General features: G+C 45.7%; 207 protein-coding genes, 3 tRNA genes, 1 CRISPR repeat array and 1 other annotated feature (2 of these 212 only partly in view). Of the genes, 108 read left to right on the forward strand and 102 right to left on the reverse strand.

All coding sequences use genetic code 11. The features are described 5' to 3' along the window. From H6F98_RS30810 to H6F98_RS30850, 9 genes are all read left to right on the forward strand, one after another. Window positions 1-898 carry the 3' portion of a DUF362 domain-containing protein gene (locus H6F98_RS30810; RefSeq protein ID WP_192222550.1) on the forward strand. Its footprint begins 62 nt before the window's first position, so 898 of the gene's 960 nt are visible here — the last part of the coding sequence; its start codon lies beyond the left edge, outside the window; its stop codon occupies window positions 896-898. Between the two features lie 1,220 nt (window positions 899-2,118). Further along, window positions 2,119-2,655, forward strand: coding sequence for an inorganic diphosphatase (locus H6F98_RS30815; protein WP_192222551.1), 537 nt, complete (start codon window positions 2,119-2,121; stop codon window positions 2,653-2,655). Between the two features lie 413 nt (window positions 2,656-3,068). Next, entirely contained in the window at window positions 3,069-3,977 is a 909-nt protein-coding gene (locus tag H6F98_RS30820) for an MBL fold metallo-hydrolase (protein WP_192222552.1), read from the forward strand. Between the two features lie 172 nt (window positions 3,978-4,149). Then, complete coding sequence (locus H6F98_RS30825) at window positions 4,150-4,974, forward strand: sulfurtransferase (protein WP_192222553.1); 825 nt, start codon at window positions 4,150-4,152, stop codon at window positions 4,972-4,974. A gap of 401 nt (window positions 4,975-5,375) precedes the next feature. Next, window positions 5,376-5,894 (forward strand): NYN domain-containing protein, encoded by a 519-nt coding sequence (locus tag H6F98_RS30830; protein WP_192222554.1) that lies wholly within the window; start codon window positions 5,376-5,378, stop codon window positions 5,892-5,894. 77 nt (window positions 5,895-5,971) lie between these two features. Next, on the forward strand, window positions 5,972-7,627 hold the full coding sequence (locus H6F98_RS30835; protein ID WP_199349121.1) for a 2-isopropylmalate synthase: 1,656 nt from the start codon (window positions 5,972-5,974) through the stop codon (window positions 7,625-7,627). 5 nt (window positions 7,628-7,632) lie between these two features. Continuing rightward, complete coding sequence (locus H6F98_RS30840) at window positions 7,633-9,855, forward strand: hypothetical protein (protein ID WP_192222555.1); 2,223 nt, start codon at window positions 7,633-7,635, stop codon at window positions 9,853-9,855. Window positions 9,856-9,952: 97 nt separating this feature from the next. After that, window positions 9,953-10,753, forward strand: coding sequence for a class I SAM-dependent methyltransferase (locus H6F98_RS30845; RefSeq protein WP_192222556.1), 801 nt, complete (start codon window positions 9,953-9,955; stop codon window positions 10,751-10,753). 217 nt (window positions 10,754-10,970) lie between these two features. Continuing rightward, window positions 10,971-11,396: a hypothetical protein gene (locus H6F98_RS30850; protein ID WP_192222557.1), complete on the forward strand. Its 426-nt coding sequence runs from the start codon at window positions 10,971-10,973 to the stop codon at window positions 11,394-11,396. Between the two features lie 119 nt (window positions 11,397-11,515). On the opposite strand, the gene H6F98_RS30855 is transcribed toward H6F98_RS30850, so the two are convergent. Beyond that, a complete protein-coding gene (locus tag H6F98_RS30855) occupies window positions 11,516-11,944 on the reverse strand; it encodes a GNAT family N-acetyltransferase (protein WP_192222558.1) in 429 nt (142 codons plus the stop codon). 494 nt (window positions 11,945-12,438) lie between these two features. On the opposite strand from H6F98_RS30855, the gene H6F98_RS30860 reads away from it, so the two are divergent. Next, window positions 12,439-13,848, forward strand: a complete 1,410-nt coding sequence (locus tag H6F98_RS30860; RefSeq protein ID WP_313929976.1) for an ATP-dependent DNA helicase RecQ — start codon at window positions 12,439-12,441, stop codon at window positions 13,846-13,848. A 7-nt stretch (window positions 13,849-13,855) separates the two neighbouring features. Here the strand turns inward: H6F98_RS30860 and H6F98_RS30865 are convergent, their stop codons facing one another. The 3 genes from H6F98_RS30865 to petN all read right to left on the reverse strand — a co-directional run bounded on the left by H6F98_RS30865 (window position 13,856) and on the right by petN (window position 15,004). Then, a complete protein-coding gene (locus H6F98_RS30865) occupies window positions 13,856-14,509 on the reverse strand; it encodes a Uma2 family endonuclease (protein ID WP_192222559.1) in 654 nt (217 codons plus the stop codon). A gap of 263 nt (window positions 14,510-14,772) precedes the next feature. Further along, window positions 14,773-14,907: a hypothetical protein gene (locus H6F98_RS34300; RefSeq protein WP_277927636.1), complete on the reverse strand. Its 135-nt coding sequence runs from the start codon at window positions 14,905-14,907 to the stop codon at window positions 14,773-14,775. Between the two features lie 7 nt (window positions 14,908-14,914). Then, entirely contained in the window at window positions 14,915-15,004 is a 90-nt protein-coding gene (petN, locus tag H6F98_RS30870) for a cytochrome b6-f complex subunit PetN (protein WP_192222560.1), read from the reverse strand. A 78-nt stretch (window positions 15,005-15,082) separates the two neighbouring features. On the opposite strand from petN, the gene H6F98_RS30875 reads away from it, so the two are divergent. Next, the gene (locus H6F98_RS30875; protein WP_313929974.1) at window positions 15,083-15,523 is read left to right on the forward strand and encodes a hypothetical protein; all 441 of its coding nucleotides are present in this window, start codon (window positions 15,083-15,085) and stop codon (window positions 15,521-15,523) included. Here the strand turns inward: H6F98_RS30875 and H6F98_RS30880 are convergent. The 4 genes from H6F98_RS30880 to H6F98_RS30895 all read right to left on the reverse strand — a co-directional run bounded on the left by H6F98_RS30880 (window position 15,510) and on the right by H6F98_RS30895 (window position 20,364). Next, window positions 15,510-16,184 (reverse strand): SDR family oxidoreductase, encoded by a 675-nt coding sequence (locus H6F98_RS30880; protein WP_192222561.1) that lies wholly within the window; start codon window positions 16,182-16,184, stop codon window positions 15,510-15,512. The genes H6F98_RS30875 and H6F98_RS30880 overlap by 14 nt on opposite strands. Window positions 16,185-16,242: 58 nt before the next feature. Further along, on the reverse strand, window positions 16,243-17,718 hold the full coding sequence (locus H6F98_RS30885; protein WP_192222562.1) for an adenylate/guanylate cyclase domain-containing protein: 1,476 nt from the start codon (window positions 17,716-17,718) through the stop codon (window positions 16,243-16,245). Between the two features lie 327 nt (window positions 17,719-18,045). Next, on the reverse strand, window positions 18,046-19,233 hold the full coding sequence (locus H6F98_RS30890) for an RNA-guided endonuclease TnpB family protein (RefSeq protein ID WP_199349123.1): 1,188 nt from the start codon (window positions 19,231-19,233) through the stop codon (window positions 18,046-18,048). A gap of 192 nt (window positions 19,234-19,425) precedes the next feature. After that, entirely contained in the window at window positions 19,426-20,364 is a 939-nt protein-coding gene (locus H6F98_RS30895; RefSeq protein WP_192222563.1) for a cobalamin-binding protein, read from the reverse strand. Between the two features lie 250 nt (window positions 20,365-20,614). Here H6F98_RS30895 and rpsD point away from each other — a divergent pair, with 250 nt between their 5' ends. Next, window positions 20,615-21,223, forward strand: a complete 609-nt coding sequence (rpsD, locus tag H6F98_RS30900) for a 30S ribosomal protein S4 (protein WP_192222564.1) — start codon at window positions 20,615-20,617, stop codon at window positions 21,221-21,223. Between the two features lie 136 nt (window positions 21,224-21,359). On the opposite strand, the gene moaA is transcribed toward rpsD, so the two are convergent. Continuing rightward, a complete protein-coding gene (gene moaA, locus H6F98_RS30905; protein WP_192222565.1) occupies window positions 21,360-22,346 on the reverse strand; it encodes a GTP 3',8-cyclase MoaA in 987 nt (328 codons plus the stop codon). 59 nt (window positions 22,347-22,405) lie between these two features. Beyond that, on the reverse strand, window positions 22,406-23,941 hold the full coding sequence (locus H6F98_RS30910; protein WP_192222566.1) for an MFS transporter: 1,536 nt from the start codon (window positions 23,939-23,941) through the stop codon (window positions 22,406-22,408). Window positions 23,942-24,773: 832 nt separating this feature from the next. On the opposite strand from H6F98_RS30910, the gene H6F98_RS30915 reads away from it, so the two are divergent. Then, a complete protein-coding gene (locus tag H6F98_RS30915) occupies window positions 24,774-25,871 on the forward strand; it encodes a TIGR03032 family protein (RefSeq protein WP_199349124.1) in 1,098 nt (365 codons plus the stop codon). Between the two features lie 69 nt (window positions 25,872-25,940). Then, window positions 25,941-28,469 (forward strand): tandem-95 repeat protein, encoded by a 2,529-nt coding sequence (locus tag H6F98_RS30920; protein ID WP_192222567.1) that lies wholly within the window; start codon window positions 25,941-25,943, stop codon window positions 28,467-28,469. Between the two features lie 105 nt (window positions 28,470-28,574). Here the strand turns inward: H6F98_RS30920 and H6F98_RS30925 are convergent, their stop codons facing one another. Next, window positions 28,575-29,294, reverse strand: coding sequence for a ThuA domain-containing protein (locus H6F98_RS30925; protein ID WP_192222568.1), 720 nt, complete (start codon window positions 29,292-29,294; stop codon window positions 28,575-28,577). A gap of 351 nt (window positions 29,295-29,645) precedes the next feature. On the opposite strand from H6F98_RS30925, the gene H6F98_RS30930 reads away from it, so the two are divergent. From H6F98_RS30930 to H6F98_RS30940, 3 genes are all read left to right on the forward strand, one after another. Further along, the gene (locus tag H6F98_RS30930) at window positions 29,646-30,317 is read left to right on the forward strand and encodes a TVP38/TMEM64 family protein (RefSeq protein WP_206759699.1); all 672 of its coding nucleotides are present in this window, start codon (window positions 29,646-29,648) and stop codon (window positions 30,315-30,317) included. A gap of 61 nt (window positions 30,318-30,378) precedes the next feature. After that, a complete protein-coding gene (locus H6F98_RS30935) occupies window positions 30,379-31,929 on the forward strand; it encodes a mercuric reductase (protein WP_192222570.1) in 1,551 nt (516 codons plus the stop codon). A gap of 190 nt (window positions 31,930-32,119) precedes the next feature. After that, on the forward strand, window positions 32,120-32,638 hold the full coding sequence (locus H6F98_RS30940) for a hypothetical protein (RefSeq protein ID WP_192222571.1): 519 nt from the start codon (window positions 32,120-32,122) through the stop codon (window positions 32,636-32,638). 37 nt (window positions 32,639-32,675) lie between these two features. On the opposite strand, the gene tsaB is transcribed toward H6F98_RS30940, so the two are convergent. Together tsaB and H6F98_RS30950 are read right to left on the reverse strand one after the other, a co-directional pair. Next, window positions 32,676-33,341, reverse strand: coding sequence for a tRNA (adenosine(37)-N6)-threonylcarbamoyltransferase complex dimerization subunit type 1 TsaB (tsaB, locus tag H6F98_RS30945; RefSeq protein ID WP_192222572.1), 666 nt, complete (start codon window positions 33,339-33,341; stop codon window positions 32,676-32,678). Next, window positions 33,341-35,227, reverse strand: coding sequence for a serine/threonine-protein kinase (locus H6F98_RS30950; protein ID WP_192222573.1), 1,887 nt, complete (start codon window positions 35,225-35,227; stop codon window positions 33,341-33,343). The genes tsaB and H6F98_RS30950 overlap by 1 nt, the downstream gene beginning before the upstream one ends. A gap of 45 nt (window positions 35,228-35,272) precedes the next feature. Here H6F98_RS30950 and H6F98_RS30955 point away from each other — a divergent pair, with 45 nt between their 5' ends. The 3 genes from H6F98_RS30955 to H6F98_RS30965 all read left to right on the forward strand — a co-directional run bounded on the left by H6F98_RS30955 (window position 35,273) and on the right by H6F98_RS30965 (window position 41,172). Next, window positions 35,273-35,470: a hypothetical protein gene (locus H6F98_RS30955; RefSeq protein ID WP_206759695.1), complete on the forward strand. Its 198-nt coding sequence runs from the start codon at window positions 35,273-35,275 to the stop codon at window positions 35,468-35,470. Between the two features lie 110 nt (window positions 35,471-35,580). Beyond that, a complete protein-coding gene (locus H6F98_RS30960; protein WP_192222575.1) occupies window positions 35,581-39,612 on the forward strand; it encodes a TIR domain-containing protein in 4,032 nt (1,343 codons plus the stop codon). Window positions 39,613-39,861: 249 nt separating this feature from the next. After that, window positions 39,862-41,172: a tetratricopeptide repeat protein gene (locus H6F98_RS30965; RefSeq protein ID WP_192222576.1), complete on the forward strand. Its 1,311-nt coding sequence runs from the start codon at window positions 39,862-39,864 to the stop codon at window positions 41,170-41,172. 178 nt (window positions 41,173-41,350) lie between these two features. Here H6F98_RS30965 and H6F98_RS30970 read toward each other — a convergent pair whose 3' ends face one another. Together H6F98_RS30970 and H6F98_RS30975 are read right to left on the reverse strand one after the other, a co-directional pair. After that, window positions 41,351-42,151 carry a DUF928 domain-containing protein gene (locus tag H6F98_RS30970; RefSeq protein ID WP_192222577.1) on the reverse strand — a complete coding sequence of 267 codons (801 nt, stop codon included), beginning with the start codon at window positions 42,149-42,151 and terminating at the stop codon, window positions 41,351-41,353. Between the two features lie 271 nt (window positions 42,152-42,422). Continuing rightward, complete coding sequence (locus H6F98_RS30975) at window positions 42,423-43,220, reverse strand: DUF928 domain-containing protein (RefSeq protein ID WP_192222578.1); 798 nt, start codon at window positions 43,218-43,220, stop codon at window positions 42,423-42,425. A gap of 437 nt (window positions 43,221-43,657) precedes the next feature. Here H6F98_RS30975 and H6F98_RS30980 point away from each other — a divergent pair, with 437 nt between their 5' ends. Further along, window positions 43,658-45,343, forward strand: coding sequence for a transglutaminase domain-containing protein (locus tag H6F98_RS30980; protein WP_192222579.1), 1,686 nt, complete (start codon window positions 43,658-43,660; stop codon window positions 45,341-45,343). Window positions 45,344-45,465: 122 nt separating this feature from the next. Here H6F98_RS30980 and H6F98_RS30985 read toward each other — a convergent pair whose 3' ends face one another. Then, window positions 45,466-47,496, reverse strand: a complete 2,031-nt coding sequence (locus H6F98_RS30985; protein WP_192222580.1) for an alpha/beta hydrolase — start codon at window positions 47,494-47,496, stop codon at window positions 45,466-45,468. Between the two features lie 133 nt (window positions 47,497-47,629). Between H6F98_RS30985 and hisA the strand changes: the two genes are divergently transcribed. Together hisA and H6F98_RS30995 are read left to right on the forward strand one after the other, a co-directional pair. Beyond that, on the forward strand, window positions 47,630-48,403 hold the full coding sequence (gene hisA, locus H6F98_RS30990; RefSeq protein ID WP_192222581.1) for a 1-(5-phosphoribosyl)-5-[(5-phosphoribosylamino)methylideneamino]imidazole-4-carboxamide isomerase: 774 nt from the start codon (window positions 47,630-47,632) through the stop codon (window positions 48,401-48,403). Window positions 48,404-48,768: 365 nt separating this feature from the next. Continuing rightward, complete coding sequence (locus H6F98_RS30995; protein ID WP_192222582.1) at window positions 48,769-48,981, forward strand: hypothetical protein; 213 nt, start codon at window positions 48,769-48,771, stop codon at window positions 48,979-48,981. A gap of 239 nt (window positions 48,982-49,220) precedes the next feature. Next, window positions 49,221-49,475: a CRISPR direct-repeat array (repeat unit 37 nt; unit sequence CTTTCAGCGCTATGTAATCCCTTTCAGGAATTGAAGA). Window positions 49,476-49,478: 3 nt separating this feature from the next. On the opposite strand, the gene H6F98_RS31000 is transcribed toward H6F98_RS30995, so the two are convergent. After that, window positions 49,479-52,490, reverse strand: coding sequence for a HEAT repeat domain-containing protein (locus H6F98_RS31000; protein WP_192222583.1), 3,012 nt, complete (start codon window positions 52,488-52,490; stop codon window positions 49,479-49,481). 94 nt (window positions 52,491-52,584) lie between these two features. Next, on the reverse strand, window positions 52,585-53,127 hold the full coding sequence (infC, locus tag H6F98_RS31005) for a translation initiation factor IF-3 (RefSeq protein WP_192222755.1): 543 nt from the start codon (window positions 53,125-53,127) through the stop codon (window positions 52,585-52,587). 219 nt (window positions 53,128-53,346) lie between these two features. On the opposite strand from infC, the gene H6F98_RS31010 reads away from it, so the two are divergent. Then, a complete protein-coding gene (locus tag H6F98_RS31010; RefSeq protein ID WP_192222584.1) occupies window positions 53,347-54,300 on the forward strand; it encodes an alpha/beta fold hydrolase in 954 nt (317 codons plus the stop codon). Window positions 54,301-54,588: 288 nt separating this feature from the next. Here the strand turns inward: H6F98_RS31010 and H6F98_RS31015 are convergent, their stop codons facing one another. Beyond that, window positions 54,589-54,960, reverse strand: coding sequence for a BON domain-containing protein (locus H6F98_RS31015; RefSeq protein WP_192222585.1), 372 nt, complete (start codon window positions 54,958-54,960; stop codon window positions 54,589-54,591). Window positions 54,961-55,241: 281 nt separating this feature from the next. On the opposite strand from H6F98_RS31015, the gene ilvN reads away from it, so the two are divergent. Next, window positions 55,242-55,760, forward strand: coding sequence for an acetolactate synthase small subunit (ilvN, locus tag H6F98_RS31020; protein WP_192222586.1), 519 nt, complete (start codon window positions 55,242-55,244; stop codon window positions 55,758-55,760). Window positions 55,761-55,848: 88 nt separating this feature from the next. Here the strand turns inward: ilvN and H6F98_RS31025 are convergent, their stop codons facing one another. Both H6F98_RS31025 and H6F98_RS31030 read right to left on the reverse strand, forming a co-directional pair. Next, window positions 55,849-58,173 (reverse strand): PAS domain S-box protein, encoded by a 2,325-nt coding sequence (locus H6F98_RS31025; protein WP_192222587.1) that lies wholly within the window; start codon window positions 58,171-58,173, stop codon window positions 55,849-55,851. A gap of 566 nt (window positions 58,174-58,739) precedes the next feature. Further along, window positions 58,740-60,692: a pentapeptide repeat-containing protein gene (locus H6F98_RS31030; RefSeq protein ID WP_192222588.1), complete on the reverse strand. Its 1,953-nt coding sequence runs from the start codon at window positions 60,690-60,692 to the stop codon at window positions 58,740-58,742. 116 nt (window positions 60,693-60,808) lie between these two features. Here H6F98_RS31030 and H6F98_RS31035 point away from each other — a divergent pair, with 116 nt between their 5' ends. Next, complete coding sequence (locus H6F98_RS31035) at window positions 60,809-61,831, forward strand: hypothetical protein (RefSeq protein ID WP_206759696.1); 1,023 nt, start codon at window positions 60,809-60,811, stop codon at window positions 61,829-61,831. A 136-nt stretch (window positions 61,832-61,967) separates the two neighbouring features. Here the strand turns inward: H6F98_RS31035 and H6F98_RS31040 are convergent, their stop codons facing one another. The 4 genes from H6F98_RS31040 to H6F98_RS31055 form a co-directional block, all read right to left on the reverse strand. Continuing rightward, window positions 61,968-62,972 carry a zinc-dependent alcohol dehydrogenase family protein gene (locus H6F98_RS31040; RefSeq protein WP_192222590.1) on the reverse strand — a complete coding sequence of 335 codons (1,005 nt, stop codon included), beginning with the start codon at window positions 62,970-62,972 and terminating at the stop codon, window positions 61,968-61,970. Between the two features lie 171 nt (window positions 62,973-63,143). Next, window positions 63,144-63,629 (reverse strand): rhodanese-like domain-containing protein, encoded by a 486-nt coding sequence (locus tag H6F98_RS31045; RefSeq protein WP_192222591.1) that lies wholly within the window; start codon window positions 63,627-63,629, stop codon window positions 63,144-63,146. Window positions 63,630-63,911: 282 nt separating this feature from the next. Next, window positions 63,912-64,733: an NADPH-dependent oxidoreductase gene (locus tag H6F98_RS31050; protein WP_192222592.1), complete on the reverse strand. Its 822-nt coding sequence runs from the start codon at window positions 64,731-64,733 to the stop codon at window positions 63,912-63,914. A gap of 208 nt (window positions 64,734-64,941) precedes the next feature. After that, window positions 64,942-65,583, reverse strand: a complete 642-nt coding sequence (locus H6F98_RS31055; protein WP_192222593.1) for a TetR/AcrR family transcriptional regulator — start codon at window positions 65,581-65,583, stop codon at window positions 64,942-64,944. 139 nt (window positions 65,584-65,722) lie between these two features. Here H6F98_RS31055 and H6F98_RS31060 point away from each other — a divergent pair, with 139 nt between their 5' ends. After that, window positions 65,723-66,994, forward strand: coding sequence for a glycosyltransferase (locus H6F98_RS31060; RefSeq protein ID WP_192222594.1), 1,272 nt, complete (start codon window positions 65,723-65,725; stop codon window positions 66,992-66,994). Here H6F98_RS31060 and H6F98_RS31065 read toward each other — a convergent pair. Beyond that, entirely contained in the window at window positions 66,991-67,701 is a 711-nt protein-coding gene (locus H6F98_RS31065; RefSeq protein WP_192222595.1) for a glutamine amidotransferase-related protein, read from the reverse strand. The two genes, H6F98_RS31060 and H6F98_RS31065, sit on opposite strands and share 4 nt — an antisense overlap. Before the next feature lie 350 nt (window positions 67,702-68,051). Between H6F98_RS31065 and H6F98_RS31070 the strand changes: the two genes are divergently transcribed. Then, complete coding sequence (locus H6F98_RS31070) at window positions 68,052-68,606, forward strand: Uma2 family endonuclease (protein ID WP_192222596.1); 555 nt, start codon at window positions 68,052-68,054, stop codon at window positions 68,604-68,606. A 108-nt stretch (window positions 68,607-68,714) separates the two neighbouring features. Here the strand turns inward: H6F98_RS31070 and H6F98_RS31075 are convergent, their stop codons facing one another. Next, window positions 68,715-72,740 carry a DUF2157 domain-containing protein gene (locus H6F98_RS31075; RefSeq protein WP_192222597.1) on the reverse strand — a complete coding sequence of 1,342 codons (4,026 nt, stop codon included), beginning with the start codon at window positions 72,738-72,740 and terminating at the stop codon, window positions 68,715-68,717. Between the two features lie 248 nt (window positions 72,741-72,988). Between H6F98_RS31075 and H6F98_RS31080 the strand changes: the two genes are divergently transcribed. After that, entirely contained in the window at window positions 72,989-73,171 is a 183-nt protein-coding gene (locus H6F98_RS31080; protein WP_199349126.1) for a hypothetical protein, read from the forward strand. A 102-nt stretch (window positions 73,172-73,273) separates the two neighbouring features. Continuing rightward, on the forward strand, window positions 73,274-73,861 hold the full coding sequence (locus H6F98_RS31085) for a Uma2 family endonuclease (protein WP_192222598.1): 588 nt from the start codon (window positions 73,274-73,276) through the stop codon (window positions 73,859-73,861). A 164-nt stretch (window positions 73,862-74,025) separates the two neighbouring features. On the opposite strand, the gene H6F98_RS31090 is transcribed toward H6F98_RS31085, so the two are convergent. Continuing rightward, on the reverse strand, window positions 74,026-77,877 hold the full coding sequence (locus tag H6F98_RS31090; protein WP_192222599.1) for an NB-ARC domain-containing protein: 3,852 nt from the start codon (window positions 77,875-77,877) through the stop codon (window positions 74,026-74,028). A gap of 450 nt (window positions 77,878-78,327) precedes the next feature. On the opposite strand from H6F98_RS31090, the gene H6F98_RS31095 reads away from it, so the two are divergent. From H6F98_RS31095 to H6F98_RS31135, 9 genes are all read left to right on the forward strand, one after another. After that, window positions 78,328-79,503 carry a BMP family ABC transporter substrate-binding protein gene (locus H6F98_RS31095; protein WP_192222600.1) on the forward strand — a complete coding sequence of 392 codons (1,176 nt, stop codon included), beginning with the start codon at window positions 78,328-78,330 and terminating at the stop codon, window positions 79,501-79,503. A gap of 46 nt (window positions 79,504-79,549) precedes the next feature. After that, window positions 79,550-80,638, forward strand: a complete 1,089-nt coding sequence (locus H6F98_RS31100) for an ABC transporter permease (protein ID WP_192222601.1) — start codon at window positions 79,550-79,552, stop codon at window positions 80,636-80,638. A gap of 94 nt (window positions 80,639-80,732) precedes the next feature. Continuing rightward, entirely contained in the window at window positions 80,733-81,659 is a 927-nt protein-coding gene (locus H6F98_RS31105) for an ABC transporter permease (RefSeq protein WP_192222602.1), read from the forward strand. A gap of 109 nt (window positions 81,660-81,768) precedes the next feature. Beyond that, complete coding sequence (locus H6F98_RS31110) at window positions 81,769-82,185, forward strand: gamma-glutamylcyclotransferase (RefSeq protein ID WP_192222603.1); 417 nt, start codon at window positions 81,769-81,771, stop codon at window positions 82,183-82,185. 12 nt (window positions 82,186-82,197) lie between these two features. Beyond that, window positions 82,198-83,232: a formamidase gene (locus H6F98_RS31115; RefSeq protein WP_192222604.1), complete on the forward strand. Its 1,035-nt coding sequence runs from the start codon at window positions 82,198-82,200 to the stop codon at window positions 83,230-83,232. Between the two features lie 319 nt (window positions 83,233-83,551). Further along, window positions 83,552-84,280, forward strand: a complete 729-nt coding sequence (locus tag H6F98_RS31120; RefSeq protein ID WP_192222605.1) for a cysteine hydrolase family protein — start codon at window positions 83,552-83,554, stop codon at window positions 84,278-84,280. 101 nt (window positions 84,281-84,381) lie between these two features. Then, entirely contained in the window at window positions 84,382-85,926 is a 1,545-nt protein-coding gene (locus tag H6F98_RS31125) for an ABC transporter ATP-binding protein (protein WP_192222606.1), read from the forward strand. Then, window positions 85,926-86,306, forward strand: coding sequence for a cupin domain-containing protein (locus tag H6F98_RS31130; RefSeq protein WP_192222607.1), 381 nt, complete (start codon window positions 85,926-85,928; stop codon window positions 86,304-86,306). Before H6F98_RS31125 ends, H6F98_RS31130 begins: the two co-directional genes overlap by 1 nt. Before the next feature lie 122 nt (window positions 86,307-86,428). Then, entirely contained in the window at window positions 86,429-87,115 is a 687-nt protein-coding gene (locus H6F98_RS31135; protein ID WP_192222608.1) for a cysteine hydrolase family protein, read from the forward strand. Between the two features lie 206 nt (window positions 87,116-87,321). Here the strand turns inward: H6F98_RS31135 and H6F98_RS31140 are convergent, their stop codons facing one another. Beyond that, window positions 87,322-87,606, reverse strand: coding sequence for a hypothetical protein (locus tag H6F98_RS31140; RefSeq protein WP_192222767.1), 285 nt, complete (start codon window positions 87,604-87,606; stop codon window positions 87,322-87,324). Window positions 87,607-88,027: 421 nt separating this feature from the next. On the opposite strand from H6F98_RS31140, the gene H6F98_RS31145 reads away from it, so the two are divergent. Both H6F98_RS31145 and H6F98_RS31150 read left to right on the forward strand, forming a co-directional pair. Beyond that, entirely contained in the window at window positions 88,028-89,005 is a 978-nt protein-coding gene (locus H6F98_RS31145) for a sulfurtransferase (protein ID WP_192222609.1), read from the forward strand. Between the two features lie 230 nt (window positions 89,006-89,235). Next, the gene (locus tag H6F98_RS31150) at window positions 89,236-89,394 is read left to right on the forward strand and encodes a hypothetical protein (protein ID WP_192222610.1); all 159 of its coding nucleotides are present in this window, start codon (window positions 89,236-89,238) and stop codon (window positions 89,392-89,394) included. A 310-nt stretch (window positions 89,395-89,704) separates the two neighbouring features. Here H6F98_RS31150 and H6F98_RS31155 read toward each other — a convergent pair. Continuing rightward, a tRNA-Leu gene (locus H6F98_RS31155) sits at window positions 89,705-89,786 on the reverse strand. A gap of 129 nt (window positions 89,787-89,915) precedes the next feature. Further along, window positions 89,916-90,524, reverse strand: a complete 609-nt coding sequence (locus tag H6F98_RS31160) for a fasciclin domain-containing protein (RefSeq protein ID WP_192222611.1) — start codon at window positions 90,522-90,524, stop codon at window positions 89,916-89,918. 22 nt (window positions 90,525-90,546) lie between these two features. Between H6F98_RS31160 and H6F98_RS31165 the strand changes: the two genes are divergently transcribed. Continuing rightward, window positions 90,547-90,702 carry a hypothetical protein gene (locus tag H6F98_RS31165; protein ID WP_192222612.1) on the forward strand — a complete coding sequence of 52 codons (156 nt, stop codon included), beginning with the start codon at window positions 90,547-90,549 and terminating at the stop codon, window positions 90,700-90,702. 12 nt (window positions 90,703-90,714) lie between these two features. On the opposite strand, the gene H6F98_RS31170 is transcribed toward H6F98_RS31165, so the two are convergent. Beyond that, entirely contained in the window at window positions 90,715-91,539 is an 825-nt protein-coding gene (locus H6F98_RS31170) for an SDR family NAD(P)-dependent oxidoreductase (RefSeq protein WP_242058779.1), read from the reverse strand. Between the two features lie 186 nt (window positions 91,540-91,725). Between H6F98_RS31170 and H6F98_RS31175 the strand changes: the two genes are divergently transcribed. Continuing rightward, window positions 91,726-92,049, forward strand: coding sequence for a hypothetical protein (locus tag H6F98_RS31175; RefSeq protein ID WP_192222613.1), 324 nt, complete (start codon window positions 91,726-91,728; stop codon window positions 92,047-92,049). A gap of 67 nt (window positions 92,050-92,116) precedes the next feature. Here H6F98_RS31175 and H6F98_RS31180 read toward each other — a convergent pair whose 3' ends face one another. Beyond that, window positions 92,117-92,401, reverse strand: a complete 285-nt coding sequence (locus H6F98_RS31180; RefSeq protein WP_192222614.1) for a DUF427 domain-containing protein — start codon at window positions 92,399-92,401, stop codon at window positions 92,117-92,119. Between the two features lie 278 nt (window positions 92,402-92,679). On the opposite strand from H6F98_RS31180, the gene H6F98_RS31185 reads away from it, so the two are divergent. Together H6F98_RS31185 and H6F98_RS31190 are read left to right on the forward strand one after the other, a co-directional pair. Continuing rightward, on the forward strand, window positions 92,680-93,390 hold the full coding sequence (locus tag H6F98_RS31185) for a response regulator transcription factor (protein WP_192222615.1): 711 nt from the start codon (window positions 92,680-92,682) through the stop codon (window positions 93,388-93,390). Between the two features lie 4 nt (window positions 93,391-93,394). Continuing rightward, on the forward strand, window positions 93,395-94,531 hold the full coding sequence (locus tag H6F98_RS31190; RefSeq protein ID WP_192222616.1) for a cell wall metabolism sensor histidine kinase WalK: 1,137 nt from the start codon (window positions 93,395-93,397) through the stop codon (window positions 94,529-94,531). Window positions 94,532-94,606: 75 nt separating this feature from the next. Here H6F98_RS31190 and add read toward each other — a convergent pair whose 3' ends face one another. Continuing rightward, a complete protein-coding gene (add, locus tag H6F98_RS31195) occupies window positions 94,607-95,623 on the reverse strand; it encodes an adenosine deaminase (RefSeq protein WP_192222617.1) in 1,017 nt (338 codons plus the stop codon). Between the two features lie 312 nt (window positions 95,624-95,935). Between add and H6F98_RS31200 the strand changes: the two genes are divergently transcribed. Next, window positions 95,936-97,162, forward strand: coding sequence for an RNA-guided endonuclease TnpB family protein (locus H6F98_RS31200; RefSeq protein WP_192222618.1), 1,227 nt, complete (start codon window positions 95,936-95,938; stop codon window positions 97,160-97,162). Window positions 97,163-97,170: 8 nt separating this feature from the next. On the opposite strand, the gene H6F98_RS31205 is transcribed toward H6F98_RS31200, so the two are convergent. Further along, entirely contained in the window at window positions 97,171-97,551 is a 381-nt protein-coding gene (locus H6F98_RS31205; protein ID WP_192222619.1) for a hypothetical protein, read from the reverse strand. Window positions 97,552-97,938: 387 nt separating this feature from the next. Between H6F98_RS31205 and H6F98_RS31210 the strand changes: the two genes are divergently transcribed. After that, window positions 97,939-98,532 carry a M23 family metallopeptidase gene (locus tag H6F98_RS31210; RefSeq protein WP_242058780.1) on the forward strand — a complete coding sequence of 198 codons (594 nt, stop codon included), beginning with the start codon at window positions 97,939-97,941 and terminating at the stop codon, window positions 98,530-98,532. 156 nt (window positions 98,533-98,688) lie between these two features. Here the strand turns inward: H6F98_RS31210 and ftsH are convergent, their stop codons facing one another. Continuing rightward, entirely contained in the window at window positions 98,689-100,644 is a 1,956-nt protein-coding gene (gene ftsH, locus H6F98_RS31215; RefSeq protein ID WP_396814161.1) for an ATP-dependent zinc metalloprotease FtsH, read from the reverse strand. Window positions 100,645-101,062: 418 nt separating this feature from the next. Here ftsH and H6F98_RS31220 point away from each other — a divergent pair, with 418 nt between their 5' ends. Next, window positions 101,063-101,608 (forward strand): NADPH-dependent FMN reductase, encoded by a 546-nt coding sequence (locus tag H6F98_RS31220; RefSeq protein WP_192222621.1) that lies wholly within the window; start codon window positions 101,063-101,065, stop codon window positions 101,606-101,608. Between the two features lie 103 nt (window positions 101,609-101,711). Here H6F98_RS31220 and H6F98_RS31225 read toward each other — a convergent pair whose 3' ends face one another. After that, window positions 101,712-102,872, reverse strand: a complete 1,161-nt coding sequence (locus H6F98_RS31225) for a ferrochelatase (protein WP_192222622.1) — start codon at window positions 102,870-102,872, stop codon at window positions 101,712-101,714. Between the two features lie 302 nt (window positions 102,873-103,174). Here H6F98_RS31225 and H6F98_RS31230 point away from each other — a divergent pair, with 302 nt between their 5' ends. Continuing rightward, complete coding sequence (locus H6F98_RS31230) at window positions 103,175-103,777, forward strand: Coq4 family protein (RefSeq protein ID WP_192222623.1); 603 nt, start codon at window positions 103,175-103,177, stop codon at window positions 103,775-103,777. Window positions 103,778-103,839: 62 nt separating this feature from the next. Here H6F98_RS31230 and H6F98_RS31235 read toward each other — a convergent pair whose 3' ends face one another. The 4 genes from H6F98_RS31235 to H6F98_RS31250 form a co-directional block, all read right to left on the reverse strand. Continuing rightward, entirely contained in the window at window positions 103,840-104,406 is a 567-nt protein-coding gene (locus tag H6F98_RS31235; protein ID WP_313929975.1) for a hypothetical protein, read from the reverse strand. A gap of 137 nt (window positions 104,407-104,543) precedes the next feature. After that, window positions 104,544-105,992 carry a glutamate--tRNA ligase gene (gene gltX, locus H6F98_RS31240; RefSeq protein ID WP_192222624.1) on the reverse strand — a complete coding sequence of 483 codons (1,449 nt, stop codon included), beginning with the start codon at window positions 105,990-105,992 and terminating at the stop codon, window positions 104,544-104,546. An 83-nt stretch (window positions 105,993-106,075) separates the two neighbouring features. Further along, window positions 106,076-106,149 (reverse strand) — tRNA-Asp (locus tag H6F98_RS31245). 97 nt (window positions 106,150-106,246) lie between these two features. After that, a complete protein-coding gene (locus H6F98_RS31250; protein ID WP_192222625.1) occupies window positions 106,247-106,612 on the reverse strand; it encodes a response regulator transcription factor in 366 nt (121 codons plus the stop codon). A 199-nt stretch (window positions 106,613-106,811) separates the two neighbouring features. Here H6F98_RS31250 and H6F98_RS31255 point away from each other — a divergent pair, with 199 nt between their 5' ends. Next, window positions 106,812-108,089, forward strand: coding sequence for a S41 family peptidase (locus H6F98_RS31255; protein ID WP_192222626.1), 1,278 nt, complete (start codon window positions 106,812-106,814; stop codon window positions 108,087-108,089). Window positions 108,090-108,168: 79 nt separating this feature from the next. Here H6F98_RS31255 and H6F98_RS31260 read toward each other — a convergent pair whose 3' ends face one another. The 5 genes from H6F98_RS31260 to H6F98_RS31280 form a co-directional block, all read right to left on the reverse strand. Next, entirely contained in the window at window positions 108,169-109,677 is a 1,509-nt protein-coding gene (locus H6F98_RS31260) for a TM0106 family RecB-like putative nuclease (RefSeq protein WP_192222760.1), read from the reverse strand. Between the two features lie 156 nt (window positions 109,678-109,833). Beyond that, entirely contained in the window at window positions 109,834-111,126 is a 1,293-nt protein-coding gene (locus tag H6F98_RS31265; protein WP_192222627.1) for an FGGY-family carbohydrate kinase, read from the reverse strand. 24 nt (window positions 111,127-111,150) lie between these two features. After that, window positions 111,151-111,738: a Uma2 family endonuclease gene (locus H6F98_RS31270; RefSeq protein WP_192222628.1), complete on the reverse strand. Its 588-nt coding sequence runs from the start codon at window positions 111,736-111,738 to the stop codon at window positions 111,151-111,153. Between the two features lie 133 nt (window positions 111,739-111,871). Beyond that, a complete protein-coding gene (ispG, locus tag H6F98_RS31275) occupies window positions 111,872-113,089 on the reverse strand; it encodes a (E)-4-hydroxy-3-methylbut-2-enyl-diphosphate synthase (protein WP_192222629.1) in 1,218 nt (405 codons plus the stop codon). A 45-nt stretch (window positions 113,090-113,134) separates the two neighbouring features. After that, on the reverse strand, window positions 113,135-113,329 hold the full coding sequence (locus H6F98_RS31280; protein WP_192222630.1) for a hypothetical protein: 195 nt from the start codon (window positions 113,327-113,329) through the stop codon (window positions 113,135-113,137). A 52-nt stretch (window positions 113,330-113,381) separates the two neighbouring features. On the opposite strand from H6F98_RS31280, the gene H6F98_RS31285 reads away from it, so the two are divergent. Beyond that, complete coding sequence (locus H6F98_RS31285) at window positions 113,382-113,753, forward strand: hypothetical protein (RefSeq protein ID WP_192222631.1); 372 nt, start codon at window positions 113,382-113,384, stop codon at window positions 113,751-113,753. A 187-nt stretch (window positions 113,754-113,940) separates the two neighbouring features. Here the strand turns inward: H6F98_RS31285 and glnT are convergent, their stop codons facing one another. After that, entirely contained in the window at window positions 113,941-115,266 is a 1,326-nt protein-coding gene (glnT, locus tag H6F98_RS31290) for a type III glutamate--ammonia ligase (protein ID WP_192222632.1), read from the reverse strand. A gap of 512 nt (window positions 115,267-115,778) precedes the next feature. Here glnT and H6F98_RS31295 point away from each other — a divergent pair. Next, on the forward strand, window positions 115,779-116,642 hold the full coding sequence (locus H6F98_RS31295; protein WP_192222633.1) for an Npun_R2479 family HD domain-containing metalloprotein: 864 nt from the start codon (window positions 115,779-115,781) through the stop codon (window positions 116,640-116,642). Between the two features lie 145 nt (window positions 116,643-116,787). On the opposite strand, the gene H6F98_RS31300 is transcribed toward H6F98_RS31295, so the two are convergent. Further along, window positions 116,788-117,522 carry an aspartate/glutamate racemase family protein gene (locus H6F98_RS31300; RefSeq protein WP_192222634.1) on the reverse strand — a complete coding sequence of 245 codons (735 nt, stop codon included), beginning with the start codon at window positions 117,520-117,522 and terminating at the stop codon, window positions 116,788-116,790. A gap of 249 nt (window positions 117,523-117,771) precedes the next feature. On the opposite strand from H6F98_RS31300, the gene H6F98_RS31305 reads away from it, so the two are divergent. The 5 genes from H6F98_RS31305 to H6F98_RS31325 all read left to right on the forward strand — a co-directional run bounded on the left by H6F98_RS31305 (window position 117,772) and on the right by H6F98_RS31325 (window position 121,364). Next, the gene (locus tag H6F98_RS31305; RefSeq protein ID WP_192222635.1) at window positions 117,772-119,007 is read left to right on the forward strand and encodes an LL-diaminopimelate aminotransferase; all 1,236 of its coding nucleotides are present in this window, start codon (window positions 117,772-117,774) and stop codon (window positions 119,005-119,007) included. Window positions 119,008-119,374: 367 nt separating this feature from the next. Next, window positions 119,375-119,665 carry a nucleotidyltransferase family protein gene (locus H6F98_RS31310; RefSeq protein WP_192222636.1) on the forward strand — a complete coding sequence of 97 codons (291 nt, stop codon included), beginning with the start codon at window positions 119,375-119,377 and terminating at the stop codon, window positions 119,663-119,665. Then, window positions 119,662-120,000 (forward strand): HepT-like ribonuclease domain-containing protein, encoded by a 339-nt coding sequence (locus tag H6F98_RS31315; RefSeq protein WP_192222637.1) that lies wholly within the window; start codon window positions 119,662-119,664, stop codon window positions 119,998-120,000. Before H6F98_RS31310 ends, H6F98_RS31315 begins: the two co-directional genes overlap by 4 nt. A gap of 238 nt (window positions 120,001-120,238) precedes the next feature. Beyond that, window positions 120,239-120,667 carry a hypothetical protein gene (locus tag H6F98_RS31320; protein ID WP_192222638.1) on the forward strand — a complete coding sequence of 143 codons (429 nt, stop codon included), beginning with the start codon at window positions 120,239-120,241 and terminating at the stop codon, window positions 120,665-120,667. A gap of 4 nt (window positions 120,668-120,671) precedes the next feature. Next, complete coding sequence (locus tag H6F98_RS31325; RefSeq protein ID WP_206759697.1) at window positions 120,672-121,364, forward strand: chromophore lyase CpcT/CpeT; 693 nt, start codon at window positions 120,672-120,674, stop codon at window positions 121,362-121,364. Window positions 121,365-121,480: 116 nt separating this feature from the next. On the opposite strand, the gene H6F98_RS31330 is transcribed toward H6F98_RS31325, so the two are convergent. Then, entirely contained in the window at window positions 121,481-121,702 is a 222-nt protein-coding gene (locus H6F98_RS31330) for a helix-turn-helix transcriptional regulator (RefSeq protein WP_192222640.1), read from the reverse strand. A gap of 159 nt (window positions 121,703-121,861) precedes the next feature. Here H6F98_RS31330 and H6F98_RS31335 point away from each other — a divergent pair, with 159 nt between their 5' ends. Beyond that, window positions 121,862-122,140: a hypothetical protein gene (locus H6F98_RS31335; protein ID WP_242058781.1), complete on the forward strand. Its 279-nt coding sequence runs from the start codon at window positions 121,862-121,864 to the stop codon at window positions 122,138-122,140. Between the two features lie 44 nt (window positions 122,141-122,184). On the opposite strand, the gene H6F98_RS31340 is transcribed toward H6F98_RS31335, so the two are convergent. The 5 genes from H6F98_RS31340 to H6F98_RS31360 all read right to left on the reverse strand — a co-directional run bounded on the left by H6F98_RS31340 (window position 122,185) and on the right by H6F98_RS31360 (window position 127,296). After that, window positions 122,185-122,601: an endonuclease domain-containing protein gene (locus H6F98_RS31340; RefSeq protein WP_192222641.1), complete on the reverse strand. Its 417-nt coding sequence runs from the start codon at window positions 122,599-122,601 to the stop codon at window positions 122,185-122,187. 183 nt (window positions 122,602-122,784) lie between these two features. Next, complete coding sequence (locus H6F98_RS31345; RefSeq protein WP_192222642.1) at window positions 122,785-123,546, reverse strand: HNH endonuclease; 762 nt, start codon at window positions 123,544-123,546, stop codon at window positions 122,785-122,787. A 76-nt stretch (window positions 123,547-123,622) separates the two neighbouring features. Then, window positions 123,623-126,229 carry a bifunctional aconitate hydratase 2/2-methylisocitrate dehydratase gene (gene acnB / locus H6F98_RS31350; RefSeq protein ID WP_192222643.1) on the reverse strand — a complete coding sequence of 869 codons (2,607 nt, stop codon included), beginning with the start codon at window positions 126,227-126,229 and terminating at the stop codon, window positions 123,623-123,625. A 374-nt stretch (window positions 126,230-126,603) separates the two neighbouring features. Then, complete coding sequence (locus H6F98_RS31355) at window positions 126,604-126,984, reverse strand: DUF4278 domain-containing protein (RefSeq protein ID WP_192222644.1); 381 nt, start codon at window positions 126,982-126,984, stop codon at window positions 126,604-126,606. A gap of 129 nt (window positions 126,985-127,113) precedes the next feature. Further along, window positions 127,114-127,296 carry a DUF4278 domain-containing protein gene (locus H6F98_RS31360; protein WP_192222645.1) on the reverse strand — a complete coding sequence of 61 codons (183 nt, stop codon included), beginning with the start codon at window positions 127,294-127,296 and terminating at the stop codon, window positions 127,114-127,116. 910 nt (window positions 127,297-128,206) lie between these two features. Between H6F98_RS31360 and H6F98_RS31365 the strand changes: the two genes are divergently transcribed. From H6F98_RS31365 to H6F98_RS31400, 8 genes are all read left to right on the forward strand, one after another. Continuing rightward, window positions 128,207-128,935 carry an endonuclease/exonuclease/phosphatase family protein gene (locus H6F98_RS31365; RefSeq protein WP_242058789.1) on the forward strand — a complete coding sequence of 243 codons (729 nt, stop codon included), beginning with the start codon at window positions 128,207-128,209 and terminating at the stop codon, window positions 128,933-128,935. Between the two features lie 351 nt (window positions 128,936-129,286). After that, entirely contained in the window at window positions 129,287-129,613 is a 327-nt protein-coding gene (locus H6F98_RS31370; protein WP_192222647.1) for a hypothetical protein, read from the forward strand. A gap of 255 nt (window positions 129,614-129,868) precedes the next feature. Then, window positions 129,869-131,398, forward strand: a complete 1,530-nt coding sequence (gene psbB, locus H6F98_RS31375) for a photosystem II chlorophyll-binding protein CP47 (RefSeq protein ID WP_192222648.1) — start codon at window positions 129,869-129,871, stop codon at window positions 131,396-131,398. Window positions 131,399-131,518: 120 nt separating this feature from the next. Then, window positions 131,519-131,617, forward strand: coding sequence for a photosystem II reaction center protein T (locus H6F98_RS31380; RefSeq protein ID WP_192222649.1), 99 nt, complete (start codon window positions 131,519-131,521; stop codon window positions 131,615-131,617). A 280-nt stretch (window positions 131,618-131,897) separates the two neighbouring features. Continuing rightward, window positions 131,898-132,440 carry a transcriptional regulator NrdR gene (nrdR, locus tag H6F98_RS31385; RefSeq protein WP_192222650.1) on the forward strand — a complete coding sequence of 181 codons (543 nt, stop codon included), beginning with the start codon at window positions 131,898-131,900 and terminating at the stop codon, window positions 132,438-132,440. A 231-nt stretch (window positions 132,441-132,671) separates the two neighbouring features. Beyond that, on the forward strand, window positions 132,672-133,697 hold the full coding sequence (locus tag H6F98_RS31390; protein ID WP_192222651.1) for a 30S ribosomal protein S1: 1,026 nt from the start codon (window positions 132,672-132,674) through the stop codon (window positions 133,695-133,697). A 101-nt stretch (window positions 133,698-133,798) separates the two neighbouring features. After that, window positions 133,799-134,539 (forward strand): HAD family hydrolase, encoded by a 741-nt coding sequence (locus tag H6F98_RS31395; RefSeq protein WP_192222652.1) that lies wholly within the window; start codon window positions 133,799-133,801, stop codon window positions 134,537-134,539. A 73-nt stretch (window positions 134,540-134,612) separates the two neighbouring features. Then, window positions 134,613-135,176 (forward strand): Uma2 family endonuclease, encoded by a 564-nt coding sequence (locus tag H6F98_RS31400; protein ID WP_192222653.1) that lies wholly within the window; start codon window positions 134,613-134,615, stop codon window positions 135,174-135,176. Between the two features lie 91 nt (window positions 135,177-135,267). On the opposite strand, the gene H6F98_RS31405 is transcribed toward H6F98_RS31400, so the two are convergent. From H6F98_RS31405 to H6F98_RS31420, 4 genes are all read right to left on the reverse strand, one after another. Continuing rightward, window positions 135,268-137,280: an ABC transporter ATP-binding protein gene (locus H6F98_RS31405; protein WP_192222654.1), complete on the reverse strand. Its 2,013-nt coding sequence runs from the start codon at window positions 137,278-137,280 to the stop codon at window positions 135,268-135,270. 151 nt (window positions 137,281-137,431) lie between these two features. Beyond that, window positions 137,432-138,601 carry a glycosyltransferase family 4 protein gene (locus tag H6F98_RS31410; RefSeq protein WP_192222655.1) on the reverse strand — a complete coding sequence of 390 codons (1,170 nt, stop codon included), beginning with the start codon at window positions 138,599-138,601 and terminating at the stop codon, window positions 137,432-137,434. A 244-nt stretch (window positions 138,602-138,845) separates the two neighbouring features. Further along, the gene (locus H6F98_RS31415; protein WP_192222656.1) at window positions 138,846-139,052 is read right to left on the reverse strand and encodes a hypothetical protein; all 207 of its coding nucleotides are present in this window, start codon (window positions 139,050-139,052) and stop codon (window positions 138,846-138,848) included. A gap of 147 nt (window positions 139,053-139,199) precedes the next feature. Then, the gene (locus tag H6F98_RS31420) at window positions 139,200-140,879 is read right to left on the reverse strand and encodes a glycosyltransferase family 39 protein (protein WP_192222657.1); all 1,680 of its coding nucleotides are present in this window, start codon (window positions 140,877-140,879) and stop codon (window positions 139,200-139,202) included. A 131-nt stretch (window positions 140,880-141,010) separates the two neighbouring features. On the opposite strand from H6F98_RS31420, the gene gloB reads away from it, so the two are divergent. The 3 genes from gloB (at window position 141,011) to dnaB (ending at window position 144,072) form a co-directional block, all read left to right on the forward strand. Then, window positions 141,011-141,784 carry a hydroxyacylglutathione hydrolase gene (gene gloB, locus H6F98_RS31425; RefSeq protein ID WP_192222658.1) on the forward strand — a complete coding sequence of 258 codons (774 nt, stop codon included), beginning with the start codon at window positions 141,011-141,013 and terminating at the stop codon, window positions 141,782-141,784. A 168-nt stretch (window positions 141,785-141,952) separates the two neighbouring features. Further along, complete coding sequence (gene rplI, locus H6F98_RS31430) at window positions 141,953-142,411, forward strand: 50S ribosomal protein L9 (protein WP_192222659.1); 459 nt, start codon at window positions 141,953-141,955, stop codon at window positions 142,409-142,411. 308 nt (window positions 142,412-142,719) lie between these two features. Beyond that, a complete protein-coding gene (gene dnaB, locus H6F98_RS31435; protein ID WP_192222660.1) occupies window positions 142,720-144,072 on the forward strand; it encodes a replicative DNA helicase in 1,353 nt (450 codons plus the stop codon). 203 nt (window positions 144,073-144,275) lie between these two features. On the opposite strand, the gene H6F98_RS31440 is transcribed toward dnaB, so the two are convergent. Both H6F98_RS31440 and H6F98_RS31445 read right to left on the reverse strand, forming a co-directional pair. After that, entirely contained in the window at window positions 144,276-144,836 is a 561-nt protein-coding gene (locus tag H6F98_RS31440) for an FKBP-type peptidyl-prolyl cis-trans isomerase (RefSeq protein ID WP_192222661.1), read from the reverse strand. A 23-nt stretch (window positions 144,837-144,859) separates the two neighbouring features. Further along, window positions 144,860-145,183 (reverse strand): phasin family protein, encoded by a 324-nt coding sequence (locus tag H6F98_RS31445; RefSeq protein WP_192222662.1) that lies wholly within the window; start codon window positions 145,181-145,183, stop codon window positions 144,860-144,862. A 438-nt stretch (window positions 145,184-145,621) separates the two neighbouring features. Between H6F98_RS31445 and H6F98_RS31450 the strand changes: the two genes are divergently transcribed. Both H6F98_RS31450 and H6F98_RS31455 read left to right on the forward strand, forming a co-directional pair. After that, window positions 145,622-145,930: a TIGR03792 family protein gene (locus H6F98_RS31450; protein ID WP_192222663.1), complete on the forward strand. Its 309-nt coding sequence runs from the start codon at window positions 145,622-145,624 to the stop codon at window positions 145,928-145,930. A gap of 53 nt (window positions 145,931-145,983) precedes the next feature. After that, window positions 145,984-146,358 carry a zinc ribbon domain-containing protein gene (locus tag H6F98_RS31455; protein WP_192222664.1) on the forward strand — a complete coding sequence of 125 codons (375 nt, stop codon included), beginning with the start codon at window positions 145,984-145,986 and terminating at the stop codon, window positions 146,356-146,358. Window positions 146,359-146,360: 2 nt separating this feature from the next. Here the strand turns inward: H6F98_RS31455 and nblS are convergent, their stop codons facing one another. The 3 genes from nblS to H6F98_RS31470 form a co-directional block, all read right to left on the reverse strand. Beyond that, entirely contained in the window at window positions 146,361-148,349 is a 1,989-nt protein-coding gene (gene nblS / locus H6F98_RS31460; RefSeq protein WP_192222665.1) for a two-component system sensor histidine kinase NblS, read from the reverse strand. Window positions 148,350-148,651: 302 nt separating this feature from the next. Continuing rightward, window positions 148,652-149,932, reverse strand: coding sequence for a phosphoribosylamine--glycine ligase (purD, locus tag H6F98_RS31465; RefSeq protein WP_192222666.1), 1,281 nt, complete (start codon window positions 149,930-149,932; stop codon window positions 148,652-148,654). A gap of 268 nt (window positions 149,933-150,200) precedes the next feature. Beyond that, complete coding sequence (locus tag H6F98_RS31470; RefSeq protein ID WP_192222667.1) at window positions 150,201-151,637, reverse strand: deoxyribodipyrimidine photo-lyase; 1,437 nt, start codon at window positions 151,635-151,637, stop codon at window positions 150,201-150,203. 363 nt (window positions 151,638-152,000) lie between these two features. Here H6F98_RS31470 and H6F98_RS31475 point away from each other — a divergent pair, with 363 nt between their 5' ends. Beyond that, window positions 152,001-152,957, forward strand: a complete 957-nt coding sequence (locus H6F98_RS31475) for a polysaccharide deacetylase family protein (RefSeq protein WP_192222668.1) — start codon at window positions 152,001-152,003, stop codon at window positions 152,955-152,957. 56 nt (window positions 152,958-153,013) lie between these two features. Here the strand turns inward: H6F98_RS31475 and H6F98_RS31480 are convergent, their stop codons facing one another. Next, entirely contained in the window at window positions 153,014-157,765 is a 4,752-nt protein-coding gene (locus tag H6F98_RS31480; protein ID WP_192222761.1) for a glutamate synthase-related protein, read from the reverse strand. Window positions 157,766-158,649: 884 nt separating this feature from the next. Here H6F98_RS31480 and H6F98_RS31485 point away from each other — a divergent pair. The 9 genes from H6F98_RS31485 (at window position 158,650) to H6F98_RS31525 (ending at window position 168,357) form a co-directional block, all read left to right on the forward strand. Then, a complete protein-coding gene (locus H6F98_RS31485; RefSeq protein ID WP_242058782.1) occupies window positions 158,650-160,887 on the forward strand; it encodes a phosphodiester glycosidase family protein in 2,238 nt (745 codons plus the stop codon). 543 nt (window positions 160,888-161,430) lie between these two features. Further along, window positions 161,431-161,859, forward strand: a complete 429-nt coding sequence (locus tag H6F98_RS31490; protein WP_192222669.1) for a phosphomannose isomerase type II C-terminal cupin domain — start codon at window positions 161,431-161,433, stop codon at window positions 161,857-161,859. Between the two features lie 174 nt (window positions 161,860-162,033). Beyond that, complete coding sequence (locus tag H6F98_RS31495; protein ID WP_192222670.1) at window positions 162,034-162,366, forward strand: iron-sulfur cluster assembly accessory protein; 333 nt, start codon at window positions 162,034-162,036, stop codon at window positions 162,364-162,366. A 122-nt stretch (window positions 162,367-162,488) separates the two neighbouring features. Then, complete coding sequence (gene rpsL / locus H6F98_RS31500) at window positions 162,489-162,866, forward strand: 30S ribosomal protein S12 (RefSeq protein ID WP_192222671.1); 378 nt, start codon at window positions 162,489-162,491, stop codon at window positions 162,864-162,866. A 280-nt stretch (window positions 162,867-163,146) separates the two neighbouring features. Further along, on the forward strand, window positions 163,147-163,617 hold the full coding sequence (rpsG, locus tag H6F98_RS31505) for a 30S ribosomal protein S7 (protein WP_192222672.1): 471 nt from the start codon (window positions 163,147-163,149) through the stop codon (window positions 163,615-163,617). 133 nt (window positions 163,618-163,750) lie between these two features. Next, a complete protein-coding gene (gene fusA, locus H6F98_RS31510; protein WP_192222673.1) occupies window positions 163,751-165,826 on the forward strand; it encodes an elongation factor G in 2,076 nt (691 codons plus the stop codon). 22 nt (window positions 165,827-165,848) lie between these two features. Continuing rightward, entirely contained in the window at window positions 165,849-167,078 is a 1,230-nt protein-coding gene (gene tuf / locus H6F98_RS31515) for an elongation factor Tu (protein ID WP_192222674.1), read from the forward strand. Window positions 167,079-167,273: 195 nt separating this feature from the next. Further along, the gene (gene rpsJ, locus H6F98_RS31520) at window positions 167,274-167,582 is read left to right on the forward strand and encodes a 30S ribosomal protein S10 (protein ID WP_313929977.1); all 309 of its coding nucleotides are present in this window, start codon (window positions 167,274-167,276) and stop codon (window positions 167,580-167,582) included. A gap of 133 nt (window positions 167,583-167,715) precedes the next feature. Next, entirely contained in the window at window positions 167,716-168,357 is a 642-nt protein-coding gene (locus tag H6F98_RS31525) for an LON peptidase substrate-binding domain-containing protein (protein WP_192222676.1), read from the forward strand. 169 nt (window positions 168,358-168,526) lie between these two features. On the opposite strand, the gene pheA is transcribed toward H6F98_RS31525, so the two are convergent. Continuing rightward, the gene (gene pheA, locus H6F98_RS31530; protein ID WP_192222677.1) at window positions 168,527-169,390 is read right to left on the reverse strand and encodes a prephenate dehydratase; all 864 of its coding nucleotides are present in this window, start codon (window positions 169,388-169,390) and stop codon (window positions 168,527-168,529) included. 426 nt (window positions 169,391-169,816) lie between these two features. Here pheA and H6F98_RS31535 point away from each other — a divergent pair, with 426 nt between their 5' ends. Further along, complete coding sequence (locus H6F98_RS31535) at window positions 169,817-170,407, forward strand: DUF1997 domain-containing protein (protein ID WP_192222678.1); 591 nt, start codon at window positions 169,817-169,819, stop codon at window positions 170,405-170,407. Window positions 170,408-170,463: 56 nt separating this feature from the next. Here the strand turns inward: H6F98_RS31535 and H6F98_RS31540 are convergent, their stop codons facing one another. The 3 genes from H6F98_RS31540 to H6F98_RS34305 all read right to left on the reverse strand — a co-directional run bounded on the left by H6F98_RS31540 (window position 170,464) and on the right by H6F98_RS34305 (window position 173,816). Beyond that, window positions 170,464-171,138 carry a ribonuclease HII gene (locus H6F98_RS31540; RefSeq protein ID WP_192222679.1) on the reverse strand — a complete coding sequence of 225 codons (675 nt, stop codon included), beginning with the start codon at window positions 171,136-171,138 and terminating at the stop codon, window positions 170,464-170,466. A 217-nt stretch (window positions 171,139-171,355) separates the two neighbouring features. Next, on the reverse strand, window positions 171,356-173,470 hold the full coding sequence (locus tag H6F98_RS31545; RefSeq protein WP_192222680.1) for an Rne/Rng family ribonuclease: 2,115 nt from the start codon (window positions 173,468-173,470) through the stop codon (window positions 171,356-171,358). A gap of 214 nt (window positions 173,471-173,684) precedes the next feature. Beyond that, complete coding sequence (locus H6F98_RS34305; RefSeq protein WP_277927632.1) at window positions 173,685-173,816, reverse strand: hypothetical protein; 132 nt, start codon at window positions 173,814-173,816, stop codon at window positions 173,685-173,687. A 221-nt stretch (window positions 173,817-174,037) separates the two neighbouring features. Here H6F98_RS34305 and H6F98_RS31550 point away from each other — a divergent pair, with 221 nt between their 5' ends. Beyond that, window positions 174,038-174,214 (forward strand): hypothetical protein, encoded by a 177-nt coding sequence (locus H6F98_RS31550; RefSeq protein ID WP_192222681.1) that lies wholly within the window; start codon window positions 174,038-174,040, stop codon window positions 174,212-174,214. A gap of 49 nt (window positions 174,215-174,263) precedes the next feature. On the opposite strand, the gene H6F98_RS31555 is transcribed toward H6F98_RS31550, so the two are convergent. The 4 genes from H6F98_RS31555 to H6F98_RS31570 form a co-directional block, all read right to left on the reverse strand. Beyond that, window positions 174,264-175,457, reverse strand: coding sequence for an IscS subfamily cysteine desulfurase (locus tag H6F98_RS31555; protein WP_192222682.1), 1,194 nt, complete (start codon window positions 175,455-175,457; stop codon window positions 174,264-174,266). Window positions 175,458-175,459: 2 nt separating this feature from the next. Continuing rightward, the gene (locus H6F98_RS31560; RefSeq protein ID WP_192222683.1) at window positions 175,460-176,089 is read right to left on the reverse strand and encodes a type I restriction enzyme HsdR N-terminal domain-containing protein; all 630 of its coding nucleotides are present in this window, start codon (window positions 176,087-176,089) and stop codon (window positions 175,460-175,462) included. A 31-nt stretch (window positions 176,090-176,120) separates the two neighbouring features. Then, window positions 176,121-177,482, reverse strand: a complete 1,362-nt coding sequence (locus tag H6F98_RS31565; protein WP_192222684.1) for a serine/threonine-protein kinase — start codon at window positions 177,480-177,482, stop codon at window positions 176,121-176,123. Window positions 177,483-177,605: 123 nt separating this feature from the next. After that, window positions 177,606-178,511, reverse strand: coding sequence for a WD40 repeat domain-containing protein (locus H6F98_RS31570; RefSeq protein ID WP_192222685.1), 906 nt, complete (start codon window positions 178,509-178,511; stop codon window positions 177,606-177,608). Window positions 178,512-178,834: 323 nt separating this feature from the next. Here H6F98_RS31570 and H6F98_RS31575 point away from each other — a divergent pair, with 323 nt between their 5' ends. The 3 genes from H6F98_RS31575 to H6F98_RS31585 all read left to right on the forward strand — a co-directional run bounded on the left by H6F98_RS31575 (window position 178,835) and on the right by H6F98_RS31585 (window position 180,598). Further along, a complete protein-coding gene (locus H6F98_RS31575) occupies window positions 178,835-179,284 on the forward strand; it encodes a CAAD domain-containing protein (RefSeq protein ID WP_192222686.1) in 450 nt (149 codons plus the stop codon). A gap of 156 nt (window positions 179,285-179,440) precedes the next feature. Continuing rightward, window positions 179,441-179,995 carry a 2-amino-4-hydroxy-6-hydroxymethyldihydropteridine diphosphokinase gene (gene folK, locus H6F98_RS31580; RefSeq protein ID WP_192222687.1) on the forward strand — a complete coding sequence of 185 codons (555 nt, stop codon included), beginning with the start codon at window positions 179,441-179,443 and terminating at the stop codon, window positions 179,993-179,995. Between the two features lie 54 nt (window positions 179,996-180,049). Then, a complete protein-coding gene (locus tag H6F98_RS31585) occupies window positions 180,050-180,598 on the forward strand; it encodes an NUDIX hydrolase (protein WP_192222688.1) in 549 nt (182 codons plus the stop codon). Between the two features lie 194 nt (window positions 180,599-180,792). Here H6F98_RS31585 and H6F98_RS31590 read toward each other — a convergent pair whose 3' ends face one another. The 4 genes from H6F98_RS31590 to H6F98_RS31605 form a co-directional block, all read right to left on the reverse strand. Then, entirely contained in the window at window positions 180,793-182,334 is a 1,542-nt protein-coding gene (locus tag H6F98_RS31590; protein WP_192222689.1) for a GAF domain-containing protein, read from the reverse strand. A 320-nt stretch (window positions 182,335-182,654) separates the two neighbouring features. Further along, complete coding sequence (locus H6F98_RS31595; protein ID WP_192222690.1) at window positions 182,655-183,386, reverse strand: GUN4 domain-containing protein; 732 nt, start codon at window positions 183,384-183,386, stop codon at window positions 182,655-182,657. A gap of 101 nt (window positions 183,387-183,487) precedes the next feature. After that, on the reverse strand, window positions 183,488-183,985 hold the full coding sequence (locus tag H6F98_RS31600; RefSeq protein WP_192222763.1) for an adenylyltransferase/cytidyltransferase family protein: 498 nt from the start codon (window positions 183,983-183,985) through the stop codon (window positions 183,488-183,490). A 55-nt stretch (window positions 183,986-184,040) separates the two neighbouring features. Next, complete coding sequence (locus H6F98_RS31605) at window positions 184,041-184,757, reverse strand: response regulator transcription factor (protein WP_192222691.1); 717 nt, start codon at window positions 184,755-184,757, stop codon at window positions 184,041-184,043. A gap of 894 nt (window positions 184,758-185,651) precedes the next feature. Between H6F98_RS31605 and H6F98_RS31610 the strand changes: the two genes are divergently transcribed. Then, the gene (locus tag H6F98_RS31610; RefSeq protein WP_192222692.1) at window positions 185,652-187,079 is read left to right on the forward strand and encodes an NADP-dependent isocitrate dehydrogenase; all 1,428 of its coding nucleotides are present in this window, start codon (window positions 185,652-185,654) and stop codon (window positions 187,077-187,079) included. 194 nt (window positions 187,080-187,273) lie between these two features. On the opposite strand, the gene H6F98_RS31615 is transcribed toward H6F98_RS31610, so the two are convergent. From H6F98_RS31615 to H6F98_RS31645, 7 genes are all read right to left on the reverse strand, one after another. Beyond that, window positions 187,274-188,350 carry a hypothetical protein gene (locus H6F98_RS31615; protein ID WP_192222693.1) on the reverse strand — a complete coding sequence of 359 codons (1,077 nt, stop codon included), beginning with the start codon at window positions 188,348-188,350 and terminating at the stop codon, window positions 187,274-187,276. Between the two features lie 105 nt (window positions 188,351-188,455). Next, on the reverse strand, window positions 188,456-189,622 hold the full coding sequence (locus H6F98_RS31620) for an LptF/LptG family permease (RefSeq protein ID WP_242058783.1): 1,167 nt from the start codon (window positions 189,620-189,622) through the stop codon (window positions 188,456-188,458). A gap of 57 nt (window positions 189,623-189,679) precedes the next feature. After that, the gene (lptB, locus tag H6F98_RS31625) at window positions 189,680-190,408 is read right to left on the reverse strand and encodes an LPS export ABC transporter ATP-binding protein (protein WP_192222694.1); all 729 of its coding nucleotides are present in this window, start codon (window positions 190,406-190,408) and stop codon (window positions 189,680-189,682) included. Window positions 190,409-190,566: 158 nt separating this feature from the next. Then, a complete protein-coding gene (locus H6F98_RS31630; protein ID WP_192222695.1) occupies window positions 190,567-191,094 on the reverse strand; it encodes an LptA/OstA family protein in 528 nt (175 codons plus the stop codon). Window positions 191,095-191,359: 265 nt separating this feature from the next. Beyond that, a complete protein-coding gene (locus tag H6F98_RS31635; protein WP_192222696.1) occupies window positions 191,360-191,803 on the reverse strand; it encodes a DUF309 domain-containing protein in 444 nt (147 codons plus the stop codon). Further along, window positions 191,800-192,165, reverse strand: coding sequence for a ferredoxin thioredoxin reductase catalytic beta subunit (locus H6F98_RS31640; protein ID WP_192222697.1), 366 nt, complete (start codon window positions 192,163-192,165; stop codon window positions 191,800-191,802). The genes H6F98_RS31635 and H6F98_RS31640 overlap by 4 nt, the downstream gene beginning before the upstream one ends. 219 nt (window positions 192,166-192,384) lie before the next feature. Next, window positions 192,385-193,542, reverse strand: coding sequence for a DUF58 domain-containing protein (locus H6F98_RS31645; protein ID WP_192222698.1), 1,158 nt, complete (start codon window positions 193,540-193,542; stop codon window positions 192,385-192,387). Between the two features lie 86 nt (window positions 193,543-193,628). Between H6F98_RS31645 and H6F98_RS31650 the strand changes: the two genes are divergently transcribed. Continuing rightward, complete coding sequence (locus H6F98_RS31650; RefSeq protein WP_192222699.1) at window positions 193,629-194,174, forward strand: hypothetical protein; 546 nt, start codon at window positions 193,629-193,631, stop codon at window positions 194,172-194,174. Between the two features lie 5 nt (window positions 194,175-194,179). Here the strand turns inward: H6F98_RS31650 and H6F98_RS31655 are convergent, their stop codons facing one another. From H6F98_RS31655 to H6F98_RS33835, 4 genes are all read right to left on the reverse strand, one after another. After that, window positions 194,180-196,150, reverse strand: coding sequence for a glycoside hydrolase family 9 protein (locus H6F98_RS31655; RefSeq protein ID WP_192222700.1), 1,971 nt, complete (start codon window positions 196,148-196,150; stop codon window positions 194,180-194,182). A gap of 863 nt (window positions 196,151-197,013) precedes the next feature. Next, window positions 197,014-197,154, reverse strand: coding sequence for a hypothetical protein (locus tag H6F98_RS31660; protein ID WP_192222701.1), 141 nt, complete (start codon window positions 197,152-197,154; stop codon window positions 197,014-197,016). A gap of 172 nt (window positions 197,155-197,326) precedes the next feature. Then, a complete protein-coding gene (locus H6F98_RS31665; RefSeq protein ID WP_192222702.1) occupies window positions 197,327-197,713 on the reverse strand; it encodes a response regulator in 387 nt (128 codons plus the stop codon). Continuing rightward, window positions 197,685-202,526, reverse strand: coding sequence for a PAS domain S-box protein (locus H6F98_RS33835; protein WP_192222703.1), 4,842 nt, complete (start codon window positions 202,524-202,526; stop codon window positions 197,685-197,687). The genes H6F98_RS31665 and H6F98_RS33835 overlap by 29 nt, the downstream gene beginning before the upstream one ends. A 383-nt stretch (window positions 202,527-202,909) precedes the next feature. Between H6F98_RS33835 and H6F98_RS31675 the strand changes: the two genes are divergently transcribed. Continuing rightward, window positions 202,910-203,503, forward strand: coding sequence for a hypothetical protein (locus H6F98_RS31675; protein ID WP_192222704.1), 594 nt, complete (start codon window positions 202,910-202,912; stop codon window positions 203,501-203,503). A 44-nt stretch (window positions 203,504-203,547) separates the two neighbouring features. Here the strand turns inward: H6F98_RS31675 and H6F98_RS31680 are convergent, their stop codons facing one another. Then, the gene (locus H6F98_RS31680) at window positions 203,548-203,805 is read right to left on the reverse strand and encodes a hypothetical protein (protein WP_192222705.1); all 258 of its coding nucleotides are present in this window, start codon (window positions 203,803-203,805) and stop codon (window positions 203,548-203,550) included. 96 nt (window positions 203,806-203,901) lie between these two features. Continuing rightward, window positions 203,902-204,759: a TlyA family RNA methyltransferase gene (locus H6F98_RS31685; protein WP_192222706.1), complete on the reverse strand. Its 858-nt coding sequence runs from the start codon at window positions 204,757-204,759 to the stop codon at window positions 203,902-203,904. A 56-nt stretch (window positions 204,760-204,815) separates the two neighbouring features. Between H6F98_RS31685 and H6F98_RS31690 the strand changes: the two genes are divergently transcribed. Further along, window positions 204,816-205,232, forward strand: a complete 417-nt coding sequence (locus H6F98_RS31690; protein WP_192222707.1) for a KGK domain-containing protein — start codon at window positions 204,816-204,818, stop codon at window positions 205,230-205,232. A gap of 3 nt (window positions 205,233-205,235) precedes the next feature. On the opposite strand, the gene H6F98_RS31695 is transcribed toward H6F98_RS31690, so the two are convergent. From H6F98_RS31695 to H6F98_RS31715, 5 genes are all read right to left on the reverse strand, one after another. Then, a complete protein-coding gene (locus H6F98_RS31695) occupies window positions 205,236-205,877 on the reverse strand; it encodes a restriction endonuclease subunit R (protein ID WP_192222708.1) in 642 nt (213 codons plus the stop codon). Between the two features lie 257 nt (window positions 205,878-206,134). Next, window positions 206,135-206,920 (reverse strand): nucleoside phosphorylase, encoded by a 786-nt coding sequence (locus H6F98_RS31700; RefSeq protein ID WP_192222709.1) that lies wholly within the window; start codon window positions 206,918-206,920, stop codon window positions 206,135-206,137. Window positions 206,921-207,145: 225 nt separating this feature from the next. Further along, entirely contained in the window at window positions 207,146-207,688 is a 543-nt protein-coding gene (locus H6F98_RS31705; RefSeq protein WP_192222710.1) for a RidA family protein, read from the reverse strand. A 28-nt stretch (window positions 207,689-207,716) separates the two neighbouring features. Next, window positions 207,717-209,264, reverse strand: a complete 1,548-nt coding sequence (locus tag H6F98_RS31710; protein ID WP_192222711.1) for a flavin monoamine oxidase family protein — start codon at window positions 209,262-209,264, stop codon at window positions 207,717-207,719. Window positions 209,265-209,608: 344 nt separating this feature from the next. Further along, a complete protein-coding gene (locus H6F98_RS31715; RefSeq protein WP_192222712.1) occupies window positions 209,609-209,797 on the reverse strand; it encodes a hypothetical protein in 189 nt (62 codons plus the stop codon). Between the two features lie 47 nt (window positions 209,798-209,844). Here H6F98_RS31715 and H6F98_RS31720 point away from each other — a divergent pair, with 47 nt between their 5' ends. The 12 genes from H6F98_RS31720 to H6F98_RS31775 all read left to right on the forward strand — a co-directional run bounded on the left by H6F98_RS31720 (window position 209,845) and on the right by H6F98_RS31775 (window position 217,666). Next, entirely contained in the window at window positions 209,845-210,474 is a 630-nt protein-coding gene (locus H6F98_RS31720) for a hypothetical protein (protein ID WP_242058784.1), read from the forward strand. Between the two features lie 148 nt (window positions 210,475-210,622). Further along, window positions 210,623-212,182, forward strand: coding sequence for a gamma-glutamyltransferase (ggt, locus tag H6F98_RS31725; RefSeq protein WP_192222714.1), 1,560 nt, complete (start codon window positions 210,623-210,625; stop codon window positions 212,180-212,182). Between the two features lie 267 nt (window positions 212,183-212,449). Continuing rightward, entirely contained in the window at window positions 212,450-212,812 is a 363-nt protein-coding gene (rplS, locus tag H6F98_RS31730; protein WP_192222715.1) for a 50S ribosomal protein L19, read from the forward strand. Between the two features lie 74 nt (window positions 212,813-212,886). Beyond that, window positions 212,887-212,959 (forward strand) — tRNA-Trp (locus tag H6F98_RS31735). Between the two features lie 175 nt (window positions 212,960-213,134). After that, complete coding sequence (secE, locus tag H6F98_RS31740) at window positions 213,135-213,362, forward strand: preprotein translocase subunit SecE (RefSeq protein ID WP_192222716.1); 228 nt, start codon at window positions 213,135-213,137, stop codon at window positions 213,360-213,362. After that, window positions 213,362-213,982 (forward strand): transcription termination/antitermination protein NusG, encoded by a 621-nt coding sequence (gene nusG / locus H6F98_RS31745; protein WP_192222717.1) that lies wholly within the window; start codon window positions 213,362-213,364, stop codon window positions 213,980-213,982. Before secE ends, nusG begins: the two co-directional genes overlap by 1 nt. A 2-nt stretch (window positions 213,983-213,984) precedes the next feature. Beyond that, entirely contained in the window at window positions 213,985-214,410 is a 426-nt protein-coding gene (gene rplK / locus H6F98_RS31750; RefSeq protein WP_192222718.1) for a 50S ribosomal protein L11, read from the forward strand. A 125-nt stretch (window positions 214,411-214,535) separates the two neighbouring features. Beyond that, window positions 214,536-215,252 carry a 50S ribosomal protein L1 gene (rplA, locus tag H6F98_RS31755; protein WP_192222719.1) on the forward strand — a complete coding sequence of 239 codons (717 nt, stop codon included), beginning with the start codon at window positions 214,536-214,538 and terminating at the stop codon, window positions 215,250-215,252. A 46-nt stretch (window positions 215,253-215,298) separates the two neighbouring features. Continuing rightward, window positions 215,299-215,468: a sequence feature (ribosomal protein L10 leader region), on the forward strand. Window positions 215,469-215,525: 57 nt separating this feature from the next. Beyond that, on the forward strand, window positions 215,526-216,074 hold the full coding sequence (gene rplJ / locus H6F98_RS31760) for a 50S ribosomal protein L10 (RefSeq protein ID WP_192222720.1): 549 nt from the start codon (window positions 215,526-215,528) through the stop codon (window positions 216,072-216,074). A 117-nt stretch (window positions 216,075-216,191) separates the two neighbouring features. Beyond that, on the forward strand, window positions 216,192-216,584 hold the full coding sequence (gene rplL / locus H6F98_RS31765; protein ID WP_192222721.1) for a 50S ribosomal protein L7/L12: 393 nt from the start codon (window positions 216,192-216,194) through the stop codon (window positions 216,582-216,584). A 353-nt stretch (window positions 216,585-216,937) separates the two neighbouring features. Then, entirely contained in the window at window positions 216,938-217,267 is a 330-nt protein-coding gene (locus H6F98_RS31770; RefSeq protein ID WP_277927634.1) for a 4a-hydroxytetrahydrobiopterin dehydratase, read from the forward strand. A gap of 30 nt (window positions 217,268-217,297) precedes the next feature. After that, window positions 217,298-217,666 (forward strand): hypothetical protein, encoded by a 369-nt coding sequence (locus H6F98_RS31775; RefSeq protein WP_192222723.1) that lies wholly within the window; start codon window positions 217,298-217,300, stop codon window positions 217,664-217,666. Between the two features lie 20 nt (window positions 217,667-217,686). On the opposite strand, the gene H6F98_RS31780 is transcribed toward H6F98_RS31775, so the two are convergent. Next, window positions 217,687-217,980: a hypothetical protein gene (locus H6F98_RS31780; protein ID WP_192222724.1), complete on the reverse strand. Its 294-nt coding sequence runs from the start codon at window positions 217,978-217,980 to the stop codon at window positions 217,687-217,689. A gap of 179 nt (window positions 217,981-218,159) precedes the next feature. On the opposite strand from H6F98_RS31780, the gene H6F98_RS31785 reads away from it, so the two are divergent. The 5 genes from H6F98_RS31785 (at window position 218,160) to H6F98_RS31805 (ending at window position 223,252) form a co-directional block, all read left to right on the forward strand. After that, entirely contained in the window at window positions 218,160-218,612 is a 453-nt protein-coding gene (locus H6F98_RS31785; protein WP_192222725.1) for an ATP-binding protein, read from the forward strand. 602 nt (window positions 218,613-219,214) lie between these two features. Continuing rightward, window positions 219,215-220,213, forward strand: a complete 999-nt coding sequence (locus tag H6F98_RS31790; protein WP_206759698.1) for a sensor domain-containing diguanylate cyclase — start codon at window positions 219,215-219,217, stop codon at window positions 220,211-220,213. A gap of 41 nt (window positions 220,214-220,254) precedes the next feature. Further along, a complete protein-coding gene (locus tag H6F98_RS31795; protein ID WP_192222727.1) occupies window positions 220,255-221,391 on the forward strand; it encodes an acyltransferase family protein in 1,137 nt (378 codons plus the stop codon). A gap of 332 nt (window positions 221,392-221,723) precedes the next feature. After that, window positions 221,724-221,999 carry a regulatory protein SipA gene (gene sipA / locus H6F98_RS31800; protein ID WP_192222728.1) on the forward strand — a complete coding sequence of 92 codons (276 nt, stop codon included), beginning with the start codon at window positions 221,724-221,726 and terminating at the stop codon, window positions 221,997-221,999. 119 nt (window positions 222,000-222,118) lie between these two features. After that, on the forward strand, window positions 222,119-223,252 hold the full coding sequence (locus H6F98_RS31805; protein WP_242058785.1) for an MraY family glycosyltransferase: 1,134 nt from the start codon (window positions 222,119-222,121) through the stop codon (window positions 223,250-223,252). Here H6F98_RS31805 and H6F98_RS31810 read toward each other — a convergent pair. The 4 genes from H6F98_RS31810 to H6F98_RS31825 form a co-directional block, all read right to left on the reverse strand. Beyond that, the gene (locus H6F98_RS31810) at window positions 223,249-224,844 is read right to left on the reverse strand and encodes a hybrid sensor histidine kinase/response regulator (protein WP_192222729.1); all 1,596 of its coding nucleotides are present in this window, start codon (window positions 224,842-224,844) and stop codon (window positions 223,249-223,251) included. The genes H6F98_RS31805 and H6F98_RS31810 overlap by 4 nt on opposite strands. Window positions 224,845-224,926: 82 nt before the next feature. Next, window positions 224,927-225,373, reverse strand: coding sequence for a response regulator (locus H6F98_RS31815; protein WP_192222730.1), 447 nt, complete (start codon window positions 225,371-225,373; stop codon window positions 224,927-224,929). A 5-nt stretch (window positions 225,374-225,378) separates the two neighbouring features. Further along, window positions 225,379-227,934 (reverse strand): PAS domain S-box protein, encoded by a 2,556-nt coding sequence (locus H6F98_RS31820; RefSeq protein ID WP_192222731.1) that lies wholly within the window; start codon window positions 227,932-227,934, stop codon window positions 225,379-225,381. Between the two features lie 231 nt (window positions 227,935-228,165). Beyond that, complete coding sequence (locus H6F98_RS31825; RefSeq protein WP_192222732.1) at window positions 228,166-228,732, reverse strand: DUF2808 domain-containing protein; 567 nt, start codon at window positions 228,730-228,732, stop codon at window positions 228,166-228,168. A gap of 322 nt (window positions 228,733-229,054) precedes the next feature. Between H6F98_RS31825 and H6F98_RS31830 the strand changes: the two genes are divergently transcribed. Continuing rightward, window positions 229,055-229,564 (forward strand): DUF4149 domain-containing protein, encoded by a 510-nt coding sequence (locus H6F98_RS31830; protein WP_192222733.1) that lies wholly within the window; start codon window positions 229,055-229,057, stop codon window positions 229,562-229,564. An 84-nt stretch (window positions 229,565-229,648) separates the two neighbouring features. Here the strand turns inward: H6F98_RS31830 and H6F98_RS31835 are convergent, their stop codons facing one another. From H6F98_RS31835 to H6F98_RS31845, 3 genes are all read right to left on the reverse strand, one after another. Next, on the reverse strand, window positions 229,649-229,939 hold the full coding sequence (locus H6F98_RS31835) for a TMEM165/GDT1 family protein (RefSeq protein ID WP_192222734.1): 291 nt from the start codon (window positions 229,937-229,939) through the stop codon (window positions 229,649-229,651). A gap of 131 nt (window positions 229,940-230,070) precedes the next feature. Continuing rightward, complete coding sequence (locus H6F98_RS31840) at window positions 230,071-230,532, reverse strand: TMEM165/GDT1 family protein (protein ID WP_192222735.1); 462 nt, start codon at window positions 230,530-230,532, stop codon at window positions 230,071-230,073. A 126-nt stretch (window positions 230,533-230,658) separates the two neighbouring features. After that, window positions 230,659-230,686, reverse strand: partial view of a YkgJ family cysteine cluster protein gene (locus tag H6F98_RS31845; RefSeq protein ID WP_192222736.1) — the 3' portion only. The gene runs 323 nt beyond the window's last position; 28 of the gene's 351 nt are visible here — the last part of the coding sequence; its start codon lies beyond the right edge, outside the window; it ends in the stop codon at window positions 230,659-230,661.

Below are 230,686 nucleotides of genomic sequence, written 5' to 3' on the forward strand. Positions count from 1 at the left end.
GGAAACATTGCTAGAGCCATTGGGAGGGATGAGGGCATTTGTGAAAAAAGGCGATCGTGTCCTACTTAAGCCGAATCTCCTCACATCCGGTCGTCTTGGTAAAGAATGCATCACACGCCCTGAACTCGTGTACTGTGTGGCTCAGTTAGTACAAGAAGCTGGTGGTAAGCCTTTTTTTGGAGATAGTCCCGCATTTGGCAGTGCTAAGGGTGTTGCCGAGGCAAATGGCTATTTGCCAATCATGGAAGAACTCAACTTACCCGTTGTCGAATTCCATGGTCAACGTTATGAAACGGCGAGTCTTACCTTTAATCATCTCCGCTTGTGCAAAGAAGCGATGGACGCTGATGTCGTCATCAACCTCCCAAAGATGAAATCTCACATGCAGTTGACGTTGACGATGGGTGTCAAGAACTTATTCGGTTGTGTACCAGGGAAAATGAAGGCATGGTGGCACATGGAGGCGGGGAAAGATGAAAACCGCTTTGGGGAGATGTTGGTAGAGACAGCACGGGCAATTAACCCAGACTTGACGATTCTCGATGGAATTATCGGTCACGAAGGTAATGGTCCTAGTGGTGGTGAACCCCGACAGCTCAATGTTTTAGGTGCGTCCTCCGATGTCTTTGCCCTTGACCGTTCAATGGTAGAAATTCTGAATGTTGACCCAACTCTTGTGCCCACGATTACCGCACAAGAGCGATTAGGGCTTTCTTCTGGCTTCGCTGATATCCAGTATCCACTTCAGCGACCAGGGGAACTGCAAGTGCTGGATTGGAAACTACCCGATGCTTTAATGCCGATTGATTTTGGGATGCCCCGCGTCATCAAGTCCACCTTCAAGCATCTATACATCCGGTTTATCAAAGAACCGCTGAAAACTTATGCCCAACAGTAGATGAAGACTGTTTAATTCTGTAAACTCTGTTACAGTGTGATACAAAATCGGCACGTAAGCTTATAATACCCTCCGATTGCTTAATCACACCGCCCTACTGCTAGAGGCGGTTTTTTATGCGGAAATTCGTGAAGTTGATTTAGATTGTCTATAAAATCAACCTCCCTCGTAGGGAGGAGGTTTTTGTGCCACCGATTAATTCGATTGGAAGACTTTCTTGAAATTGTTTGCTGGAAGACAGTCTCCTCGAAATAAACCGTTAAAATATAAGGGACAGGGTTCTAAATAAAACCCACTGTTATCGTCTTTAAATTGACCGAGTTCCAATTTCAACATTTTTATGGAATCAAGTGGCCCGTCCGCTAACTCTTCTGACCCTAACCCCCATAGGTGGGCAGAAATTTTGGGCACGCTAATCGCTTTGCTAACACTGACCTTACCTCTGTATGTCATCGCCCACTACTCTTCAGGAAGCAGCGCTGATATCTTGCAACAGACTTCCTACTCACTTCCGAGGTCAGAAAAGTGAACTGGAAATTCTGATGTAACTAAAGACAAAGAATTATCGGCTCTTCAGTACCTGTTATGCCAAAATCCAATATGGAAAATCTCTAAGCCTTACTGGACAAGGATTTTCATAAAGTAATTATTTTTTTAGGCTATGAGCCTTGCCCAGTAAGGCTTTTTGGCTGATTTAGCATACTAAGTACTGAAGAGCCGAATTATCTAACTCAAGAGGACTGCTGAGACTCTAAGCTTAGCAACGCTGACAAATGTTTAAGTGTTGAGTGTTTCAAAATTCCTTGATTCTAAATCTCAGTGATCTACCTTCAACAAAAAAGGCAGGAAGCAGAAGGAATGCCTTCGTCCTTTGTCTATGACCGAAGGGAGTAAGGGTATCAAGCCCCCACTGAAAGAACTCCAGTAACTCCCGTTTAGGTGGAGTCTGAATCCCCATCTGAACGGAACCTTTTGCATTCTTTAATTTTTCCCTTTGTCCTTCAACCTAGAGTGACAATTTTGTCTTGCTATTGATAAAGCTTCGAGAGCTTATCCCTTGAGCTGTCTAGAAGTCTATGACCCATAGCCTTGAAGTGCCCGTCTTCCCCTAAAATGCTACACGGGGGCTGGTTAACATTCGCTTGGGTGTTCAACCCCTGTGTGCTTAAGCTTTAATTGAAAGGCACCCTTAATTTACTGTGTAGCTTAAAAATAAGGTCATGGATTTATCACGCATTCCTGCTCAACCCAAACCGGGTCTGATTAACGTTCTCATCGAAATTCCGGCAGGTAGCAAAAACAAGTACGAGTTTGATAAAGACCTTCAAGCCTTTGCGCTTGATCGGGTGCTTTTCTCTTCGGTGCAGTACCCCTACGACTACGGGTTTGTACCCAACACGCTAGCCGATGATGGCGATCCACTAGACGGTATGGTATTGATGGATCAACCAACGTTTCCAGGGTGTGTCATTGCCGCTCGACCCATTGGTATGTTAGAGATGATTGATGGAGGCGATCGCGATGAGAAAATTCTTTGTGTTCCTGACAAAGACCCGCGCTATGCACAGGTGAAATCTCTTGAAGATGTTGCCCCTCATCGCTTGGATGAAATTTCTGAATTTTTCAAGACCTACAAAAATCTAGAAAAAAAAGTCACAGAAATTCTAGGCTGGAAAAATGTCGATCAGGTAATGCCGTTGGTAGAAAAGTGCATCGACGCGGGTCAGCCAGGACGAGATTCAACGGCGGAAGACTAACTAAGCTTTTTTTAGTCCTTCAATGCCCTCTCTTACTCGACAATTGGGTAAGTAGACGCCTCTTAGAGGTGAACATCTTTGTCTAGCTAAGCTTAGAAGCCTCTTCATTCTCGGTGATGCTCTTGTGACAAAACTCACAAGCTAGCTGCCTCAAGAACGTTAGAATTGACAGGCTTGACAAAAACTTCCTGACCAAGATAAAGGGTGCTAGAAAATAAGACGTAGGGGAAGTGCGAAATCGCCGCTTGTTTTTGTACTAGATTACCCTACGTGGTTTCTTTATAAACTCAACCGCTGCCCCTCTTGATAAAAAGCAATTGTTCTGACTCACCGATGCCCAGCCTCTCTGATTATCATTGGGCGGAAAGCCTCCGGTGTAAAGCGTTGTTGATCAAGGTAAACTTGATTGAAAAATGCCAGATTTTGATCCAGCGGCACCGAATCCACGCACATTTAATGCTAGAGCCGACATGGTAACTGGCCTCACTGCTGATTTTGTTGTCCAATTTTGGGGCGTTCGAGGTCAAATTTCCGCTCCAGGGAAAGAGACGATGCGCTATGGAGGAAATACCTCTTGTGTCGAAATGCGTGTCGGGAAGAAACGCCTCATCTTTGATGGCGGTAGTGGGCTGCGAGTTTTGGGGAATAACTTGCTTTCCCAGATGCCAGTAGAAGCCTACATCTTCTTTAGCCAATGCCATTGGGACAGCATTCAAGGATTTCCTTTTTTCACGCCTGCTTTTATTCCAGGCAACTGTTTTCATATCTATGGCGCGGCAGCATCTAATGGTGCGTCGATGGAGCAGCGTCTAAGCAGCCAAATGCTTCATCCCAATTTTCCCGTTCCCCTTCAGTTGATGCGGTCAGAGTTGAAATTCCACAACCTGACTTCTGGCAATGAAATATTACTGGATGATGTAACAGTTGAGGCAATTTCACTCAACTACTCACATCGAGCAATGGGTTATCGAGTGAGTTGGCAAGGACACTCAGCCGTTTATGCAATTGATCGCTCCCATTATCCTGACCAAATCGATCAAAATCTGCTGCACTTGGCGCGGCAAGCCGATTTACTAATTTTGGATGCTCCTTATACCATTTCCGCTGATGATGCGCTTAAGTCTTCACCTTTAAACTGGCAAGACGACCTTTGGCAAACGGGTATGGCAACAGCCAAGGCGGCAGGGGTTAAGCGAATTGTTATGTCTCGCTATAACCCTGACTATGACGATGATTTTCTTGACAGGGTAGAAGAGCAAGTTCAATCAGTGTTTCCTAACGACTTACTCGCTCGTGAAGGGATGATTCTACCCGTTTTTTAGATTTTAGAGGCACTAAAGCAACAGGAGAGACACTCCAGATAGAGAAGAGAGAGACGTGGCGACGCAGGTAAAGCACAATCAGATATATAGGGTTTACACAAGTTCCAGCTAAGATGCTAGAAGCTTGCTTTGGCTTGCTCCACTTTGAGAATCTCTAGCTTAGTGATGTCGAATGACAAACTCCCCTCTTGTCGTTTCTGCCCAGTATCTTAGTGAACACCTTGATGACCCACAAATTGTGATTGTGGATTGTCGTTTTGCGCTAAGCGATCCAAAACTGGGGCATCAGCAATATTTACTCAGCCACATTCCTGGTGCCCACTATTTGGATTTAAATCAAGACCTTTCAGCGCCTGTAGGACGTCATGGTGGGCGTCATCCGTTACCTGATGCCAACCAGTTAGCCGAGAAGCTAGTGGGGATTGGTGTTGATTTTCAACAAACGCTGGTTGTTGCCTATGATGACTCCCGCTTTGCCTTTGCGGCACGGCTTTGGTGGCTCCTGCGCTACTTAGGGCATAACAACGTTGCTTTACTGGATGGGGGTTGGACGGCATGGCAGTCACAAGGATATCCGGTTACCGATGTTCTACCAACTCCTCAACAAGGACACTTTGTGCCGCAGTTGCGCTCTAACTGGGTGGTGAATATTGAGGTCGTGAAAGCGCTTAAAGACTTACCAGAAGTTGCCTTAGTTGATTCACGGGAACGCGATCGCTATCTTGGTAAACAAGAGCCAATTGACCCAATCGCTGGTCATATTCCTGGAGCAATCAATTATCCTTGGCAAGAAGTCACTAACCCTCAAGGATTTGTACTCCCAAACCTTGAGCAACAACAACGATGGGCAGATATTGAGTCGAAGACAGAAGTCATCGTCTACTGCGGTTCTGGTGTCACCGCTTGCGTCAATCTCTTCTCCTTGGAACTAGCAGGGATTCACGCAGGTAAGCTTTATGCTGGCAGTTGGAGTGACTGGTGTTCTTATTTGCAATAAAGCCCTCTGACTAATCGGCTTCTATAGAGAGTTAACGCAGAACGACAAATTTAAATGTAGAGTTGATAAAGTACAACCGCAGGAGACTTTCTGCGGTTTTACTCAAATTTACATAGGCTTAAGTGAAGTGTGCAAATGCCTCACTCCTGATTCCTGGACAAACGCTTCGCCGTGCGAGAGAGCTGGACTTCTTCCCGCAAGAGCTGGCACTTCACATACATAAGGATGCTGTAGCATTTCTATTAGCTGAGTGTGATTTCAGGAAAAAAATTGAGAAAATGAGGAAGCACAAGAACGATAAATGTATTACTAATATAAAGTAACTATCACAAAATCATTACATAAACATTGCTAAAATAAGAAGCTCAATTATTCTCTAGAACTATTAGGTCTTAGTTTATATGCCATGCCAAATGAACCGTCTTTCTATTTTTGTAGACGGGAACAATATGTTCTATGCTCAACAAAAAAATGGCTGGTTTTTTGACCCTAGGAGGGTCTTAGACTACTTTAAAGGTGAGCCAAATACAATGCTGGTGAACGCTTTTTGGTATACCGGATTAAAAGATCCACAAGATCAACGGGGCTTTCGAGATGCGTTAATTAGTCTTGGTTATACAGTCCGGACAAAAATTCTTAAAGAATATTACGATGATAATTCGGGTCGTTATTCTCAAAAAGCTAATTTAGATATAGAAATTGTTGTTGATATGTTTAATACGGTAGAACAGTACGATAAAGTGATTCTTTTTAGTGGTGATGGTGACTTTGAACGTGCAATTGAATTACTTCGGTCAAAAAATACGCATATAACAGTAGTATCAACAGAAGGAATGATTGCAAGAGAACTCAGAAACGCAACCGATCGTTACATAGATCTAAACGATGTACGAAACCATATTGAGAAACTTGATTATTAATTATAATTGAACAAAAAATATCCAGTATCTTTTATAGATTTTAGGAAGACCAGTCTCTAATGTCAGTAAATCGAGCTATGAACCAGCAACCACAACCAGACCGCATCATTATTTTTGACACCACACTCCGAGATGGCGAACAGTGCCCCGGAGCAACCCTAAATGTAGATGAAAAGCTCGCTATTGCTCGACAACTGGCTCGTCTGGGGGTAGATGTTATTGAGGCAGGCTTTGCTTTTGCTAGTCCCGGAGATTTTGAGGCAGTTCAGAAGATTGCCAAGACAGTGGGGACAGAAGATGGTCCTATCGTCTGTAGCTTGGCAAGAGCGATTAAAGCGGATATTGAAGCGGCGGCTGAAGCCCTAAAACCAGCGCGTCACGCTCGGATTCATACGTTTATCTCAACATCCGATATTCACCTAGAGTATCAGCTCAAGAAATCTAGGGCAGAGGTGTTGGCGATCGCAGAAGAAATGGTCGCCTATGCCAAATCCTTCATGGACGATGTGGAATTTTCAACGATGGATGCCACACGTACCGATCCAGAGTACCTCTACCAAGTGCTAGAACGTGCGATCGCAGCCGGGGCAACAACGATTAATATCCCCGATACCGTTGGTTATAGTATGCCGAGCGAGTTTGGGGAACTGATTCGGGGGATTAAAGAAAATGTCCCGAATATTGACCAAGCGGTTATTTCAGTCCACGGACACAACGACCTGGGTGTCGGGGTTGCTAACTTCCTGGAAGCCGTCAAGAATGGCGCACGGCAGCTAGAATGCACAATTAACGGCATCGGTGAACGCGCAGGAAATGCCTCGTTAGAAGAATTGGTGATGGCACTGCACGTTCGGCGGCAGTACTACAATCCCTTCTTAGGGCGTCCAGCAGATTCTGAAGAACCCCTGACCAATATTGATACTCGCCAGATTTACAAAACCTCTCGTTTGGTGTCCAACCTCACTGGGATGCTGGTGCAGCCAAATAAGGCAATTGTTGGCGCTAATGCCTTTGCACATGAGTCTGGAATTCACCAAGATGGCATCCTTAAAAACAAGCTCACGTATGAAATCATGGATGCCCAGTCGATTGGCTTAAATGACAATCAGATTGTCTTGGGCAAACACTCTGGGCGTAATGCCTTCCGCACTCGCTTGAAAGAATTGGGATTTGATTTGTCAGAAACGGATTTGAATAAGGCATTTCTCCGGTTTAAAGACCTGGCAGATAAGAAAAAAGAAATGTCTGACTGGGATTTGGAAGCGATTGTTAATGATGAAATTCAGCAAGCGCCGGAACTATTCCGTCTGGAATTGGTTCAGGTGTCCTGTGGCGATCGCGCTCGTCCTACGGCAACCGTAACCCTGAGAACACCAACTGGGGAAGAACTTACGGATGCAGCGATTGGGACAGGTCCCGTTGATGCCGTTTACAAAGCCATGAATCGGGTGGTGAACGTGCCCAACCAACTGATTGAGTTTTCCGTCCAGTCAGTCACGGCAGGCATTGATGCGATCGGGGAAGTGACCATCCGGTTGCGGCATAGCGATCGCGTCTATTCAGGCCATGCGGCGAATACCGACATTATCGTCGCCTCCGCTCAAGCCTATGTAAATGCCCTCAACCGACTCTATGCGTCGTTGCAGAGTGAAAAGAATCCATCTGTTCCACCCGATGAACAGATCACCACAGTTGCCCCTGTAGCAATTCAAGGTTCCAGAGAACAAGCCTAGACACTATGCCTCTTCCCCGAATGTGGGTAGAAGTTCGCCAGAAATTCCTAGTTAATGCTTGTCTTCTAGGGTTTCTGGCGCTGATTACGGTAGGGATCACAGCACTGTATGTATCCAGTGAACGTAACTTCCATTGGTGGATCGACTGGCATTCCTCAGCGATTAGGGTAACCACCGCTTTTCGAGAATCCCCGTGGGAGGGGTTACAGTTAGTCCAAAAGTCTCTCGTCCAAGACCGAAATTGGATTTACACCCTACCGTTGGTGCCATTCCTCTTGACGTTTGGGACTTCGCGCCTGGTTTACGAACTGGCGCTAGCCTTGGTTTATCTCTTGCCATTTGCGATCGCAATGGGAGGGATTTGTTCTAAGCTGATTCGGGTTCATCAGCAAACAGTTTTTTGGGCAACTGCCCTACTCACCTTACTCATCCCAGTTAGCTGGATACCTACGTTTATGGGTATCCCTGACACGGGTGGTGCTTTCCTGATTGCCCTTGCCTCGCTGGTTTACTTGCAGGATGTCAAACTCCGGCGATGGTGGCAAATTCCTCTAGTTGGATTGTTGCTTGGCTCTTCGGTTCTGCTGCGCCGTCATTTTGTCTATGGTTGTATTGCTTCCCTCGGTGCCATTACTGTACAAGCTTTGGTTCATTTCTCAGTTGAGGTGCGAAAAAAACCACAACTAGCTTGGCGGAATTTAATCGAACACGGCGTGCGGATTGGTTTAATCAGTGCCATAGCAGTCAGCACAGTGATGGCTGTCGCTTGGCAGTTTACCTACCGGGCAAGGATGAGTGATTACGGAACGCTGTACAAGTCTTGGAACCTGCCTTTCGGTGAGATTACTAGCTTATACGCTTCCTATTATGGGTGGGGAACCTGGCTACTGGTTGCGATCGGATTGTCGGCAAGTATTCTTACCCGTGCTGTCGCTTTACCAACTATCAGCTTTCTGGCGCTGTCGGGTGTCTTCTCCTTGATTGCATGGCTGGTTGTACTGCGTTATGCGAATGTCTTTTATTCCGTGCATATTACGCCCTTAGTCATCGTCGGATTATTCGCTTTGATTTGGACAACCTGGATTAGCGTCAAGGGCAAACTTCGCACGATCATTTTGGGCGTAGTCGGCTGCTATTTGGTGAGCAATCTTGTGATTAGCTTAGCCCCAGTCGGCAATCTAAGCCACTTCTTGCATCCCTTGTTTGCCCTCAACATGCCACCGCTAGTGCGTACAGACTACGATGAAGTCGTCCGACTTGTGAAGTACCTACGCCAATTAGCTCCTAAAAAAGAGCCTATCTTCGTGGTGGGCAATCAACGCCTTCAGCTTGATTCTAGTTTGGTAAGAGGCGTTGAGATCTTACTCTATGGGCAAGAGGGGAGGATTTTGCGCCTTCTATCTGTACCGAAGGTAGACTCTCGCGATACCTATCCATTAGAAAGCTTACTAAAGGCTCAGTATGTGGTTGTTCCCAATTCGTTGCCTAGCTATCCAAGGGGAGGGGTACTGCAAGACACGAATAAATTTCCGGTTGTTGGGGAATGGCTAACGGATAAAGAACTGGATGTCGTTACGGTGGTGTTTGATGCATTTACTCAAAATCAGGAAATTGCTCAGGACTTCAAGCGTTTGCCTGTGCAGTTCACTTTAGAACGGGGAACTGTGGTGAATATTTACCAGCGAATTCGTCCAACCTCTCTGGACACTGCTGTTCGCACACTTAATACTATTGTGCAGCGTACTGGGGAACGACCAGGAGGACAAGTAGACTGGCTGGTTGTGAACCCATACTCGAACTACTCTGTGGTCAAGAAAAATCTCAATAACACTTATAAACTAGTATCGCGTCCGAGTGATCGCCTTTTGAAATCGGATTCCAAGGAACTAGGAAAATCGCAACGCGATCGCACACAGGGAAAAGAAACATCTTTTCTTTACCTTGGTTCACTGCAAGAAAACGCTAAAGTAACTGGTGCAATTATTTCCTTGAGCGAACCCTGTGTTAGTTCATCTCTACGATTATCTACGTTGAATAAAGACGGTGAAATTTTCAGCAGCTTAGAAGCAAAATATGTTCCTAATGATTCGCGTAGATTTGCGTTATCAATTAGTGGCAAAAATTCGACCTATCTCTTGTTAGATATCTTGAGCTACGATAGAAATAATTTGAGTAATTTTTGTAAAATGGAAATTAATTCCGTAACGGTATCCAATCAAAAGCAATGACAAATAACTTTTTCCTAAACTTATAAAAATAAGCTATTTTAGTTGCAATTGAAGATTAAACTCTACACTATTATTGGTAACGAAGTAGGCAGAAAAAATGTTAGATGAAACCCTTAATCGAGAGCGACAATTTCATGATGCTTGGGCTGCTGCTATTGATGTAGATGGGATAAAAGTAGCCGATTATTTTGAAGCTTGCACGGCTCCAGAGAATAGATTTATTTTACGACAAATGGGAGATATCCGAGGGAAACTGCTTTTAGATTTGGGGTGTGGTGCTGGGGAAAATAGTGTCTATTTTGCTAAACAAGGAGCGAGGTGTGTAGCGACGGATTATTCACCGGGAATGGTAGAAGTAGCGCTTCAGCTAGCTGCTGCTAATGGGGTTGAGATTGAAGGACGTACCGCTAATGCAATGGCGTTGGATTTCCCTGACAACACGTTTGATTTAGTCTATGCCTCAAACTTACTACACCATATTCCTGATCCCAAAATCGCTTTAAAGGAAATGCATCGAGTTCTAAAACCTGGTGGAAAAGCCTGTTTTTGGGACCCGCTCAAACATAATCCCGTGATTAATGTCTATCGGCGTATGGCAACTGAGGTGCGAACAGAGGATGAGATGCCACTGGATATTAATATAGTAAATTACATTCAATCTCTATTTTCCGAGACAGTTTACGACACTTTTTGGATAGCAACTCTCTGGATTTTCTTGCGTTTCTATCTAATTGAAAAGGCTGACCCTAATAAGGAGCGCTACTGGAAGAAAATTATTATTGAGCAGGAAAGATTAGCACCCATATATCTCCAATTAGAGAAGTTTGATAGTCTTGTGAAAAAGATTCCATTGATGAAGCGCTTTGCCTGGAACATCGCTGTAGTTGCTCAGAAGTAATTTGAAACCTTTCGTTATAAAACTCAGCCTGTAGAAGCGGTTCCTTTGAGAAATTAGGCAGCATATGATGCTTCTTCATAATCCAGGGATTTTTGTTGGACGTAGAAAAAATATGTTGCCTTATCAGGGAAAAACTTCTTTGCGTTTACAGCCAACCTGCGGAATGTGAGGTTAGAATCGGTAGCGTCATTCTCGTTTGTCTCGATAGGGAGATTATATGGCTAAAGACTTAGGAGATCAAAGTCTTCTCAGTAACAAGTTTGGAACAATATCAAACAAGGAGGTTATATTCCTGAGCAAGAAAGGTTTATTTGGTAGTAAAGCTGTAGAAGAAATTCCGATGCATCAGATTGTTGCTGTTCGGTTTTATAAGCAAAAATCTTTTGTTGTAGCGATTCTAGGCGCTCTAGGAATATTGACAGCACTTGTAATTGCTACTCTTTTCTCAGGAAGCTTAATTTTAAAAATAATTGGACTTGTAGTTTTAGCGCTAGGAATTTGGATTGCTTATATTGGCATTGGGGGAATTCCCACAGTATTGATAACTACAGGCGAAGGAAAAACAACTCAATCTAATGGTTGGCCTAACGATAGAAATGAAGCTAAAGCATTTGCTCTAGTACTGCGCGAACAACTTAAGTAAAGAAAGTTAGCTATTCTTCAAGAGACTAAATATTCGGTTTATTGGGCGAGTTGAGGTAGAACGCGATCGCCTTGGTAGGGACTGCCTATGATACTGTCTTACACAAACATCTATCCAACTCAACGTTTATAAATATTTGGATTAGAAATTTCCATATAGATTTCAGGTATTGCTAATTTTTGGAATCCATACTGGCGATAAAGTTCATGAGCATTTCTTGTTCCCAACAACCACTTTCTCAAGCCTTGAAGTTCTGCATGTTCTAAAATTGACTTAACTAGCCATTTTCCTAAACCTTGTCCACGATAGCTTTCTAAAATAAAAACATCTGCTAAATACGCAAATGTTGCGTAATCAGTAATTACTCTAGCAAAGCCAACTTGCTTATTATCCTTATAAACGCCAAAACAGAAAGAATTGGCTATTGATTTCTCAACAACTGCGATAGGTATATCCTTAGACCAATAAGAGTTTTTGAGGAAATCATGAATCATAGCTAAGTCTAATTTAGACTTGTCCGTGCTAATTGAAAAATTGTTGCTGTGCATTGATATAAATCAACATCTCATACAAAAAGTTTGCTCATTGCAAATTCCCAACAGTAGGGTGCGTCGTGATGCACCCTACCACTAGGGGTTATGGATAAGTCCTGAAGTGTTCTCGTAGTTTCTAGTCTACTGGTGGTAAAGTAGGCGATCGCTTTTTACTCCATGCACATTTTTAGTTTATGTATGAAGCTGCTCAATAATGTTGTTTTGCCCAGTCTAAGAGTTTTTTAGCTGCCCAGATACCCTCAACTACAAAAACTTTTTGCTCAAAGCTAGCATGAACTTTGGTAAGCCGTAATCCGTATATTTTCGGAAGTATAATTATTGCTCTTTCTGTAATATTTCGGGAATACAGAAAAATTAAGCGGAGGGCAAAGCATTTGGATATCAATACTAGAGTCAAGTTCTATCAGTTATCACCCAAATACTTCGCCCCTACAGATAACACGTCTGAAACAACATCCTGGAACGACGTTCGTGCAGCCTTCCAAAAAATATGGGGATACGATGATTTTCGACCACCTCAAGGCGAGATTGTTCGGTGTCTACTAGAAAAGCGAGATGCGCTGATTGTGATGCCTACGGGTGGTGGAAAGTCGATTTGTTTTCAACTTCCTGCACTATTACAGACGGGATTAACGTTAGTAGTTTCACCTCTAGTAGCACTGATGGAAAATCAGGTGCAGGAACTGCGTCAGCTAAAGTTACCTGCTGCTTTGTTGCATAGTGAATTGCCAGCCTGGGAACGCAAGAAGACGCTGCAAGCTTTGGAACGGCAACAACTACGATTACTGTATCTCTCGCCAGAAACTTTATTAAGTCCCCCAGTGTGGGAAAGATTGTGTCAGCCGCAGCTAAAAATTAATGGATTGATATTAGATGAAGCGCATTGCTTAGTTCAGTGGGGTGATACCTTTCGACCCGCTTATCAACGTTTGGGTACAATACGACCAACTTTACTGAAGCATAAGCCAAAAGGGACAAAAATCAGCATTGCCGCTTTCACAGCCACAGCCGATCCCCGCGCCCAAGAAATCATCCGAAACGTCTTGCAACTGCAACAGCCAGAAGTCTTTTTACTCAGCCCCTATCGACAAAATCTCAACCTTAAAGTTCAAACTGTCTGGACTCCTAGAGGACGCCGCCAGCAGCTATTGCAGTTTATCCAAGCAAGACCCAAACAAGTAGGATTAGTTTACGTGCGATCGCGTCGAGATAGTGAAGAATTAGCGGCTTGGTTAGCACAAGTAGGTTACGCAACCGCCGCTTACCATGCAGGCTTAAGTGCAGAGGAACGTCGAGAGATTGAAGCGAGTTGGCTGAGTGGGAAAAATCAGTTTGTTGTCTGTACGTCTGCCTTCGGCATGGGTATCAACAAGCCAAATGTGCGTTGGATTTTGCATTTTCAGTCCCCACAACTTTTATCAGAGTACATTCAGGAAGTTGGCAGAGGGGGACGGGATGGTAAGCCATCTGAGGCTTTGACATTAATGTGTGAGCCAACGGGGTTGTTGTATCCAGATGATAAGCAGCAACGAGAGTTTTTTGAGAAGAAGTTGCGATCGCACTATCAAAATGCCCAGCAGTTGGTGAAGAAATTGCCACCTCAAGGGGAAGTCGCAACAGTAGCAAGACAGTATCGCGAGGGTGCAGTTGCTCTGGCTCTCCTGCACAGTGCTGGTCAACTAAAATGGCAAGACCCATTTCATTACTATAAGCATCCATCTGAAAAATCTCAAACGCTTGCCCAGTTGAGTGCTACCCAACAGCAAGTACTCAAGCAGATGACTCAATATCGGAATACTCGCGAGTGTCGTTGGCAATTTTTGTTAAAAGCTTTTGGCTTCACTCAGGAAGCAATTGGATTTAAGTGCGGAAACTGTGACAACTGCTTGAGGCGATAATTGTTACTCATGATTGACTAAAACTGGAGAGTAGCCAACGAGTAATTGCTCCATCATCCTCTGTTTGCGATCGCGTTACTGCTGTTTCCACCACTGAAATTGCTAAGCCTGGTAAAACGTGGGACTGTTGAATTGCATAGCTTTTCCCTTGAGTAATGGTAAAGGCAGTGATTTGAAGAGCATTGACATCCACTACCCAATATTCCTGAACACCTAAGTTTTGGTAGAGAATTCGCTTCCGTTCTAAATCATCACTAAGAGAAGATGCACCAATCTCGATCACCAAAGTTGGTGGGACTAACTGATTGAGATCGACAGGGGAATTACTCCGGGGTGGAAATTGCAAGGAAGAACCGATATAGAAAGCAATGTCGGGTTGACACTCCCGGATACCTGTTTTTTTGAAACTACAGTTCGTAAACTCAATAATTCTGATGTTTTTGAGGGCGGCGAATAGAACAATTGCTGTGGAGACAATCGAGTTATCCCGACTGTGCGCTGTTCCCAGTGCTGCCATTTCAATCCTCATTTCGCCTTGTTCATAGTAGAATCTACCACTGACAAGGGTTGGGTCATCAGCAAACGTCAAAAATTCTTCCCAAGTAGCTTTGATCCAAGTATCAGTAGCGATGGTTTGCAAGATGGGGACGGGGTTAACCATATAGCATTACCCTTTGGCACTCGATTACTGCTTACATTATGGGGGTTGGCGGCGGGGACGAAAGAGCCTTATACCATTAAGCACATCGCTCTTCTCGACGCTGAAAACTCCTACCTTGCACTCACAAATAAGTCGGCGGGTGGCGTTCCTCCCACACCTAGAAGAGAGGTAGCTTCCCGCCGACTTGGTTATTTGTTGTTGGTTGTTGGTAAAAAATACAAACAACTAATAACAAACAACAAACAACCCGAAATCCCATGTCCTTACCTTTTTTTATCCCGATCTTGGCGACGGCGATCGCGCCACTCTGCCGCCGTCAAATAAAGGACACCTCCGCTGACTACAACTAAGAGTCCTGCCGCAGCTACAAACAAAACAGTAACAAAAGAACTTTCCACGATGCCTCTAGAAACCGTTACGTGCCCAAACGACCATTGCAATTGACCAAGTGAACAACACTAGTACCGAAACCCAACCCAACGACAGAATATCCATAGCGATATATAAAGTACGGAATGACTACAAGCCTTATGATAATTCAATCTGAGCGGTCTTTAGCTTAAGGTGAGGATTGTGAACGAGTCTGCTGAGCGAATTGAATCTTTAAAAGCTGGCACTGTGTCAGCGTTGTCCCTGGCGCTGGTTGAGAGCGTCATCGCGGTAGGCAATAGTCTAGTGCTGGCAGAGTTTGAGAGATTTACTGCCTTACACATGACAACCACTGTAGATTGGCTAGGAAGAATCGCGATCGCTTTTATTAGTGGTTTCCTCTTTGGCATCACCTACCGCTATGTGATTCGAGATGATGAAAATTCACACCTCAAAGATGGAGCTGTGCTAGCTTTCGGCTTAGTACGAGGGCTTGCTCCTGTTGAGATCAACCAGAATTTGCTTGACACTTTCTGGTTATTGGGTGTGTTGAGTCTTGAGAGTATTGTATGTTTCCTTGTCGCCCGCTTTACCCTGGATTGGGCATTCCACCGCCATTGGATTAAACCCCTCAAGTCAAGCTAAGTTCTTCAAACGAGGTTTGACCATACATCATCTGCCGATCAACCGCAGAGAGAATTTTATTATTTGCCGCATCAGAAACGAGACACTGACAAACTAACTGGGCAACATCAGCGCGGTGAATTGTTCCAGCAACTTTGTAGTCTTCTGTAACTACACCATTTCCTGTGGCTGGTTCTGACTTTAAGCCACCTGGTCGAATTACGGTATAAGTGAGTCCACTCTCAATCAAGTGCTTCTCTGCCTTTTCCTTCTCGATCAAGACAGCCTTTAATGTTTCCAGTGCTTGCGGTGGTATAGCAACAACGCTTTCTCCACTACCAATCGAAGAAACAAGGATAAACTTTTGCACTCCTGCCTTCACAGCCGCATCAATAAGATTTTTGTTACCCAGATAGTCAGCGCGATCGCCTTCTTTAGGTAAACCACCGATTGTGCTAATAACAGCATTGATGGGTTCTCCTAACATCGCCTGTTCGACAGCCGTCGCATCCAAGGCATCTCCCATTACCACCGTAATTCCCATTGCTTCTAATTCCGGGCGAGACGCTTCGGAACGCAGCAAGGCTTTTACCTTCTGGTTTTGTTCTACCAAGCATTTAGCGATTTCTCGACCAACGCCCCGACTTGCCCCAGCGAGAAAAATATAAGATGCATCTGTCATATATCCGTTCCCTAAACTTTTGTATCTCTTTTCAGCATAGGGAATTGTGCAAAGCTTTTTAGACAGTACCGACTAAGTTTTTAACTTTTCTGCCAGAAAGGAAATAAGTAACCATTTCTCCCTTACCCTTAACCTGGATGACACCACGCTCCTCAAATACATAATCGTCCCGTAAGTATTCGTAGGTTGATTCTGTGACTTGAATACATCCTGCAACACCATGGGATTCCATGCGACTAGCTGTATTCACAGCATCACCCCACAAGTCGTAGATGAATTTTTTTGTTCCGATGACTCCGGCAACTACAGGACCAGAGTTAATTCCAATGCGGATATTGAGTGTAGTGCCATGCTTAGCATTGAATTGGGCAACTGCGCGTTGCATATCGATCGCCATCTCCGCGATCGCTTTTGCATGGTCACTGCGGGCTATAGGAATACCACCCACCACCATATAAGCGTCCCCAATCGTCTTAATTTTCTCCAATTGGTGTTGCTCACTAAGCTGGTCAAATCCCGTGAAAATCTCGTTGAGCAACCTAACGAGTTCTCTTGGTGATATCTTTTCCGACAACTGGGTAAAGTTAACGATATCCGCAAAAAGAATCGTCACCTCAGTAAAGCCCTCGGCAATATGCCGTTGTCCCTCTTTTAGCTGATTAGCAATAGGTTTGGGCAAAATATTGAGCAATAAACTCTCAGACTTTTCCTGTTCTTTGACAAGTTCTTCATTTGCCTCTTGGAGTTGGGCCGTGCGTTCAATCACACGTCGCTCCAACTCTTTGGATGTTTGCCGCAATCTACCGATAACTAGGGTGATTCCTACAACACCCAACATAGAGAGCATCGCTAACATCGCGAAGGTTCCCCGGAGGCCCTCTTTGGTTTTGTTCATGAAGCTGTCGAGGGGAGTAGTAATCTCTAGAACCCCTCGCACGTCCCCGACTTTCCAATCCTTTTTGGGACTATCAGGAAGAGTATTATGACAATTGATGCAACTGGGTGTGAGGATATCTGCCTGGGCATATCGCAATGCTGTACGACCCTGGAACTTCTCAATGCGAAAAAATGGCTGTTTGGGATTTTGTCTTAAGATTTGGAGTGCTTCTCGCTCAAACGTGTCTCTGGCTCCACCGTCATTGCGCCGCTTGGGAAAGGGATACTCACTATACAGCCGAACTGACATGCCTGGGTTTTGTTCACTAAGCCGATTACCGAGTTCTATTAAGTAGGTCGCTGGTACGGGAATCGCTTTGTCTTGGGTCGTGTAGTTGTCGGTGATGATAATCCCGTGACCTTCTCCGATCCGATCAACGGCGTCGGAACTGTAGAGTGTACGTGCCTCATTGAGCGCTTGGGCATATAGGGTAGCGTTCTGAAGTGCCTGGGTCTCAATCAGCTTTGATGAGAGATGAGACATATTCCACAAAGCTGCTGACACTCCAGAGCATAGTAACAGCGTCAGAACGATGACCGTCCGCTTGTAGAGCAGACTGGTAAACATTGTCAAGGCTTGAGAGACCAACTGGCGCATGACATCCCCACAAAGACAGAGCTTTATAGTTTCATACTTCAACGGCTCAACAGAATGTCCGTAAAACTACGGATAATTGTAATAAGTCGATCAGATTTCTAGCCGTGCAACCCTGTGATTTTGAGCCAATCAACTTCCCTAGATTATCAATCGTAGTTGTTATCCCTTGCGATCGCATTCACCTGATTAGGTGACCTCAAAGCATGAAAGAGGAATTGACATACTCCACCAGTGCCTTACGGCTCAGGTGGATTCTCAGCAGAATTGCTGATTCTCAGTTCCTCCAGATGACTTAAATAGTCGATATCTCTATCCGCTATCCAGCGGTCAAGCTGTCCCTGAGCGTTCACCCATGAAAGGGTCGGTTTCTGAATGCCCTTCAGTACCGTTTAAGTATCCAGCTAGTAGCTTCAATCCTTTCGACAGTATGTTACGTGCTGCGTTCATATCACGGTCTAATACTGTTTTACACTCACCACATTGATGGGTTCTAGTGCTTAGGGTTTTCTGAACTTTTGCCCCACATACTGAACAATCAATAGTCGTATTATGTGGTGGTACAGCAATAACAATAGTGCCGTGTATCTTGGCGAAGTAGTGAAGCCATTGAGTGAATTGATACCACGATGCGTCAGATATAGATTTAGCTAGGTGATGATTTTTCACCATGTTTTGAATCTTCAAGTCTTCATAGACAATTAAATCTTTCGATTTAACTAGCGCTAAAGCATCTTTAACCGCTTTATCTTTACGCTGTCTACTTATCTTGAGGTGCTGTTTAGCTAAAGCTTTTCGTGCCTTGTGGTATCGCTTAGACTGTTTCTTCCCCTTGATATGTCTTCTAGAAGTTCGTCGTTGAAGTTTCTTCAACCTAGCTTCAGACTTCCTGAGGTATCTAGGATTGTTTACAGTCTCTCCATTAGAATCGGTGTAGAACTCCTTCAAACCCAGGTCGATTCCAACAATTTCCCCCTTGAACTCGTGAGTTTCTTGTCTATTCCAGTCAATGAGAAACTGAGCGTAGTAGCCGTCTGCACGACGAATTACCCTTACTCTTTTGATTTGTTTCTCGGAGTACCAAACTAAATCTCTAGATGTCCACAACTCAAACGTTCCTGCTTTAAATCCATCGGTGAAGGTTATCTGCTTACGGTCAGCCGATAACGCCCATCCTGTGTTTTTATATTCAAGAGAACGATTGAACTTTTTGTAGGTTGGATAGCCTTTTAACCCTTGCTTTCCCAACCGACAATTCTCGTAAAATCTAGAGATTGCCGCCCACGCTCTATCAGCATGAGCTTGTCTTGCTTGAGAGTTGAGTTTTCCTGCCCAAGGAGTTTCCTTATTCTTAGCTAGTTTTGAACAAAGCTTTTGAAGGTCATTGCGACTGACCCCCTTATTATCTTCCCAATAGCGCAGGCAACTATTACGAATGAACTGCCCTGTGCGGATTGCTTCATCCAGTTTGCTGTACTGACTCCTTGTTCCTTTAAGCTTTGCTTCAATGACTAACATGGTTGAATCTTATCATAGTTTACCTGTTTGTAGAGACAGGTAAGTTGTTGATTTTACGGGGGTTTACCCCATAAAATCAACCCGACTCTCATCCCCACTTGAGGCGTAAGGCGGTATTCGCTACGCTCAATAATCCGCCTCGCCACTAATGGGGCTTTCTCGTCGGTTCTTGGTATAAAAACGCCAGTTGATCTAAAAAGACAAGGAAAACCGCTCCCACCCAGTTCCTTGATAGTCAAACTCAAACAGTTCCGGGTGCAGAATCTCTGCCAAGATTTCCAAAGAATCGACTAGTCGGGGTCCCGGTCGATTGAAGTAGGAATTACCATCGGTAAGATAAACATTACTGTTTTTGACAGCTTGCAAGCTTTGCCACTGGGGATGCTGTGCCATCTGTTGAGTTTCTTGGCGAGTCCGGTTTAAATCAAAACCACAGGGCATAACAATTATTACCTCTGGGTCAGCTTCTACGAGAGTCTCCCATTGTAGGTAAGGGGAATGTTTGCCCTCAACACCAAATACAGGCTGGCCACCTGCCAGTTTTATGAGTTCTGGAATCCAGTTACCAGTTGCCATGAGAGGGTCAGTCCACTCAATGCCAGCAACCTTGGGACGGGAATTCTCAGGCAGTCCTTGAGTCTTTTGTCCGCAAGCTTTAATGCGATACTGTAAGCCTGTTAAGACGGGCTGCGATTCCACTCCTAACGCAGCAGCCACTCGCTCAATATCTGCCCAAACATCACTCAGCACGTTTGGCTGTAAGGAAATCACCTTAGGCTGACTTTTGGTGAGTTGAGCAACAGCTTTCTCAACGTCAGCGAAGTTGACAGCACAAACATCACACTGGTCTTGAGTAACAATGTGGGTTGGTTGTAGCTGTTCTAGGACATCCATTTTGATGTTGTAAATGCTTAGGGTTTTTCCGGCTAATTCAACGACATCCTCATCAATTTGGGCACTGGATTTTTCTGAATCTAGTCGTGCTTCTGTGCAAATGGGTCGATTTTGAAGGTCTGCCGGGTAATCACATTCATGCGATCGCCCAACAATCGCATCAACTAACCCTAACGCTGCCACAATTTCTGTCGCACTGGGCAGCAAAGAAACAATTCTCAAGTCTGAAGTAGTCATTAGGCAGTGAACAAATCAGCTAGGTACAATTTTCTGAAGATTTGATTAGTTAGTCATCACTCCTTGGTCACTAGTCAAAGACTTGCCCTGCGCTTTGCACACAAAAACTAAGGATACACATAGCCTGCATCACATCGTTTACTAAGTAGTATTATTGAAAATGGTATTAAGTCTTTGAAGTGCCCACCTTCAAGGTGTAAGATTATAGTTTTGGGTAAAGACCTAGTTAGGACAAGAAAGAGGAAGTTATATGTCGCGATATCGAGGCCCGCGTCTGCGGGTTGTGCGCCGTCTGGGCGATTTGCCAGGGTTGACTCGTAAGACACCCCGTCGAGCATACCCACCGGGTCAGCATGGACAGGCTCGCAAGAAGCGGTCAGAATATGCGATTCGACTGGAAGAAAAGCAGAAACTCCGCTTCAACTATGGAATTACGGAAAAGCAGTTGCTCCGTTATGTCCGTAAAGCACGTCGCGCGACGGGTTCAACGGGTCAATCCTTGCTGCAAATGTTAGAAATGCGGTTGGATAACACAGTGTTCCGCTTAGGAATGGCTGGCACAATCCCAGCGGCACGTCAGTTAGTGAACCACGGTCATGTGATGGTTAATGGCCGGGTGGTCAATATTGCTAGTTACCAGTGTCGTCCCGGTGACGTGATTAGTGTAAATCAACGCGATCGCTCTAAGCGTCTGGTAGAACAAAACTTGCAATTCCCAGGATTGGCAAACCTTCCTAGCCATTTAGAGTTTGACAAGGGCAACCTGACTGGTAAGGTCAATGGTGTTGTCGAACGTGAGTGGGTGGCGCTACAAATTAACGAATTACTCGTGGTTGAGTTCTACTCACGGAAAGCCTAGGCTAGTTGTTAGTTGTTAGTTGTTAGTTGTTAGTTGTTAGTTGGAAAAAATGTCCGAAAGGCTTTCTGAGACAAGGTTTTAGCAACGAGCTATTATCTATCTAACAACTAAAAACTAAACACTAACAACAACTTAGCTATCCACCAATTTGGGACATAGTACGGGTATAGGTGCCAGTAGTTCCAGAGTCTCGTTGTTTGAAGTTAATCTCTGGTTTAATCATCAACAATTGACTGACTTGCTCTCTTAAGTCAGCCGTGTGAACCCCTTGACGAAGGGCGGTTTTTAAGTCAATCTGCCCAGTTTCATTGAGCAAACAGGGACGTAGCCAGCCGTCAGCAGATAAGCGCATTCGGTTGCAGCGATCGCAAAAACATTCCGACATCTGACTAATAAATCCTAGAGTTCCCAAGGCACCGGGGATTTGGAATACGTCAGCCGGACCATTACCCCGAACGCGGGATTCTATTAAGCCAAACACATCGCGAATCCGCTGCCGCAACTCTTCTGACGGCACCCAAGCTCGTTCACCAAAGAGTTGAGAATTACCAATTGGCATAAACTCAATAAACCGGACGTGCCAGTGGCGGTTAAGGGTTAAAGCCGCTAAATCTAGTACTTCCTGGTCATTTACCCCTGGAATTACGACGACATTTAGCTTTAAAGGGTCGAACCCAACGTGATACGCGGCTTGAATGCCTTCCCAAGTCTGCTGCCAGCGCGAACGTCCGCGATTGCCGATAATTTTGTCAAATGTTTCGGCAACAAGAGAATCAAGGCTAATGTTGATGCGTCGCAAACCCGCGTCGTAGAGGTCTTGTGCCATATCAGCAAGTAAGAACGCATTCGTCGTCATCGCGAGGTCTTGAGTTTCGGGAAGAAAAGCGATCGCTCTTACTAAATCCACAACACCTGGACGCAATAAGGGTTCACCACCCGTAAGACGAAACTTCCTAAAGCCTACAGGAATAAAGACTTCCTGGAGCAACGTTAGTAGCTCTTCATTACTCAGCAATTCCTGCCGCAGAATATAGTCAAGCTCTGCTCCTTCAGGCATACAGTACTGACAGCGAAAGTTGCAGCGGTCAATTAGGCTAATGCGGAGATAATCTACGGTGTTCATGCTGCCTTTGGTTATGGGGTAAGAGTGTCAAGGTAAGAAAGCCTTGATACTTACTCTCCTTAATTCCTACTCCTTATTCTGAACGATTTACCTAGTTTTACTGTTTGAATAGGCACAGGTTGAGTTTTGATAGCGAGGCTAGCATCGTTCTTTCCCAAGAGCGACAGCGATGTACTAAATCCTTGCTTCGCTTCACGCCAAAGTTTTGTCAAGGATTGACTACGTTGCTCTTGTACAAACACCAAAGGTAATAAGGCAACAAGTCTTAAAACCGCTGAAAGCGCAAATAATCCAGGTAAGCCACCTGTACTCGTTGACTGAGCGAGAAACCCTCCTGCTGCCGTTCCCATCGCTCCCGTAACACCAGTAATCGCTGCTGCGATCGCGAAATAAGCGGCTTGACTTCGTGCAGGTGCAACACTCATCTGCATATTACCGTTGCACAAGTCAATGGCTGCCCACGTCCCACCACTAAACACATGCACCAAAGGCAGCCATAGCCAAAGGGACGCTGAGTTCGCTCCTGTTCCTAACCAGAACAACGGCGTGACGGCAGCAAGAATTCCAATCAAGATTAGAATTGGGCGATTACCAATCCGGTCGGCTAACTTACCCCACACAACCAACATCAGCAGATTTGCTCCTGCCGTTAAGCTGCCATAAAGCGTGACCAAACTGACATCCAGATGCAGATTGTCCAGCATATAGAGGTTAAAAAACGGCGCACTGAGGTTTACGGCAAACATCCACAGGCTGAGGTACAGGAGGAAGGTCAAAAAGTTGCCGTCCTTAAACCAGTTTGATACTGGTTCAGTTGAGTTACGTTCAGTCAAGCTTTTGAGTTGTGGCAGTGGTGCTTGCGGATTCACATCGACAATGAAGAACTGAAAGGCTAAACTAATCAACCCTGCCAAAACAGCCAAAAATAAAACAATACTGTAGCCTTGGAGTGTTCCACCTCTCCAAACTGAGATTCCTAGTCCCATCACTGGAACACAAACGAGACTCATCAACGTAGCAGCACTATTACGAATACCAAAATATCGTCCGCGCAACTGCCGGGGAACTAATGATGCCATCCAGCTAAACCAAGAAGCACTGCCTAAGGCACTAAGGATACTCGTTGCCAAGACAATGACGAGTGTCGCAAGGACAAGGTGGTGGTGTTCAGTCTGGGAGTCACCGATTTGAGCCACAAACAGCAATAGAACCAGCCATAGTAGCCGTGACACACCAAAAACACATAAACCGTACCAATGGCGACTGGTCGTGCGGTCTGCCAGGTAGGCACCTAGTGGTTGAAGTAAGTTCACCAACATGGGAATTGACGAGAGGAAGCCAATTTCCACGCTTGTCGCACCGAGTTCTAACAAAAAGTTAGTCAGTAAAATACCTGTGGTAGCGCTGCTAAAGATCGTGGCAAAGACACTATCTACGGTAGATGCTCGGAGACTGGTGCGAATTGCTGCCTTAGATATGGTTAGAGGCGGGTTGGGAACAACAACCGCCTCTGTTAATGCTGTGTTTTCTAAAACTTCTACAATCGGGACAGGTCTTGTCTCTTCTAGGATGCAATCAACGGCTTTTCTAACCATGCTGAATGACTTTTGTAGCTAGGAGCTGTGGGGTGTGTTGGAACAGTACTCTTGAACAATAAGCAATAAGCGACTAGTCAAGCATCGTTCAACGGAAAGATATATTTCTCAATACTTTGCAACACCTGAGAAATACTTGGCAATAGTACCCGTAAATATTGCTTGTTGCATTCCTTACAGTAGCGATCGCAAACCTCACAAAATCGCTGAGTGCAGCGTGGCAGAAATAACTATCCAGTTGAAAAAGGTTAAAAAGCTTACTGTACAAGCAATATTCCTAAAAGCCTTCTGCTTTCTGCCCTTTGCCCTCTGCCTTTTGCTATACCTCTTCGATTGATTCTCGTACCTCTCGCTCCTCTAAAACAAACTGCACATTACTTAAGGGTTAATCCACGAGTATCAGTAAACTCGATTCCTCACTATTAACCCCAACAATGCTTTTGATATTCTGCATAAACTGTAGTTGATTATCTAACCTTTAGAAAATGGCTTAGGAGTTCACAGATTAGTGAGATTCAACACAGACATTATTAGTAAATAGCTTGATAACGCGAGAGTTCAGTTGACTATCAATTTGTGATTCAGTCAAGGTTTTGTGTTATCGCAACATATTTTAGAATTGTGTTTTTTCGATAAAGATTCTGTAAAACACCTAGCCTTACCTAATAACGAGAGAATATTCTGGTATCTAGGATACTTCTTGCTAATAAATCGATTACTTCAATAACCAAGTTACTCTTGACCTGCTCCAAGCCTTTCTTTGAGGAGCGAACCTTTATGTCTATTGTTAAATGAATTTAGCAGAACGCTATCTCCTTTCAACTGCATCTCAATGATGAATCAACTTACTTTTCCACCTGATGCCCCTAAGGTTATTGAGTGTAATGCTTCTGATGCCTTTCAAGCATGGCTGAGTCAGGTAAATGGTTCACTCGCCATCACGACTTATCAGGCAGGTAAATTGGCTTTAGTCGGTTGGAATGGTCAGCAAGTGACTGTTCTCCTACGGCAATTTCCCAAACCGATGGGTCTAGCTGTGCAGGAACAGCGGCTAGCCTTAGCGACGAATCATGAAGTTTGGCTATTTGCTAATGCCCCGTTGCTGGCTGATGAATACTTAGAAAATCAGCCAGGGCGCTATGACACTCTTTACTTACCCCGTGCCACCTACTTTACAGGCGACCTGAACATTCATGACTTGGCTTTTGGTAGCGATAACCTGTGGCTCGTCAACACACGCTTTTCCTGTCTTGCTGCCCTCAGTAAAGACTACAACTTTGTTCCTCGCTGGCAACCTCGCTTCATCTCTCAACTAGCGCCAGAAGACCGCTGCCATCTAAATGGCTTAGCAATGGTAGACGGACGACCTAAGTTTGTTACAGCCTTGGGGGAAAGCAACGAGGTTGGTGGATGGCGAAACAACAAAGCAACAGGCGGGATTCTCATTGATGTCGAGAGTGGAGAGATTGTAATACGAGGTTTGTCAATGCCTCATTCTCCCTGTTGGCATGAGCGCTATTTGTGGCTACTCAATTCTGGCGAAGGCGAATTATGGCGTATTAATCCTCACTCAGGGCAACACGATGTAGTCTGCGCTTTACCGGGTTTTTTGCGGGGGTTGTGCTGTGTCGGTAACTATGCATTAGTCGGACTCAGCCAAATTCGGGAGCAGCATATATTCGGTGGTTTACCTGTACAACAACGGTTTAAGCGGCTGCTGTGTGGTGTAGCCGTTGTAGATCTCCGAAGTGGTCAGTTGGTAGGAATGCTGGAATTTACAGCAGGTTGTCAAGAGCTTTATGATGTCGAGTTTTTGCCCAGTGTCCTGCGTCCAACGATTCTTAATAACGAAAGACCAGAAATGCGACAAGCCTTTACTGCGCCAGAGTTTTCTTACTGGCTACGCCCAAGTTCGCAAATGACAGGTTAATCAAGAAAACTTTAGAAATCCGACCTTTTTTAAGTTTCGTTTTTCATTCACCTTTACCTCTTAACTCCTATGTCAATTGTTCCTATTGGTTCAGAATTCCGCGTTAACACTTACACCAGCAGTGAGCAACGCACATTCACCGAAACACCACAGTCCGTCGCAATGGATGCCGATGGGGACTTTGTCGTTACTTGGAGTAGCAATGGTCAGGATGGCTCTGGTTGGGGAGTCTACGTCCAGCGCTATAACGCAACAGGACAGGCTCTAGGTAACGAATTCCGAGTTAATACTATTACTAGCAATTCTCAACAGTTTTCGACGGTAGCGATGGATGCCGATGGAGACTTTGTCGTTACCTGGAGTAGCAATGGTCAGGATGGCTCCGGTTGGGGAGTCTACGCCCAGCGCTACAATGCGGTGGGAGAGGCAATTGGTGACCAATTCCGAGTCAACAGCTATACCAGTGGTTCTCAAGAGTTTTCGACGGTAGCGATGGATGCGGATGGGGACTTTGTCGTTACCTGGAGTAGCAGTGGGCAGGATGGCTCTGGTTGGGGCGTGTATGCTCAGCGCTATAACGCGGCAGGAGAGGCTCTAGGTAACGAATTCCGAGTCAACAGCTATACCAGTGGTTCTCAAATCTACTCCAAGGTAGCGATGGATGCGGACGGAGACTTTGTCGTTATCTGGAATAGTGCTGCACAGGATGGCTCTAGCTATGGAGTCTATGCTCAACGCTACAGTGCGGCTGGAGAGGCTTTAGGTGGCGAGTTTAAGGTCAATACCTACACCAGCAACACTCAACGATTCTCCAGTATTGCGATGGATGCCGATGGAGATTTTGTGGTGACTTGGAGTAGCAGTGGGCAGGATGGTTCCGGTTGGGGAGTCTACGCTCAACGCTACAGTGCAGCCGGAGAGGCTTTAGGTCAGGAGTTCCGAGTCAACAGCTATACCAGTGGTTCTCAACTCTACTCCACAGTGGCGATGGATGCCGATGGAGATTTTGTAATTACGTGGAGTAGTAATGCTCAGGATGGCTCTGGCTATGGTGTATATGCTCAGCGTTACAATGCAGCTGGAGAGGCTATAGGTGATGAGTTTCAGGTTAATACCTATACCAACAATTCTCAACGGTTCTCCAATGTTGCGATGGACGCTGACGGGGATTTCATTGTTAATTGGACGAGTCCTGGTCAGGATGGCTCAAGCTATGGAGTGTACGCTCAACTTTACCGAGAGTTAGAAGCTCCGACTAGCACTGGCATTAGTAATGTCATTGTGCAGGAAGATGCTCCTAATACGGTGATTGACTTGTTTGCTGCCTTTACCGATGATGACGACACAGATACGAACCTGACCTACACGATCGCCAACAATAGTAATCCCAGTTTATTCGTAGCAACAACCGTTGATGCAGTTACAGGAGAGTTGATACTAGACTATGCAACCAACGCCAACGGTACGGGCAACTTGACGATTCGAGCCACAGACTCGGATGGTTTATCTGTCGAAACAACCTTTGATGTTACGGTTACTGCCGTCAACGACACTCCCACTGTTGTTAACTCAATTCCAAATCAAAGCGCCGCAGAAGATGTGCCTTTTTCTTTTCTACTGCCTGCCAATACCTTCAGTGATGTTGATGCCGGAAGTAGCCTTGCTTACACAGCTACCTTGAGTAACGGGAATGCCTTACCGAGTTGGTTGATTTTTAATGCTGCTACCCGCGCTTTTAGTGGTACTCCTCTCAACGGGATGGTTGGTTCCTTAGACATCAGAGTCACAGCAACAGACGAGGTAGGGGCAAATGTTAGCGACACCTTTAATTTAGCGATCGCCAACACCAATTATGCTCCTATCACTAACGATGAAGTTGCAACGTTGACTGAAGGCAACTCCATCACGCTTGATGTGTTAGCCAATGCTACTGATGCCGATGGTGATGCACTTACTATTGAAAGTTTCACCAGTCCTACCTACGGCACCCTAGTACAGAATGAGGAGGGAACATTTACTTACATAGCCCCCCTCAACTTCAGTGGCGCAGACAACTTCACCTACACGGTGAGTGATGGTTATGGTGGAACGAGCGAACTGACTACAGTCAGTCTTACGGTTGACCCACTGAACCTTGAGGGAACCGCCGCCTCCGAGACGTTAACTGGTACAACCAGTGATAACATCATCAATGCTTATGGCGGGAATGATGTCATTGAGGGTAATGCAGGCAATGATACGGTGAGTGCTGGTAGAGGTCATGACCTCTTAATCGGGGGCAGTGGTGCTGACTTCTTAGTCGGTGGTGCTGGTAACGATATGTTTGTCTACATTGATTTTAATGACAAGGGTGATATAATTGCTGACTTTAGTATTAGCAGGGATAGCCTTGGTTTAACATCTCTTTTCGATAACCTTGGCTACACGGGGGCTAATCCAATTGCGGCTGGCTATATGCGGTTTGTGCAGAGTGGTACTGATACTCAAGTCCAAATTGACCCAGATGGAGTGGCTGGCTCCCAAAATTTCAGTTCTCTGGTAACTTTAAACAATGTCACTACCACGGCTTTGATAATCGGCAGTAACGTCATCGTCTAATGATTAGACCTATCTTGAAAATAGAGGCTGAAAGCTCATATCGCAAAGAGTGCGATCGCTCTTGCAATTAAGCGACGATATACGCTGCCGCTTCCCGTACAACTGTTAACTGGATGGGTTAGGCTGTCTGCCAAATTTCACCTCAGGCACAGCAACTGGGGCTGCCCAATGGACGGCATTAGTAATGACGTGCAACACTTCGGGTTGATAGTAAGTTGGGTAATCTTGATCGCCAGGACGAAAGTAAAAGACTCTACCCTGACCTCGGTGATAACAACATCCACTGCGAAAGACTTCGCCTCCCTCGAACCAGCTAACAAAAATCAGAGTATCAGGGGTAGGAATATCAAAGAACTCACCGTACATCTCTTCAGCAGCGATTTCAAAAGACTCATCTAACCCAGAAGCGATCGCGTGAGAGGGCGTAACGACCCAAAGGCGTTCTTTTTCGCCTGCGTTGCGCCATTTGAGATTACAGGATGTACCCATGAGCCGTTTGAAAATCTTGGAGAAGTGACTGGAGTGCAACGCGATTAGACCCATGCCAGACAAAACCCGCTTGTGAATTTTGTCTACAATGTCGTCTTGCACGCGATCATGGGCGATATGTCCCCACCAGATTAAGACATCAGTCTGATTTAACACCGCATCAGTCAAACCATGCTCCGGTTGCTCTAGAGTCGCCGTTTGTACAGTTAATCCTGAAGAACGTAGATGTTGGGCAATGACTTCATGGATGCCATTCGGGTAGATTTTGGCTACTTTCGGGTTAGTTTTTTCGTGTTGGTACTCGTTCCATACCGTGACGCGAGGCGCATGGGTCATTACATTCTCCACAGGCTTTTACTCTTAATTTTGTCTTGAAATTAGAGGATGTCTGAAAGTTATTGTTGACACGCTTACAAATGACGCTCCCCCTAAATCCCCCTTAAAAAGGGGACTTTAATATAGCTTGATTCGCCCCTTTTTAACCCTGGCGAGGGGGCGAACACTCTCTGATACTTCTCAGACATCCTCTTCGGATTCCTGGTTTCAGGAGATTAGTATTGAACTCAATTAGTCTCAACAGAATGGGGCAAGACCATGATGGACAACTTAATCACACGCCACTCTCGTACTAGAAACTTCGGCATTGCTCTTTGGTTGATTGTATCAACGATACAAGCGATCGCTATTATGTTCGTGATTGCTGCTCCTGCATTAGCACAGGAGACTACCACACAGGTGGGATTCAATCCCCAAGAAACACTGCGGAACACCTTAGAGTGGATAGATAGTCTGGGTTCGCTAGGAGCGATCGCTTTTATTACTCTCTATATCGTTGCTACCGTAGCGTTCTTACCGGGGTCAATTGTCACTTTGGGTGCTGGTGTTGTCTTTGGGATTGTTTGGGGTTCAATCTACGTTTTCATCGGTGCCTCACTAGGAGCAACGGCGGCTTTCTTAATTGGACGCTATTTAGCAAGAGATTGGGTTTTTAAGAAAATCGCAGGAAACGAAAAATTTCGAGCGATTGATGAAGCTGTCGGCAAAGAAGGATTTAAAATTGTTCTGTTAACCCGGCTGTCCCCTGTATTTCCCTTTACCCTCCTGAACTATGCCTTTGGCGTTACAGGAGTTTCCCTCAAAGACTACATTCTTGGCTTCGTCGGCATGATTCCAGGCATGATCATGTATGTTTACCTCGGTTCCCTGGCTGGTAATCTTGCCAAAGTTGGTACTGAAGGTCAACCTAGCAATCCCACCGTCGAGTGGACAATTCGGATTATTGGTTTTATTGCAACAGTGGCTGTGACTGTTTATGTAACTCGTATTGCCCGAAAGGCTTTGGAAGAAAAGGTTTCATAAACAGAAGAACGTTTAATTTTTATCTTGGCTTTTTAATTTTTCATTCTCCAAGGTGTTACCGATGTCAAGTTCTGCATTCGAGCAAGTTACTGTCTCACCGATGGATGAATATAACCGAACGCTGGTTTCTTATGTCCATCCGCCAGATTGGGTTAATCCTCAACCTGCTGATTGTTACGACCTGGTTGTGATTGGTGCTGGCACGGCTGGATTAGTTGCAGCAGCTGGCACAGCGGGTCTAGAACTGGGTTTAAAAGTCGCCTTGATTGAAAAGCATCTCCTGGGTGGGGATTGCTTGAATGTTGGTTGTGTGCCTTCCAAGTGCATAATTCGGTCTTCTCGCGTTGCTGCCGAAATGCGGGATGCAAGTGCTTTTGGGATTCACCCCCCAGAACACATTGAAGTAGACTTTCCAGCAGTGATGCAGCGGATGCGTAGGCTACGGGCGAGGATTAGTCCTCACGATTCTGTTGATCGCTTTCAAAAGATTGGGATTGATATCTTCTTGGGATCTGGTCGGTTTTCGAGTGCCAACACGATTAAAGTTGGCGATAAGATTCTCCGGTTTAAGAAAGCTGTGATTGCCACGGGGGCTAGAGCCGCAGAACTACCCATTGAGGGACTTGAAGAGGCGGGTTATCTCACCAATGAGACAGTCTTTTCCCTAACAGAACGACCGCGACGTTTAGGAGTAATTGGTGGGGGACCAATTGGGTGCGAGTTAGCTCAGGCTTTCCGGCGCTTGGGTTGCGAGGTAATACTTTTACATCAAGGCTCTTACATCTTAAATAAAGAGGATACCGAGGCGGCAGAAATTGTCCAGAGCGTCTTTATCCGGGAAGGTATCCGCTTAGTGCTTGATTGCAAAATTAAGCGCGTGGTTAAAAGTAGTGAAGGCAAAACACTTTACTTTAGCTGTAATGGTCAGGACGACTCGGTTACGGTTGATGAAATTTTGACAGGGGTAGGTCGTGCGCCTAATGTTGAAGGTTTGAATTTAGAAGCTGTTGGGGTAGAGTACGACCAGCGAAAAGGCGTGAAGGTGAATGACTACCTCCAGACGACGAACCCTAAAATTTTTGCAGCAGGCGACATCTGCATGAACTGGAAGTTTACCCATGCGGCTGATGCGGCGGCACGGATTGTGATCAGAAATGCTCTATTCTCTCCCTTTGGCTTGGGACGCTCTAAACTCAGTAGTCTGATTATGCCTTGGGTGACTTTTACTGACCCGGAGATTGCTCATGTGGGAATGTATGAGAACGAAGCTAAGCAAAGGGGCTTGGATGTAAATACAGTCAAAATTGCTTTGAGTGATGTAGATCGTGCGATCGCAGATGGTGAAGAGGAAGGGTTTGTCAAAATCCTTCACAAAAAGGGTTCCGATCAGATTCTCGGTGCAACCATTGTTGCCCGTCATGCAGGTGAGATGATCAGTGAAGTGACAACCGCCATTGTCGGCAAGCTAGGTCTAGTTACTCTAAGCCGTGTGATTCATCCTTACCCAACCCAGGCTGAAGGCATTAAGGCAGCGGCGGATGCATATTATCGCCGGACATTTCTCAAGCCGAATATTAAACGACTCCTGGCAGTGGTCACCAAACTATCGTAGTTTTCAGCCGTTAGTTCAAAAGATGCTGAAGCGATACAGACTCCGTTTGATGAAACTTAAACTCAATTGTTTACGTCAATGGATAACGGTCTACTCGAAGCGGCGAAACCATAGTGACTAGTAGATTTCCTCCTTATCCTAAGTCGGGATAATGCTTCGCTTCTTTTATTTCTAAGCCAGAAACTTGTTAATGAAAATTCCAGTTCAATATTGGCTACTTGTACTCGCTTTAGGTGCCACATTCGTTGTTCCCTCTGATGTTACCAATTCCACTCCTGCCCAGGTAACATTAGCTCAAGCTCAAACAGACCCCTTTGCATCCATACTAATGGAGCCAAACTTGCAATTTAATGTTCAACGTCAGGCAGGAAATTGTCCCCAAACAGTCGGGCTTTGGATGTTCATGCTTGGATTTGAAGGGGGTGCTGATCATACAGTGGTCGCTGATACTCAAGCGATCGCTTCTGCACCAGCAAAGTTGGTCGTCTCACAGCCGAAGCGGCTGGAATACGAAGCACCCTTACGGAGTGAATATGCGTCTTGTGTTGGTCAGGCAAGTTCTGAAGTGTTTCGTGTCTACAGTCTCCAGTTCCGCAATGGTAAAATCTCTTTCCGTATGGATATGACTTGGATGGATGGGTACCACGAAATCCTATACAAAGGTGTGTCGGCTTCTCGTCCCTACATCCATTGGCGGGCGACGGAATAGGCTAATTGAAAACTAGCTTCTGTTTAGTGACCTGTAATTACTTCACAGCCTTGTCATCTACTGGGTGTTGACCATAAAACGGCAGTGCCTCCGACCAATGGGGGCGCTTTCCTTGCTGCCAATCTAGATAGGCAAGTGACAATACACTCGTTACACTTGTCCCCAACTCACTTGGAACATCAATCAGTTGGCAAGGTATCTCCGAGGACTCCAAAACTTGCTTCCAGTTCTCCTGTGTCATCACCGTATCTAATAGCAACGGTGTTAGTCCTACACCTGTTGGGTTGGCTTGATAGATTGCGACAAACAGTTCACCACGATGGGCATTCATCTGGAGAGCGATCGCATTTTGGTCTAAGCTTTCTGCCCTTTCTAACCGCTGCAACCAAGCCACAGCCGCTAGTGTTGAAATAGCAAACAGAGGAACATTCAACTGCTGTGCTAGTGTTCGGGCAGTAACAATGCCAATTCGAGTGCTAGTAAAGCTGCCTGGCCCTTTTGCCACTGCAATAAACGCTAAATCTGCCCACCTCTGAGGTGTTAGAAACTCAACAAGATGTTGATGTAAATGACTAGATAAATCACGCCCTAAATCCCAGGTAGAAGAGCGAGTATCACCAGCAAAGTTACTAACTGCTAACCCCAATTGGGAACTAGTTGTGTGGAGGGCGAGAGCATATTTGTTTGGGTCAAAGTGTTGCATTAGTTAAACTGCCAAATCTTGATTGTTTTGTCCTGAGAACCACTGGCAATTATTCGACTATCGGGACTCATAGCCACCGCTGTTACACCAGCTTGATGCCCAGAAAGAGTGTGTAGCAGTTTCCCGCTACTGGGATGCCAGATTTTCAGTGTCTTGTCAGCACTAGCACTGATGAGAGTATTCCCTTGAGTGTTGAGGGCGAGGGAGTTAACAGCTTCTAAATGCCCAGTAACTGTATTTAGCAATGCGCCGTCACCTAAATTCCAGATTTTAATCGTCTTGTCGGCACTGCCACTAATTAAGATACGACCACTAGGGCTAAACGTTAGGGAATTAACTGTATCTAAATGACCCTCAATCGTTAGCTGAATACCATGACTTATATCCCAAATTTTAATCGTCTTATCAACACTGCCACTGGCAAGAATCTGCCCAGTTGGGCTAAAGGCAAGCGCTTGAATCGCACCAGAATGTCCCCAAAAACTTGCTTGTACTTCTTTGGTCTTCAAGTTCCAAAGCTTGATACTTTTATCAGCACTGCCACTCGCAAGGGTTTTACCATCTGAACTAATCGCAACCGCATGAATCCAACCCGAATGTTCACGAAGAGTGTCAATTAATTCTTCTGTCTCGACATCCCAAAGCTTAATCGTATAGTCCCAACTTCCACTTGCTAGCTGCCGTCCTTCTGGGCTAAAAGCAACAGCATTAATTAAGCTTAAATGTCCTGAGAAAGTGCAGCAGGGTAGATGGCTATCTGCTTTCCAAATCTTGATATTTTTATCAGCACTGCCGCTAGCAAAGGTCTGGCCATCTGGGCTAAATGCGATTGAATTGATTGAACTTGTATGACCTGTGAGTGTGCGTACACACGTCCAAATAGGGATGATGGACTTTGGTGTTAGAGTTTGTGAGGAACTTGGCTGGTTCAATGTTACGGGTATCGTTGTCGTGTGTCCTTGAGGATTAAGGACTTGAAGGATTTCCGCAGCAGATTGGTAGCGCCTTCTAACTACACTATCGAGCATCTTGTTGAGGATTTGACTAAGTTCTTTACTGACCGGATTCGTTAAATAATCTTGCCAAACCCAGATACCTTCCAAGCTATTAAACAAGTCAAATGGATGAATATCAGTGAGTAAATGAATGCAGGTAACGCCTAAACTGTACCAATCGCTACTACTAACTGCTTTTCCCATCAGTTGCTCTTGTGCTGTGTAAGCCGCAGAACCAATCACAGTTCCAGTTCTTGCTAGGGCAGTTTTTGTGGTGAATTTTGCCGCATTAAAGTCAACAAGAACGAGTTGCCCCTCATCATTTTCTATCTCCTCATGAGTAAAAGGAGTGGAGGTGCGACGGATGATATTGTTGGGATTAATATCTCGATGAATTACACCTTGCTCGTGAACAAACTGCAATACGGGCAATATGTCATTGAGAATTTGTCGAATCTGAACTTCGCTAAAAGCGCCCTCGCTTGCAAGCTTCTGAGCTAAGCTTTGACCTGTGATTAAGGTTTGGACAATGGCAGGTGCCGTCCCTATTTCAGTGAGATTATCTGGCTCAAAGTAGGCTAGGAGTTGCGGAATTTGAGGATGCTGTCCGAGTACTTGTAGTCGTGTCGCTTCTTGATGGAATAACTCAGCCGCTTTTTCTGGATTGTTGGTGCCTTGGTTTTTTGGAGAAAACTGCTTGATGATGCAGTGGAGTTTTGAGATGGCTTGTTCATCTACAGCAAGAAAGGTTCGACCAACGCCCCCCTGACTAATCAATTCTAAAGCACGATAGCGATCGCCTAAAAGCAACCTCGATCCACAGGTTGAGCAAAACCTCGCATTATTAGGATTTTGAGGCTTCGGACAACGAAGGTTGAGGCAGTAACTCATGGAGAGCAAAGATTCAGATCTAGATGAATCTATGCTAATCCCTCAGTGTTGGCGACTGAAAGTACGAATGATTCCTTGCAGCTAGTTTGGGTGCTAAGGCTTTTTCTACAGAAAGCTTCAGCCAAAAGGCGATCGCCTTATCTACCCATCGGTTTGAGAAAAAGCGATCGCATCAGGAAGGACATAGGGCAATTTCCCTCACAGTTCTCCTGTGTCCTTCCTGTCTCTCCCACAAACGCCTAAATCCACACATTTTTCTACCGTATTAAGACTTCATGCATTTTCTGTAATGTCAATCTGCCGAAAGATATACTTTTGTTGGGTCACATTCTACTTGCAAAACAACCAAAACCATGAAAAATCTGTTCGATGTCTTCATTTCCTATGGACGAGCAGATAGTAAAGCGTTTGCCGTAAACCTTCATAAAAGACTAATTGAACAAGGTTTAAAAGTTTGGTTTGACCAAAACGATATTCCTCTAGGTGTAGACTTTCAACATCAAATTGACGATGGCATTGAACATGCCCATAACTTCCTGTTTATCATCGCACCTCATTCAATCAAATCACCCTATTGTCTCAAAGAAATTCAACTAGCGGTTAAGCGCAACAAACGGATTATTCCTTTACTCCATGTTGAACTTAGTGATTGTTGGGATAAAATGCATCCAACGATTGGTAAAATTAACTGGGTTTATTTCCGAGAAGAGCAAGATAATTTTGAAACATCTTTTACAGGCTTAGTAGATTTAATTCATAAACATGCTAGTTATGTCGAACAACACACCCAATTTTTGGTCAAAGCCTTGGAATGGGAAAGAAATCAAAGGCAAACTAGCTATCTGTTAATTGGGGAAGAACGGCTTCAGGCAGAATCTTGGTTAAAAGTTCGGTTTAAAGAGGAACAACCACCTTGTATTCCAACTGACCTACATTGCGAGTTTATATGTGAAAGTACGAAAAACGCTAATAACTTAATGACACAAGTGTTTATCTCGTACTCTGAGACGGATAAACTTTTTATGCGGAGAATTCGTCAAACCTTGATACGGGAAGGCTTTACGGTATGGACGAATCAGACTGACATTCAAACAGGTACAGGATTTCAAGAAGAGATTAATAAAGGTATTGAGCAAGCCGATAATCTCCTCTACTTAATCTCACCCGATTCAATTCAGTCAAAATACTGTCAGACTGAATGGGAATATGCATTTGCCAATAATAAACGTATTATTCCTCTTCTAATTCAAAAAACTGATCTTGACCAACTATCTCCCCAGCTCAGGAGTTTACAATTCATTAACTTTACAGATCATGAGGATGAAGAACAATACCGCATTGATTCCAATAAGTTATTGAAGATATTGAGTCAAGATGCTCACTATTACGAACAGCACAAGGTTTTACTAGTTAAAGCTCTTAAATGGCAGCGTCAAAATCATAATCCTAGCATCTTATTACGAGGGTATAATCTCCAACAAGCTGAAGCTTGGTTAAAACTTGCTAAACAGCGAACAGAACATTTACCGCTTCCTTTACATGAAAAATTTATTACTGAAAGCCTGAGTCAACCGACTGACTCATCGGTAGAAGTTTTTATTTCTTATTCTCGTGCTGATTCCGATTTTGCTAGGAAGTTAAATGAGGCTCTCCAAATTCAAGGAAAAACAACTTGGTTTGACCAAGAGAGCATTGCGTCGGGAACAGACTTTCAACAGGAGATTTATCGAGGGATCGAAACTTCAGATAACTTCCTATTTATTATTTCACCTAAATCCGTTAACTCCCCATATTGTGCTGATGAAGTAGAATATGCCCAGAAATTGAATAAACGGGTTGTGACGGTATTGCACCGAGAGGTAGCACCAAACCAGCTACATCCTGCCTTAGCGAAGGTACAGTGGATTGACTTTAATCGCTATAGCAGGGATTTTTATGCCAACTTTAGCGAGTTGGTGAAAACTCTTGATATTGACCGAGAATATGTTCGCAACCACACGAAATGGTCACAACGTGCGATTGAGTGGGAGAAAGCCAGCGAAAGTAAAGACTTGCTGTTACGAGGCAGTGAATTTTCTGTTGCTGAAAATTGGCTGCAAGAAACCGAACAACAAAAGAAACAGCCCGCAGCGACTCCTTTGCAGCAGCAGTATATTTCCAAAAGCCGCGAGGCAATTCTAGCTGCGATTAAACGGGAGAAGCGTCAAAAACTGATTTTAAAGTCACTACTCGGTTTAATAAGTGCTGGTTTTTTAGTCTCCATTGGTGTGGGCGCATTTGCTTTCAGTCAGTGGAAACGAGCAGAGATTGCTCAGGAAGGTCAAATCAATTCAGTGAGCCGATTTTCATTGACTCTTTCTGATACTGACCGTAAGTTTGATGCGTTGATTGAAGCGATTCGGGCAGGAAGAAAACTGCAAAATTTTGACCCTCTGATGCAAGCGATTGGCACAGCAACGCAACCGCACAAACGGCTAGACGAATTACAACCAGAAACCCGGAGTCTAATTTCGTCAGCATTGCAGGCGGCAGTTTATGGCGATGGATTTAGAGAACGCGATCGCTTAACCCACCATACAAGTACAGTCTATAGCGTCACCTTCAGTCCCGACGGTAAGACTATTGCCACGGCGAGTGGAGATGGAACAATTAAACTTTGGGAACCTAACGGTAAGGAACTCCAAAGCATTCAGGCAGATAGCTATGGAGTGTATGGCATCAGGTTCAGCCCTGACGGTCAGACCCTTGCATCTGCTGGTGCAGACAATACCATCAAACTCTGGAGCAAACAGGGAAGACTCCTCCGTATCCTTAAAGGTCATGAGGCTGCTGTTTCTAGTGTCCGGTTTAGCCCTGATGGTCAGACGATTGCTTCTGTCAGTGATGACAATACTGTCAAAATCTGGAGCAAACAGGGAAAGCTCCTCCACACTTTCGTAGCGCATACAAAGGGTGTGAGGAATCTTAGTTTCAGTCCTGATGGACAGATACTTGCCTCTGTTGGTGGGGACAATACTGTCAAGCTCTGGAGCAAGGATGGCAGGCTGCTTCAAACCATCAAGGGTCATAAAGCTCCCGTCTCTGGCATTGGTTTCAGCCCTGACGGGAAGATCATTGCTTCTAGCAGTGATGACAAGACTATCAAACTTTGGAGCAAGAACGGTAAACTCCTTCAAACCCTCATGGGTCATGATGCTTCAGTCTCTAACCTCAGGTTTAGCCCCGACGGGAAGATTATCGCTTCTAGCAGTGATGACAAAACCATCAAACTTTGGAGCAAGGACGGTAAACTCCTCCAAACCCTCACTGGTCATGATGCTCCTGTTTGGAGCCTTAGTTTCAGCCCTGACGGTCAGACGCTTGCCTCGGCTAGTGCAGACAATACTGTTAAACTTTGGAGCAAGTCACAAAAGACCCTCCCAACCCTCAAGGGATTTGAGGCTAAACTTTGGAGTGTTGTTTGGAGTCCTGATGGTCAGACGGTTGCCGCTTCTGGGGCAAACAATAGTGTTCAACTCTGGAACAAAGACGGAACACTCCGCCTCCTTCTTAAAGGGCATAAAGCTGCCGTCTCTAGTGTCCAGTTCAGTCCTGACGGTCAGATGATTGCCACTGCCAGCGATGACAAAACGGTCAAACTCTGGAGTAAGGATGGAACGCTCCTGCACACGTTCAAGGGGCATACAGCTTCAGTCTGGAGCGCAAGTTTCAGTCCTGACGGAACTATCATTGCTTCTGGTAGTGCAGACAAAACGATCATTCTCTGGAACAAGAACGGGACGCGCCGCTTAACTATTGAGGGGCATAGAGGTACAGTCAGGACTGTGAGTTTTAGCCCAGACGGAACGATGATTGCCTCTGGTAGCGCCCAAAAAGCTATTAGGTTGTGGAACAAAGATGGGAAGGTTCTCCATGTCCTCACTGGACATATGGATGAAGTCACAAGCGTTGTTTGGAGTCCAGACAGTCAGATGCTTGCCTCGGCCAGTGCAGACAATACGATTAAACTTTGGAGCAAAGAGGGTAAGCTGCTCAAGACCTTCACTGGACATAAGGATAGGGTATTTAGTCTGAGTTTTAGTCCTGACGGTCAGATTCTTGCTTCTGCCAGTGGGGATAAAACTATCAAACTTTGGAGTAAAGAGGGTACAGAACTCCAAACCCTTACTGGGCATGACTGGTCGGTCAATAGCGTGAGTTTTAGCCCAGACGGGAAGACGCTTGCCTCTGCCAGTGATGACAAAACAGTCGTTCTTTGGAATCTAAATGATCTACAGCTCAATAAGCTCATGCGGGATGCTTGTAGCTGGGTGGGAGATTATCTGAAGTACAACGCCCAAAAGGACGAGCGCAATTTATGCGACGGCATAGGCACTCAAAACTAGCAAGATTTAATTGCGATAAGCTGACAATAGGGCTACCAAACGAACGTTCTCGTTCTACATGAGTTTGACAACTTGGACTTTAGCGAAATTTGTCATCCTAACCTTTGCCCGGAAGCGATCGCTTTAGTCGGTGTACGGCTTGGTTAGAATTTGGGCAGAAAGCTTTGTCATGATAACGACTGTCAGCTACGGCGGTTATGATCATTGGCTATAGGGCTGCTGACTGGTTGAACAATCTAGGGATGAAGAATGGAGCGAGAACTTTACGACCGAGGGTTAGAAAAGGCGCTTCAAGGAGACCTAAAAGGAGCGATTCAGGATTTTGATCAAGCGTTGCAGATCAATCCGCAATTTGCTGAAGCCTACTATAAACGTGGTATTACGCGCTTTGACCTAGGAGATAACCTTGGCGCAATTGAGGACTATACTCAGGCGTTGCAAATCAATAGTGAAAGTATTGAGAATTACTTTGGGCGAAGTCTAGCGCGGTTGGCACAGGGAGATACTCAAGGAGCAATTGAGGATGCCAATCAAGTACTACAGCTAAAACCTAATCATGCTCCTGCTTATAACCTTCAAGGCACAATTTACCGTCGCTTAGGAGATACCCAAAATGCGATCGCTAGTTTTAAAAAAGCCGCTGAACTCTATTTAGAACAGAAAGATACTGTAAATTGCCGCCATTGCTTGGACAGCATCAGCCAAATTCAGGCTCCCCAAAAACAAGCGATGACGTTAATTCAGACAGAGGATTTCTTCAAGCAAGCCGTGAAGAAAGTTAACCGAGGCAACTACCGTTCCGCCTTGGAAGATTTTAACTGGCTACTCCAAGTTGAGCCACGAGATGCCAAAGCCTATTGTTATCGCGGTGTTGTTCGCTGCAAGCTAGGTGACCATCAGGGAGCAATTCAAGACTTAGGTCGGGCAATGCAACTGAGTCCTCAAGATAGCCAAGTTCGTTGCCATCGGGGACAAGTTCGCATCGAACTCGGTGATTATCGAGGCGCGATTGATGACTTTACTCAGTTATTAGATAGTAATCCCAAAAATATTGAAGCCTATACCAATCGGGGTCATGCTTACAGAAAGCTTCGTAGCTATCGACAAGCAATCGAAGATTACTCGCGAGCGCTAAGTATTAAACCCGATGATGGTCTACTGTATTGCTATCGGGCAGTTGCTCGCTTCGATTTTGATGACAAACAGGGAGCGGCTGACGATTATCAAAAAGCGGCAAATATCTACTTTGATAAACAAGATTGGGCGAGTTATAGGCAAGTATTGGAAAAGCTGAAAAAGCTCCCTTTATCACAAGCTGGTTCTTCAGCACAAAGACGAACGACTCAATCAAATTTGAATAATAGCGCCACGACTCCAAACAACTCAACCTGGTCAAGCTCTTATCCGAGTAGTGATTTACAAAACCGACTCCTGCGGTTGGTAGGAGGGTACTGGGATGTCGCGACACGACTAATTGATATAGCCAAGCGAAAAAATCCTGGGATGCCAGAACATTGGTATTGGGAGAAGGTGATTGAGGATATAGAAAGCGATCGCTAAAAGCCTATTGATTGAAGTGAAGGGGATTAGGGATTAGGGATTGGGGACTGGGGATTGCCCGAATCCTGAGGCGAAGTTATAGCAGTAGCCACTGAGGTTAGAACATCATCGGAAGCCGAGTTCCTTAACTGGAGCCTATTTGACTGGAAGCTGACCGCCCAAAGCTGACTGCTGATTGCTATAACTGGCGTCCCACAGTTGTTGGTCTTGGTACTAATGCCTCTGGGGCTAGAGTTCCCAGACTAGCTGAACTCAGCAGTTTTACCCAATCAGCGGCAATCATTGCATCATTGGGTCTCTCACGGCGTAACTGCACCAAAGTTGCTAAAGCATCATGCCAAATCTCTGCTTGTGCGTACAGCTCAACTTGCTTTTGTGGTGGGGCTTGTGCTAACTGAGTGCTAAGTGAAGAGTTGAGTTCTACCCGTCTAGTCCACCCTTCTACAGTAATATCTTGCGATCGCTCATCTTCGAGGCAAAGCAGTGAGAATGACCACTGATAATCCTGACCCACCTTTAAAGGCGACAACCCTGCATGGGCAGGAAGGCTGAGTGCGACAATACCCGACATCCCACCTGTCCTAAACGTGGTTTTGTAGAGTTCATTCTCGTTGCTATCTTTCAACAAAAACTCTACTGGCAGTGAGGAGTTTTCAGGCGATAAGGTAGGCATATACACAAAAAATGTAGGGTAATCTGCTGCCGTTACCCCAAAGCGATTGTTAGGAACTAGTGCGGTGAGGGGTTTGCCACTAATTGAACAGCCACTGCTTGAACCGCGAGTTCCTCCTCCTTCCACACGACGCGGTTTACCAATATTCACGGGTGGTTGATATTGGTTTGCTTCCCAACGCTGAGGTATTCCTTGGGCAAAAAGGCTCTGTGGAGTTTGTACTACCGTGAATATCGCAATGACTAGTACCAGTGTCAGGGAGAGTATCTGAGCAAACTTGAAAAAGCGGAACTGTATCTGTGCCATGACAGTTAGTGGATATTGAGTCGGTGGGTGTCAAATAGACGCCGGAAGAGAATTACTAGTAGTCAAAGAAAAAGTTATTTAATCACCCCTCATAAAAACCTCTCCCTATCCCCCTATTTCTCCATCAACCGCAACGATGGAAAATTAAATGAAGATAAACTCACCGTTTAGTGATATAGCAATCTGTTGATTAGTAAGAAATAGGAACCTTCCTACTCGTTGCTAATGATGAAAAGCCGCCACTGAGTACGTTTATTTATGCCCAACTCCTCTAGTTGCTGGTGTTTCTCGCACTCTGAATTACAGGTTCTTGGGCAATCACCTCCAGTCCTACAGAACTGAGTAGGGTTCTCCAAGCAGCGGTGATGTTACTATCGTAGGGGCGATCGCGTCGTAGCTCGACTAACGCTGCTACTGTTTCATACCAAAGCTTCTTGTCTGCATATAGACCTACACGCTCTTGGGGGCTAGCTTGCTGGACACGAAGCGCAAGATTTGGGTCAGGTGCGACTCGCTTCAACATTCCAAATACTGTAAGGTCTTCAGACCGATCAGAGTCTTTGGAATTACACATCAATGTCAACTCCCAGTGATATTCCCGACCCATTTCTAGAGGATAGAGGTTAGAAACGCTCAAGCTCATAATACCAGGTGCTCCCACAACACCTTGAGCAGAGGTCGTCAACGTATACTCAGCTGTGTAAATTTCTTGATCGTTTGCATCCTTGAGTACAAACTCTACGGCCGGTGCTGGTGCATCCGCCGAGATTTCAGGCATGTACCAAAAGACAGTCGGATTTTCTGCCATCGTCTCTCCCGCCCCGTCAACTGGAACTAGGGCAATGAGTGGCTTACTTGCCTTCGTCATGCAAGGGCCTCTTGTCGCCCCCTGTTGCCTGTTGACAGGTTTGCCTATACCACTTGGCGGTCTAAAGGCATTTTCCAGCCTGTTACTGAGAGAGACAGGAGTTGATCGGGGTTGAGGCTGTGCTACGACATTGAGGCTAAGCCCCAGCATCAAAGCCGCCGTTATGATTGTGAAGCGTGATGAGCGTTTGAACCAAGCCATGATAGGAGTATTTTCGGGTAGATCGGGGACTTTTATTTATTAAAGATGACAGAACCGAAGCATAGGTTCCAACACATTGGTAGCTAATCTATGATAATCAGGTTCTAATACGAGCATCTGGCTTGGTTTTGATTGTTATCACTTGAGACATTGAAAGCCTTGCTACCCTTTGAGGTTGAATAACAATAACTAAGCTGTCACTGGCGCTCGTTCTAAACAACCCTGAACCCAACGGTTGGGCTACGCTAATGTGTTTAGCTTTTGCGATCGCCTGAGCTGATGCACGCTTGAAGGGTTTGTGGTCAGTAGTTCAGTGGTCTAAAACAATTGCCAAGGAACTCTCAACAGTAAACAACGGCTCAAAAACGACATGGAGGAGTAATTTCTTAAACAATCCCCTAAGTTCCACTGTTACATAAACTTCATCTATCGTCAGTATGATTACTAATTTAGCCTCCTCTGTTCTACAAAAGCAAAATCCCTGGTTCCGCACAATTAGACCAATTGCTGTCTCTGCTTTGCAAGGTATCGCATTTCAGGGAGACACACTGATTGCTATTGATTCAACCAATGGTTATCTATTGCAAATCGATCCCCTGAGCAATAACACCAAAATTTTGAACCCATCCCGTGAGTTAGATTTTGCTGATGCTACAGGTTTAGCTCTCTTAGGAGACACTGTGTGGTTGACGATAAACGATAGTGTTTACTTCTGTCCGCTAAACGGGGCTTCAGAGCTTCAGCACTTTGTTACCTTACCGTACACAGCGAATGGAATCGCTATTAAAGACTCAACGATCTATGTCACCTGCGAAAAAGCTGGCTATATTCTTGTTTACAGCCGCAACACAGGTCGTGAGATTACTCGGCTACGTGCCCCAGGCGTTGGAGTAGAGAATATTACAGTACGTGATGAAGAACTTTGGGTCTCAGACGCACAGGAACAGAGCGTTTTTTGCCTTGACCGCGCTACGGGTGAAATTCAATTTAGCGTTTTAACCCCTTTTGAAAACCCTACGGGCTTAGCGTTTCACACTGACCCTCAAACAGGGCAAGATATCCTTTATGTCGCCTATGCTAGCGAAGAACCCTACATCCGGGATAACCCAAACGCCGACCCTAACTACGAACTACAGTATCGCGATCGCACATTTATTCATCCTCTGCACTTTCGGTACGACCCAGAACGTCGTTGTGCCCTCTCTAGTGGCTATTTAATTGAAATGTCGTATGTCGAGGAACTTGCTCCCCTCGAAGATGTAGAGTTAAAAGACGTAGAATGGCGCATTGCTTTGCCGGCAGAAACTGATCGGCAAAAGGTCAGGAAAGTAGAGCCAGTGGGCATCCCCTTCACAGAAGAACTTCACAACGATCAGCGAGTTGCCGTCTTTAAATTTGACACCCTTAAACCTGGTGAACGGCATCTATTTGGCTGGAAAGCCCTTTTAGAAGTTTGGAGCATTAAATACCGCCTGACACCACGAGATGTCGAAAAGCTTCCAGAGTTGCCGCCAGACTTTGAAGAGCGGTATTTAGTGGATAATGATGACCTTGCTATGGACACGGAGATTATTCGTCAGGCTGCCCGTGAAGCGATTGGTCGTGAAACGAATCTTCTGCGGAAAATTTACAATATCCGCAATTATGTTTACGACAAACTTTCCTACGGTATTAAACCTCATATCGATAGTCCAGACGTAGCATTAGCGCGAGGGGTAGGTTCCTGCGGGGAGTACTTAGGTGTTTTACTGGCTTTAGGACGCCTCAATGGTATCGCCTGTCGTACCGTTGGTCGCTATAAATGTCCTGCCCATGCTGATAAATTGGGTGTCCCTTTAGAGCCAGACTTTAATCATGTTTGGATGGAATTTTATGTTCCTGGCATAGGCTGGCTACCAATGGAATCCAATCCTGATGACATTACTGAAGGTGGACCCTATCCTACTCGCTTTTTCATGGGTCTTGCTTGGTATCACATGGAATTAGGGAAAGGGATTACTTTTGAAAGCCTCCGCAGTCAAGGTGCTCCTGTTAATAAAGAAAATGCTTCGATTGGTGAGTTAGCAATTAATCATGTAAGGTTTACAATTCTGGAGGAATTGGTGCCATCAGAGTCAGAATAAGTCTAAGCGACTGGGAAGCATTCAGTTTTGCAAACAATCTCCTACCCTCACCCCCAACCCCCTCTCTCAATACTGGGCTTCCCCTCGGTGACTCTAGACTGCCAGGTAAACACACCTTAGGCTTATGACTTGAGCATTTCCCGCCTGATTTGTTCGCGATCGCATCCTAGAATATCGATTTCATAACGTGCTGAGGAGAGAAGAACCTGAATTTTTCTGCGATCGCACTCTTCACAGAGATAATCTAGAGCAGACTGGCGGTTATTCTGGCTTAACGAATCTAGGAAACCGCCAAAGCCTAGAAAAGCCAGCCTATACATCACTTGTTGGGTAAATTGCCCATTAAAGTAACCGCCGTGAGTATTGATTTTCCCTAAAGCTGAAGCCAGGGTTAAGCGGATGTAATAAATTAAACCAGGCTCCCATCTTCGTTTTTTCAGGCTAAGCACTCTTTGAAGGATAGAATTTGGTTTAATCGTCTGATCGGTATAATCTGTACAATCAAAGTAAGTAAATAAGCTAGCAATTTCTTCTTCAGTTCCTTGGAAGCCGTGATATCTTTTCTGAATATCTTTGAGAGATTGTTGTAGATCGAACGAGTCCACAAAAAGGCTTTCTAGGACTTCATTTTGGGATAATTTTTGATATTGCTTCAGTTGTTCTAGATTGACGATCCCACTGCCTTGATTATTTTTGATAGCGACATTACCTAGACGATAGCCACTTTCTCGTGTACTCGCAGGAAAAGAGATATAGTTAGCAACTGTTGAGGCTAACCTTAGCGCTAAATCTCCTTCATTACTAAACAAGTAGGCTTCTTCAAAGCGGCGCAAAGACGAACGTAAGAAGTTTGCTCGTCCTGAGAGGATGGTATTAATTGGAATATCTGGAGAGATAAGAAGTAAACGCCCAAAGCAGAAGGCACGCCCAATTGTTAAAGTAGGGACTTTCTTCGTTGAGCCTAAAGTTCCTACCGAACTTAAATCAAATACATTGGAAAGGAGTCTAACAGCATTAGTAACAACATAAGCTCCCATACTATGACCTATGAATGTCAGCTTGATTCGATTCCGCTCTTTCCAATACCTTTTAGCTTGATTTTCGAGTAATTCTATTGCAGCTTCTCTTAACTCATGAAATTCATCTTCTACATCTTTGGCAATCAATCTCGTTGCTAGTTTTACAATCTCTTCAAAGTCTTGTTTTGTGATAGAAGAAATAGTCTTTTTGAAAATCCAAGATTCATCGAATTCTTCTAAATTAACTACCTTATCTTTACAATAGCTTTCGACGACTTGATTACATATCAGTTCTAAGTCTTGCTCATTAACAAGAGCTTGCAGTTCTGGATTCAGCGCATTCTTGACTTTGTGAGTAAATTGTTCTTTTAGCTTGTTAATCAAGCTAATGTTTTGGATATATTTCTCTTTAATTTGGTTAACTAAAGCTTTATCAAGTTGCCGAATAAATTCAACTAAATCAGGAACTCCAAAATTACTAGCTCTGTAGTTATCTCGAAAATAAACTAGTGCCCTTAATAGAATTAAACTAATTACAAAGAAAAACAAAACCATTAAAACCAATAAAATAATTGCATTGATATAGAAAAAAGGATTGGTATACATAAATTGACGAACCTGTGGTAGCATTGAAAGCCCAATGCCAATAATCCCACCGATTAGCATAGCTCTAGCTAGAAGTGGCAAAGCAGTAAAAGCAGCACACAGCTTTTGCCAAACCCCTCCTGGTTCATCACCAACTAATGTTTCTGACGGCCATCGATAGCCAATGAACATTAATTTGTTGGCTCGGTCTTGAACTTGTTGACTACTATCGGTTCTGATATAGTTATAAATTTCTTGATACCGAGCTTTGGTAGCTGCGCGACTATTATTGAAGCCATGGATAGCAAAAACTATCTCAACAAAGTCTTTTTTATTTTCTGGATTATTAATTCGTGTATCTAATTTATTAAATAGTAACTCTGCAATCTTGTTGAGATTTTGCTCCGCTTCTTTCGCCGTTGAATGCTTATGAGCTTGTGGAGTATCTCCTTCTACGTTAATTGGGGCAGTACTCTCAACAAAATATCCAGGGATTTTAGGATTTTCTTCTTCCGATAAAGAAAATATTGAAATTAAAGATTTACTCATATTTGAATGATATTTATTTTTAGTTGTTTAAATCAATGGTGATAAAAGAGGCTTATTGTATTCTCATGTTAATCCTTAATGGTCTAAATTGAGGATTAGTTGATTTTTCATGAAGCGAGTTTAGAAATTACCGATGGAAGTTATTCCAGCCATTGATTTACTCGAAGGTCGTTGTGTGCGGTTGTATCAGGGAGATTATGAGCGATCGCAAGTATTTAACGATAACCCTGCTGATGTTGCCAAACAATGGGTTGATCAAGGAGCCACACGACTGCATATTGTTGACTTAGACGGTGCTAAAGTGGGTCATCCAGTGAATACTCAAGCGATCGCAGCGATTGTGCAAGCTGTCTCTGTACCCGTGCAAGTTGGAGGGGGTTTACGCGATCGCGTTGGTGTTGCTCAACTTTTGTCTACTGGTGTCCAGCGAGTTATTTTAGGCACAGCTGCTGTTGAAGATCACCCACTGGTAGAACAACTGTGCAAAGAATTTTCAGGACAAATCGTGATTGGTATCGATGCACGCAATGGCTTGGTTGCAACTCGTGGTTGGTTGGAAATGTCAGAGGTGAAGGCAACAGATCTTGCTGGGCAGATGGCTCAACTGGGAGTTGCGGCGATCATTTATACTGACATCCACCGTGATGGTACACTCGCCGGACCAAATCTAGATGCTTTGAGAGAACTGGCTACAGGTATTTCTATTCCTGTGATTGCCTCTGGTGGTGTTAGTTCAATTACCGACCTTTTAAGTTTACTTGCCCTCGAACCGCTAGGAGTTAGTGGTGTTATTGTGGGTCGAGCGCTCTACACAGGTGATATTCTTTTGAAAGAAGCCATTCAAGCCGTTGGTTCAGGACGTTTACAGGATATTCCTCCAGATCTAGGCTTTTCGTCATTTGCTTAAGGTATGCAAAGTGTGATCACACTTTTGTTGATTTGAATTACTGCACTCTGTAGAGGCGAAGCATTTGGACGATAAGTTAGAGGAAAAAACGATGATTCTGCTATCCAAATGCTTCGCCCTTGCCCGTTGTATAGGTAAGCTTAACTACACAGCAACTTGATAGCAATTGAGCCTCTCAAAAGGAATACATCTCAAGGAATATATAAAAGGAATGAACTATTAATTCCGTGAGCTGCGATTCTGCGAATGTGGCAAAATTTATTTAACTTAACAATAGCAATGCCCCCTAGGCAAATGATTGCAGTCATCTGTCTAGCAGGACTTCCTCCCAAATTGACAACACCAATCCAGGAGACAACCTTAAAATGCCAAAAGCTAACGATGAACATCTTCCTGATCTAGATAGATATCACTTCCAGGAACAAGCAATTGTGCGTTACAAGTGTCTTAAAAGTCTTAAACAAGCTGAATTAAGTTTAGAAGATCGGATGTTCTTGCAAAACTTTCAGTGTGCAATGTCCTATCTTTGGAATTTTCCTGAACACAGCAGAAAAAATTTCTCTGGCTATCGTTTTTAGGTGTAGTGGCAAATGCGCGAATGGGTAGGTGTTTTTATGAATAAGCTACGTTTGAAGCGGTAGGGCTAATTAGATCAAGGATTACAAGCCATTCCAGCTAATCAACGATTCGCGCATTAGTCACAGCAAGGGTTTGAGCGATTTTGCCTGTTGACAAATAGTGATTTTTTTGAAATGATTAAGTCATTCGCGCAACTGCACCTTGAAAACTACATACAGCAAGCTTTTCAGCCTCCCGCTCTTTCAGCGCTATGTAATCCCTTTCAGGAATTGAAGATGAGATCTACGGATGGGAGATTCAAGAGCTACTAACTTTCAGCGCTATGTAATCCCTTTCAGGAATTGAAGAAGCGCTGAGGAAATTTCGAGCATTCCAGAGCTTCCTTCTTTCAGCGCTATGTAATCCCTTTCAGGAATTGAAGAATGGTAAAACAACAACTGCTATGTACATTGCCTACTTTCAGCGCTATGTAATCCCTTTCAGGAATTGAAGAGGATTAGCTAACTTGACCTAACTCTTCAATCATCTGCTGAACTTGAGCAGCAACTAAACGATCTGAATCCGCTTTCAATGCTGGTAACAACTCCATACAAGCACGAGGAGAAGCCGCTTTTAGATACGTCAAAACAGCTTCCCGAACAAAACCTATAGGATGACGTAGACATACTAGCGTTCCTTCTGGAGTTAGACTCCAGTGAGCAGCCTTCGCTAAGTGAAAACAACAAGCTAACGGCCAGTCTGCCACAAAATGCCGTAGATCAATCAACCGCCGTAAGCGATCGCTTGGACTCATCGGTTGATAAGGCACCAACTCTTCCAAGGAAGCAAGCTTCTCAGTCGTAGAACGGCGGTCTAGAATTGCCAAAAACGCTCGTTTCTGTGGAATATCTATCGTATTATCCAGAATTTCTATCGCCAAGGCAATATTCGTCCGTGATTCCGACTCTAGATTGAAGGCAGCCGCTTGAATCGCGCTTACCGGATAAAGGAACTTCATTAACAAGAAGCACCGCTCAAACAAGTCACTTTGTGTATCTTGTAGCGCCCGTCGTAGCAAATCTGCCTCTCGCCCAGAGATCTTATCTGCCCCTAGGTCAATAAGCGCTGCATAAATCTGGCCCAAAAACAGTAATTCTTGCTCAATTAGAGTTTCTACGCCACTGCGGCCCAAGCGGTCAAGCACTCCCTCAATCCCCGCTTCATTCGGGATTTTCAGGAGGATACGAAGAATATTACGGCGCGTCTTATCCCAACTCGTCATCAACTGTCGTACCAGTTGATTTAAGGCTTCCGGTGACCCCACCTCACCCAATGCCGTCCAAGCTTGTAACCTCACCAAATCAGGTTTATGGGGATCTTCCGCCAACTCCAACAACAACGGAATCGCTTCATCTCCAAGACGAACTAAAGCCCCTCTAGCCGCCTCACGAGTAGATTTGTAGTACAGTCCCCGAACCAGCGAGGGATAATACTCTTCCAACCGTGTTGCCGCAATAACCTCAAGTAAGGCACAGCGCACTCGCAATGACTCATCCTGCAAAAGACTGGGGATATAAAGCCTAAGCGCTTGCAAATAATCAGCCTCTCCCAGCGCTCTAGTCGCCATCACCCGCTCACGTTCCCGTTTTGAGATGAGCATCCGCCGCAGAGTATTCGTTGCTTCTGCCTTCTCTGTCGGTGTTCCTCGACGCAAAATTAAAGCCGCTGCTGTTCCTCGCACGGTTGGATCAACAGCCGAGTGCAGATAATGTTTAATTGCGCGAACCTCCAGTTCAGGTTGAGTTAGCCAAACGTAACGCAGTGCCAACGCAAGCACTTCTACTGGTGGTTTTTGATCAATTAGGACTTGAACATCATTTAAGTAAGCTGGGTTGGGATTTTCTAGCATCGCCTCCAAACTCTGGCGCTGTAGTGCTACTGATAGCCGAGGCAATAGTGGTGCTAGCACTTCACCAACATTCGTGGGGTCAATTTGGTATAGCAGTTGAATACAAGAGCGTTTATCGGCTTCCGTACCTGGTTGCTCTAAGGCTTCTACCACTGCCCGCTTAAATGCCCGCAAGTCCACATCCGAAAAACCCAACCGTCCTTGTTCAGCACTCTGAACCAGCAAACTGACATAACTTGAACGCAATAACCAAGCACTCAATAGCCAGATTAGCGAAAACATCACAATGGCAAAGATAAATACCCAACTTTGCCATTGCTGCAATATCACTTCCGACTGTCCTGGAAATGTCCAGTGAAACAGCCAAATCGTTGCTAAAATCCCAATGCCAGTTATGCCTGTGGTTGTCGGTTCAGCAATTCCCTGTACTGAAGTCTGGATGGAATTGCGGATTGCTTCTGGTAGCGGTTGGAAGAGTACGGGTTCAATGCCAGCGATTAAGGTATATCGCAATAGCTCATCAACGAACCTAAGCAAGATGAGTCCAATAAACAGCCCCGTAATCAATTCCGGTAAGGCAACAACGTTACGGATAAGCTCAATCACGAAATCTAGCAATCCCGTTAATGTCATCAAGCCTATGATTGACAACGAGGCGGGCAACATCATCGCCGCAACAAACACACCTAATCGGTCAATGGCTCGACTAGAGATAAACCATTGGCTAACGAGTTCAAATAGCCCGACACATCCGCTGAATAAACCCAGGAAACCTGCGATATCAGAGGCATCTAAGTTTTCCTCTAATTGACCGAGGTATTGAAATTCAATCAGGAGATAAAGCGCTTCACCCAGGATAAAAAAGGCAAATAAAGGAATAATGTACCGTCGCAGAGGCCCACTGGTACGACGGACGGTGAATTCGTCCTCCTCATCTTCCCACTGACGCATTGGAGAGTTCGGAAAGGCTTGCTGATAGCGCTGAGCCAAGTAGAACAATGTTCCCGCCGCTAACAGCATCATGACAGCCGCAACAATAATTACATTTTCTAGCCCAACAAGGAACAGCAGAAGCGGCAAGGAGAAGCCTGAAATTACGTCTGCAACTAAAAGACCACTAGAAATTAATGGGTAGGCGCGTTTAATCTCCCGAATATTGAACAGTTGATTGGCGGCGACTTGGGAGTTGAGGTCGTTGAGGACTTCTACTGCATCCATCCACAAGCGCAAGAGAAAGACGGTACCCAAAGCAATGAGACCGTCGAAATAATCAATATTTAGTGCCAGACGACAGATTACTAAGGGGAAAGCCGTCGAAAGTGCGATCGCCACCAAGACAATCCGCATTGGCAAAATGCTTTGTAGCCAGGAATACAAAACACCCAACCCAGAACACATCAAGGCACTGGCGATGTAAATGACGGGCAACCAACTGGCACTGTACTTGTCTAAGAACAGTGCCACTGTGCTGTGTTCAAACCAAAGCAGACCAATTGAGGTAACGGTGTAGAACACGAACATCAGAAATGTTCGTTCACCTTCTTCTGGGCGAAGATTCACCCATTGGAGGATTTTCCGTACCCAGACACCCTGAACAGGAGCACGAGGTTGCAGTTTCATTTGTCAAATTTGTCAGTTGTCATTCGTCAGTTGCCAGTTGTTCCCTTGATGGTCACTGACCACTAACGACTGACCACTGACCATTAACCATTAATCATTTTTTTGGAGAAAGCAGCATCATCATGTTGCGACCTTCACGTTTTGGCGCTTGCTGGACTTCTGCTACTTGTTCCAAATCCGTTGCCATGCGCTTGAGCAAATCCTCGGCTAAGTCGCTATGTTGAATTTCTCGCCCTCGGAAGGTAATCGTGGCTTTGACCTTATCACCATCTTTAAGAAAACGCACAGCTTGATTGACACGAACCTGATAGTCGTGATCTTCAATCTTGTAGCGCATCTTCACTTCTTTGACATCAGCCGTATGCTGCTTCTTTCGGGCTTCGCGAGCTTTCTTTTCTTGCTCAAATTTGTACTTGCCGTAGTCCATGATGCGACACACTGGCGGATCTGCCTTGTCGCTAACCAAGACGAGATCCAACTCTTGTTCCTCGGCGATGCGTAAGGCTTCTTGAGGCGTAATTATCCCTAGCTGACCTCCATCTTTGTCGATGGCTCGAATCTTGGGAAAGCGAATCCTCTCGTTAATTTGGGGTAGATCGCGTTGGCGTCTTTTATCAATCACAGGTGTTTGTTTGATTTGTAGGTGTTGGAGGGTTGATAAAGAGTAGGCTTAATGTACACTTGCCATTTTACTGAGTCTTATCAAATTTCTGTTGAGCTTGTTAATGTATCTTCCAAATCGCTGAGTGTAGGGAAACTCTATACGCTGTAAAGCCGTCATTCTAGGACACGCCGCTCAGGGGAAGTCAGTAAAATGGAAGAGGGTTTGTAAACGTTCTTGAAGTTGAGGCTTTTTGTGATAACGTCTGTGCATTGGCAGCAACGAGTTGGTAGTCAACGAGACTGGGTTTGGCGAGGCTGGCAGACCCGCTATACCTATTTTCGCGCACCACAAACCACTCAAGATCTAGCAACACCCGTTTTGCTGCTGCATGGGTTTGGAGCCTCAATTGGACACTGGCGCCACAATTTAGAAGTGATTGGTCAACATCACACTGTTTATGCCTTGGATATGCTGGGATTTGGCGCATCTCGGAAGGCATCCGCTAACTATAAGGTTGACCTTTGGGTAGAGCAGGTTTATGAATTTTGGCAAACCTTTATCCGACAGCCAGTGGTGCTTGTCGGTAACTCGATTGGGTCGCTGGTTTGTGTAGCTGCCGCTGCCGCTCATCCAGAAATGGTGAAAGCCATTGCCATGATCAACTTACCAGATTTTTCGCTGCGAGAAGAGGCACTTCCTCGCTGGTTACGACCGATAGTTTCAACGGTGGAAGGTCTGGTTGCATCACCTGTTGTACTAAAAAGCCTTTTTTACGTGGTACGCCGCCCTCCGATTGTTCGTAAATGGGTAGGGCTTGCTTATGCGACTCCCGTAGCAGTTACGGCTGAATTAGTGGAGATTTTAACAGGGCCCGCTCAAGATCGAGGAGCAGCAGCAACATTTAGTGCCCTTTTTAAGGCAATGACCTCGGCTGAGTTTGGTCCTCGTGTCAAAACGGTGTTACCAACGTTAAATATGCCACTACTTTTAATGTGGGGGTGTCAAGACCGGATGATTCCCCCGCAGTTAGCACGACAGTTTGTCGCCCTTAACTCAAATTTAGAGTTAGTTGAGATAGATAATGCGGGTCACTGTCCCCAGGATGAATGCCCTGAGCAAGTGAATCAAGTTTTGTTAGATTGGCTTGCTGCTAAGTGTACAAATACAAAAGACTCTAGAGCCTCTTCACTATCTGCGACGACTTAAATAGTGAGATTGGGCGTTGCTGAATAACGGTATGATTTCCGGTAGATCCCCGACTTCTGAATCAGATTTATCCCCTAGCAATCAAGGTTTTAGCAAAGAAGTCGGGGATCTGATCTATCGGTGCATTGTCTTAGCGCATTGCAACAACAATTGCAAATGTCAGCTAGCTATGACATAGATGCTTATATCGGCATTTGATTAGATTAAAAAGCTCTCTACCAAGGAGGCGTAGTAGAGAGCATAGAGACTAAATCTAATTAATGCCGTTTCGCCTGTGAAGAGAATAATTTAGCCAATACTTACTTGGTTTGTTTCAACGCCAGTTGCACCACTAACACCTCTTGCAACACTAACCATTTTGTCAAGAATGGCTTGGCTAGGAACTTTACCTTTGAAAACAACAGTACCGCCAGTTTGGGCAACATAAAGGGTATCAACATCATCCAGATCTGGGTCTTCATCAAACGCTAAAGCAACCCGCTTAGCAAGACCACTTTGGTCGTATTCTCCATTCAGACCAACTCGCTCTGGAGGAACCTGTTCTGTTTGGGCACCACCAGTAGCTACAGGCGATTGATTTGCTGTAGGCTGAGCAGCCGGAGGATTAACTTGGGCATCCTTGGGTTTACCCATACCAAATAGTCTTTGTAACCAACCCATAGTTTTTACACTCCAATAACACTAGATCGTCTTACATCTTATGGGATTATGGATAAATCTTGAAATCAAGCGCATCTGCCCAAAAACATATTAAGGTTTCGTTAATACTCTGACTTTTGGTGTAGGAGTTCCTCTATCTACAAATTACTTGTTCATGAGCAGTAATAGTTTGGGTGGTTTTGCCGTTGTGATAGAGCGCGATAAGATAGAAAGTTCTACGCTAAAATGACTTCAAAATTTTGGCGATCGCTCACATCAGCGCGGTGTCCTTGTTCTAACCAATGAAACATACTCTTTCAGTTTTGGTCGAAGATGAAGCCGGAGTCCTAACCCGAATTGCCGGATTATTTGCCCGTCGTGGCTTTAACATTGAAAGTCTCGCTGTCGGTCCAGCCGAGCAGGTGGGTATCTCCCGGATTACGATGGTGGTACCCGGAGATGACAACAGTATTGAGCAGTTGACCAAGCAACTCTACAAGCTAATCAACGTACTGAAAGTACAAGACATCACCACTACTCCCTGTGTTGAGCGGGAATTGATGCTGATTAAGGTGAATGCGACAAGTTCAACACGCTCAGAAATTATTGAACTGGCTCAGGTATTTCGCGCCCGTGTAGTAGATATTGCTGAGGATTCCCTGACTCTAGAAGTTGTGGGAGACCCTGGTAAGATCGTTGCGATCGTGCAGGTACTCGGTAAGTTTGGTATCCGTGAAATCGCCCGTACTGGAAAAATCGCTCTAACTCGTGAATCAGGGGTGAATACCGAATATCTCAAATCTCTAGAAGCAAAGGTTTAGTTGGACGCTAGACCTTCTGTGACGAAAGTTTCTCACTCGTTGCGATCGCAGGAGAAGGACGAGAGACTTCAGTATTGGAAAGTGACTCTCAATGAGCGATCGCTCGTTTCACGACTTCTTCGTGAAGACAATCTTGGCAGCTTTCAGCTTCCTTGAGCTGCACAGGCAGCACAATTGAGAATTCTGTTCCTTCCCCTGGTGTTGAAAAACATTTCAGTTGACCACCGTGTTTGTCAACAACAATCTGAAAGCTGATTGACAAACCTAACCCTGTCCCTTTACCCACCGACTTGGTTGTAAAGAAGGGGTCAAATACCTGTTGTTGCATCTGAGGCGGTATTCCAGGGCCATTGTCTACGATGCGAATAAGCACTGTGTTGTCATCTTGGACTTCTGTAAGAATCCGGATTGTCGGTTTTTGCGGAGCGACTTGAGGTGCAGAGGTTGAGGTATTCACACAGCCATTTCCAGTCTGCTCTTCAAGGATAGAATCTGTTTCTCGTGCTTCTTCTAAAGCATCAATAGCATTACTGAGAATATTCATGAACACCTGGTTGAGTTGCCCTGCATAGCACTCCACTGGTGGCAGTGTTCCATACTCTTTGATAACCTGAATTCCTGGATTTCCGGGTCTTGCTTTTAAGCGGTGCTGTAACAGAAGTAAGGTGTTATCAATACCTTGGTGCAAATCCACGGGTGCCCTAGCTGCCTTGTCCAAACGAGAAAAGTTCCGCAACGACAGCACCAATTGACGAATCCGTTCTGCGCCAAGCTGCATTGAATCCATAACTTTTGGTAAGTCTCTGCTGAGGAAATCTAAGTCAATTGCCTCGACTTCGGCTTGAATTGCTGGTGCTGGATTGGGATACTGCTGTCTGTAGAGGTCAATGAGGTGTAGCAAGTCTTGAGTGTAATGAGTTGCGTGGGGGATATTGCCGTAGATGAAAGAGACAGGGTTGTTGATTTCGTGGGCAATCCCAGCCACCAGTAGCCCCAAACTCGACATTTTCTCAGTTTGAATTAATTGAGTTTGAGTCTCTTGCAGTTCGTGTAGGGCTTGTTCTAGCTGAGCGGCTTTTTCTCGCAATTGCGCTTCTGATTGTATAAGGGCAGCTTCTGCTTCTTTTCGTTCTGTGATGTCGCGGGAGTTAACAACTAAGCGGGCGGGTGCATCCATCAAAAGATTGCTGTAGGTTGACTCTAAATAGCGCCATGAGCCTTCCTTATGCCGAAACCGTAGTTCTATGGAAAACTCAGTGGTTGGGTCTTGAACGACTCGTTGAAGGTCATCTTTGACTAAAGAAACATCGTCTGGATGCAGAAATTCAAAGGTATTTTTGCCAATCAACTCCTTTGGCTTGTAGCCCAAAATACTTTGCAGTGCAGGGCTTGCATACCGAATTGTGCCATCTGCTTCCAAAATGGTGATTAAGTTGGAGCTGTTTTGCAAAAGCGATCGCCATTTGGCTTCATTCTGCGCCCAAACGGCTGCCTCTCGCTTGCGTTCCTCTTCAACACCAATGGCAGCAGCGATAATCCCCATCAACTTTTTATCAGCTTCACTCGGCACAAAATTGTTTTGATAGACCACACATAGTGAACCGACATATTCACCACTGCATCTCACGGCTTTTCCTACATAAGTTTGCAACTGATAGGGAACAATCAAAGGATTGCTTTGAGCATAAGGCGAGTTTTGCAGGTCGTGAAACACAAATACTTGCTCACCACCCTGCTCAATAACCTCTTGGCAGATGTGGTTTTTTGGTTCGCTAACAATACTAAAATCCGGTGGTGTACGCCATTGACCGAATGACCACAGTAAGCCTTGATGCAGCCGATTGTAGAGTGCCCAAGTACCAGCCAGTAATTCTCCTGCAAGTGCGGTTAGGCAATTAATATTCTCATCGGGGTCTGCACCCAGCCGAGAAAAGCATTCATAAATTCTTGAGAGTTGTTCTCCAACCTTGAGGTTGGTGATGTCACTTAAGTTGCAAATAATTTGCTCCAAACAACCATCTGAGTTGATCATTGGTACGGTATTGACCGACAACCAGACGCGATCGCGGTTTGTCGGTCGATAAACACCTAAAACTAAGTTGCGTATCGCCTTGCGGGTTGAAAGCAGCAGCAATGCTTGTCTTGCCCGTACTGGTGCCGACTGAAGCTTGAGTTGGAACGGTGTTCCATCTTCTTGGATCACATGCCAATCGGGGTCAAGTGGCGTTTGACCAACTAACTGAGTATATGTTAGTCCCAGAAGATTCAGTGCTGCCTGATTCACTGAGCGGATTTCACCCTGCCCTCCCATAACCAACACACCAAGGGGTAACTCTTGGAAGGAAGTTTCCAAAGGGGTGTCACCCTTAGCTGCGAGGGCAGCATTTTGCTGATCAAGTTTTAGAGGTAACATAGCTTCCTATCAGGGGGGCTGGGTGAATATCTGGAGTCTTTTTCCTATTGACTCTTGTGTAGCTTTTTCAGATGTTGAATTGGATACACCCTGAGTAAGAACTTTCTACTTTATATCTTCTTATTTTGATTTTACGAGCTAAAATCTTTTCTGCTGAAAGGTAGATGCCAAATTATCAAAATTCCCACTCTAATTAAAATAGATTAACATCTCTGACGAGAATAACTGAAGGAATTTTAGGATTTTTTCATCAATAGTAGAAGTAAAGGCAAATCTCCAAACTCGCTCCTACTCTACACTGCACTGACATCGCTTTAAGAATTTGCTTGACTTTACTTCCTCAACATTTCTTAACAAAAAAACCTTTTTCATAGGCTGAGAGCTAGTTTGCCTGTTAACAACTCCGTTGTCATTTTTGTAAATTTTCTAGACGAAAATGATTGTGTCTCTAGAGTAGGAGAAAGCAATAACAAGGAACAAGAAGTAATAATCTTATACCTTATTGCAAAGTAGGTAAACTACGCCCGATAGGATGATGTAGTGAGGGATTATAAAGCCTAGTAGGACTACTTAAGATAAATCAATAAATTGAGTCCTGGAATGGTTCGAGAAAGAGTCCACAGGAGGAGGGCAAGATAAAGAATTCCTAAGCTCCATTGATACCAAACCAGAGTAGTGATGATGCCAGGAAGGTGTTCATCTCGCAAACGAATATCATTGAAGCCAAATTTCAGCAAGTTATTGAGGCTGAAGTCATAGTAATTGAGCCAGTTCCAGCGACGATCCCAAAGGATAGGCATATAACGTTCGCGAAAAAAGGGGAACCGAGGCACCACAGGTAAGCGTCCGATCAACAAACGCAACTGGCGCAAACTTCCGTCTTCAACGAAGTAAGTCACATCGATCAAGTCGTGATAGCGACCTTGTTGATAGAGTCGCCACAATAGCATTAAGGGAATTGGCACAAGAATTCCTCCTAAACACAAAAGTGTTAACCAAGGTTGTTCACCACTGCGAAAGATCGCAATCACTCCAGTAAACGTTAGTGAAGCGTAACTCCCTAACATACAAACCGTTTCTAAGTACGTCGGGAGAATTGGTTGAGGAAATCGCCGCCGCCAACGATCGAGTAGCCAGAACAGGAAACCAAAATAAGCGATCGCACAGCACCCAACCCCAAACACTAGCCAAAAACTCGTACCATACTCGCTCAACAGCAGCAGGAAACCTAAGCCCACCCAATGCACTACATCGTTTAGCCAATAGGAATGACTCCTATCGTCGCCTCTCTCTCCCAAAAGACGACTAGCCAGTTGCTCTCGGCGTAGACGTTCGGTAGTATATTCCAGGCGATTGGCATCAGCAATTTGCTCTTGTTCTCGAAAGTTCCGCACTAAATTACGAAGAACATCCTCATTACCTTGCAGCATTGGGATATAGAGAACGCGACCAATTTGAGCCGCATCGCCAAAAATTTTCGCTTGGTTAGAGTCAAACGTTAAACCTGCAACATTTAGGTAAGCATCTAGAGCAAACCGAGCATTGCTAAAATCCACTTGGTCAAGGAGACTTACACCGCCTAAGAGTACAGGTTCCTGGAACTGGCTTTCGCGAAAAGTGGTGGACTTTTCCAACGTAACGTCAGTGAGAATTAACGAGTGAGCAAACAGACTTTTGCTCATTAGTGAGCGATCGTGCCAATTCGATTGGGAAAAATCCACATCTTGAAGCCACTTTATCCGCGTGAAGTTCGCTAACTGTTCAAAGTCGGCTTCACTAAAACTTGCCTTAGCCTCAAAGGTACTACCTAAAAAATTAGCGTTGCCTCGAAAATGTGCTTGATTAAATCCAGCTTTGGCAAAGAAGGTACTACTACAAAAGTTGACATCTTGTTTAAACGTCGCCTCTGTAAAATCGGCTATTCTGCCAAAGCGAGTATTCGACCAATTTCCCTCCTGAACAAAAGTAGCGAACGGTGCTTCTAGCCGATGGAGAAAGAACGTATTGGCAAAATTAACGGTACCTGTGAAGCGGGTATGTACAAGTTTAATGGGTCCTCGAAAGATTGTGATTGGGCTATCCTGTTCAGTGAGTTCAGTCAAAAAGCGATCATCACGTTGTAATTGTTCTTGTTCAGTGGGTGTCAACAACGGGGATAGTGCAGGTGCATAAAGAGGCGATCGCAAACCTAAGCGACTTGCCGTAAACTCACCTTGAATCAAGGATTCACTCAAATCTATACCTAAAGGAATCTTTGAACGATTAATTTGGGTTTGCAACTGCTGGTAAAACAGGTCGCGAAACTCAGCATTTTCATTAGTCAAGTCAATCACTAGTTGCCGCAGGTCAATCATATAAACCCCCTCACTAGGAAGGGGCGACTTAATTCGTTCTTGCAGCAGTTCAAACGTAAGAATCATTCGTTCTGGTGGGGTTGCTGCCCATGTTGGTGTAGAAAGCAAAAGCAGGAGCAAAATCAGGGATAATCCAACTCGATGAATTTTTCTAACTAAAAGCATCAGTTTTTCAGGGGAAAGGGGAAAACTCTTAGAGAGTGCAAGCACCTTTATCAAACAGAACCAACCTAATGCTGAAGCATTTATTAACAAAGTTTTTACCCTTATTAGTGGGAGCAATGCTTATTGCTATAGGAATCACGCAATTTACCACAACTCAAGCCACCACGACTTTCTCTTACGCTGTAACTGACCTAGGTACCCTTGGCGGTGACAAAAGTGTTGCCTATGACCTAAATGACTCAGCACAAGCTGTAGGTTATTCAACTGTTAATATTGGATCTAGAACGAACGCCATATTGTGGAGCAACGGCACGCTAACTGACTTAAAGCAGTTTAGCGGTATCCCTTATAACGATGGTGTAGGGATTAACAATGTAGGACAGGTAGTTTGTAATATCCAGTTCGGTTCACATACCGGTGGACGAATTCCCTATATATGGCAAAACGGTAACGTAACTAACATCTTTCAAAGTAACCAGAGCGGCTATGCCACTGCAATTAATAACGTAGGACAGGTAGTTGGCTGGGATGTTAGTCTATCAGCCTTTATTTGGCAGAATGGCTCGACGACTTACCTCAATTCTCTCGGTGATAACACCAGCAACAATAATGATAGAGCTTCAGACATAAACAACAAAGGACAGATAGTCGGCTATGCATCTACCAATAATGGCAATCAGTTGCACGCCGTTTTGTGGGAAAACAATACGGTAACTGACTTGGGTACTCTTCCTGGTGGTAGTAATAGCGAAGCCTTAGGCATTAATAAAGCGAGTGCGGTAGTCGGTTGGTCAGAAACCAGCAGTGGGATTAAACACGCTGTCTCCTGGCAAAATAATCAGATAACTGATTTAGGAACTTTTGATGGTAACGCGACTAAGGCAACTGACATCAATAATCGTGCAACAATAGTCGGTTATTCATTCACCGTCAATAACTACTCTAATGAGGTTCCTCTGCACGCTTTCGTATCGAGAAATGGCAGAATGGTAGACCTCAATAACCTATTGGCTGCAAATTCTGGATGGGAACTTAATGTGGCTCATGCGATTAATAATCGAGGGCAGATTGTGGGCAGTGGACAAAAAGATGGTCAAACCAGAGCTTTTCTCCTAACGCCTGTTAGAGTTACTCGTTAGGGGACAAAAGCATAGAACAGTAGGACTTACGCAAAATTATCCATCAAAGGCTAGATGTAGTCGGGTGCGTTAAATAACGCACCCGACAAGTAGATTTGCTGCGTTTGAAACTAACTTTCCTGTCTGAGCAACAGAACTATTCGATGAGCAGAGCAATTTTGCCAGTGATTGAGCCAGATTCTAAGGCTTTATGAGCCGCTGCTGCATCTTTTAGCGGGAAAGTTTGGCTGAGGTGAATTTTGAGCTTTCCTTCATCAATCCAGCCTGCACATTGCTTGAGAATGTTGGCTTGATGTTGTTGGGCGGCAACAAGTCCTTGAAACATGGGAGTAAGCATTAATTCCAGGCTGATTCGGAGATTACGCGATCGCGCTATTTTCCAATTAGTATGAGTAGCGTCAGGCTCAAGAATGGTCACCACATCCCCATATACCCGCACGGCTGGGAATGTATCGTAGAAGGTTTTCCCGCCAACAGTATCAAAGGCAAGGTCTACTCCCTCTCCTCCAGCCCAGTCCAAGCTAGCTTTTACAAAGTCAGTTTGCGTGTAAAGAATTGGATGGTCAGCACCCAACTGACGAACAAATCTTACTTTCTCCTGAGAACTGACCGTTGTGCAAACTTCAGCGCCTTTGAGTTTTGCCAGTTGAATCGCAACGTGACCAACACCTCCAGCCCCAGCATGAATTAGGACTCGTTGCCCAGATTCCAGCCTTCCTCTGTCGTAGAGAGCTTCCCAAGCGGTAATGAGTACTAAGGGCGCTGCCGCCGCTTCAGTAAAGGAAAGCGAAGTTGGTTTGTGGGCAACCATTCGCTCCTCAACCACGGCAAACTCTGCATAATTTCCAGTACCAGATACGCCAATCCCACCAGCACAGAAATACACTTCATCGCCAACTTGAAAGTGCTGGACACCGGAACCAACTGCTTCTACAACACCCGCACCATCACAGCCTAAGATAGCTGGCATTTGCTCAGGATAAAAGGTGCCTCTTTGACGTAGTTTCGTGTCAATAGGGTTAATCCCAGCAGCGTGAAGACGTACTAAGAGTTCAGTATCATTTTGAATTTTGAGGTCTGGGACATCCTGAATTTGTAAAACTTCCGGTTCGCCAGCTTCCGTCATCAGAACAGCTTTCATCGGGTCTTTGTGTCGTTAAAACAAGAATCATATAGTAGAAACTCTACCGCAACTGTGGGAATGCATATCCACAACATCATTAGGGCAACCCTAGGAGGATTGCCCTAATGATGTTGGTGCTTCAATAGAACACCTATTCAAACTACAAGTTTTTAAGTTTATTCTGGCCTCTTAAACATTCTTGGAAGACACTTCGGCGTGCTTATCCAGTCGAGCCTTCACATTGTATTCAGCACTACTGCTATCGTATCCTGTTTCAGCAGTGCCTTCTGTTGGGCCACCAACTGCTTTCCAACCAGCCAATCCGCCTCTTAGTTCGGAAATTGCTGTAAATCCAGCCTCACGAAGCTTACTAGCCGCTTGTGCTGTTTGTTCGTCAGTGTCACCGTAAACATATATTTCGCGCTGAGGCTCTAAGCTGGAAGTCACTCTATTGGGTAAATCGTCAAGTGGCATTGTGATTGCACCCAAGATCCGGGATGCGTTAAAAGCAGTGCGCTCGCGTACATCCACTACTGTAAAAGCAGGTTCACCCCATTCGAGACGAGATTTGAGAGCCTGAGCACTTGAAATAGGGGTTTCCTGAGCTGAGGGAGTAGGAGTCACCTCAGGAAGTTTGTCTTTGGCGTTGAGAATAGTTTTTTCGACTTCTGACATAAAGATTTATCAACCTTAAATTACATTAACTGCAATTTATCAAGGTCTCCTTACTTAACCTTCCTTCTTGAGACGGAGGGTTTGAATTATCTATCTTGAGGAAGAATTAATCATTAGTTGCTGTTAGTGAAAATGCTAAGCGACTATATAAAAATTGGGTCGTATCCTACGCTTTGAAGTGAAGCTATTTCTAAAGGAAGAGAGCAGCTAGACAAATGAAACTTGTCTTATAGGTTTAGCAACTAGATATAAAAATAGCAGATAAGTGTAGAAAGACTTGAATTAACGTAATTTAAAGCCAAGATTATTCAGTGCCTCACGTAAGTGATCGCGTCCTGTCAACGAGCTAGGAGTGGCAACCCGTTTGGATGAGTGTTCTGCCCAGTCACCTGTAACATTCATCTGTTGCTCAGTATAGAAGGCTTTGATCACTTCGTTGTAATGAGCGATCGCCTCATCCTGCTCACTTAGCTTATAGCTTTCGCGATGTAATACGGCTGACTGTGGCAAACGAGGCTTCACGGCTGCTGCCACATCGGGATCAGGATAGCCGACGCACATCCCAAACACCGCGAAGACATGAGGCGGTAAAGCAATTGTTGCGGCAACGTCCTCTGGGTGGTTACGCATCCCACCAATGTAGACAATTCCTAAGCCAAGCGACTCTGCGGCAACGGCAGCATTTTGCGCCGCCAACGCTGCATCAACAGTTGCCATGACAAACATCTCTAAGTAGTCCAAGCCCTCATGCGATAGTCCCCGACTTTCGGCAACATAAGCAAGACGAGCCAAATCAGCTAACCAAACTAGAAATAAAGGACACTGCCGAACATGCGCTTGCTTTCCTGCTAGCTGGGATAAGCGTTCTTTGCGCTCTTGGTTCTCGACTGCCACTACACTCCACGTTTGAAGATTAGACGAAGTAGCAGCAGATTGAGCCGCCGCAACGAGAAGTTCTAGCGTTCCTTCAGGCAGAGGGTTAGGTAAATAAGCACGAATTGAGCGATGGGACAGTAGTGTTGTCAGAGAGTCATTCCACTCAATGTCTGGAACAAAAAAGTTGTCACCGTAGCGCGATCGCAACAGTTCAGTCGGGTGAGGCATAATTCCTTTTTAGAGATAAGTCAGTATTAATATTTGTCGTTGAATTTGTCGTTGAGGCAAGGCAGAAGGAATAAGAGTTTTTACCTCATCATCAAGGTATGCAATTTAGATGCGTCACAGCTTACCTCAGTTTTATCCAAAACTGCGAAATAATACTTACTTTTTCTCTATCCCTTACAAAAGAGCACTACCCTTGCTTACTCAATATTCACGAAATACGCTCCTCTGACAGAGGCTCTAGGACTTTGAATGCGATCGCATGAGCTTCGGCATTGGTGACCCCCAGCGTTTTAAGAATCATCTTCGTGATCTGTTCAGGGTAATTGGGTTCTGTATGCCCTTCCAAAATGCTACGCATTGCCATCAGTCCCGTTCCTAAAATCAGATCGATCGCTGCCTGTACACTGTCAACCTGAAAACGCTTTAGCCGTATCCCCGCCTCCAGATCCGTCATCACCCCCCTTTCAATCGTTTCACTTAAAGGGGCTGCCACTAATCCAATGCGGACAATTACCCATCCCCAGGTGGCATCTCGCATCGCTTGATGCAGAAATTGGCGCAGGGCGATCGCCATTCGTTCAGCCGGGTCAGCAATATCAACAGACTGCGCCCAAATCTTTTGATTCATTTCATCACTCAAGGATGCTGCAACCGCTTTTAGCACATCCTCCCTCGTCTGGAAATAGTTGTAGAACGTTCCCCTAGCAACACCAGCTTCAGCAATGATGTCGTCAATCGTTACGGCATCCGTTTCTTTTCGAGCGAATACCCGATAGGCGGACTCAATCAAACTTGATCGTGTCCGTTCCCGTTTTTCCAAACCGATGGATGCTCGACGAGATGGCTTCATAGGGTAGCTCTGAAATAGCACCAAATCTAACATACCCCGCCATTGACACTCCTATCAAAATGACGTTATCGTCAAAATGACATTAATGTCATCTTTTTCAATCAACAAGCTCTAATTCTAGAGAACAGGAGTACCCGTGATGCGTATTGCGATCATTGCTTTGGGTAGCCAGGGAGACGTTCAACCTTACATTGCTTTGGGGAAGGGATTAAAAGCAGCGGGTCATGATGTACGTTTATTGACCCATGAGAACTTTGACAAATTGGTCAGTTCCCACGGACTAGAGTTCTATCCCATGCAAGGTAATGTGCAAGAACTCATTGAAACTCCAGAAATGCGTGAGCTTACTGAGAAGGGGAATTTTCTGACAATGACCTTACGGACGGCAAAAGAAACCGAACGAGTCGCAATCCGTTGGGCACAAGCAGGTCTAGAGGCTTGTCGAGGGATGGATTTACTGCTAGCGGGTGTTGGAGGGCTTTACCTTAGCCTTGCATTCGCTGAGAAGTTGGAACTTCCACTGCTGCAAGCCCATGTTTTTCCCTTTACCCCGACCAAAACCTTCCCTGGTGTTCTATTTCCTCAGTCCTTAAACCGATATGGAGGAACTGTGAATTGGCTATCCCATCAATTGTTAAGACAAATCATCTGGCAAGGCTCTCGTGCAGGTGATACAGCAGCCCGCAAGCAAGTTCTTAACTTACCTGTATCTTCATTTTTCAGTCCCCGCAAGTCTCCCCATCTTCATCGCTATCCAACGCTCTACGGTTTTAGCCCTTCTGTGATTTCCAAGCCATCGGATTGGCACAATACCCATGTCACGGGCTACTGGTTCTTAGATGCCGCACCCGATTGGACTCCACCCTCAGATCTTGTGGACTTTTTGCAAGCAGGTTCACCTCCTGTATATATCGGGTTTGGCAGTATGGGCAACCGCAACCCAGAAGAAACCGCCGATTTAGTTTTGCAAGCCCTCGCCAAAACCGGGCAACGAGCTATCATGCTCTCTGGCTGGAGTGGAATGCGTAAAGAAAACCTGCCAGATAGCGCTTATCTGATAGACTCCATTCCTCATTCATGGCTCTTCCCTCGTGTCGCGGCTGTTGTCCATCATGGTGGTGCGGGCACTACAGCGGCGGGACTCAGGGCAGGAGTTCCTACGGTTATTATTCCGTTCTTTGGAGATCAGGGCTTTTGGGGGCAACGGGTAGCAAAATTAGGGGTTGGGACAGAGCCAATTCCACGTAAACAACTAACGGCACAACGTCTTGCACAAGCGATTCAAACGGCTGTAACCGATCAAATGATGCGTCAGCGTGCAGCAGCCTTGAGGGCAAAAATCCGTGAGGAAGATGGGATCGCTAGTGCAGTTGCCGTCATCCAGGAAATCGCAAATCTTAGGGTTGCCTAATGCAGTTCTTTAACTTTTGCCGTATTAAGCCAGTAGCAGAGAAAGCCTTCAAGCCAAGATTCAGATTCACCCCCATACAGAGAGTATTTCTGCATCTGTTCTTCACGAGACTGTACCCCTGGTAGTGTCAACATATGAGCGCCGAGTGTCGTCCATTTGTCGATCATTTCCTTAGTTATTTCAGGATGAAACTGTACGCCATATGCCGTTTCTCCATAGCGATAGGCTTGGGATTCAAAAACCTCACCCTTAGCTAATAGTTGTGCGCCACTAGGCAATTCAAACCCCTCACCATGCCAATGATAAACATAGCGAGGAACATCAAAATAATTAACACTTGTGTCAGCTGGCAGGATTGGAAAATAGCCAATTTCTGTCATTTCTTTAGGATGCGGTGATACAGATGCTCCAAGTACCCGTGCTAGTAATTGTGCCCCTAGGCAAATTCCAAAAAACGGCTTACCTGAGTCAAGAGCGATTGGTATCCAATCCAGTTCAGTGCGGATAAAGGGCAGCGTTTCGCTATCATTAGCACTCATTGGCCCTCCGAAGATTACCACAGCTTCGTGATTATGCATTGTGGCTGGAAGTTCTTGTTCTATAGCCGGACAACGGATATCAAGCTCATAACCGTTCTTGATGAGAATTTGCCCAACAAGTCCAGGGTCAGAGGTTTGTTGATGGACAATGAGAAGAATTTTTTTCACAGTTGTACGATATAGCTTGCAAACTCAGCATTTTGGGAGCATCCCAATCGTGCAAAGACATTTTCTTGTGGGACAGGCCGGAAAGCCTCTCAAAGCTAAAGGGCGGGCAGGATGCCCACCCCACAATAAATTATTTCTGCAAAAATAGGATCAGGACTTACGCAACTGGCACAATGTGAAGGCTTAAGTAGTACAAATGCATCCTTGAACAGCAACAACTGAGTGCAGAGCAAATATTTAGATTGATAAGAGTCGTGCCTTTCGTGGGGAACTCTAAACTGACAAATATTAGCGACGTTGATAGAAGTGCCAGAATTAAAGAAGCCCCGAAAGGTCAGGAGGACATTGTGATGACCATAACAACTGCCAAATGGGCACTAGACGACTATCACTGCATGATTGAAGTCGGTCTTTTAGAAAGTCGTCACGTCGAGCTATTGAACGGAGAAATTATCGAAATGCCTCCAGAGGGAGAACCCCATGCTTATTACCGCACAGAAGCAAAAGACTATTTGAAAGAGTTGTTAGGAACTCGCGTTAAAATCCGCGAAGCTGCTCCCATAACGATACCCAATAGTGCCTCAGAACCCGAACCGGATATTGCGATCGTTCAACCACTAGGTCGGGAATATCTGCAACACCATCCCTACCCAGAAAATGTTTTCTGGCTGATTGAGTTCTCTAACACCAGCCTCGCTAAAGACCTGGATATTAAGCGCAAGGCTTACGCCACAGCCTTTATTCCTGAATATTGGGTTATGAATCTAAAGACTCGACAACTCAATGTGTTCCGTGACCCTGTTGATGGGAACTACGCCTCAGAATCGACCCTCACGGCTGGAGAAATTCGTCCCCTGGCATTTCAAGACGTTGTGGTTTCGGTGCAACGGTTGTTAGAAGGATGACACTGCAACAAAAGCTCATGAACGGACGAAGGCAGAAGGCAGAAGGGAAAAGGGAAAAGTTTGGTAGTTTAGCGCTCCCTAATTTTTTGATTGGCAACCCAATTCCCTTCACTCCCAAGCGCCTAACTCACTGCGGCTGGTGTGTAACACAGAAGCGATTTGGTTGCGACGGGTTTCAAAGTTAGCTGCCATACCAATGAAAATGATGCCAACAATTAAACCCACTACCCACTTGATGAATGGATAGCGGGAGATGAGAACGATTAGCTGATAAAACGCTGTTAGTAGAAACGTCGCAGTGCCAACAAAGAGAAACGCTCGTACTCGTAAGGTTAATCCCGCAAAAATTGTGATTATGCTGATGATTCCAGGGATAATTCCTGTTTCTTGATGAAAGAGTAAGGCGACTAGGCAAATTGCACCGCTTCCAAGGATGCGAAGATAGTGACGCAGTTGCCTTTGCTCTTTTCGCTTCAAGTCTGGATCAAATTGAGCAACATAGAGTAGGGATAAGCCTAAAACTGTTGCATACCACAAAGGGTCAGTTAATTGTAACCGCTCAAACCAACGTGCGATCGCCCAATCAATCAGCAGTACACTAATATACGTCAAGCGAATATTCGAGCTGCGTTTTGCAATCCAGGCATAGAATCCAGCCACTAGGAGTAAACTTGCAGCAGAAATCGCCTCAGTTGTCAAGCAGGCAGTAAGCAGTGGGAGGAGTATCGCAGAGTGTTTCCAAGGAGTCTGATGCCATCCCCATTTATGCCAAGGTAGTTCGTACATTGCATACGCTAAACCACAAGCAATCAGGGCGAACCAGGCATCCAGCACACTGAGTTCAGTCCAAAGCAAGCGCACAGAGGCACCTGTTGCTACGATTTCAATCACGCCAACATATACCCATTCTTGAGCTGCCTTAACATCAGGATTTCGGCGTCCCTGTACTAAGGCATACCCACCAAGAACCAGGCTGAGAACAATTGTTGTTCCTGCTAAACTTGGTACAGTTGCCACAGATACAGCAGTGATTACGGCAAACACTAGTAGTAAGCTTGCAATTGCCCAATGGATGTGCGCTGTGCTTTTGAGTTCTGCCACACTCAAGCGCCAAAGACGCTCACTGCGCGAGTGCCAAACCCAAGCCAATAAGCGATAAGCTAATGCGATCGCAGTTGCGACTCCGGCTAAAATTGTCAACGCATCGACTAAACTGCCCCCTTGTGTCTGTAGCATCTGGTAAATCACCAGTTCATACCAAGCCAACGAGATACCCGCCAGGGAGAAATACGTCAGTAGCTTCCACTCCTCCCGCCGTCTCCCGACACCAATTCCCGTTAGGGCAGCACCGAGAATTAGCAAGCCTGTCCAACTGGTAAAATAACCCCAACGCAACCCAATCCCTAGAAGCGCATACAGCAACGGCAATATCTCAATACTCCGTAAAGGCACAGGTTGACGTTCCTGGACAAGCCACCAATCACTTGCAATCAGTGTGACGAGTCCTAGGATAATATTGGCAGTTGCCAGTTCTAACGTCGCACCTCCACTTAGCAGAATTGCTTGGGCAAGAACAATTTCAACTGCCCAACTGAGGCTATAGACAACAGTATTGCTAGGTTGTTGCCAGTAACGGCAGAAAATGGCGACTCCAGTTAGGGTAGAGGCAGCGAGGTACTCCCAGCTAGAGGGAAACAACGCTAAATAACTGCCAATGCTATGAACTGTTAGCATCAACAACTCACAGCAGCACAAGCCAACTGCCCAATTATCAGATGCCTCAGCATACAGGGCGGCTATCGTGCCGGAACGTTGCTGGAGTACGTTGCGTATCAGCCACAAAACGAGAGTTGCGATCGCACCTACCAAAAACCAACCCGCAACCGTTAGCCGTGGCAAGCCTGGAACGCTCTCCCAAAGCAAGACTCCGATAAAACTCAGTGCAAAGCCAATCGTGATTCTTGCCGCTAGCGTTTGGCGTAAATAGCGCGTATTGACTAACATTAGCCCCGTGGCAAAACTCAAATTAATTAGCCTTACTCCCGGTATCCATAGCGTTAGGGCTTGCGCTACAACCAATGCGGCAACACTCAGCCACGACGCTTGTCTTCTTCTCGGTTCATCGACACGACTGGCAACCCCAGTGAGACACAGGGGTGTCAACAGCCACAAAAGCCCTGCTTCCTGATTGACAGGTGTAGCAAAAACTCCAGACGGATAAGTATCATTCAGCAGCAACGTATAGCTCAACCCAGACAGCACAAAACCCAGATGCCATGCACTGCGCTGCCAAATTGGGGAATGGGAAAAAACGCTGTAGCTCCACTCAATTACCATAGCGATGAGTAAGAGGCTTGCCCATACTGTTTGGCTCAAATTGGGGAATAGCCAGTCAATCGTAGAAGCGATGCTGAGCAATCCCGTTACATGAGTTAGGTAGACTAATTCTGTGCGAGTAGGAGACCAACGAACGGTAACTGTCGCTAAGGTAATAGTGGATAAGAAGAGATTAAGCGATCGCACTGTAGGATTGAGCAGACTCACTAACGTCAGCAATAACCCAAAAACGAAGGTTAGCTGTTCTCCAAAACTCGCTACTTCCCGTTTTTCGGCGCGATAAATCCAATCCGTTAGCGCCACCATTGCAACCAAATAGGGAAATAGCGCCAAACCTAGCAAAGCATCGGGGACAGTTTGAGAATTCGTCAGTTGGGTGAAAAACGTAACTATTTCTTGTTGCAACTCTGGCGGTACCAAGCGCCAAACTAACCAATGTGCCTGTAAGCCAACCGCGAAAATCGCAATGAGTTCACCGCGTTCCCAAAACCGCTGCAAGCGATTCGCCAAAAACCACAAAGCTAATCCACTCACAGCCGTTGCTTGCCAGGGAAATGCTTCTCTTACCGAAACTAACCAACCAATGAGTAATAAACTCCCACCAATACCTTCCCAGATTTTGGACTGAAAGGAAGCTGACTCTGGCGTTGTCTCCAATTGCCCCAATCGCGCTAATAGCCAACCACACATACCAATCGCTAAGCCCAATTGGGCGACTGGTAACTGAATGACAAAAATTGCACGTCCTAGCAGTACAGCTAGGGCATAGATAACAATCAAACTGCCGATAGGAGTACTAGGGAGCGTTTTCTCGCTCCGAGATGCCCCTAAATCAGAGTTAACACGGGAGATTTTAACTAAATTCTCCCCCCTTTTTAATGGGGGCTGGAGGGGATCTGAATTTAACGGGGAAGAGTGTGAAAGTTCGCTTGAAACTGAGCTTCGCGTTGCTGTGCGAGTGTCGGAGTCGGCCATTATACCGCGCCCCTGACTATCAGCTGTTATCAATTCCTCAGCTTGAGGAAGTGCATAACGTTTGGGTAGAAGAATTGCAGTTCCCACCATCCCCAAATAGACTGCCACCAAGGGAAATCCCGACCACTGCCAGCCCCAATGCAGGTAACTCAGCCATAAAATCAGGAAGGCATTAGGAGCGAAACGCGAAGCATTTTCCTTAATGTCTTGGTTGAGTAGTGTAATTGTCGTAAGGGTAAGAGATGCGATCGCAATGACAATCCATTCCCAAGGATTACGCCACAAGCCGAAGCTATCCATCGCCCAGAAGTTCACGGGTATCAGTAGCAGTGTAACCAGTCGCAAGGTTTGAGCCGTCAACTGTAAATCTTGCCTACCTGCCCAAAAGCTTCCAAACCAGAAGATTACGGTGTATGCCCACAACACGCCATACTGTCCTGCCGCCGGGAAATTCTTCCATTGAGTAGCCGCCAGTACCCCAGAAGACACCACTACGAGAAAAACACCCAAGAAAAGTAGCCACCGGACACTCAATTCGTCCTTCAGAGAGTGCCACATCCGGGAAAGATATGAATCCGTGGGTGTTTTAACAGTGGGTGTATCTACTTCATTCGTGTCTGATGCAGCCAATTGAGGCACTGGCGCAGGAGTCGTAACGGGTTCCGGCAGAGGAGAACTTAAATACTTGCGGCATAACTGCCTTACTTGAGCATCACTAAGTAAACCTAAACGCAACCAAACATCCAACCCTTCAAGCAACTGTGGTTGCGACGCTTTCACGGTGAGTTCAATTCTGAGCGATCGGTTGGGTTGAGATGTCATAACTTCACGAGAACTCAGTTGAGAAGAGGGGGCTGCACTAGGTTGCTGTAGTACCTATCTCTGGAAGCTTTGCAACATATGCAAGCAGTCTACTGCTTTATTTCCGAAATAATGTTGATATTTTGTATCGTATGTGAACCTTGATTAATCCCTGAGTTACACAAACAAAACCTGCCTACGCTAGTCCTCTATTTATGGATTTTCTGTTATCTACGCTCAGTACCTTCCGTTGATAAGGCGATCGCTTCGTGATTCACTTACCATTTTGCGTAGCTAAAAGAACTAATAAGGGCTATCGTGTTGGGCAAGTGCGGAACCGTAGTCAGCTTGAAAACCATAAAACTGGGCAGCCTATCAAGCCGGATACCAGAACTGGACGGTTCATGGATGCCAGCGATAAGCCGTTTAAGGGTGTTCGTAAGGAAAAATAGGCTCTTATTTTTCCTAAAAAGGAGTAGCGATCGCACAAAAGCGTTACCCTTTTATTTATCTATATTTAATAGTAAGAATAGAAGTAGTTGAGGATTTAAGTAATGGTAACACAGACACAACAACGTTATTACACGCCAGAAGAATATTTGGAATTAGAGGAAACGGCTGAAAACAAAAGTGAATACATTGATGGCGAGATAGTTCCTATGACTGGCGGTACACCTAACCATAATGATATTGCTGGTAACGTTTACGCTCACTTAAAGTTTGCTTTGAGAGGGAAAAATTACAAAGTCTTTATCGGTGATTTACGTTTGTGGATACCACGTTATCGTATCTATACTTATCCAGATGTCATGGTCATTGAAGGAGAACCAGTTCTTCTGGAAAACCGCAACGATACCGTTACTAACCCTTTGATGATAGTTGAGGTTTTGTCAAAAAGTACAAAGAATTACGACCAAGGGGATAAGTTTGATTATTATCGCTCCATTCCTGAGTTTAGAGAATATGTTTTAATTGACCAGTACAAGGTTAACGTTAAACATTTTGCTAAAACCTCTGAGGGCAAGTGGCTGTTAACAGAGTATGAATCGGCAGAGACGGTATTATCGCTTTCTGCATTAGAGTTCCAAATTCAGTTGAGCGAAATTTATGAGGGGATTAAATTTGAGAACCGTGAGGAATAATTAGTATAGCAGTCGTCAAGATCATTAGGACGCTCACAAAATACTGGGACCTTGACCCCTCAATCTTTTCCCTTCTGCCTTCTGCCTTCTGCCCTCTGCCTTTTGCTATATCAGACGGATAACGATCCCTCTAATTTTGTTGTTGGAGAAAAACGCCCAAAAACTTAATAATGAAACGGAGAAAAGAGGTTATTCTCAACAGCACCCAACATCTTTAGTGTGGACTGTTGAGCTTCTGTTAAGCCAACAACACCTGTAATATTCATCCCTTCATAAGGTCGAGGGACTTGCAGTGTTTTGATACACTTGTTTGCACCAGTTGTAGAATCTTGAGGAGATTTTTGCCATAACTTAATAGTTTCATCTTGGCTACAACTAGCGAGGACGTTACCATCTGGACTAAAGGCAAGGAATCTCACCCATTTATCATGTCCTTGCAGAACTTGATAGCGCTGTGCGATCGCATAATCCCTCAACGTTTCACAGGAATCCAGCCTAGCCGCACCACTACCAGCGCAAGCGGAGTGTGAAATATCCCAAAGTTTCACCACCGCATCTGCACCGCTACTTGCAAAAGTTTGTCCATCGGGATTGAAAACGACTGACAACACAGGACCGGTGTGTGCCTCCAAGGTTTGGTAGCATTCTCCCGTATTCAAATGCCAAAGCTTCACCATTCCATCAGCACTGCCACTAATGAGGAAATGCTTGTCTGGACTAATCGCACAAGTGCGAATCCAACTTCTATGTCCTAATAACGTTCTTACACATTGACCCGTGTGGACATCCCAAAGCTTGATGGTTTGGTCTTGACTACTACTAGCAAGCAGTTGCCCATCTAGACTAAGAGCAATTGACCAAACTCCACCATTGTGTCCAGTGCAGGTGTAGTGACATTGACCTGTGCGAGTATTCCAAAATTTGATGGTTCCATCGAGGCTACCCGTATAGAGGGTTTGTCCATCTGGGCTGAAGATGACAGAAAACACCGCATCTTTATGTCCTCTCAGCGTTTGCAGACATTGTCCCGTGTAAGCATTCCATAATTTGAGCGTGTGGTCTTCGCTACCACTAGCAAGGACTTTACCATCTGGACTAAACACCACCGACCAAATCCAACTCCTATGTCCTTGTAAGCCGCCAAGATACTGTCCTGTATTAATATCCCACAATCGAATTAGCCTGTCTTGACTACCACTGGCTAGAGTCGTGCCTTGAGGGTTGAAAGCAAGCGACCAAACTCCATTACTGTGTCCCTGCAAGGTTTTAATACAGAGGTTGCTGCGCGTCTCCCATAACCGCACAGATTGGTCTTCGCTACTACTGGCTAAAAGGTAGTTATCAGGACTAAAAGCAACTGAGGAAATCCAACTTGTATGCCCTCTCAGGACTCTCAATACTTCACCCGTGTGGTAATTCCAAAGGCATACCGATTGGTCATCACTGCCACTAGCAAGGGTTTGTCCATCGGGGCTAAAGGCAACCGTTCGGATTTGTCCAGAGTGTCCTTTTAGAGATTTGACGCACTTCCCTTGGCTAACATCCCAAAGTTTCACCGTGCGATCGCGACTACCACTTGCCAGCGTGCGACCATCAGGACTAAAGCCAATCGACCATATCCAGTCCGTATGTTCTGCAAGAGTTTCTAAGCATTCACCTGTATTAACGTCCCAAAGTTTAACTGTGTGGTCGTAACTGCCGCTAGCAAGAAGATAACCTGTGTGATGCTGAATCTTAACTCCCCCCTTACTAAGGGGCATCTGATTTTTGCCAGAGAGATTCTTGTATGTTCCTCTTGCAGAGTATTCGGGAGCAAATGCTACAGAACGGACTTCATCAGTGTGTCCCCATAAAACACTTTTGAGTTCACCTGTTTTAATATCCCAAATCCTGACCAAGTGGTCTTCACTACCACTAGCGAGAAGAAAACCATCAGGACTAAAGGCAAGGGAAAAAACGCGATCGCAAAATCCTTGTAGCGTTAGTACACATTGCCCAGTTTGGACATCCCATAAATTCACCGTGCGGTTGGCACTGCTTGCCAAAAAGCGACCATTTGGACTAAAGGCAACAGACCAAATCCATCCCTCATCAACCTTACAAGTCAGTAGTTGTTTCCCATCAGCCACTTGCCAAACGTGAATTTCATGATTGACATCACCCGTTGCTAACAACTTGCCATCGGGACTAAAGGCAATAGATAAGATTTGACTAAACGTTTGTGTAAAAACCGACTTAGCTAGATTGGCATGAGCAAAATTAACTTGATGGAGTTCAGTTCGACCCAGGTAAGCTTGCCAAACTGTAAGATGGGAAAAATCCCAACCACTCAGGTTTGATGAGAGCTTGCAAAGCAGGTTGAGAATATTCCCGCCAACGTAACCTGTTTCCTGGGGAGACTTCCGGCGTAACTGAGAGAGGATTTGCCGAAATAGCTCCTCAAGGTTCTCTTGGCTATAGGTATCAAGCAATCTATCCAAAACAGGCTTGAGAATTAGGCGAGTTTGAGTGTCCCGAATATAATCTTTTGCCTGAGCCTTAATTAAAGCATGGGTCTTGAACAAGCGAGGATGAAGCTTTCCCTGTCGCCATTCCCAATTCCCTATCTCTCTACAAACGTGCCAAATCAAGCCCTCAGTCATGTATTCCATGACAACAGGTTGCAGAGTGAAAAGGGTCTGACTCTTTTCAATAAGCGTAGGCATCGCTTTGTCAATGAGACATCGCCTTTCTAGGGAGGTTAACGCCTCTAGTAAGTCAGCAAGAGACACCTGTGGAACAAAATCTGCCCGCAATTCTGATAATGTAACTGGCTCTCGATCAATCGCCAGCCAATACATCACCTGCTGCTCTAGATCTGATAAACGGTCAATCTGACGCGCCAGCAAATCCCGAATATCCCCAAAAACCGAGGTACCCTGCCCAAGCACCTCAAGAAACTTGCTAATGCTGCCATCAAAGAAATCCTTAATTGCCCCCGCTACCATTTTTAAAGCAAGCGGGTTACCTGCATAGTGTTGAGTTAAAATTTTCCAGTCGTTCGCAGAACCAGAAAAATTCCCTTTGAGGCTAAAAATTTCCTGTCCCACACTCGCTGGTAAACCAGTAAGACGAAGCGATCGCACTGGCAGTGTCTCCCCTTCTTCAGCGGCAAGACATCTGGGTTTCTCGCGACTAGTGAGTACGAGCGTACTTTGATGATTCGTTTCCCCAATACACTTTAAGAGCTGACCATAACCTTCATACCCAGGTTGATAGCCACCATTGCAGTCACCTGGTTGCATGATTGTCTCTCCGTTATCAAAGACAAGTAAGCAACGGTAGGAGCGTAAGTAATTTAGGAGACGCAAGATGCGACCATCAAGGGTGTTTGGTAAATCAGTTTCCTGTTGATTGGAAAGAAACTGGATGAGATCAGCGAGGAGTTCTAAAACAGGTGGCGCATTACGGAGACTTCGCCAAATCACATACTCAAATTCCCCCTGAATCTGTTTGGCTAGCTTTACCGATAAAGACGTTTTGCCGATTCCACCCATACCGAATAAACCAACAACTCGGCAGCGATCGCAACATACCCATTGTTCCAGTTTCGCTAGTTCTTCTGTACGTCCATAGAAGGTTGAGACATCAGTTGCATCACCCCAATCGGTGCGGGTAGGGATTGGGGATTGGGAAGAAGATGACGTGCAGAGTGTTGTTGAAAAACTTTTTGTATTCCCCTGCCTTTGTATCTCTGCTTCCTCTTTCCCAGTCCCCAGCCCTCCATCCCGAACCTTTCGCTTGAGGACTAACTGAACATTACTCTTAGTTACCTTTTCGCCAAATGCTTGAGAGAGTAACTGCCAAAGTTGGGAGCCTGTTTGCTTGACATAACCCACCTCATAGCCAGAGTTTTTTGCGATCGCCTGATAAGACTGTTCTTCCCAAGCATGACGAAACACTGTCACTTGCAGCTTGCTCAAACGTTCTTCGCTTAAAGTTTTCTCAACTATTAAGAGTGCATCTTCAGTATTCATCAGTAAACACTAGCCCTATCCAAGCATTCAACTAGCTACACAAGACACAACAGAATTTTGTTTACCCTTACACTCCCTACCCTCAGCCAGTCTCAATCTTAGTTCTCTAGACACTTGCAAAACTTGATTAGACGTGTATCGTACAGGTTTCGGAAAACCGCCTACTGTTACTTAGATGACATTCTGAGGACTTTGCCCTGATTATTGTCGAACTTTTATCGAACCTTTATCGCACCTTTGAGAACCCTGGAAATTGAAGGACACTGCTAATCTTTCTTTAAACCAAAGCTGATACTAAGTAGCACTCAGTTATCAGCTATCAGCCGTCAGCTTTGATCTGGTAGTCCGTACCTAGGTGCGCTGTTTGAGCAACTTGATATAGGCAAAAGCAACTAGTGGTCGGTGGTTAGTCAATAACAGATAACGGTCAGTCGCAAGGAGAGTCTACTAGTGAGTACGAGAAGGTATTTGCACTTATCCCGTCGTCAAGTCATCCGTGGCATCCTCGCCACCACAGCCTTTGGAGTAACCTCAAAATTTGGCACAGGATGCAGTTCATCAACCGGAAGTCAAGCTGGTGCTGGGGCAGGTGGAGAGGGTGAACTGATCATGGGGTTTCTCTATGTAGGGGCAAAAGATGACTATGGCTACAACCAAGCTCATGCCGAAGGGGCAGCAGGTGTTGCGAAGATTCCTGGAGTAAAAATTGTCGAGCAAGCCAGTGTTCCGGAAACCACTGAAGTTCAGGAAGCAATGCGGAACATGATCGAGGAAGATGGAGCAACTGTATTGTTTCCTACCTCCTTCGGCTACTTCGACCCTCACATTCTGGAACTGGCTAGGGAGTATCCCGAAGTGCAGTTTTTCCACTGTGGTGGACTCTACCAGGAAGGAATGCCAAAAAATGTCGGGAGTTACTTTGGCTACATTGATGAAGCTCAGTACGTGGCAGGTATCGTCGCCGGACACACAACCAAGACTGGCAAGTTAGGCTTTATCGCAGCTAAGCCCATTCCCCAAGTCTTACGGAATATCAACAGCTTCACCCTTGGTGCCCGTACCGTGAAGCCAGAAATCACCACACAAGTCATCTTCACCGGAGACTGGGCGTTGCCTGTTAAAGAAGCAGAGGCAGCTAATAGTATGGCTGACCAAGGAATTGATATTCTCACTTGCCACGTAGACAGCCCGAAAGTTGTGATTGAAACAGCAGAGAAACGGGGGATTTTCAGTAGTGGCTATCACGCTAATCAAGCGACGCTAGCACCCAAAGGGTATCTGACAGGTGCCGAGTGGGACTGGACAAAAGTTTACTCTGAGTACGCCGAAATGATTAAAGCTGGCAAAACCTTGATGAATGGTGGCATCCCGAACATAGTTCGAGGCGGGTTGAAGGAAGGCTTTTTAAAGATGTCGCCCTATGGTTCAGCCGTCGCCCAAGCAGCACAAAAGGGGGCTGATGGGGTGAAAGCCAAGTTTATGGATGACACCATAGTGATTTACCAAGGTGCGCTGAAAGATAACGCGGGCAAAGTTGTTATTCCTGCTGGTAAGAGTTTCAAACAGCAAGATACTGAACTCGAAAAAATGAATTGGCTGGCAGAAGGAGTCGTCGGAAAGGTTTAGTTGTTTGTGGTTGGTTGTTTGTTGTTAGTTATTGGGTGTTTGCTTTATGATTAACCGTCACAACTGGCGTAGAACGTTAGAGGCTATTTGTATTCCACTGGCGGCGCTCTTCTTTTCCCTAGTTCTATTTGGTGTGTTTTGTGCAGCGGTGGGTGCGAACCCGTTTGGGGTTTATGCCTCGATTTACAAAGCAGCATTTGGTAGTTGGCGTGCCTTTCAAAATACTCTGATTCGGGCAGCACCGTTGATGCTGACTTCCCTGTGTACAGCACTTCCTGCTCGTTTGGGCTTGATTATTATTGGGAATGAAGGCGCACTGGTGATTGGGGGAATTGGTGCAGTTGCCATGGGACTTGCCTTTGGTAACGCTCCTCCCTTAGTTGTCCAGCTTGCAATGGCGCTGGCTGGTATCATCTGCGGGGGATTGTGGATTGGTGCTGTAGGTGCATTGCGTCACTATAGGGGAGTCAATGAAACCATTAGTAGTTTGCTGTTGAACTATATTGCGATCGCTCTTTTGAACCATCTAGTTGGTGGCCCAATGCGCGATCCCAGTTCCCTCAACAAACCCTCTAGCTACCCGCTTGCCGAGGTCAATATGCTGGGAACCCTTCCAGGCACCCGCGTTCACTACGGACTGATCTATGGCTTAATTGCCTGTATCATCGCCTACTTCCTCATCCAACGTACCACCTTTGGCTTTGCCGCCCGCACCGCCGGAGGCAACATCCGTGCCGCCCGAATCGCCGGACTCCCTGTTGGCAAACTTACAATGGCAATCTGCTTCCTCGCAGGTTCCTGTGCTGGTTTAGCAGGCATGGTGGAAGTAGCCGCCGTACATGGACGCGCTAATGAATCCCTCAACGCCAACTACGGCTACAGCGGAATTTTAGTTGCCTTCATCGCCCGACATAACCCCCTAGCTGCCACATTAGTTGCGATTTTGATGGGTGGTATCCTCACCAGTGGGGGAATCTTGCAGCGATCGCATCAACTCCCAGATGCCACCGTCCTAGTATTCCAAGGACTAGTTTTCTTAGTCGTCATGTATAGCGAATCACTCTACGGACGCTTCGCAATCTTCAAAGAACCAGCCATAACCGTCAGCAGCCAGCCATCAGCCGTAACAGTCTAAAGACGTTGTTAGTTTTTTGTTTTTAGCACGACGAAATTGCATTCTTTCCAACAATCAATAACCAACAACTAACAACCAACAAAGGAGGAATCAAGTGGCAACAGAAGCACTAGGCTGGTGGGGTGTACCCCTAGCGATCGCAGCCGGAACGATGCGGGGCGGCACCCCCTTTCTTTTCGTCTCCCTAGGAGAATGCCTAACTGAGAAAAGCGGCAAAATTAACCTTGGATTAGAAGGAACACTGCTAACTGGGGCAATGAGTGCCTATGCCATTTCTTACCTAACAGGTTCCCCTTGGCTAGGAGTCATCGTTGCTGGACTATCAGGTATGGTTTTAGGCTTCATCCATGCATGGCTTACTCAACAACCCAAAGTTAACGATGTCGCTGTCGGCATCGCCATGATTATCTTTGGTAGTGGGATTGCCTTCTTCTTCGGGAAACCCTTTATCCAACCCAAAGCCCCACAACTTCCTACGATTGATTTGGGGGGATGGAGTAGTATGCCAGCTTTGGAATCGGCTTTAAAAATTAGCCCACTTTTCTTACTCGGTGTTGCGATCGCACCTTTGCTGGCGTGGTTTTTCAAATCAACTCGCTGGGGCTTATTTATCCGTGCTGTTGGGGATAGTCCTGAGGCAGCTATGGCAATGGGAGTCTCGATCAAACGAGTACGGATGCTCTGCATTATCGCCGGAAGCTGTTTAGCCGGAATTGGTGGGGCTTCACTTTCCCTCTACTATCCCGGTATCTGGAGCGAACGCATCTCCAGTGGACAAGGACTAATGGCAGTAGCGTTAGTCATCTTTGCCCATTGGAATCCCATGCAATGCCTCTATGCCTCATTACTATTTGGTGGCGCTCAAGCACTTGGTCCCGCTCTCCAATCTGTCGGCGTAGACTCTTACTACTACTTATTTAATGCTGCACCCTACATCCTGACACTAGCGATCATGATTATCACCTGCTCCCCAAAGCGAACCCTTTCCGGTGTCCCAGGTGCTTTGGGAACTACTCAGTAGTCAGTAGTCTGTTGTTCTTGATTGTTCTTTGTTAATCACCAGACTTCTTTCAAAAATTAATTGTTCATCATTAGTAGTCAACGGTGGACAGTCAACAAACAACAAAACAATGACAGATACATTAAAGCTTGCAGTCAACGGGACATTAATGCACGGCTTGGAACTCAACGGTAACCTTCTAGCCGTAGGCGCGATTTTTGGGCGTGAGGCAACCACAGAACCCGCTTATCGACTTTGGTCAATTGATGACCGCTACCCAGCAATGATAAGGGTTTCAAGTGGAGGAGTTGCGATCGCTGTTGAAATCTGGCTAGTTCCAGCAGCCGGACTTGCCGCAATCTTGATGCAAGAACCACCAGGACTGAGTATTGGCAAGGTTCGCCTCGCTGATGGCGAAATCGTATTGGGAGTTTTAGGAGAACCAATCGCTTGTGAAAACAAGCAAGAGATTACCCAATGGGGTGGCTGGCGTGCCTACATTGAATCACTGGAAGCAAAACAATCATCACCCTTGGCTCAGACATAGAAGAGGTAAAACATGAGTGGACTAGGCGGTTTAAATAAATCACCCGATGGTGTCGTCATCGGTTTAGTGCAATTGCAACTGCCGAATGTAGTTACTCCCGACGACTTAGCCGCACAATGCGATCGCATTTGCACCATGGTTGCCAAAGCAAGACGCAATCTCCCAACAATGGATTTAGTCGTCTTCCCAGAATATGCCCTGCATGGTCTGTCGATGGACACCAATCCAGAAATCATGTGTCGCCTAGATGGAGTAGAAGTCCAGGCATTCCAAAAAGCTTGCCGAGATAACCAAATCTGGGGCTGCTTCTCAATCATGGAGTTCAATCCTCATGGCAACCCCTACAACAGCGGCATCATCATTGATGACAAAGGCGAACTAAAACTCTACTACCGCAAACTCCATCCTTGGGTACCCGTAGAACCCTGGGAACCCGGTAATCTCGGCATCCCTGTCTGCGAAGGACCGAACGGCAGCACCCTAGCCCTAATCATCTGCCACGACGGAATGTTCCCAGAAATGGCACGAGAATGTGCCTACAAAGGCGCAGACATCATGCTCCGCACAGCAGGCTACACCGCACCCATCCGTCATAGCTGGAAAATCACTAACCAAACCAACGCCTTCTGCAACTTAATGTACACCGCTTCCGTATGTATGTGCGGCACTGACGGCACCTTCGACTCAATGGGTGAAGGTATGATTGTCAACTTTGACGGCACCCCAATTGTCACAGGTAGCAGTCGCCCCAATGAAATCGTCACAGCAGAAATCCGACCCAAACTAGTCCAAGAAGCACGGCATCTCTGGAGCGTAGAAAACAACATCTACCAATTTGGTCATCGAGGATACGTCGCCGTCAAAGGTGGTGCCCAAGACTGCCCCTATACATATATGAAAGATTTAGTCAATGGCTGCTACCGACTACCGTGGGAAGACCAAGTAGTCCACACCGACGGCACCTCCTGCGGCTTCCCAGCACCCACAAGAGAATACCAAGGAGAAGAACTCCCGACGAGCGATCGCGTATCAAATGCGATCCGCTGATATCTAATCTGAAAATAGGTGGTAGGTGTTAGCTGTTAGGGGAGAGGGATTTTCATCGCAATGTTTATGTACTCCTGTTCCCCAACCTCACCCACATTCCCAAACCCTTGCAATAACCCAAAAAATCTTCTATTCACCCGCAAAAAAACCTTGTGCAGTGGGTCTGGGGGAGGCACTCCGTCCCCCAGTGGGGGGGTTTGGGGGGGGAACCTCCCCCCAATCCGGGTTTTTTCCAGCAACCACAAATACCAACAAACCATTAGAAAGCAAGTTAGTTAAACCTTACCTAAAACTTATTCACTACCTACAGAGGTCAACTATGGGACGTTTCATTGAAGCCGAACCTTATCCTTACCCCTACAACGGAGACTTACGTCCAGAAAACACAGCTCTACTAATCATCGACATGCAAGTCGATTTCTGCGGACACGGTGGCTATGTTGACAAAATGGGTTACGACCTCTCCCTAACTCGCGCCCCCATCGAACCAATCCAGCGAGTACTAGAAATAGCAAGAGCAAAAGGCTTCCCCATAATCCACACCCGCGAAGGACACCGCCCCGATCTCTCCGACTTACCAGAAAACAAACAATGGCGATCGCGTCAAATCGGAGCAGGCATTGGCGACCCCGGCCCCTGCGGCAAAATCCTAGTACGCGGTGAAATGGGCTGGGAAATCATCCCCGAACTCGCCCCCCTCCCCGGAGAAATCATCATCGACAAACCTGGAAAAGGCTCATTCTACGCCACAGACTTAGACCTAATCCTAAAGAGGAAAAGCATCCAAAACATCATCCTGACTGGTGTTACAACCGATGTCTGCGTCCACACCACCATGCGCGATGCCAACGATAGAGGTTACGAATGCCTACTGCTATCCGACTGCACCGCCGCAACCGACTACGGCAACTACCTCGCCGCCCTCAAAATGATCAAAATGCAAGGAGGTGTTTTTGGAGCCGTTGCCGACTCAAACGCTTTTATTGAAGCAGTTCATAGCTCTGGGCCATCAGCGGTCAGCACTCAGCTAGCTTCGAGTCGCCCATGAGCAGAAGTCAGACGTTCTCCACCTTACAACAATAGTTTTGAACTGTTAGTTATTAGTGACCAAAAAGCAGAACCAACAAACAACAAACTACTGACAACCAGATGAACACCATAACAGCCAGCACTCCTATACAGATAGATAAGCCATTAGAACTAGAAGTGGTGAACATGACCAAGCAATTTGGTACCTTCACCGCCTTAGATAATGTGTCAATGACACTGAAGCCAGGAACCTTTCACGCCTTACTTGGAGAAAATGGAGCTGGTAAAAGTACCTTAGTGAAGTGCATCATGGGTTTCTACACCCCTACCTCAGGTCAGGTGCTGATTGATCAACAAGTACGCAACATCAATAGTCCTCGTGATGCTCACCAATATGGCATCGGCATGGTTTACCAGCACTTTACCTCAGTTCCAGCGATGACCGTCGCGGAAAACCTTGTGTTGTCTCGCTTCGATAGCCCCAATCTAATTAACTGGAAACAGGAATACGAGCAGTTAAATGCCTTTATGCAAACGGCTCCTTTTCAAGTTCCTCTAGATGTTCCAATTGCTCAATTAGCCGCAGGGCAAAAGCAAAAGCTAGAAATTCTTAAACAAATTTATCTCAAAGTCCGCATTTTAATTTTGGATGAACCAACTTCTGTCCTTACCCCACAAGAAGCAGATGAAGTCTTAGGCTTACTTCGTCAAGAGGTAACGGCGGGACGGTTGAGTGTATTAATCATCAGCCACAAATTCCGAGAAGTGATGGCATTCTGTGATGAAATTACGGTGCTACGAAAGGGCAAATTTGCAGGTCGTGGTTTGGTAAAAGATCTCACCGTATCAGATATGTCTGAGATGATGATGGGAGAGAAACGGGAGCCAAAACAGGTTGAAAAAACTAAACTCAAAGCCACAAGTCCTGTCCTAGAAATTCAAAGCATCCATGCCAACAAAGACAATGGTTTAGAGGCTGTTTCCGGCGTAAACTTGACCGTCCACAGTGGCGAAATTGTTGGTATTGCGGGGATTTCTGGTAATGGTCAGCGGGAACTGGTGGAAGTACTAGCAGGGCAACGTCCGGCAACAGTAGGACAGATGTTGGTTAATGGTGAAGTTTATACCGCAACGCGATCGCAAATGTATCGGCATCGCATTTTCGCCCTACCGGAAGAACCCCTACGCAATGCCTGTGTAGCGCACATGAGTGTTGCTGAAAACATGGCACTGCGGACATTTGACCGTCCCCCCCAAGCCAAAGGATTGCTACTGATGTTCCAGGCAATGCGACAGATGGCTCAAGGTTTGATTGCTCGATTTTCAGTGAAAACACCTTCAACAGAAACACCAATTGGTAACCTTTCAGGAGGCAATGTGCAACGTGCTGTCCTAGCACGGGAACTCTCTGCCGAGTACATTCAGCTATTGATTGCAGCTAACCCTTGCTTTGGTCTAGATTTTGCGGCGGTAGAGTTCATTCACACTCAGATTGTTGAAGCACGAAACCGAGGCGTTGCCGTATTACTTGTAAGCGAAGATTTGGATGAATTGCTGAAACTCGCTGATCGAATTTTAGTAATTAGCGATGGCAAGTTTGTTTATGAAAGTGCGACAAGTAATGCTGATTTTGCCACGATTGGACGCAGTATGGCAGGACACTAATGCAACAAGTTTTAATTCTCAAAGACTTACTCAATATCGCAGTACGGCAAGATGAATTATCCTGGGAACCTTTCCGTACTGGGGTTGATATCTACCGACTCTATAAAGATGGAGAAAAAGGTGCAGCCGCTGCATTATTACGCTATCAACCCGGAGCAAGTGTCCCCCAACATGACCATATAGGTTTTGAACACATCTTCATTTTGTCTGGTTCACAAACTGATCAAAATGGTGAACACCAAGTAGGAACCCTTGTAATTAACCCACCAAGTAGTAACCACAAGGTTATTAGCCAAGACGGTTGTATTGTCCTGGCAATTTGGGAAAAACCGATTTCCATCACCAGTTGTGAAACCACTAACAACCAACAACTAAAATGACGATCCCCCCTAGTCCCCTTTTTTAAGGGGGGAACCGAGCTGTTCAAAGTCCCCCTTAAAAAGGGGAATTTAGGGGGATCGAACACTCTTTGATACTTTTTAGATATCCTTTAACCACAACAATGGTTTCAATCTCTGCTCAACCCTATAGTTATGAACTCCCTCTTAATGGGGCTTTAGCGTTAATCATCATTGATATGCAGCGAGATTTTCTCGAAGCAGGAGGCTTTGGCGATGCTTTGGGCAATGATGTAACGCGACTCCAGGCAATTGTTCCAACTCTCAAGCAGTTGTTAGAAGCCTTTCGGGCTAAACAACTCCCAATCTTTCACACGATTGAATGCCATCAACCTGATTTATCCGATTGTCCACCGTCAAAGCGGAATCGAGGGCAAAGCGCCCTAAAAATTGGGGATACAGGGCCAATGGGAAGGATTTTAGTTTTTGGTGAACCAGGGAATGGAATCATTCCAGAATTAGAACCCCTACCTGGTGAAACAGTAATTACTAAACCAGGGAAAGGTGCCTTTTACCAGACAAATTTAGAAGCCTTGCTACACAAACAGGGAATCACTCACCTGTTGATAACGGGAGTAACAACAGAAGTTTGTGTTCAGACTACTATGCGGGAGGCAAATGATCGCGGTTTTGAGTGCCTTATGGTTGAAGATGCAACTGAAAGCTATTTTCCAGAATTTAAACAATCGACACTGGCAATGATGACTGCTCAAGGCGGGATTATCGGTTGGACGGCACCTGCGGCAAATGTTCTACAAGCACTAGAAGTCTTAAGAGTTGTTGGTTGTTAGTTTACCTGAGTCAGGAGAAATGGTTGAACTAAAGCCACCCTACGCATGAGGGTGGCGAAGCGCAAATTGCAAAAATCGTATTTACTTTGAACGACTTGAATTCCTACTGGTTTCGCTTGCACGGGCAGAGTTGGGGCTAAGTTCTAAAAGTGAGCTAGTGGATCAGATTGGGCGTAGGGTTCTTATTGTTTCTCCTAATCCAGCAGCTAAGGACAATATAGAGGAGCCAGCACAGAGAGTAGATTAGCGATCGCCCGAACAGCAGTTAGACTTCTCAAATCGAGAGGTGGCAAGTGTTGTTGGAATTGGGAGGGAATGAGCGATCTCGCCCTCATTTCTGTGGCGATCGCCATTTCGATCGTAGCTTCAAGGGAGCATTCCAGTTCAGTAGACTTCTCCAAAAGGGCAGCTTTTATGTAATCAGGCAAATAATTAAGAAGCTGAGCGATCGCTTCTGGGGAAAGATGTTGAGTGCTGAGGGTATGAGTCATGATTCTCTAGAAATCTTTGCTGCTCGATTTTACATTGAGCGATCGTACTCCCATCCATATCCGCGATTGCCCTTCGACTCAGAGGATAGACGATCGCATTCAACAGCCATTGTGCACAGGATTTGCGACAAAAACGAGACGACAGCCAGTTGAATTCTATGTACTATATTTAGCCTTGATAAAAGTCTTTAACCCGTTAGGGGACAAACCTCAGTCGGGACTAGACTTTTGATTGTCATTCCTCTAAACTACGTTAAATCGGTAGGGATAGGTGATTAACTGAGGAAAATGCTAAAAGCGTGAGCAATCAACCGAGCGGTACTGGGTAAGTTACTCCCACTCGATTACAACAGGCGGCGCAAGAAGGATTTAAGTCTTTGGCATTTAAACCCATCACTCAGTTTTTTTTAGGAGGAAAAGCATGAGAAAGAAATCCATCAAAGGAAAATTTATTAGGACAAAGGCAAAGTTTTTGGTACTTCTTGCCTCATTGTTAGCGATCGCAATACCACTGCTACCGTTTTCACCAACAGCCGCTCAGACTTCACCTAAAATTCAATTTGTCTCGCCAGACTGGGTTACCGCTAATGCCAATGACCCCAATCTTCGTATCCTTGATGTCCGAATTAATCCATTTGACTACTTCATTGGACACATTCCCAACGCAGTTCACCTTGCTGAAAATACCCTGCGGGGACCGAATGGTGTTCTTCCCGTGCAGTATTGGCAACCAGAGAAAATAGTGCAGACATTATCCCAAGCTGGAGTGACAGACAATAGTCGCGTATTAATCTACTCCGATGGGCGAGATGTCTTAGGCGCAACAATGGTCGCCTACGCTCTAGAACGATTGGGACATACAAAGGAGGTAGCAGTACTCGATGGTGGCTTTGCAGGGTATGAAGCCAGTCAACCTGTAACCAAAGAATTTCCTAACTACAAGCAAGGGAAACTAACGCTACGAGATAACAGTTCGATTCGGGTAACTCTAAATGAAGTGAAAAGCTTGATTGGCAAACCTGGAGTCACCTTCATCGACCCCAGACCGCCAAAGGTATTCCAGGGTGAGGAAAACATTTGGGTCCGCAACGGGCATATTCCAGGCGCAAAAAATCTTCCTTGGCCTACCTTTACCGTCGGAAACGCAGCTACCGATGAAGGTAATTTTCACCAGTTGAAACCCTTAAGCGAAATTCAGAAGCTGTTAACTGACCGAAGGATTAGTCCAGACCAAGACATCATTGTGACGTGCAGCACGGGACGCGAAGCAACGCTACAATATGTCGTCCTTAAACACTTGCTAGGTTATCCCAAAGTGAGAATCTACGAAGGCTCGTGGACTGAGTATAGTTCTCAGCCGGACTTACCAGTAGCGACTGGTCCAGAAAAGGCTGCATAGTAACAAAATGCTATTTACGAGCAGTTTGTCAGTCAGATAAGTTGTTGTGCATTTAAATTGCAGTTTGGAATCGCTAAAAGGCTTAGCTCTATCGGTTCGCACGATTTTGGCTTTAGACTTGCTCAATACCCTCCTCCGCTATATCAAAAGTAGCTGGTGGAGGATTTGTTTCCTTCATCAGTTAACCTCTAATTGCCTGAAGTATTTGGAACCCATGGAGGTTTTTAACCATGAAACTCAGTATTTTATCAATCGTGGGACTACTAACCGCGTTCAGTTTAGTTACCTCCGTTATCGCTGAAAGTGCGAATCCGGAGAGTATTGTTAGTTGCGGTCCGACTCCGAGTCCCGATCGCAAACCGCCAAATCCAGACCAACCCACTACCTAAGCCAATGGCTATTCAATGTGCCTGGTGAGAGGCAGGAAACGCAGGATGAGAGGATTATGCCATGGCTAGACCCTCCTCTCACAAACCATCTAAGTAAAAGGCGATCGCTTCTTTTTAAGCAATTGCTCTTGAAAATCTCGTGTACATTAAAGAGCTATTTGTCGCGTTTAAATACTTGTTGTCCCGGTCAAACCCTCGTACAGCAAAGGCTTTAGCCTTGACACTAGCTGCTTAAATTAGACAAAAATCTCTCCTTTGTAGTACAAATATACTACAAAAACACTACAAATTTTATTTACTCAGTCTTACATGCGGATGAAAGGACTTGAACCTTCACACCTTGCGGTACTAGAACCTAAATCTAGCGCGTCTGCCAATTCCGCCACATCCGCGAACATCGCCTTGGCTATCATAGCAAAAACTTGAGCATTATATGAACTTAAGTCAAAAGACGACAACGCCCTGCTTAAACGCTGCCGTCCTGGTTAATGAAGCTTAAGTTCTCACAATCAAAGACCTGCTTAGGTTTGAGGAGGCAGAATCACTTTGTCAACAGCGTGGATAACACCATTGCTTGCCTCAATATCTGGCTGAGTCACTGTTGCATCATTCACTTTAACGGCACTACTGGCGCTATCCACCTGAATGTTGACGGGTGTTCCCTCAACAGTGACTACTTCTCCAGGCTTGATTTGGCTAGAAGTCACTTCACCCGGTACCACATGGTAAGTCAGAAGCTGCACCAACTGATCTTTGTTTTCCGGCTTCAACAAGTTGTCTACTACCCCATCTGGCAAAGCTTCAAACGCAGCATCAGTTGGAGCAAAGACTGTATAAGGTCCTTGTGCTGATAGCGTTTCAGTTAAATCGGCGGCTTCAACGGCTTTAGTGAACGTTTTAAAGGAATCATTGGTAGATGCTAACTCTACAATTGTTCCGCTCGCTGCGGCATCAGGAGAGGCTGTAACGGCTGGACTATTTGCCGGAGGTGCCTCAGGAGCTTCAGCAACAGGTGATTGGCTGACATTAGCCTCTGGTGTATTTTGGCTACAAGCAGATAACGCAGCGACACTGCTCAAACTCACGAGTCCAACGAGAACGATCTTGGAGATACCGTTGATACGTTTCATATGGGATTCTGGGGTGCAGATAATGTTAAGAACTTTTAACAACCCTAACTACTTCTTAACATTAATGCCCTCAGCCTTCCGGAGGGCGATCGCTTCTACCCCCAGACAGACACAGAACGATCGCTTTCTCATTAAGCGATCGCCCAAAATCTATTTCTTCATAATGCTCAACAGCTAAAAGCTTCCTGCTTCACCCCATCAGCAGGGACTCACCACCATCAATCCACATTTCTGTTCCCGTGATGTGGCTAGAAGCATCCGAGGCTAAAAATAACACTAGCTGTGCTACTTGTTCAGATGAACCCGGTTTGCCGTCCGTTAACGGAATTTTTCCTTCAGGAAATTCCACAGGTTCGCGAATCTCGTCTAAATCTCGTTGCTCAGTACTTTCTTCAATATTCGTTGTAATTGCTCCTGGGCAAACAACGTTAACACGGACGCGGTGTTCTGCAAGTTCCAGAGCAACCATTTTAGTAAAGGCTACCTGAGCCGCTTTGGTACAGGAATAAGCCGTAGCCCCCGTATTGCTGAAGATGCGAGTCCCGTTGACGGACGATGTCACAATAACTGAGCCACCCTGTTTTTTTAGATACGGCACGGCATACTTGACAGTCAAAAATGTTCCTTTGAGATTGACGTTGATTGTCTTGTCCCACTCATCAGGTTCCAGTTCCTCCAAAGGTGCCCAAACGCCATTAATCCCAGCGTTGGCAAAGACAATATCAAGACGCCCCCATTGATTCACAATCTTTTGAACCGCTTGTTGCATCTCATCAGGTTGTGAGATATCAGCCCCTACGGGAATGGCTTCCCCACCAGCATCTTTTATCTGAGTAACGGTTTCTTGGAGTTCATCCTCCGTTCTACCCAGCGCCGCAATTTTTGCACCTTCTTTCGCCAGCAGCAGTGCGGCTGCCTTGCCAATGCCGGAACCGGCACCCGTGATTAACGCGACTCTTTCTGCCAGTTGCATCGGCTTTTTCTCCTTCGATTCTCTAACCTGATGGTTAAACATCGGGAAAGGCTGAACATCCCTCTTGTGATGGAAGTCTGGAGGTGTCGCGTTTAGAGTGTGTATACTCAACTACCGGCTGTAGCAAGAGCCTTATCGTGCTAGTTCCTCACTCGATGTAAACGGTGTCAAACGGGGGTAGAATCTCAAGTCTTGCAATAAAATCAAAAAGTTTGAAAGAGTCCAGCCATGTCATTCCATGAACAGAACATCGAAGCCTTTATTCAGTTGTTGAAAAATCAGCGATCGCTTTTTTCGGCTCAACATCGGGCAAGCTTAGATAAACTTGCCGCTACTCTTCCCGATGATGAAGAAAAGATATCAGAAGCGATCGCTTCTTGGTACGAGCAACACCCAAAAATTCTTGACGCTCAGCTAGATATCCTCAATACCCTGCTTACTAACGAAATCAACGTCAGTAAAGCGATTGCTAGAACCGACTCCAGCGCTAGCAGCGAAGAGGAAAATTACCGAAAAAAGCTGATTGACGCGATTAAAACAAGTGCCAGATAAAACAAAATAAGTCTGCCTAGGCAGACTTACTTCCATCCAACAGCGACTCAACTAACTAAAGTATTCGCTATACCTCGACTTTTACCCCTTTCCAGAAAGCGATATAGCCTTCAATGTTCTTCGCCTTGTCTTTTGCCGTTGGGTAATACCAGGCAGCATCCTTGTTCTGTTGCCCATCCACTTCGATGGTGTAATAACTGGCTTGTCCTTTCCAAGGACAGCTAGTGTGGGTACTGCTTTCTTGAAAATACTGCTTATTGATCGAGTCGGGCGGGAAATATTGGTTCCCTTCCACAACTTCGCACTTGTCGCTCTCGGCGAGAACTGCACCATTCCAGATTGCTTTTGGCATTGTTACTTTACTTAATAAACGTTCCAAATACTATTATGAGGCGAAGCGAGGGTAGCTAGTACAAGAAGGCAGTCCCGATGAAAAAATTTCACAGCCATGAATGAAAATCTTTATTTTCAAGTCAGAGGGCAGAAGGCAGAAAAAACAAAGGCTTATACTTTCTACTTTTGGCTCTGTTGTAACGGGTTACTTATTTCTGCAGCGCTGCACCAGTGCCACTGGGCAAAAATGACTCACCAGTTAATCTTTAAGTACGAGTAAAACTTAGTCGTGAGCTTATGGATATTTTAATTGTTGAGGATGAACCAGAAATCGCCAAGCTCATCCAGCTAGCTTTAGAACGAGAAGGGTTTTCCTGCCACTGGTGTCGTGATGGACTAGAAGCTTTGCAGGCGTTTGGGAAGCAGCAACCCGATGTCATTATTTTGGATTTAATGCTTCCTGGGTTGGATGGTTTGGAGCTATGTGCGAGAATTCGTCAAAAACCAGGTGCAAAAGACCCTTATATTTTGATGCTGACCGCTAGAGGGGAGGAAATTGACCGTGTAATCGGTTTATCGACTGGCGCGGATGATTACATGGTCAAACCGTTTAGCCCAACAGAACTGGTTGCGAGAGTTCGGGCACTACTACGGCGTAGTCTACGACATGGCGGACAGCATCTGGTTTACCAGACTCAACATTTTGCTGTTGATGTAGATCAACGCATTGCGACACGCCAACTCGATGCTGGCAAGTCAGAAGCTTTAGACTTAACAACGCTAGAATTTAACCTTCTAGCAACGTTTATCAGTCAGCCAGGTCGTGTCTGGAACCGGACTCAGCTCATCGATAAACTTTGGGGTGATGACTTTTTTGGGGATGAACGGGTGGTAGATACGCATGTGGCGCGGTTACGGAAAAAAATAGAGCCTGACCCAGCTAATCCAACATTTGTAAAGACAGTTATCGGTGTCGGCTATAAGTTTGAAGATGTAGCTGTTGCTTAAAGCGATGAGTAAGACTGGTTTACGTAAAACGAAGTCTTTGCCCCTGGTATCACGCCTCTTCCTCTCTCATCTCCTAGTCATGATGGTGGCGGTGAGTTCTCTTGTGATCATTGGTAAGTTGTCTTCCCCTCGTTTCTTTGTTTTGCATCTGCAACAACTCGAAGGTAGAGGGGTTACTTTACGCTATGCCCGTACCAATTTAATCAAAGGGTTTGAAACCGCTTGGAATCGCAGCACGTTCTGGGCAGTGATTGCGGGTGGCACAGCGGCGGGTGGACTTAGTTATTGGGTTTCTAAACGGATTGTGCAACCTTTGACTCAGATTGAGCAAATTACTCAAAGGTTTGCCGCAGGGCATTTGGATGAACGACTGCCGCCGAGTGAGATTCCCGAAATCAATCAACTGACGACCAGTTTTAACCGTATGGCAGTCAGTTTAGAAGATGTGGAACATAGACGTAGAGAACTAGTAAGTGACCTCACTCATGAATTGCGAACTCCGTTAACTGTTCTTCGTGGTTATCTAGAAGAACTTGCAGATGCCCGGATTGAGCCAACTCCAGAGGTTTATCAGCAACTAGCAAAAGAGACCAGACGCTTAGAACGCTTAATCAATGATTTGCAGGAACTTTCCAAGGCAGAAGCTGGCTATCTGCCGATTCATTTGCAAGTGGTTAACTTGCGTCCGTTGTTAGAGTCGCTAGTACAAAAATTTTCTGACCAGTTGCTGGAAGATGGGCCAGTATTACGATTGGAATGTCCTGACCAACTACCGAGTGTACTCGCTGACCCTGATCGTGTAGAACAGGTTCTGGTTAATCTTATTGGTAATGCCCTAACTTACACTAAAGCTGGTTCGATTACTGTTCAGGCTTGGACAGACGCTGAAGGAGCAACTAGCCGTTTACCTCGACTGTGGATTGCGGTGACGGACACGGGAATTGGGATCGCCGCCCAAGATTTGCCCCATGTTTTTGAGCGTTTCTGGCGTGCTGAAAAGTCTCGAAATCAGCACACTGGAGGCACTGGTATTGGTCTTGCAATTTCTCAACGCTTGGTTGAACTGCAAGGTGGGCAGCTTGAAGTCGAAAGTCAACTCGGTATAGGCAGTACATTTCGGTTTTACTTGCCTTTGGCATAAGTTGACTGGATTGGGATAACGACAAGTGAATACCATAAACATTTGCTGTACCAAATATTTGCTTATTTTCTCTCCCTATTCTTGCCAAGCCGCATCGCTGTAAAATGAGGCAGCAAGCTGTTGTTTCTGATTTTCTGATAACCAAGATGACTCTATTCCATGAATAATCAGCATCCGGATATCATGGCGAGAAAAGCCTAGTTTTTCTTCTAGTAGTTGATACTCTTGGGCTAAGGAGTTATTAAACATTTTGGGGTCATCGGTATTGATAGTTACGACGATACCCCGCTCAAAATAGCGTTTTACTGGGTGCGCTTCCAGAGATGAGACTACCCCTGTTCTCAGATTAGAAAGGGGACACATCTCTAGGGGAATTTGGTGTTCAGCTAAGTAGTCAAGCAGAGACTCATCTTCCTCAGCGCGAGTTCCATGTCCGATGCGATCGCATTGTAAACTGCGGATAGCTCCCCAAATACTCTCAGCTCCTGCTACTTCTCCTGCATGGGCACTGGTATGAAAGCCAAGCTGACGTGCTTTATCATACACTTGGGCAAATGGTTCTGGTGGATACTCATGTTCTGAACCGCCAATACCAATCCCAATAACACCCAAACTCTTGACCTCACTGACCTCTGCCAGTGTCACAGCTGCTCTCTCTGGTCCAAAATCTCGAATCAAATCGGCTACTAATGCCACTTCAATGCCTGGAACTTGAGCAAGTCCTTTCCCGATGGCTTCAGTTAACTCCTGGGTTTTTAAGCCATGCCGAGCAAAATCACCTGGGGAATAAAAGGCTTCTACATAGCGAATATTTTGCTGCTCTAGGTCTTGTGCAATGGCTTTTGCAATAAAGGTGAAGTCTTCGTACTCTCGGAGAAACTGGTTTTTCCAAAGCCAAGTGTCAATAAAGTGAGGAAAATCGCGGTATTTAAACCGTTGTTGGAGTGCTTCAAGGGTTGAAACTGATGGGTCACCTCCATATTTTTGTACAAGTTCCCACAAGGCTTCATGGGGAATTGCTCCCTCTAAGTGTAGGTGCAATTCAACTTTCGGGACTTGCTCAAACCAGGTTTTTCCTGAACATAAAGCCATATTAGTAGCTTGATTCATCTTAAAAGTGTAAGCATTTCTACTGACTTGGAGTAACAATAAAGTTTTACTCTGTAGTCGCGTCAAGATAAGCACTAAGAAGAAAAGCTATCATAAGCCAGAGCGTTGCCGTTTTAGCAAGTCAATAATATCTTTTCAATAATTTAACGAGAGCCTGTGGGAAATCCCCCAGTCGTTTCACGTCAGGGGGATGAAAACAGGGGAAACCGGAGAAACGGAGGTTTCCAAATTCTTCAGTATTGGTTTTATCGCTAATTGCAATAGATGGTAAAATAGAGCCAGGAGGTAAGTTGAGTGTTGCATAGAGCCGTCAAAGTTCGCTTATACCCAACGTCAGAGCAAGAAGTGCTGTTAGCTCAACACTTCGGATGCGCTCGGTGGTGGTGGAACTATGCGCTCAATAAGTCTGTTGAAACTTACCGGGATACTGGGAAGGGACTAGGACGCTCAGCCCTCAACGCACTTCTACCGAAGCTCAAAAAAGATGAGGAAACGGCATGGTTGGTTGAGTGCTACAGCCAAGTTTTACAGGCTGTCACCCTCAACCTGACCAAGGCATACAAGAACTTCTTTGATGGTCGTGCGAGATTTCCACGATTCAAGTCAAAGCACAGCAGACAGTCTATCCAGTATCCTCAGAACGTCAAAGTAGAGAAGGGTGCGGTCTCGCTGCCGGGAAAAGTAGGCATAGTAAAAGCCAAAATTCACAGGTCTATCGAGGGGACAATCAAAACTGTCACGGTAAGTAAAGACCCGTCAGGCAAATACTATGCATCTATCCTGACCGAAGTAGAGGGAGAGCCTCCTACTCCTTCAGTTGAAGGTAGAGTGATTGGAGTTGACCTGGGTTTGACCCATTTTGCGATTACCAGTGACGGCAGCAAAGTGTCTAAGTATGAAAACCCTAGACACCTTGCCAAGCATGAGAAAAACCTCAAACGCAAGCAGAAAAAATTAGCCAGAAAACTTTCAAGGAGTAATTCAAGACACAAATATAGCTCGGTTGTTGCTAAAGTTTACGAGCGGATGAGTAACTCAAGAGCGGATTTTCTACATAAGCTTTCACGGAAGCTCGTCAATGAAAACCAAGTTGTCGCAATAGAGAATCTTCATGTCAAAGGCATGGTTCGTAATCACAATCTAGCTGCATCAATATCTGATGCAGGTTGGGGAACGTTCACTAACTTCTTAGCTTACAAACTGGAGAAGAAAGGTGGAGTGTTGGTTGAGATTGATCGTTGGTTCCCCAGTTCCAAGCTCTGTTCTAATTGTTACTACCAGATTGATGAGTTACCTCTGGATGCGAGGGAGTGGAGTTGCCCTCACTGTGTAACTCGTCATGACCGGGATGGAAATGCCGCAACGAATATCAGAGCCGAAGGGATCAGAATGCTAAAGGTGGATGGAACGTCCATCTCTGCTGATGGAGGGGAAGTAAGACCAAAAGCTGGACGCAAGTCTGTCTTGAGGCATTCCCCGTTGAAGTCAGAAACTGCCAGTGCCTTACGGCTCAGGCAGTAGTTCATAACTCAAGACTGACCATCACGACGCCCCAGTTCATAGACACCACACCCCATACAGGCAAGGATACCCATACTAATTGCCCAGCTACGACCTAGACTCAGTTCAACGCCCCAGTTACACAAGCTACCAATAAGTAAAAAAGGCACAATACTCAACAGTGAGGCGTATAAAGCATTTTGTGCTTCTCTACCCTTACGAGTTTTCTCAAATTCCTCCACTGAGGTATAGAGCAATCGTTCAGCAAAGTTAAACCAACGATTGAGTTGCTCCATCACCCACTGGGTTAAGGACGAGAAGCTTAAATACAGTGCCAGCGACCACAAAGATGCACCTGCGATCGCACTAGCATCTAGATCAAATCGGAACGGGAATAGTTGAGTCAGCATCGGTTGAGGGACAGGCTCAGTTGCGGTAGATAGAAGCCTATTCAGGCATCTTAACAAAACTACAGGATTCTGAATACTTACAAAGTCTCAAACCTGTCTAAGAGTAGAAATTGAACACTTCGCAAACCTTTAATAGGGTGTTGACAGAGCAATACTCTAGAGTATGATCTTGCGAAGAATTAAATTTGTGTGAGCAAAAAATTCACGAAACAAACTCTTACTACTCAAAACACAGTAGAGGGTGTGAACGATTGCTTGGGTGTCAGCTACTGAACCATAGCCACCACCAATCATGAGAGTGAACAAATGCAGCAAGCGTCTAAACCCCAATGGAATCGAAAGCACAAGAGGTTACTTCTAAGCCTTTTATTTTTGCTAGGGCTGACTATGAGCAGTTTTATTACGCTAGGAGAGGTGAGGCATGAATCGGTGAGTGCCTCAGAAGCTAAGTCAGTTCAGGCAGCAAACTCCAATTCCTGGAAAGGAGCTTCCTTTCCTGTAGAAAATTTTCAAGGCTACACCTCTGGTTTCGGCTACCGTCGCTCGGCTACAGGCGGTTCTGGTAGGGAATTTCATCGAGGCTTAGACATGGCAGCGCCCGACGGAAGTTACATCCGCAACTGGTGGACGGGTCAGGTTGTTGAAGTCTCTGATAATACGCTCTGCGGCACTTCAATCAAAATCCAGTCAGGAGAGTGGACACACATCTACTGCCACATGAAAGGACACGTTGAAGGAGGGTCAAGTGGTCGTTACTTAATAGACCGTACTGCTGGTATTCAAATCTGGGAAGGTCAACAAATACCAGTTGGCGCAAGAATTGGTCGAATTGGGATGACAGGTCGAACGACTGGGCCTCATCTACATTGGGGTCTAAAGTACGCTGACCAATATGTAGACCCTGCGACTGTACTTCGGGCAATGTACAGTGACCAAGCGAGTGCTGGGACGGTTTCCAGTAACCTGCAACAGCGAGACTAAACAGAAAGCGGCGGGAAACTCCTGCCTTCTACGAAGGTGAGGAATAGCCGTCCGCCGCTTTGTTGTTTGTTGTTTGTTGTTTGTTAAAGAATACGAATAACCAATAACCAACAACAAATAACGCTTTGATCCACGTCCTTGCTTACAAGGGATGAGTTAACCAGAAACGACTAACTTTTCCCCTTGTAACTGGCTTTGCTCATTCATAATTTCCAGCAACTGGTCACCGTCAATTGTTTCTTCCTCAATCAACAGCTCAACTAATTGGTCAATGACAACGCGATTGTCACGGATGATTTGACGAGCTTTGTCATGGCAATGTTCAACAATTGTGTGGACTTGGGCATCAATCCGGGCAGAAATTTCCTCTGAGTATTCCGCCGATCTCGACATGAAGCCACCACCCAGAAAGACTTCTCCTCCTTGCGTTTCTAAGGACAGAGGGCCTAAGTCACTCATTCCGAATCGTGTCACCATTTGCCTTGCCAAAGACGTAATGGTTTGCAAGTCACCACCAGCACCTGTTGTCACTTCGGCATCGCCAAAAACTTCTTCCTCTGCTGCCCTACCCCCTAAGGCGGCAGTGATACGCGCTAGTAGCTGGGCACGGGAAACTAACCCCTGTTCTTCATTGGGGGTAAACCAGGTAAGACCACGGGCTTGTCCACGAGGAATGAGGGTGACCTTTTGTACAGGGTCATGTTGGGGTAGCAAGGTGCCAATGACAGCATGACCGACTTCGTGGTAGGCAATCAAGCGCTTGCTTTTGCTGTCTACCAAGGGGGTGCCTTCCATCCCGGCGACAACGCGGTCAACAGCGTCGTTAATCTCCAACATGGTGATCGCATCTTTGCGACGTCGGGCGGTAAGGATTGCCGCTTCGTTGAGTAGGTTGGCAAGATCTGCACCTGTAAATCCAGGAGTACGCCGTGCGATCGCTTCTAGAGAAACTTCTGGGGCAATCTTTTTATTACGAGCGTGGACTTCCAGGATTCCCTGCCGGCCATTGAGGTCAGGCGCATCGACCATCACTTGCCGATCAAAGCGTCCTGGACGCAAGAGGGCGGAATCAAGAACATCCGGACGGTTAGTCGCTGCGATGATGATAATCCCAGTATTCCCTTCAAACCCGTCCATCTCTGTGAGCAACTGGTTCAGGGTTTGCTCTCTCTCATCGTTTCCTCCACCGATACCTGCACCACGCTGCCTACCAACAGCATCAATTTCATCAATGAAGATGAGGCAAGGAGCGTTTTCTTTGGCTTTCTTGAACAAGTCACGGACGCGGGAAGCACCAACGCCAACGAACATTTCAACGAATTCACTTCCAGAGATACTGAAGAAAGGCACTCCAGCTTCGCCTGCGATCGCTTTTGCCAGGAGAGTTTTTCCCGTACCTGGTGGCCCAACTAAGAGGACACCTTTAGGAATTTTTGCTCCAACAGCCGTAAAGCGTTCGGGTTGTTTGAGGAAGGTAACCACTTCTTGCAGTTCTTCTTTAGCTTCTTCGATTCCGGCAACATCGTTGAAGATTACGCCAGTTTTCGCTTCCATTTGGAACCGTGCCCTGGATTTACCGAAATTTAAAGCTTGACCTGAGCTATTGCTAGAACGCCGCAGAATCATCATTAATCCTGCAAGTAACAATAAGAGCAAAAATAAATTCGCAACAAGCCCCAAGGCAGCAGAGTTATCTGCCGTAGGCTCTACATCAAATTCAACTTTGTTGTTGCGGAGTCTCTCAATTAGCTCAGAATTTTGCTCAAGCAAAACCACTTCTTGTGGAGCGTCACTCTCTTTCTGCCCCACTAGATTGACTTTAGCAACCCTTGTCGCTGGGTCAATTTCTACTTTAGTAACTTCGCCCGCATCAACCTTTTGCAACAACTGCCCATAGCTGAGAGACTTCTGCTCAGTCTGCTGCGCTTGAACTGGAGTACCTAGCATTACTCCTTGAAAAATCAGCAAACTGGCGGCAAGACGCCAGAAGTTGCGTGGCGCGACTTTTGGCTTCTGTTGCTTCGAGACAAGCGCCTGCGTCTCTCCTTCCTTTCTCAAATCACTGGTTGGTTGGTTTCCCATCCATGCCCTCATCCAGGAACTGTTTTTCATTTTTCATTTCCTTGTGCGTCCTGCCTTGACTCAACTCTTATTTAAAGCGCGTTACGCTCCGATCGCCTGACGTGGAGTTGAACTATCTAGTTTCTAGTGTAACTTTCTCAATTCTTGCCGTAGCTTTCCATCCGGCAATGGATTGATTTGTGATACTAATCCCAAGTTTTAAGGTCAAGGGTAATTTTAATTTTGTTGACTGTTCGTTCACGCTTGCTGACAACACATGGGGTTGTTATGGGTGAGGAAGCAACGTTTGCCAAGTTTTTTCAAAACCTGTTATATTAAGTGTAGTCGTAATGAGTACGTCTTATTTGCATTATTATTCCTCAAGCCTCATCTATGGGGAAAGCAGGAACCAACTGACTAAAGTTAAGCCAAAGTATTTTTGCTGTTTAATGTGGAGACTGTAAGTGAAATGGTGAAGATTGTTGGAATTGGCGGTAGTTTGCGACCTAACTCTTCTAGCTATCAAGCTTTAGATGTAGCGATTGGGCGAGTGCAAGCGTTAGGGGCTGATACCCAAGTGCTTGACCTACGCCAGATGCAGCTTCCATTTTGTAACGGTGAAAAAGACTATCCAGACTACCCAGATGTCATACGGTTACGGGAAGCAGTTCAGGAAGCCGATGGCTTGATTTTGGCAACCCCGGAGTATCATGGCGGAGTTAGTGGTGTGCTGAAAAATGCTTTGGATTTGATGAGCTTTGACCAGCTATCTGGCAAGGTTACAGGGCTAATTAGTGTACTGGGAGGTCAGTCTAACAGCAATGCCCTGAATGACCTACGACTAATCATGCGCTGGGTACATGGCTGGGTGATTCCAGAGCAAGTTGCGATCGCTCAGTCTTGGAAAGCGTTTGATAAAGATGGCAAGCTGTTGGATGAGCAACTCTCGCAGCGGTTCGATCAGTTTGCTGAAAGTTTAGTGGAAAACACCCACAAGCTTCGTGGGGTGTCATAAGACGTAGCTTGTTGAAAGATGTTAGAGATTGAGATTCCCGACTTCTCTAAAAAGTCGGGAATCTCGCTTTCACAAATCATCTAGGACGGCTACGTACTGCCCCTTAATGATGGTGATGGTGGTCGTCGTTGTGGTCGTGGTGATGATGATGGTGGTGAGAAGCCTGTGCTGCTGCTTGTTGAGGGTTCACCGCCAAAGCTTGCTCAGATAACAACGCTTCAATTTGAGGATCTGCCCAATCTGCCGCCATCTTTAAGAAATCAGGATGATCGTTAACGCAGGGCATCTCGACGTAGGTAACATGAGGGCTACGTTTCTTCAGATTGTGGACGATGTGATGGACATCCAGCAGAGTTTCATGATTTTCTGTCGCAAAGCCAATCGGCATCATGACAATTGTGGTTGCGCCCAAGTCAATCAAATTCTTAGCTGCTAACTCGGTGTTAGGCTGAGTCCAGTCAATTAGAGGTGTCTGGTGGTTGAGCCAACCTACTGAAATTAAGGGATACTTGTTAATCAGTTTTTCTCGTACTCGCTCATAAAGCGCCTCACTTTCCATGATGCCAGAGGTAAAGCCTTTGGCTTTGTGGGGACAGCCGTGGTTCATCAGCACAATACCCGTTTGCGAGGGCAAGTGGGCTACCGCTAAATCGGCGGCGATTTTCTCTTCAACCAGTCGAGCTAGTAGGTCAATATAATCCGGTTCGTTGTAGAAAGAAGGGATGTAGCGCTGTCCCTTAACCCAGTGTGCGCTTCCATCAGTTAACTTTACAAGAGCATTGTTCACTTGCTCGACAGCAATGCCACTGGTGAAGATGGAATCAACAACTAAGAGAGGATAAATCAGGAGTTTGTCAAACCCTTGGGCTTTAATTTCCTCTAGGACTTGTTCAGGAAGGAAGGGAGCGCAGAAGTTAAAGGCTTTGAAAACTTTAATGCGATCGCCCCATTTTTCTTGCAGGTTTTTTTCAATACCTGCACGTTGCTCCTCAAAAATTTTATTATGGGGAGAGATAAAGTTGTCGTGCTGGTGTCCCCACTCGTGGAAGTCAAAGATCGCTAGAAGCTTTGCTAGTGGGGGATAAATCCAGGTGGGTACAGGGGCAAATTTTGCGGTAAGTAGATTTAAGGCTTGTTCGTTGTAGTTAGCAAAGTCTTCGTAACTCTCAACTTCACCGTAGCCCATGAGTAAGACAGCAACGCGATCGCTACCACCAGTGGGTAGATCTGTTACCTGATGTAGTTTTTCGGGAGTGGCAACCACTTCACGTTCCTCAATAGATTCAACTTCAATAGCTGAGGCATCTTAGGATTGTTTTCAGATGCACCCCGGCTATCCTTTAGCCTAGCATCCCCTCTAGGGGGATGAAGTAGGGGTTTCACAACTGATTAATTAAGCTTTCACCCATTGAAATGCATATCAGCTTAATTCAAGTTGTTTCGCACTCGCCTCATTGAACAAGCTGCGCGATGGTATCGAAAACTCAAGCTCAAGAACTAGTTGCAAGTCTCGCGACTTTTAGTTAAGTCAAATTGTCAAACTTAACTTTGAAGGGAGGTACAGCAATGGCAATTAAATTTAAACAACTCGTACAGGCACGTCAGGCTCTCAAAACCTCTAATAACCTTGGAGATTTCGCAATTCTTAAAGCTGATGCTTTTGGTGCAAGAGTCAATCCAGAAATAGCGTCTAAACTGCAACCGCTTGTCGGATACCACCCACCAATCGATTTAGAGGAATTAAGCCATTACCCTGAGGGTAGCTTTGGCTGGGAATACGCTCATCACATGAAGGTGAATCATCTAATACCCTTTAATGTGAGTCCTGAACTAGAGGAGATTGCTACACGTAATGTCTTTGCCCTGAGATATGCGGTAACCCATGATATTTTTCATGTTTTGCTGGGATTTGACACGAGCTATGCTGGGGAAATTGGAGTTCTTGCTTTTGCTGCTGAGCAAAACTACAGCTCATCTCTAAAAATTAGCTTAAGCTTAGCGAAGGTACTTTATCCAGTTGTGGCTCCCTCTCAAATCAAGGAGATTTTTGCCAACCTTCATAAAGGGCAAGAACTGGGAAAGAAAGCAGAATTTCTTCTGGGATTTCGCTTTGAGGATTATTGGCAACGACCTCTGAGTGAAGTCAAAGCGATGCTAGGGCTGACGTAAGCTGCCGGAACGACTCTCCCTGCTTCCCCTGCAACCGTTTCCTCCCTCTATAGCCAATTTACTTACCGTCGATACGGTCCAGGATTGAGTAACGGCGCTTCAGTGATTCTAATAATGTAGGGGTGGTAGTTGTTGGTGTCGTAAGAACCCACCCAAACTCGATAAGTGCCAGCTAGCCACTGACCTGCTACACCTGGGTTTTTACCTTGATAATCATCATTACACCAACTACCACCAGGGCCACTAATCAAAAGAGTTGTGTCCTCTGGACTGTTGACTTGCAGGCTTAGATAGTTAAAAAACGTTGTCAAAACCACTGTATGGTCAGGCGCTTGATCCACAAAACCCATGCAGGGGCCAGTGGGTGTCTGGGCACGACCAGCAATATTTCTTGCTGGAACAGCGCCACCGCTGATACCCCTGATTGTTACAGGGTCTGGGGAAAATTTTGGTCCAAGTCTAACGTTCTCGAAGATTTGCTGCGACTGGGCTGGTAGGGCTTGAGCTAAGGCTCCGATGAATAGCCCACCAGCTAGTATTGCAGTCAGATTAGCAAAGTAGGCGGCAAGGTTGATTGAGGTTACCCCACTAGACATACCGACGAAATTTTTCCCTCGCTGCTGTTTCACTGGTTTGTGTATTTTAGTGGCTATGAACGGCGCGTTGATAGTGAATATTAACGGCTCTAATCGTAGCAGTGACGGGATAGTTGTCGATAGTGTTCCGAACAACCTTTTATGCAATCGTGAAGGTGTTCATCGATTATTCATGCCGCCAAAGATAATGCCTTTTGCAGGCGGGTTTTGTCGATCCCTTGCTGGTGGAGAAGCACCCAAGATTCAACGAGATCGGGTCCATTAACATCGCCTGTAAGACCAGCACGAAGCGATCGCATCACTAATCCTTTCTTGACATTTTTATCTTTGGTAACTGTTTTAATAATCTCCTGAGCTTGCTCTGAAGTGAGTTCAGGATAATTATCAAGGGTATCAAGGATGGCTTGAACAACTTCACTAGCCCCCTCTTTTTTCATCTGATCAGCAGCTTCTTCGCTAAACTCAACTGACTCAGTAAACAACATCCTCGACATCTCTACCGCTTCTGGCAAACGAGCTAGACTTGGCCCAATTACCGCTGCTAACTGTTCTAACCATGCGCGATCGCTTACTGGATCAAATTCAAATCCAGCCTTCTGCCAGTAGGGAATCAATAACTCCACTAGCTGAGGGGCTGGCATTGCATGGAGGTATTGACCGTTCAACCAATCTAGCTTTGCCCAGTCAAACTTTGCCCCTGCTTTGTTAACCCGCTCAAAGCTAAACTGATGCGCCGCTTCTTCCAGGGTAAAAATTTCCTGCGTCGAGTCCGGTGGCGACCAACCCAGCAACGTCATGTAATTCACTAACGCTTCCGGTGTGAAGCCCATTTCCTTGAACTCAGAGATCGAAGTTACGCCATCGCGCTTCGAGAGTTTCTGTCCCTGCATATTCAGGATTAAGGGCGTGTGAGAGAACTCTGGTACTGCTGCCCCTAGCGCTTCGTAGAGCAAAATCTGTTTTGCTGTATTCGCAATGTGGTCTTCGCCTCGGATGACATGGGTAATCTGCATATCAATGTCATCCACCACCACTGCCAAGTTATACAGTGGTTGACCGATCGCATCTCCTTGGGATGCCCTAGCAATCACCATATCACCACCTAAATCGCTGGCTTTCCAGGTGAGCTTTCCTCGCACTAGGTCGTTCCAGACAATCTCCCTGTTATCGTCAATGATGAAGCGAATCACAGCTTGTCGCCCTTCGGCTTCAAAAGCTGCACGTTGCTCTGCTGTTAAATTACGATGCCGATTATCATAGCGAGGTGCTTCTTTTCTCGCTTTTTGGGCTGCCCGCATTTCCTCTAGTTCAGCTTCCGTGTCGTAGCTACGATAAGCTAGCCCTTTATCCAGAAGTGTTTGAGTGGCTTGACGATAGAGGTCAAGGCGTTTTGATTGGAAGGTTGGTCCCTCGTCCCAGTTCAATCCCAACCAGGTGAGACCCTCAAGGATATTTTCGGTATATTCGGGACGCGATCGCGTTGTGTCTGTATCTTCAATGCGTAGAATAAACTGACCGCCGTGGTGACGGGCATATAGCCAGTTAAAGACGGCTGTTCTTGCCGTACCGATATGTAAGTTTCCAGTTGGACTGGGGGCAATACGGACTCTAACAGTCACGAGATAAATCTCTTTTGTGTTGGTTACTAGTTATTTAAGCTACCACTTTTGGGGATAGCTGGCTGCCTAGGAGCTACTTTCTACGGGACTGACGGGGCTCGAACCCGCAACTTCCGCCGTGACAGGGCGGTGCTCTAACCAATTGAACTACAGTCCCAATTTTCAAGCCTTTACCAGTATTCCAAGCTTGAGGAGATTTGTCAAGCAGGTTTTCCAATAATTTTTTCGTTGACCTGAGACAAGACAATTACCCCTCACCTTCGTAAGAGATACTTTACCGTTTCGACTAGCTCTTGGGGGTAAAAAGGTTTGGCAATGTAGGCATCGGCACCTTGCTTGATTGCCCAGTAGAGGTCAAATCGTTCGCTCTTATTGGTACATATAACTACAGGTGAGTTCTGTGTTCTCTTATCAGATTTGAGCCGACGGCAGACCTCGTAGCCATTCATTCTCGGTAGGATGATATCTAGAACGACTAAATCTGGACATTTCCCCTGAACTTGTTGGAGAGCTTCGATACCATCACCGGCAAAACTAACATTCAGCCCATTTGCTTTAAGCAGACCTGAAATCATCTCTCGTTGTGTGGGACTATCTTCCACGACCAGAACTGTAGCCATAACTATTTAGCATAAAAGTGTCTTATTGGCTTTAATTACATTTCTTACGGTTGAAATTAGCCTCAATCAGTGGATGGAACTTTAGTTTTGTCTTACTCTTCCTTTGGAGCGAATCAAGCAGAAGAGGGGAATGGCGAGGGGAGACTTTCAAGGGCAAGTTTTTTAAGAAGGCGAAAGAAGAAAAAGCAAGGAGATTTGTATGAAAGAATTTGGACTGACGAAGGATAGCCGCTTAGCTATAGTTAGCTTGCTCTCCGTCTTGGTTATGCTCCTTTGCTGGGTTATTTCGCCAGTATTTCCAACTACAGAGCCGAAGGCAGCAATTTTTGATGAAGTTTGGGAAACCGTGAACGATAACTTTTACGACCCAAACTTTAACGGCGTGAATTGGAAAGCCATGGGCGAGAAGTATAAGCCTCAAGTCATGCAAGCCCAATCCAGCGAAGACGTTGTGGCTGTGATTAATCAAATGCTCTCTGAGTTAAAGACTTCTCACACCTACTTCTACACCCGCAATGAGCCAGCCTACTATCAAGTTTTAGGGATTTTTGCACCTAGGAGTCCTGACTTCCGGCAGCAGCTAAAGAAATTTTTCCCTACAAGCAAGATTGAATATAGTGGCATTGGCATCTTTACTAAAGACATCAACGGCAAAACCTTTGTTAGCGCCGTTCTCGATGGAAGTCCGGCAGATAAAGCAGGGCTGCAAGTGGGAGATCAATTACTCAGCGTTGAAGGACGCCCCTTCCAGCCAATCCAGTCTTTTGCCGAGAAAGCAGGTCAAAGTGTCACACTAAAGATTCAACGCTCAGCCAATCCTAATACCCAGCAAGATATCGCTGTTACGCCGACGATGCTGGATGCAACCACCATGTTTCTGGATGCAATGCAAGCGAGTACTCAGGTGATTGAACGGGAAGGTAAGAAAATTGGCTACGTTCACATCTGGTCTTATGCAGGCGACCAATATCAGCAGCAGCTTGAGGAAGAATTACTTTATGGTCGTCTTAAAGATGTAGATGGGTTTGTTTTGGATTTAAGACATGGTTGGGGTGGTGCGCCTCAAACTGCTCTTAACATCTACACAGCTAAAGATCTTTCAGTGACGAATATTCCGCGCAACGGCACGCGAAATACTTATCATTCTCAGTGGAATAAGCCAGTCGTCATGTTGGTGAATGAAGGTAGTAGGAGTGCCAAGGAGCTTCTAGCGTATGGCTTTCAAGAGTTCGGGATTGGTTCCGTAGTTGGGGAAAAAACTGCTGGTGCTGTGGTGGCGGGTCGTCCTTTTCTGATGCAAGATGGCAGCTTACTATATGTCGCCGTTGCCGATGTATATGTTGGCGGGAACCAACGTTTAGAAGGGAACGGTGTTACACCCGATATCGTTGTTCCATTTTCTCCAGAATATGCTCAGGGAGCAGACCCACAAAAAGAGCGGGCGATAGAAACAGTGCTAGAAGCTGTGAAGCCGTAGAGATTGGTGAGAAGCTAATGTGCTTTTAACTTATCTATCATTTATCTAATTTCAAGGCACATCAGCTTAAGAGAACGTTTCATTCTTCATTGTGGGTGTCGCCCATCGTGTCTTGTAAGAAACTAACCAACCACTTTTTGAGGTGATAAGTAGCGCGGCAGTCGTCTTCGTTGTAGCGTTGGATGAGATCAAGCAAAGAGCGATCGCCTGTTTTTAACCACTTATCGTACAAACAGACACATTGAGAACCTGTCACTCCTGCATCACGCCACTCAAAGCCTAGCCAGCGAGCCAAGTGTTTCAGAGAATAGCTCTCTACAGGCAGTGTTACAGCACTCATCACACGCTGATGCACATCCACAAATCGGGGAAGTAGGGGTCTTATCTCCTGAAAGGGAGTACCGTAGAGCTTAGCTAAACGCTTCACGGTTTCTACCTCATAGTCAGAAAAATGGAAGATTGGAGCATTCGGGTAGAGCCAAACTAAATCTAGAAATTGCTGCCAAATAGTCGCTTCATCGCTTGGGTGTTCTGCTAGTAGGGGATGGAATACCTCGGTTTGGTTACGCCTGTCGATTACTAAGACACCTAGCAAGTAGTCAAGTTGTAAATCTGGCTCAGCTTCAATGTCAAAATAAAGCTCAACGGAGGCTGTCGGTAAGCTGTTGATATTGATGAAAGACTTGGCTGTTAAGCCATTGCTGTTTCCTACGTCTCCTAGGATTGGGTAGTGTCTCTCACGGAGAAGCGCTCGTTTTTGGACTGTAGATTGAGCTTGCAGCACCAAATCAGAGGCAATTTCACTTCCTATGGCGGGTTCTAGGGTGCTAATCGTGGTTTCAGCTAAAGATTCTACTGTCGTGACTCCAAGTGCTTGTAAATCCCGGTAACGGCTGGGTGTTACTCCTGGTAAGAGAGAGATGTGTTTTTGAGATTGAGCGATCGCATAACAACTGCTATACCAGTGGCAAAGACTACACCGTTGACGCGAAATAAACACCTCTGGCGCTTCTTCCTGTAACAGAGTTTCAAGGCATTCGGTGAGAACCTCTTGCATCAATGGTAGCCAGCGTTCTAGTTGGACTGTAAAGGAATCGTGGCGACGCAAAATCAAGTGTGCGGTTCTCGGTATTGCACGCTGGACAGTAGCTAGAAGTTGGGCGCTAAAAGCGGCGACAATTTGATATTCTGGCTTGGGACGCCGCCCTAGCTTAATGCTAGTGGGAACATACATCCAATCCCCAAAAATAGACTCCCCTGGCTGTTTAACTAATAAATCAGGACGACTCAGCAGCGTAATACCATCAGCCGTTTGCATCAGCAGTACAGCTTGAGAAATCCGCTCAACTCCCTGCTGCATCAATTCCAACGTTGCCTTTGCTCCAGCTTCCCAATCTCTGTGAGGATACTTGGGTGAGGTATGAGGTGCGATCGCCAAAACCGCCTGTCGATGAGCAAAGCTATCCTGTCGTAGTTTAAGAATAAAGTCTTGCTCTTTGTCTTGCTGGCTAAAGTCTCCATAAATGTCTAGAAACGCCCGACGCCGACAGCGTTTGTAGTATAGGAGTAAATCGTCTGTTACCAACATAGCTTCAAGCCAGGAGAAGTCAGCTTGCTCAACGGCTGACAGCAACTGGCATTCCCGAAAACGATTTTTGGATGACAAAACTGTTTCATCAAGAACAATCTAGAAAAGAAATAGGTAATGCATATCTTCCTTTGTACCTTGTAGAAACCTAGTCTGCTACGTGCATGGCTTGATATCGCCTAACGTATATCCTTGTGCCAATAGCGCTGTACCATAGGCGGCGGCTGTTTGATTGGGTGAGAGGAGAGGTACCCCAATTTGCCGCTCACGAATTGCCCTCCAACTAGGGTTTTTTGCGCCACCACCAGCCGTGTAGACATGAGTGAGTTGAGTTGCACCTAGCTGTTGCAGTAACCGATATCCCCGTGCTTCGATTCGGGCAATACTCTCAAGTAAGCCATGGAGAAATTCTACTGAGTCAGCAGGGCGTGGTTCTAGATTCGGTGGGAGGTGAGGGTCATTGATCGGAAAGCGATCGCCTTCTTTTAGCAAGGGATAATACTCTAATGGACTCTCTTTCTCAACTGGAATTTTACAACTGAGGCTCTCTAATTCGGCATCACTAAAAAAGTGCCTAAGTACTGCTCCACCTGTATTTGAAGCACCCCCAACTAGCCATAAATCTCCTAAGCGATGGCTATAAATTCCATATCGAGCATCATCTACACGAGTATGGCTCAACAACTTTAGTACTAGGGTAGAACCGAGGGAAGTCACTGCTTCACCCGGAGACATTGCTCCACTCGCAATAAATGCGGCAATACTATCCGTTGTCCCAGCACAGACTATGCAGTCTCTTGGTAAACCTAACTGGTTTGCAATTTCAGGTAATACGTTAGCAATGGGCGTACCAGGAGCAACAATTTCAGGTAAATGTATTGAGATTTGCAGATTTTCTAGCCAATCTGGGTAACAAAAATTCTCGACATCGTAACCTAGCTTCAGAGCATTGTGATAGTCACTGATACCGAGTTGACCATGCAAAAGAAAAGCTAGCCAATCTGCCTGATGTAGAAAATAAGAATTTTGAATTTTGAATTCTGTATTTTGAATTAACCATAGAAGTTTTGCAAGGCTGGAAGTGGCGCTTAAGACTGTATGGTTTGGGGGTGCGATCGCTTTTACCATTTCCATTACTTCTACCCCTCGCCCATCGTTGTACATTAGGAGTTCAGTAATGGGTTGTCCTGTGGCATCACATAGCACCACAGTGGAGGAAGTTCCATCAAAGGCGATCGCTTTTATTTCCTTTCGTATTTGCAGAGGAATTTTCCCAATTAAGGTAAATAAAGCTTGCTTCCATACAACTGCTGTAGAGGTTAAGGCTTCCGTGCTACCTAATACCAATTCAAAAGAATATTCAGCTTCAGCTTGAATGACACCTGCGGCATCAATAACTACAGCGCGTGTGCCAGAGGTACCAAAATCAATGCCAAGGTAGAGGTTCATTGCTAGTTACACTTTCACGAATCCTTAAGCTAACAAGTCATCAACGGTAACACTGAAACCCAGTAATATAATTTGAGTACTAACAACTTCACCAGATGTAAATATAACTCGCTGGTTTTGAGTATTGACAATAATCCAATGATTCTCAGGAAATACTAGCCAGACTTCTTCCCCGCCAGAGTGCAAATATTCTTGAGCTTTAGCAATAACATCTTCAGCAAAATCCGTAGGTGAAACTATTTCAGCACTCAACGGAAAACTCTGTGGTAGCACCTTAGCATCACCATATTGTGTAACTAGTTCTGGGGTGAGATAAGCAACGTCAGGAGAACGTCCCTGCTTATTCGTGCGGCAAGGTGCTTCTGTATATACTTCCCCTCCTTGTCCACTAGAATCCTTATAACTTCTCCAGTAAAAGTATAGATTTCCTTGAATTCGACTATGCTTGAGCGTCATCCGGCTTTTTTCAACGACTTCCTTATCTATCCAATCCATTGAATGTTTATCGATCAGCTTTCCATCCACCCATTCAGTACTAGAGGGGGGATTTTCCATCCAATCTTCTAGAGAAAGGGTTTGTGGGCTTTTGGATATAGGTTTAGACGTTGTCATGGCTCTAAAGTATTCTCATTTAGGTCTTTGGAGGAACAGCCCGCACTGCGTGCCGCTACGCTAACATCTCCCAACCCCTTCTCCCACGGGGAGAGGGATTTAGGGTGAGGGCTGCCCATCGGTGACACACTCCCTACGGATCGACCCAGCGACCATCCGCTTTAATTAAATTAATTAGTTCCTCAACACCTTGGGTTTCTGGAACTTTTTTAATTTCTTCTCTGCCGCGATAAAGCGAGATAAAACCAGGTTGCTTGCCAACATAGCCATAGTCAGCGTCTGCCATCTCACCTGGGCCATTAACAATGCAACCCATAACGGCGATATCTAAACCTGTAAGGTGCTTGGTAGCTTCCCGGACTTCGTGCAGCACATCTTCTAAGTTAAACAAGGTACGACCGCAGGAAGGACAGGCGACATACTCCACCATCGTCTTCCGCAACCCTAGCGCTTGCAAAATGCTATAGCAGACAGGAATCTCTTTTTCCGGTGCTTCAGTCAGGGATACCCGAATCGTGTCACCGATGCCATCCGCTAGCAGTGTGGCAATCCCAGCAGTAGACTTAATCCGTCCATATTCACCATCACCCGCTTCGGTTACACCCAGATGTAAGGGGTAATCCATACCCAGTTCATCCAGCCGTTTTGCCATAAGGCGATACGCCGCAAGCATCACAGGGACTCGCGAGGCTTTCATGGAAATGACCAAGTTACGGAAGTCGAGGGATTCACAAATGCGAATGAATTCCAAGGCTGATTCCACCATGCCTTCTGGAGTGTCACCGTAGCTAAACAGCATCCGTTCTGCTAAAGAACCATGGTTAACACCGATACGCATCGCTTTACCCTGATCGCGTAGGGAAACGACTAGAGGTTCCAAGGTTCCGCGGATTTTTTCGCCAATTTCATCAAACTCAGCTTGGGTATATTCAGTGCGATCGCTTTTTGGCTTCTCAAACACATATAACCCTGGATTAATCCGCACCTTATCAACGTGCTTAGCTACTTCCAGAGCAATCTTCATGCCATTGTGATGCACATCGGCAACCAGTGGCACGGGTTGATAGGTAGCAGCAAGTTTCTGCTTGATTTCTGCTAAAGCTTTCGCGTGTCCAATACTGGGTACAGTGACGCGGACAATTTCACAACCAATCTCATGTAAACGGCGAATCGCAGCAACAGAACCATCTATATCTAATGTGTCTTCATTAATCATCGACTGCACTACCACAGGGTAGCTACCGCCAATGGTGACGCTGCCAACTTGAACAGGACGGGTTTTGCGTCGGCGGATCGTGGTATCTACTCCTGGTTGGGTAGGTGCAGTTTGCGGAGTCGGAAGGGTTTGCATAAACTGTTGGCAGATTACTGTAGCGAGAATATCAGGTATTTTTCTCTATTCTCTCAGAGTGCCATAGCTAGGTCGAGTTTGGGTTAAGGAGGGAGAAAGCTGAATTTTGGCTAGGGTAAATCTTGTGCGATCGCTCTTTAAACTTGTTACAAAAGTACTTACTCTCCCTTGAAAAGATTTTGCGATCGCAAAGTCTTCACACAGATTGGCGCTTCTTTCCCATCCCTTTATGGAAATCACGCGGCACCCTGAGCCAGTCTAGAGAAGCCGTAGTCAAGAGAATAGAACTGCTATGCGGATAACTACTTATATTGCTATTGCCGCTACTTTGATAACTATTGCCATCACCAATGCTCCACTTTCAGTACAAGCAGAACCAATCCCCCAAGCAGAACTAGATTACCTAGAAAGTTTGAATTCCCTAATAGAGGACAGCAATCAGTACCAGCACACCTTGACTGATGCAGAAAAAGTTGTCGATGGAGTTGCAGTTTGTGAAGGCTTAGATGCTGGTTGGAACATAGACGAATTGAATAATCAAATATTAAAAAATCGAGTAGTTGAAGGGAACCCGCATAACCAAGACATGACGGAATATCAAGCCGCCGTATCAGTCTCTAGTCTTTACCATCTTTGTCCTAACCATAAAAAGCAATTACAGTGACAAAGAAGTAGGTTTCAGAGGATTCGATATATAGCAAAAGGCAGAGGGCTTTTATAGCAATTCTCATTTCAGTGAAGTACATCTAATTTTCTTGTCTATTCCCAATTCCCAATTCCCGAAGTCTGTACCTCATCCACATGAGACTCGCTATCTGTTTATTACTAGTACATTGATGGATGGTTAGTTTTTAGCAGTTAATGTATTGCTCCAATTCCCAAGAGGTAACTTGAGCGTTATGAGCATTCCACTCTTGATACTTAAAGTCGAGGAAAGTTCTTGCTCCCTGTTCTCCTAAAGTGGACATCAATAAAGCATCTTGCTCTAAAGATTGCAGTGCTTCTAAAAGACTTGTAGGCAAGGTTTGTAAGTCAGGAAATTCCGTCCCTCGCACAAACATATTTTCATCTAACCGCTTACCCGGTTCTAGATGTTTTTCCATACCTTCCAATCCAGCCGCTAGAATTCCTGCCTGGGCAAGATAAAGGTTAGCAGCACCATCAATCAAACGACACTCAAAGCGTCCACCTTCGGGAATACGAATCATGTGAGTGCGATTGTTGCCACCATAGGAGATGTAGCGAGGACTCCAGGCGCTGCCAGAAGTCGTCATTGTTGCACCCAGTCTTCGATAGGAGTTAATTGTTGGATTACACAAGGCTGAGAGTCCACGTCCATGCGCTAAGACTCCTCCCAAAAACTCATACGCTAATTTAGAAAGCCCTGCTTCATCAGTAGCGTCAGCAAAAGCATTACTTCCATCGTTCCACAAGCTCATGTGGAGGTGAGCGCCATTACCTGTTAAATCACTAAAGGGCTTAGGCATGAACGTTGCGGTGAGTCCACGCTGTTCTGCCAAGGTTTTGACCATGTATTTAAAAAACACATGACGGTCAGCCGTTGTTAGAGCGTTATTGTAAGTCCAGTTGATTTCAAATTGACCATTAGCATCCTCGTGGTCGCATTGGTAAGGCTCCCAGCCTAGTTGCTCCAGGTAACCGACAATAGTAGAGATGAAGTCAAACTGGCGCATCAAGTTCAGTTGGTCGTAGCAAGGGCGTGCTGCTGTATCCAGCGAGTCAGCGATTTGATAACCCTGTTCACTCTTTTTGAGCAGGAGAAATTCCGCTTCCACTCCAGTTTTGTAGCAGTAACCCAGTTCTTCACACTGTTTGAGGACTTGCTTGAAGATTACTCTCGGTGAAGCGGCGAAAGGTTCTCCATCAAGATACACGTCACTGGCTACCCAACCAACATTCGGTTGCCAAGGCAGAACGGTTAAGGAATTTGGGTCAGGGATAGCGGCAATATCATTGGCATCAGGCCCTAATCCGAGATTGGAAGCAAAGGCAGCAAAAAAAGCCCCATCTGATTCAACGGCGGCAATCTTGGCAGCAGGAACTAATTTAGCGCGGGTTCCTCCCAGGAGGTCGGTGTAGGAAACCAGGAAAAAATTTAAGTTCAGTTCTTTTGCCAGTTCAGTTAGCGATTTGCCTCTAGTCAGGGTGGTCGTCACTGCCGATACTCCAAATGAACTCTGGCTCCGAGTAAACCAAATCTTGTTATGACAAATTTGTATCTAGATATACCAGGGAAAGTCGGCATGAAGCTTAACGGCTTGCAGGGCTTGGGTTGTAACCATCCTTCACGATTTCCATTGCGGAAAATTTAGAATCGAGCGATCGCAACACTCCAACGTTTACGATGAAATTAGTAGTCTTTAAACTTTGTGAGCTATCTCACAAACGCGATCGCAAACAATCACTTTTGCCTAAAACCTATCATCACAATCCTCTCAAAGATTTTCGCTGATACTAGATCTACTGAGTTCAGTTCTTATGGTGATGCATCTCCCAGTTCTTCTGCTTTGTGTAATATCTGAGGGATTTGCAAGCGCACATCATGAGGGCTGTCTGCCCCCACCCCATCACTCCCTATTTGGCAGTAAGCTAATCTGTTTGAGCATTCGCTTAGCATACTGCCTTGTCACATCAAATTCCCTGATGACTGCTGTTGAGAGAACTCCTTATGTTTGACACCACACAGATACTGATTGATCACTTTGTTCAACAGATTAAAGAAGGCTACCGTCGCACCTACGGAGGCTGGAAATCTAACTATGCAGAAATTATCGCCTGGGCAGGCAGTATGGCGTTGGAGAACATCGCCAATAGCGATGCTCTCTATCACAATGTTGAACATACGGTTTTAGTCACCTTGGTTGGACAGGAAATTCTGCGAGGCAAGCATATCCGTGAAGGTGGTATTTCCTGCGAAGACTGGATGCATGGCATTATTTCCTTGCTCTGCCATGACATTGGATATGTTAAAGGAGTCTGCCGACAAGACTCCATTAGTGAAGGGCTATATGCCACAGGTATAGGCAGCGAGAGGGTGAAACTTGCTCCTGGTGCTTCGGATGCTAGCCTGACTCCTTACCATGTAGATCGAGGAAAATTGTTTATTGACGAGCGCTTTGGCGGCAACCTACTGATTGATGCCGACGAAATTAAGCTCAATATTGAACTCACTCGTTTCCCTGTACCCAAGGATGAAGACCATCAGGATAAAGTTAAGCTTCCTGGTTTGGTGCGAGCGGCTGATTTAATCGGTCAGTTGAGTGACCCACGATACTTGAAGAAGATTAGCGCCTTGTTCTACGAGTTTGAAGAAACAGGGGTGAATCAAGCTTTAGGTTATCAGAATCCCGGAGACTTACGCCAGAACTATTCCAAGTTTTACTGGGGTGGAGTTTATCCTTACATCAAAGAGGCTTTACGCTACTTAGAGCTAACGCTTGAGGGCAAACAAATCATTGCGAATCTCTACGCAAATGTATTTGTGGTAGAGCATGAACAACCTTCTGTGCAAGCGACAGCAAGTGTAGCTTGAGTGTAGGTAATAAGTGCGTGGAAAAGGCGATCGCGTTTTTCTAATCTGCTACCATTAACACTATAGAAAAGGGTGCAAAAGTTCAGGAAATACGAAACTTTTGCACTCTTTTTAATGGGAATTTTCCATGCAGTGTGGGAGGATGTCACTGAGGCTGGAATTGGGCAAAGTCACCAATATAGGGTTTAGGTAAAGGAAAGCTGTAGCTACCAACTTTACTCGTTGTGACACCAAGTCCCACTAATGCCTCAACCAGCTTCACCGCAGCAGCAACGCCATCAATCACTGGCACCCCCGTTTCTGAACTCAGCCACTGGGCTAAATCAGTCATACCAGCACAGCCAAGGAGAATGCACTCGGCACGATCTTGGGCGATCGCATTTTTCACTTCATCCCTTACCCTACACGCCGCATCTGAACCTACCGCTTCTAATGCCAAGACGGGAATTTCAGCAGAACGAACCTTACGGCAAAAGCGTTCCATTCCGTATTTCATGGCTAAATGCTCAATAATCCCAATCGAGCGGGGCAGGGTGGTAATGACAGAAAAACTGGTGCCTAGCATAGCTGCGGTGTACATTGCCGCCTCACAGATACCAAGAACGGGACTACGTGCAACTTCTCGTGCTGCATCCAGACCCGTATCATCAAAACAGGCAATAACGTAGCCATCATAGCCTTCTGCCTCACCCTGGCGAACGAGTTCCAGTATTCCAGGTACAGCATACGCACCATCGTAGTGACCTTCAATGCTCACTGGCCCTTTATTGGGGTTCAGCGTAACAATCTCTGTCGTGGGATTGGCGACTGCCCTTGCCGCAACCCCGATTTTCTCTGTCATTGAACCCGTAGTATTCGGATTGATTACCAGAATTTTCACTCAATCAGGCTCCAATTCTTGTAGGTGGTAGGTATTAGGTGGTAGGTGATAGGGCGAGAAGGCAACGTACAAGGAACCCAAAACCCTTAACATTTCTAAGTCTTAGTATGACTTGTGCGCTACAACCTACAACCTACCACCTAACACCTAACACCTTGACAGGGCTGAACTCGTCCTTCAAAACAACACCCTGAACTCGAAACGCGACAATTGGCAGTAAGCTGTTTACTGCATTTATGGCGATTCAAGATGGCAACCATTAACGATAACTACCTCAAACTCAAAGCAGGTTACCTGTTTCCTGAAATTGCTCGACGGGTGAATACCTTTGCAGAAGCTAATCCTGACGCAAAGATTATCCGATTGGGTATTGGCGATGTCACGGAACCGCTACCAGAAGCCTGTCGCACAGCAATGATCAAGGCTGTTGAAGAAATGGGCGATCGCGCTACATTTAAAGGCTATGGTCCAGAACAGGGCTATGCTTGGTTGCGGGAGAAAATTGCAACTCACGATTTCCAGGCGCGAGGGTGCAACATTGAAGCTGATGAAATCTTCATCTCCGACGGCTCGAAGTGCGATACAGGTAACATCCTCGATATCTTTGGTCACGATAACACCATCGCTGTCACCGATCCTGTATATCCGGTGTATGTAGATACTAACGTGATGGCAGGGAATACCGGAACGGCGAATGATAAGGGTGAGTTTGAGGGCTTGGTGTATCTACCAATCACTGCCCAAAACAACTTCACTGCTGAGATTCCCTCCCAAAAAGTTGATTTGATTTATCTATGCTTCCCCAATAACCCAACGGGCGCAACTGCTACCAAGGAACACCTGAAGGCGTGGGTAGACTATGCCAAAGCGCATAATTCGATCATTTTCTTTGATGCCGCTTACGAAGCCTTCATCACCGATCCAGAGCTTCCCCATTCTATCTATGAGATTGAAGGCGCACGAGATTGTGCGATCGAGTTCCGTTCATTCTCCAAGAATGCAGGCTTTACCGGAACCCGTTGTGCATTGACAGTTGTGCCAAAGACACTCACCGCAAAAGCTGCTGATGGTTCGGATGTAGAACTGTGGAAACTGTGGAATCGGCGCCAGTCTACCAAGTTCAATGGCGTGTCCTACATCGTTCAACGCGGTACTGAGGCAGTCTACTCCGAGGAAGGACAGGCGCAAATCAAGGCGCTGGTTAACTTCTATATGGAGAATGCCAAAATTATTCGCGAACAACTGACGGCTGCTGGATTATCGGTGTACGGCGGCGTGAATGCGCCCTATGTCTGGGTGCAAACACCAAATGGTTTGTCTAGTTGGGATTTCTTCGATAAGTTGCTGCAAACTGTGAATGTAGTGGGAACCCCTGGTTCTGGTTTTGGCGCAGCAGGTGAAGGCTACTTCCGCATTTCGGCGTTTAACAGTCGGGAAAATGTAGAAGAGGCGATGAAGCGGATTACCCAGAAATTTAAGGTGTAGGGCGATTCATTGAGGGTTTCAATTCTCGCTGTCTTCGTTAGACTCATTCTATAAAGTCTCAAGGGTTGCGGTGGGCAATGCCCACCCTACCTAACTGTCTAAAATTAATATCAGGCTAAAATTAGGAGCTGTTTATGCACTTGCTAAGGATGAGTTAGTTCTTGCTTTGTTGACAATCAAAAAAGCTAAGGATTATTGGAACCAAATTCAGCCAACTAGCGATTGGACTGGCTCACATCAAGTGTTTAGAGAGCAGCTATTGTTAGAGATAGGAAGATTTTACTCAGAACAGGGTAGTAATCCTAAGTACCACATCCCTTTTTTACTAAATAATCTTTATAAGCTCGTTTAATTCGTAAGTTACATCATGCAAATTGAGGAATTGTTGCAGGACAAACGAGAAGAAATTCTCAAAATTGCAGCTCGACACGGTGCTTGCAATGTCAGAGTTTTCGGTTCTGTAGCGCGGGGAGAGTCTACAGAAGATAGCGATGTGGACTTTCTCATTGATTTAGGGGAAAATCTTAGTCCTTGGTTTCCAGTGGGATTAATTAGGGATTGGGAAGCTTTGCTAGGGCGGAGGGTGGATGTTGTTACAGCTAAATCTTTGCATTACTTTATCCGGGAGCGTGTTCTCAAGGAAGCTATTCCACTGTGAAGGATAGTCGAGTCTACGTTATCCACATTCGGGACTGCATTACCAGAATTAGGCAATACACAGCCGAGGGGAAACAGGCATTTGTTCAAGATATTAAGACTCAGGATGCTGTACTCAGAAATCTCCAGACTATGTGTGAGTCAGTTCAGAAACTCCCCGATGAATGGAAAGCTGCATATCCTAACACTGAATGGAGCAGGATTGCAGGTTTTCGGAACGTACTTGCACATCAATACCTAGATGTCGATCTTGATGTTGTTTGGAATATCATTGAAAACTACTTGTCCAATTTAGAGGAAACGATTGAGGCAATCACACAAGAATTTTGGAATTGATAGTGAAAGTGACCTCGGTTGTGAGGATACCGACGCTATGCAGTAAGCCTTGAACAGATGCGATCGCCTAAATGAACATAGAGAAAGTGGGATCGCCTGCGGCGAGGCTGTATCCTCGCAAACTCGTCAATGTATCAGAGAGTGATGGAACGATAAATGCTTGAAAATGAGGAAGTAAGCACTACAGTCTCTGAAGTTTTGTATTACTTGTCCCTATATCCCTGAATCAATTAAAGCGATGGAAAAACCGATTGTCTGGCTACATGGTGACTGCCTTAGCCCCAAAGGGCCAGCGCTGCAAACCTATCCTAATGCTCCAGCAATTTGGGTTTGGGATGAAAAGTTACTCGAAGAATGGCAGATTAGTCTCAAACGAATTGTGTTTATTTACGAGTGTTTGCTAGAACTACCAGTGACGATTCGGCGTGGAGATGTGGCAGCGGAAGTTGTCGCCTTTGCTAAAGAACACGGTGCCGATGGCGTGGCAACAGTAGATAGCCCTAGTCCTCGGTTTGAGACAATTTGTGATGATATTGAAGCAGCATTATCGCTAGAAGTAGAAGTGTTGTCACCGGAGCCATTTGTCAAATACGACGGATACATTGACCTCAAGCGTTTTTCTCGCTATTGGCGTGTAGCACAGCAATATGTTTTTGAGTCGAAGTAGTTTTGTGAAAAATCAACGTGTTCGGACAGGCGTTCCACAGGTTACAAAGCCAAGCGCCTTGATCGTACCAATTGCCTTTCTTTGGGCAGTTACAACTCCAGCTCAAGCAGTTCCTATACCAATTGAGCAACAGGTTCAGGATGTGGTGTCGCATCTCGTTGGAGTGATGGATACTTCTGCACAAGCTGCGGCAACTCCCGGCGCTCCAAATGTTCGGATGACGACGTGCCAAGTGAGTGTGGAAAATGCTGATACTTCACTCAACCCTCGCTCGTCAGTGTTCCTCTACCAGGAACAAGCGCTTTCCGAAAGTCTTAACTCTCCTTATCGGCAGCGATTTCTACGCATTGCTCCAAGTACAGGTGGAGAGAGTGTTGAATCGTTAGCCTTTAAACCGCCAACTCCAGAGGCTTTGATTGGATTATGCAATCAACTGGAGGCAAAGCGAGTTGTCCAGCAAAGTGACATTGGTGAAGCGGCGTGTAGCGTATTTTTGAAGCCGGAGGGCGAAAACTATATTGGTGAAACGCCTGCTGAGGGTTGCGCTACTAATGTCAGGGGGGCTGTAAGAATCACTAATAGAATTGTGCTGCATCAAACAGGGATGGATACTTTAGATCGTGGGTTTGATGCGAATGGTAATCGGGTATGGGGGGCAAAAGACCAACCTTATCAGTTTCGGTGGGTTGACAAATAACTTCTGATAAATTTAACGGCTTTGATTCCAATTCTAGGGGAACTTCCGTTTAAACATACTTTGCGTGAAGCGATCGCCTTTGGTGGGGATTGAGATGCGATCGCTCCTGTTTTAAATCAAGGCATCTCTTGAGTCTGCATTGATTCTTTAACAGCTTGCACTAGCTCTTCTTCCGTGCATTGATACAAATCGCGGAGGCGAAATACTTGCCAGACTTCCATTTTTGGTGTTGACCTACCCTTTTCCCAGTTGCGGAGCGAAGATTCGGCGCATTTTAGTTCATGCGCTACGTCAGCAATTTTCAGCCCTGTGCGTTTTCTCAAGGCTCTCAAATCCATAGCTGACTGAACGCTCCGATCCCAAAAACGCTAAAACTTATCGCTAAAACTTGACAGTAAAAGGACAATTGCTCTTTAATCATGATTAGAACAGGCGTTAGTCTATCCCGCCAGAGACTTACTAACGCCCTTTCCTTGTTCCTTACGGATAAACTAATCATGCCATACAATACTGGTCGCAGTGCTTACCAAGCAAGGCTCAATCCTTGGGCGATCGCTCGTCTTCTGCCAAATATGCAACGGACTATTGTAGGTCGATTTCGCAGTCGGTCTGATGCTGATGGTCACTTGCAGTGTCTGCGTCAGCTTATTCCTCACGCTTCTTTTGTGGTGGTCTTTGACCTTGAACCTGACTTAGAACCAGCAACAGTTTCTCCTGTAACCCGGATTGACCTCTCCCCCAACCCCTCTCCTACAAGGAGAGGGGAGCAAGAATAAAACTGCGGTTCCCCCTTTCCTCGCGAGGGGTGCGGGTTGGGCGGTTAGATCATTTCACAAGCTTTAGCAATACGCGCCAATACACTATCAAGATTCTGTCTCACGTCTTCATTTTTAATTCGCAACAGCCGCAATCCTCGTGCTGACAAAACGCGATCGCGTTCTGCATCGTATTCAGCTTGCTGTTGATGAATCTGCCCATCCACTTCTATGACCAATCTGGCAGCATGACAGTAGAAATCTGCAATAAATCCATCAATAATCTGCTGACGACGGAAGTGTAAGCCATTCAACCGATTGGCGCGAAGGTGTTGCCAGAGATTTTTTTCTTCCTGAGTCATTTGGTGACGGAGTTCCTTGGCACGCTGTACTTTGACTGAGGTTACTTTTTGTCCAATAACGATGTTATTAATTGACCCCTTTTTTGGTGTTTGAAGTTGTTGGGGAGTAAGGTTATTCATTAATAAGATATGAGAATAAATTTGTATCTTCGATTATGGGGAATTGACCTTTCCCCCAGCCCCTCTCCTGCAAGGAGAGGGGAGCCGGAGTTCTTGTTCCCCCTTCCCTTGCAGGGAAGGGGGTTAGGGGGTTAGGTTTCTTCAATATTTTGCTGAAGGCGATCGCACTTCTATCAATTAAAGTTAGCTATCTGGCGTGAAGCCTATCCTATCCCAGTGGTAGCGAAGGGCTTCTAAAGAAGGTTTAACCGAACCCAAACGGATAGAATTTCTATCGTATGGTACTAGATGCTTCTCACACCACTTGCTTGTCATAGCCGTCTGATTGTTTTTGTTTACAGCAACCCGCCAGTCTTTTGTAAGCGTAAAGAACCCCGCTTCAAAAGCTTTGTCATGCATCAGGCATAAACATAATCCGTTTGATGGGTCTCCACGAAGTTCTTCTACATCCACCCACCTAGCAATGTGCGCCCCTCTTAGGAATGTACGTTCATCTATCTGGCATTCAGGAAAGCAACAACAATTACTATAGTTTGAACAAACATTATCTGAAAAATTTTCTTGTCCTATACGATATGAACCTTGGCGGAGTCCTTCACTAGTTTTAATATTACCGAGCAAAGGATTTTCTTCCAAATCAGAGTTTTCATCTCCTATCGGCTCTTCCTCATCCTCCTCTTGATGATTTCTGTAGCATTTCAATAGTCTTTTTACCTCTTCAATAAATTTATTTAAAGCTTCGTCCGAGACAATATCGTCCAACAAGATTTTTTCTAAATTATGAATACCCATTATATGTTCCCCTTTCCTAAATTCAGAAATAGAGCTATCAGACACGCCTGTACTGTCTTTAATATCCTTAGCATGAATTCCTTGCAATTTTAAATAATCTAGCATCTGATCAAATGCCACACGAAAAACTTTTGATGAATCTTGCTCAGGCATAGTTCTCTCCTTTATCTCATCTCTTCTCCCCTACCTTCATAACAAAGTAAGGTGGGCAATGCCCACCCTACATTAATTACCTTGCCGCCGTTGGTATCCCCAAAATATCCTCAATTCGGGGCATTTCTTCCAACGGAATTACACGACCTTCATCCTCAAAATTGAGCATCTGATCGAAGTTCAAATACTGATACAAATCACCAGCAAAAGGATGAATTTTCTTCGCCACAATGTCCATATATTCCTGCACTGTGGGAAGCCGACCAAGCATCGCACAAACCGCTGCTAATTCAGCAGAACCAAGATAAACTTGTGCGCCTTTACCCATGCGGTTGTTGAAGTTGCGTGTTGAAGTCGAGAACACGGTCACGCCATCTGCTACACGCGCCTGATTACCCATGCACAGAGAACATCCTGGCATTTCTGTTCTCGCACCAGCAGCGCCAAATGTGCCGTAGACTCCCTCGTCCTTTAGTTGCTTTTCATCCATCCGGGTTGGGGGACAAATCCAGAGACGAGTCTTGACGGGTGGTTCACCTTCCAATACCTTAGCGGTAGCGCGATAGTGACCAATATTTGTCATGCAGGAACCAACGAACACCTCATGTACGGGGTCGTTGGCAACTTCAGATAGCAGCTTCACATTATCCGGGTCATTCGGTGCGGCAACAATCGGTTCCTTGATTTCATTCAAGTCAATCTCGATAATTTCTGCATACTCCGCATCTGGATCAGCTTCCATCAGCACTGGGTTCGCCAACCACTCCTCCATCTTGGCGACGCGGCGCATGATTGTCCGAGCATCCTGATAACCCCGCGCTACCATGTTTTTCAACAACGCTACATTAGAGCGTAGATACTCCGAAACTGTCTCCACACTCAGCTTAATTGTGCAACCCGCACAAGAACGTTCAGCACTAGCATCAGTGAGTTCAAAGGCTTGCTCTACTTTTAAATCAGGCAACCCTTCAATCTCCATAATCCGCCCGGAGAAGACATTCTTCTTACTCTCCTTGGCTACTGTCAGCAGTCCTTTTTGAATTGCCACGTAGGGAATCGCATTCACGATATCCCGCAGTGTTACGCCTGGTTGCAACTCGCCTTTGAACCGCACTAAGACAGATTCCGGCATATCCAAGGGCATTACACCCAGCGCCCCTGCAAATGCGACTAACCCAGAACCAGCAGGGAAGGAAATTCCCAAGGGAAAGCGAGTGTGAGAGTCGCCGCCAGTTCCTACGGTATCCGGCAATAGCATCCGGTTCAGCCAAGAGTGGATAATGCCATCACCCGGACGCAAGGCGACACCACCGCGAGAGGAGAAGAAGTCAGGCAAGTCCTTATGGGTTTTGACATCCACTGGTTTGGGATAAGCTGCTGTATGACAGAAGCTTTGCATCACCAAGTCTGCACTGAAACCCAGACAGGCGAGTTCTTTGAGTTCGTCACGAGTCATGGGACCTGTAGTATCCTGAGAACCGACCGTGGTCATCAGTGGAGTGCAGGCAATACCCGATCGCACACCCGGTAAACCACAGGCTTTGCCCACCATTTTCTGAGCTAAGGTGTAACCTTTACCAGTATCGACGGGTGGTGTGGCACGAATGAAGATCGGGCTAGGATCTAAGCCAAGCGCAACTCGTGTTTTATCAGTTAGGCTACGCCCAATCAGTAGTGGAATCCTTCCACCAGCTCGTACTTCATCTAGCATAGTTTCAGGCTTGAGCATGAAAGTGGAAATCACTTCTCCAGCTTCGTTGGTGATTTCACCTTTGTAGGGATGGATCGTAATCACCATTCCTGTTTCCATCTTTGTGACATCGCACTCGATGGGTAGTGCCCCAGCATCTTCAGCGGTGTTGAAGAAGATCGGCGCGATCGCACTCCCCAAAATATACCCCCCAGCCCGCTTATTCGGCACAAAAGGAATATCTTGCCCAATGTGCCACAGCAAGGAGTTAATTGCTGATTTGCGGGATGAACCCGTCCCGACGACATCCCCCACATAAGCGATGGGATACCCTTTCTCCTTTAGCTGGGCAATGGTTTCTATGCCTCCTGGCATCCGAGATTCCAGCATCACCGTAGCGTGTAACGGGATATCCGGGCGAGTTGTGGCGTGGGGTGCAGGGGATAAATCGTCGGTATTCGTCTCTCCTGGTACCTTAAACACCGTAACCGTAATCGCTTCTGCCAACTTGGGGCGCCCGATGAACCACTCAGCGGCTGCCCAAGAGTCAATTACCTGCTTAGCATAGGGATTAACATCAGACAGCGCGAGAACATCGTTAAAGGCATCAAATACCAGTAGCGTTTTACTCAAGGCGGCGGCGGCTTCTGCTGCTAATCCTGCCTCCTTAGACTTGAGCAAATCGATTAAAGACTGGACATTGTAGCCACCAACCATTGTTCCCAAAAGGTCTACAGCCCCTTGAGGAACAATTAGAGGGCTAGTCGTCTCGCCTTTCGCAATAGCGGTTAAAAACGCGGCTTTGACATAAGCGGCGGGATCGACTCCAGGAGGAACGCGATCGCGCAGCAGTTCCATTAGCGTTTCTTCTTCCCCAACGGGCGGATTTTTCAGCAATTCACATAATTCGGATGTCTGTTGGGCATCTAGTGGTAGGGGGGGAATGCCCAAAGCTGCCCGTTCAGCAGCATGTTGACGATAGGATTCAAGCATTAAAACAGTCTCCAGAGGTCTATCTGCAAAGTTTTTGCCGTGTATGGCGTTCTCAAGCATAAGGTTACTGCCACCCTAACGAACTTCGCTGTTGACAGTGAACGCCTTCATACACAGATGCATGGCTTACTATTTCAATTGTTACAGTAGGTTGCGCTACTAACTGTTCGGAGTATTTATCTTCCCAAGAAGGAGAGTGGAAGACAAAAGAAACATCAGGTTGTGCTAACCTTCCCGACAGCCATAAAAAAAAGGCGATCGCTCACTGTTGATCGCCTTCGGTTGCGCCTGAAGTTAAAAATGGCTTGGCTTAGCCCATACCTTGAAGAGGAAGAGGCAGGGTTGCCGTTCATTGCTGAAAAAACTGTTTACAACTACAAGGAAAGCGCCATTTGCTTGGACTCCGCTTCTAGAAGCTGAATCAAGTTTTGGTCACCATTCGCTTTCGCTACCTGTAGCCGATGTTCCAGACTGCGACGGATGTTTTGTAAGTGCAGGTTCGTCCACTCATCTAGGACTTGTTCACGCTCGTTGCGGATCATACCTGTTTTAGCTGATGTTGTGGCAATGGCTTGACCTGAACCATAGGGAACGCCACGATATTTTAGATTATGGATTGGTAGAGGGGTGGCAATGTGTCTCGGATACTGATAGCGCCAATTTTGACCCCGATACATTCCGCCAATCTCACCTTCAGTGACTTCCAGTGTTGATGGTGCCTCGTCGTAGTTGACACCCCGATAAGATAGTTTCATATTCTTGGTCTCCAATAACTGTATTTGATTTAAAAGGGTTTTTGTTCAACTGTTGCCCTGAGGCTGAGGTGTGAGGTGATGCTAGATTTAGACGCTGCCGCTTGGCTTGTCATGCACCTCGAATCGCTACTATCGTCTGTAGGGAGCGCCACGATAAGTCAACTCGACAGGTGCTACAACTCTGCGGCGACTTTGCTTAGGAGTGTGAGTTCTCCAGGCTTGTCCTCGGTACATACCACCAATCTCGCCTTCAGTGACTTCTAGCGTTGAAGATTCTGCTTCGTAGCTGACACCACGGTAAAAAAGTTTCATTGAGCTTGCGCCTCCAGTGTGCTTTCCTAAAAAGTTTGTGTGTGAGGTGAGGAACGCAAAGTAAGCGCTTTTCAAAGCTAGCCTTAGGCATGGCTTTGTTGCTTTCTCGTGCCTCAGGGCATCTGACTTAGGCAGATGTCCCAGAAAAAAGGTTGTTCAGAAATTTATTTCTGTATCTATTTTTACAGTTTTTCTTTTGGTTGTGTCAAATATTAAGAAACTCACACAAACCACTCGAAATAAAGCCTATGAAGAATTGATTTTCGCTTCAGCCTGTGCATACCTAAGAACAAAGACAGCTCAACTCCTCTCAAATAGATAGAGTTATCCCGCAAAATGCCGTGTGTACCGATAAGGTGAAATTTTGGACAGACGAGAATGACTCTTACGACAGAGGATTTAGGACTACTAGCGGCAGCCATAGCAGAAAGCCTTCAGCTATAAGCTTTTTAGTTTTCCTTGCTGTCTTTAGGTTCACACACCTCCCGCAATACCTCATCTCTCTAGGAAACCGCTATAGCTTTGCACATCACATGGCAAGTTGCGGAGCAAGCGAAAGGCAAGCTTGCAATCACTGTTTCGCGATCGCACTAACAGAATACGGCTCTTAGATTGGATAACACTTTATATGAGTCTGATGAATGGAAGTACCTGGCAAAAATCCCTCAGTAGCATAATTCCCTATTTATTGGTGCTGGGAATTCTTGCAATAAGTCTACTATCCTTAGCTAGTCATATTAGCTGGACCTTATACCTAGAACTATTTTCTCATTTCAAGCTGCAATATCTAGGTATAAGTTTAATTTTATTTACTTTATTAGCTATTACTCGAAAGAAATCGTTAATACTGATTGGCTTGTTTCTTATTGTCATTAATTTGACAGAAGTTGCCTCTTGGCACTTACCTCCAATGTTAGGAAGTACTAGCACTAGCAATTTACGTGTTCTCAGTTCAAATATAAATATCCAAAATAATAGTTATTCAAAAGTTCTGTCATTTGTTAGGAACGAAAAACCAGATATTGCAGTGTTTATGGAGGTCAATGACGCTTGGGTAAAACAGTTCTCCTCCCTAGCCGACATCCTCCCTTATTCTTTTACAAAGCCTAATCCCTATAATTCTGGGATAGCTGTCTATAGTAGAATGCCCTTAGAAAATGCAGCTATCAATCTTTTCGGTACTTCAGGCAGTCCAAGTATTGTTAGCAACTTAAAAATTAATGGGAAAAGTCTTTCTTTTATTGCGGCTCATCCACCGCCACCCTTTAAACCAGATTCCTTCTACTCTCGAAATAAGCAATTAGATGAAATTCGCAAATATGTCCAACAGTTAACAACACCTGTGGTCGTAGCAGGAGATTTGAATGTAACGATGTGGTCACCGTATTACAAACGATTTGTAAGCAAAATAGGACTGCATAATGCTCGTAAAGGGTTTGGAGTTCTCCCATCTTGGCCGACAAAGGCAACCTACTCGCACTACTCTAAGTTTCCAGGCTTTGTATATCAGTTATTCTCAATTCCGATTGACCATTGTCTAATCAGCCCAGACATCAAAGTTTCCAAGATTCGCACAGGACGGAATGTTGATTCCGATCATTTACCCTTAATTACTGATTTGGTGATTCCCAGACAATAATGCGAACGCTTTTATAGGCATCAGCAGTCAGCTTTCAGCGGTCAGCTTTCGGTCAAATGGCTCTAGTTAAGGAACACTCTTCTCCCCTTAATGTCCTAACATTCGTGGCTACTGCTATATCACCTACGGTATGCTTGGCTGGCACGGGCTATGGGTTTTGTACGCAACACAGCACCTTGAGCGATCGCTAACTTTAAGTAGTGGCTCAAGCCTTTGGAAAACCTTGGTTATCAGTTACCGCCAGTCTCAATCATGAATCGCGTTCAAGCCCAATGACAAAAAAAAGCTAACAAAGACTACCAAAGTGCTACCAAGAAAAGCCATAATGCCGACAAACACGGTTGTACACAGATGTCTGCGAAGTACTTTTTTCTCTCCGACGGCTGGACTGTCGGTCGGGTTTGGGAGTTTGGTGGACTTTGGAACATAAACGCTTGGCGACGCCCTCCTGAAATTCAGCAAATGAACCTTTGTATCCTAGAGCAAGGGGAAAAGTTGTGGCTCTATCGGGTTGAAGAAGCTGTTCTTATGGTTGAAGTTAGACCAACACCCGACGCCTCAGCCGAGTCAGCAAAAACAATTGGTCAAGTCGTCCTGAAGCGCCTGATTACTGCTGACCAAGCAATAGAACGATTAGCAAGCCCACAGACTTTATTCAACCCTCCTTCTGTAGAATAATGTAAGGACTATGTAAAGAAGGTTAGCGAAGTTCTCCCGACGTGGGATCACAAATCTCGCGTCGCTTGCAATCAACTCTAACAATAGTTACACTTCTTTAAACAATCTTCAGTTTCACGGATGCCTTGTCCGACAATCTATGTTGTTTTTCCTAGGTTTATTTACAAAGTCTAGGTTTGATGACAGCGATTTCTAACATCTTCAAGAAGAGAAGCGTCGAAGTAGAAACTCTATTCACGAGGAGGAGCGTAGTCAATGGGACTACCTTGGTACCGAGTACATACAGTCGTCCTGAATGATCCAGGTCGCCTGATTTCTGTACATTTGATGCATACTGCTCTTGTGGCAGGTTGGGCTGGTTCAATGGCCCTTTATGAATTGGCAATTTTTGATCCAAGCGATCCAGTTTTAAACCCAATGTGGCGTCAGGGCATGTATGTCCTGCCTTTCATGGCTCGTCTGGGTGTCACAGAGTCTTGGGGCGGTTGGAGCCTTACGGGCGGAACGGCAACAGACCCAGGCTTCTGGTCACTTGAAGGCGTTGCGGCTGCTCACATTGTTCTTTCCGGTCTGTTGTTCCTAGCGGCTGTATGGCACTGGGTTTACTGGGACTTGGAACTGTTTAGAGACCCCCGCACTGGTGAACCCGCTCTGGATTTGCCAAAAATGTTTGGTATTCACCTGTTCTTATCAGGTTTACTTTGTTTTGGCTTTGGGGCATTTCACCTAACAGGGCTATTTGGTCCTGGAATGTGGGTATCTGACCCGTATGGTGTAACTGGTAGTATTCAACCTGTAGCACCATCCTGGGGGCCAGAAGGGTTTAATCCCTTTAACCCAGGCGGTATTGTGGCTCACCATATTGCCGCTGGGATTGTTGGCATTATTGCAGGTTTGTTTCACTTAACTGTTCGACCACCAGAGCGGCTATTCAGAGCCTTACGGATGGGGAATATTGAAACCGTACTCTCCAGCAGTATTGCCGCTGTGTTCTTTGCCGCTTTTGTCGTGGCGGGGACGATGTGGTACGGCAATGCCGCCACACCAATCGAACTGTTTGGTCCAACCCGCTATCAATGGGATAGTGGCTATTTCCAGCAGGAAATTGAACGGCGCGTTCAAACTGAGCTTGCTTCAGGAGCAAGCTTGTCACAAGCTTACTCGACGATTCCAGAAAAGCTAGCGTTCTATGACTATGTTGGTAACTCTCCCGCTAAAGGCGGTTTGTTCCGTACAGGTCAAATGAACAAGGGTGATGGCATCGCTCAATCTTGGTTGGGTCATGCCGTGTTCAAGGATGGTGAAGGACGGGAATTGTCGGTTCGTCGTCTTCCTAACTTCTTTGAAACATTCCCCGTCATCCTTACCGATGCTAATGGTGTGGTTCGTGCGGATATTCCCTTCCGTCGGGCGGAATCAAAATATAGCTTTGAGCAAGCTGGTGTAACCGCTAGCTTCTATGGTGGTGCGTTAGATGGTCAAACATTTGACGACCCAGCGGAAGTGAAGAAGTATGCCCGTAAAGCTCAGCTTGGTGAATCCTTTGAATTTGACCGCGAAACCCTGAACTCTGACGGTGTATTCCGTACCAGTCCACGGGGTTGGTTTACCTACGCTCACGCTGTGTTTGCCTTGCTGTTCTTCTTTGGTCACATCTGGCATGGTTCTCGGACTCTCTTCCGGGATGTGTTTGCTGGTGTTGAGGCGGATTTGGAAGAGCAAGTCGAATGGGGTCTGTTCCAGAAAGTGGGCGACAAGAGTACCCGGAAAAAAGAAGCTGTTTAGAACAGCAATTTAGTAAGAGGTAAAAGGCAAAAGTCAAACTATTTTCTTTTGCCTTTTTACTTTTTACTTCTGTGTTGCAAGGTAGACTAGTAAGAAAGCAGATAATCAGGAATTATTGACATGGAAAGCATTGCTTATATCTTTATCCTGGCTTGTGCAATTGGTACGCTCTTTTTTGCGATCGCCTTCCGTGAGCCACCTCGCATTGAGAAGAAGTAGTTCATCACGGCGAGGAGCTTGCTCCGTTGGTGTCATTTGGCTCCTAGAGCCGCTGTTTTATCACAGGTGCGTTCTGCACCTGTGAGCGTTTACTATAACCTTACAGCTCTGTTGAATGCCCTGAGCCGCAAAAGTCCATCTGCTCCTCTACATAATTAAGAGGAACCTGATTGAGACGATCCTCGGCTCAGTTTTTCGCATTTATTGACAGCCTCCTGGCTAGAGCCTTCTCTTTGATTTGCTGCCTTTGAGTCCACAAAGCTAAAAAGGACTTTTCCCTATGCGATGCCCCTATTGTCAACACACCGATAGCCGTGTCCTTGAGTCCCGTTCGACAGAATCAGGGCAGAGTGTACGGCGACGGCGGGAGTGTTTGAGATGTAAACATCGCTTCACCACCTACGAACGGATTGAATTTGTACCACTAACCGTTGTTAAGCGAGATGGCAAGCGGGAATCATTTGACCGCTCCAAGCTACTACGTGGAATTGTACGTGCTTGTGAAAAAACTGGCATCCCTCAAAGACGCCTAGAAGTTTTGGTGGAAGAGATTGAAGCCGAACTACAACAAAGGTTTGGGCGAGAAGTCAACAGCAATCAAGTGGGTGAATTAGTCCTGCGGTACCTGCGCGGCGAGAGTGAAGTCGCCTATGTGCGTTTTGCCTCAGTCTATCGACAGTTTCAAGGCATCCGAGATTTTGTTGAGACTTTGGATCATCTCCAAAGTGATGCTGAACTCATCGAAACTACCCAAGCCGCACCAACTGCCGTCTCAGAAGCTGAGCAACAGGAAGCCCCAGAGTCAGTGATGACACCCTCGTGAGCTGTCTGGTGAACCCCTTGTTCACTTAAAATCAACCGTTGCTGTAATCATGATCAAGCTGACAAATAAGTAATCCAGCTTGAGTTATAATTACCTGTCTGGACTTTATTAAATATTTTAAAATAGGGTTGAGACAAAGCGATGTAGGTGTAGGCGGCACAAAGCCGAAGTGCGTGTACATCGACAGGAGGCATAGTCATTACGGAGATAAAACTAGGAATTACAACACACATGCTCAGTCAGAAAACAACCGCTACAGATATTGGCTTCACTCACGAAGATTTCGCCGCCCTCCTTGATCAGTATGATTATCACTTTAGTCCTGGCGATATTGTCGCGGGTACCGTATTCAGTTTGGAGCCGAGGGGCGCTCTGATTGACATTGGTGCGAAAACCGCTGCATATATTCCAATTCAGGAAATGTCAATCAACCGAGTTGACAACCCTGAAGAAGTCTTGCAGTCAAACGAGACGCGGGAATTTTTCATTCTGACTGACGAGAATGAAGATGGACAACTAACCCTCTCTATCCGTCGCATTGAGTATATGCGAGCTTGGGAGCGAGTGCGGCAGCTACAGACGGAAGACGCTACTGTGCGCTCTCTTGTCTTCGCAACCAACCGTGGAGGGGCTTTGGTACGGATTGAGGGGCTGCGTGGCTTTATTCCCGGCTCTCATATCAGTACTCGTAAACCGAAGGAAGATTTGGTGGGAGAAGAACTGCCGCTGAAATTCCTGGAGGTTGATGAAGACCGTAACCGTCTGGTTCTCTCACATCGGCGTGCGCTGGTTGAGCGCAAGATGAACCGCTTAGAAGTAGGTGAAGTGGTTATTGGTTCCGTTCGCGGCATCAAGCCTTACGGTGCCTTCATAGACATTGGTGGAGTCAGTGGCTTGCTGCACATTTCTGAGATTTCCCACGATCACATTGATACGCCTCACAGCGTCTTTAACGTCAATGACGAAGTGAAAGTGATGATCATTGACTTGGATGCTGAAAGAGGTCGGATTTCTCTATCTACCAAGCAGTTAGAGCCAGAGCCAGGGGATATGATTAACAATCGTGACCTGGTCTATGACAAGGCAGAAGAAATGGCAGAGAAGTATCGAGAGAAGATGCGTGCTGCTCAACAGCAACCAGCCGTTCTCGAACTCGAAGCAGAAGCTGAACCGGAAGCTGAACCGGAAGCTGAACTTGAGCTTGAGCTTGAACCTGAGTTGCTGGAAGAAGAGATTGTTGCGGCTATCGAAGAATAATCCCTCAGTTGATTATTTGTGATTGAATCATCAAGATATTGTAAAAGGAGGGAGTTTCCCTCTTTTTTTTGTAGCTATGTCAGGGAGTGGGAGAGTAGCACTTGGTAACGATTCGCTGTCGAGATGTCACGTTTCCTAATATTCAGGCGATTATTTTTGATAAAGATGGCACGTTAGAAGATTCTCAGAACTTTTTGAGAGAAGTGGGGCAAAAGCGATCGCGTCTGATCGATGCTCAAATTCCTGGCATCGGAGAACCATTGCTAATGGCTTTTGGCATCAATGGTGACACCCTCGACCCAACAGGTTTGATCGCAGTAGGTAGCCGCCGTGAAACGGAAATCGCGGCGGCAGCTTATATTGCAGAAACGGGTCGTGGCTGGATAGAATCACTGGCGATCGCGCGTAGTGCCTTTGAAGAAGCTGATCAGTATCTCAAAGACACTGCCAATACTTCACCCCTGTTTGCGGGTAGCCTAGATGTGCTGAAATTCCTCTATGATGCTGGTTTGAAATTGGGAATCCTCTCAGCCGCGAGAACCGCCAATGTCCAAGCCTTTGTCAAGCGTCATCAGCTTGAATCTTACATTCAGTTAGGCCAAGGCGTTGATGAGGGTCCGAGTAAGCCTGACCCCACCCTATTTCTCCAAGCCTGCCAAAGCTTGGGTGTTGAACCCGCATCAACCCTAATGGTTGGGGACTCTGTGGGTGATATTGAAATGGCACGACGTGCAGGTGCGGCAGGTTGTATTGGAATTTGTTGGGGAACACCCGCCGCCGCACATTTAGAAGCCGCAGATGTTACGATTTCCCAACTTGATGAAATCCTAGTGCTGGAATAGCAACACGGTTCGGTGCCATACTCCTACAAGCTACTAGCGAGCGAATCTGGAAACTTTACTGAGGCTGAGAAGTATGGTACAAACGCCTTCCAAACCCGTCACATTAGAAGAATTTCTGAGGCTACCAGAAACAAAACCCGCCCGTGAGTACGTTGATGGGCAAATTATTCAAAAGCCAATGCCACAGGGGAAGCACAGCACGATTCAGGGTGAACTGGTTACTACTATCAATGCTGTCATGAAGCCTCAGCGAATTGCACGCGCTTTTCCAGAACTGCGGTGTACTTTTGGCAGACGCTCAACGGTGCCTGATGTGTCTGTGTTTGTTTGGCAGCGAATTCCCCGTGATCAGAATGGGGCAATTGCTAACGTTTTCCGATTAGCTCCTGATTGGACAATTGAAATCTTGTCACCTGACCAAAGCCAAACGAAAGTCACGAAAAATATTCTGCACTGCCTGAAATACGAGACTCAAATGGGTTGGCTAATTGATCCAGAGGAACAAACGGTGTTCGTTTATCGGGCAAACCAACAGCCAGAAGTGTTTGATGAACCAGAACAGCAGCTTCCTGTGCCATCGTTTGCCAGTGAGATACGGCTGCGTGTAGGGGAATTGTTTGGTTGGCTATTGGAGTGAATCCAATTTGGTAATGGTGCGTCACGACAAACCTAAGGCACTCTATCAAATTACTCAACTCAACCGACTAACGCCCCCACTCAACTACACCTTAAGCAGACTTTATGTTTTCTTCCAAAACCTCTAAATTCTTGAGCAGACGAATCGCAGATTGATACGCTTCCTCGGTTAATTCCTGCCGTTCTTCGCTACTTTCTACCAAGTCATCTACGACTAATCCCAAAAAGCCAATCATCGGGTTAAGACGAGTACGAATTTCATAGGAGGTTTGGACTAAAACATCATTAACAGCCGCATTCATCACACCATCGGCGTTTCGATCAAATTGCATCCAGTACAAACGAGTGTAGTAACCGCCTTTTTTGAGCAATTCCTCATGTGTCCCAAGTTCTACAACTCGTCCTTTATCCATCACAGCGATTTGATTAGCTTTTTGAATTGTAGAAAGTCGGTGAGCAATCACAATGGTAGTGCGATCGCGACAGAGTTCATCAATTGCCTGTTGCACCAAGCGTTCGGAAACGGTATCTAAGGCACTTGTTGCCTCATCCAAGATTAAAATATCAGGGTTACGCAAGAGGGCGCGTGCGATCGCCATTCGTTGCCGTTGTCCTCCCGACAACATCACACCGCGATCGCCAATTTCTGTATCAAACCCTTGTGGTAACTGAACAATAAATTCATACGCATTAGCACGTTTTGCGGCTTCAATGATTTCATCCTCTGTAACATCCTCTCGTCCATAAGCAATATTGTTACGAACTGAGGTATTAAATAAGAAGGTATCTTGGCTGACAATCCCCATCGCTTGCCGAAGCGATCGAATATCATACTCCCTTAAATCTTTTCCATCCAAGGTAATACGACCCTTAATTGGGTCATAAAATCTTGGCATCAAATCTGCTAGCGTTGATTTTCCCGCACCAGAAGCTCCCACTAAAGCAAGAGTTGTCCCTTTTGGTACCCATAAATTAACCTCATTGAGCACCAAATTGTCATGTCCAGGATAGGCAAACGATACATCTTCTAGACGAATTCCTTGCTCTATTTTTGTATATAAGCTCTGACCATTAGCCATAAACGGCTTATCATTTCGCTGCAAGAAATCTGCAACTATTGCTGTACTAGGAGCCGAGTTAGCAAATCCACTTCTTTGTGTATTCAACTGACTCACAACTGGCAGTAACCGAAAAAGTACAGCTAGATAAATCAGTAAAACAGTCGAGAGAGATTCTATCTCCTGCAAAAACAACGTTTTTCCCAAATAGACAATTGCTAAGATTGCCAAAATCCCTGCCACTTCATTAATCGGCCCAATAGCAGCAAAATTAGCTTGTGACTGATAATCTGCTCGTTCTCGTTCGTCAATCAGTCTTTCGATGCGTTGATATTCAACCTTTTCATTCCCAACTGCTTTGATGAGACGTATACCTGTCAGTATTTCTAGTAAAGCTGTGGAGTAAGCACCCGACTTTTCCGAGAGTACCTTCCCAAATCCTTTGGCACGTCTCACAAAATATTGATTGAGCAAAGTTACTAATAGTAATAAAGCTGTAGAAGCAATAGTTAATTTCCAAGAGATTGATATTAAAATACTAATAAATACCAGGATTGTAACTGAGGTTGTAAAGACTTGGATAGCAATTCTAATTGCCCCCGCAGCCCGACCGACTTCTCCTCCAATTCTATTGATAATTTCTCCAACTTTTATTTTTGCATAATAATCTAGATCAACTTCCAGTAATAACTGAATCCCTGCTTTCCTAATATCATTAACAAGTTTCCTTGAAAGAAGACTAGAGGTCAGGAGGTTAACATAATTAGCAATATTCTTGAGGACGATAGCTAGAATGACAGCCAACATCATTAATGCTAGGTGATTGCCACCTCGATCACTACTAAAAAGAGATAGCGTTTTTTGAATGATTGGCGGTCCTCCATCGAGGTTAATGGTGTCCTGACCTAGAAATCCTAAGACTAAGGGCACAATCAGCGTTATTCCAACACCATTAAAAAGAGCGCTAGAAAATCCGAGAAGTATAGTAAAAACAATCCAGCCAGGATAGCGTAGTGCATAACTCAGAAGTAGCTGATTAGGGGACATATGGTAGTGCCTGGGGTGAAATACAATACGAAGCTTTAAGATAAACTGATAGCGGGTTTCAGTTGGATGAGGTAGAGCTTAGGTGCTTGAAACCTGGAGAGAGGAAGGAAAAAAAAGCTGATCGCTGATATCTGACAGCTTTCTACTATAGTTAATTAAGCTCTGCAAGAATATCTGAAAGAATTGCCGCCATTGTATCAATACTATAGTGTTCAATACATCGTTTCCTCGCTTGAATTCCTTGAGCATTCGCAGCATCTAAATTTTGAAATATCAATTTAATTTTTTCAGCAAGCTGTTCAGGAGAACCTGGCTCAACAAGAAAACCTGTATCTCCTAAAATTTCTGGGATATCACCAACACGAGTAGATAAAATTGGCTTTGCCATCGCCATCCCATCAGTCAATTTGAGAGGAAATTGCGCTCTAGTTTCAGGAGAATCTCGCTGGGGAACGACAATAATGTGAGCACCAGATACAATCTCAGGCATCATCGGCACTGAACACCGAGGTAACTGGATTATCCAATGTCCCCAACGTTGAATTAATTGCTGATCATAGTCATCATAAGGACTCCCACCAACAATCACTAGTCTCAAATCAGGCTCATTCAAGTAATCTAGCGCTACCAAAACATCTTCTAGACCTTTATAAGGGCGTGGCGCTCCAGGAAACATTAAAATTCGGTATCCTGAGAGGTTGAAGCGAGTTCTACTGATTTCAGCGTCATAACGTTCTGGGTCAAATAGAGAAATATCTTTACCATTCGGAACAATAATTCCCCCAAAGCGCTTCTGAAGAAAACTGGTATGTACTGTTACAGCATCAGCTTTGCTAATTAACTTTTCCATCCATTGCAGGTAAAGTGGATGATCAGGTCGCCTCAACGCTCCTTCTTTTTTTAGCAAGTCTCTTGCTAATTGCTTGGGTGTGGGATGATATTGCCATTCATCTCCGCCATACCAGCTCAATTCCCAATCATCAATATCTAAGATGACTGGTAGATGGCTAAATAATTTTTTCAGTAAGGCTAAGCCAAAGCTAGCTGGTTGAGGTTTAATCGCGTAGATAAAATCTCCATCAATTTTATTTATGAGTTTGGTAACTGGTTTAAAAAACTCCGGATACTTGCCACCTTCTACTGAATAAATGGGTAAGTCTGAAGGAACGGCTGTGTATAGGGGTTGGTCAAATAAAAAGCCAAGCACTTCAACTTCATAGTTAAGTTTCCTCAAGGCATTACTGAGTAAAGAAGCCCGAATTATTCCATCATTTGCCGATAAATTCCATACGAGTAGCGACACCTTTAATCTGTCTTTCATTAATCTCGTCTATTTCTGAAATTAGGTAGATGTCAGCATCCAGGTAAATAACTTAACTTTTTCAAAGATGATTCCTGCTAGAAAGCTACTGTGTTCGCAAGCCTAAGAGCTTATTCCCAAAAAACTTCCTCTCCTTCCTCCAGGAGGGGTAGAGAGGATCGATCCAGAATAACACCTTCCGAACTTAGGATTGACTTCACAAAAAGCTCTAAAACAAAACTTGTATTAGTCAGTTTTACTTAATCTAATCAAGAATCTTTATACGACCTGTTTGGATATCGTCAAAGACACGATTGATTTGATGGCGTTCTTCATCAGTCACTCTGTAGTCAGAAAGCATAGTGGTGACCAACTGTAGATGATCTAGACGGCTTAATTGGCCAGAATTAAGAATTCTGTCTACGATTTGCTTGAGCGTTTGAGGAAATTGACCCTGAATATCTCCTGCCATTAGTGGCTGGTCACATAATAACGTTTTGGTTTTCTGGCTGTTGTCTTTTATTGTCTACTAAAATAACTGGCTTGGCACCAGTGCCACATCAACCTTTTCCCTTACCCTTTCCCCTCCTCAACATGGGTAACTATTTTTTCGCGAGTCCTAAGCTCTAGGAGCGGAACGCTGATAAAGATGGGCGACAAACTGATCTAACTTCATCGTTCCCACTAGTTGCTGTGTCTTGTCCAACTGGAACTGCCTGTCTAAAACCTGCTGGACTTGCGTTCTTTCAGCGTCTGTACTGGGAGGCGACCAGACAGGGTCAGCGCTATCTAGCCAGAGAATACGTTGATACTGAGTTGGTTCAGATGAAAGAGACTTTTCTAAAGCAGGTGCTAGCTGAGCAGACTTCTGAGCCAATAACATGACTGGTAACGTTGGTGGAATATAGTAAGCCAGACGCAGGACATGACCCCAAGCCGTAGAGTTCATCATCACTAAAGTTGGTGTCGTAGAATCCTGAGCAATGATGTCGGCTAGTTGGTGGAATATCCGGCGGTGCCGAGTTCCTAAGTCTGCGATGCTGGTACTCAAATATAACAGCAGCAAAATGGCTGCTGTCGGTCGTTGCCATTGCCCAGTTGCTCGTTCTACCCACGTAGTCAGTAATAACAAGCATCCGGGCAAAATAAAAATCATCGACCGTCCCCAGCCAAAACTGATTGTGAACTTGCCGCTGATGATATCTACGACCAACCCCAGCAAGAGTGGAAAAATTCCCAAAACCAAAGCTATAGACAAAACTCGACGCTGATTTTGATGCCAGAGGCTGATAATACAAGCGAAAAGCACCAGCACTGCTACCCCACCAGCAACGGTAGCGCTTACAGGTGGGAGGCTGCTAATCCAGTCTCCCAACACCAAATGAATTCCCAGAGTTTGAACGACATCCTGCAAGTGCCGCAATCCGGTTTCAACGATGCCAGTGGCAGTCGAAAATCGCTGTAAGTCAGCATTGTGTAGCTGCTGTCGGGTTCCCCAAAGTACCCAAGGAATTGTCAGGAAGACACCTGCACTGAGGCACCCTCCAGCTAACCACCACCGTTGTCTGTCTAGAACTAGCACTAATGCAGCTAGAGCGAGAAGCCAATAAGCAAAGAAATAAAACGTCATCAGTCCAGCCGCTACTGAACCAATTAAAAGCAGTGACCAAAGGAGTTTTGTGTTGTGAGTGAAGAAACGTTGACGCTTCAGTTCTGACTTTTGAGTGTCAATTAGCTGTAGCAGTGCCCAGGCGCTCAGGATTGCCCAAAGCACGAGTGAATTGTACATCCGCACATTTAAGGAGTGAAATATATAGTAGGGATTAATTCCTATAAGTGCAGCAAACAATAGACCTCCCTGTTGCCCCAGTAAACAACGACCTAAACCATAGGCACTGCCAATTGCCACAACACTCAATAAAGCTCCGAGGCTTCGTGTTGCGACTTCTCCATTCCCGAACAGGTGCAACCAAAGATGTTGAGCGAGGAAAAATAGGGGAGGATGCGGTTCGCCACCAGCTAATCCTCTCAGGAGGTTTTTTAGAGTTTCCAAGATGTCATGAATACTGCTTTGTGGTGGCAGACTCAGCAAGGCGGTATAGTCAGCTAAAACTACTGGCAAATCCTGAGGAGGTTGATAGGCAATTTTTTGACCTGTAGAAAGGAGTAGTGACAGCACCTCGTCATACCAAAATTCCCGGCTTCCTAAATTGAGTATTTTTAATAAAACTGCGATCGCAATAATGATCAACAGTATTGAAGAAAACCGTAGGGATAGTTTGTGGTGTGGGTGGGACATCTCACACGTCTAGCCGTGAGTAGAGCTATGGTAAAAAGTAAGTGCTGCTGAACAGGTCTATCTAGAGTATCCAGTGTTCATTGGTTACTGGTTGAGCAGAAACGATTTATTTACAAGGAGACGCTATAAAAATGCAGGTAATTCTGCTGCCAGCACTTTCTGACAACTATATCTTTTTACTCCATAACCCTAAGCAGAACGTTGCAGCAGTTGTTGATCCCGCAGAGGCGCAACCAGTGCTACGGCGTTTAGAAGAACTTGGGGCTGAACTGGTGATGATTTTTAATACTCATCATCATATGGATCATGTCGGCGGTAATCGGGAACTGATCGAACATTTTCCGAATGTCTACGTGTGTGGAAGCGCTCAAGATAAAGGAAGAATTCCTGGGCAACAGGTGTTTTTGCAGGAAGGCGATCAGGTTGAATTTACCGATAGAATTGGCGAGGTGATATTCGTTCCCGGACACACCAGTGGACATATTGCCTACTACTTCTTTCCACGAGTAGAGGGTGAAACGGGTGATTTATTCTGCGGTGATACCTTATTCGCTGGCGGTTGTGGCAGATTGTTTGAAGGTACACCAGCGCAGATGGTGGATTCCTTGAGCAAGCTGCGGGCTTTGCCGGACAACACGCGAGTCTGGTGCGCTCACGAATACACGCTGAAAAATCTTCAATTTGCCCTTACTGTAGATCAGGAAAATCTAGATTTACAAACTCGATATACTGAAGTTCAAGAGGCTCGTCGCCGTTTAGAGGCAACCATACCCTCGCAACTGGGGATTGAAAAGCGTACCAATCCATTTTTGCGATGGGAGCAACCAGCACTCCAGTCCGCCGTCAAAGCGACAGAACCCGTACAGACATTTGCGCGGCTGCGAGGCATGAAAGACCGATTTTAAGTTGATGAGGTGACGAGAAAGGGATTGGCTTTGGGAAAAACTTCTCCCAATCCCCAATTTTTCATTCCCTTGTTCTGCCTGGTTGCGATCGCGTACCAGATTTTCGTACTATGAAGTGTTCTGGAACATTATTACTCCCCCAAGAAGTCCGTACCCGAAATAAAGACTATGGCGAAACGTGTGCAATTAGTTTTAAATCAAGACGTTAGCAAGCTAGGCAAAACTGGCGACTTAGTTGAAGTCGCTCCTGGCTATGCTCGTAATTATCTACTTCCCAAGGGAATCGGAATTAGAGCCACCCCTGGCATCCTCAAGCAAGTTGAGCGGCGTAAAGAACAAGAGCGTCAGCGTTTGCTCGAAGAGAAGCAGCAAGCTGAAACTCAGAAGACGGCACTAGAAACCGTGGGTCGCTTCACCATTCACAAGCAAGTGGGTGAAAATGAAGCAATCTTCGGTACTGTTACCGCTCCAGAAGTCGCTGAAGCCATTCAAGCGGCAACAGGTCAGGAAATAGACCGACGGGGTATTACTCTACCGGATATCAGCGAACTCGGTGTCTATAAGGCAGAAGTCAAGCTACATCCAGAAGTCACAGCGGTAGTTGAAATTCAAGTGGTTTCCAACTAGTGCAGTATCTAACTGACTAACTACCCTTTAGTCCAAGTTGACCCGTTTTGTCAGGTCAAATAAGGGGGTTGAGCGAGGTGCTAAAAGCCGTCACTCAACCCCTTAATTTATTAAGCTAGGTTAGAAGCTAGTGTGCGTTCCAATGCATGACGTGGCGGACAGTCAAAAGGTAAGCGTGAAAAAATCAACCCTTAACCTTGTCTCCTTTGACCCAAAACGATCGTTTGATATTGCTATCGGGTCTTCCGCAAGGGTACTGCAACACTAAAAGGTTTAATAGCTTCTCTATTCTCCTCATTGCCTTGAATATGGCTCAAGAACTGCAATTTTCGACATTTAGCAACTCTCTACCCCCTCAAAACATTGATGCCGAGGAGTCGATTCTCGGAGGGATTTTGCTAGACCCTGAAGCCATTGGTCGGGTAGCTGATATACTGCCAGCTAACGCTTTTTACATTACTGCCCACAAAGAAATCTACAAAGCGGCTCTAGCGCTCCATAACCAGGATAAGCCGACAGATTTAATGAGCGTTACCACCTGGCTGTATGACCACGAATTATTAGAGAAAGTTGGTGGTCAGAGTAAATTAGCACAGCTCGTTGAGCGCACTGTCTCAGCGGTTAACGTTGACCGCTATGCGACGTTGGTGACGGAGAAGTACCTCCGCCGTCAACTGATCCAGGCAGGTAATGAGATTGTGCAGTTGGGTTACGAAACCTCAATCGAGTTGGAAACTGTTCTTGACCAGTCAGAGCAAAAGATTTTTAGCCTTACTCAGACTCGCCCTCAGCAAGGTTTAATTCCTATCTCTAAAGCCCTAATTGAGACATTTAACAGTATCGAAACCCTCCATGAAGGAGTAGCACTGCCTGGTATTCCTTGCGGGTTCTATGACTTGGACACTATGACTGAGGGGTTTCAGCGTTCTGACCTGATTATATTGGCTGCCAGACCATCGATGGGAAAAACAACCCTAGGATTGAATATTGCCCACAATATTGCTGAGAATCAAAAGTTATCGGTAGCAATTTTTAGCCTGGAGATGTCTAAAGAGCAGCTAGTCCAGCGATTGCTCTCAAGTGAGGTGGGAATTGAAAGTAATCGCTTACGGGCAGGACGAATCAGCCAAAACGAGTGGGCACCGTTGAGCAATGCGATCAGTACTTTGACTCAATTACCAATTTTTATTGACGATACTCCAAACCAAACTGTAATGCAGATGCGATCGCATGTGCGGCGTCTTCAGGCGGAACAAGGGGGTCAATTGGGATTAGTTTTAATCGACTATTTACAGTTGATGGAAGGGAATAGCGATAACCGTGTCCAGGAACTGTCCCGGATTACGCGCAGTCTCAAAGGGTTAGCCCGTGAACTGAATGTCCCAATCATCGCCCTGTCTCAGCTAAGTCGGGGAGTCGAAGCTCGTAACAACAAACGACCAATGATGTCCGATTTACGTGAAAGCGGTTCAATTGAGCAGGATGCGGATTTAGTTATCATGCTCTACCGCGATTCTTACTACAATCACGATTCACCCGATCGAGATATCGCAGAAGCCATCATTGCCAAGCATCGAAATGGTCCCACTGGGACTGTCAAGCTGTTATTCAGACCTGAATTGACGAAGTTTCTCAACTTAGCCTCTCCCAATCGGGCATGATTTAACGCAAAGGCTCTTATGCAAAGGGCAGAAGGCAGAAGGTTTTATTACTAGTATATTGTTGTTTGAGGAGAAAGGGTAAAGGGTAAAGGTTGTTCCCTTTTACCTTTCACCCTGCCCCTTATCCCAAGAGGGGACTCCACCTTCCCCTTTTCCCTAAAACCGATTAGTTAAATAGGCAACGCGAGATGCTCAAGGGCAGCTTAGCTAATTCTTAACAGTTCAACATCAAAAATCAGCGTAGCGTTTGGAGGAATTACACCACCAGCGCCACGGGAACCATAGCCTAATTCGGCGGGAATAATTAACTGACGACGTCCGCCAACTTTCATCGAACCAACGCCTTCATCCCAGCCTTTAATGACCTGTCCAACGCCGAGTTTGAACGAAAACGGGCGATTGCGATCGCGTGAACTATCAAACTTAGTACCATTCTCCAGGGTACCCGTGTAGTGAACGGTGACAGTTTGTCCCGTTTGGGGTGTTGCTCCGTCTCCCTCCTTAAGGTCAACGTACTTCAGACCAGAAGGTGTCGTCATAGTGGCGCTATCTGTAGTCTGTTCGCTGTCTGAACCAGAATCCATCGCAATAAGTCTTGTATTATTAACATCTGGGTTAGCACTTGTATCGAGTGCAACCACGGCGGCTTGAGTTGTGGTCAGTTCATCAGCACTTGCGCTGACTTTCCCGGTAGTAAATTGCCCTACAAGCAGTAGCACACCACACGCCAAGACAACCCCTAAACTGATTAAAATTTCCCTCAAAATTTCTCCTCCAAATTGTTTCTTCAACGCCAGAGTTTATTTTCTAAATCTCGTACCTGACGTTCTAGACGGTCAATGCGACCACGCAATTCATCGACTTCCGCTTGGCGAGGGACGCCTAAATCTTGCAACATATTACGCATCTGTCGTTCCATCTGCACCTCAAGATTACCTTGGTCTGACTTGAGCTGTTGCATCATATCATCGACAAATCCCTTCGCTTGCTCAGGATTAATCTTACCTTCCCTCACCCATTCATCACTAACCTCACGCATTTTCTCTGCAGCCATTGAAGTCGTGCCAATACCAACCATCAATAACTGCTTGAGCCAATTGTTATTATCCATACTCTTTTCCTATTACTCGGCACTTAATTGGGTAGCTGAATGTAGACTGTTTCCCCAGGGGACCAAACATCCTTGCCTACAGTTCTATTCTGTGATATCTCCACGGGTACCTGCTGCTTTCCCTGCGCTTAGATAGATCATGACACAATAGATCTCTTAGGACTAAAGCTAAGGTCTCTACAGATAAGGTAGGGATTGCCCACCCTACTGCTATCAATAGCGTTCAAACCTTCAACCGAAGGCAGAGGACAGAAGGTTCAGTTCTGTTTAGAAGGGAATTGTGACTCTTGCTCCCTTCAGTCGCTTTCCGGGCTTGGGCTATCGGCATCGGGATAAATTCCTTCTGCCTTCTGCCTTTCTTGGTTCAAACTGTAAGTCCTGTCTCTATCTTCGTTGACACTATAAGTCTCAAACAACAAAAGCAAATTATTACCTACTATGGTTATTGAATGGCTCAGGGTGAGCGTTTCTCCGGAACTTCGAGAAAGATATATTCAAAAAGATGCTGAAATCTGGACATCCATGCTTGTCCAGCATCCTGGATTTTTAGGCAAAGAGGTCTGGATCAATCCAGAAACCCAGAATGAGGTTATCCTAATCATCCGTTGGGCAAGTCTTGAAGCGTGGAAAGCCGTTTCAGCAGAGCAGTTGGCACAAACTGACCAACAGTTCAACGAGGAATTTGGCTCTCAACATCAGATTATTGAGGCGGCTGAGTACCAAGTCCGAAAATTTCCTCAGGGTTAACACTATGCACCCGCCACAGGAGTGGGATGTTTAACTGAACGCGTTACCTACCGATGCTAAATTGTCCTCGCTGTCATCAATCTCTCAATAGCAAAGCAGTTACTTGTTCCCATTGCGGAACGGTTCTCAAAGCCTATGGTCATCCCGGCATTACCTTGCATCGGGCAACAAGTGATCAGCCGTTGTGCGAAACTTGTAGCTATCAGGCAGACGATACCTGTACCTTTCCCCAACGTCCCTACGCCAAGGAGTGTACTCTCTACGATGACATTACCCAACCTAAGGTAGTCGCTAACCAACGTTATACTCCTCGTCAGAATCCACTGCAATCGCTCAAGTTCTGGTGCCAGCGAAATCCGGCTTGGTTGGGTTTGTTGGGATTACTAACCGCGAGTTTTCTACTTACACTACTTGCCGCATCTCGATAGGCTTAGGGCACACTAACAGTGGCTGAAGTGGTTTCTGTGGAAGGTGAGCTGTCTGCTTTAAGAGGCTGATTAACCGGAGTTTTTTTTTCCTTAAATACGTCTAAATCAAACCAGAAGGTTGTACCAACACCAACTTCACTGACTAAGTGTACCCGGCTATGATGTTTCTGAATGATGTTTCTGACGATTGAAAGACCCAAACCCGTTCCTTCAAGGGTATGAACTCGGTTTTCTACACGGAAAAATCGGTCAAAAATCGCCTCTTGGTCTTCGGCATCAATACCAATTCCCGTATCTGAAATTTCTACCCGCACTTGAGCTGTTTCGTGGTGATGAGGGTCTGATTCCAGCAGATAGGCACGAATCATCACTCGTCCGCCTGGTTCCGTAAATTTTAGAGAGTTGCCTACCAAGTTCGCAAAAACTTGAAGCAACAAATCATAGTGACCTAGAACAGGTGGTAAATCTGGGGCAATATCTTGAGCGAGTTCAATGCCTTTATCACGCGCATTTAGCTGATAGGTGCGTAGCGTCTGCTCTACAGGCTGAGCGATATCTACGGGTTCAAAATGATAAAGCCGACACGATTCAAGGCGTGATAAATCTAAAACATCATTGACCAGACGAGTAAGCCTATCTGTCTCGCGATTGGCGGTTTCAAGGAACTCCCGACGCTCTGTTTCGCTGAGGTCTTCGCCATACTCGTGGAGGGTTTCGATAAATGATTTGATGTTAAACAGAGGCGTTCTCAGTTCATGGGAGACATTGCTGATGAACTGGCTTTTTGCCTCGTTTAGTTCTACCTCGCGGGTAATATCCTGTACGGTCATTGCAATGCCCTTGACACTCTCTCGGTATTGGTCGAGGACACTGGTGAGAAGGATGCGGACGGTACGAGGCGTTGGTTCATTAAGTGTGATTCGGAACTCTTCGCCTTCGCGTTCTCGTTCTGCTGAAGTTTGCCCAGCCGCAATTTGATAAAGCGATCGCGTTAGTTCCATTGTTACGGCGCTAGGCAGGTGATGCAAGACATTTTCACCCACAACGTCAACACCTTCCCAACTGAAAATGCGGCGTGCTGTTGGATTGACTAAAACGACATGGAAATTGGTATCGATTAAGACAGCACCATCGGCAATGGTAGAAACAAGCGTTTCTAATTTCGCTTTCTCAGCCGTCAGTTCTTCAATATTTTGCTCTTCATAACGCTCCAACCGCTCTGCCATCTCGTTGAAGCTGAAAATCAGTTCGCCTAGTTCCCCTTTTAAGGGCAGGTCGATCCGTTGCTTAAAGTTGCCAGTGGCAATATTTTTGACACCCCTTAGCAGTTCCTGAATTGGCTTTGTGATCATCAGGGCGTTAAAGACTGCCCCTAAAATCACCATCACCCAGATCGAGATAAAAACCGCGATCGTCACGTCTCGTGTCAAATTTGAGGAGGCAACCACCGTAGGATTAGGGTTGATCCCAATCGCTAACACCCCTAAGTACTTCCCTTCTTGCATCAGAGGTACAAAGACATCCGTCACTTCCCCATCCGGGGTTAGGTGCTGTCGCACCATCGGTACTTCAGAGTTTTTGGCGTAGTCTTCAGGTAGCTCAATCCAACGTTGAATCGTTAGAGAGTTTTGCACTTCCGATTCCGAGAAAGGAATCCCAAAGAAAATTTGACCCGCCTCATCTGCATAAATCATGTAGCGCACACTAGAGGTGCTGCTATAGAAGCGGTGGGAAAAGCGAGCGACTTCCGTCAGATTGTCTTCTGCAATCAGGGGTGCAACATTGGATGCCAACAATAAACCTAGATCACGACCAAAACGAGTGTCGTTCATTCTAGCGTCCTGTTGAATTGTGTTCACCGCCCAGAATGTCAAACCACTCATGATCAAGGAGACGACAAGGGTTGCCGCCGCCATGAGTCGGGTCTGGAGAGTAAACTCTGACCACCAATGTGCGATAACTTCTCGGATGGTTTTTAGCAAGGCGAACAAGGGTGATTCACTACAATCAACAGGAAAACTACAACAGCCTACTTAAAGGTAGATGCTTTAGTCGAGAAAACGCTGCTTAAAAAGAAGCGTCCCCCAATTATATATATATGCTTAGCTTGAAGCCGATGTTCTATTAGGAGAAGCGATCGCATTGAGGTTTTTATGACCTCAAACGAGTAAGAGTAAAGCGGCACAATGCTAGCTCCTAGAGAGCCACTACGCTGAGGCTTCGTAATCGCTATGTGTTCAACTTCACCCATCTTCGCTAAGGGAAACCATTGCCTATCCTTTCTCTAATTAGACTAGCTGGGTAGGAAGCCAGCACCTCTGACACGATGACCGATATCTTTACGGTAGTACATCCCTTCAAATTGGATACATTTGATCGCCTTATAAGATGAAGCGATCGCCTCATCAAACGTCTCACCTGTCGCCGTCACACCAAGCACCCGACCGCCATCAGTAAGCAACTGTTGCTGCTTTAGCTGAGTTCCTGCACAAAAAACTGTTGCTCCTAGTTCCTCGGCTTGATCAATTCCAGTAATCACATCACCCTTCTTATAGACTCCGGGATAGCCTTGAGCCGCAGCAATCACACAAGCGGCTGTCCCAGATTTCCAGGTTATCGGCGGCATTTGCTCCAGTCGTTGCTGGCTACAAGCGAGAAGCAGCTCTTCTAAAGGAGTCTCCAGCAAAGGTAGAATCGCTTGAGTTTCCGGGTCACCAAAGCGACAATTAAACTCCAGAACAGTCGGATTACCTTGTGGGGTAATCATTAACCCTGCGTAAAGAACCCCTCGATAGTCAATCCCTCGTTGACGTAGAGCCTCAACTGTAGGCTGAAGGATTTCTTGCTCAATACGTTCCATTAAAGCAGGAGTAACAATTGGGGCAGGGCAATAAGCTCCCATGCCACCCGTATTTTCCCCAGTATCCCCCTCACCAATTCGCTTGTGATCTTGAGCAGGTAGTAAAGGGCGAACGCTCACGCCATCCGTCAGAGCTAAAACAGAAACTTCTTGACCCGTTACGCACTCTTCAATCACCACAGTTTTAAACCCATTTTTGAAGAGTGATTCAACAGCCGTTTGTGCTTCCTCAACAGAGGCAGCAACGATGACACCTTTGCCTGCCGCCAAGCCATCTGCTTTCACAACAATTGGGGCACCTTGAGCCTTTACATAAGCGATCGCTGCTTCAGCTTCAGTAAATACCGCAAACTGAGGCGTTGGAATGCCCGCCGACTGCATCAACGTCTTAGCCCAGTATTTACTAGACTCAATCCTCGCTCCTTCTTTCGTTGGACCAAAAACCGTCAGACCTTGTTGTTGGAGATAGTCTGTGATTCCCAACGAAAGGGGAAGTTCTGGTCCAACAACAACCAACGAGATATTGTGAACCAGAGCAAACCGGGCAATTCCCTCAAAATCATCCACACGTAAGGGAAGATTCTGGCAACCCTTTGTAGTTGCTGTGCCACCGTTACCAGGAATACATACCACCTGCTGAATACGTTGAGATTGCAGCAGTTTCCAGGCGAGGGCGTGTTCACGACCCCCATTGCCAACCACCAAAATCTTCACTTTAGCCTTGCGCTCCAGAAGAATTGAACTTTAAGGGGAATCACGACCAACTACGGTCTGCAGCCGTCTGTTTTATCAACAAATTTAAAGCGTGCAGAACGCCTGACTCAAAAGTCCCAAGCTTTATGAGTCGAGCAAATGTTCTTCATTATGCCATGGGATTACCAATTGACGAAAAAATGTATCACCTTGGAGATTTTCTGTAGAAAATATGCAGAGCAGGCAAGGGAAGCCGGGACAGGGAGGCGCGGGGCTTACGACGTTTTTGCTAATTACTCAGGGCTTTTTGCTGCTGATAGCGCTCCTTAAACTGGCGCTGTTGTTTGTTGTGATCCACAATCGGCGCAGGATAATCAAGGGCGTACCGCTCCATGGGTGGTATATCTCCACTGAGTAAGTGTTCTGTATCCACAGAGCGCAATTCTGGGAGCCATTCTCGAATGTATTCACCTTCTGGGTCAAATTTCTTGGCTTGACTAGCTGGGTTAAAAATTCGTACAGGTTTAGGGTCCATACCACTGGAAGCACTCCACTGCCAGCCGCCGTTGTTGGCTGAGAGGTCGCCATCATACAAGTTTTGCATGAAGTATTTTTCTCCCAAGCGCGGGTCAATCAGTAGGTCTTTGGTGAGGAAGCTAGCAACAATCATCCGACAACGGTTATGCATCCAACCAATTTCCTTCATCTGCCGCATCGCTGCGTCCACAATGGGATATCCGGTTCTCCCTTCACACCAAGCTTGGAAGTACTCTGGGTTATTGTCGTAGGGAAAGTTTTTCAGGGTTTTGCGGAAGGCGCCTTCTGCTAGTTCTGGGAAGTTATACATCGCATGTTGATAGAACTCCCGCCAAGCGAGTTCCTGTTGCCATGCCTTGATACTGGCTTCGGTTTCATCACTACGGCTATCTTCTAAGGCAGCGAGAGTGGCTGCCCAAACTGTACGAACGCCAATGACACCGAATTTTAACGCGGCACTAAGTTGGGATGTACCGTGAACACCAGGAAAGTTGCGCTGTTCTTTGTACTCAGTAATGGCGTGACGACAAAATTCCTCTAGTTTTTCCTGAGCGGCTGTTTCGCCTGGTGCTGTCACCAGTTCATTATCCCAAGCAAAACCCAACTCTTTCGCTGTTGGTAGCTCAACAGTTCCAGCTTGTTGTGCTGTCTCCTTTTCTTGTTGGGTTAGTCCTTCTACATCAGTGAGGGTTTCTACAGGCTGTGCTTTTGGTTTGCTACTCCAGTTGCGCCAGAAGGGGGTGTAAACCGTGTAAGGCTGGTTTGAACCAGTCCGAATGTCTTCCGGTGGGTGTAATAGCTGATCCCAATTGTTATGTACCTGAATGCCCTTTTCTTTTAGGGCAATCATGACAGTGCGATCGCGTTCTTTGGCATAAGGCTCAACATCCCAATTCCAGAAAACAGCCTTAGCGTTGAGAGCTGTTGCTAAAGCAGGTATCGCTTGAGTCGGATTTGCCTGAAGAATCAACAATTGGCTACCCACTTGGTTATAGCGTTCTTTCAGAGACTGCAAGCTGCCAATCATGTAAGTTACTCTTGCCGGGGCAACATCATCCCGTTCCAGAATATCCGGGTCGAGACAGAAAACTCCCACCACTTTTTTAGTTTGTTGTTGGGCAGCAGCGAGTCCAATATTGTCTGATAAACGTAAATCGCGCCGATGCCAAAACAGAATTAAGTCAGACATGCAATCAATGCTTCGGTTAATTAGCTTCTTTTGCCAGCTTAAAGCTTACCGATACTTTCTCACTACCCATTGAAAAAGCTGAGGATTTGTCCCGGATACCCTCTTGCCTTTGCTGTAACTTGCAACAGCGTCATTAGCTGTAGCGCAGTTTCACTGTCATCTTTAGCCGCAGTGACACAAAGTTTGCGCTCTAGAAAAGGTCTGCCTTTAGCACTTGAGTAGCAGTGGTCATAGCCTGGATTTGAGGCTAAGTTTGTACTTCGTTAATTCTGTCAGGGTGACCACGGCTGCTCGAAAAGTTGACGGCTTGCACAAGCTATGACTGCCGTCTTGGTGTTTGGAGGAGTGAAGGAGACATAATCCGTGGCAAACCGTCACCTGTTTGCTTGGCAACGAAGCTTATCGATTGCCTTAGTTTTAGCTTTACTGGGTTTTGTAGCTGGCTTTGGTTGGAGAGTCGATCACTCGACGAATCAGAAGACTGTATTACCAGTCAGCACGAGGATGCAGCAAGACAAAGCAGGGCTAGAAACCTTGAAGGCTAAGGCTGTAGCGGTGCAGCAAGATGCGGCACATCAAAAAGCGATCGCTAAACTAGCACAAGAAGAAAAAGTAAAACGTCTCAACGCTTCTATCCCTGTCCAATTTCAAGGAAAAACGATTCGTGAAGTCAAGCTGAAGGGTAAAGACAATCCCAAGACCCAAGTCAAGCCGACAAAAGCGATCGCACCAGCCAAGCTAATCGCACTAACGTTTGACGATGGCCCCTGGCCACAAATGACCTCAAAAGTTTTAGATATTCTCAAAAAACAAAACGTCAAAGCTACCTTTTTTGTGGTGGGAAAGCAGGTAGAAAAACATCCACAGCTAGTAAAGCAGACTGTAGCAGAAGGTCATGCGATTGGCAACCATTCCTGGAGTCATCAGTATCATCATTACAGCGCATCAGCCGCCGCTCACGAACTCGATAAAACAGCAGCTTTGATTCATAAACTAACGGGTGTCAAGACATCTCTTTTCAGACCGCCTGCTGGCATTTTGAATAATGGGTTAGTGGCTTCTGCTCACCAGAAGAAATATGCTGTCGTGATGTGGTCTGTAGATTCAAAAGACTGGCGTTCTGGACGTACTACCAAGCAAGCACTAGTTGACAATTCGCTCAAGGAAGCCAAATCTGGGGGAATTGTCTTACTGCACGATGGAGGAGGCGATCGCACAAAAACAATTGAGGCTTTACCGCAATTAATTACGCAACTAAAAAAGCACGGCTACACCTTTGTAACCGTGCCAGAACTTCTAGAAAAGGGGGTTAGTTTTTAGTTTTTTATTGTTAGTTATTTGTTAAAAAGTACCAACAACCAACAACTAACAACCAATTACTGAACTGGAGTTAACTCTCGTTCTGCCACAGCGTCAGCGTTAGCTTCTGGGGTATCAGCTTCCGAAGGCGGTACAACTTGCCAGAACTGCGGTAGGTATTCCGACCAGTAAGCCAAAATAGTCTTAGCTCTGGGGCTGCCAGTACGTTCAGCGTGAGCTTGGATTAAGTCCTTGAGTTGTTGCTCACCAACAGAGCTAGTAACCCGTTGAATCTTAACAATTTCCGGGTTGACTTTTGCGGAGAAACTCCCATCTTTATCTAAGAAGTAGCCTAGACCCCCGGTCATCCCAGCGCCGACATTACGACCGACATTGCCTAAGACAACGATGACACCACCCGTCATGTATTCACAACAGTGGTCACCTGCTCCCTCAATTACTGCCTGACCTTTGGAGTTACGAACACCAAACCGCTCACCTGCGCCCCCATTGGCAAACAAAGTGCCCCCAGTCGCCCCGTAGAGGCAGGTATTACCCACAATCACGTTTTTGGCAGGGTCATAAGTCACTTCTGCTGGTGGCTTGATGATAATCTCGCCCCCGTGCATTCCCTTACCCACGTAGTCGTTGGCTTCACCTTCTAAGATGAGTGTCATTCCAGGGAGGTTGAAGGCACCAAAGCTTTGACCAGCAGCCCCTTTGAAGTTGAGGGTAATTTGCCCTCCGAATCCGGTATCTCCGTACTTTTTGGCGATCACACCTGCAATGCGAGTTCCTACTGTTCTGTCGGTGTTTATGATGCCGACATCCTGAGTTACAGTGCCTTGGTTGCTAATCGCGTCCTGGATGGCGCTATCTGTAAGTAGCTGATCATCCAGAACTGGGCCATTGCTATGGACAGGTTCATGCTTCAGCCAACTGCGATCGCTTCTGGTGTCCGGCAAATTAATCAGACAATCCAGATTTAAAGCGGCTGTCTTGGTTAGGTTAACACCTTCCCGGACTTTCAACAGGTCAGCGCGACCAATGATTTCTTCCAATGACCGATAGCCCAGTCGTGCCAAAAGCGATCGCACTTCCTCAGCTACGAAGAAGAAGAAGTTGACTACATGCTCAGGTATACCTGTAAAGCGCTTACGCAGTTCTTCCCGCTGAGTGGCAACACCAACTGGGCAGTTATTCGTGTGGCAAATGCGCGCCATGATACACCCTTCGGCAATCATTGCGACAGAGCCGAAGCCATATTCTTCGGCACCCATCAGCGCCGCCATCATGACATCCCAGCCTGTCTTTAAACCACCATCAGCACGGAGCAAGACGCGATCGCGTAGCTGATTTTCCAATAGCACCCGATGTACTTCCGTTAGCCCTAGTTCCCAAGGTGAACCTGCGTGCTTGATTGAGCTAAGCGGAGATGCACCCGTACCGCCATCATGACCAGAAATCTGGATGACATCAGCATTCGCCTTGGCAACCCCAGCCGCAATGGTACCAATGCCAATTTCCGCTACCAGCTTCACAGATACTCTGGCTTCAGGATTAATCTGGTGCAGGTCAAAGATCAACTGCGCCAAGTCCTCAATCGAATAAATATCGTGGTGAGGTGGTGGAGAAATTAACGGAACTCCTGCCTTAGATCGCCGTAGCATCGCAATGTAGGGGCTAACCTTTTTACCAGGTAGCTGACCCCCTTCTCCAGGTTTAGCACCCTGAGCCATTTTGATTTCAAGCTGCTTGGCGTTCATCAAGTACTCTGGCGTTACACCAAAGCGACCTGAGGCAACCTGCTTAATCGCAGAACTGACTGTATCGCCATTTCTCAAACCCTTGAGGTGGGGGAACAGTTGCGAATGTCCTGTTTCATCGACATCATCAAGGACTTTGAACCGCACGGGGTCTTCGCCACCTTCACCGGAGTTGGATTTGCCTCCGATCCGATTCATGGCGATCGCCAGAGTCTCATGGGCTTCTCGCGAGAGTGAACCTAGAGACATCGCACCCGTACAGAACCGATGGACGATTTCCGCTGCTGATTGTACTTCTTCAACGGGGATAGAAGTGCGATCGCTCTTGAAGTCCAACAAATCTCGAAGTGCTGTCGGTGGGCGTTGCTCGAATAGCTGCTTATACAGCTCGTAGTGGTCGTAGTTCTTCCCATCGGCGACAGCCTTGTGCAGCGCCTTAGACGATTCAGGGCTGTTCATGTGGTACTCGCCCCTGGGCTTGGCATTGATAAAACCGTAGTTTTCCAGCTTCTTGCTGGTTAATTCCGGGAAAGCTCGCTGATGGAACGAAACAACTTCCTGCGCCAACTCCGCAATACTCAAACCACCCAACCGCGATGTTGTCCCGGCAAAGGCAAGGTTTAATAATTCCGTACCAATACCAAGTGCCTCGAATATCTGAGCCGCCTGGTAAGAGGTTAGTAGAGAAATCCCCATTTTTGAGAGGATTTTCAACAGACCCCCTTCCACCGCCTTGCGGTAGTTTTTCTGAGCCTCTTCTAACGAGACAGTCTCAATTTTGCCCCCTTCCATCAGTTTCTGAGTCTTGGGATTAGAGACCCACTGACGTACAGATTCCAAAGCTAAGTAAGGACAAACTGCCGACGCACCATAGCCAATTAAGCAGCCAAAGTGATGAGTATCCCAACACTGAGCCGTATCAACAATTAATGACGCTTTCATCCGCAGTCCTTGGCGGATGAGATGATGGTGTACTGCACCCACTGCCAAAAGTGGTGGAATGTAGCTGTAGTTCTCGCTGAGACCGCCACCCGTTCTGTCACTTAAAATCAGAATTTTCTTCCCAGCACGCACGACCTCAGCCGCTTGGTCACATAGCTGACGCACAGCCGCCTCTAACCCGCTTGGACCTGCCACAATTTCAAACAAGGTTGATAGTTCAGCCGTTTCAAACCCTGCGGTTTTGACCGCTTCCAACTCTGCCTCATTGAGGACTGGTGTCTCCAGCTTCAACAGTCGAGCATACTCAGCACGAGCATCCAAGAGATTCCCTCGCTCACCTAGCTGCATACTCAACGACATCACCAAACTTTCCCGCAACGGGTCAATCGGTGGGTTCGTCACCTGAGCGAAGCGCTGCTTGAAGTAGTCATAGAGCAAACGCGGCTTATCCGACAGTACAGCTAAGGGAACGTCATCTCCCATGCAGAACGTGGGTTCCTTGCCTTGAGTAGTCATCGGCTGGATGATCATCTCGACATCTTCTGCCGTGTAGCCAAAGGCAATCTGCTGGCGCAGTAACACAGATGTCTCTAGCTTAGGAGCCGATTCAAAGGGTTGAGGCTTCAGCTCGACTCGATGCTGCTGTAGCCACTGACCATATGGCTCTTGGGTAGCCACCCGTTGCTTGATTTCCCAATTTTTCAGAACCTCATTGGTTTCTAAGTCCACGGCAATCATCTGCCCTGGTCCCAATCGACCCTTCTCGACAATTTCTGCTTCGGGTAAGTCTACGACCCCTGCTTCTGAGGAAACGACAACATAGCCATCCTTGGTAATGCTGTAACGAGCAGGACGCAGCCCGTTACGGTCAAGCGTGGCTCCCACAGTCTTACCATCACTAAATACCAACAGGGCAGGGCCATCCCACGGTTCCTGAATCCCACTGTAGTATTCGTAAAAGTCAACAATTTCTGGGTATTTTTCCAAATCCGGCTGATTTAGGTACGCCTCTGGCACCATAATCATCAACGCTTCTAGCGGGCTGCGACCAGAGTGTACGAGTAACTCCAGCACATTGTCTAGCGTTGCTGAATCACTATTATCTGGATTAACAATCGGCTTTAGGTCATCCAATTCTGTATTTGACGCTGACTCACGCCGACTCTCTACCGCTCCGCTATCTGAAGGCATACTGAGTGCTGTCTCTTGAGTCCTGATTTCTGACTCCTGAGTCCTAACTCCCCACAGAGGATGAGTTAAGTCAGCTTCACGCGCCATCATCCAGTTGATATTACCCAACAGCGTGTTAATTTCGCCGTTATGTCCCAACAACCGCATTGGCTGCGCGAGTGGCCACTTTGGCATCGTGTTGGTGCTAAAGCGCCGGTGATAAACGGCAAAGGCACTTTGATAGTCTGGATTCTTTAGATCTGTATAGAAGTCTCCCAAGACGGTTGAGCGCACCATGCCTTTGTAGACAATCGTGCGATTGGAGAATGAGCAAATATAGAAATCCTCAGACCATTGAGCTGTGCCTTGTGCCTCTAATGTTTTGTGAACTCGACGCCTAGCTTTGTATAAAGCACGCTCTAGCTCATCCCCCCGCAAGTTTTGGGAACTCACGAATACTTGCTCAATTTGGGGCTGGTTTTCTCGCGCTTGGATGCCGAGGACTGATTCTTTTACAGGCACTACCCGCCAGCCCAGCACTTTCAGATCGTTTTGTCCTAATACATCCTCAACTGTTTGACGTGCTTGGTTGACCAGAGCCGCATCTTGAGGCAGAAACACCATACCAACACCGAGTTGGTCGGTAGATGGCATATCAATTCCTTGCTCGATAAACCAAGGCTTGAACAGTTCCCAGGGGATGGCGGTCATTAAACCTGCACCATCTCCAGAATCTTGGTCAGCGCTACAACCACCTCGGTGTTCTAAACACCCTAATGCCGACAATGCTTGCTCAACAAGTTCATGTGTCCCTGTACCTGATTGAGACGCGATGAAGCCAACGCCACACGCATCCCGTTCTTCTACCAACCAGCGTTGACCGGGAAAAGTTGGGTTGCCCTGATTCCACGGCTGAACGTGTTGGTTCTGTTTGATGCTCCTGTTGTCCATCGAATGATTCACGGTTTTTACGGATACAAATTTACGGATTGATCGCTGCTAGCGCAGCAACAGATTCATACGGCACTTCTACAAAGTGAAAATTTTAGAAACAATTTACGTTACACAGGGGTCTAGATAAACACACTTAGGCTAGAGTATCGAATGAACTACAGGGCAGTAGCTGACACCAAAGCTACATCCTCATTAAACAAGGGATGAAATTTGATTCACAAGCTTATTGAGTGGAAAGGCTTGAGTGCTTTAGATTGTCTAATGAACGTAACTCACCGAACTGGTAACGACAGTGGCAAGTAGAGTTGGGGAAAAGAAGAAACTCTTAAAACCCCAATTCCAACGCTGGTTTCCTGCCAGATTGACAGAGTAGCAATATTATAGGAAATGCTCTACGCTAGCAATCCCCGCTTTCTAAGTTTCGCTACTGTAACTTTTACTACAGAAAATAAGGGCAATTACTGTAGTTCAGGCTTAGTACTTGAGCCAAGCTTAATAAACGGTTTTCTTGGCAAGTCCGTGCCGCTGGCAAGCTTTGTGCTGTAAGCCTAGTGCAAGAAGGCAGAAGATTAGGAGGCAGAAGGCTTTTATGAAAGAAAGCTTGCACAGTAAGCTTTTTAACTGGATAGTTATTTCCGCCGTGCTGCACTAGATAGGTTTTACTGCCTTGGTTAGGACAGCAAGCACCTACCATGTCCTCCTATATTCTCAGATTTCCCAGTTGGGCAAATGAAGTTTGGACTGCGTGAGTAGTTTTACTTCTTATTATGAAGCTCTAACAGAGAAGGCGGACGTTGTAAAGTCATTATTTCTTGATATGCTGCCCAAGGCTTAATTTATTGACTTCTACAGACCAGAATCTTGGTCAAAGAGACAGATGGATGATCAAAAGAGCAAAGCCACCCAAGCGGATCGGCGATCGCATACAGCCCTACACAACGCCCCGCTTGTCTCCAAACAGTACTGCTAGTTCTAACGCTAATAGGGATGAAAGTGGAAAATCAGTTCCAATCGCGGTGCGATGCCGTAGAAGTCGAAGAGCAGCACGGCGGCAATGTGCTAATTCTATGTCTTGGGTAGTGTTGTCCAAACGTACAGCGATCATTTTATTCCTGACACTGTGCGGTTCATCCTTTGGGTGGGCAAGTACGCGAGTCGGACACACCAAGCCCAAGCCACTGCTTTCATACAGCAGTGAAGTGATACTGAGTCAGCTAGCACCTGTAGTAGAGAAGCCTTTGGCTCCAAAACGGGCAGAGTTTTTGTCACCAGCCTCAACCCCATCTTCTCTAACCAAGGCGCTACTTACCCAAAGCCAAGTGCTTGATGATAATGCGATCACACCGCGTCGAGCCGAGTTTTTGGCACAGGTATCACCTCAGGTCATTAGGCAGGGTACGCAAATCTCCTTAAATGGTCGGACGTTCAATGTAGCTTGGCAGCAGTGGCAAGTCGGAACGTCAGTTCGGATTGGTATCAGTGACATCGGTCTGATGCAAAGCTTAGGCGTAGAATTGCTGAGTACAAAGGATGTAACCCGACAGCCAGTGCAGTGGTTTTCTTCTCCACAGAGTACACCGCTTGTTCTTCCTAGCCAGTTGATGGGTTCCTATCGCTACCTGGATATTACGGATTTGGCTAAAGTGGCTGGTTGGCAGTTGCAAGTTGAGGGTGCAGCAGTAGCTTCGGGCGATCGCTTACGCATCTCTTCAACTCCTGCAAGGGTTAAGGAGATTCGGCAGGCACGTCAGCCTTGGGGGTCGCGTATTGTTGTTGATTTAGACCGTCCAATTCCCTGGCAAGTCAGTGACCAGCGTACCGCAGGTGTAATCACCTTGGAAGCGTCAGCTAGCCCGTCATTGGTAGAGCAATTCAATGCCCCACCACCTCCAGAGAGGCAAGATGCGGAGGATGCCGCCCCTGTTTCAGTTGGGGCAGACGGTGAGAATGCCGTTATCCGTGTCGAACAGGGTCAAAAGCAAACGATACTTCGCGTTGATATTCCAACGGGTAAGCGCCTGCAAGTCTACTCCTTACCAAACCCAAATCGTTTAGTCATTGATCTTCGCGCCGATGCTTTGGTAGAAAAAGAGATTTCCTGGGCACCGGGAATTCGCTGGCATCAAAAATATGTAACTCTCAAAAATTCTCGCTTCCCAGTGGTCTGGTTGGAAGTTGACCCCCGAACATCAGGTGCGAGTTTCAGACCAATATGGAGCAACCCCGCAACCCAAGTAGGAACCGCGCCTCTGATCCAAACGGCTCAGATGTGGCAAGCATTTGCCGCGATTAATGCTGGTTTTTTCAATCGCAATAACCAATTACCCTTAGGCGCAGTTCGCCGTGATGAACGTTGGTTTTCCGGTCCAATTCTCAACCGGGGTGCGATCGCCTGGAACGACAGTGGTCAATTCAAATTTGGTCGTCTGACGCTTCAGGAAACCTTAGTAACCTCAGCAGGAAGTCGTTTACCAATACTTTTTCTTAACACTGGCTACGTTCAGACAGGTTTTGCCCGTTATACGCCGGAGTGGGGTCCAACCTACACCCCACTCATTGATAATGAAGTACTGTTTGTTGTCCAGAATGACCAAGTAATTAGTCAACTGCCTGGAGGTATAGCAGGACAGCAATCCTTCCCGATTCCTCTTGATGGCTACCTACTAACTCTACGCGGCAATAGTCCCGCTAGTGGTTCTCTTAGTGTTGGTACACAAGTCAGCTTAGAAAGCCTTACTACACCCGGTGACTTTGGTTCTTATCCCCACATTCTGGGTGCTGGTCCCCTTCTGGTACAAAATCGACAAATTGTTCTGAACGCCAAAGCTGAACAATTTAGTGACGCTTTTATCCAACAATCAGCCATTCGCTCCTGTATCGGCAGCACGGCAGCAGGCACACTCATGATTGCTGCCATTCATAATCGTAGTGGTGGGTTGGGTCCAACCTTAGCAGAAACGGCTCAGTTAATGCAGCTCTTGGGAGCCGTCAATGCTCTTAATTTCGATGGTGGCAGCTCAACTGGACTTTATTTAGGAGGTCAGCTCTTAGACCGCTCTCCCTCCACGGCGGCTCGTGTTCATAATGGTCTTGGTATTTTCCGCTCACCTACTCCCTAGAAGTTGGGTTCACTAGCTACTCTCTATCTAGAAAATAATAGTAAGGAGTAGGGAGTGAAAAAGAAGAATTTTCATTGTTTTGTTATGCGTGTAGCATCTGGGTCTAGCTAGTAAAGTTCAGGGGAAGGGCGAATGTGTTTTTTCAAGGTTCCCCTGATCTTTACACTTAAATTTTCCCGATTCCTAAATCGGCGATCCAATGCCACAACTTACAGGAAGAAACATCAGTGATTCTACTTATCTTTTTCTAGATGAAGCTGTAAACGTCTTCTCCCGTGGTGCAATCGGAAGTTTTGTAATTTTAGTAACGCAATAAATGATGTTTTTGAAGTTTGCTTAAAGTAAAACCTTCACACCCTTCACAATGTAAAGACTTCTTGTAATTGTCTCGCTTGAACCGTTAACTGGTGACAAGAACCAAGATTCATTTGTTATGTTTAGTTGTGGTTAGATTGTTTGATTGTGTCTAATCAGTCAAATACTAGTTTCTAGTAAAAAACTTTTCCTTCAATTGTGTAGCCGTTCTCAGGAGAAAAAAATAATATGGTTCAGTCGCAAGAAGTTTCTCAAGTTCCGGCACTTTCCCTTCCTGCCTCTTTATCTGCCGATAGCGTCGCGGCTACAGAACTGCGCCCTTGGGGATCATTTACTGTTCTGGAAGAAGGGCGAGGCTACAAAATCAAGCGGATTGAAGTTAAGCCGGGTCACCGCCTCAGCTTGCAGATGCACTACCATCGGAGTGAACACTGGATTGTCGTCTGCGGTACGGCTAAAGTGACTTGTGGTGATAAGGAAGTAGTCGTTCATAGTAACCAGTCCACTTATGTTCCTCAGGGACATACTCATCGCTTAGAAAACCCAGGTGTCATTCCCCTGATCTTGATTGAAGTTCAGAACGGGGAATATCTTGGAGAAGATGACATTGTTCGGTTTGAAGATGACTATGCTCGCAGCAAGCCGGAAGGTAAGTAAGCGGCTGTACATCAAACCTTGTTTATCTGAAGGCTTCCTTGTGGTTGACGGTTGACAGTTAACTAGAACGTAAACATCACTTAGTAGTCAACCGTCAATTGAATAAGCCAGTAGGCAAATATAGCTTGCGAGTGCTGTAGCATTAGCTAGCTGTACTAGTTGTGTACTGAGCTAATGATTAATATTAGTAAAGCTGCTCTTGCTGAAATTAGACGCTTACAGGCAAGGCGTCACAATCCAGAAGCCATATTACGATTGGGCGTTCAACGTGGTGGGTGTGCTGGTCTCTACTACACCATCGATTTTGATAAAAAACTAGCGAATTCTAGCGATCGCGTCTTTGACTGTGACGGCATCTCGGTAACGGTAGATGCAGACAGTCTACAATACATTACGGGTTTAACATTGGATTATTCAGAAGACCTGATGGGAGGAGGATTTCGTTTTCATAACCCAAATGCGCTAGAAAGCTGTGGTTGTGGCAATTCCTTTCGTGTCAGTACTTGAGTCGCTGATACACCTCTGAGTTTGCTGTTTCCCCAATAAATTGACATTGGCACTAGAATGTCGATATATTTAGAATTTGTGAATAATTAGAACTTTCAAGGGAGCCATACACTCCGTAACTCATGCCCACTATCCAGCAGCTCATTCGTGACGAGCGAGCGAAAGCTAAAAAGAAAACCAAATCGCCTGCGCTGAAACAATGTCCGCAGCGCCGTGGTGTCTGCACAAGAGTCTATACAACCACACCCAAAAAACCAAACTCTGCTCTACGGAAAGTGGCAAGAGTCCGTTTGACTTCTGGCTTTGAAGTGACGGCTTACATTCCAGGTATTGGTCACAACCTTCAAGAACACTCAGTTGTGATGATTAGAGGTGGTCGTGTTAAAGACCTGCCTGGTGTTCGCTACCATATTATCCGGGGGACCCTGGACACTGCTGGAGTGAAAGATCGCAAGCAAGGGCGTTCCAAATACGGCACAAAGCGTCCTAAACAAGCTTAAAGTTCCAGCATCAGCTTGACCGTTTGCCTAGTATCCTATTGATGTGATCAGGGTTTCGGCTATGCTGAGTAACAATGGTTCATTTTTTCCCAAGAGTTGTGCTGAAATCAAGCGCAACTCTTGTAATCTGAGAAAGTAATGTCCGTAGATTCACCAGGACATACAACTCTCTCTGACCTAGCCTAAGGCGACTTCAGCCCATTACATTAAGCGTGGAGGTCTGTCGAAGGGCAAATTCCTCAATTGTTGTCACTATTGTCTCTTTAATTTAAGGCTTAGTATGTCTCGTCGCACAGTTATTAAAAAGCGCCCCGTTCCTCCAGATCCGGTCTACAACAGCCGCTTGATCAGCATGATGGTACGGCGAATTATGCGTCATGGCAAGAAATCTATTGCCAATAGCATTATCTATGATGCGATGAAAACCATAGAAGAACGTACAGGTGGCGATCCCCTAGAAACCTTCGAGAAAGCGGTGCGGAACGTGACGCCGCTTGTTGAAGTGAAAGCACGTCGTGTTGGAGGCGCAACCTATCAAGTACCAATGGAAGTTCGCTCTGATCGAGGAACAACTTTGGCACTGCGCTGGCTGATTCGGTTTTCTCGGCAACGTCCTGGTCGTTCAATGGCAAGTAAATTGGCAAATGAGCTAATGGATGCCGCTAACGAGACAGGTAATGCGATTCGTAAGCGGGAAGAAACCCATCGGATGGCTGACGCAAACAAAGCTTTCGCGCACTATCGATACTAATTACTGCTTCTGAGGCTTGAGCGGGTCTTTAGTAGACCCATGTTTACTCATGTCGAAAGATTTAAAGAAAGTATACAATTGTAAATAGATAGCAACGTGTAAAGACGGTTGGCACCAGACGAAGGAGGTAGCTGTGGCACGTACCATCCCCCTTGAGAGAGTACGCAATATTGGGATTGCAGCCCACATTGATGCGGGCAAGACAACAACAACCGAACGAATCCTGTTTTACTCAGGAATGGTTCATAAAATCGGTGAGGTTCATGAAGGAACAGCCGTAACAGATTGGATGGAACAAGAGCGGGAGAGGGGAATCACCATAACTGCCGCAGCCATCACCACGAGTTGGCAAGACCACAAGATCAACATTATTGATACACCGGGTCACGTTGACTTCACAATTGAAGTTGAGCGTTCGATGCGAGTATTGGATGGTGTAATCGCGGTTTTCTGCTCAGTTGGTGGTGTCCAACCTCAATCTGAGACTGTATGGCGGCAAGCAGACCGTTACAAAGTGCCACGCATCGCCTTCATCAACAAGATGGATCGGACTGGTGCAAATTTCTTTAAGGTATATGATCAACTACGCGATCGCTTTAGAACTAATGCGGTCGCCATCCAAATCCCCATTGGTAGTGAAAACGATCTACGGGGAATTGTAGACTTAGTGCGAATGCGAGCCAAAATCTACAACAATGACCTCGGAACGGATATTGAAGATACTGAAATTCCTGAAGAAGTCAAACAGCAAGCTCAAGAGTATCGCGCTAAGTTGATCGAGTCGGTTGCTGAAACTGATGAGGCACTAATTGAGAAGTACCTAGAAGGTGAAGAACTCACTGAAGAGGAAATTCGCAAGGCACTTCGTAAAGGAACTATCGCCGGAACAATTGTCCCTGTCCTTTGTGGATCCGCATTCAAAAACAAAGGTGTTCAGCTGCTTTTGGATGCCGTAATTGATTACTTGCCAGCTCCAATTGATGTTCCTGCAATTCAGGGAACACTGCCAAATGGCACAGTTGCTGAAAGAGCAGCGGATGATGAAGCCCCGATGGCAGCCCTAGCATTCAAGATTATGGCAGACCCCTATGGTCGTTTAACCTTCCTACGGGTTTACTCCGGAGTGCTGAAAAAGGGTAGCTACATTCTTAATTCCACCAAAGATCAGAAAGAACGTATTTCTCGCTTGATTGTCTTGAAAGCGAACGATCGAATTGAGGTGGATGAACTCCGGGCTGGCGATTTGGGAGCAGCGGTTGGACTGAAGAATACCTTCACAGGCGATACAATTTGTGAAGAGGATTCACCCGTTATTCTGGAGTCTCTGTATATTCCAGAACCTGTCATCTCTGTGGCAGTGGAACCGAAAACGAAGCAGGATATGGAGAAGCTCTCTAAAGCGCTTCAATCCCTATCGGAAGAAGACCCAACATTCCGTGTCAGTGTTGACCCAGAAACTAACCAGACCGTAATTGCCGGAATGGGTGAATTACACCTAGAAATTCTGGTAGACCGGATGCTACGTGAATTTAAGGTGGAAGCCAATGTTGGCGCACCACAAGTTGCCTATCGGGAAACCGTTCGCAAATCTGTTAAGACTGAAGGCAAGTTTGTCCGCCAAAGTGGTGGTAAAGGTCAGTACGGTCACGTCGTTATTGAACTGGAACCAGGAGATACTGGTAGCGGTTTTGAATTTGTCTCCAAGATTGTCGGCGGTGCGATACCCAAAGAATTCATCTCTCCGGCTGAGCAAGGGATGAAAGAAGCTTGTGAATCCGGTATTCTAGCTGGGTATCCTGTCATTGATCTGAAAGCTACTCTAGTCGATGGATCTTACCACGATGTAGACTCTTCGGAAATGGCATTTAAAATTGCTGGTTCAATGGCAATTAAGGATGCCGTTATGAAGGCTTCGCCAGTACTGTTAGAGCCTATGATGAAAGTTGAAGTTGAAGTGCCTGAAGACTTCCTTGGAGATGTCATGGGTGACCTCAACTCCCGCCGTGGTCAAATCGAGGGCATGGGTTCTGACGACGGCATTGCCAAAGTCACTGCCAAGGTTCCACTAGCAGAGATGTTTGGTTATGCTACGGATATCCGCTCTAAGACCCAAGGTCGCGGTATCTTCTCGATGGAGTTTAGCCAATACGATGAGGTGCCTCGCAACGTGGCTGAAGCCATCATCGCTAAGAGCAAAGGGAACGCATAAGTAGAAAAGGAACACGTAATTCATGGCACGCGCAAAGTTTGAACGGAATAAACCCCACGTCAACATTGGTACGATTGGTCACGTAGACCACGGCAAAACTACGCTAACCGCTGCAATCACAATGACACTAGCCGCGCTGGGTCAAGCGCAAGCGCGGCAGTACGCTGACATTGATGCAGCACCAGAGGAAAAGGCGCGGGGGATTACGATTAATACCGCCCACGTTGAATATGAAACAGCAGCGCGCCACTATGCTCATGTGGACTGCCCAGGACACGCTGACTATGTGAAGAACATGATCACCGGTGCAGCTCAAATGGATGGAGCAATCCTCGTCGTTTCAGCTGCTGATGGTCCAATGCCCCAAACACGGGAACATATCCTGCTTGCCAAGCAAGTCGGTGTTCCAAACTTAGTGGTGTTCTTGAACAAGCAAGACATGGTGGACGACGAAGAACTGCTGGAACTAGTGGAACTAGAAGTCCGTGAACTTCTCAGCAGTTATGAATTTGATGGAGACAATATCCCCATCGTTGCCGGTTCAGCGTTGCAAGCCGTAGAAACCATGACTAGCAACCCGAAAACCGCGAAGGGTGAAAATGAGTGGGTTGATAAAATCTACGCTCTGATGGATGAAGTAGATGCCTACATCCCAACACCAGAGCGTGATGTGGATAAGCCCTTCCTGATGGCGGTAGAAGATGTCTTCACCATTACCGGTCGTGGTACTGTTGCTACAGGTCGGATTGAGCGTGGCAAAGTCAAAATCGGCGATAAAGTTGAGCTGGTTGGAATTCGGAACACTCGTGAAACAACCGTAACTGGGATCGAGATGTTCAAGAAGAGCCTTGATGAAGGGATGGCTGGCGATAATGCCGGAATACTTCTCCGAGGTATCGAGAAAAAAGACATTGAGCGTGGAATGGTAATTGCCAAACCCGGTTCAATTACCCCTCATACTCAGTTTGAGTCTGAGGTATATGTCCTGAAGCCCGGAGAAGGTGGACGGCATACTCCCTTCTTCTCTGGCTACCGCCCTCAATTCTACGTGCGTACCACCGATGTAACAGGTACAATCAGTGCCTTTACCGCTGACGATGGTTCTCAACCTGAAATGGTGATGCCAGGCGATCGCATTAAAATGACAGTAGAACTGATCAACCCCATCGCTATTGAGCAGGGAATGCGCTTCGCTATCCGTGAAGGTGGTCGTACCATCGGTGCGGGTGTCGTTTCAAAAATTGTGAAATAGCACTGTTCAAGCTTAAGTAGGAGCAGAGGCGCAAATGCTTTTCTGCTCCTATTTACTCTGTGCTTAATTAAGCATAAGATTGGGGATTCTCGCCTGGAAAAATGTAAACTTAGCTTTCCATCCTTTCCCAATCCCCAATCGCCAATCCCTAATCACCAATCTTTATAGAACCTGGACAACTAAAAAATGGCAACGATTCAGCAGCAAAAAATTCGCATTCGCCTTAAAGCCTTTGATCGGCGGTTACTAGACACATCTTGCGAGAAGATTGTAGACACCGCTAACCGGACGAATGCTACAGCTATTGGTCCTATCCCTCTCCCAACACGGCGTCGTATCTACTGTTTGTTGCGATCGCCTCACGTTGATAAAGATTCACGGGAACACTTTGAAACCCGGACTCACCGCCGGATTATCGACATTTATCAACCTTCTTCCAAAACCATTGACGCCTTGATGAAGCTGGATTTACCTGCGGGTGTTGATATTGAAGTCAAGCTATAAAGCCGTCTGAATACAGCTTAAGCGAGGTTCTGCCAACAAATGTGACGCTTTAACGGGTTTTCCTGGTTATTGTGCCAGAAGAAATCCGTTAAAGTAAGTAAAGAAGCGCACTTACCGTTTTCACCAAGGCACAATGGCATCCTCTTCCTCAATTGCTGTTAGAGAAATCCCCTTATTTCCACTGCCTGAAGTGGTTCTCTTTCCAGGGCGTCCTCTCCCCTTACACATTTTTGAATTTCGCTACCGAATCATGATGAATACGATTCTAGATAGCGATCGCCGTTTTGGGGTGTTGATGTGGGACCCCGTTCAAGGTCAACCGGCTGCTGTTGGCTGTTGCGCTGAAATCATCCACTTCCAGCGTCTACCGGATGACCGGATGAAAGTACTGACCCTAGGGCAGCAGCGATTTCGTGTATTAGAATATGTACGTGAAAAACCCTATCGGATTGGATTAGTAGAATGGATTGAGGATCAGCCACCAGAAACTGATTTGAAAGCAATGGCTAGGGAAGTTGAGCAATTGCTGCGAGATGTTGTACATCTTTCTGCTAAGTTGACTGAGCAGAAAATTGAGCTACCAGAAGACTTACCTGATTTACCCATTGAGTTATCTTACTGGGTTGCCAGCAATCTCTATGGCGTTGCCTCAGAACAGCAGACACTTTTAGAAATGCAGGATACTGCTGCACGTCTACGGCGCGAAGCTGAGATTCTTACCTCAACCCGCAATCATTTAGCCGCACGTACAGTTCTCAAGGATGCCTTTAATTAAGGAACTGATGCATCAGTATTGCAGGGTTCTGTAGCTCTTTATCACTAAACTAAAATTCAATACCCCTAAAAGAGACACGATTTTTCGTGTCTCTTTGATTTTGTATTGAAGAGACTAAGCTTCAATTTTAGAGGTAGGTATGTACGCGACCTTACTACAACTCTTACCCTCAAGTCTCTAGAACGTCGGATGAGCTAACTGTCACAACACTATAGCTACCAAAAATTTTGAGAATTTCTGTATGCGGCGCTAATTCTGAAAGGGTAGCTTGAATTGATGATTGAGAAGCATCGGCTTCCAAATCAATGAAGAAAAGGTATTCACCAAGCGATCGCTTTGTCGGACGAGACTCAATGCGGCTTAGGTTAATCTCTCGACTTGCAAATACTTGAAGCGGTTTCACAAGCGCCCCCGGCACATTAGCAGGAACACTAAAAGCTAAGGAAGTATAGCTCCCACCAGGGGAAGGCTGTAAACCCATTACCCAGAAACGGGTGCAGTTATCGGGATAGTCAGTGATGGCAGATGCCAGAACGGGTATTTTATAAAGCTGGGCTGCCCGTTGAGAGGTAATCGCCCCAGCCGTATAATCTTTGTCCAGATACTGTAATGCTTCCGTTGTCGAATTGGTCGGTATCAGTTGCACTGAGGGGAGAAACCGCTCTAGCCATCCCTGACATTGCGCTAGAGCTTGCGGATGGGAATAAACCGTTTGGATAGCTTCTATTGTTGATGCCCGTGATAGCAAAGCGTGTCTTATCGGCAAGACTAGAGCCTGTTGAATTTGTAGCTTATCTAGTTGCCACAACATATCCAGCGTCGTTACAACGCTGCCTTCAATCAAATTTTCCACCGGGACAACAGCGAGCTGAGTTTCTCCTTGGGCTAGTGACTTCAATGTTTGGGCAATACTGGGATAAGGACATAACAACGACTGACTAACCGCTTCGCTTGCAAGCGTGCGGACATAAGCTAAAGCTGCTGCTTCAGCGTAAGTACCAGGTGGTCCCAAATAGGCGATCGAGATAGACATAAGTAATAGTCAACCTAAGTGATAGATCTAGCTTGAGAGTTGGGAGTTGTGTACTTGTGTTACAAGGCATCTCTTGCGAAAGACAGTTTTTGCTACATCGTTCCTAGCACCTATCGCCTGTAGCGTTGTCCTTTATACAAGCAGTCTAATCATCCCTTTAAAGCTTCTTGAGCAACATGGTGTCAACCCCATCCTTCGCAGGAAATAAGCTTGTGGAGTCAGCCTGAGGCTCTTTCACAGCTTCCGTAAGGAAGAGGGAGCCTCACCGTGTAAATTTCTATGATCGTGAGAGGATGAGATTATTGAGACTGTCTCAGCAAAGCGCCGATTCAGAATACTAAAATAAGAAATCCTTCTCAAATCGTTAAAAAACTGTAAAAATTAATTAACTTTAAGTAAGAAGCTTATAAGCTTACTACTTCCCTTATGAACACCCAGTTTGTTGCATCCCAATCGGTTGAAATTGCTGTACCGGAACAACCTGTTCCCATCCAGCACTACTTGCGTCAGCCTCAGCGGCTGGTATATGCGATCGCAGACTCGAATCGGATCGAGCAACTGAGTCAGGACTGTTTTCGATTGACAATGCGTCCCCTGGATTTTATGTCGCTGAAGTTTCAGCCAACAGTAGATTTAAAAGTGTGGGCAGATGCCGATGGCACAGTTCATCTAACTTCTGTACGCTGTGAAATTCGAGGACTAGAGTATATCAATCAACGCTTTGCCTTGGACTTGAAAGGGAAACTTTACCCTTATCAAAAAAATGGCACAACCCAGCTTAAAGGCAGAGCAGATCTAAAAGTCAACGTTGATATTCCACTTCCTTTTTGCCTGACTCCTAAGCCAATTTTAGAAACCACTGGCAACGGTTTGCTCAAGAGCGTTTTGGTAAGGATTAAGCAGAAACTAATGCACCAACTGTTGTTGGACTATCGGTACTGGGCAAGCCAAGACGTACAAACAAGAAATTACCAGCAAACCCAGAAGTTGTCACCGGCTGATAATCCAATCATTTAATCAAGCTGGGTAGGCACATCTACCCCATTTCTTGTAATCAAGCATTTTAGATAATATTACAACTCGGCTTCTACCCGACAGGGACTAAACGATAATCGATGTTGGCGTGTGGGGCCTTGTTGTTGAAGGGCGGCTAGGTGTCGCTGCGTACCATAACCTTTGTTTGCTATCAAGTCATAGTCGGCATACTTTGCCGCGAAACGAGTCACTAATTCATCTCGCCAAACCTTGGCAACAACACTAGCCGCTGCAATTTCAAGCGATCGCTCATCTCCTTTAACCATTGTTCGTTGGGCAACTGGTAAATCAGGAAGAGCGTGTTTACCATCAACTAGGCACAAAGTAGGCTGCACTTTCAACTTGAGAACAGCCCGTTTCATCGCTAACAGTGACGCTTGAAAAATATTAATCTGGTCAATTTCAGCGCTGGTGGCATAACCAATCCTCCAATCTAGCGCTAAGTATTGAATCTCATGAGCTAGCTTGACTCGGCGTGGATGAGATAGTTGTTTACTATCTTTAACACCCGCGATCGCAAGTTGTGGCAGAGCAGAAGCAGGTAGGATTACGGCTGCCGCCACTACCGGCCCAAATAGAGCGCCCCGCCCAACTTCATCAACACCAGCAACTAAGCTTTGCGTGTCAGATAAATCTGGCAGATCACAAACATTATCTTGCCACGGCTTCCCCTGGACAACGCCGGTGTTGTCTTTTTTTGCCTCTACCGGCATGACCAGACCTCCTTCTCAACATGAAGCAAGCAAAACACTTGATGAATTTTGACATCTAGACATAGCACTGCTGAAAAAATCACAAAGCAACCAACTACTACTCACGATTCAAATGAGCTTACTATCTGAAACAAGCTCAACAATCTAGAAATAAAGCTTTTGACTTTTGACTTCCGCATAGCAGCACTAGATTGTCTACAATAGCGCTTCGCCCTTACTATAAGGCACTCGAATCATCACCCTCTACGGCTGAAGATCGGCGGCGGCGGCGACGAATAATTGGACGGCTGCCGTCTAATTCATCGGTTGGCTCTGTTGATATTTCTGTCGTAGATACCTCAGTCGGTGATGTTACAAGTACCTGAGCTGAACTTGGCGATTCATCTAGAGTTGCTGCCTCACCTGAAGGTGTTACTGACATTGGAGAAGTCTCGCCGTCATCAGTAGCCGAGGGTAGTGTAGAAGCTTCACTAGCTGATTCTACAGATGCCTCGTTTAATGTCTCAGCGTCGTTGGATTCTCCGGGCAGTACCACAGAGAGAATTACCGATTTTGGATTTTTGACCTCTCGGTTTAAGCGTATCAAAGGAGAGATTCCCATCAACGCATAAACATCTTGTTCCTCTGGGGTCATCTCAATAGCAATAACCTCCGGTGGTTCGATCTCTCTAGGAGCCTTGATCAGTTGAGGTTTTGCAATTCGTTCTATTGGTGACTCTGTTACCAAACCACGTCCTGTTACTCCTACCTCCTTGGGAGTGGTTTGTACACTGTCGCGTGCCACTTCGCTAAGGTTATCCGGCTCTAGCATTGGCTCCGACCTCGATTGAGGTACAGAAATAATGCGAGGGTTGACCTTCGTCGGGATGAATTCTTCCTTGGCTACTGGTTCATCTAAACGACGGCGACGGGTACGGCGGTTCTTATTATTAGCTAATCCTCGCTCTTGGTAGCTTGGATGATGCACAAGGTCGTTTTCCTCGTTATCATCAACTGGAGCAAAATCGAGCGGATCAGAAAGATCGGGCAGCCGCGTTTCTCTAGCCACCAACGGGATAGCAGAAGGCTCCGCAAGCTCTCGGACTTGGCGATCAGATTCACCGGGGAGACGCACGAGATGTCCTAAACCACCACAGGTAGGGCAGGGTTGACCGAACAACTCGTAGATATTCTGACCCTGCCGCTTGCGAGTCAGTTCGACTAAGCCAAGCTCGGAAAGCTGAGCAATTTGTGGTCTAGCTTTGTCACCCTTCAGTGCTTTGTTGAAGTGTTCTAGCACTTGCAACTGGTCGCGCCGTGCGTCCATATCAATGAAGTCAACAATAATTACACCGGCCAGGTTGCGTAAACGCAGTTGACGGGCGATTTCTGTGGCGGCTTCGCAGTTTGTCCAGAGAACGGTTTCTCGTGCGGTTGCCGATCGCGTAAATGAACCAGAGTTAACGTCAATTACCGTTAGGGCTTCTGTTGGCTCAATGATGATGTATCCACCAGAAGGCAAATCAACTCTTGGTTTAAGCGCTTCTCGAATCGCTGCATTGACACGGAAGTAATCAAGAATTGGTAGGCGATCGCGATGATGGTCAATCAAAACCCCTTCTGGCGAACGTCCTCCACTCCAACTGACCAAATGCTGCTTGACCCGCTTTACTCCGGTGTGAGAATCGACGACAATCCGATTCACATCTGCCGTGTACATATCGCGCAGGACACGCTGAATAAAATCATCATCTCGGTTGAGTAATGCGGGTGCGCGGGTGGAATTTGCCTCTTGCTGAACCGCTTCCCACTGTTTTTGCAGCGCTTCCAAATCTTCAATAATGGCTTCTTCCGCTCTGCCTTCCGCTTCCGTTCGCACCAACAATCCCATCCCAGCGGGTTTGAGCAGTACAGCCAGCGCTCTAAGACGGTTACGCTCACTGTCACTCTTTATCCGTCGGGATAAATTGACACCCCGTCCATAAGGCATCATGACTAAATAACGACCGGGTAAACTGATGTTCCCAGTGAGCCGAGGACCTTTATTGCCCGTTGGCTCCTTCATCACTTGTACTAAGACTTTCTGCTGAGGGGTCAGCAGTTCGGTAATCGCACCAGCACTGCGTTTCAGCCGCAAAGGACCCAAATCAGTGACATGAATAAAACCATTCCGCTCGGAGTCCCCGATATTTACAAAAGCCGCATCTATCCCAGGTAAGACATTTTCAACAACGCCGAGATAAATATCACCAACTTGGTGACTACCTGTAGCCACCACTAGCTCTTGAATCTGATCTTCCCAAAAAACGGCAGCAAGTCGATGTTGCTCCGCAATAATAATTTGCTTTGGCATTCAATTTCCTCAAAAATTGGCAGCACACTTAGGCACTAAGGCTTTCTCCCTTTGCTTTGGCTACCCAAGATAACTGTGTATGTGAAAACTTTAGCTTCACTTAGAAATGAAATAACGAGAACCGAATGAAAGTGACCATCGAGTGACTAACTGCACTGCCACTCTTTTTGGTCAACTCCTACGCCATGCAATTGGTAGCCAATGCCATGCCGTTTTACACAGGTTGACATTTTTCCGCCACCAAGCCTAGCGGCTGTAGTAGGCGAATCCCAACATCACTGCTGAGTTTTCCTGCTTCCTTGAGTTTACTCAGTATCTGAAGGTGTTCCCAGATACTACAGGTCATTCTCTCCACAGGCTTAAAATCCCGTCTGCCCCACGGTAATCATGTCTTGGATGCTTTTGCCGAATTCGTGCTTACTCATTAGAGTGGCATGGCTTTGGAACTCTTGATGCGTCTTATTGCACTAAATCCGGCATCTTTAATGATTGAGAAGATGATAGCACTACATCCCGTCTGCGATTCATCTCACTGCTAACCTTTAGACAGTTATAACAGGAGTCTGCTTGCGGTTCAAAGATAACACGCGAGTAGAAAGTTTCGAGGAGCAATTAGTTGCATGGCAGCATTTATATGCTAGTTTACACGGGCGGAACCCGGTGCAACGTCTATCCACAACGGCTTTGATGAATGGTGTATCTGAGGGCAGTGTTAATCAGATGCCACTCAACTCAATCAATTAGGTAGTTGCGACCGTATTGCTCCAACGGCAGTCGGCTGATCCCTCAATCACTACTTTACTTGATTTGAGATTCGATTAGAAGTGGTGGCTTGAGATTGCCGAAGTGAGTGAATTGTTGCGATCGCATGTTGAGCCACCTGATCAATTTCTTCTGTCGTATTAAAGCGCCCAATCCCAAAGCGTATTGAGGCATAAGCCAAAGACTCAGAATGCCCCAATGCCAATAAAACAGGGGAAGGAGCCACCGTCGCCGACGAACAAGCCGCGCCAGAAGAAACGGCGACTACTGGTTGTAACCCCAACAACAGCGCCGAACCATCAACACCTTCGACACTAATATTAAGATTTCCTGATAATCGTTGAGTTGGATGACCATTTAGGTAGATGCCCCCTAAAGGACTAAGCGCATTCCAGAAATGTTCCCGTAATTGCAAAAGGCGTTGAGACTCCGATTCTTGTTCTTCTAATCCCAGTTCCACTGCTTTGGCTAACCCAACAATCTGAGGTGTATAGAGAGTGCCAGAACGCATTCCTCGTTCATGTCCTCCACCATGAAGTTGAGGTGCTAGTTGAACTCTAGGGTTACGACGACGGACATAAAGTGCCCCAATACCTTTTGGGCCGTAGATTTTGTGAGCCGTCAGCGACATCAAGTCGATGTTCATCGCCTCCACATCCAAAGGAATTTTACCAAGAGCTTGAGCCGCATCCGTGTGAAATAGTACCTGATGCTGGCGACACATTGCCCCAATTTCTGCCAATGGCTGCAACACCCCAATTTCATTATTTGCTGCCATCACTGATACCAAAATCGTGTCAGAACGAAACGCCTGTTCCAACTTGGCTAAGTCAATTAGTCCATCCTTTTTTACAGGCAGAAATGTGACTTCAAAACCTAGTGTTTGTAAGTAGCGGCAGGGGTCGAGAACTGCACTATGTTCGGTTTGTACCGTGATCATGTGACGACCTTTGCTGAAATAAGCCTCTGCTACCCCTTTAATCGCCAGATTGTTTGCTTCTGTGGCACCACTTGTAAAGACAATTTCCTCCGGCGTTGCATGAATAGCATCTGCCAGAATTTGCCTTGCTTGTTTTACTGCCGCTTCTGCCTCCCAACCATAAGCATGGCTAAGGCTAGCTGGATTACCGAAATGTTGAGTAAAGTAAGGCAGCATCGCTTCTAACACCCGTTTATCCAAAGGTGTTGTTGCGTGATAATCAAGGTAAATAGGTCGATGAGACATTGCTATTCGCTAATAAGTTGACCCAGTTTTTTTAATATACTCAGAACTTTATATAGTTCATTCCCTTGCTGCCAAAGCGTGAATTTATCAGACAAAGCATACTGAATCGTATTGGCTTGAGTTAATTTTATAAATACAAAATCATCGCCATTTGTCAACAAGCCAAAAATTGGTCGTTGAGGCTGAGGATTATTCAGCATATAAGCTAGACATTGAGGTATAGCTCCTCGGAGAGAGATAGCTGCATTCTTAGATTCGATAATGGCTAACCATAGCTGATTCTTAAAAACGAGGAAGTCAAGGCGACCTCGAATGATTTTATCTTCATCTGGTACTGAAATTTCTACTGATTTTTCATCTTTAACATCAAAAGGAAGTCTATAAAAATCTGCTAAATATAGTAAATGCTCTAAAACTACCATCTTCACCATATTTTCTGATAGAGTATGGCGATTTACTAAGCTAATATAGTTACTTTTAACTCGGTCTAGTTGTTGTTTCTCTATGTCAGTGAGTTCAGGCAGGTTGTCCATCCACTCAGTAAAAAATTGCTCATCAGCAGTGATTGTTAAGCCAAATAGTTCTGTTAGTTGGCTGAGGTTAATATCTTGAGCTGGAATTAGTTGAACCATAATGTTTTAACCAGATAGAGGAAGTAGAATTTTACTGTATTTTCCACACCTTGATTGTACTGTCCTCACTTGCACTAACCAGAATTTCTCCATCTGTACTAAATGTAAGCGCATTCACCTGGCTAAAATGCCCATTAAGTGTATAAATCTCTTCCCCAGTGGTTAAATCCCACACTTTAATTTTTCCGTTATTACTGCCACTAACAAATGTCTGCCCATTGGGGCTGATTGCGACAGCATAAACACCGTCTGAATCCTCACTCAATGTATAAATTTCCTCATCAGTATTCAGATTCCATACTTTTATAGTGTTGTCTAGGCTGCTGCTAACTAACGTTTGTCCATCTGGGCTGATTGCTACAGACCAAACAGTGCCAGAGTGCCCAGAAGAGTACCAATTGCTAAGAGTGCGCTCTAGAGAAATATTTTGTCCGCTAAGTGTAGTTAATGGGTTAGATGGCTTTGGTCTAGATAATCTCCGTGGATGTAAGGTTTGGTCAATCTCTATTAGCTGCTGCAAAATTGTCTGTGTATCAGGTGGACGCTTGTTAATTGGACGCCCCATGAGTTGGTCAATAAAATCTGCTAGCAGTGAAGAAATTTGAGAGGCTTTGTCACGCCAGTTTTCTAACTCATCGGTATAGATATCATGGCGATACGGATCGCAAAGGTCAAGAGGATGTATTCCAGTAAGCAGATGGACAAATGTACGACCTAATGCAAAAAAATCTGACTGCGGAACAGCACGACCATTGACTTGCTCTAGTGGAGAGTAGCCATCAGAAACAACTCTCGTTCCCTGTCCTGCTGCTTGTTTTTGCTCGTATGTTTCAGTGATTTCTCGTGCAATGCCAAAATCAATCAACACTAGCTGTCCATCTAGGTTCAGCATGATGTTCGATGGCTTAATATCTCGGTGAATAAGCTGCTGTTGATGTACCTCGTGTAGTGTGTTTGCCAGTTGAGTTAGCCAATCGACTGCTAGCTTTTCACTGATTGGGCGATTGTTTCTATTTTTCAGCCACTCCTGCAAATTCTCTCCCTCAATCTTTTCCATCACGAGACAATGCACTGCCTCTTGACTGTTTTGAGGGAAAAAGGTGAAGTATTCCTCTCCTTGAGGAATTCCTGGATGATTTAGCCGAATTAAGACTTGGGCTTCTCGCTGAAATTGCTCTACAGGCTTGGGTTGATTTTTGCCGAGAACTTTGAGAACTTTGGGGATGCTGGTGCGATCGCTCACTTCATAAGTCTTAGCGAAACCGCCTTCCCCCAACAGACACATCACTCGATAACGCCCTTCCAAAAGCAATTCAGAACCACAGCTTTGGCAACGTAGCAAACTATCAGAATTTTCAGGGTTTTGGCAGTGGGGGTTGATGCACAGGCTCATCAGGTCTAGCTATAACAAGGTTTTGATTGCTAGTGTAGCCTTAGCAATATGTTCACTGAGGGGGAAAGTAGGACTAGAGGCGATCGCAGCACCCTACGATGAGATGTGCCTCAAATAAACACGCTACCGCATTACCCAAATCTTGATGACATCGTTACGGCTACCAGTAGCGATCGCTTTTCCATCGGGACTAATCGTGACGGCTAAAATCGCCTCTAGATGACCCGTATAGGTGTGAACGTTTTTCCCTGTCTTCAAATCCCATACCTTAACCAATTTGTCATTACCGACACTCACGATTCTTTCCCCATTGGGACTGATGGCGACGGATGTCACACCACCAACGTGTCCTGTCAGTGTGTGAATTTCTTGACCTGTCTCAAAATCCCACACCCTAATCGTTTCATCGATACTGCCACTGATGATTGTTTTTCCATCGGGGCTAATTGCCACAGATGTCACACTAGCGGTATGACCTCTCAGCAGACCTTTGTCTCCAACTTGAATCGTGGCATCAGCACAACCACTAACGAGGTTTTGTCCATCTGGGCTAAATGCAACTGAATAAACCCAATCGGAGTGATGGGTGAAGGTACGAAGTTCCTGCCCAGTTTTCAAGTCCCATAGCTTAATCGTCGTATCTTTGCTGCCACTAGCGATCGCTTTTCCATCTGGACTAATGGCAACAGCATAGACAGCATCCGAATGACCGTTAAGGGTACGGATTTCTCTAGCGCTGTTTAAATCCCAAACCTTAATCGTTTTATCCAAACTGCCACTAACAATCGTTTGTCCATCCGGGCTAACGGCGAGACAACGAACCCAATCAGAATGACCCCTCAGCAGGTGCTGTTGTCGGGCAGTGTGAAAGTTCCAGACCCAAATCGCTCGGTGTGAACCACCACTAACTAACGTTTGTCCATTGGGAGTTATCGCTAGAGAATACACAGAAGTGCTAGGTGCAACCAGCCATGCTGCTAAAGTGCTAGGTGCAAGTCGCCATGCAGATATAGTCTGTTCTGGTTCCATCAATATGCTCTGCTATCTATGAATCGCGGCAACTCGCTCGTGGAAATGACCATGCATTGCCAGATATTCCGCTGACACGACAAAAATGAGAAAAAATCTTCTGCTTTCTAAGCTACAGCCTTCAGCACGGAAAATAGGTCTATAGATGTACGGAGTTTTCTACTATCAGGTTGAAACTGAAGGGTACATACTCTGCTTTAGTGTTCATTATGTCCCTTATGTAACAGCATCCTCCTAAAAGACTGCTAATGTTCTGCTGTTAGTGCTGTTAGTAGGGACACTACCCAGTAAAGAGTTTTAAGTTGTTATTCCCAAGAAGCGATATGAATCCTGAAATTGAAGAAAGCGGCTATTCTGAATACCCCAGTGACACGGATATGCCCAAGATTCTAGAAGGCAAAGGAGAAACTGAGCGTTTACTACCTGCAACGGTTTCTGTAAGCACCTCTAGTAACCAGTGGCAGGAGTATGGTGAACGTATCGCTGCGTTTCTCCAAGATCTGCCACGTTACGTCACACAGTTTTTTTCAAACTACAAAGGACCTCTGGGAACGGTTGGTCTAATCCTGGCTGTTGTGATTACAGTCAAAGTGACACTGGCTTTGCTAGATGCGCTTGATGATATTCCTTTGATTGCCCCGACTTTGGAGCTGATTGGCTTAGCCTACACAACTTGGTTCGTTTATCGCTACTTGCTCAGCGCTGCCAGCCGCCAAGAATTATCTCAGGACTTTCAGAATCTCAAAGAGCAAGTTTTTGGTACAGGTAGTTAAGAGGCAAACAGCCTGAACGTCCTACTCTTGATCATTCACGAAACTTAAACCCAACAGGGGGAGAATCATGGCATTTACAGGCAGGAACTAGGCTCATATTTGCCTGAACCTGCCTTTATTTCCTCAAGTAGTCGGTGTCGTCCGCCTTGATCATTCATGAAATCTCTAGAATTCACTGATTCAAAGCAAGAGCGAAAGGCTTTAGCCCAAGAGACACAAGGTGCTTCAGTGCAGCGTGTGCTAAGTGCGATCGCTCTGGGTAGTAACCTGGGCGACTCCCTGACTATTCTTAATAATGCCCTCAATGTGTTGGCTGATACAGCAGGTATTACTCTAGAAGCTCAATCTAGCTGGTATCAAACAGCGCCTGTCGGACCACCCCAACCAGATTATTTAAATGGTTGCGCCCTACTGGACGTTCAGCTAACGCCACAGGAACTGTTAGAAACCTTACTGAGGATTGAAGCTCAATTTGGTCGTGTACGCCGAGAACGCAATGGGCCAAGAACTCTTGACCTCGATTTACTCCTGTTTGATGATTTAATCCTAAACAGTCCTACCCTTCAACTCCCTCACCCTCGGATGAGAGAGAGAGCGTTTGTATTAGTTCCCTTAGCAGAAATTGCTCCGAATTGGGTCGAACCGATTTCTGGAAAAGCGATCGCACAACTTGTCCAAAATTTAGACTGTTCTGGAGTCTACCGCTTGTAAAGGTTCATTAGTGTTTCATGCTTTAGTTCAACATCTAACCTTTTAATCTCTCCTATGGCTTCAGGTCGCGAACCCCCACAACTGCTAAAACAACGCCTAATCTATCAAGGTCGTAAGTTTAATTTTGAAGTTAGCTCCCTCCGTCTGCCTAATCGAGTTGAGGGAGATTGGGAATGTATTCGTCACCCTGGTGGCGCACTTGCCGTTCCTGTGACACCCGACGGCAAACTGGTGCTGCTGCGACAGTACCGCTTTGCTATTCAAGGGCGGATTTTGGAGTTTCCTGCGGGTACTGTGGAACCCAACGAAGACCCGGCTCAAACGATCAAGCGAGAAATTGAAGAAGAGACAGGCTACCACGCCAACAAATGGCAAAAACTCGGTGAATTTCCTGTCGCACCAGGTTATTCGGATGAATTCATCTACGCTTTTCTCGCTCAGGATTTAGAAAAGCTTGAAGCACCTCCTAGTCAGGACGCTGATGAAGATATGGAAAACGTTTTGATGACCCCAGAGCAGTTAGAACAAGCAATCCTTGATGGTGAAGTGATAGATGCCAAGACCATTTCCAGCTTTTTCCTGGCACGTCCCTTCCTCAAATAAAATAAAAAAGAGATGTTAGACACTCCCAGACTGCAATCTCTGCCTGATGCCTGAATCCCACGTTTTATAAACGCGGGAGTGGCTCAATCTACTGAGAATCGGTATAGATAAAAATACAGCATTGAAAATAAAAAAAAGGATTCTTCAGCCTTTAATTTTTCATCCAAATTTCGCACTCTCGGCTATAACCTTTCCTAAGGTAGTTCCAACTGAGGCAAACTCACAACATAGCGATATCCTGACTCTAAAGAGCCTTCTATAGAAATTTGTCCCTTGTGGAGTTCCGCTAGCTTGCAGCTTAGTAAAAGCCCTAGAGCTTCACGGGAATCATAATTCCAGGGCTTCTGGTTTTGTTCCTGCGTCAGAGCTAAGGTTGCCCACTCCGCAAGGCTGGAGTATAGCGGATTATCAGGTAGCTGGTAATCACTCCCTATAAATTCACTGCTTTTGAGCTTGTCCATCGTTAGTGAAGTTTCTAAAATATCAGACCCAGTAGCGCTGTCTGTTGTTGATAGTGAAGCGATACCCTCGTAGATTCCCGGTAAACTGTCTCCTAGCCAGGGATGAAACACCCAAACGGCAATATTCAGTTTGTCGTTTCTACGCGAGACATGGATACGAATCTCGCTTCCTGTCTGTGCTGAGTGAATCACGCTAAAGACCAGATGATAGAGTATTTGCCGCACCTTGTTTTTGTCCAGCAACCAGATACGACTTCCAGGCTCTACCGACAACCGTATTTGTTGCTGCCGTTGGTTCGCTATCTTGAACAAGCTATGAATGGCTTGCTGACAGAGCATATCGATATCTACAGAGGTGAGATCGAGTTGCTCACTGATTTCATCCAAAACATTAAGGGCAACAATTTCATCAACCAGCGAGACCAAATGCTGACCACTGTGATGGATAATTTCCAAGTATTCTTTTTGTTTACTAGTTAAAGGTCCATAGACTTGGCGATTGAGTACACTTGCCATCCCCATAACAGAGGTTAATGGGGTACGCAGCTCCTGTGTTAGCTGAGTTAGTAGCTTGACCTTAAGCGAAACCATTGAGGAGAAGTGATCACAAAGACTATTCACTCCCCAGCTATCAGCTATAAAATTAGGCTTCTGCTCTTGGTTGTCAGGTTCTGTGAGCGACGGTTTAGATAGCCGTTGAAGAGAGCTAGTAGGATGCTCTTTCAAAACATGGTTCCGCTCATATTCACTCATACACCAACGAGCTGTAATCGCCAAAAATTCTTTATCCCTGGTGGTAAAGTCGCGAGGCTCCCAATCCATTACAGCCAATGTACCCAAGCATTGACCATCCGCTGCCACTAGTGGCGCACCAAGGTAAGTAGAAACACCATAGTGCTGAACGAGCAAACTACTGCTAAATACGGGGTTAGTCCTTGTATCCTGAATCGCTAAAACCTGATGAGTCTCAACCACATAAGTACAAAAGCTCTCTTGGCGCGGCAACTGACGCAACTGTGCTAGTGGATTCATCAACCCAACTGTTGATAAACCAACTGCTGATTTAATCTGTAGCTGATCTAGCGTCATAAAGCCCAAGATGCAGATTGGTGCATCTAAAAAGCGAGCGGCTATCTGAGTTGCTTCATCAAACAAAGCGACTGTCTCAACGGCGAGCAAATCGAGTTCCCTAAGAGTCGCGAGTCGTTTTTGTTCTCGTGCGCCCGGTGTCAACCCATCAAGCCGACAAAAAATTCTGTTTTCTGGGTTTGCCATAACAACCCTTACCCCCATATCACTGCTTGCATCACAAACTCAGAAAGCCTGAAGTGTGAATCACTATATATAGCGTTCCCTAGTAATGTTCAGAACAAACATTATTGATGCAAGAGTTATCGCTTGGTTGAAGAAGGCAGACGGCTTTTATGGAACCAATTGGAAGGGGATTCAGACCCTACCCAATTAGGAGCCTCCAATTCAAAGATCTGGAGGGGGCTTGATACCCTTGCTCCCTTTCGGGTGCCAGAAGGCAGATGGCAATTGGGCATAAAAGCAAGCCGAAAAGCCCTCTGCCATCTGCCTCCTGTCTTTCTTTGTCAATTTTCACTTTTGGTTGTCCAAGCGGGGTGAGAGAGTAGAGATGCAATCACCCGCACGCCTCGTAGCTGATTGGAAAGAGGTAGATGACCTCTGGGCGCACTGAGATCCCAAGTAAACTCATTGGGGTATCGAGTCCAATTATTTCCAGTCTTCCAGCCGATTTTAGGCCATAGCTTTTCCCAGTTTTTGCTCAAAGAAAGCCAAAGCTCCCGCTGAACAGAAAAGCCAAATTTACCTTGAGAGTGAATTAACCAAAGAGTATTAATGGTTTGCAAGTCAGCAATTGGAAAGTTGTCTACTTCCGAAAAGTACAGCCACTTTCTTTGAAGGGCGGTTGAACCTGCTAGCTCACAGAGTTTTTCTAAGGTAAGTCGGTCAGCGGCAAGAAAGTCTTGCTTAACGAGCAGTTGTTGCAGGGTTGTGTAATCAATGCCGCCTTCGGAACGCAAAGGCACAACGCCAGTCGGGAAATGGTTTTGTAGAAACTCTCTTGTGCTTGGGGTGTCAGCATCATAGAGGGCTTGGTAGACAACACCAGCCGTAAGGTTAGCAGGGTTTGACTGCTCCTTTAAAAATTCCATCAAGACTTCTAAGCCAGCAGCACCCGTGCTGACCAGTTCTGGAATGACCTGAAGTTGTTTTTTTTCAGAACTAGACTGGAGCTGGCGCGTTAGCTCGGCAATCTTAGTAGAAGCTTCTGATACTGAGGCAGTCGTTTGGTCTGTCATGCAGCGACTTGTTGGTTAGTTGTTAGTTGTTGGTTGTTAGATAGGAATAAGCAACAACGGAGAACTAATAACCTCTTTTCCCTCTTCCCATTTCCTTTGGCTTACTCAGTTGAAGTATGGAGGATACGGTCAATAAGTGCGGTGGTTGAGGTTGGAATTTCCACTTTCACTAATTCGATCCGTCCCCCATAGGCTTGAACAACAGGTGCTTCTGGTAGCGTTGACTGGCTATAGTCTCCCCCTTTTACATAAATGTCTGGCTGAAGTGCCTGGATTAAACGAGTGGCTGTGGTTTCAGAGAAAATCACGATACCATCTACGGGTTTGAGAGTTGCGAGAACTTCTGCCCGTTGTGCTTCGGGAACGAGGGGTCGGGGAGGAAATCCTGGTTTGTTGGGCTTAATCGTTTTTACTGACTGATCACTATTTAACCCCACGACGAGCGATCGCCCCAAGGATTTGGCAACTCGTAAGTAGCGTACATGACCCGCGTGCAGCAGGTCAAAGCAGCCGTTCGTAAATACTAGGGGTCGCCACTGGTCAGGGGATGCTGCGATCGCATGTTGTAATTCACTTAAGCTATAGACACAGGGAATCATTGGGTCATTCGTCATCAGTCTGGAGGAGTCACTTTTTCTCTATACATTCACTGTCTTACCTTTCAGTCGGATATTGATACCCCTCTTGATAAGCAAAGCGAATGAGTTGAGCGCGATTCTCCACTCCTAGTTTATTAAGAATGCTACTGAGATGAGTTTGAACGGTGCGAGGGCTGATAAATAAGCGATCGCTTATTTGCTTATTCGTTAACCCTTGAATCACTTCCCAAAAAACTCGCTCTTCTGCGGGTGTCAACGGTAAGCGGATAGGGGTTGGTGTTGTCTCGGCACTCGTGATTAAGGCTCCCTCTTCTGGGATTGGGGTTGAGGATTCATTCTCTAGCTGGGGAGGGGAGGTTCCAACAGTCATCTGCATCAACCGGACAATCTCCGAATGAATTCGACGCGATCGCTCCAACTGGGCTTCAATTTTGGCAACTAGTTCTCTAGGGTCAACAGGTTTGATTAAATAATCATCCGCTCCAATTGAATGACCATGAATTCGGTCTTCTAATTCTCCTTTACCCGATAAAAAGATAAATGGCATCAGTTGACCAGAGGGAGTAGCTCGTAGTCGGCGGCAAAATTCTAGACCATCCATCTCTGGCATCATGACATCAGAAACCACCAAGTCAGGTGGATTTTTGGCAAAAGCGACTAAGGCTTCAACTCCAGAACTGACCTGTTCAACTTGGTACCCTCGATTTTCGAGGTAGCGTGTCAAGACAGTTCGCATTGTTCTATCGTCGTCAACCACTAAAATCTTTTTCATATTCTTCTGGAGCCACCTTTCCTGCCAAATCCCAATTTAACTAGGGAGAAGCAATTTATCTTGTGCGTTTGGGATTAGGGTTTTAGAGAGAAGCAATAAGCTAAGCACCATAACTTTACTTAGCGTAGCCGCTCCTCCAAGAGCTAGCGGTAAGTAGTCTAAACTAGTACGCGACTTAGCCGGGAAAGAACTAACGCTCGTGAAGCGTTTGCTGCAGCAATACCTGACGAGGGCTGGGCGATTCAATAAGGAAAGGTCGCCTTAGCTAAATCAAGCACCCTGCTCTTGAAGAGTGCGATCGCGCTGACTAACGCTGAACTGAGTCCGGCAAGAGCTAGCGCTGCCACTAACGTCTACTTTAGATGCCCTACTTCAGCATAATGGCTGATTGCAAGCCGTGCCTAAAAGCTGTACCTGTTTAGCAAGGCTTTGTATATTCCCTTGTCGTTGACGCTTTGACAAAATCCTTAGCTGCACCAAAGCCTTCAAAACTGACGCATATCTAAGTCAGAGCAGCATCTGATTAAAGACGGATACTCTGTGTCAGGGAGCCTTATCATTAAGCAACCTTTGTTTTTTCACGGCTAGCTCATAACTAATGGCACAGAACAACAAATCCTTAAACAAACTCAATTTATTCAAACATTCTGTAACAGTTCTTTGATATCTAGCCTCAAAAGCCAAATGTTTCACTGACGGATAGCTAAGTGTTCCTCGCATTACCAAAGATGACAAGGCTTCTACGCCATTATTTAATGTTCGTGATGATGTACAGCGTCATCGTGATGACTTATCTGGAAAAAAGCTTAATTCAGCTCCTCCTTCTGTAGGAGATCTGCTAACTTTCCTGAATAACGACTGCTGACGCTAACCTTGACTTAACCAAACTGCTCTATGTACGAGAAAATCACACCACCCGATACAGGCTCTCGCATTACCTTCAAAGATGGTGAACCCATCGTTCCCGACAATCCGATTATTCCCTTTATCCGTGGAGATGGCACAGGTGTTGATATTTGGCCTGCTACTCAGAAGGTAATTGATGCTGCTGTCCAAACCGCCTATGGTGACAAGCGCAGCATTAGCTGGTTTAAAATCTATGCTGGTGACGAAGCTTGTGAGAAATATGGCACTTACCAATATTTGCCTCAAGATACGTTACAAGCGATTCAAGACTATGGCATTGCGATTAAAGGGCCATTAACAACCCCAATTGGGGGTGGTATTCGCTCATTGAATGTCGCCCTACGACAAATTAATGACCTCTATGCTTGTGTCCGTCCCTGTAAGTACTATCCAGGAACACCTTCTCCCCACAAAACCCCTGAGAAGCTCGATGTCATTATCTATCGAGAAAATACAGAAGACATTTACCTGGGTATTGAATGGCGTCAAGGTAGCGAAATTGGTAATAAACTGATTGCCCTTCTGAATGAAGACTTGATACCTGCTACGCCAGAACACGGGAAAAAGCAGATTCCCCTGGACTCTGGAATTGGTATTAAACCAATAAGTAAAACTGGCTCCCAACGTTTGGTACGCCGTGCCATGCTGCACGCTTTACGGCTACCGAAAGGCAAGCAACAGGTGACTTTGGTGCATAAGGGCAACATTATGAAGTACACCGAAGGTGCTTTTCGTGACTGGGGGTATGAGCTTGCTGTCAACGAGTTTCGGGCGGAGTGTGTTACGGAACGGGAGTCTTGGATTCTTAGCAACAAAGAGCGCAATCCCGATATAAGCCTAGAAGAGAATGCCCGTCAGATTGAACCGGGCTACGATGCCCTGACACCAGAGAAACGTGCTGATATTGCTGGTGAGGTGGAATCTGTCCTTAAGGCGATTTGGGACACTCATGGCAGTGGTCAGTGGAAAGAAAAGGTGATGGTAAATGACCGGATTGCTGACAGTATTTTTCAGCAAATCCAGACTCGACCGGATGAATACTCAATTCTCGCCACAATGAACCTGAACGGAGACTATATCTCTGATGCTGCCGCCGCGATTGTGGGCGGCTTGGGGATGGGGCCAGGGGCGAATATTGGTGACACTTGTGCGATTTTTGAGGCAACACATGGTACTGCCCCAAAACACGCAGGGTTAGATCGGATAAACCCTGGTTCTGTGATTCTGTCAGGAGTAATGATGCTGGAGTTTATGGGCTGGCAGGAAGCGGCTGATTTGATTAAGAACGGATTGGGTGGTGCGATCGCTAATCGAGAAGTAACCTACGACTTAGCCCGCTTAATGGAGCCTCCCGTTGAACCACCATTGAAGTGTTCAGAGTTTGCCGAGGCAATCATCAAGCACTTCGATCGCTAAAGCTAACGTACCTTCAAGTTGCATTTTGCTCTTGAGAGTTCAAGGGAAAGAGGTGAGGGTTTTCATGAAGACTTCCCTTGCTATATAAAAAGGCTCATTGTTCCTAATGTAGGGTAGGGGGGCACAGCTGTGCCCCCCTACAGAGGTTACTTCCCCTGCTTTTAGAACTGGTGGGCAACTTTCGTCGCAAAGGTCTAAGGATTGGAGAATGTGTTAATCTGACCTCCGCCAATATATTGCCCTGGAACTGGATTAGGAGTGGTGAAGGTCGGTTGACTCAGTTGACTTGGTTGTGAGCCTGGACTAGTCAGCGTTGAGTTAAATCCAGGGTTAGTCATTCCGTTAACTTGACTTGGTGGTTGGGTAGAGTATTGCCCATAGCTACCCACTGTTGTCGGTACTACGGGTGTCGTTGGTATTGCCCCTGGCACATTGGTAGTTGGTTGGGGGGGCACCAGATAGGTAAAGGAGTTTGGGGGCGTTGTAGGGGCAACAGAGTAGCCAGTTGTTCCAGGTACAGTTGTTGCTGGATAAGTCGTTTGTCCTTGATAGGTTGTAGTTGGTGAAGCCTGTCTCTGGATATTAGTGGGTGTCTGAGTCTCGTTAGTCGCACGAAGAGCATTAGTAGCAGCAACTCGGTCAAGGGCACTTTGTAGCGGGCTTACCGAGACTGTACCTGGGCTAGTGTTGAACCCCAAGGGAGAATCAGCCGTTGTGCCTGTCGAGGAAGACGGTTGATTAGTTGGGTTCCGATTCGTAAACAGGACACTCTCAGAAACTGAACTAGGATTTAAAAGTCCTTGAGCAGATTTAGCAAAGGGATTAGTCGTGTTTGCTGTCTGCTGCGGCTTGAGTGACAAGGTTTGGCTGTTTGAGGCAGGATTGGAGTCAGTTACTTCTGTCTGAGGCAGGGTTTGAGTAAACAATCCCCCTGTATTTGAGGTTTGAGGCTTCTGGTTGGATGCAGTCGTTAACGATAAAGCATTGGTACGATTAAATTCTTCCAAAAACACTGAAGAATTATCGATGTCAGTTGTAATGGCGGCGAGTTCTTCAGCAGGGAGTGTTGGTTTAACGTCTGGAGTATTTGAACCAGTCACTGAAGCCCCGCCAAGGATACTGAACGACTCTGGGTTTTTCCAGTACTCCCACGTAAAGAGCAGCACTAACAAAAGCCCTGAAGCTGATGCCCAAAATGCTGGTCGTTTGAATGGCTTTAGTCGAGCTTTGAGATAGCGGAGGTAAGCAGGATGGTGATTAGGAAATGACATCGCACAAGCCTTCAGCTGAACTCTACACAAATTGTAGAGTCTTTGACACGCGCACGCCTAAAGATGTGGGATTCTTATTTTGACTGTTGACACTTATTGCTTTGTCTATTGAGCGGCTTTGAATAACAAAAATCCCCCGGCTCCTAAACCAAAGAAATTTGGTAACCAAGCTGCCATAAAGGGAGAGAGGATATTGAGCTGACCAAATGCTCCAGACATAAACCCTAATAAGTAGTACGCAAAAATTACTATCACACTAATACCAAAACTTGTGGCTCTACCAGCGCGTTGAGGACGAGTTCCTAGCGACGCCCCAACTATCCCAAAAACCAGGCAGACAAAGGGAAAAGCGAATTTTTGTTGAAGGCGCACGTTGACCTTGAGGAGCCTTTTCTCATCGGCACCCAGCTTGACAATCTCTCGATAATCCAAAATCTGGGCAATGTTCATCTCATCCAAGCCACGGCTTTGAGTTGCCAAGTCAAGAGGCGCTTTAGGAAGTTTGAGCTGTTGATTTTCAAAGGGTTGAATGTTGCGGTAGGAAGCGTTGGGAGAGATGAGATAGATCGTGCCGTTGAAAAAATCCCAAGCATTTTGAGTCGGATTCCAAACTGCCGATTTAGAAGTGACGATTTTGTTAAGCCCTTCCTGAGACCACTCAAGTACGGTTAAACCTTTCATTTCCTTGCCATCAAACTGGTCGGCATAGAATAAACGCCTCAGTGCGCGAATTTTTTCACCATCGGGCTGAGTGACTTCTCCATATTCGGGATAGAAAATATTGTTTTCCTTGAAGTCTGGCTTTTCCTCATCGAGGGCTTTGTCTAAGGTAGTAGAGGCTTGATAGTTAGCAGCAGGAACCACTAATTCGTTGAACAAGAACGTCATCCCGGTGACGACTAAGCTCAAAACTATGGCAGGTACGGCAAGCCGATAAACACTGATTCCACAACTGCGTAGAGCAACTAACTCACTATCACTGCTCAATCGAGAGTAGGTCATCAGTGCGGCTAAGAGCATTGACATCGGGAAGGCATAGGAGATAAACTCCGGCATCTTCAGCAGCATCACTTGTACTGCAATTGCCAGAGGGATTTCTGACTCGGTAACTTTCCTCACTAAATCAAAGAGGGTACCTATGGCAACACCAACAGAAGAGAATGCCCCAATACCGAAGAGTAAGGGCTGAATTAGTTGGGCGGTAAGGTACCGATCCATGACTGATAAGCCAGGAAACAAGGAAATAAAGGGCTGAGATTTACCGAATGTCATTGCTTAAGCGTCGGGCTTTTTAAGGTTGTGAGTTGAGGAGTTTGGAGTGTCAAATCTTTATCGCTGAAACTCATCACCCAGGTAATACTGCCGTACTAAAGGATTGTTGTAAAGTTCTTCAGCACTGCCAGAGGCGAGGATTTGCCCATCTCGCATGATGTAGGCTCGATCAGTGATTGCTAGGGTTTCTCGAACGTTGTGGTCGGTAATCAAAATCCCCATTTGGCGATCGCGTAATCCTGCTATGATTTTTTGAATTTCTGCTACAGCAATTGGGTCAACCCCAGCAAATGGCTCATCCAAGAACAAAAATTTTGGCCCTTCTACTCCAGAGGCTAAGGCTCTTGCCAGTTCAGTTCGTCGCCGTTCTCCCCCTGACACTTGATTTCCTTGAGTATTCGCAACTTTTTCCAAGCGAAATTCTTGCAGTAAGTTATGCAGCCGCATCCGCCACTCCTGACGCGGTACCCCCGTTTGCTCTAACACGAGTTGAATATTATCCCGTACACTCAGGTGCCGAAAGATACTAGCTTCCTGAGCGAGATAGCCAATGCCCAGATGCGCTCGCTTGTTCATTGGCAACGTTGTGATATCTAGATCATCCAACCAGACTGTACCCAAGTTGGGTTTTTCTAGTCCTGTTGCGATGTAAAACGTTGTCGTTTTCCCAGCACCATTTGGTCCGAGTAGCCCCACCACTTCCCCTTGAGCTACGGAAACATTGACACGATTGACAATTGTTCGCTTGCCATAGGATTTATGGATATTCTCTAATACGATTCTCAAGAACGCTACCTCTTTAGGCTCTGTTAGTTAAGCGGATAAGCGGTTGTGCATCTCGCGCTTGAATGCTCCGAGAGCTTCTGCCTACCCGTTTACCCACGTTCTGATAACTAACAAAGTTAACGGTCAATAGTCAACCGTTAACAAACAACAAACTTGGGTTATTGCCCCGGTGCAGGTTCACTGACAGGTGTCTTGAAAGCAGGCTTGGGATTGAAGGGGGGAGTCACAGGTGGTGCTACAGGTTGTGCGGGAGCTTCTGGGTCAGCAACGAGATAAATGGATTCTACTTGCTGCTGCGCTCTAGGCAGTGCTACGAACCGCCCTTCATCAATTAAGTAGGTGATGGTTTCGCCGCGCAAGCTATTGCCTTGCTGCAAAACGTAGACATTGCCACTAAGGACGATGCGGCGTTCACGGCTAAAGTATTGCGCTTGAGCTGCCGTTGCTTGGATTTGTCGAGCGGGATAGTCCATTTGTACGTTGCCCCGTGCAGTGACAACGCCAGTTTGAGAGTTGGCTTCCTGAACATCCGAGCGAACGGTGAGGGCACGTCCGTCGCCTGTTTGGGCTTGGGCATCTTGGAGGTGAGACGGAAATGCGATCGCGCCTACTAAAGTCGCTGGCAGTAATAACGCTAAACCCAGGCGTTGCTTCAATTTGGAAGTGAGTAGAGAGGAGGACTTCATTGGTCTAAAGAGTTGGGAGTTAGGAATTATGCGTTATGAATTAACAACTTTTAACTCAGAACGCTTCATGATTCATCAGTCTCTAGTCATCCTTAACCTAAGGACAAAATACCAGAATTTAGATAAAGTTGTTCAGCTTAGAGCGATCTGTAAGCCTTATAGACGCTCAATCGTTACTATAAGTTTCTAACCACTCCAAAAGAACTAGGGTAAGAGAGTTAATGAGTGAGGCTGATTACTCAAGGTTATACCCATTACCTATTGCCTAGTTGCTTGTCTGGTCAACTCGCGAAATTTTTGGCAAACGACCAACAGCATTACCACTTACCGATGTAGCATCATTAGTTTCAGCTACTGCCAGTTGTTTAACAAAATCAGCGACTTGCTCTGCTCCAGTTTCTTGCAATGCCTTCAACAGCTCAATACTTTGCGTCATTAGCTCAGTCACATCAACCCCCTCATAAACTGGCTGATAGTCTCCGAGGCGACCGATTCCCTCACCCAACAAAATTACAGCCCCTCGCCAGTTGAGATTGCCTAGATGGTAGCAAGCAACAGCAATTTGTAAAATCCCCTGGTAAAACTGCTTATCCGGCTCAAAGGCTTCCATCCACAAGGCTTCTAGGGTGTCGTGACAGGCGTAAAACTCCTGCTGATTGAATTGTTCGACACCCTGCCAAAATTCTTCTGGTGGTACGACGGGCATCATGCCATACTGTCTCGCACCGATTGAATTTCTTCCATGGCAATATCCTGCTTGTCACCCGAAAACTCGTTTTCCGGTGTCAGGAACAACATACAGTGGCACTCTTTGCGCTCACGCATGGGAATACAAGGACAATTCCAATAGGCAGCTTTTACTTCGGCTTCTTTGTCCTCGTAGTGGCGACAAGGGCATAAGGGCGCACCGAGTTCGTCCTTGTGTTTGGCAAGTCCTTCAATAACCACAGCCGTTACGGAAGGGTCAACACAGAAGTAGGTGCCTGTACGCTTGGCATAGGTTTCTGAAAAATTTTTCATCGCCTCCAGGTTTTTATCACTGGAGAGGTTAGAAGTTTTTGATGTACTCATGTAATAAGGTTCGGCAGATTAGCAGTCAACGTCTTTGCATTGTATCGCAAGGCTTTTACTCAGCAGTAGTCAGGGCATCTACGCCATAGGAATAGTTAGGGAAATGTGTCTAACCTGAAAATAGCAGGGGGAGAAGAATTTTCATTCAATCTTTTCCCTTTTCCCTTCTGCCTTTTGCTATATATTCGAGGCACTGCCGACGCTAAGATTAAGGGCTAGCTAATTCAAGGGTTGCTGTAATTGGCGTTGTAAAGGTTGTGCGGTGTCGATGACAAGACCGGGTTGAGAAGGTTTGATCGGTCTTTCGGAGTTACCTTCAGATGAAACTGAATTCCACAAAACCCAACGGCTGCCGGGAGGTAGGGAGTTGAGACTAACAGGATTTTGTGTCAACCAAATTAAGGGGCTGTTGGGGGGATTACCAGCAGTCCCCTCTTCTCCTGCATTAGTGGCAGCAAGCGCTTCTAAGACAACCTGATTACCGTGTAACAAGCCTGTTTGTGCTGTCCATAGTTTGACCTGTAGCTGACTTTTGCAAGCATAGAAGTACATGGAGGCAGCGGCAATAACGGCTTGCTCAAAGTCTTCACCACGCCACAGCGCAGCACTATCGAGACAGATAATAACTTCTTGAGAGCCAGTGAAGACTTCTAGCTCACGCACTTGCAATTCACCATAACGCGCACTGGTGCGCCAGTGAATCAGGCGAGTTGGGTCACCCACCCGGTAAGGTCGCAATGCTCTTGTGAGGTCTTCTGTTGCGGAATGAGAACGGCGATCGCTATAAAATTGGGCACTATCGTCTTTCCCAATGTTATCGACTAAAGGACAGTTTGTAAGGGGTAACACAGTAGGGTAAATCACTGCCACAACTGGCGCATCCCAAGCACGACGACACCAAAATAAACCTAGAGGTGTTGCTGTTCTTAGCTGTACCTCGTGCCAGCGATAGATACCCCGTTTTCGAGTCGGATGATAGTAAGTCCAGCGATAAACGCTTTGAGGGGCAATGGCTTCTACTGGTTTCTCCACTGGCTTTCCTAGTTCGGCTTGGAGAATATCCTGAACTTGCAACAGGGTTTTGGGCTTGGGGGTTGGATTTTCTATCTCTAATTCAATTGTTAAGTCGTCACCTACACTGACAGGTGGAATCGGGTGTCGGCGTACTTGAATGGATTTAAGCGATCGCGCTGGCAAAACAGCCGCCAACCCCAATAAAGCAAAAATAATCCCGCTGATTACATACAGCCAGCCTGCCATTGTATTGGTTGCTGCCCCAAAAAAACACAAGGCAACGCCTCCCAAAAGCCAACCTGCATAGGCAGGTGTTACCCAATGAGTTTCTAGCCAGTCAGTAGTGCGATGAATAATTCCCATTGCCTTAGACTTACCCCTGCTGCCCTATTTGCCTTAGTTAAACTCCAGCCTAACAAGTTATCGAAATCAATACTGCACACCTCTCCATGCCAAGACTCTTTGACAATGAAGCTGAGATCAAAAACTATCTTATTCAGGCGGCATCTGAACCTGCAAATCTCAAAGTAACGGCTGATGGGAAACGCCTCAACTACCGTAACTTGGGTATTAAAATTGGTGTAACTTGCTACGTTTTAGCTCAAGGTCGGGTTTTAATTTTGGAGCGATCGCCTTTGGTAAATTTTGGCGGTTGTTGGGGAACGGTTTCCGGTTACATAGATGACCTTGAAATCATCCAGAACTCTAGTCAAATTTGCCGCGATCACCTGATTCAAGAATTTCAGGAGGAAATCGGTTGGACAATCAGCGACTCCATGATGTTGAAGTATTGTGGAACTCACGCCTTGATTCAGTCTCAGCTAAAAATCCACTTCGAGATTTTCTGCTTGCTAATCGATGAACCACCAGCCATTACATTAAATCAGGAACATAAACGCTGTAGCTGGGTAGACTTAGAGACAATAAACGAGCTTCGTCCTATCCTAATTACCCACTTTTTGGAAGGTTTAGAGAAAGTTTCAAAGGAACCGTAACTTACTTAATTGTTTGGCTCAGTGCCAAAAATTAATTTTCCAGTATCATAAACTGGAAGTTTTTCATTTTTAACTAAATCAACCTTGTCTTTTAGGTCTTGATAAGACCAATCATTATCAGGATTCCAGGCACCAGGGCTGTTGAAGCTAAATTGAACTTCTTTTTTGTAATGTTGTTCTCCTCCTGGATAAATCTTGGAGCCATCCAAATCAACTTGAACATAATAAATAGTTTTAGATTGCTTCCAAGGCTTTAAAGCTGAAATAGTCGCACTTTGCTTATCATTCAAACTCACTTTTATATCCGCAGGCTTGCGACCTTCTTTCAAAAATTCACTAATATCAATAAAATATCTGAAGGATAGATTTTGAACGAGTCTTGCCGGCCAAGCAGACTGATTGTGGACAATCGCTCGAATTTCGGTGAATTTATCTTTACTAACGTTGACTTTTGCCTCTACAAAAAATTCATCGTCTTTCTTTTCGGGTTCTGGAAATTCTGCTAAAGGTTGTCCGCCATATTTGGCATACATTTTAGCTACAGCTCCTGTGAAGCCAGCATTATAATCTGTAGCGACTTCAGCCATGACAAAATTAGCGCGATCGTCTTTATAGTTGTCATTCTTATCGGGTCCACCAACTACTGCCCCGTAAAGAATATGTCGTGACTGTTCTGGGATACTTTTACTATTCGCCCAAGAACCATGTGCTGTTCTGTGATGAGGCTGAGTCGGAGGATTATTCCCAAAACCAACTACATAGCTTCTTTGCTTAGGATTTGACCCAAGCATATAGTTAATTTGTTTTTCAGCAAACGAATGATATTTTACTCTTTTATAAGGAGTTTTAACCCAATCTCCGTAGATAAAGGCTAAAAACGCTGTCTTCGACGCATACCGAAGAGAACCCCATTCGTCTAGCCAAGCTAAACCTCCCTTAGTCTCGTAAATTCTTTTCCACTGGCATCGATCAGCCCAATAATCTAACCAACGTTCAGCATCTTTTGTATATTTTTCTTTCCCAGTTATCTTGGCTAAAAGCACATAACTTCCATAAGATTTATCATCCCAAGTATGAGTCCAATTGTAAGAATTAATTGAGTTTGGGCTATCACTTAAATTTGTGTAGTATTGCTCAGCTTTATCAAGATATTCTTTTTCGTCTGTTGCTTGATAAAGCCATGCGGCTCCCCAAACTAGTTCATCATCATATCCACTTTGAGACTTATAAAAATCATTAGCATCAGTAATACAATCTGAATATTTGCCTTTATAAGCTTCAGCAAAGTCATAGAGTTCTTTGGCGTGCCTGAGCAGTGTATTGGAGTAGGTTGCATCTGTTTTTTTAAACACTATAGAAGACGCTGCCATAGCAGCCGCCATCTCTCCTGCTAAATCTGAACCAGGACAAGAGGCATCTATTTTGTAAGAGGGACGCTCCATTTGCATCACTTCAGCGGGTCCCCACCAAGCATGATCTAAACTTCCTTTTCCCACCTGACCCCAAACGACATCTGGAGAAGGGTGTGTTTTGATAAAGTAGTCATTCACCCAGCGGAGATTATCCAACATATAGTTATATTGACCACTCTTCTTATATGCCTCTTCGTATTCAATTACTCCCCAAGCCAGTAGAGTAGTAGAACTTGCCATGGGAAAGCTAAACTTCATATGATCTCCGGCATCATACCACCCGCCAGTTAAGTCAATTCCTTGATCGGAACCGTCTTTTAAACCAGAGTCGCCCCGCCATTCAACTCGATTGTTTTTCGGTAATTTTCCCGACCGTTGAGCTTCGTAGAAATAAATAGATTTTTGTAATGCTTCCCCGTAATTATACGTTGTTTCAGCAATGTATTCTTTAACAGGAAGATTGAAGTAAGTGTAGACAGAAGCTACAATGCAATTAAATGTTAAGGCTATTACTGTAATAATAAAAAGAGTGGTTACTGTAATTATAGTTCGCTTCGTTAACATTTTTCATTAAAATTATTGCAAAAATTATCTAAACGCGAAGAGGTGTAAAATACCCAACTAAAATTATTAAGACAAACTAAAAATTTAAGTTTAATTGCTTTCCAAGCTCTGTTCAGATTCAGGTTGTAAGCTTGTTTAATCCTGAATGAGATATTTTTATTATTCTCATTAAATTCACTTGATGTAACTGAAAAGCTTATCTGTTCATCAATTCTTTTTTTCTCTAGCTGTAGGGTTCGAGAGCGCTTTAACGTTTAAGCACACCATACAAGCCCTTTAGAGCTACATTCTCTTTCTTAGACACAACTAGTTGCTCTAACGGTGACACAGACACATTAATAATCTACGAACCAAAGCTGAGGCTGTCCGGATGCCTTTGAGATTGACGGAAGAGTAAAAGCTGAGCAATACGCAGCAGCAATCATTGCTTCATCTGAGATCTTGCACTACCCCCCTAGCACCTCAGGGCTAATTTATTCTCGTTAGAGAAATTAGGGAAGATAGGGGAGATGGGGGGAATTTATACTCGCTGAAAAATTTATTAGTAGCAGCATTTACGAGCATCTAAGCAAGTCACCTTTCCCCAATTAGCCATGGCTCAACACTCAAGTTTATTAAAGACAGTTAATCCTTGGATTGCTGACCCTGTGAAAAAGTATCATAAAAATAATTACTTCTCAACTCAAATCTCAGCAACCAGCACTTACTGAGTGAGCGTTCTCAAGTTTTATTCTAATCCCAACTCCAATAGATAATCACAACTCCATAAGCAAAAAACTAGGAGTTGGAAGTTGATGTTAGTAAGCCTATTTATAGAGCTGGATGTTACTGTTTAGTGCAACATCCTCTGCTTAAAAATCGGGCTATTTCATAAACTCAGGTGTCACTAGCAGAAAAATAATTGCGAAAGCAATGATCGCGAAAACGAGTTCTGGAGTAAGGAAGTCAGGCTGGACAACCAGATAGAGGACACCAAGGGATACCAAAATAAAGGGTATGTTCATTTTTGCTTTCCTCTAGTCTCTAAAGACAAATGTATTTTCCTGCCAATTTTACAGCTAGCGTCTCTAGGAGAGCTAACGATAAGGCGCATGGGTTGCAAGGTCTTCCCATCCCTCAAAATATCTCAAAAAGACAAGGAAGTCAGCTTATTGGTTGTTGATTGTTGGTTATTGGTCACTGTAAATCGCTCCAGTGAAGAATCTTGCAGATCTGGTCAACTAAATCCATCGCCTTGAAGGGCTTTGTAATCACACCCGTTACACCTAAGTCAATAAACTGCCGTTGTTCACTAATTTTTGCTTTGGCTGTTAACAGAATCGTTGGAATGTGTTTCGTTGCTGCATTAGCTTGTAACTGCCGAAACGTCGTCGGCCCGTCCATATCAGGCATCATCACATCCAGGAGAATCGCGTCAGGTAGCTGGGCTTGCGCGGTTGCTAGCCCCTCGCTACCCGAAGCGGCTGTGAAAACGTCCCATCCGGCTGCTGTTTCTAGACAGATTTGAATGATTTCGCGGATACCGTCTTCATCATCAATCACTAAGATTCGCTTGGTTGTCATGGTTGCTATCCTTGATTGCCATGGGCAGGGTGAAGTAAAAACTACTACCTTCACCCAGAACACTCTCAACCCAGATGCGTCCACCGTGCTGCTGCACAATGCTGCGGCAAATTGCTAAACCTAAACCTGTACCCCCTTTTTTGCGGGAATCAGAAGCATCAACTTGGTGAAAGCGCTCGAAGATACTTTCAACTTTTTCCGCTGGAATGCCGCGTCCCTGATCTCTCACTTGAAATAATATCGGAGGATGAGGAAGCTCGCCCTCTTCTCCATCCCCAATTCCTCGTTCAACAGTTAACCAAACGGTAGAATCTCTAGGGGAGAATTTGATGGCATTACCCACTAGATTCGTCAGCACCTGAATAATGCGATCGGGGTCGGCGTATAAGTCGATGGATGCAACAGAGACACAAAGCGTAATTCCTGCTCGATTTGCCATCACCTGCATCATATCGATCGCTTGATTGATCAGCTCAGCCGTATTGCAGGTCTGCTTAATTAAGCTAATCTTTCCTGACTCCAAGCGCTCCAATTCAAGGATATCGTTGACAAGTCGCACCAACCGTTCAGCACTTTCTGCCGCAATTTCAATAACGCGCCGTCCCTTGTCAGACTGGGTATTGACTAAACCACTTGATAGCAGGTTGAGTGCACCATGGATCGAAGTCAAGGGAGTACGGAGTTCGTGGCTCACAACTGAGATGAATTCGTCTTTCATCCGTTCGATCACCTGGCGCTCTGTGATATCTTCCCCAATACTCAGCGTGCCAATAACATTGCCCTGCAAATCTTTTAGTAGAGTATTATTCCAGGCAATCACTCGTTCTTCACCATCCTTAGTCAGGATGACATTCTGATTATGGGTGTAGAATTCCTGTTGTAGTAAGTCTATAAAGTTGTTTTGCACCCGCTGCTTCTGGTGTTCTGGGAGGAATGTCTCAAACCAGTTTTGACCAACCACTTCAGCTATCGTGTATCCAACCAATTCCAGGAAATAGGGATTGACATAATCAACTGCCCCGTCGTTATTCAGCCCGACAACGACTAAACGTACATTCTCTAAAAGGCTACGCCAACGTCGCTCTGATTCAACCAGTGTTGCCGCGATTTGCTGTTGGTACCTCATGTCGCGAGCAACAGTGGAAAGCATATTGATACTGCCGTCTGATGATTTATGAGCAAGGAGAAGCTGGTTTACTGGAATTTCTCGTCCATCATGGCTCAGAAATGCTGTTTCACCAACCCACATCCCATCACGAATGGCACTAGGAATTGCTTCATTGAGGATAATTTCATAGGCCCACTCAGGGTGAGCATTGGAGATTGTGAAATGAGTTGAATTCTCATTCTCTCCAAAACCAAATATCTTCCGGGCAGCACTATTCAAGTAGAGAGTTCGCCCATCAATGCTTGCTGTCCCAACAATGTCAGGGGTAGCTTCAAGAATCGCTACTAGCTTCGCTCGTTCTTCTTCTACCTGCTTACGCTCAATAATTTTTTGCTGTAATTCTAAATTCGCTTTGGCTAGATCTAACGTTCGTTCCTGAACTCGGACTTCTAAATCATTGTGGGCACGACGTAGTTCTGCTTCTGCTTGCTTGCGATTAATGGCTGTCGCTAAGACATTTGCCGTTGCTTGCAGAAAGTGTACATCATCTTTAGTAAATTGCCGTTTCCGAGAGGTATGCGCTCCCAAAACTCCATAAGGACGATTCTGTCCTGGGATAATGACACTTAGACCACTGACAACTCCATGTTGATGGAGCAGACAAGGACTACTAAATCGTTGTTCTGCGCGTAGATCTTCAACGATAATGGGTTCGCTCGAAAGTAAGGTGTAGCCTGGTTGGGAATCCAACCCAACACTCAATGTTGCTTGTCCTACCAATCCTTCTTTCCAACCCACACCTGCCTGTAGGAGTAAAGAGTTTCCATCAGGAAGAAGTTCTAAAACCTTGCAGTACTCTACTTCAAGGATTTGAGTAATGAGTGCAACAGCCTGATCCATCAGGTGGGATACTTGGTTACCTGCCAAGGCTTGTTGACCTAGTTCAGCAACCGCCGCTTGCTGTTGAGCGCGAATTTTTAGTTCTGCCTCTACCCGCCGACGCTCAGCATTTTCAATCTGTAATTCTTCATTGGCTTTAGCTAAATCCAAAGTTCGTTTCTGAACCCGGATTTCTAGCTCATCATAGGCTCGGCGTAGTGCGGCTTCAGCAAGCTTACGATCGCTAATGTCACGGTTCACCCAAATTGTTGCGATCGCAGTACCCTGTTCGTTGTGTAACGGCACAACCACTGTTTCACAGACGCTCTTAGTGCCTCCCTTGCAGGTTTCGCAGACACTTTCCATTTCCTCCTTACAGATAAAGTTAACCTCCCCAGTCCAGCGACCAGCGTTTAGCGTTTCATCAATAATCTTGTGTGTCAACTCATCGGAGTCTTCTGGTTTTTGCGAAATGTTGGGAGTTTTGCCTAATACTTCTGCTTTGGCATAACCGAACATCTTTTCCGCTCGCGGGTTCCAGTCAATGATGCGACCGTCTAAGTCCGTTAGGATGATGCCATCATGGAGGTTTTCAAAGATACAGGCTTGTTGCCGTAGGGTTTCCTCGGCTTGTTTACGTTCGGTTATGTCCGTATTGACTCCGATAGTAGCGATCGCCTCACCTTGTTCGTTGTACAAAGGCACAACAACAGTTTCGCATACGCCCTGAGTACCATCCTTATGGACAAAGTTAATCTCGCCGACCCATCGACCAGAATTTAGCAATTCTGCAAGAATTTCTCCAGCCAGAACGGGAGACTCTTTCAACCGATGTAAGATTGCAGGCGTTTTACCTAATACCTCAGCTTTGGTATAGCCGAATACCCTTTCTGCTGCTGGGTTCCAGTCAATAATACAACCTTCAAGGTTGGTTAAGATGACGGCATCGTATAGGTTTTCAAAGATACATGCCTGCTGGCGTAGAGTCTCTTCTGTCTGCTTACGCTCGGTGATGTCAGTTTCTGAACCTGTCATTCGCACCACATTACCTTCCTCATCCCAGAGTGCTTGTCCGCGATCGCAAACCCACATATAGGTATTGTCTTTACACAGAACCCGATACTCAGTGATACAAAATGGCGTTTTCTTGGCAAAGTGGTCTTGCACCGCTTGCATAACTCTATCGAGATCATCAGGGTGAATTCGCTTCGACCACTCATCTACATTGTTCCCGATTTCATGTTCTTCAAATCCGCGCATCTGCTTCCAGCGGCTGGAGAAAAAGATCTCATTCGTTTTTACATTCCAGTCCCAAATCCCATCATTGCTACCGCGCAACGCCAACTGCCAGCGTTCTTCACTCTCCCGTCGTGCTTCTTCAGCAAGCTTGCGTTGCGTTGCCGCCGCCACGGCATCACTAATATCCCTATGGGAGCCGACCATTCGTACTGGGTTTCCGGCTTCATCCCACACCGCCTGCGCCCGCGACAATATCCATTTGTAGCTCCCGTCTTTACACCGCATCCGGTATTCTGCGATGTAATGCGGCGTTTTGCGTTCCAAATGAGCTTGGCGAGCTTGCATCACCTGTTCAATGTCATCGGGATGAACTCGCATCTGCCAGCCATCTTGAGGGTTTGAAACCTCATGTTCTTCATAACCCAGTATTTGTGCCCACCGTGCCGAGTGAAAGCAGTGATTGTTTTTAATGTCCAAATCCCAAATGCCATCATTGCTACCCTGTATCGCTAGCTGCCAACGTTCTTCACTTTGCCGTAGGGCACGTTCCACTCGTTCGCGCTCAAATAGTTCACGTTGGAGGCGGTCGTTAGCTTCTTGTAGTTCGGCTGTACGCTGGGCGACTCGGCTTTCTAGTTCTTCGTTGACCTGTCGCAGGATTGCCTCTGCCTCTTTACGCTGAGTAATATCTTGGGCAATCCCAGCTACTCGGTAAACCTCTCCAGACTCGTTCCGAATGGGAAATCCGCGATCGCGAACCCAGCGCACTGACCCGTCAGGTCGGACAACGCGATACTCTACCTCTCCAGCAAATCTTTGCTCAAGGCATGAAATTAGCTGTTGCCTGTCGTCTGGGTGAATCGATTCAAGGAATAATTGAGGCTTAGCGTATAAGCTTTCACAACTGCGTGCCCAGATTTGCTCATACGCAGGACTGACATAAAGAATTTCCTGGCTTGCTATGTTGCTCAGCCAAAAGACTTCATTGATGTTTTCTGCTAACTGACGGAACTTCTGTTCGCTCTCTTGTAACTTTCCTTCAGCTTGCTTACGCTCGGTTAGATCAAGAATAGTGGTGCGAGTTGCGACAAAATTTCCGGTTGCATCTCGAATTCCTGTTGAGGTGAAGAGGACAGGGAAGGTTGTACCGTCTTTCCGCATTAGCTGCATTTCCAAATCTTTGATACAGCCTTGTTCTGAGCTGTGGGGATTTTCCCGGAACAAGGTCGAATACTCATCAGGGAGCAAATCAGTAATCTTAAGCTTCCCGATTACTTCATCGCGGCTGTAACCCAACCAACGCAGTTCTGTATCATTGATGGCGATCAAGGTGCCGTCTGGAGCTATGGAGTGATACCCACAGGGTGCATTGTTGTAGAGGTCTTGAAAATTAGCTTCTACTAGCGGATACTTCCTTAATTGGTGACTCAAGAAATCGTACACCAACAAAAAAATCAACACACCGAAGCAGGAGCCGAAGAACACGAGCAAACTTGTACTGTTAGTTTGTGTAGCCGTACTCCAGACCATTAGCAAGGCTAACCCCAATAGAGTTGTAATAATATTTTTTTCAACGGAGCTTTTCATGCCGTTTGAATTAGCTCTTTAGACATAGTTACTATTGTGTCTCTATGTACTGAATTTCGTTGAGTTGTGAAGGGTCAAGATTTGATGTTAACTAAGTGCGATCGCTCAAAAATCCTTCTTTTCTCTGATTTTCTCAGTCAAACTGGCACGAGTGATAATTTCACCAAATCTTCATATTTTTCAGTCGTCAGCTTTAAATGAAGCCACCTACTCTTGGCGGCTTGGTGGGTTGCCTCCGTTCGTGAAGCAGCGTTCTCATTGCAATCTGTGCAAGGCTTTTCTCCAAGAGCTAATAGCTGACAGCTTCGTGAAGAAATATTCTCTTTAAGCGCCTCAAGGTATCCTTGATCGCATCTGTCCTTTAGCCCTTTAGCCCTAACGATATGCTTTCACAAATTGTGCGCCCATTGGTACGCACCCAAATCCGGTTACTGGCTAACACTCAGGCAACTCGTTCAACACTGATTTCAACAATTGCTCAATGGCTTGGCTATCTGGGTGTACACGCTCAGGTCACTTCTCTTTCTGCTAATTCTGGGCAGATTCAGGTTTCTCTGACTGTCGGTAAGCCAGAGTCTTGTGACTCTAGTGACTGGCAACAGATTCTCCACAATCTCAATGAGCCTAGCGAGAGTTCTCAATCTTCCGAGACAACCTATGCCCAGATGACTCCCAAGCAGCAGAGTAAACTACAACGGCTACTCGCTTATTTAATTCAAGTGGGCGATCCAGATAATAAGGTCAATTGGGACACTCTGTATCCACAGCTAAAGACTTTAAATCTCGATGAAGACTTACTAAACGGCATTAAGTCAGCCCTGAAAGTCCCCCAGTCCTTAGACCAATTACTTGAGGGACTCGACCCCGATGTCGCCGCACTCGCCCTACCAAAAGCCGTTAGTATTGCTTTGCTAGATCGGCGAGTCAATGCCAAGGAAGACAGCACTCTCACCGCTTTGCTAAGTGCGATGAAATAATGTCCTAGAGCCAGGACAGGCTGTCATGCAAAGTAGCTTCAAGATTACTTGGCAGAAGTGTCAGTCGTGTCGTTGGAGATGCTTATATCAGCCTTAGCGCGGCTCAACATCGCCTCTTGCAAGTTTTCATCGTTATGACGGTGTTGGGCAACCAACTCCCGTGCGTGTTTTTGAGTAAGGCTGTCGGCTGTATTGGGATCATCGACCTCAGCTTCAGCACGATTCAACATTGACTCTTTGAGTTGTTCATTGTGGTGACGATGCTGAGTCATTAATTCTCGTGCTTGTTCTTCTGTACTCATGTTCTGTTTCCCTATTCGACTGCTACAACGTGCTTCTGTTAGAGAATTTACACGTTTATAGTTAAACAGTAGCGAAAGTGACAGAAATTTTCACTATTACAAGCTGTTCCGAAAGTGAGAAACTGCTGATTGAGTAATTTGCTTAATGACGGCTAAATCAGGAGGTGGCACAAGGCTATCCATCCCTAGCCAGAGAAGATACTCGATATTACCAGCCGGGCCTGTAACTGGTGACCAAGTTAAGCCTTTGTATCTCCAGCCAAGCTTTTGGGCAGATTCCCAGACTTGGAAAATCGCATCAGCATGGTCATTGGGGTCACGCACTACACCTTTTTTTCCGACTCGTTCGCGCCCGACTTCAAACTGTGGCTTCACTAACAACACAACTTCACGAGGGGCTTGCAGTAGGTTCCACAACGCATCGAGAATTTTGGTCAAGGAAATAAACGATACATCCACAACACCCAAATCAGCATAGACCTCCTGTGTTTCCCCCCCTTGATAAGGAGGGGTTAGGGGGGGTGAATTACCATACAAATCCGCAGGTTGAAGATTTCGCAGATTTGTGCGTTCCCTCAATACAACCCGTTCATCATTCCGCAAAGTCCAGGCGGCTTGTCCATAGCCAACATCAATGCCGTAAACTCGCTTTGCGCCAGCTTGTAGCAAGCAGTCAGTAAAGCCACCTGTAGAAATGCCACCATCCAGACAAATCCGTCCCTCTACAGGAATGCCAAACTCTTCTAAGGCTTTAGCCAGCTTCTCGCCACCTCTGGAAACATAAGGCGACCTTTCTTTAACCTGAATTTGTGCGGTGGTTTCAACCTCAGTTCCCGGTTTATCAACTACCATTCGATTCACCATCACTTCACCCGCACGAATTAGCCGCTGTGCCAGTTGCCGCGATGAACAGAGGTTAAGTTCTACTAGTAACGTATCAAGTCGTTGCTTCAAGCTTCTTATTTCCCCTGAGCTTGATTCTACAATTTAATAAAGAACCTGAAACTGATATGAACACTATGTTTGAGCCATTGGAAAGTGATGATGATGTTATCTTACTTGATAATGATGCATTTACAGTGAGTAGATTAAAGGATTTATTGAAGCAACAAATCAACAAGAGGTTTACAGAAAATCAAAATATATTTAGTATAAATTTCTTTACCCTGCCTATTGGTCATGAAGTAAAAATTGAATTAAATGATATTCAACTATGTAATTTATCTAGAGATTGTAAGCTTCTAAAAGTTGGCTCTAAAGGCTGGCAAAAAGGAAAACTTAGAATACAAGTAGATAAAAAGATTCTTCACCCCCATCAGTCCCATGAAACTCAGATCAGCTTAGAATTCTGCCCTGATGAACCTACTGTACCAGAATCACCTTTAGATGACCTCAGACAATTACCAGAGTATAAGCAGCAATCTTAAACATTAAGATTCTGTAGAGGTGCTAATTACAATTTTACTTAGGCGCTTCAAAATACTGAGGACACTATACAAATCCTTCTTGTTACGGGTGGCAAATAACTTAGATGTGGCGTATTGAGGGGTTTCTTCTTTTACTAATTTAACAAAGATGAAACTTCCACCAGTCGTAATCATGCCATAATTCGGTCGATCAGGCTGAGGATTACCTAGCAAATAAGCGAGAAGCTGTGCAAGTCCTTCCTCAACAGAGAATGAAGCTTGTTTTGACTCAATTGCCATTATCCAGAATTGGTTTCTTAAAACTAAGGTATCAATTCTTCCTTTGATAATTACTCCTTCATCTTCCTCAGCAATATCAATCGATTGTTCGGATTTGACATCAAAGGGAGAAAGATAAAAGTCACCTATGAAGAGAATGGGGTCTAGCACTGCCATTCTAACTACATCTTCTAGTAGGGGTGGGTAATTGAGAAGATTGAGATATCCTGCCCTTACTTTATCTAAAAGTTGTTTGTCTAACTCCGTAACTTCTGGTAAATCATCAACACACTCTCGGAAAAATTGCTCATCTTCTACAAGTTGAACACCGAAGTGCGTGATTAAGTACCGTAAATCTATCTGTTTAGCTTGAATTGTTTGTACCATAATTGTTTTGAAAAATGATTAGGTTATGAATTCAACCTGCTTTGATTATCGCTAACAAGTTAACTATAAGGCTTACGCACCGACGTGATATATGGTAAGGGCGCAAAGCCTTCATTGGTGTCAACTTAAGCCCTAGCGATTAGAAAGATACTGTTGGTCAAGTAGCGAGGGGTGTGACCCCTCCCCAAACCCCTCTCCGCTTCGGGGAGGGGCTTCCGGACTCCCCCTTCCCTTGCGAGGGTTGCGGGGTTGGGGGGTTAGGTTTTCCGTCCCTCGAAGTTCTCTACTGCATGTACTGCAACCGTGATCGCATTTTTAACAGCAACATCTTTTTGTTCTAAAATGACATTTTCGCTCTTCATGCGCTGGGCAACTACACCACAAACACAAGCTGCCGCAAACTTATACACTCCTGCCATTTTAAACAGAGTGCCGCTTTCCATCTCGTAGTTGAGTACGTTCAAACGTCGGTATTCTTCTGTAATACCCTGAAGCGATCGCATTAAATAAGGATTCGCCGAATCAGTACGTTCTTGCCCTTCGTAGAACGTATCTACCGATGCCGTAATGCCAATGTAATGTTCAATATCTAATTCTTGTGCTGCCTTAACCAAGGCTACTGTCAGAAAAGGGTCAGCTACGGCTGGATACTCAACGGGTGCAATATCATTCGCCGCACCCTGCCGACACAATGCCCCACTACTAATTACAATACTCCCAACTGGCACATGATCTTGAATCGACCCGCAAGTGCCAATCCGAATAATCTGTCGAATTCCTACTTGTACCAACTCATTGACCACAATGCTAAGAGACGGCGCACCCATGCCACTTGTAGCCGATAAGATGGTGTGTCCGTTAGGTAAGCGACCCAGATAACTATTGAGTCCCCGACTCTGTGACAATAATTGCACATCCTGGAAATAATTCTGAGCAATTAGCTGGGCGCGTTCTGGGTCACCAGATAATAAAGCAATTGTAGGAGGTTGCAAGCCTAGGTCATCTCGCCCAAAGCCGATGTGATATAAGCGCTTAGAGTTCATAGATTTGAGCTATTAAAGATAGCCTTGCTGGAATGCGATCGCATCCTATCTTTATTGTGCGATCGCATAAGCCATTCCCTCCTCCCCAATTATTGATAGGGTTGGTCAATTAGCGAAGGATGTGATGCCTCCTCGAAGCGGAAAGGGGCTTCCTGACTCCCCCTTCCTTCGTAGGGAAGGGGGTTGGGGGGTTATATTTTCCGAATTCGCCATCATCCTCCCAAATTATTTCGGGAATACTGCAACTGCCTCAATCTCAATCAACCAATCAGGATTGACCAATCCTGCCACAGCAAGCGTTGAACGGGCTGTCTTTGTGGGATTGTTGGAGTTATTGAAGTATTCGCCATAGGCATCAAACCAACCTTGATAGTCAACCTGGTTGTCTTTGAACTTATCGGCTACCAGGTAGACTCGCAGGTAAGTCACATCTGACATCGTTAAACCAACGTCTTTTAGTAACCCTTCTATGCGCTTCAGGGTGCCAAGGGCTTGTGTCTTGGTATCACCGTAGCGATCGCGACTTCCTGCAGGTGCTTCACTATTTATTACTGGGGGAACCGTGCCACTTGTCCAGAAATAAGCTTGTCCTGTGGGAATAGAGACAGCCGACGCGATAGGTGAATCTGGCGCACCGAAGAAACTGACGGTTTGCGGTACAGTGGCAAGTGCTTTAGTCCTAACAACAGCAATACTTACAAGACTTAAAACCAGTGCCAATAGCAGCCAACGACTTCGCCGGAATAGCTGACCAATTGATTTGTACATTTTTTCTCCTCACCCCTAAATCAACAACTCAGCTACTTTGAACCTGCGTATGAAGCGCCGCTACCACCTTACGCATCGACTCCAACGCCCCTGCTATCCAGCCAGTGTAATAGCTTAAATGTTCACCTGCTAGATAAATTGAACCATCGGGTTCATTGAGTCTGGGATACAAATTATCTCGTACTTCTGTCGTATAAGAAGCCCAGCCTCCCAAGCTGTACTTGATTTTGTGCCAAGCTACGGAAAAGCTAGTTTCAAACTCCTCTTGGTACTGGGGATGAATTTTGCTACCCTCTTGCAAAGCCCGAACTTGACGTTCTGCGAGAGATAAATCTGCCATCTCCTCGGCAGTTTCCTCAAAGTTGTAGTAGCCGACAAGAATACCCTTAGGCGACAGGTAATTGGAGGATGGATAGAAAATCTGGGTAATGTTTTGGTTAGTGCGGCTGATACCCCCAAAAATGCGATCGTCTTCTTCCCAAAACCGACGCTTGAATTGCAAACCGATTTTCCCCGTCGCCTCATACCCAACCCCATTAATTGCCGCTTGCATCTCAGGCGAAAAGTCTGCCGGGATGCTTTTGAGTACAGATAGAGGAATTGTACAAATGCAGTAGTCTCCAGTAATTTCCTGCGGCTTTCCAACTTTGTCAGTGTAAGCAATGCGTACACCAGTTGGCGTTTTACGAATCTCTTTCACTTGGGCCTGGTAAGTAATTTTGTTGCCCACCTGACCTTCAAAGGCTTTAGCAATCTGATCGATACCACCAACAGGTTGGAACATCTGCATCTGCTGGTTTATATCGTATTCCGACCGGAAGTAGCCGCCAAACCCTGATTGAATCAGGGCTGTCATATCATAAGGGTCTTCTTTTTCTCCTGGTTGTAAGCCTGCCCCTGGTAGCACCGAATAACCTCGACGTGATGAACCTTTATAGAACATATCTGGCGAGAGGTCGCCTTCTTTTTGGAGAAATTCAATCAATTTCTCCTTGTCCTCCTTAGTGAGGGGCATATCCAACGCATCTTTATTGACCGCCTTGGCAACTAACTCCGTCATGTAGCCCCGCATATCGGCTTTAGCGGTGCGGATGCGTACCCGTTGCCCTGACAATGACCCAACATCTTCGTTGTAGTAGTATGCTGCCTCATTGACGTTGGTAAAGACTTCAATTGGGACGCCTAATTCCTTGCAGTAGTCCAGAGTGAGGTGATGCTGGGGAATTCGGGCAGGGCCAGGGTTAAAGTACAACCCATCATCAAATGCCACAACTTGCTGCTGCCCGTTAATCTCAGTTTCCGTTGTGCCTTTACGAACTGTCCAGCAGCGACCACCAGCACGAGAACGGGCTTCTAAAATGGTGCAATCGTAGCCGATTTTGCCCAACTCATAGGCGGCTGACATTCCGGCAATACCTGCGCCTAAAATGACAATTTTTTTGCCTTTAGACTCACCAGTAAGTTGAAATTTAGTTGTTGCACCTACTGGTCGTGCTAACAAGTCCAAGGCGGTCATCGCTGCATAGGTAGAACCAGCAGAAGCTGCGACCAAAGCGATGAAATCTCTGCGCTTCATAAATTAATCCTTTTGCCCCTGGTTAAATCAGCGTATAGCAAAGCTAATCCAGATTCAGACTATGAAAATCTGTCCCACTTGAGTGAGTGTGAATAAGTTTCCCAACACGTTTAAGTTGGGAACTTAATTAAAGTACGGACGAGAAAGTTTTAGGATTTGGCTAAATCGTTTGTTACGCCTGTTGTTGCTTGTTTTAATGTTGAACTTAGAATAGATAGTCTTTTGCACTACCTATTGGTCGTATAGAAGGATACAAAAACTTCGGTAAGTCAAGGACAGCTAACAATTGCTTAAAGCACAGAAGATACAATGCGATCGCTCAAGCATTCACTCAGGTAGGTGTGTCACCCTGTTGGAGCGACTACACAGAGAGTAAACATCTGCCGGCTAAACCGTCCAATTAGGGGAGCAAAAGCAACACTGAAGGGTTCTGGAGTGGGAGAGAGGTTGATAAAGATAAATCCTTCCCAGATTTCGACCGAGGCACCATTTAGGGGATAATCACCTCGATTGAATCCCTCAACCTCGTTCATTTATCGTTTTCACTTTTTTGACCTTAATGCAGCAGTTTACCGCTTCCATGGAAACCTTAAAATCCAGTTGGGAGAGTGCGCTACAACCCTTTGAGGTTGAACCAAGGTTAACGCAGAAGGTTTTCCTGGATTTAGTTAGGGCGTATTCCAGTGTTGGTCGGTTCTATCACACGCTGGAGCATATTCAGCATACTTTAGAGACAATTGAACAGATGCGATCGATTGCCGTCAATTTCCCTACGATTCAACTAGCGGCTTGGTTCCATGATGTCATCTATGACCCTAAAGCTAAAGATAATGAGGAAAGAAGCGCTGATTATGCCGTAATGAGTTTAACTAAACTGAAACTACCGAGTACTGATGTAGAACGTGTCAGAAGTCTGATTTTAAGCACGAAAACTCATCAAACCTTACTTACTGATATTGATAGTCAAATTCTTCTGGACTCAGACTTAGCAATCCTTGGTTCATCTGAATGGGAGTACCGAACCTATGCTCAAGCCATTCGCCAAGAACACTCCTGGTTATGTAGTGAATTATACAAAAGTGGCAGAAAACAAGTATTACTAAAATTTTTGCAGAGGGAAAGAATATATTTTACTAATGAGATATTTGTAAAATTAGAAGGAAGAGCCAGAGAGAATATGCAGGCTGAACTGACTGTTTTATTATCATGATAACAACCAAGAAAATAAAAACTAAACTTAACTGACGGCTTCCTGCTATATAATCGCCCTCTAGATCATCCTGATTCTGAATAAGAGGCAGCGAATAATTTCTAAAAATTAATAACTATCCTATTATTGCTGCTAGACACCGAAATCCATGAGTCAAAAAACTTCCGGCGTTATTGCTGCGGGACATCCCAAAACTGCTGAAGCGGGTGTTGAAATATTGCGTAGTGGTGGAAATGCTTTTGATGCTGCCGTTGCCGCTGTTCTGGCTTCTTTCGTTGCTGAACCAGGATTGACTTCTGCGGCTGGAGGTGGTTTTCTTCTAGCGCATACACAAGACAACCAAAATATATTATTTGATTTTTTTACTCAAACACCTCGACGAAAAAGAAAACTGGATGAGCTTAACTTTTACTCAGTTGAAATGGATTTTGGTGGTGCAGTCCAAGAGTTTCATGTTGGGCTTGGCTCTATGGCAGTTCCAGGAAATATTGCAGGGATATTTCAGGTTCACAAAAAACTGGGCAGACTACCGTTTGAAGTTGTTGCGGAGCCAGCGATACTTTATGCTAAAAATGGTTTGCAACTTACTAAGTTTCAGTATTACTCTTTAGCCTCAGTTCTGAAACCAATTATTATTGATTACAAAGAAGGGAAGCAAATTTATAAACCGACTGGTGAGCTGATTGAGCCAGAAGGAATATTAACTATGAAAGAATTTGCCGAGACTTTGACTTACTTAGTTCAAGAAGGAGCGAGGGGATTTTATGAGGGAGAAATAGCTCATCGTTTAGTTAAAGATTGTGAGGATTTAGGTGGTCATTTAACCTTAGATGACCTAAAGGATTATCGTGTAGTTGAAAGAGAACCGTTGCTGATAGATTACCGTGGTAACACTTTATTAACTAACCCCCCTCCTAGTTCTGGCGGTACATTAATCGCTTTTGCCTTAAAACTGTTATCAAACATAAACTTAGTTGATATTGGTTTTGGGACAGCACGTCATCTAGAAACCCTAGCTCAGGTAATGCAGTTGACGAATGAAGCGAGGAAAGATGGATATGACGATTATCTTTACCAAGAGAACGTAGCTGACAAGTTCTTGTCGGATGAACATCTAGCTATTTACACGGCTAACTTAAAACAAAGTATCAACAAGTGGGGAAGTACAACGCATCTTAGTGTTGTAGATGGTGAAGGAAATGCTGCCAGTGTTACTACATCTAATGGAGAAGGCTCTGGTTATGTGATTCCCGGAACTAACATTATGGTTAATAATATGCTGGGAGAAGACGATTTAAATCCGCAAGGCTTCCATCAGTGGCAAGAAAATGTGCGAATTTCTTCGATGATGTCTCCAACAATAGTCCTCAAAAATAATCAGCCCGAAATTGTTTTAGGTTCTGGTGGCTCTAAGCGGATTAGAACCGCTATCTTACAGGTTATTTCTAATATTCTGGATTTTAAGATGCCCCTAAGTGAAGCGGTAGATAGTCCGAGAGTTCACTGGGAGAATGAGGTTTTTTATGTGGAACCTGGGTTTGTGGAGGAGGAAGTTAACAAGTTGGCAGCTTCCCCTCAGAGGCAGTTAGTGCGATGGCAAGAAAAAAATCTCTTTTTCGGCGGCGTTCATACGGTTCTAGAGACTTCAGAAGGATTGATTGAAGGTGCTAGTGATCAACGTCGGGACGGAGGAGTTGCAAGTTGTTGAAGCAGTATTGTCAGTTTCTTCGGCTCAGCTCAACTCAAATAATAAGCAATTTTTAGGGTTGACGTTTAGCGATCGCTTCATAGCGTCCCGTACTAGAATCCCAACTGCAAGAGATTTGGAACAACCTGGCTGTTGGGAGTTGCCCTGCCGATGCTCAACGATTAGCCAACCCCATACCAAAGACTCCAAATTGTATCACCTAACTTCGGTCTAGACGCTGGGCAGTTCTCGCGCTATGATTAGAGGCTGTGAATTTTATTAAAAAACATGAAAGCTCAAGAGGTTATTCGCTCAATTGAAGCGGAACAACTTAAATCTGACTTGCCTGTTATCCACGTTGGTGACACGGTGAAGGTTGGTGTACGGATTCGAGAAGGTGGTAAAGAACGGGTACAGCCTTACGAAGGTACTGTAATAGCAATGCGGAACGGTAGTATCAATGAAACGATAACCGTGCGCCGTGTTTTCCAAGGGATTGGTGTTGAGCGGGTATTTTTAGTGCATTCTCCTCGGATTGAGAGCATTAAAATTATTCGTCGTGGTAAAGTGCGTCGAGCGAAGTTGTATTATCTACGCGATCGCGTTGGTAAAGCCACTCGCGTTAAACAACGCTTTGATCGTAGTCTGTAGATTGGTGTTGATGCACTGATTGCGCTAAACTTATTAGAGCGAGGAGTCGGGCTATACCACTCCAGCCACCCTGTGCGCTCTTAGTTCAGTTGGTAGAACGCAGGTCTCCAAAACCTGATGTCGGGGGTTCAAGTCCTCCAGGGCGCGCTCAAAATTAATACAATAAAAAAGCCGAGGTGCAAGCGTCTGCCCGAAGAAATTGCCATTGCTGGCGCGACCTCATGAAAGTCAAAAATTTCGGGTAGACTTGTTGTGTGAGTGGCTGCCAAATGTCCCACCGGTAGACGCCTCACAGCTTCATAGACGGGGGAGATAAAAATTTGTGGCAAAGAAGACTAAAGCAGAAGCAGAAGCTCAAGAAACAGCATCGGGCTTTAACCCGACAAAATTCTTTCAGGAAACTAAAGATGAACTTAGTAAAGTAGTGTGGCCAAGTCGGCAGCAGCTAATTAGCGAATCAGCCGCTGTCTTACTAATGGTTATTCTCTCTGCCACCATGATTTACTTGGTGGATGGTTTCTTCTCTTGGGCATCCCAACAGGTATTTTGATGAGTTTTGCAACAGACGAACCTTACGATTCCGAACAACAGCTAGCCGACGACCCCCAAGCTGCCCATTGGTATGCGGTTCAGGTTGCGTCTGGCTGTGAAAAACGGGTCAAGACGAACCTAGAGCAGCGCATCCAAACTCTGGATGTAGCGGATCGAATATTAAGAGTGCAGATTCCGCAGACACCAACCGTGAAAATTCGGAAGGACGGTTCTCGACAGCACTCAGAAGAAAAAGTCTTCCCTGGCTATGTGTTAGTCCAAATGGTGATGGATGATGATGCTTGGCAGGTTGTCAAAAACACACCAAATGTGATTAACTTTGTCGGGGCAGAACAGAAACGCCGCTATGGACGCGGGCGTGGACATGTCAAACCAATGCCACTAAGTCCTGGAGAAGTCGAACGAATCTTTAAACAAGCTCAGGAACAAGAGCCAGTTGTCAAAGTTGATATGGCAGCAGGAGATAAAATCCTGGTTCTATCGGGTCCGTTTAAAGATTTTGAAGGCGAAGTTATTGAAGTCAGCCCCGAAAGGAGCAAGCTCAAAGCACTACTCTCTATTTTTGGACGGGATACGCCAGTGGAATTGGAATTTAATCAGGTTGAAAAAACAGGCTAGAAATGGCAAAAAAAGTCGTTGCGATGATTAAGTTGGCTCTCCCGGCTGGGAAAGCCAACCCTGCACCGCCAGTAGGCCCGGCATTGGGTCAGCATGGGGTCAACATTATGGCGTTTTGCAAAGAGTACAACGCCAAGACCTCTGACCAAGCTGGTATGGTGGTGCCAGTAGAAATTTCTGTTTTTGAGGATCGTAGCTTTACCTTTATCCTCAAAACCCCACCCGCCTCCGTTTTAATTCGGAAGGCAGCGGGTATTGAGCGAGGGTCGAGTCAACCGAATAAACAAAAAGTAGGCTCAATTACTCGTGCTCAATTACAAGAAATTGCTCAGACAAAAATGCCTGACCTCAACGCAAATGATATTGAGGCAGCAATGAAAATTGTCGAAGGCACAGCTCGAAACATGGGTGTTGCGATCGCAGATTAGTAGAGAATTTCCCAAGAATGTCTTTACGGCTGGAAAATTCCTGATTTGCTCCACTAACCTAAAACACTGTAAACATAATTAGGGGGAGAAGCTACCGCTTCGTTAGACGACCCCAGGAGATACAAATGCCAAAAAAAAGATCGCGCCGACTACAAGAACTAGCTCTTAAAGTCGAAGAGCGACCCTACCAGCCCATAGAAGCCCTGACTCTCTTAAAAGAAACCGCTACAGCGAAGTTCCCGGAATCAGCAGAAGCCCATATCCGCTTGGGAATTGACCCAAAATATACTGACCAGCAGTTGCGGACAACAGTAGCGCTGCCAAAAGGAACGGGTCAGACCGTGCGGATTGCTGTGATTGCTAGGGGTGAAAAAGTTACGGAAGCGACCAACGCGGGTGCTGACGTAGTTGGTTCCGAAGATTTAATCGAAGAAATCCAAAAAGGAATGATGGATTTTGATCGGTTAATTGCAACGCCAGACATGATGCCACAGGTCGCAAAACTGGGGCGTCTTTTAGGTCCACGGGGTCTAATGCCCTCTCCCAAAGGTGGAACAGTTACCTTTGACTTAGTGCAAGCAATTGAAGAAGTCAAAGCCGGACGATTAGAGTTTCGTGCTGACCGCACAGGTATCGTTCATATTTTGTTTGGCAAGGCATCCTTCTCTGCCGAAGACCTACTTGTGAACCTCAAAGCCTTGCAGGAAACAATCGACCGTAATCGACCCGCAGGCGCAAAAGGTCGTTATTGGCGTAGTATGTTTGTATCGGCGACAATGGGACCATCGATTGAAGTCGAGATTAACGCCCTACGTGACCTGAAACTTGGGGACGCAGCATAAGAAGAACGTTTAGATTTTCAACCGATCCAAAATCCTCGCGTCAAAAAAACTGAATCGGCTTGTGCCATAGACAGCAGGAGCGAATCGCTTAATAACCTGCCGAGGTCAATGCCCTGAGTATCCGCCGTGCCACCGGCATTTGTAAATGTGAGTGGCAGGGTCTACAAGATACAAAGTGCAACCCCGGCAAAGTGTCCGGGGTTTTGTAATTGGTTGTGCGTTGTTGGTCTAACCATCAACAAAAAACAAACCACAAAGGAGGTGAGATAAAAGATGGGTAGAACACTTGAAAATAAACAGGACGTTGTGGCTGATCTCAAGCAAACCTTGAGTGAGTCTCAACTTGCTGTAGTCATCGAATACCAAGGGCTGACTGTTGCTGAAATCACAGACTTACGCAACCGTCTACGTCCGTCCGGTACCGTATGCAAGGTGACCAAAAACACGCTAATGCGGCGTGCAATTGATGGCGATGACAATTGGCAACCGATGTCAGAATTTCTTTCTGGTTCATCTGCCGTCATGCTGGTCAAAGATGATGTGGGTGGGGCAATCAAGGCTTACCAAGACTTCCAGAAAGCCACCAAGAAGACAGAACTTCGTGGCGGTGTCATGGAAGGACGGGCATTAAATGAAGCCCAAGTCAAAGCCATTGGTGACTTGCCCTCGAAGGAACAACTTATTGCCCAAATCGCTGGTGCAATTAATGCTTTGGCAACCAAAATTGCTGTGGGTATCAATGAGGTTCCTGCTTCTCTGGGTCGAAGCATTCAAGCCATCTCTGAGAAGGAAGAAGGTGCTTCCGGAAGTGATGCGGCTTAAAAATCTTCATCCCTCAAGGTTAGGATTTTGCCTAATAATTCAGTGGCAACAAATCTGCTGAGCAAAACAACTGACAACTAACAACTGACCGAATTATTAATCTCAAGGAGTTTATCCATGTCTGCTGCAACTGATGAAATTCTCGAAAAACTTAAATCGCTGACTTTGCTGGAAGCTGCCGATCTCGTCAAGCAAATTGAAGAAGCCTTCGGCGTAAGTGCTGCTGCACCTGCTGGTGGCATGATGATGATGGCTCCTGGTGCTGCTGCTGCCCCGGCTGAAGAAGCTGAAGAGCAAACTGAATTTGATGTCGTTTTGGAAGACGTTCCGGCTGATAAGAAGATTGCCATCTTGAAGGTAGTCCGGACGCTAACTGGCTTAGGTCTGAAGGAAGCTAAAGACTTGGTGGAATCTGCGCCAAAGCCTGTTAAAGAAGCGATCGCAAAAGATGCCGCTGAGGATGCCAAGAAGCAGTTGGAAGAAGCTGGCGCAAAAGTAACTGTCAAGTAAGGGTAAGTGGTAAGTTATAGGGCGAGTTAGTTGCCTTAACTATCAAACCTAACTCTCACTTAGGAGTAGGCATCTTGCTTGCTCTTTTGGGAACTGCCAGAAAAATTCCATGAACCTTTTTAGGGGCGCAAGGTTTTGCGCCCCTAAAGTTATTGTGATAAAAATTTATTCTTGCCCCTATTCCTCTTCTATTCCTCTGAGCGATACGCTAAAAGTTAAAAGTATAGTGTTCAAACTGTGCAAGCTAGCTAGTGCGATCGCATAACTAGGCAGGACTTGTAAAAGCACCCATGTCAAACCCTCTCTCGAAGACAATGCAACTGGGTTTCATCACGGCTAGCTTGATTTTGGTGCTGGCAAGTAGTACCCATGCAACAGAAGTTTTAGAAACTCAGACACACCTCCTTAGTCAAACAGAAGTCTCCAAACACATGGAAAACCTACCCGGTTGGACAATTGAGAATCAGCAACTTTGCCGCACTTATCAATTTAAAGACTTTGTTGAAGCTATTGATTTTGTGAATCGCCTGGTTGAGCCAGCAGAAATCGCAGGACACCATCCAGACATTAATATTTCCTACAATAAAGTTAGTCTCAGCCTGACAACCCATGATGCGGGAGGACTGACACAGAAAGACTTTGATCTAGCCGAAGTTATCTCCCAGTTATCCACCCAACCTTAGTAGGGTTTTTTACTTAACCTATTTAATAAAATGTTTAAACCTTTACGAGTGCTTGGAGTCATCTTCGCACTTGTGCTACTGACTCTTTTGCATAGAAGTTTTACCCCAGTGTCAGCGTCATCTGCACTGGAATCACGCATTTCCAGACTAGAATCAGACAACTCTCAATTGCGATCGCAAGTTAGTCGTTTAGAGTCGGAAGTCTATAGACTAACGGGAACACGTCCTCAACTTGAGCGAGTCAATCAGCCAGCACCAAGAATCACACCAAATCCTTCCCTATCTCCCCTTTCTACGTTGGGAGACGATCCAATGTTTAAGCGCCTAGCTACGTTGGTGGTTGAACTTAAGGAACGAATTGTTGCACTAGAAACTCAAGTTGCTGGGTCCAGACGATAAGGCTAGATGTAAACCTTACATCACTTAACCTTGTAACACTTCTCAAAAGCTTTCTCCTCCGCCTCTTGGAGACTTTGTAAGTTTGCAGCAGTACTTTTAGATGTGTTTTTATCTTTAGCTTGGGATAAAACTTGAATCGCCTCGTCAGATTGTTGCTGAGCATTCTGTACAGCTTTTTCTGCATCTCTACATGCCTGGAGACTGCTTCCTTGCCTAATCGGAACACGGCATCCACTCAGCAAAATCGTGAGAAGTAAAATTCCGACAATTAGCTTAGCCTTTTTTGTTGACCTGGCAACAATGGTAAATTCCATAAACAAAGATGTAGCTTGAGAGTAGGGCTATTACAAACTTCTTAAGGAGATATCGCTTTCAGGAAACTAATCAAAGTCTTTAAGGAGATGAGCAGAAATAAAGGGAACTATCAAAGCTCTCACTAGCAATACATTAAGGGCGCTCTTGGTGTGCGCCCCTACAAGAAAGGTGTACCTTGATGGAGTTAGTCATCTTTATCGGTCTACAAGCGTCTGGCAAAAGTACATTCTTTCGCACATACTTTGCGACAACGCACGAACACGTCAGCAAAGACCTGATGCGTAACAATAAAAATCGGGCAAGAAGACAAGCCCAACTCATCGAAGCCGCACTACAAGCCGGACTTTCTGTTGTTGTTGACAACACCAATCCGACACTTGAAGATCGAGCATCACTGATTCAGCTAAGTAAGACCTATGGTGCCCAGATTATTGGCTATTACTTTGAATCACACGTAAGCTTGTGTCGTAAGCGCAACCAGCAACGTGTGGGGAAAGACCAAGTGCCAGATATCGCCATCTACTCAACAATCAAGAAGTTAGTGCGCCCAACTTATGCCGAAGGATTTCACCAACTATTTTACGTGAGTATTGCTCGTCAGTCGGCTTTTGAGGTTCGTTCCTGGCTGTAGGCTTGCTCAGCATTTAAGCTACAGGGTGGAGAGCTAGGGGGAGAAGATTATGCAATGTTTTATGGATCTCAGCTTAGGATGAATACAGAAAAGAGGAATACAACCCTCTACAAATAAAATAAATCGTCGTGAAACGGCATCAATTAAGGTGAATGAGGAGTTGCTGATGCAGGATGCTTAGGAACAATTTGTTCTTGACATACTTAATGCAGCTTGTCTGGAAGCGTAGGGTTTGGTGAAAAATCCTTTCACGATGACTGACATCTGTATAAATCTTGTGTGCATCTGCGGCTTCAATCTTTACAACCCGCTTGTCAGATCAGCTTAATTGTTTGCAAATCCTGAACGGCGTGCCGTTACAGGACAGATGCATAGGTGTTTTTTAACACACGGAATGCTGTAAATGTTTTCCTCTATTTTTCAGGGTAGCAAGGGGAAAACCTCGTACTCAAGTTGTAGGTTATCTGTGAACTAATCTACTTAATAACTTGTTTGGTTCGTGCCACATCAGTTGCAGACCAAACGTTGAACAATCGCGCAGGGGTGCATCACTACACTATCAAAGCTCAACACTACTACCTTGCCGTTGAATGCTAACTACTTTGAATAGTTTAAATATCAACTTGCTAGAGCAGCTAATTGATTTACTCCAAGCCTGTTTTTCTGTTGAAGAGGCGTACACAGCGATTAAACCGTTGGTTCAACGACTCTTTCCCAATGAAGTTGGTGCCATTTATGTTGTAAGTCCCTCAAAAAATCAACTGGAAGCGATCGCAACTTGGGGTTCAGCACCTTTAACCAGTGATCCAATCTTTACTCCCTGTGACTGTTTAGCCTTACGACGGGGACAGGTACACCTAGCTGAAGATACACACTATGGTTTAACTTGTCAACATATTCGACCCAATTCTCTCCCTGTTGAAACGTTCTGTGTACCCATGACTGTACATGGAGAAACTTTGGGAGTGTTGTACATTGGTTCATTGCATCGAGGACGGATTACCGAAACGAAGCAACTAGCGATAAGTGTCGCGAAGCATATCGGACTCGCCTTAGCTAACTTAAAACTTCGAGAAACCCTCAACAACCACAGTCTTCGTGACCCACTCACTAAGCTGTACAATCGGCATTACCTGGAAGAATCACTGGAGCGTGAGATCCGAAAAGCTGAGCGTCATCCCCAGAGTTTAGGAATTATCCTACTCAATGTCGATCACGTTGAGCGCATCAATGAGCAGTTCGGGTATGAAGCGGGTGATTTCTTACTCAGAGAAATCGGTAAGTTTTTACCCAAGCAAATTCGTGCGTCAGATATTGCTTGCCGTTATCGGAGTAAACAGTTCCTGCTGCTGTTGTCGGAAGCATCTTTGAAGACTACCCAACAACGAGCTAAACAACTGCGGGAGAGTATTAAGCAGCTAAATCTTGCCTATAAAAATCAATCGCTTGGCACTCTTTCGATTTCTTGTGGAGTCGCAAGTTTTGCAGAGCATGGGGTAACGGGAAAAGCCGTTATTCAGGCAGCGAGTGCGGCGTTAAACCGGGCAAAGAGGCAAGGACGCGATCGCGTTGTGATGGCATCTTTTACCCATTCTCTTTGAGATCGCATTGAATATGGGGTAGTTAGTCTATAAAACAAAACGTGTCACACGAGCAACAACAACCAGCCAAGCGCCTGATATCACTCGATGTATTTCGAGGAATTGCGATTGCTGGGATGATTCTTGTGAATATGGCAGGGCTAGCAGAGCAAGTTTATCCACCCTTGCTTCATGCTGACTGGAACGGCTGTACCCTAGCAGATTTAGTTTTTCCCTTCTTTCTCTTTATTGTTGGTGTAGCGATCGCATTTTCTCTATCGAACATCAAGGAAAATCAGACCATTCCAACGGTTTATTGGCGGATTGTCCGTCGCAGTCTGATTTTATTTGCCTTGGGGTTATTCCTCAATGGCTTCTGGAACTACGACTGGGACACGATCCGCGTAATGGGTGTATTGCAGCGCATCAGTTTAGCTTACCTAGCCGCTGCCTTAATTGTTCTCAAGGTACCGCGAAAGGGGCAGTGGGCGATTGCAATACTCTTACTAATTGGTTACTGGCTGGCGATGTCGTTTATTCCTGTTCCAAGTTATGGGATGGGTAACTTATCACGGGAAGGGAATTTAGGTGCTTATATTGATCGCTTAGTTATCGGTACAGCACATTTGTACAAGGGGGATAACTTCAACTCACAAGGAGATCCAGAGGGATTATTTAGCACAATTCCTGCTGTTGTGAGCGTCTTGTTTGGCTACTTCACGGGAGATTGGTTACGCCAACAGCCAATTAAGTCGCGCACGAGTTTGAATTTGGTACTGTTGAGCCTTAGTTGTATGGGAATGGGGCAGCTTTGGGGCTTTGGGTTTCCAATTAACAAGAAGCTGTGGACGAGTTCTTATGTTGTCCTTACAACAGGTTGGGCGTTACTTTTATTCGCAGCTTGTTATGAACTGATAGAGGTGCGTAAGCAACGCCGTTGGGGAAAGCCGTTCGAGATTATCGGCTTAAATGCGATTTTCCTCTTTGTCGCTTCCGTTTTGCTGATTAAAATCTTGGTCAAAACCCACATTGGAACTGGCGAAAACGCACCCACAACTTACACCTGGATTTACGAGCATCTTTTTGTTCCTTGGGCAGGGGCGATGAACGGTTCGTTGTTATTTGCCCTGCTAACGTTGGCATTTTGGTGGGTGGTTGGGTACGGAATGTATCGACGGTGCTGGTTTATTAAGGTGTAGGCGATCGCTTTTTCTCAAGAAGTAGAAACGCTGACTATCCGGAGCTTCGAGTTTTGAACAGAAAATAGAGTTAAGTAAGTAGGTGCAAAGATTTAGTGGTTAGCGATCGCCATCTTGCACTTACACTATTACCCATCAGGGATTAGCCCTGTGTCTTGGTTAAGGCGTATAGGTGGTAGGTTTTAGGGGAAAATTTGCCTATTCCCAATTCCCGAAAACCGAGAATCTTGTACCTCATCCTTTAGGAGAACCGCTATAGCTATTACTAATATGTTTATTTCTGCTGATCTACTAACATTACAACCGATAGTTAAACCTTTTATATCTGACCAATGTCTAAAGAATTTACCGTTGGCGATCGCGTCCGGGTGATTGAACTACCTCGCTACGTTAAAACAGCCGAACCCATCCCGATGCTGCGACCTCCTAATGTCATTCAACTTGGAGAAGAGGGTATCGTTCTTGATCGGCGTCCAGGAGGATACTGGGGCATTCGCTTTTCTCAAGGGGCGTTTTTGCTGGATAGCCAATATATTGAGGCAGTTCCGGTTACCTCTCAAACTCCTCCAGAAACTGAGAATTCACCAGAATCATCCTCTCCGACCTAAGGTAAACTTCAAGCGTGTACTTTTCTCGGATTCAATGCCTCCAATTCTTTTCCTGGAAAGCCACGAGGGGCAAAACATAAGACCACTTTGACGAGTTTATTCGTGTACTGTTGAGGCTAATGTTCATTATTGGCAGTCTGGGCGGGAATTGGGAGATGAATTTTTATGACTTCCTTGAGTCTCTCGGTATTGCCAACCCTACTGGTACTGGTTGGCTAGCGGTGATATTCACCTTTGGGTTTGCCTGCGGAGTAACTTGGCGTTTTATTCCAGAGGTACGCTCTTTTGCTTTACGAGTGGGTTGGGCTGACCAACCTAATGCACGGCGGCTTAATCGAGAACCTTTACCGAATGCAGGCGGTTTGGCAATTTATGCCGGGGTAGTCGCCGCACTGATACTGGCGACACTTTTAAGACCGATTGTCATTGAAGGTGTTTTAGCAGAAGTGCTGACGATTCTGCTCGGAAGTTCCATTTTAGTGCTAGTGGGCTTTATTGACGACCAATTTGGTCTGCCTCCTTATATTCGCTTGTTTACTCAGGTTCTCACCGCACTTTTGCTGATTGCTAGCGATATCCGCATCGAAACTCCATTTGGTTCCCCAATCGACTCACTGTTATCAATTTTGATTACAGTGTTATGGGTCGTGGGGGTTACAAATGCGATTAATCTGATGGATGGGATGGACGGATTGGCTGGTGGAATCAGCTTTATCACGGCGATGAGCCTTTTAGCCGTTTCCGCACAGTTTCCAACTCGTGCAGCGGCGACATTGCTCTTAGCAGCTTTGGGTGGGGCAGCGCTGGGCTTTTTGCGGCATAATTTCCATCCGTCTCACATCATTATGGGTGATGCTGGAGCTTACTTTTTTGGCTACGTGCTGGCGGCGACCAGTATCATCGGCAATCTTAAAGTAACCACTGTGTTTGCCTTAGTACCTCCGGTATTCTTTTTACTTTTGCCTGTGCTAGATACTACGCAGGTTTTTGTCCGACGGTTGATGGCTGGAAAAAATCCACTGAGTACGCCAGGAAAAGACCACTTGCATCATCGCTTGCTAGCTTGGGGTTTCTCCCAGCGTCGTGCGGCGCTCACGCTTTGGGGAATTACCTTGGTGTCCAACTGGCTAGCGATGATGCTGCAAGACATGACACCGATAGTGATTTATGCAACGGTTATTAGTATTGTTGTTCTTTTAGGGTTTACCGTTTGGCAAAGGATGCGGGCAATTGAAGTGAGAAGCGATCGCTAATTACTTCCGCTCATGTTTTTTAAGGAAGCGATCGCCCTTACCAACTCATCCGACTCAATTGGCTTAGAGAGGTGCATTTGGAAACCTGCTTCCAGAGCGCGATCCCGGTCTAAATCACTCGCATACGCAGTCAAAGCGATCGCAGGCATTTTGCTTAAGGATGTTTCTGGCATTGCCCTAACTTGGCGAATTAAGGTATAGCCGTCTAACCCCGGCATTCCAATATCGCTAACGAGTACATCCGGCACAAATACTTTAAGCACTTCAAGGGCTTCCCTAACCGAAGCGGCTTCCTTCACTTCGGCTTCATACTGCTCAAGGACAAACATTAGCAACTCTCGTGTATCGGGTTCATCGTCTACGAGAAGGATTCGTAACCCCTTGAATGAGACTGCACTTGACTCAACTGTTGCAGGTTCCACCTCAGTAGTTGTTAGTTGAGTCTGACGGCGTTGAGTTGGAAATTGTACAGTAAAGGTTGTACCTTGCTCAGACCCTGAACTTTCTACAGTGACAGTACCACCCTGAAGTTCAACTAAGTGCCGCACAATTGCCAACCCCAAACCTAAGCCTCCTTGAAGCCGAGTCGAGCTGCTATCTGCCTGACGGAAGCGGTCAAAGACAAAGGGCAGAAACTCAGGCTTAATCCCTTGTCCTGTATCGCTCACGACGATCAATACACTATCGTCCAGTTGCTTCAATCGAATTTCTACTTGTCCACCAGATGGCGTAAACTTGATCGCGTTTGACAAGAGATTCCATATCACTTGTTGCAAGCGAGTCGCATCACCTAAGACGGGAGCGACTTCTCGATCACTGAGAAAAGAAATCGCGATCGCTTTTGCTTCAGCCGCCGGACGCACAATACTCAGAGCCACCTCGATGACAGAGGCAAGTTTAACAGGTTGCACATTCAGAGAAAGATTACCTGTAATGATGCGTGAAACATCGAGCAGGTCTTCAATCAAGCGTGTCAAAGACTTCGTGTTACGCTCAATACTCTCAACTGCTCGATCGTAGTCAGTTTCATTGAGTCTCTTGAGGCGTAACATCTGTGCCCAGCCCAACATACTATTGAGTGGTGTCCGTAATTCGTGGGAAAGAGTCGCCAAAAATTCATCTTTCAGACGATTAGCTGCCTCTGCCTCCTGACGCGCTGCCCGTTCTTTTTCCAGAAGTTGCGATCGCTCTTTCTCTAAACGAGCGGCTCGACTCCGAACTTCAGCTCGCTCCATTGCCAAGCGTAGAGCAACAGGCACCCGTTTGTAGCGGTTGGGAACCTTGATGATGTAATCATCCAGTCCCGATTTCATCGCTTCTACCGCAAGCTCTTCGTTCCCACTATTTGTGAACATAATCACGGGACAGGTGGGATAGCGAGACTTTACTTTCTTAAGAACAACAAGACCATCGCTCCAGCCAAGTTGATAGTCTGTAACGACAACATCGAAACGTCCTTCGGTAATTACTTCTTCCAAAGCTTTAGCATCTGTAATCTCTCTCACCTCAAGTGAGGTAAATTCTCGCTCCAATTCCCGAATCACAAGGAGGCGATCGGTAGGATTATCATCAATGACCAAGACATGTAGCATTAGTAAGATAACGAGTCTTTAGATAGTGGTACATCAGAATGTACAAATAAAACTGTCTTATAAAAGTTCACCTAATCGCTCTTCAATTTGGCTGAACTTCCGGCTTGACATTAGTAACCAGCCAATACAAATTAACCGCTTTCATCATTTCTAATAAAGCCGTCAAACCAGACGATTTAGCTAAATAAGAATTAACACCTAAATCATAAGCTTGGTTAACATCTCTGGCTTCTTTAGAAGAGGTCAAAATAACTACAGGAATGCGTTTCAGTTCAGGTTGCTGTCGCAACCAAGCCAGGACTTCATGACCCGACCTTCGAGGTAGTCTCAGGTCTAGCAAAATCAGCACGGGTAAGGGATAGCGATCGCGATCCGAGTATTCCCCTTCCCCACTTAGGTAGAAAACGGCAGCATCTCCATCTCTAACGACTTGTAGTGTGATTTTAGATAAGTTTTCATGGCGGAACACACGTTGCATTAAAAGAATGTCAGTTGGGTCATCTTCTACCAGTAAAATAGTATGATTCATAGTGGCTATAGTGTTATTTCTCTCCTTAACTTGATCCAAAATCGGCTGCCCTTTCCTAGATCGGACTCAATGCCCACCTGACCACCCATGCGCTCAATCCCTTTATGAACAATGGCTAAACCAATACCTGTGCCAGGGTAGGTTTCAATTCCATGCAAACGCTCAAAAACGCGAAAGATGCGTTGCTGATGCTCTAGTGCTATGCCAATACCATTATCCGCTATCCATAGCTGTACCCAGTCATCGTGTGTTTCAACCCAAATTTGCACTTGGGGTTGGGCATTCTCAACAAATTTGAGCGCATTGGACAGCAGATTGGCCAGTACCTGAACTAAGGTACCGTGATGAGCCATTACTTTCGGTAGTACTGATCGAATAGTTACTACCGCCTGCTGTTGTTTCAAGTCAGCTTCAATCTGGCTCATCGCCCTCGACATAACCCAGTTCAAATCAACGGTAGAAACTGTTAATTCACTGCGGCTGAGGTGGCTGTAAGCCAGTAAATCATTGATTAAATCATCCAAGCGTTGAGCGGAAGCAACAATGTGATGGGCATACTGCTGACCCAGTGCGTCTAAAGTGTCTGCGTAGTCCTCTAGCAAAGCTTCTGCCAGTCCTTGCATCCCTCTCAAAGGTGCCCTCAAATCGTGAGCAATCGAGTAAGCAAACGCCTCTAATTCTTGGTTTGCTTCTTCCAGTTGAGCGGTACGTTCGATTACCCGTTGTTCCAGAGTTTCGTTGAGTTGGCGGATTTCGGCTTCAGTCTTCTTTCGCTCTGAAATATCAATGGCTGTACTAATAACCAAACGTCTCCCATCAGGTAACCTCCCCAAGGGAGCAGAATAGAACTCCCAGATTCGCACCTCACCGTTACGGGTGGTAATTGTATATTCTCCCTCCGAGATTCGTCCATTAAGGTTGTATAAGCGTTCAATATCTGCTTGAACTAATTCTTTTCGACGCCCATAGGCTTTTTCACTCCAATCCGCGATTGTCGGAATGTCTGAATGAGTGTAGCCTGTCAGTTGCGTCCAAGTTCGGTTAATTTGCACCACTTCGCCATCTTCCGCATGAAGCATCATGGGCAAGGGAGCATCAAGGATAGCGCGACGGAACCGTTCTTCAGACGATTGCAAACGTTGCTCGGCGTGCTTGCGATCGCTAATGTCACGAGTTATAAGCACGACTTCCTGTACATTTTCAGCCTCGTCTTTGACTGAATAGAGATGAACTTCAATCCAACGAGAAGCCCCTTGATTATTGCTTAAAGCGGGATCGTAATAAACAGGTGGGAGACTGACAACTTCCCCGGCAAAGGCTTTGCGGAAATCAGGCAAATGACCCATGACTTCTGCCTGTGGATCGTGCAGTAGGTTGTAACCTGCTACCCTATCTCGTGTTATCCCCCACATCTGTTCCCAAGTCTGGTTCGCTTGCTCCAGGAAGCCATCAGCGGTAAAGATCTGAATGGCAAATGGAGCCTGCTCAAAGACACTACGGAAGCGGTGTTCTGAATCACGAAGTTTCTGCTCTGCCTGTTTGCGTTCAGTAATATCAGTAGAGATGCCACCAACTGCATATAGTGAATGAGTCGCATCATACAAGGGGAACTTAATCGAGATGTAGGTGTGCGGCCCGTCGTGCTGAGGAGCAACCTCCTCAATCGTCAGTACTTCTCTCGTATCCATTACTCTAGAGTCATTTACCTGGAAAGCATCAGCTAAATCTTTAGGAAAAACGTCATGGTCGGTTTTGCCGATCACTTGCTCACGGGTTACGTGAAACAAACTTTCAAACTGGCGATTGATGAGCATGAACCGCCCTTTTGAGTCTTTCAGGTAGATGACGGCTGTAGTGTTGTCAATAATCGCTTGCAGGTTCTGTTGGCTTTGTTGTAGTTCTTCATTGAGCCTTTGTAGTGCAGATAAACTTTGTTGCCGCTCAGTGATATCCTCAGCGATGCCTGCTAAACGATAGACTTCCCCTGAGCGGTTGTAGATTGGGAAGGCGCGATCGCGTATCCAACGGACTTCTCCATCGGGTCGTATAATCCGATATTCTTGGTTAAAGTCTCCCTCTCCCCAGACTTGTTTCTCAAAGGCAGTAATTACGCGATCGCGATCTTCTTGATGGATTGCCTCCGTCCAAGACATCGCTCGCTCATATACACTCTCGCAGCTTCTCCCCCAAACTTCTTCGTAAGCCGGACTGAGATAAATTACTTGGTCTATTTTCAGGGGTTTCAGCCACAAAACCTCACGGATATTTTCCGCTAGCTGGCGGAACTGTTCTTCACTTGATCGTAGTGACACTTCGGATTGCTGAAGTGCTAGTACACTACGACTGATAAGCACGTACAGCATCCATCCCGTGACGATGACATAGAACCAACCTTTGATCGTTTGAAGGTGTGTCAGGAGTTGCGAGTTGTCAATTGAGGCAATCAGCAATTTGTCAGAAAAGAGAATCCATAGCCCACCAGTAAGGACATAAAGAGCAGCGATATTGAAAGGAGTCAGTCGCCGTGTAAAGAGTTTTTGTACAACAGAAGTGCTAATCATGGCGACTCTCTCACTTATTACGCCTAGTATTTCTCTAGGAGAAGGAAAATTGTCATGATGACGCATTTTTCAATTCTCCCTAATGCTCTGTGGAGGCCCTGTCTCTAATTCCGATGAACTCATCTAGTACTGCTACGCCCAAGTCAAAAGTCAACAAGCTTTATTTCTAACGATTTGAGCAAGTTTTCAGATGGTAGGCTCATTTCGGCTGTGATGTACTAGGGTACATAGTCAAGAATCAGAGGGGAAATCTCTGTCATTGTCGTAGAAGTGCAGACGCCCAACACCGAGATACAATCCGTAGGGCTTCTCTCCCGCCGGAAAAGCTGTAACCCCAAAAAGGTATACTCCGCCAGTCCACGGGTTCCGCCTAGGACGAAGGCCAACGGTAATCGTTTTTCCGGGTGTTACAGGTGGGTCAAATGTGACTGAAATTGTTTGGGTTTCGTCATCCTTGGTTACTGCTGCCAGAGTTAACCGTTCACCTTTGTTCCGAGGTGTCCCTTCAAAGGCACGACTATCATCGAGATCAAATCGAATATCATCAAATCCTTGACGTTGGTTAATTGTGACTTTCTGAAGGGGTTCACCAGCATTTTCTGGTAATTCTATTGTGAAGTAGTAGGTCGCTCCCGATATATCAGCTTGGTTGTAGGTTGTTGTTGCCTTAACCAAGCGAGGAGGCTTCTCAAATGAAACTGTTCCATCGGCTAGTTGAATGGCTTGAATTGATGAAGCAGTAACGCCCAAAAGACTGGCGACTAATGCCATCGCTCCGAATAAACTTGAAACGCGCATTGATTTAGAGGGTGAGGTGAATGACGAAAAACCCAACTTAGCCCTTACTTTAGTTTTAGAACACCGCAGTACATCTGGCTGACCAGAGTGAGTGACATCATGTGTCTTTCTGCGCGATCGCTTAACGTCTACTTCCTAAGCAAAAGTACTTATTAGTATTTATGGAGGTTAGAGGGTTTTCAAAGATTCTTACTAATGAAAAATTAGCCTGAATTTGAGAAATACTCTTTAGCTTTATTTCATATTTAATGAAAGATTACTTCATATTTTTTCTCAAAATAATTGGTTAAGCTAAAGATTAAGACACGATAGAGGAAATTCTATGAACGCTGATTTTGGCGTTAGTGTAAAGCGACCCACATGGCAAACGATCATAATGTTTGCCTTGGGCTTTTGGCTGAGTAGCAGTTTGATTTTAGACTTTGTGATCATGCCTGGTCTATCAGCGGCTGGCATGATGACCCAATCGAGTTTTGCAGCAGCAGGTTATTCAATTTTCTGGACTTTTAATCGTATCGAATTGCTGTGTGCGGCTCTTGTGTTAGCAAGTCTCTTAGCGCTGCGTGGTCCCTCCAATCTTTACCGTCAGGTAAGGCGCTGGTCAATCTTCTTAGCTGTCCTTCTGCTGGCAATTGCACTCATTTATACCTACATCATCACGCCGCAGATGAGCGCTCTGGCTCTCCAACTAAATGTTTTGGAGCCAACGACTGGGATGCCTGCCGGAATGCTTCAGATGCATGAGGGGTATTGGGTACTTGAAGCAATCAAATTAGCAGCAGGTACGACTCTGCTTGGCTGGTGCTACGGCGATTTGCGTAAGCTTGCTTAGATAGAACATTATCCGGGTACAAGAAAGCTCCTCGCTGTTGTGAGGAGCTTTTTTCTTGAGCTAGTTCAATTGAAATCGCAAAACTTACTCTTGGGTGTCGTTTACTTCTGAGGGCCATAGCAGACGTAATGCCATGAGTGCGAAGCCAATAGCTGCGATCGCTTTTAGTATCCGATCGGGCAATAAGTGCGCCACTCCTTCCCCTGCCAGGACACCAATGAGGCTTGCCAAAAGCAGTGCAGCAACAGAGCCAAAAAATACAGCACGGGGAGACTTGAGGCTACCCCCCAACGCGATCGCTGCTAATTGGCTCTTGTCTCCAATTTCTGCTAAAAACACTGTTATGAAACTCAATCCGAGAAGTTGCCAGTCCATTGGTTGTTAGTTGTTGGTTATTGGTTGTTGGTAGTTCGTTGTTAGACTTCTACGGGTGATTGCCTATACCGAAGGATGAAAATCCCTCTCCCCTATCACCTACCACCTAACACCTATTTTCAAAACAGTTGTTAGCCAGCGAATTGCACGACATCCCAGAGCAGCATGACGGAAATGAAGAGCAAAAGCGCTCCGGCTGACATTTCCAAGGTTTTAGGAGAAAGCCGATTAGCTAGCCAACGACCAATGAGTACTCCAAGTAAGCTAGTTGCAATTAAGGCGATCGCTGCCCCCGCGAAAACAACCCACGGAGCATGAGATTCTGCACTCATTAGCAGCGTCGCTAGCTGGGTTTTGTCTCCCATCTCTGCTAGAAAAATCGTTAAGAATGTTGAGCTAAAGATACGCCAAACACCTCGATTACGCTCCTGAGCCGGCAGTGGTTTGCGAGGAGCGGTTAGCGACAAATCTTTTGTTAGCTCAGCCTTAGACGGGGCCTGAGAACGAAGTTTGTCATTTTTTGACGCTGGCTCAATCAAAGTTGGGGGTGCTGACAGGACAAGACTGGTCAAAGGCAGGGAAGAGAGTTTCACGGGAGCCTGTATCAATGTTAACTAGCTTTCATATTCTTTTCATCTTCTCAGAAATTTACATAAAATAGCAACCCTTAATGTTGCTTATCGGAACTATAAGCAGAGAATTTTCTACCCTCTTTCCAATCAAATACCGACTTGCTGATCAAATCTG

It is taken from the genome of Microcoleus sp. FACHB-SPT15, assembly GCF_014849525.1.
GTDB lineage: Bacteria > Cyanobacteriota > Cyanobacteriia > Cyanobacteriales > Coleofasciculaceae > Symplocastrum > Symplocastrum torsivum.

Excerpts from the sequence above, each read along its gene's own strand:
- H6F98_RS31775 (WP_192222723.1), top strand. The coding sequence starts at position 217,298 with ATGTTTAAACCTTTACGAGTGCTTGGAGTCATCTTCGCACTTGTGCTA.
- H6F98_RS31490 (WP_192222669.1), top strand. The coding sequence starts at position 161,431 with ATGGTTCAGTCGCAAGAAGTTTCTCAAGTTCCGGCACTTTCCCTTCCT.
- H6F98_RS31680 (WP_192222705.1), bottom strand. The coding sequence starts at position 203,805 with ATGAGTACAGAAGAACAAGCACGAGAATTAATGACTCAGCATCGTCAC.
- H6F98_RS31360 (WP_192222645.1), bottom strand. The coding sequence starts at position 127,296 with ATGAAACTTTTTTACCGTGGTGTCAGCTACGAAGCAGAATCTTCAACG.
- gloB (WP_192222658.1), top strand. The coding sequence starts at position 141,011 with ATGCAGGTAATTCTGCTGCCAGCACTTTCTGACAACTATATCTTTTTA.
- H6F98_RS31085 (WP_192222598.1), top strand. The coding sequence starts at position 73,274 with ATGGTAACACAGACACAACAACGTTATTACACGCCAGAAGAATATTTG.
- H6F98_RS31810 (WP_192222729.1), bottom strand. The coding sequence starts at position 224,844 with ATGCTACATGTCTTGGTCATTGATGATAATCCTACCGATCGCCTCCTT.
- ilvN (WP_192222586.1), top strand. The coding sequence starts at position 55,242 with ATGAAACATACTCTTTCAGTTTTGGTCGAAGATGAAGCCGGAGTCCTA.
- tsaB (WP_192222572.1), bottom strand. The coding sequence starts at position 33,341 with ATGCAACACTTTGACCCAAACAAATATGCTCTCGCCCTCCACACAACT.
- H6F98_RS31535 (WP_192222678.1), top strand. The coding sequence starts at position 169,817 with ATGAACACCCAGTTTGTTGCATCCCAATCGGTTGAAATTGCTGTACCG.
- H6F98_RS31230 (WP_192222623.1), top strand. The coding sequence starts at position 103,175 with ATGGCAATTAAATTTAAACAACTCGTACAGGCACGTCAGGCTCTCAAA.
- H6F98_RS31050 (WP_192222592.1), bottom strand. The coding sequence starts at position 64,733 with ATGCCTCACCCGACTGAACTGTTGCGATCGCGCTACGGTGACAACTTT.
- H6F98_RS30980 (WP_192222579.1), top strand. The coding sequence starts at position 43,658 with ATGATTACTAATTTAGCCTCCTCTGTTCTACAAAAGCAAAATCCCTGG.
- H6F98_RS31620 (WP_242058783.1), bottom strand. The coding sequence starts at position 189,622 with ATGACATTCGGTAAATCTCAGCCCTTTATTTCCTTGTTTCCTGGCTTA.
- H6F98_RS31545 (WP_192222680.1), bottom strand. The coding sequence starts at position 173,470 with ATGCCAAAGCAAATTATTATTGCGGAGCAACATCGACTTGCTGCCGTT.
- H6F98_RS31070 (WP_192222596.1), top strand. The coding sequence starts at position 68,052 with ATGACCATAACAACTGCCAAATGGGCACTAGACGACTATCACTGCATG.
- rpsD (WP_192222564.1), top strand. The coding sequence starts at position 20,615 with ATGTCGCGATATCGAGGCCCGCGTCTGCGGGTTGTGCGCCGTCTGGGC.
- H6F98_RS31470 (WP_192222667.1), bottom strand. The coding sequence starts at position 151,637 with ATGTCTGACTTAATTCTGTTTTGGCATCGGCGCGATTTACGTTTATCA.
- hisA (WP_192222581.1), top strand. The coding sequence starts at position 47,630 with ATGGAAGTTATTCCAGCCATTGATTTACTCGAAGGTCGTTGTGTGCGG.
- H6F98_RS31455 (WP_192222664.1), top strand. The coding sequence starts at position 145,984 with ATGCTAAATTGTCCTCGCTGTCATCAATCTCTCAATAGCAAAGCAGTT.
- H6F98_RS30915 (WP_199349124.1), top strand. The coding sequence starts at position 24,774 with ATGATGAATCAACTTACTTTTCCACCTGATGCCCCTAAGGTTATTGAG.
- nrdR (WP_192222650.1), top strand. The coding sequence starts at position 131,898 with ATGCGATGCCCCTATTGTCAACACACCGATAGCCGTGTCCTTGAGTCC.
- H6F98_RS30880 (WP_192222561.1), bottom strand. The coding sequence starts at position 16,184 with ATGACAGATGCATCTTATATTTTTCTCGCTGGGGCAAGTCGGGGCGTT.
- H6F98_RS31340 (WP_192222641.1), bottom strand. The coding sequence starts at position 122,601 with ATGAATAACCTTACTCCCCAACAACTTCAAACACCAAAAAAGGGGTCA.
- H6F98_RS31600 (WP_192222763.1), bottom strand. The coding sequence starts at position 183,985 with ATGATTCCCTGTGTCTATAGCTTAAGTGAATTACAACATGCGATCGCA.
- H6F98_RS31320 (WP_192222638.1), top strand. The coding sequence starts at position 120,239 with ATGGAAAAACCGATTGTCTGGCTACATGGTGACTGCCTTAGCCCCAAA.
- H6F98_RS31415 (WP_192222656.1), bottom strand. The coding sequence starts at position 139,052 with ATGGCAGGAGATATTCAGGGTCAATTTCCTCAAACGCTCAAGCAAATC.
- H6F98_RS31285 (WP_192222631.1), top strand. The coding sequence starts at position 113,382 with ATGCGGATAACTACTTATATTGCTATTGCCGCTACTTTGATAACTATT.
- rplA (WP_192222719.1), top strand. The coding sequence starts at position 214,536 with ATGCCAAAAAAAAGATCGCGCCGACTACAAGAACTAGCTCTTAAAGTC.
- H6F98_RS31700 (WP_192222709.1), bottom strand. The coding sequence starts at position 206,920 with ATGAACTCTAAGCGCTTATATCACATCGGCTTTGGGCGAGATGACCTA.
- H6F98_RS31640 (WP_192222697.1), bottom strand. The coding sequence starts at position 192,165 with ATGAGTACATCAAAAACTTCTAACCTCTCCAGTGATAAAAACCTGGAG.
- H6F98_RS30845 (WP_192222556.1), top strand. The coding sequence starts at position 9,953 with ATGTTAGATGAAACCCTTAATCGAGAGCGACAATTTCATGATGCTTGG.
- H6F98_RS31390 (WP_192222651.1), top strand. The coding sequence starts at position 132,672 with ATGCTCAGTCAGAAAACAACCGCTACAGATATTGGCTTCACTCACGAA.
- H6F98_RS30960 (WP_192222575.1), top strand. The coding sequence starts at position 35,581 with ATGAAAAATCTGTTCGATGTCTTCATTTCCTATGGACGAGCAGATAGT.
- H6F98_RS31335 (WP_242058781.1), top strand. The coding sequence starts at position 121,862 with ATGCCATACAATACTGGTCGCAGTGCTTACCAAGCAAGGCTCAATCCT.
- H6F98_RS31140 (WP_192222767.1), bottom strand. The coding sequence starts at position 87,606 with ATGACTCATACCCTCAGCACTCAACATCTTTCCCCAGAAGCGATCGCT.
- H6F98_RS31565 (WP_192222684.1), bottom strand. The coding sequence starts at position 177,482 with ATGAGCCTGTGCATCAACCCCCACTGCCAAAACCCTGAAAATTCTGAT.
- H6F98_RS31570 (WP_192222685.1), bottom strand. The coding sequence starts at position 178,511 with ATGGAACCAGAACAGACTATATCTGCATGGCGACTTGCACCTAGCACT.
- H6F98_RS31265 (WP_192222627.1), bottom strand. The coding sequence starts at position 111,126 with ATGAACCTCTACCTTGGCATTGATTTTGGTACCTCTGGCACACGCGCT.
- rpsL (WP_192222671.1), top strand. The coding sequence starts at position 162,489 with ATGCCCACTATCCAGCAGCTCATTCGTGACGAGCGAGCGAAAGCTAAA.
- H6F98_RS31040 (WP_192222590.1), bottom strand. The coding sequence starts at position 62,972 with ATGAAAGCTGTTCTGATGACGGAAGCTGGCGAACCGGAAGTTTTACAA.
- H6F98_RS31605 (WP_192222691.1), bottom strand. The coding sequence starts at position 184,757 with ATGAAAAAGATTTTAGTGGTTGACGACGATAGAACAATGCGAACTGTC.
- H6F98_RS30935 (WP_192222570.1), top strand. The coding sequence starts at position 30,379 with ATGTCAAGTTCTGCATTCGAGCAAGTTACTGTCTCACCGATGGATGAA.
- H6F98_RS31015 (WP_192222585.1), bottom strand. The coding sequence starts at position 54,960 with ATGGGTTGGTTACAAAGACTATTTGGTATGGGTAAACCCAAGGATGCC.
- H6F98_RS31400 (WP_192222653.1), top strand. The coding sequence starts at position 134,613 with ATGGTACAAACGCCTTCCAAACCCGTCACATTAGAAGAATTTCTGAGG.
- H6F98_RS30930 (WP_206759699.1), top strand. The coding sequence starts at position 29,646 with ATGTTCGTGATTGCTGCTCCTGCATTAGCACAGGAGACTACCACACAG.
- folK (WP_192222687.1), top strand. The coding sequence starts at position 179,441 with ATGAAATCTCTAGAATTCACTGATTCAAAGCAAGAGCGAAAGGCTTTA.
- H6F98_RS31645 (WP_192222698.1), bottom strand. The coding sequence starts at position 193,542 with ATGGGAATTATTCATCGCACTACTGACTGGCTAGAAACTCATTGGGTA.
- H6F98_RS31190 (WP_192222616.1), top strand. The coding sequence starts at position 93,395 with ATGAGTAAGACTGGTTTACGTAAAACGAAGTCTTTGCCCCTGGTATCA.
- H6F98_RS31060 (WP_192222594.1), top strand. The coding sequence starts at position 65,723 with ATGCGTATTGCGATCATTGCTTTGGGTAGCCAGGGAGACGTTCAACCT.
- H6F98_RS31525 (WP_192222676.1), top strand. The coding sequence starts at position 167,716 with ATGGCATCCTCTTCCTCAATTGCTGTTAGAGAAATCCCCTTATTTCCA.
- H6F98_RS30965 (WP_192222576.1), top strand. The coding sequence starts at position 39,862 with ATGGAGCGAGAACTTTACGACCGAGGGTTAGAAAAGGCGCTTCAAGGA.
- psbB (WP_192222648.1), top strand. The coding sequence starts at position 129,869 with ATGGGACTACCTTGGTACCGAGTACATACAGTCGTCCTGAATGATCCA.
- H6F98_RS34305 (WP_277927632.1), bottom strand. The coding sequence starts at position 173,816 with ATGACCTGTAGTATCTGGGAACACCTTCAGATACTGAGTAAACTCAAG.
- ftsH (WP_396814161.1), bottom strand. The coding sequence starts at position 100,644 with ATGAAAAACAGTTCCTGGATGAGGGCATGGATGGGAAACCAACCAACC.
- acnB (WP_192222643.1), bottom strand. The coding sequence starts at position 126,229 with ATGCTTGAATCCTATCGTCAACATGCTGCTGAACGGGCAGCTTTGGGC.
- H6F98_RS31270 (WP_192222628.1), bottom strand. The coding sequence starts at position 111,738 with ATGACAACGTCTAAACCTATATCCAAAAGCCCACAAACCCTTTCTCTA.
- H6F98_RS31345 (WP_192222642.1), bottom strand. The coding sequence starts at position 123,546 with ATGCCTGAGCAAGATTCATCAAAAGTTTTTCGTGTGGCATTTGATCAG.
- H6F98_RS31635 (WP_192222696.1), bottom strand. The coding sequence starts at position 191,803 with ATGATGCCCGTCGTACCACCAGAAGAATTTTGGCAGGGTGTCGAACAA.
- H6F98_RS31110 (WP_192222603.1), top strand. The coding sequence starts at position 81,769 with ATGACAGATACATTAAAGCTTGCAGTCAACGGGACATTAATGCACGGC.
- H6F98_RS31185 (WP_192222615.1), top strand. The coding sequence starts at position 92,680 with ATGGATATTTTAATTGTTGAGGATGAACCAGAAATCGCCAAGCTCATC.
- H6F98_RS31835 (WP_192222734.1), bottom strand. The coding sequence starts at position 229,939 with ATGGACTGGCAACTTCTCGGATTGAGTTTCATAACAGTGTTTTTAGCA.
- H6F98_RS30920 (WP_192222567.1), top strand. The coding sequence starts at position 25,941 with ATGTCAATTGTTCCTATTGGTTCAGAATTCCGCGTTAACACTTACACC.
- H6F98_RS31575 (WP_192222686.1), top strand. The coding sequence starts at position 178,835 with ATGAATCCTGAAATTGAAGAAAGCGGCTATTCTGAATACCCCAGTGAC.
- H6F98_RS31495 (WP_192222670.1), top strand. The coding sequence starts at position 162,034 with ATGATTAATATTAGTAAAGCTGCTCTTGCTGAAATTAGACGCTTACAG.
- nusG (WP_192222717.1), top strand. The coding sequence starts at position 213,362 with ATGAGTTTTGCAACAGACGAACCTTACGATTCCGAACAACAGCTAGCC.
- H6F98_RS31560 (WP_192222683.1), bottom strand. The coding sequence starts at position 176,089 with ATGGTTCAACTAATTCCAGCTCAAGATATTAACCTCAGCCAACTAACA.
- H6F98_RS31815 (WP_192222730.1), bottom strand. The coding sequence starts at position 225,373 with ATGAATCATACTATTTTACTGGTAGAAGATGACCCAACTGACATTCTT.
- H6F98_RS31115 (WP_192222604.1), top strand. The coding sequence starts at position 82,198 with ATGAGTGGACTAGGCGGTTTAAATAAATCACCCGATGGTGTCGTCATC.
- H6F98_RS31585 (WP_192222688.1), top strand. The coding sequence starts at position 180,050 with ATGGCTTCAGGTCGCGAACCCCCACAACTGCTAAAACAACGCCTAATC.
- H6F98_RS31000 (WP_192222583.1), bottom strand. The coding sequence starts at position 52,490 with ATGAAACTGCAACCTCGTGCTCCTGTTCAGGGTGTCTGGGTACGGAAA.
- H6F98_RS30895 (WP_192222563.1), bottom strand. The coding sequence starts at position 20,364 with ATGACTACTTCAGACTTGAGAATTGTTTCTTTGCTGCCCAGTGCGACA.
- H6F98_RS31145 (WP_192222609.1), top strand. The coding sequence starts at position 88,028 with ATGAGAAAGAAATCCATCAAAGGAAAATTTATTAGGACAAAGGCAAAG.
- H6F98_RS31160 (WP_192222611.1), bottom strand. The coding sequence starts at position 90,524 with ATGAAACGTATCAACGGTATCTCCAAGATCGTTCTCGTTGGACTCGTG.
- sipA (WP_192222728.1), top strand. The coding sequence starts at position 221,724 with ATGTCTAAAGAATTTACCGTTGGCGATCGCGTCCGGGTGATTGAACTA.
- H6F98_RS31665 (WP_192222702.1), bottom strand. The coding sequence starts at position 197,713 with ATGACAACCAAGCGAATCTTAGTGATTGATGATGAAGACGGTATCCGC.
- H6F98_RS31420 (WP_192222657.1), bottom strand. The coding sequence starts at position 140,879 with ATGTCCCACCCACACCACAAACTATCCCTACGGTTTTCTTCAATACTG.
- H6F98_RS31595 (WP_192222690.1), bottom strand. The coding sequence starts at position 183,386 with ATGACAGACCAAACGACTGCCTCAGTATCAGAAGCTTCTACTAAGATT.
- H6F98_RS31720 (WP_242058784.1), top strand. The coding sequence starts at position 209,845 with ATGGAAACCTTAAAATCCAGTTGGGAGAGTGCGCTACAACCCTTTGAG.
- H6F98_RS31690 (WP_192222707.1), top strand. The coding sequence starts at position 204,816 with ATGAACACTATGTTTGAGCCATTGGAAAGTGATGATGATGTTATCTTA.
- H6F98_RS31480 (WP_192222761.1), bottom strand. The coding sequence starts at position 157,765 with ATGGACAACAGGAGCATCAAACAGAACCAACACGTTCAGCCGTGGAAT.
- H6F98_RS31125 (WP_192222606.1), top strand. The coding sequence starts at position 84,382 with ATGAACACCATAACAGCCAGCACTCCTATACAGATAGATAAGCCATTA.
- dnaB (WP_192222660.1), top strand. The coding sequence starts at position 142,720 with ATGGCTCAAGAACTGCAATTTTCGACATTTAGCAACTCTCTACCCCCT.
- H6F98_RS30970 (WP_192222577.1), bottom strand. The coding sequence starts at position 42,151 with ATGGCACAGATACAGTTCCGCTTTTTCAAGTTTGCTCAGATACTCTCC.
- H6F98_RS30910 (WP_192222566.1), bottom strand. The coding sequence starts at position 23,941 with ATGGTTAGAAAAGCCGTTGATTGCATCCTAGAAGAGACAAGACCTGTC.
- H6F98_RS31100 (WP_192222601.1), top strand. The coding sequence starts at position 79,550 with ATGATTAACCGTCACAACTGGCGTAGAACGTTAGAGGCTATTTGTATT.
- H6F98_RS31675 (WP_192222704.1), top strand. The coding sequence starts at position 202,910 with ATGCTTTCACAAATTGTGCGCCCATTGGTACGCACCCAAATCCGGTTA.
- H6F98_RS30855 (WP_192222558.1), bottom strand. The coding sequence starts at position 11,944 with ATGCACAGCAACAATTTTTCAATTAGCACGGACAAGTCTAAATTAGAC.
- H6F98_RS31250 (WP_192222625.1), bottom strand. The coding sequence starts at position 106,612 with ATGGCTACAGTTCTGGTCGTGGAAGATAGTCCCACACAACGAGAGATG.
- H6F98_RS31150 (WP_192222610.1), top strand. The coding sequence starts at position 89,236 with ATGAAACTCAGTATTTTATCAATCGTGGGACTACTAACCGCGTTCAGT.
- H6F98_RS31120 (WP_192222605.1), top strand. The coding sequence starts at position 83,552 with ATGGGACGTTTCATTGAAGCCGAACCTTATCCTTACCCCTACAACGGA.
- H6F98_RS31370 (WP_192222647.1), top strand. The coding sequence starts at position 129,287 with ATGTCTGCGAAGTACTTTTTTCTCTCCGACGGCTGGACTGTCGGTCGG.
- H6F98_RS31035 (WP_206759696.1), top strand. The coding sequence starts at position 60,809 with ATGCTTATTGCTATAGGAATCACGCAATTTACCACAACTCAAGCCACC.
- H6F98_RS30940 (WP_192222571.1), top strand. The coding sequence starts at position 32,120 with ATGAAAATTCCAGTTCAATATTGGCTACTTGTACTCGCTTTAGGTGCC.
- H6F98_RS31630 (WP_192222695.1), bottom strand. The coding sequence starts at position 191,094 with ATGAAGTCCTCCTCTCTACTCACTTCCAAATTGAAGCAACGCCTGGGT.
- H6F98_RS31785 (WP_192222725.1), top strand. The coding sequence starts at position 218,160 with ATGGAGTTAGTCATCTTTATCGGTCTACAAGCGTCTGGCAAAAGTACA.
- H6F98_RS30865 (WP_192222559.1), bottom strand. The coding sequence starts at position 14,509 with ATGGTTAACCCCGTCCCCATCTTGCAAACCATCGCTACTGATACTTGG.
- rplI (WP_192222659.1), top strand. The coding sequence starts at position 141,953 with ATGGCGAAACGTGTGCAATTAGTTTTAAATCAAGACGTTAGCAAGCTA.
- moaA (WP_192222565.1), bottom strand. The coding sequence starts at position 22,346 with ATGAACACCGTAGATTATCTCCGCATTAGCCTAATTGACCGCTGCAAC.
- pheA (WP_192222677.1), bottom strand. The coding sequence starts at position 169,390 with ATGTCTATCTCGATCGCCTATTTGGGACCACCTGGTACTTACGCTGAA.
- H6F98_RS31820 (WP_192222731.1), bottom strand. The coding sequence starts at position 227,934 with ATGATTAGCACTTCTGTTGTACAAAAACTCTTTACACGGCGACTGACT.
- H6F98_RS31410 (WP_192222655.1), bottom strand. The coding sequence starts at position 138,601 with ATGAAAGACAGATTAAAGGTGTCGCTACTCGTATGGAATTTATCGGCA.
- H6F98_RS31695 (WP_192222708.1), bottom strand. The coding sequence starts at position 205,877 with ATGGTACAAACAATTCAAGCTAAACAGATAGATTTACGGTACTTAATC.
- H6F98_RS31650 (WP_192222699.1), top strand. The coding sequence starts at position 193,629 with ATGCCAAGACTCTTTGACAATGAAGCTGAGATCAAAAACTATCTTATT.
- H6F98_RS31130 (WP_192222607.1), top strand. The coding sequence starts at position 85,926 with ATGCAACAAGTTTTAATTCTCAAAGACTTACTCAATATCGCAGTACGG.
- rplL (WP_192222721.1), top strand. The coding sequence starts at position 216,192 with ATGTCTGCTGCAACTGATGAAATTCTCGAAAAACTTAAATCGCTGACT.
- H6F98_RS31255 (WP_192222626.1), top strand. The coding sequence starts at position 106,812 with ATGAAAGAATTTGGACTGACGAAGGATAGCCGCTTAGCTATAGTTAGC.
- ispG (WP_192222629.1), bottom strand. The coding sequence starts at position 113,089 with ATGCAAACCCTTCCGACTCCGCAAACTGCACCTACCCAACCAGGAGTA.
- H6F98_RS30850 (WP_192222557.1), top strand. The coding sequence starts at position 10,971 with ATGGCTAAAGACTTAGGAGATCAAAGTCTTCTCAGTAACAAGTTTGGA.
- tuf (WP_192222674.1), top strand. The coding sequence starts at position 165,849 with ATGGCACGCGCAAAGTTTGAACGGAATAAACCCCACGTCAACATTGGT.
- H6F98_RS31380 (WP_192222649.1), top strand. The coding sequence starts at position 131,519 with ATGGAAAGCATTGCTTATATCTTTATCCTGGCTTGTGCAATTGGTACG.
- H6F98_RS31355 (WP_192222644.1), bottom strand. The coding sequence starts at position 126,984 with ATGAAACTATCTTATCGGGGTGTCAACTACGACGAGGCACCATCAACA.
- H6F98_RS30830 (WP_192222554.1), top strand. The coding sequence starts at position 5,376 with ATGCCATGCCAAATGAACCGTCTTTCTATTTTTGTAGACGGGAACAAT.
- H6F98_RS31615 (WP_192222693.1), bottom strand. The coding sequence starts at position 188,350 with ATGTCATTTCCTAATCACCATCCTGCTTACCTCCGCTATCTCAAAGCT.
- H6F98_RS31075 (WP_192222597.1), bottom strand. The coding sequence starts at position 72,740 with ATGACATCTCAACCCAACCGATCGCTCAGAATTGAACTCACCGTGAAA.
- petN (WP_192222560.1), bottom strand. The coding sequence starts at position 15,004 with ATGGATATTCTGTCGTTGGGTTGGGTTTCGGTACTAGTGTTGTTCACT.
- H6F98_RS31710 (WP_192222711.1), bottom strand. The coding sequence starts at position 209,264 with ATGAAGCGCAGAGATTTCATCGCTTTGGTCGCAGCTTCTGCTGGTTCT.
- H6F98_RS30885 (WP_192222562.1), bottom strand. The coding sequence starts at position 17,718 with ATGCGCCAGTTGGTCTCTCAAGCCTTGACAATGTTTACCAGTCTGCTC.
- H6F98_RS31485 (WP_242058782.1), top strand. The coding sequence starts at position 158,650 with ATGATCAAAAGAGCAAAGCCACCCAAGCGGATCGGCGATCGCATACAG.
- H6F98_RS31610 (WP_192222692.1), top strand. The coding sequence starts at position 185,652 with ATGTACGAGAAAATCACACCACCCGATACAGGCTCTCGCATTACCTTC.
- H6F98_RS30995 (WP_192222582.1), top strand. The coding sequence starts at position 48,769 with ATGCCAAAAGCTAACGATGAACATCTTCCTGATCTAGATAGATATCAC.
- H6F98_RS31175 (WP_192222613.1), top strand. The coding sequence starts at position 91,726 with ATGTCATTCCATGAACAGAACATCGAAGCCTTTATTCAGTTGTTGAAA.
- rplJ (WP_192222720.1), top strand. The coding sequence starts at position 215,526 with ATGGGTAGAACACTTGAAAATAAACAGGACGTTGTGGCTGATCTCAAG.
- H6F98_RS31025 (WP_192222587.1), bottom strand. The coding sequence starts at position 58,173 with ATGTTACCTCTAAAACTTGATCAGCAAAATGCTGCCCTCGCAGCTAAG.
- H6F98_RS30925 (WP_192222568.1), bottom strand. The coding sequence starts at position 29,294 with ATGACCCATGCGCCTCGCGTCACGGTATGGAACGAGTACCAACACGAA.
- H6F98_RS31660 (WP_192222701.1), bottom strand. The coding sequence starts at position 197,154 with ATGAACATACCCTTTATTTTGGTATCCCTTGGTGTCCTCTATCTGGTT.
- H6F98_RS30950 (WP_192222573.1), bottom strand. The coding sequence starts at position 35,227 with ATGAGTTACTGCCTCAACCTTCGTTGTCCGAAGCCTCAAAATCCTAAT.
- H6F98_RS31220 (WP_192222621.1), top strand. The coding sequence starts at position 101,063 with ATGGTGAAGATTGTTGGAATTGGCGGTAGTTTGCGACCTAACTCTTCT.
- H6F98_RS31210 (WP_242058780.1), top strand. The coding sequence starts at position 97,939 with ATGAGCAGTTTTATTACGCTAGGAGAGGTGAGGCATGAATCGGTGAGT.
- rplK (WP_192222718.1), top strand. The coding sequence starts at position 213,985 with ATGGCAAAAAAAGTCGTTGCGATGATTAAGTTGGCTCTCCCGGCTGGG.
- H6F98_RS31090 (WP_192222599.1), bottom strand. The coding sequence starts at position 77,877 with ATGAATACTGAAGATGCACTCTTAATAGTTGAGAAAACTTTAAGCGAA.
- H6F98_RS30835 (WP_199349121.1), top strand. The coding sequence starts at position 5,972 with ATGAACCAGCAACCACAACCAGACCGCATCATTATTTTTGACACCACA.
- H6F98_RS30840 (WP_192222555.1), top strand. The coding sequence starts at position 7,633 with ATGCCTCTTCCCCGAATGTGGGTAGAAGTTCGCCAGAAATTCCTAGTT.
- ggt (WP_192222714.1), top strand. The coding sequence starts at position 210,623 with ATGAGTCAAAAAACTTCCGGCGTTATTGCTGCGGGACATCCCAAAACT.
- H6F98_RS33835 (WP_192222703.1), bottom strand. The coding sequence starts at position 202,526 with ATGAAAAGCTCCGTTGAAAAAAATATTATTACAACTCTATTGGGGTTA.
- H6F98_RS31825 (WP_192222732.1), bottom strand. The coding sequence starts at position 228,732 with ATGCGCGTTTCAAGTTTATTCGGAGCGATGGCATTAGTCGCCAGTCTT.
- H6F98_RS31205 (WP_192222619.1), bottom strand. The coding sequence starts at position 97,551 with ATGCTGACTCAACTATTCCCGTTCCGATTTGATCTAGATGCTAGTGCG.
- H6F98_RS31590 (WP_192222689.1), bottom strand. The coding sequence starts at position 182,334 with ATGGCAAACCCAGAAAACAGAATTTTTTGTCGGCTTGATGGGTTGACA.
- rplS (WP_192222715.1), top strand. The coding sequence starts at position 212,450 with ATGAAAGCTCAAGAGGTTATTCGCTCAATTGAAGCGGAACAACTTAAA.
- H6F98_RS31405 (WP_192222654.1), bottom strand. The coding sequence starts at position 137,280 with ATGTCCCCTAATCAGCTACTTCTGAGTTATGCACTACGCTATCCTGGC.
- H6F98_RS30985 (WP_192222580.1), bottom strand. The coding sequence starts at position 47,496 with ATGAGTAAATCTTTAATTTCAATATTTTCTTTATCGGAAGAAGAAAAT.
- H6F98_RS31365 (WP_242058789.1), top strand. The coding sequence starts at position 128,207 with ATGTTAGGAAGTACTAGCACTAGCAATTTACGTGTTCTCAGTTCAAAT.
- H6F98_RS31830 (WP_192222733.1), top strand. The coding sequence starts at position 229,055 with ATGAACGCTGATTTTGGCGTTAGTGTAAAGCGACCCACATGGCAAACG.
- H6F98_RS31330 (WP_192222640.1), bottom strand. The coding sequence starts at position 121,702 with ATGGATTTGAGAGCCTTGAGAAAACGCACAGGGCTGAAAATTGCTGAC.
- H6F98_RS30890 (WP_199349123.1), bottom strand. The coding sequence starts at position 19,233 with ATGTTAGTCATTGAAGCAAAGCTTAAAGGAACAAGGAGTCAGTACAGC.
- H6F98_RS30820 (WP_192222552.1), top strand. The coding sequence starts at position 3,069 with ATGCCAGATTTTGATCCAGCGGCACCGAATCCACGCACATTTAATGCT.
- H6F98_RS30975 (WP_192222578.1), bottom strand. The coding sequence starts at position 43,220 with ATGGCTTGGTTCAAACGCTCATCACGCTTCACAATCATAACGGCGGCT.
- H6F98_RS31305 (WP_192222635.1), top strand. The coding sequence starts at position 117,772 with ATGGCAACCATTAACGATAACTACCTCAAACTCAAAGCAGGTTACCTG.
- H6F98_RS31295 (WP_192222633.1), top strand. The coding sequence starts at position 115,779 with ATGTTTGACACCACACAGATACTGATTGATCACTTTGTTCAACAGATT.
- H6F98_RS31715 (WP_192222712.1), bottom strand. The coding sequence starts at position 209,797 with ATGAACGAGGTTGAGGGATTCAATCGAGGTGATTATCCCCTAAATGGT.
- rpsG (WP_192222672.1), top strand. The coding sequence starts at position 163,147 with ATGTCTCGTCGCACAGTTATTAAAAAGCGCCCCGTTCCTCCAGATCCG.
- H6F98_RS31165 (WP_192222612.1), top strand. The coding sequence starts at position 90,547 with ATGTTAAGAACTTTTAACAACCCTAACTACTTCTTAACATTAATGCCC.
- H6F98_RS31655 (WP_192222700.1), bottom strand. The coding sequence starts at position 196,150 with ATGTTAACGAAGCGAACTATAATTACAGTAACCACTCTTTTTATTATT.
- H6F98_RS31450 (WP_192222663.1), top strand. The coding sequence starts at position 145,622 with ATGGTTATTGAATGGCTCAGGGTGAGCGTTTCTCCGGAACTTCGAGAA.
- H6F98_RS30825 (WP_192222553.1), top strand. The coding sequence starts at position 4,150 with ATGACAAACTCCCCTCTTGTCGTTTCTGCCCAGTATCTTAGTGAACAC.
- H6F98_RS31540 (WP_192222679.1), bottom strand. The coding sequence starts at position 171,138 with ATGCCGGTAGAGGCAAAAAAAGACAACACCGGCGTTGTCCAGGGGAAG.
- H6F98_RS31780 (WP_192222724.1), bottom strand. The coding sequence starts at position 217,980 with ATGGAATTTACCATTGTTGCCAGGTCAACAAAAAAGGCTAAGCTAATT.
- H6F98_RS31055 (WP_192222593.1), bottom strand. The coding sequence starts at position 65,583 with ATGAAGCCATCTCGTCGAGCATCCATCGGTTTGGAAAAACGGGAACGG.
- H6F98_RS31135 (WP_192222608.1), top strand. The coding sequence starts at position 86,429 with ATGGTTTCAATCTCTGCTCAACCCTATAGTTATGAACTCCCTCTTAAT.
- H6F98_RS31805 (WP_242058785.1), top strand. The coding sequence starts at position 222,119 with ATGTTCATTATTGGCAGTCTGGGCGGGAATTGGGAGATGAATTTTTAT.
- add (WP_192222617.1), bottom strand. The coding sequence starts at position 95,623 with ATGGCTTTATGTTCAGGAAAAACCTGGTTTGAGCAAGTCCCGAAAGTT.
- H6F98_RS31310 (WP_192222636.1), top strand. The coding sequence starts at position 119,375 with ATGCAAATTGAGGAATTGTTGCAGGACAAACGAGAAGAAATTCTCAAA.
- H6F98_RS31170 (WP_242058779.1), bottom strand. The coding sequence starts at position 91,539 with ATGTTTAACCATCAGGTTAGAGAATCGAAGGAGAAAAAGCCGATGCAA.
- H6F98_RS31180 (WP_192222614.1), bottom strand. The coding sequence starts at position 92,401 with ATGCCAAAAGCAATCTGGAATGGTGCAGTTCTCGCCGAGAGCGACAAG.
- H6F98_RS30815 (WP_192222551.1), top strand. The coding sequence starts at position 2,119 with ATGGATTTATCACGCATTCCTGCTCAACCCAAACCGGGTCTGATTAAC.
- H6F98_RS31045 (WP_192222591.1), bottom strand. The coding sequence starts at position 63,629 with ATGTCAGAAGTCGAAAAAACTATTCTCAACGCCAAAGACAAACTTCCT.
- H6F98_RS31445 (WP_192222662.1), bottom strand. The coding sequence starts at position 145,183 with ATGGATAATAACAATTGGCTCAAGCAGTTATTGATGGTTGGTATTGGC.
- H6F98_RS31260 (WP_192222760.1), bottom strand. The coding sequence starts at position 109,677 with ATGTTGGTAACAGACGATTTACTCCTATACTACAAACGCTGTCGGCGT.
- H6F98_RS31705 (WP_192222710.1), bottom strand. The coding sequence starts at position 207,688 with ATGTACAAATCAATTGGTCAGCTATTCCGGCGAAGTCGTTGGCTGCTA.
- H6F98_RS31030 (WP_192222588.1), bottom strand. The coding sequence starts at position 60,692 with ATGCTTTTAGTTAGAAAAATTCATCGAGTTGGATTATCCCTGATTTTG.
- H6F98_RS31555 (WP_192222682.1), bottom strand. The coding sequence starts at position 175,457 with ATGTCTCATCGACCTATTTACCTTGATTATCACGCAACAACACCTTTG.